This window comes from Parasediminibacterium paludis (genome assembly GCF_042651445.1).
Classification (GTDB): domain Bacteria; phylum Bacteroidota; class Bacteroidia; order Chitinophagales; family Chitinophagaceae; genus Parasediminibacterium; species Parasediminibacterium paludis.
Genome location: NZ_JBHSDC010000022.1, coordinates 173,015 through 377,179 on the forward strand (window position 1 = coordinate 173,015; position 204,165 = coordinate 377,179).

Annotated in this window: 164 protein-coding genes, 1 tRNA gene and 1 riboswitch (1 of these 166 running past the window's edge); of the genes, 100 read left to right on the forward strand and 65 right to left on the reverse strand. The window is 36.1% G+C overall.

The genetic code is table 11. The features are described from left to right. The 5 genes from ACFOW1_RS11110 to ACFOW1_RS11130 all read right to left on the reverse strand — a co-directional run. On the reverse strand, nucleotides 1-418 hold the 5' portion of the coding sequence (locus tag ACFOW1_RS11110; RefSeq protein WP_379014299.1) for an SRPBCC family protein. It extends 113 nt beyond the left edge of the window; 418 of the gene's 531 nt are visible here — the first part of the coding sequence; it begins with the start codon at nucleotides 416-418; its stop codon lies off the left edge, out of view. Nucleotides 419-428: 10 nt separating this feature from the next. After that, on the reverse strand, nucleotides 429-797 hold the full coding sequence (locus tag ACFOW1_RS11115) for a DoxX family protein (RefSeq protein WP_379014300.1): 369 nt from the start codon (nucleotides 795-797) through the stop codon (nucleotides 429-431). Nucleotides 798-823: 26 nt separating this feature from the next. Further along, nucleotides 824-1,243, reverse strand: a complete 420-nt coding sequence (locus ACFOW1_RS11120) for an SRPBCC domain-containing protein (protein ID WP_379014301.1) — start codon at nucleotides 1,241-1,243, stop codon at nucleotides 824-826. A 709-nt stretch (nucleotides 1,244-1,952) separates the two neighbouring features. Then, nucleotides 1,953-2,489 (reverse strand): hypothetical protein, encoded by a 537-nt coding sequence (locus ACFOW1_RS11125; RefSeq protein WP_379014303.1) that lies wholly within the window; start codon nucleotides 2,487-2,489, stop codon nucleotides 1,953-1,955. 62 nt (nucleotides 2,490-2,551) lie between these two features. Then, the gene (locus ACFOW1_RS11130; protein ID WP_379014304.1) at nucleotides 2,552-3,874 is read right to left on the reverse strand and encodes an APC family permease; all 1,323 of its coding nucleotides are present in this window, start codon (nucleotides 3,872-3,874) and stop codon (nucleotides 2,552-2,554) included. Between the two features lie 177 nt (nucleotides 3,875-4,051). On the opposite strand from ACFOW1_RS11130, the gene ACFOW1_RS11135 reads away from it, so the two are divergent. After that, the gene (locus ACFOW1_RS11135) at nucleotides 4,052-5,314 is read left to right on the forward strand and encodes an alpha-amylase family glycosyl hydrolase (RefSeq protein ID WP_379014306.1); all 1,263 of its coding nucleotides are present in this window, start codon (nucleotides 4,052-4,054) and stop codon (nucleotides 5,312-5,314) included. Between the two features lie 55 nt (nucleotides 5,315-5,369). Here ACFOW1_RS11135 and ACFOW1_RS11140 read toward each other — a convergent pair whose 3' ends face one another. Together ACFOW1_RS11140 and ACFOW1_RS11145 are read right to left on the reverse strand one after the other, a co-directional pair. After that, entirely contained in the window at nucleotides 5,370-5,723 is a 354-nt protein-coding gene (locus ACFOW1_RS11140) for a T9SS type A sorting domain-containing protein (protein ID WP_379014307.1), read from the reverse strand. Nucleotides 5,724-5,844: 121 nt separating this feature from the next. Then, on the reverse strand, nucleotides 5,845-6,318 hold the full coding sequence (locus tag ACFOW1_RS11145) for a redoxin domain-containing protein (RefSeq protein ID WP_379014308.1): 474 nt from the start codon (nucleotides 6,316-6,318) through the stop codon (nucleotides 5,845-5,847). Nucleotides 6,319-6,717: 399 nt separating this feature from the next. On the opposite strand from ACFOW1_RS11145, the gene ACFOW1_RS11150 reads away from it, so the two are divergent. Then, complete coding sequence (locus tag ACFOW1_RS11150) at nucleotides 6,718-12,717, forward strand: T9SS type A sorting domain-containing protein (RefSeq protein WP_379014310.1); 6,000 nt, start codon at nucleotides 6,718-6,720, stop codon at nucleotides 12,715-12,717. A 7-nt stretch (nucleotides 12,718-12,724) separates the two neighbouring features. Continuing rightward, complete coding sequence (locus ACFOW1_RS11155; RefSeq protein ID WP_379014312.1) at nucleotides 12,725-13,114, forward strand: hypothetical protein; 390 nt, start codon at nucleotides 12,725-12,727, stop codon at nucleotides 13,112-13,114. 52 nt (nucleotides 13,115-13,166) lie between these two features. Here the strand turns inward: ACFOW1_RS11155 and ACFOW1_RS11160 are convergent, their stop codons facing one another. From ACFOW1_RS11160 to ACFOW1_RS11185, 6 genes are all read right to left on the reverse strand, one after another. After that, the gene (locus ACFOW1_RS11160; protein WP_379014314.1) at nucleotides 13,167-13,625 is read right to left on the reverse strand and encodes a DinB family protein; all 459 of its coding nucleotides are present in this window, start codon (nucleotides 13,623-13,625) and stop codon (nucleotides 13,167-13,169) included. Between the two features lie 198 nt (nucleotides 13,626-13,823). Then, on the reverse strand, nucleotides 13,824-16,223 hold the full coding sequence (locus tag ACFOW1_RS11165) for a ribonucleoside-diphosphate reductase subunit alpha (protein ID WP_379014316.1): 2,400 nt from the start codon (nucleotides 16,221-16,223) through the stop codon (nucleotides 13,824-13,826). Between the two features lie 134 nt (nucleotides 16,224-16,357). Beyond that, complete coding sequence (locus ACFOW1_RS11170) at nucleotides 16,358-17,335, reverse strand: ribonucleoside-diphosphate reductase small subunit (protein ID WP_379014317.1); 978 nt, start codon at nucleotides 17,333-17,335, stop codon at nucleotides 16,358-16,360. 122 nt (nucleotides 17,336-17,457) lie between these two features. Then, a riboswitch (cobalamin riboswitch) is annotated at nucleotides 17,458-17,660 on the reverse strand. A 554-nt stretch (nucleotides 17,661-18,214) separates the two neighbouring features. Continuing rightward, the gene (locus tag ACFOW1_RS11175) at nucleotides 18,215-20,125 is read right to left on the reverse strand and encodes a DUF3857 domain-containing protein (protein WP_379014319.1); all 1,911 of its coding nucleotides are present in this window, start codon (nucleotides 20,123-20,125) and stop codon (nucleotides 18,215-18,217) included. A 12-nt stretch (nucleotides 20,126-20,137) separates the two neighbouring features. Then, on the reverse strand, nucleotides 20,138-22,171 hold the full coding sequence (locus ACFOW1_RS11180) for a DUF3857 domain-containing protein (RefSeq protein ID WP_379014321.1): 2,034 nt from the start codon (nucleotides 22,169-22,171) through the stop codon (nucleotides 20,138-20,140). Nucleotides 22,172-22,255: 84 nt separating this feature from the next. After that, the gene (locus ACFOW1_RS11185) at nucleotides 22,256-24,292 is read right to left on the reverse strand and encodes a DUF3858 domain-containing protein (RefSeq protein ID WP_379014322.1); all 2,037 of its coding nucleotides are present in this window, start codon (nucleotides 24,290-24,292) and stop codon (nucleotides 22,256-22,258) included. A 58-nt stretch (nucleotides 24,293-24,350) separates the two neighbouring features. On the opposite strand from ACFOW1_RS11185, the gene queG reads away from it, so the two are divergent. The 3 genes from queG to bioA all read left to right on the forward strand — a co-directional run bounded on the left by queG (nucleotide 24,351) and on the right by bioA (nucleotide 27,292). Further along, entirely contained in the window at nucleotides 24,351-25,283 is a 933-nt protein-coding gene (gene queG / locus ACFOW1_RS11190) for a tRNA epoxyqueuosine(34) reductase QueG (RefSeq protein ID WP_379014324.1), read from the forward strand. 69 nt (nucleotides 25,284-25,352) lie between these two features. Then, entirely contained in the window at nucleotides 25,353-25,862 is a 510-nt protein-coding gene (locus ACFOW1_RS11195; protein WP_379014325.1) for a YdeI/OmpD-associated family protein, read from the forward strand. 98 nt (nucleotides 25,863-25,960) lie between these two features. Further along, nucleotides 25,961-27,292, forward strand: a complete 1,332-nt coding sequence (gene bioA, locus ACFOW1_RS11200) for an adenosylmethionine--8-amino-7-oxononanoate transaminase (RefSeq protein ID WP_379014326.1) — start codon at nucleotides 25,961-25,963, stop codon at nucleotides 27,290-27,292. A 960-nt stretch (nucleotides 27,293-28,252) separates the two neighbouring features. On the opposite strand, the gene ACFOW1_RS11205 is transcribed toward bioA, so the two are convergent. Further along, complete coding sequence (locus ACFOW1_RS11205) at nucleotides 28,253-28,702, reverse strand: hypothetical protein (RefSeq protein WP_379014327.1); 450 nt, start codon at nucleotides 28,700-28,702, stop codon at nucleotides 28,253-28,255. A gap of 1,026 nt (nucleotides 28,703-29,728) precedes the next feature. Here ACFOW1_RS11205 and ccoS point away from each other — a divergent pair. The 14 genes from ccoS (at nucleotide 29,729) to ACFOW1_RS11275 (ending at nucleotide 44,185) form a co-directional block, all read left to right on the forward strand. Next, nucleotides 29,729-29,881, forward strand: a complete 153-nt coding sequence (gene ccoS, locus ACFOW1_RS11210; protein WP_379014329.1) for a cbb3-type cytochrome oxidase assembly protein CcoS — start codon at nucleotides 29,729-29,731, stop codon at nucleotides 29,879-29,881. Between the two features lie 16 nt (nucleotides 29,882-29,897). Continuing rightward, nucleotides 29,898-32,024, forward strand: coding sequence for a cytochrome-c oxidase, cbb3-type subunit I (ccoN, locus tag ACFOW1_RS11215; protein ID WP_379014330.1), 2,127 nt, complete (start codon nucleotides 29,898-29,900; stop codon nucleotides 32,022-32,024). Nucleotides 32,025-32,112: 88 nt separating this feature from the next. Next, complete coding sequence (locus ACFOW1_RS11220; RefSeq protein ID WP_379014332.1) at nucleotides 32,113-32,274, forward strand: CcoQ/FixQ family Cbb3-type cytochrome c oxidase assembly chaperone; 162 nt, start codon at nucleotides 32,113-32,115, stop codon at nucleotides 32,272-32,274. Between the two features lie 13 nt (nucleotides 32,275-32,287). Further along, complete coding sequence (locus tag ACFOW1_RS11225; protein ID WP_379014334.1) at nucleotides 32,288-33,430, forward strand: cbb3-type cytochrome c oxidase N-terminal domain-containing protein; 1,143 nt, start codon at nucleotides 32,288-32,290, stop codon at nucleotides 33,428-33,430. Nucleotides 33,431-33,458: 28 nt separating this feature from the next. Further along, nucleotides 33,459-34,868, forward strand: coding sequence for a cytochrome c oxidase accessory protein CcoG (ccoG, locus tag ACFOW1_RS11230; protein WP_379014335.1), 1,410 nt, complete (start codon nucleotides 33,459-33,461; stop codon nucleotides 34,866-34,868). A 57-nt stretch (nucleotides 34,869-34,925) separates the two neighbouring features. After that, nucleotides 34,926-35,366: a FixH family protein gene (locus ACFOW1_RS11235; protein ID WP_379014336.1), complete on the forward strand. Its 441-nt coding sequence runs from the start codon at nucleotides 34,926-34,928 to the stop codon at nucleotides 35,364-35,366. Between the two features lies 1 nt (nucleotide 35,367). Continuing rightward, nucleotides 35,368-36,069: a sulfite exporter TauE/SafE family protein gene (locus tag ACFOW1_RS11240; RefSeq protein ID WP_379014338.1), complete on the forward strand. Its 702-nt coding sequence runs from the start codon at nucleotides 35,368-35,370 to the stop codon at nucleotides 36,067-36,069. 196 nt (nucleotides 36,070-36,265) lie between these two features. Beyond that, nucleotides 36,266-36,829, forward strand: coding sequence for an RNA polymerase sigma-70 factor (locus tag ACFOW1_RS11245; RefSeq protein WP_379014340.1), 564 nt, complete (start codon nucleotides 36,266-36,268; stop codon nucleotides 36,827-36,829). Nucleotides 36,830-36,867: 38 nt separating this feature from the next. Continuing rightward, complete coding sequence (locus ACFOW1_RS11250) at nucleotides 36,868-37,875, forward strand: FecR family protein (RefSeq protein WP_379014341.1); 1,008 nt, start codon at nucleotides 36,868-36,870, stop codon at nucleotides 37,873-37,875. Continuing rightward, the gene (locus ACFOW1_RS11255) at nucleotides 37,844-40,486 is read left to right on the forward strand and encodes a TonB-dependent receptor (protein ID WP_379014342.1); all 2,643 of its coding nucleotides are present in this window, start codon (nucleotides 37,844-37,846) and stop codon (nucleotides 40,484-40,486) included. Before ACFOW1_RS11250 ends, ACFOW1_RS11255 begins: the two co-directional genes overlap by 32 nt. Before the next feature lie 2 nt (nucleotides 40,487-40,488). Next, nucleotides 40,489-41,526: a DUF4249 family protein gene (locus tag ACFOW1_RS11260; RefSeq protein WP_379014343.1), complete on the forward strand. Its 1,038-nt coding sequence runs from the start codon at nucleotides 40,489-40,491 to the stop codon at nucleotides 41,524-41,526. Between the two features lie 166 nt (nucleotides 41,527-41,692). Further along, on the forward strand, nucleotides 41,693-42,139 hold the full coding sequence (locus ACFOW1_RS11265) for a hypothetical protein (RefSeq protein WP_379014344.1): 447 nt from the start codon (nucleotides 41,693-41,695) through the stop codon (nucleotides 42,137-42,139). Nucleotides 42,140-42,194: 55 nt separating this feature from the next. After that, entirely contained in the window at nucleotides 42,195-43,460 is a 1,266-nt protein-coding gene (locus ACFOW1_RS11270; protein ID WP_379014345.1) for a glycosyltransferase, read from the forward strand. A 281-nt stretch (nucleotides 43,461-43,741) separates the two neighbouring features. Then, entirely contained in the window at nucleotides 43,742-44,185 is a 444-nt protein-coding gene (locus ACFOW1_RS11275) for a hypothetical protein (RefSeq protein ID WP_379014346.1), read from the forward strand. Nucleotides 44,186-44,260: 75 nt separating this feature from the next. Here ACFOW1_RS11275 and ACFOW1_RS11280 read toward each other — a convergent pair whose 3' ends face one another. Beyond that, nucleotides 44,261-44,983: a phenylalanine 4-monooxygenase gene (locus ACFOW1_RS11280; protein ID WP_379014347.1), complete on the reverse strand. Its 723-nt coding sequence runs from the start codon at nucleotides 44,981-44,983 to the stop codon at nucleotides 44,261-44,263. 372 nt (nucleotides 44,984-45,355) lie between these two features. On the opposite strand from ACFOW1_RS11280, the gene ACFOW1_RS11285 reads away from it, so the two are divergent. Beyond that, on the forward strand, nucleotides 45,356-47,299 hold the full coding sequence (locus tag ACFOW1_RS11285; RefSeq protein WP_379014349.1) for a M1 family metallopeptidase: 1,944 nt from the start codon (nucleotides 45,356-45,358) through the stop codon (nucleotides 47,297-47,299). 185 nt (nucleotides 47,300-47,484) lie between these two features. Here ACFOW1_RS11285 and ACFOW1_RS11290 read toward each other — a convergent pair whose 3' ends face one another. Further along, nucleotides 47,485-48,807 (reverse strand): citrate (Si)-synthase, eukaryotic, encoded by a 1,323-nt coding sequence (locus ACFOW1_RS11290; protein ID WP_379014351.1) that lies wholly within the window; start codon nucleotides 48,805-48,807, stop codon nucleotides 47,485-47,487. 839 nt (nucleotides 48,808-49,646) lie between these two features. Between ACFOW1_RS11290 and ACFOW1_RS11295 the strand changes: the two genes are divergently transcribed. Together ACFOW1_RS11295 and ACFOW1_RS11300 are read left to right on the forward strand one after the other, a co-directional pair. Beyond that, nucleotides 49,647-50,861, forward strand: a complete 1,215-nt coding sequence (locus tag ACFOW1_RS11295) for an acyltransferase family protein (protein WP_379014352.1) — start codon at nucleotides 49,647-49,649, stop codon at nucleotides 50,859-50,861. A 214-nt stretch (nucleotides 50,862-51,075) separates the two neighbouring features. Continuing rightward, entirely contained in the window at nucleotides 51,076-53,355 is a 2,280-nt protein-coding gene (locus tag ACFOW1_RS11300; RefSeq protein WP_379014354.1) for an alpha-N-acetylglucosaminidase, read from the forward strand. Between the two features lie 356 nt (nucleotides 53,356-53,711). On the opposite strand, the gene ACFOW1_RS11305 is transcribed toward ACFOW1_RS11300, so the two are convergent. The 3 genes from ACFOW1_RS11305 to ACFOW1_RS11315 all read right to left on the reverse strand — a co-directional run bounded on the left by ACFOW1_RS11305 (nucleotide 53,712) and on the right by ACFOW1_RS11315 (nucleotide 57,715). Next, entirely contained in the window at nucleotides 53,712-54,458 is a 747-nt protein-coding gene (locus ACFOW1_RS11305; RefSeq protein ID WP_379014356.1) for a DUF4397 domain-containing protein, read from the reverse strand. 9 nt (nucleotides 54,459-54,467) lie between these two features. Further along, nucleotides 54,468-56,378, reverse strand: coding sequence for a PKD domain-containing protein (locus ACFOW1_RS11310; protein WP_379014358.1), 1,911 nt, complete (start codon nucleotides 56,376-56,378; stop codon nucleotides 54,468-54,470). Between the two features lie 116 nt (nucleotides 56,379-56,494). After that, a complete protein-coding gene (locus ACFOW1_RS11315; RefSeq protein ID WP_379014360.1) occupies nucleotides 56,495-57,715 on the reverse strand; it encodes a serine hydrolase in 1,221 nt (406 codons plus the stop codon). A 136-nt stretch (nucleotides 57,716-57,851) separates the two neighbouring features. On the opposite strand from ACFOW1_RS11315, the gene ACFOW1_RS11320 reads away from it, so the two are divergent. After that, entirely contained in the window at nucleotides 57,852-60,032 is a 2,181-nt protein-coding gene (locus ACFOW1_RS11320; RefSeq protein ID WP_379014361.1) for a penicillin acylase family protein, read from the forward strand. A gap of 119 nt (nucleotides 60,033-60,151) precedes the next feature. Here the strand turns inward: ACFOW1_RS11320 and ACFOW1_RS11325 are convergent, their stop codons facing one another. Then, on the reverse strand, nucleotides 60,152-60,634 hold the full coding sequence (locus ACFOW1_RS11325) for a tetratricopeptide repeat protein (protein WP_379014362.1): 483 nt from the start codon (nucleotides 60,632-60,634) through the stop codon (nucleotides 60,152-60,154). Nucleotides 60,635-61,126: 492 nt separating this feature from the next. Here ACFOW1_RS11325 and rpoC point away from each other — a divergent pair, with 492 nt between their 5' ends. Further along, complete coding sequence (rpoC, locus tag ACFOW1_RS11330) at nucleotides 61,127-65,410, forward strand: DNA-directed RNA polymerase subunit beta' (RefSeq protein ID WP_379014364.1); 4,284 nt, start codon at nucleotides 61,127-61,129, stop codon at nucleotides 65,408-65,410. Nucleotides 65,411-65,486: 76 nt separating this feature from the next. Here the strand turns inward: rpoC and ACFOW1_RS11335 are convergent, their stop codons facing one another. Next, nucleotides 65,487-66,896 (reverse strand): response regulator, encoded by a 1,410-nt coding sequence (locus ACFOW1_RS11335; protein ID WP_379014365.1) that lies wholly within the window; start codon nucleotides 66,894-66,896, stop codon nucleotides 65,487-65,489. Nucleotides 66,897-67,259: 363 nt separating this feature from the next. On the opposite strand from ACFOW1_RS11335, the gene ACFOW1_RS11340 reads away from it, so the two are divergent. Then, nucleotides 67,260-67,751: a hypothetical protein gene (locus ACFOW1_RS11340; protein ID WP_379014366.1), complete on the forward strand. Its 492-nt coding sequence runs from the start codon at nucleotides 67,260-67,262 to the stop codon at nucleotides 67,749-67,751. A 26-nt stretch (nucleotides 67,752-67,777) separates the two neighbouring features. On the opposite strand, the gene nagB is transcribed toward ACFOW1_RS11340, so the two are convergent. Together nagB and ACFOW1_RS11350 are read right to left on the reverse strand one after the other, a co-directional pair. Next, nucleotides 67,778-69,700 (reverse strand): glucosamine-6-phosphate deaminase, encoded by a 1,923-nt coding sequence (gene nagB / locus ACFOW1_RS11345; RefSeq protein WP_379014368.1) that lies wholly within the window; start codon nucleotides 69,698-69,700, stop codon nucleotides 67,778-67,780. Nucleotides 69,701-69,818: 118 nt separating this feature from the next. Then, a complete protein-coding gene (locus ACFOW1_RS11350) occupies nucleotides 69,819-72,776 on the reverse strand; it encodes a sensor histidine kinase (protein ID WP_379014369.1) in 2,958 nt (985 codons plus the stop codon). A 229-nt stretch (nucleotides 72,777-73,005) separates the two neighbouring features. Between ACFOW1_RS11350 and ACFOW1_RS11355 the strand changes: the two genes are divergently transcribed. Further along, the gene (locus ACFOW1_RS11355; RefSeq protein WP_379014370.1) at nucleotides 73,006-74,373 is read left to right on the forward strand and encodes a lipid-A-disaccharide synthase; all 1,368 of its coding nucleotides are present in this window, start codon (nucleotides 73,006-73,008) and stop codon (nucleotides 74,371-74,373) included. A gap of 94 nt (nucleotides 74,374-74,467) precedes the next feature. Here the strand turns inward: ACFOW1_RS11355 and ACFOW1_RS11360 are convergent, their stop codons facing one another. Then, the gene (locus ACFOW1_RS11360) at nucleotides 74,468-75,316 is read right to left on the reverse strand and encodes a DUF3822 family protein (protein ID WP_379014371.1); all 849 of its coding nucleotides are present in this window, start codon (nucleotides 75,314-75,316) and stop codon (nucleotides 74,468-74,470) included. A 93-nt stretch (nucleotides 75,317-75,409) separates the two neighbouring features. Here ACFOW1_RS11360 and ACFOW1_RS11365 point away from each other — a divergent pair, with 93 nt between their 5' ends. The 3 genes from ACFOW1_RS11365 to ACFOW1_RS11375 all read left to right on the forward strand — a co-directional run bounded on the left by ACFOW1_RS11365 (nucleotide 75,410) and on the right by ACFOW1_RS11375 (nucleotide 78,341). After that, on the forward strand, nucleotides 75,410-76,777 hold the full coding sequence (locus ACFOW1_RS11365) for an MATE family efflux transporter (protein WP_379014373.1): 1,368 nt from the start codon (nucleotides 75,410-75,412) through the stop codon (nucleotides 76,775-76,777). Nucleotides 76,778-76,921: 144 nt separating this feature from the next. After that, a complete protein-coding gene (locus tag ACFOW1_RS11370; RefSeq protein ID WP_379014374.1) occupies nucleotides 76,922-77,575 on the forward strand; it encodes a glycosyltransferase family 2 protein in 654 nt (217 codons plus the stop codon). Next, nucleotides 77,568-78,341: a hypothetical protein gene (locus ACFOW1_RS11375; RefSeq protein WP_379014375.1), complete on the forward strand. Its 774-nt coding sequence runs from the start codon at nucleotides 77,568-77,570 to the stop codon at nucleotides 78,339-78,341. The genes ACFOW1_RS11370 and ACFOW1_RS11375 overlap by 8 nt, the downstream gene beginning before the upstream one ends. Before the next feature lie 11 nt (nucleotides 78,342-78,352). Here ACFOW1_RS11375 and ACFOW1_RS11380 read toward each other — a convergent pair whose 3' ends face one another. The 4 genes from ACFOW1_RS11380 to ACFOW1_RS11395 form a co-directional block, all read right to left on the reverse strand. After that, nucleotides 78,353-79,087: a YggS family pyridoxal phosphate-dependent enzyme gene (locus ACFOW1_RS11380; RefSeq protein ID WP_379014376.1), complete on the reverse strand. Its 735-nt coding sequence runs from the start codon at nucleotides 79,085-79,087 to the stop codon at nucleotides 78,353-78,355. Then, nucleotides 79,036-79,914 carry a dTDP-4-dehydrorhamnose reductase gene (gene rfbD / locus ACFOW1_RS11385; RefSeq protein ID WP_379014378.1) on the reverse strand — a complete coding sequence of 293 codons (879 nt, stop codon included), beginning with the start codon at nucleotides 79,912-79,914 and terminating at the stop codon, nucleotides 79,036-79,038. Before rfbD ends, ACFOW1_RS11380 begins: the two co-directional genes overlap by 52 nt. A 66-nt stretch (nucleotides 79,915-79,980) precedes the next feature. Next, the gene (locus ACFOW1_RS11390) at nucleotides 79,981-81,273 is read right to left on the reverse strand and encodes a nucleotide sugar dehydrogenase (protein WP_379014379.1); all 1,293 of its coding nucleotides are present in this window, start codon (nucleotides 81,271-81,273) and stop codon (nucleotides 79,981-79,983) included. 57 nt (nucleotides 81,274-81,330) lie between these two features. Beyond that, nucleotides 81,331-82,464 carry a DegT/DnrJ/EryC1/StrS family aminotransferase gene (locus tag ACFOW1_RS11395; RefSeq protein ID WP_379014381.1) on the reverse strand — a complete coding sequence of 378 codons (1,134 nt, stop codon included), beginning with the start codon at nucleotides 82,462-82,464 and terminating at the stop codon, nucleotides 81,331-81,333. Nucleotides 82,465-82,580: 116 nt separating this feature from the next. Between ACFOW1_RS11395 and ACFOW1_RS11400 the strand changes: the two genes are divergently transcribed. Continuing rightward, nucleotides 82,581-83,846, forward strand: a complete 1,266-nt coding sequence (locus tag ACFOW1_RS11400) for a 3-deoxy-D-manno-octulosonic acid transferase (protein WP_379014383.1) — start codon at nucleotides 82,581-82,583, stop codon at nucleotides 83,844-83,846. A gap of 417 nt (nucleotides 83,847-84,263) precedes the next feature. Here the strand turns inward: ACFOW1_RS11400 and ACFOW1_RS11405 are convergent, their stop codons facing one another. Continuing rightward, nucleotides 84,264-84,953: a hypothetical protein gene (locus ACFOW1_RS11405; RefSeq protein WP_379014385.1), complete on the reverse strand. Its 690-nt coding sequence runs from the start codon at nucleotides 84,951-84,953 to the stop codon at nucleotides 84,264-84,266. A 72-nt stretch (nucleotides 84,954-85,025) separates the two neighbouring features. Between ACFOW1_RS11405 and ACFOW1_RS11410 the strand changes: the two genes are divergently transcribed. Continuing rightward, nucleotides 85,026-85,613: a thymidine kinase gene (locus tag ACFOW1_RS11410; RefSeq protein WP_379014386.1), complete on the forward strand. Its 588-nt coding sequence runs from the start codon at nucleotides 85,026-85,028 to the stop codon at nucleotides 85,611-85,613. Nucleotides 85,614-85,925: 312 nt separating this feature from the next. After that, entirely contained in the window at nucleotides 85,926-87,269 is a 1,344-nt protein-coding gene (locus ACFOW1_RS11415) for a hypothetical protein (RefSeq protein ID WP_379014387.1), read from the forward strand. A 5-nt stretch (nucleotides 87,270-87,274) separates the two neighbouring features. Here ACFOW1_RS11415 and ACFOW1_RS11420 read toward each other — a convergent pair whose 3' ends face one another. Genes ACFOW1_RS11420 through ACFOW1_RS11430 form a run of 3 tightly spaced genes read right to left on the reverse strand, consistent with a single transcriptional unit; the run spans nucleotide 87,275 to nucleotide 90,576 of the window. Continuing rightward, a complete protein-coding gene (locus ACFOW1_RS11420) occupies nucleotides 87,275-88,828 on the reverse strand; it encodes an MBOAT family O-acyltransferase (protein ID WP_379014388.1) in 1,554 nt (517 codons plus the stop codon). An 8-nt stretch (nucleotides 88,829-88,836) separates the two neighbouring features. Next, on the reverse strand, nucleotides 88,837-90,177 hold the full coding sequence (locus ACFOW1_RS11425) for a GDSL-type esterase/lipase family protein (protein ID WP_379014389.1): 1,341 nt from the start codon (nucleotides 90,175-90,177) through the stop codon (nucleotides 88,837-88,839). A gap of 6 nt (nucleotides 90,178-90,183) precedes the next feature. Continuing rightward, on the reverse strand, nucleotides 90,184-90,576 hold the full coding sequence (locus tag ACFOW1_RS11430; RefSeq protein ID WP_379014391.1) for a glucosaminidase domain-containing protein: 393 nt from the start codon (nucleotides 90,574-90,576) through the stop codon (nucleotides 90,184-90,186). A 252-nt stretch (nucleotides 90,577-90,828) separates the two neighbouring features. Between ACFOW1_RS11430 and ACFOW1_RS11435 the strand changes: the two genes are divergently transcribed. Next, nucleotides 90,829-91,548 (forward strand): heme exporter protein CcmB, encoded by a 720-nt coding sequence (locus ACFOW1_RS11435; RefSeq protein WP_379014392.1) that lies wholly within the window; start codon nucleotides 90,829-90,831, stop codon nucleotides 91,546-91,548. On the opposite strand, the gene ACFOW1_RS11440 is transcribed toward ACFOW1_RS11435, so the two are convergent. Continuing rightward, nucleotides 91,545-92,342: an aromatic amino acid lyase gene (locus tag ACFOW1_RS11440; protein WP_379014393.1), complete on the reverse strand. Its 798-nt coding sequence runs from the start codon at nucleotides 92,340-92,342 to the stop codon at nucleotides 91,545-91,547. The two genes, ACFOW1_RS11435 and ACFOW1_RS11440, sit on opposite strands and share 4 nt — an antisense overlap. Before the next feature lie 106 nt (nucleotides 92,343-92,448). Between ACFOW1_RS11440 and ACFOW1_RS11445 the strand changes: the two genes are divergently transcribed. After that, nucleotides 92,449-92,522, forward strand: a tRNA-Arg gene (locus tag ACFOW1_RS11445). Nucleotides 92,523-92,596: 74 nt separating this feature from the next. Here the strand turns inward: ACFOW1_RS11445 and phnN are convergent. Genes phnN through ACFOW1_RS11460 form a run of 3 tightly spaced genes read right to left on the reverse strand, consistent with a single transcriptional unit; the run spans nucleotide 92,597 to nucleotide 94,683 of the window. After that, nucleotides 92,597-93,136 (reverse strand): phosphonate metabolism protein/1,5-bisphosphokinase (PRPP-forming) PhnN, encoded by a 540-nt coding sequence (gene phnN, locus ACFOW1_RS11450; RefSeq protein WP_379014394.1) that lies wholly within the window; start codon nucleotides 93,134-93,136, stop codon nucleotides 92,597-92,599. A 10-nt stretch (nucleotides 93,137-93,146) separates the two neighbouring features. Then, nucleotides 93,147-93,896, reverse strand: coding sequence for a hypothetical protein (locus ACFOW1_RS11455; RefSeq protein WP_379014396.1), 750 nt, complete (start codon nucleotides 93,894-93,896; stop codon nucleotides 93,147-93,149). Beyond that, nucleotides 93,889-94,683 carry an endonuclease/exonuclease/phosphatase family protein gene (locus ACFOW1_RS11460; protein WP_379014398.1) on the reverse strand — a complete coding sequence of 265 codons (795 nt, stop codon included), beginning with the start codon at nucleotides 94,681-94,683 and terminating at the stop codon, nucleotides 93,889-93,891. Before ACFOW1_RS11460 ends, ACFOW1_RS11455 begins: the two co-directional genes overlap by 8 nt. A 117-nt stretch (nucleotides 94,684-94,800) precedes the next feature. On the opposite strand from ACFOW1_RS11460, the gene phnG reads away from it, so the two are divergent. The 14 genes from phnG to phnE (ACFOW1_RS11530) are packed head-to-tail and all read left to right on the forward strand — an operon-like array spanning nucleotide 94,801 to nucleotide 106,309. Further along, on the forward strand, nucleotides 94,801-95,220 hold the full coding sequence (phnG, locus tag ACFOW1_RS11465) for a phosphonate C-P lyase system protein PhnG (RefSeq protein ID WP_379014400.1): 420 nt from the start codon (nucleotides 94,801-94,803) through the stop codon (nucleotides 95,218-95,220). A 4-nt stretch (nucleotides 95,221-95,224) separates the two neighbouring features. Further along, a complete protein-coding gene (gene phnH, locus ACFOW1_RS11470; RefSeq protein ID WP_379014401.1) occupies nucleotides 95,225-95,818 on the forward strand; it encodes a phosphonate C-P lyase system protein PhnH in 594 nt (197 codons plus the stop codon). Between the two features lie 9 nt (nucleotides 95,819-95,827). After that, nucleotides 95,828-96,946, forward strand: coding sequence for a carbon-phosphorus lyase complex subunit PhnI (locus ACFOW1_RS11475; protein WP_379014403.1), 1,119 nt, complete (start codon nucleotides 95,828-95,830; stop codon nucleotides 96,944-96,946). Between the two features lie 2 nt (nucleotides 96,947-96,948). Beyond that, nucleotides 96,949-97,845 carry an alpha-D-ribose 1-methylphosphonate 5-phosphate C-P-lyase PhnJ gene (locus ACFOW1_RS11480; protein ID WP_379014405.1) on the forward strand — a complete coding sequence of 299 codons (897 nt, stop codon included), beginning with the start codon at nucleotides 96,949-96,951 and terminating at the stop codon, nucleotides 97,843-97,845. A gap of 2 nt (nucleotides 97,846-97,847) precedes the next feature. Continuing rightward, nucleotides 97,848-98,690: an ATP-binding cassette domain-containing protein gene (locus ACFOW1_RS11485; protein WP_379014406.1), complete on the forward strand. Its 843-nt coding sequence runs from the start codon at nucleotides 97,848-97,850 to the stop codon at nucleotides 98,688-98,690. A gap of 9 nt (nucleotides 98,691-98,699) precedes the next feature. Beyond that, nucleotides 98,700-99,401: a phosphonate C-P lyase system protein PhnL gene (phnL, locus tag ACFOW1_RS11490; protein ID WP_379014408.1), complete on the forward strand. Its 702-nt coding sequence runs from the start codon at nucleotides 98,700-98,702 to the stop codon at nucleotides 99,399-99,401. Nucleotides 99,402-99,422: 21 nt separating this feature from the next. Next, complete coding sequence (locus tag ACFOW1_RS11495; RefSeq protein ID WP_379014410.1) at nucleotides 99,423-100,610, forward strand: alpha-D-ribose 1-methylphosphonate 5-triphosphate diphosphatase; 1,188 nt, start codon at nucleotides 99,423-99,425, stop codon at nucleotides 100,608-100,610. Nucleotides 100,611-100,621: 11 nt separating this feature from the next. Continuing rightward, nucleotides 100,622-101,398, forward strand: a complete 777-nt coding sequence (locus tag ACFOW1_RS11500) for a hypothetical protein (protein WP_379014411.1) — start codon at nucleotides 100,622-100,624, stop codon at nucleotides 101,396-101,398. Between the two features lie 3 nt (nucleotides 101,399-101,401). Further along, complete coding sequence (locus ACFOW1_RS11505; RefSeq protein ID WP_379014412.1) at nucleotides 101,402-102,064, forward strand: hypothetical protein; 663 nt, start codon at nucleotides 101,402-101,404, stop codon at nucleotides 102,062-102,064. After that, on the forward strand, nucleotides 102,057-102,974 hold the full coding sequence (locus ACFOW1_RS11510; RefSeq protein ID WP_379014413.1) for a phosphate/phosphite/phosphonate ABC transporter substrate-binding protein: 918 nt from the start codon (nucleotides 102,057-102,059) through the stop codon (nucleotides 102,972-102,974). The genes ACFOW1_RS11505 and ACFOW1_RS11510 overlap by 8 nt, the downstream gene beginning before the upstream one ends. Nucleotides 102,975-102,979: 5 nt before the next feature. Continuing rightward, nucleotides 102,980-103,903 (forward strand): phosphate/phosphite/phosphonate ABC transporter substrate-binding protein, encoded by a 924-nt coding sequence (locus ACFOW1_RS11515; RefSeq protein ID WP_379014414.1) that lies wholly within the window; start codon nucleotides 102,980-102,982, stop codon nucleotides 103,901-103,903. Nucleotides 103,904-103,945: 42 nt separating this feature from the next. Next, nucleotides 103,946-104,710 (forward strand): phosphonate ABC transporter ATP-binding protein, encoded by a 765-nt coding sequence (locus tag ACFOW1_RS11520; RefSeq protein WP_379014416.1) that lies wholly within the window; start codon nucleotides 103,946-103,948, stop codon nucleotides 104,708-104,710. A gap of 11 nt (nucleotides 104,711-104,721) precedes the next feature. Continuing rightward, nucleotides 104,722-105,507, forward strand: a complete 786-nt coding sequence (gene phnE / locus ACFOW1_RS11525) for a phosphonate ABC transporter, permease protein PhnE (protein ID WP_379014418.1) — start codon at nucleotides 104,722-104,724, stop codon at nucleotides 105,505-105,507. Next, nucleotides 105,500-106,309: a phosphonate ABC transporter, permease protein PhnE gene (gene phnE / locus ACFOW1_RS11530; protein WP_379014419.1), complete on the forward strand. Its 810-nt coding sequence runs from the start codon at nucleotides 105,500-105,502 to the stop codon at nucleotides 106,307-106,309. Before phnE (ACFOW1_RS11525) ends, phnE (ACFOW1_RS11530) begins: the two co-directional genes overlap by 8 nt. A gap of 842 nt (nucleotides 106,310-107,151) precedes the next feature. Here phnE (ACFOW1_RS11530) and ACFOW1_RS11535 read toward each other — a convergent pair. Then, a complete protein-coding gene (locus ACFOW1_RS11535; RefSeq protein ID WP_379014421.1) occupies nucleotides 107,152-107,646 on the reverse strand; it encodes a hypothetical protein in 495 nt (164 codons plus the stop codon). Nucleotides 107,647-108,062: 416 nt separating this feature from the next. Between ACFOW1_RS11535 and ACFOW1_RS11540 the strand changes: the two genes are divergently transcribed. After that, nucleotides 108,063-108,437 carry an RNA recognition motif domain-containing protein gene (locus ACFOW1_RS11540; RefSeq protein WP_379014422.1) on the forward strand — a complete coding sequence of 125 codons (375 nt, stop codon included), beginning with the start codon at nucleotides 108,063-108,065 and terminating at the stop codon, nucleotides 108,435-108,437. 45 nt (nucleotides 108,438-108,482) lie between these two features. On the opposite strand, the gene ACFOW1_RS11545 is transcribed toward ACFOW1_RS11540, so the two are convergent. After that, nucleotides 108,483-109,307 carry an ATP-binding protein gene (locus ACFOW1_RS11545; RefSeq protein ID WP_379014424.1) on the reverse strand — a complete coding sequence of 275 codons (825 nt, stop codon included), beginning with the start codon at nucleotides 109,305-109,307 and terminating at the stop codon, nucleotides 108,483-108,485. 152 nt (nucleotides 109,308-109,459) lie between these two features. Between ACFOW1_RS11545 and ACFOW1_RS11550 the strand changes: the two genes are divergently transcribed. The 8 genes from ACFOW1_RS11550 to ACFOW1_RS11585 all read left to right on the forward strand — a co-directional run bounded on the left by ACFOW1_RS11550 (nucleotide 109,460) and on the right by ACFOW1_RS11585 (nucleotide 120,023). Beyond that, nucleotides 109,460-111,658, forward strand: coding sequence for a S9 family peptidase (locus ACFOW1_RS11550; protein WP_379014425.1), 2,199 nt, complete (start codon nucleotides 109,460-109,462; stop codon nucleotides 111,656-111,658). A 419-nt stretch (nucleotides 111,659-112,077) separates the two neighbouring features. Next, nucleotides 112,078-113,358, forward strand: coding sequence for a T9SS type A sorting domain-containing protein (locus ACFOW1_RS11555; protein ID WP_379014426.1), 1,281 nt, complete (start codon nucleotides 112,078-112,080; stop codon nucleotides 113,356-113,358). 79 nt (nucleotides 113,359-113,437) lie between these two features. Then, nucleotides 113,438-114,640, forward strand: a complete 1,203-nt coding sequence (locus ACFOW1_RS11560; RefSeq protein ID WP_379014428.1) for a metallophosphoesterase family protein — start codon at nucleotides 113,438-113,440, stop codon at nucleotides 114,638-114,640. A gap of 281 nt (nucleotides 114,641-114,921) precedes the next feature. Continuing rightward, nucleotides 114,922-115,167 carry a hypothetical protein gene (locus ACFOW1_RS11565; protein WP_379014430.1) on the forward strand — a complete coding sequence of 82 codons (246 nt, stop codon included), beginning with the start codon at nucleotides 114,922-114,924 and terminating at the stop codon, nucleotides 115,165-115,167. Nucleotides 115,168-115,469: 302 nt separating this feature from the next. Next, nucleotides 115,470-116,213: a hypothetical protein gene (locus ACFOW1_RS11570; protein WP_379014431.1), complete on the forward strand. Its 744-nt coding sequence runs from the start codon at nucleotides 115,470-115,472 to the stop codon at nucleotides 116,211-116,213. A gap of 457 nt (nucleotides 116,214-116,670) precedes the next feature. Then, nucleotides 116,671-117,942: an ABC transporter permease gene (locus tag ACFOW1_RS11575; RefSeq protein WP_379014432.1), complete on the forward strand. Its 1,272-nt coding sequence runs from the start codon at nucleotides 116,671-116,673 to the stop codon at nucleotides 117,940-117,942. 144 nt (nucleotides 117,943-118,086) lie between these two features. Beyond that, complete coding sequence (locus tag ACFOW1_RS11580; protein WP_379014434.1) at nucleotides 118,087-119,193, forward strand: pseudouridine synthase; 1,107 nt, start codon at nucleotides 118,087-118,089, stop codon at nucleotides 119,191-119,193. 116 nt (nucleotides 119,194-119,309) lie between these two features. Next, complete coding sequence (locus ACFOW1_RS11585; protein ID WP_379014435.1) at nucleotides 119,310-120,023, forward strand: RluA family pseudouridine synthase; 714 nt, start codon at nucleotides 119,310-119,312, stop codon at nucleotides 120,021-120,023. Nucleotides 120,024-120,145: 122 nt separating this feature from the next. Here the strand turns inward: ACFOW1_RS11585 and ACFOW1_RS11590 are convergent, their stop codons facing one another. Next, nucleotides 120,146-120,856: a hypothetical protein gene (locus tag ACFOW1_RS11590; protein WP_379014437.1), complete on the reverse strand. Its 711-nt coding sequence runs from the start codon at nucleotides 120,854-120,856 to the stop codon at nucleotides 120,146-120,148. Between the two features lie 164 nt (nucleotides 120,857-121,020). On the opposite strand from ACFOW1_RS11590, the gene ACFOW1_RS11595 reads away from it, so the two are divergent. Then, nucleotides 121,021-122,295 carry a metal-dependent hydrolase family protein gene (locus ACFOW1_RS11595; RefSeq protein ID WP_379014439.1) on the forward strand — a complete coding sequence of 425 codons (1,275 nt, stop codon included), beginning with the start codon at nucleotides 121,021-121,023 and terminating at the stop codon, nucleotides 122,293-122,295. A gap of 119 nt (nucleotides 122,296-122,414) precedes the next feature. Continuing rightward, a complete protein-coding gene (locus tag ACFOW1_RS11600) occupies nucleotides 122,415-123,707 on the forward strand; it encodes a M20/M25/M40 family metallo-hydrolase (RefSeq protein ID WP_379014441.1) in 1,293 nt (430 codons plus the stop codon). Nucleotides 123,708-123,712: 5 nt separating this feature from the next. On the opposite strand, the gene panB is transcribed toward ACFOW1_RS11600, so the two are convergent. From panB to ACFOW1_RS11625, 5 genes are all read right to left on the reverse strand, one after another. Then, nucleotides 123,713-124,528, reverse strand: coding sequence for a 3-methyl-2-oxobutanoate hydroxymethyltransferase (gene panB / locus ACFOW1_RS11605; RefSeq protein WP_379014442.1), 816 nt, complete (start codon nucleotides 124,526-124,528; stop codon nucleotides 123,713-123,715). A gap of 11 nt (nucleotides 124,529-124,539) precedes the next feature. Continuing rightward, nucleotides 124,540-125,418, reverse strand: a complete 879-nt coding sequence (locus tag ACFOW1_RS11610; RefSeq protein ID WP_379014444.1) for a Ppx/GppA phosphatase family protein — start codon at nucleotides 125,416-125,418, stop codon at nucleotides 124,540-124,542. Then, complete coding sequence (ppk1, locus tag ACFOW1_RS11615; RefSeq protein WP_379014445.1) at nucleotides 125,399-127,489, reverse strand: polyphosphate kinase 1; 2,091 nt, start codon at nucleotides 127,487-127,489, stop codon at nucleotides 125,399-125,401. Before ppk1 ends, ACFOW1_RS11610 begins: the two co-directional genes overlap by 20 nt. A 115-nt stretch (nucleotides 127,490-127,604) precedes the next feature. Continuing rightward, nucleotides 127,605-129,104 (reverse strand): lipopolysaccharide biosynthesis protein, encoded by a 1,500-nt coding sequence (locus tag ACFOW1_RS11620; RefSeq protein ID WP_379014447.1) that lies wholly within the window; start codon nucleotides 129,102-129,104, stop codon nucleotides 127,605-127,607. 114 nt (nucleotides 129,105-129,218) lie between these two features. Continuing rightward, nucleotides 129,219-131,072, reverse strand: coding sequence for a M1 family metallopeptidase (locus ACFOW1_RS11625; protein ID WP_379014448.1), 1,854 nt, complete (start codon nucleotides 131,070-131,072; stop codon nucleotides 129,219-129,221). Nucleotides 131,073-131,098: 26 nt separating this feature from the next. Between ACFOW1_RS11625 and ACFOW1_RS11630 the strand changes: the two genes are divergently transcribed. Continuing rightward, nucleotides 131,099-132,805 carry an ABC transporter substrate-binding protein gene (locus ACFOW1_RS11630; RefSeq protein ID WP_379014450.1) on the forward strand — a complete coding sequence of 569 codons (1,707 nt, stop codon included), beginning with the start codon at nucleotides 131,099-131,101 and terminating at the stop codon, nucleotides 132,803-132,805. Between the two features lie 42 nt (nucleotides 132,806-132,847). Here the strand turns inward: ACFOW1_RS11630 and ACFOW1_RS11635 are convergent, their stop codons facing one another. After that, the gene (locus ACFOW1_RS11635; protein ID WP_379014451.1) at nucleotides 132,848-133,321 is read right to left on the reverse strand and encodes a hypothetical protein; all 474 of its coding nucleotides are present in this window, start codon (nucleotides 133,319-133,321) and stop codon (nucleotides 132,848-132,850) included. Between the two features lie 396 nt (nucleotides 133,322-133,717). Between ACFOW1_RS11635 and ACFOW1_RS11640 the strand changes: the two genes are divergently transcribed. Beyond that, on the forward strand, nucleotides 133,718-134,515 hold the full coding sequence (locus ACFOW1_RS11640; RefSeq protein ID WP_379014452.1) for a tetratricopeptide repeat protein: 798 nt from the start codon (nucleotides 133,718-133,720) through the stop codon (nucleotides 134,513-134,515). Nucleotides 134,516-134,585: 70 nt separating this feature from the next. Further along, on the forward strand, nucleotides 134,586-135,233 hold the full coding sequence (rpe, locus tag ACFOW1_RS11645; protein ID WP_379014454.1) for a ribulose-phosphate 3-epimerase: 648 nt from the start codon (nucleotides 134,586-134,588) through the stop codon (nucleotides 135,231-135,233). Nucleotides 135,234-135,305: 72 nt separating this feature from the next. Here rpe and ACFOW1_RS11650 read toward each other — a convergent pair whose 3' ends face one another. Beyond that, nucleotides 135,306-136,463: a T9SS type A sorting domain-containing protein gene (locus ACFOW1_RS11650; RefSeq protein ID WP_379014455.1), complete on the reverse strand. Its 1,158-nt coding sequence runs from the start codon at nucleotides 136,461-136,463 to the stop codon at nucleotides 135,306-135,308. 129 nt (nucleotides 136,464-136,592) lie between these two features. On the opposite strand from ACFOW1_RS11650, the gene ACFOW1_RS11655 reads away from it, so the two are divergent. Further along, nucleotides 136,593-139,100, forward strand: coding sequence for a TonB-dependent receptor (locus tag ACFOW1_RS11655; protein ID WP_379014456.1), 2,508 nt, complete (start codon nucleotides 136,593-136,595; stop codon nucleotides 139,098-139,100). A gap of 96 nt (nucleotides 139,101-139,196) precedes the next feature. Here ACFOW1_RS11655 and porQ read toward each other — a convergent pair whose 3' ends face one another. From porQ to ACFOW1_RS11670, 3 genes are all read right to left on the reverse strand, one after another. Then, a complete protein-coding gene (gene porQ, locus ACFOW1_RS11660; protein ID WP_379014457.1) occupies nucleotides 139,197-140,219 on the reverse strand; it encodes a type IX secretion system protein PorQ in 1,023 nt (340 codons plus the stop codon). A 29-nt stretch (nucleotides 140,220-140,248) separates the two neighbouring features. Then, nucleotides 140,249-140,920 (reverse strand): hypothetical protein, encoded by a 672-nt coding sequence (locus ACFOW1_RS11665; RefSeq protein ID WP_379014458.1) that lies wholly within the window; start codon nucleotides 140,918-140,920, stop codon nucleotides 140,249-140,251. A gap of 228 nt (nucleotides 140,921-141,148) precedes the next feature. Then, a complete protein-coding gene (locus tag ACFOW1_RS11670; RefSeq protein ID WP_379014459.1) occupies nucleotides 141,149-141,871 on the reverse strand; it encodes an RDD family protein in 723 nt (240 codons plus the stop codon). Between the two features lie 87 nt (nucleotides 141,872-141,958). Here ACFOW1_RS11670 and ACFOW1_RS11675 point away from each other — a divergent pair, with 87 nt between their 5' ends. From ACFOW1_RS11675 to ACFOW1_RS11700, 6 genes are all read left to right on the forward strand, one after another. Then, nucleotides 141,959-142,990 carry a stage II sporulation protein M gene (locus ACFOW1_RS11675; RefSeq protein ID WP_379014460.1) on the forward strand — a complete coding sequence of 344 codons (1,032 nt, stop codon included), beginning with the start codon at nucleotides 141,959-141,961 and terminating at the stop codon, nucleotides 142,988-142,990. Then, on the forward strand, nucleotides 142,957-143,835 hold the full coding sequence (locus ACFOW1_RS11680; protein ID WP_379014461.1) for a hypothetical protein: 879 nt from the start codon (nucleotides 142,957-142,959) through the stop codon (nucleotides 143,833-143,835). The genes ACFOW1_RS11675 and ACFOW1_RS11680 overlap by 34 nt, the downstream gene beginning before the upstream one ends. 94 nt (nucleotides 143,836-143,929) lie before the next feature. Next, a complete protein-coding gene (locus ACFOW1_RS11685) occupies nucleotides 143,930-144,550 on the forward strand; it encodes a DUF4129 domain-containing protein (protein WP_379014462.1) in 621 nt (206 codons plus the stop codon). Next, a complete protein-coding gene (locus tag ACFOW1_RS11690; protein ID WP_379014463.1) occupies nucleotides 144,547-145,737 on the forward strand; it encodes a DUF4350 domain-containing protein in 1,191 nt (396 codons plus the stop codon). The genes ACFOW1_RS11685 and ACFOW1_RS11690 overlap by 4 nt, the downstream gene beginning before the upstream one ends. Nucleotides 145,738-145,794: 57 nt before the next feature. Continuing rightward, nucleotides 145,795-146,757: an AAA family ATPase gene (locus tag ACFOW1_RS11695; protein ID WP_379014465.1), complete on the forward strand. Its 963-nt coding sequence runs from the start codon at nucleotides 145,795-145,797 to the stop codon at nucleotides 146,755-146,757. Between the two features lie 184 nt (nucleotides 146,758-146,941). After that, a complete protein-coding gene (locus ACFOW1_RS11700) occupies nucleotides 146,942-148,213 on the forward strand; it encodes a DUF58 domain-containing protein (protein ID WP_379014466.1) in 1,272 nt (423 codons plus the stop codon). Between the two features lie 66 nt (nucleotides 148,214-148,279). Here the strand turns inward: ACFOW1_RS11700 and ACFOW1_RS11705 are convergent, their stop codons facing one another. Continuing rightward, nucleotides 148,280-148,786 carry a hypothetical protein gene (locus ACFOW1_RS11705; RefSeq protein ID WP_379014467.1) on the reverse strand — a complete coding sequence of 169 codons (507 nt, stop codon included), beginning with the start codon at nucleotides 148,784-148,786 and terminating at the stop codon, nucleotides 148,280-148,282. Nucleotides 148,787-149,072: 286 nt separating this feature from the next. On the opposite strand from ACFOW1_RS11705, the gene ACFOW1_RS11710 reads away from it, so the two are divergent. The 16 genes from ACFOW1_RS11710 (at nucleotide 149,073) to ACFOW1_RS11785 (ending at nucleotide 167,441) form a co-directional block, all read left to right on the forward strand. Beyond that, a complete protein-coding gene (locus tag ACFOW1_RS11710; protein ID WP_379014468.1) occupies nucleotides 149,073-150,041 on the forward strand; it encodes a sensor histidine kinase in 969 nt (322 codons plus the stop codon). A 2-nt stretch (nucleotides 150,042-150,043) separates the two neighbouring features. Further along, the gene (locus ACFOW1_RS11715) at nucleotides 150,044-150,802 is read left to right on the forward strand and encodes a LytR/AlgR family response regulator transcription factor (RefSeq protein ID WP_379014469.1); all 759 of its coding nucleotides are present in this window, start codon (nucleotides 150,044-150,046) and stop codon (nucleotides 150,800-150,802) included. A gap of 101 nt (nucleotides 150,803-150,903) precedes the next feature. Further along, on the forward strand, nucleotides 150,904-151,338 hold the full coding sequence (locus ACFOW1_RS11720) for a DUF2147 domain-containing protein (protein ID WP_379014470.1): 435 nt from the start codon (nucleotides 150,904-150,906) through the stop codon (nucleotides 151,336-151,338). Next, nucleotides 151,328-152,647, forward strand: coding sequence for a TolC family protein (locus ACFOW1_RS11725; protein ID WP_379014471.1), 1,320 nt, complete (start codon nucleotides 151,328-151,330; stop codon nucleotides 152,645-152,647). Before ACFOW1_RS11720 ends, ACFOW1_RS11725 begins: the two co-directional genes overlap by 11 nt. A gap of 9 nt (nucleotides 152,648-152,656) precedes the next feature. Next, the gene (locus tag ACFOW1_RS11730; RefSeq protein WP_379014472.1) at nucleotides 152,657-153,745 is read left to right on the forward strand and encodes an efflux RND transporter periplasmic adaptor subunit; all 1,089 of its coding nucleotides are present in this window, start codon (nucleotides 152,657-152,659) and stop codon (nucleotides 153,743-153,745) included. An 8-nt stretch (nucleotides 153,746-153,753) separates the two neighbouring features. Further along, nucleotides 153,754-154,995 (forward strand): ABC transporter permease, encoded by a 1,242-nt coding sequence (locus ACFOW1_RS11735; protein ID WP_379014473.1) that lies wholly within the window; start codon nucleotides 153,754-153,756, stop codon nucleotides 154,993-154,995. Between the two features lie 2 nt (nucleotides 154,996-154,997). Then, nucleotides 154,998-155,675 (forward strand): ABC transporter ATP-binding protein, encoded by a 678-nt coding sequence (locus tag ACFOW1_RS11740; RefSeq protein ID WP_379014474.1) that lies wholly within the window; start codon nucleotides 154,998-155,000, stop codon nucleotides 155,673-155,675. 198 nt (nucleotides 155,676-155,873) lie between these two features. Beyond that, nucleotides 155,874-156,410: a hypothetical protein gene (locus ACFOW1_RS11745; protein ID WP_379014475.1), complete on the forward strand. Its 537-nt coding sequence runs from the start codon at nucleotides 155,874-155,876 to the stop codon at nucleotides 156,408-156,410. Between the two features lie 82 nt (nucleotides 156,411-156,492). Beyond that, complete coding sequence (locus ACFOW1_RS11750; RefSeq protein ID WP_379014476.1) at nucleotides 156,493-157,491, forward strand: VOC family protein; 999 nt, start codon at nucleotides 156,493-156,495, stop codon at nucleotides 157,489-157,491. A gap of 130 nt (nucleotides 157,492-157,621) precedes the next feature. Next, the gene (locus ACFOW1_RS11755) at nucleotides 157,622-158,440 is read left to right on the forward strand and encodes a glucose 1-dehydrogenase (protein WP_379014477.1); all 819 of its coding nucleotides are present in this window, start codon (nucleotides 157,622-157,624) and stop codon (nucleotides 158,438-158,440) included. 74 nt (nucleotides 158,441-158,514) lie between these two features. Beyond that, nucleotides 158,515-159,060, forward strand: a complete 546-nt coding sequence (locus ACFOW1_RS11760; protein ID WP_379014478.1) for a YHS domain-containing (seleno)protein — start codon at nucleotides 158,515-158,517, stop codon at nucleotides 159,058-159,060. Nucleotides 159,061-159,095: 35 nt separating this feature from the next. Then, on the forward strand, nucleotides 159,096-161,726 hold the full coding sequence (locus tag ACFOW1_RS11765) for an MGH1-like glycoside hydrolase domain-containing protein (protein ID WP_379014480.1): 2,631 nt from the start codon (nucleotides 159,096-159,098) through the stop codon (nucleotides 161,724-161,726). A 110-nt stretch (nucleotides 161,727-161,836) separates the two neighbouring features. After that, nucleotides 161,837-163,786 (forward strand): amylo-alpha-1,6-glucosidase, encoded by a 1,950-nt coding sequence (locus ACFOW1_RS11770; RefSeq protein ID WP_379014481.1) that lies wholly within the window; start codon nucleotides 161,837-161,839, stop codon nucleotides 163,784-163,786. Beyond that, a complete protein-coding gene (locus ACFOW1_RS11775; RefSeq protein WP_379014482.1) occupies nucleotides 163,779-165,320 on the forward strand; it encodes a GMC oxidoreductase in 1,542 nt (513 codons plus the stop codon). Before ACFOW1_RS11770 ends, ACFOW1_RS11775 begins: the two co-directional genes overlap by 8 nt. 3 nt (nucleotides 165,321-165,323) lie before the next feature. Continuing rightward, nucleotides 165,324-166,646 carry an alpha/beta hydrolase gene (locus tag ACFOW1_RS11780; RefSeq protein ID WP_379014483.1) on the forward strand — a complete coding sequence of 441 codons (1,323 nt, stop codon included), beginning with the start codon at nucleotides 165,324-165,326 and terminating at the stop codon, nucleotides 166,644-166,646. A gap of 30 nt (nucleotides 166,647-166,676) precedes the next feature. Next, complete coding sequence (locus ACFOW1_RS11785) at nucleotides 166,677-167,441, forward strand: aquaporin (protein ID WP_379014484.1); 765 nt, start codon at nucleotides 166,677-166,679, stop codon at nucleotides 167,439-167,441. Nucleotides 167,442-167,453: 12 nt separating this feature from the next. Here the strand turns inward: ACFOW1_RS11785 and ACFOW1_RS11790 are convergent, their stop codons facing one another. Beyond that, entirely contained in the window at nucleotides 167,454-167,609 is a 156-nt protein-coding gene (locus ACFOW1_RS11790) for a hypothetical protein (RefSeq protein ID WP_379014485.1), read from the reverse strand. A 130-nt stretch (nucleotides 167,610-167,739) separates the two neighbouring features. Between ACFOW1_RS11790 and ACFOW1_RS11795 the strand changes: the two genes are divergently transcribed. Next, nucleotides 167,740-169,698 carry a Rieske 2Fe-2S domain-containing protein gene (locus tag ACFOW1_RS11795; protein WP_379014486.1) on the forward strand — a complete coding sequence of 653 codons (1,959 nt, stop codon included), beginning with the start codon at nucleotides 167,740-167,742 and terminating at the stop codon, nucleotides 169,696-169,698. 198 nt (nucleotides 169,699-169,896) lie between these two features. Here the strand turns inward: ACFOW1_RS11795 and ACFOW1_RS11800 are convergent, their stop codons facing one another. After that, the gene (locus ACFOW1_RS11800) at nucleotides 169,897-171,093 is read right to left on the reverse strand and encodes a hypothetical protein (protein ID WP_379014487.1); all 1,197 of its coding nucleotides are present in this window, start codon (nucleotides 171,091-171,093) and stop codon (nucleotides 169,897-169,899) included. Nucleotides 171,094-171,256: 163 nt separating this feature from the next. On the opposite strand from ACFOW1_RS11800, the gene ACFOW1_RS11805 reads away from it, so the two are divergent. Continuing rightward, nucleotides 171,257-171,910, forward strand: a complete 654-nt coding sequence (locus ACFOW1_RS11805; RefSeq protein ID WP_379014488.1) for an NAD(P)H-binding protein — start codon at nucleotides 171,257-171,259, stop codon at nucleotides 171,908-171,910. Nucleotides 171,911-171,998: 88 nt separating this feature from the next. Here ACFOW1_RS11805 and rpoB read toward each other — a convergent pair whose 3' ends face one another. Continuing rightward, nucleotides 171,999-175,802, reverse strand: a complete 3,804-nt coding sequence (gene rpoB, locus ACFOW1_RS11810; protein ID WP_379014490.1) for a DNA-directed RNA polymerase subunit beta — start codon at nucleotides 175,800-175,802, stop codon at nucleotides 171,999-172,001. A 329-nt stretch (nucleotides 175,803-176,131) separates the two neighbouring features. On the opposite strand from rpoB, the gene ACFOW1_RS11815 reads away from it, so the two are divergent. Further along, entirely contained in the window at nucleotides 176,132-176,815 is a 684-nt protein-coding gene (locus ACFOW1_RS11815; protein ID WP_379014491.1) for a hypothetical protein, read from the forward strand. Between the two features lie 72 nt (nucleotides 176,816-176,887). Here the strand turns inward: ACFOW1_RS11815 and eda are convergent, their stop codons facing one another. Next, nucleotides 176,888-177,550, reverse strand: coding sequence for a bifunctional 4-hydroxy-2-oxoglutarate aldolase/2-dehydro-3-deoxy-phosphogluconate aldolase (gene eda / locus ACFOW1_RS11820; protein WP_379014492.1), 663 nt, complete (start codon nucleotides 177,548-177,550; stop codon nucleotides 176,888-176,890). Between the two features lie 249 nt (nucleotides 177,551-177,799). Between eda and ACFOW1_RS11825 the strand changes: the two genes are divergently transcribed. The 4 genes from ACFOW1_RS11825 (at nucleotide 177,800) to ACFOW1_RS11840 (ending at nucleotide 181,443) form a co-directional block, all read left to right on the forward strand. Continuing rightward, entirely contained in the window at nucleotides 177,800-178,825 is a 1,026-nt protein-coding gene (locus tag ACFOW1_RS11825; protein ID WP_379014493.1) for a PfkB family carbohydrate kinase, read from the forward strand. A gap of 311 nt (nucleotides 178,826-179,136) precedes the next feature. Beyond that, on the forward strand, nucleotides 179,137-179,592 hold the full coding sequence (locus ACFOW1_RS11830) for a YhcH/YjgK/YiaL family protein (RefSeq protein ID WP_379014494.1): 456 nt from the start codon (nucleotides 179,137-179,139) through the stop codon (nucleotides 179,590-179,592). 156 nt (nucleotides 179,593-179,748) lie between these two features. Then, nucleotides 179,749-180,411, forward strand: a complete 663-nt coding sequence (locus ACFOW1_RS11835) for a GDSL-type esterase/lipase family protein (protein WP_379014495.1) — start codon at nucleotides 179,749-179,751, stop codon at nucleotides 180,409-180,411. Between the two features lie 111 nt (nucleotides 180,412-180,522). Then, nucleotides 180,523-181,443, forward strand: coding sequence for an alpha/beta hydrolase (locus tag ACFOW1_RS11840; RefSeq protein ID WP_379014496.1), 921 nt, complete (start codon nucleotides 180,523-180,525; stop codon nucleotides 181,441-181,443). A gap of 42 nt (nucleotides 181,444-181,485) precedes the next feature. On the opposite strand, the gene ACFOW1_RS11845 is transcribed toward ACFOW1_RS11840, so the two are convergent. From ACFOW1_RS11845 to ACFOW1_RS11860, 4 genes are all read right to left on the reverse strand, one after another. Beyond that, nucleotides 181,486-182,472 carry a bifunctional heptose 7-phosphate kinase/heptose 1-phosphate adenyltransferase gene (locus tag ACFOW1_RS11845; RefSeq protein WP_379014497.1) on the reverse strand — a complete coding sequence of 329 codons (987 nt, stop codon included), beginning with the start codon at nucleotides 182,470-182,472 and terminating at the stop codon, nucleotides 181,486-181,488. 2 nt (nucleotides 182,473-182,474) lie between these two features. Next, nucleotides 182,475-183,911 (reverse strand): APC family permease, encoded by a 1,437-nt coding sequence (locus tag ACFOW1_RS11850; RefSeq protein ID WP_379014498.1) that lies wholly within the window; start codon nucleotides 183,909-183,911, stop codon nucleotides 182,475-182,477. A gap of 71 nt (nucleotides 183,912-183,982) precedes the next feature. Continuing rightward, nucleotides 183,983-184,561: an OmpH family outer membrane protein gene (locus ACFOW1_RS11855; protein WP_379014499.1), complete on the reverse strand. Its 579-nt coding sequence runs from the start codon at nucleotides 184,559-184,561 to the stop codon at nucleotides 183,983-183,985. Between the two features lie 257 nt (nucleotides 184,562-184,818). Beyond that, nucleotides 184,819-185,808: a beta-ketoacyl-ACP synthase III gene (locus tag ACFOW1_RS11860; protein ID WP_379014501.1), complete on the reverse strand. Its 990-nt coding sequence runs from the start codon at nucleotides 185,806-185,808 to the stop codon at nucleotides 184,819-184,821. 276 nt (nucleotides 185,809-186,084) lie between these two features. Here ACFOW1_RS11860 and ACFOW1_RS11865 point away from each other — a divergent pair, with 276 nt between their 5' ends. The 3 genes from ACFOW1_RS11865 (at nucleotide 186,085) to ACFOW1_RS11875 (ending at nucleotide 190,412) form a co-directional block, all read left to right on the forward strand. Beyond that, entirely contained in the window at nucleotides 186,085-189,198 is a 3,114-nt protein-coding gene (locus ACFOW1_RS11865) for an AsmA family protein (RefSeq protein WP_379014503.1), read from the forward strand. A gap of 113 nt (nucleotides 189,199-189,311) precedes the next feature. Beyond that, complete coding sequence (gene gatC, locus ACFOW1_RS11870) at nucleotides 189,312-189,602, forward strand: Asp-tRNA(Asn)/Glu-tRNA(Gln) amidotransferase subunit GatC (protein ID WP_379014504.1); 291 nt, start codon at nucleotides 189,312-189,314, stop codon at nucleotides 189,600-189,602. 99 nt (nucleotides 189,603-189,701) lie between these two features. Beyond that, nucleotides 189,702-190,412, forward strand: coding sequence for an ABC transporter ATP-binding protein (locus tag ACFOW1_RS11875; protein ID WP_379014506.1), 711 nt, complete (start codon nucleotides 189,702-189,704; stop codon nucleotides 190,410-190,412). A gap of 313 nt (nucleotides 190,413-190,725) precedes the next feature. Here the strand turns inward: ACFOW1_RS11875 and ACFOW1_RS11880 are convergent, their stop codons facing one another. The 4 genes from ACFOW1_RS11880 to ACFOW1_RS11895 form a co-directional block, all read right to left on the reverse strand. After that, the gene (locus ACFOW1_RS11880) at nucleotides 190,726-190,965 is read right to left on the reverse strand and encodes a hypothetical protein (protein ID WP_379014508.1); all 240 of its coding nucleotides are present in this window, start codon (nucleotides 190,963-190,965) and stop codon (nucleotides 190,726-190,728) included. Between the two features lie 67 nt (nucleotides 190,966-191,032). Continuing rightward, nucleotides 191,033-191,260, reverse strand: a complete 228-nt coding sequence (gene yidD, locus ACFOW1_RS11885; RefSeq protein WP_379014509.1) for a membrane protein insertion efficiency factor YidD — start codon at nucleotides 191,258-191,260, stop codon at nucleotides 191,033-191,035. Continuing rightward, on the reverse strand, nucleotides 191,260-191,673 hold the full coding sequence (locus ACFOW1_RS11890) for a PH domain-containing protein (protein ID WP_379014511.1): 414 nt from the start codon (nucleotides 191,671-191,673) through the stop codon (nucleotides 191,260-191,262). Before ACFOW1_RS11890 ends, yidD begins: the two co-directional genes overlap by 1 nt. Nucleotides 191,674-191,909: 236 nt before the next feature. After that, nucleotides 191,910-192,296, reverse strand: a complete 387-nt coding sequence (locus tag ACFOW1_RS11895) for an HU family DNA-binding protein (RefSeq protein ID WP_379014513.1) — start codon at nucleotides 192,294-192,296, stop codon at nucleotides 191,910-191,912. Nucleotides 192,297-192,591: 295 nt separating this feature from the next. Here ACFOW1_RS11895 and ACFOW1_RS11900 point away from each other — a divergent pair, with 295 nt between their 5' ends. Beyond that, a complete protein-coding gene (locus tag ACFOW1_RS11900; protein ID WP_379014514.1) occupies nucleotides 192,592-193,155 on the forward strand; it encodes a cob(I)yrinic acid a,c-diamide adenosyltransferase in 564 nt (187 codons plus the stop codon). 82 nt (nucleotides 193,156-193,237) lie between these two features. Here ACFOW1_RS11900 and ACFOW1_RS11905 read toward each other — a convergent pair whose 3' ends face one another. Then, nucleotides 193,238-193,891, reverse strand: coding sequence for an ABC transporter ATP-binding protein (locus ACFOW1_RS11905; protein WP_379014516.1), 654 nt, complete (start codon nucleotides 193,889-193,891; stop codon nucleotides 193,238-193,240). 139 nt (nucleotides 193,892-194,030) lie between these two features. Here ACFOW1_RS11905 and ACFOW1_RS11910 point away from each other — a divergent pair, with 139 nt between their 5' ends. Then, nucleotides 194,031-194,252 (forward strand): DUF2795 domain-containing protein, encoded by a 222-nt coding sequence (locus ACFOW1_RS11910; RefSeq protein ID WP_111293716.1) that lies wholly within the window; start codon nucleotides 194,031-194,033, stop codon nucleotides 194,250-194,252. Nucleotides 194,253-194,330: 78 nt separating this feature from the next. Here the strand turns inward: ACFOW1_RS11910 and ACFOW1_RS11915 are convergent, their stop codons facing one another. Together ACFOW1_RS11915 and upp are read right to left on the reverse strand one after the other, a co-directional pair. After that, nucleotides 194,331-195,341, reverse strand: coding sequence for a PorP/SprF family type IX secretion system membrane protein (locus ACFOW1_RS11915; protein WP_379014518.1), 1,011 nt, complete (start codon nucleotides 195,339-195,341; stop codon nucleotides 194,331-194,333). Nucleotides 195,342-195,416: 75 nt separating this feature from the next. Then, on the reverse strand, nucleotides 195,417-196,070 hold the full coding sequence (gene upp, locus ACFOW1_RS11920; RefSeq protein ID WP_379014519.1) for a uracil phosphoribosyltransferase: 654 nt from the start codon (nucleotides 196,068-196,070) through the stop codon (nucleotides 195,417-195,419). Between the two features lie 221 nt (nucleotides 196,071-196,291). Here upp and ruvA point away from each other — a divergent pair, with 221 nt between their 5' ends. Together ruvA and sov are read left to right on the forward strand one after the other, a co-directional pair. After that, entirely contained in the window at nucleotides 196,292-196,873 is a 582-nt protein-coding gene (gene ruvA / locus ACFOW1_RS11925) for a Holliday junction branch migration protein RuvA (RefSeq protein WP_379014520.1), read from the forward strand. 39 nt (nucleotides 196,874-196,912) lie between these two features. Continuing rightward, on the forward strand, nucleotides 196,913-204,165 hold a 7,253-nt coding region (gene sov / locus ACFOW1_RS11930), incomplete at its 3' end, for a T9SS outer membrane translocon Sov/SprA (protein WP_379014522.1).

Genomic DNA, 204,165 nt, shown 5'->3' on the forward strand with positions numbered 1-204,165 from the left:
AAAACGTAGTAGTGAATTTTGTTTGCGTTTCAGAAATTGCCTCTGTACTAGTAACGGCAGTGCTTACGCCTTCAAAAGGTTTTTTAAAGCGTATTTCTACTTCATAGCCATCGCCTTCATTTATTGTGGTTATTTCTTGTTCGCCTTCACCTACATTTTTAACTGCACTTACCCAAGCAGCTTTAAAGCCTACAGTGCCGTCAGTGCCAGTATAAGTCATTTTTACATTGGGATCCATCATTACCCACTTGCTATAGTATTCTTGATTTTTTAATAGCTTAATGTAATTAAATACATTGTCTCTTGGGGTATCAATGATCACTTCTGAGGTGATTGAAAATTTCTTATCCATAATTGCAGCGGTTAGCAACACAACAGCGATAATTGCTAGGATAATAATTAAAATAGTGGTCAGCATTTTTTTTGTTTTAAAGTTTAGATTGTAATTTATTATATGAGATATAAGATGCTACTAAAATGCCCATGAATGCTACTGCAAATAAGACGTTTGGTCCAAAACCCGTTGTAACCCAAATTGAAACAGCGGCAGCAATAAAGTCTATGCCAAAGCCTGCGTAGGCCCATTCTTTATATCTGCCTTTAAAATATGGTACAATTAATACCAATGCACCAACTATTTTAAAAATAGATAGCATTACTCTAAAATACTCTGGATAACCCAATTTTTTAAGGCCGTCGGCGCTTTCTGGATTGTTAAACATGAAGGCTGTTAATAAACCTTGGGTAATAAAAAGAATGAAAGTAGTAACCCAATAGATGATTTTTGTTGATTTCATATTTGCAAGTGTTAGTGGTTTGAGGTTTAGTTTGTTTCGGTATATGTTTTAAAATTGTTCAGTATCATTTGCCAACCTTGCTGTTGCATCTCCACAGGATTTGTTGTTTCTGCTTCAAAATTTTCTACCACTTTGGTAGCATCATCTACTTTTGAAAAATATACCTTCCATTTTCTACCATCACCAAGTGTCATTTGCAGTTCTTTTTCTGTTTCAATAACATCGTAAGTACCCCAAAATTCAAAGCTAAAACTGCCATCTTTTGCCGCCATAGTAGCGGTAAGCTTACCACCAACCGAAAGGTCGTTTTCAGCAGTAGGGCAATGCCAATCATCTACCGCGTAGTTCCATTTAATAATATGCTCTGCTTGGGTCCAATAAGTCCATACTTTGTCTATAGGTGCATTTACAATAGCTTCTACTGTTAATACTATTGGTGTTGTCATGAGTGGTTGTTTAGGGTTTTGTTGAGCGATTTTGAGGTAAAATAATCGATTTCTTTTACACAGCAAATTTATTCCTGAAGAAATCTTCAAAAAGCTAGTCTAATGTGTTGAAGTAAGTCAATTGATATAGTAAAAATATGGATATAGCCAGCATTGGTACCGCTATTTGGTTGTTGTGGCATCGAACTACCGATAGCTATCGGTATGTACGTTCTTTAAGCTATGGGGCTTTATGGTAGCAAAGGGTTTCTCACAAAGGAACAAAGAAGGCGAAGTACACAACGTTTGTCTGTTGTGTCTTTGACCAACAGTAGAAATTGATGTTGTTACTATGCTTACACAATTACCTGCCTTACATACCAACAACAACAGAAAGGATGGATTAACTTCGAAGCATCCAATAGATACAGTCGGAAAGGATGGATCGACTTCGATGCATCCAATCGATACAGTCGGAAAGGATGGATTGACTTTGATGCATCCAATCGTTACAGTCGGAAAGGATGGATTGACTTTGATGCATCCAATCGTTACAGTCGGAAAGGATGGATTGACTTCGAAGCATCCAATAGATACAGTCGGAAAGGATAGATTAACCTCGATACATCCAATCGTTACAGTGGGAAAGAATGGATTGACTTCAATACATCCAATAGATAAAGTCGGAAAGGATGGATCATAACGGATGCATCCTTTCTCGCTCTAACATTTACAACTTATCAGGTACAAACTGTGGTTGTTCCATTTTTGCAATTACCAATTTATCACTAATGTCGGGCAGTACTTGCTTTATGGTTGCGATATTTTTACCCATGGCATCTATAAAATTCCAAGTTTTACCATCGTCATCAGAAATGGCAATGAGTGTAGAATTGGTACTCATTGTGCCGCCCATCATCTTAATCTCAATTTTATCTGGTACGGTACATTGTAATTGCTTTTTTACTTTTATAAAAACCGATGGCTCGCCAATCACCACATTGTTAATGCTTACGTTCATGCCTTTTGCCTTCATTACACCCATGCCTTTACTCAGTTGTTCCAGCATTTTCGCTTCGCCCCCAGCTGCAGCTACCACTTTAGGGTTCGTCATTTTAATAACGGTTTTAAAGTCTTGCTTTTTAATGGCTGTAGCTATGGCATTAGCCTGTGCTTTTAAAGTCGTTAGCTGCTGTGGTGTTTGTGCTAAAAGTGGAGCAGCTATTACCAATAGCATTGCAACCAATATAAATAAGCGTTGTATCATAGTGTTAGTGGTTTTAATCTTTGCCAATTTGTGTCATTCGTTAAAATTCATTGTATCAAAAATCATTCATTAGCGGTTACTTTTTCTTTTATAAAATAAGCCACCAAACCTAGGCCTATCACCGTTAAGCCGCCAAGCATCATTTTGACACCAGTAGAATAAAAAATGAAGGCCCAAAACAAAATAGCTACTATGGCAGGTATGGGATACAGCGGCATTCTCCAAGCAAAATGGGCTTTACCTTTTCTTTTTACCAATAGTAATAACCCAATAGCTTGCGCTATAAACTGAATAAGAATACGCATCGCCAAAATAGCGTCAATCACTTCTTTTAATTTAAATAGCAAGCTAAATACAAAAGCTACCGCACCTAAAAACAACAACGATACATACGGAAAATGTTTGGTAGGGTGTAGTTTGGCAAATATTTTAAAGAAAGCACCATCTTGTGCTGCCGCAAATGGTATACGGCTGTAGCCAAGCGTAGCTGAAAATACCGATGCAAAAGCCACCCATAAAATGAGGATGGTGGCAATAGTAGCAAACGTAGGCCCAGCAATAGTTTGCACGAATAAACTTACTACAAATTTGCTTTGTTGTATTTGTTTAATTGGCAATACAGAAGCTACACTAATGTTCATCAGTAAATACAGCACAGCAATACCTCCAATAGAAATAAACATGCTGCGCGGAATATTTTTCTGTGGGTTAATAATCTCGCCACCAAGATGGCACACATTATAATAGCCTAAATAACTGTATACCGTTTTTACACTTGCAAAACCGATTGCTGCAGCAAAAGCATGGTTTACCGTAAGCCCATCGTTAATATGTTTGATGGGTTCAAGAAAATTGCCATGCAATAGGCCGCCACCTATAATCCAAGCCATGGTAACCAAAACACCCACCCAAAGTAGGACACTTATTTTGCCAATCGCTTCTATTTTGCGGTACAATAATGTAACAATTAATATGACCACCGAACCACTTAATAGCTTGCTTTCGTACTTAGATAATGGGGTGATATAATTAAAATATTGCGAAAAACCAATGGCTGCAGATGCAATCACTAACGGTGCTTGAATCATGGTTTGCCACACAAATAAAAAGCTCATGAGTTTGCCCCATTTACCGCCGTAGCCATCTTTTAAAAAATTATAACTGCCACCAGCTAAAGGATAAGTAGCCCCTAATTGGCTCCATACCATACCATCCACCATCGAGAGTAAAGCACCAGCCACCCACGCATACAAAAACCACGGGCCGTTCATAATTTCTGCAACCACACTAAGTACCACAAATGGGCCAATACCAACCATATCGGTCATGTTGATAGCGGTGGCTTGCAATAAACTTATTTTGCGCTCTAACTTAATCTCACTCATAGTTGCAATTGCTTTGGGAATAAAGAAAGTAAATTACGAGGAAATACAGATAGATTGCTTGTTATTTGCGAAAGATTGTTTTAAACTCTACCACATAGGCACAATAGGCACATAGAACTTAAAACGTCTTTTTCTCTATGTGACTATGCTTCTATGTGGTGAAAATAGAAATTACTCATGGCATCAACATTCACTACCGTCGCTTGGGCACAAGGCAGCAATATTTACGAGGTCAATATTCGTCAGTATACCCCAGAAGGTACATTTGCGGCTTTTGCGAAGCATTTACCACGCCTAAAAGATATGGGGGTAGAAATTTTATGGTTAATGCCAATTACACCGATTAGTGTTAAAGAACGCTTAGGTACTTTGGGTAGCTATTATGCTTGTAGCAGTTATGTACAAATAAACCCTGAATTTGGTACTTTGGCAGATTTTAAACAACTGGTTAATCAAGTACACAGTTTAGGTATGAAAATTATGATCGATTGGGTGGCCAATCATACTGGTTGGGATCATGAATGGACAGTTGCTAATCGTGATTTTTATAAAAAAGATGCGGCGGGTAATTTTACTGAGCGTAATGGCTGGCAGGATGTGATTGACTTAGATTATGACAATTACAACATGCGCCAAACCATGATTAAAGCCATGCAGTTTTGGGTAACCGACTGCGATATTGACGGTTTTAGATGCGATATGGCGCATTTAGTTCCACTTGATTTTTGGATGCAAGCACGTACAGCTTGTGATGCTTTAAAGCAGTTGTTTTGGCTAGCTGAATGTGAAGAAGTGGCCTATCATAATGCTTTTGATGTGAGCTATGCTTGGGCTTTTATGCATGCTTCAGAAAAATTGGCCAAAAGCGAAGCGGATATTAATGCTATTTACAACGTGTTGCATAGTTATTCTCAATATCCTCAAGGTGCCCAAAAGTTATTTTTTACAAGTAACCATGATGAAAATAGCTGGAATGGCACAGAATATGAAAAATATGGCAATGCGGCCAAGACCTTTGCGGTATTTACCGCTACATGGAGCAATGGCGTGCCATTGATATACAGCGGACAAGAAAATCCGAATTTAAAACGCTTGGCGTTTTTTAATAAAGATCAGATAGATTGGCAAGCGCAACCACTGTTACATGCGTTTTATAAAACCTTATTAGCATTACATAAAACCAATGCCATTGCTCAGGGTGAAACCTTCAACTTACCTACCAATCATGATAAAGTGATGGCTTTTTTGAGACACTATGAAGGAGAAGTAGTGTTGATATTGCTCAATTTTTCTGGCGAGGACAGAATTAAATTATCAGTAGAACACAAATGGCTATATGGCAGATTTGTAAACGTATTCTCTGAAATGGAATTTAACTTTAATGTGCAAGAAAGCTTTGAATTAATGGGCTACAATTACCTTGTTTATAAGAAGATATAAAAATGTAATTTAAATGGGCTTAAGTGAAGGATTTTCAGATGGGGATATGATTGTTTTATTTAACAACCTGAAATTTGCCACTCTCTACAATATTACCTGATTTGTCACGAACTTGAAAAATATACAAACCACGGTAATAATTATCTAGGTTATAACTTAATTTATTGGCGCCAATAGGTTCTTCAGCCATTTTTTTTCCTAAAAAACTATAAATCTGAAACGTGTAAGATCTGTCTAGGCCTTCAAATTCGAAGTTGATAACTGAAGTCGCTGGATTAGGATAAAATTTTGTAATTTTTACGGTTACTTCTATATTGTTATTATTGTCTGTTATACAATCAGACGACTGGGCAAAACTACCAGTAGCTATTGTAAAAAAAATAATAAGAAGTAAGTAAAATTTCTTCATTTATAAACATGTGTTGTCACAAAAGTAGGCAAACGTTTTTTATAAACAAATTATTGCTGCGCTGTTGTTCTCAATTTTATGATAAACGCTTGAGCACAGCAATAATTTGATTAATAAATTACTAATTAAGGCTAGCTAAAGTAGCTTGAATACCTTCAAAACTTGGTAAGTCGCCTGGTGTAGGGCAAATCTCAGCGTATTTTACCACACCTTCAGTATCAATTACAAAAGCAGCACGCTTGCTGACACCTAGCATTCCAAATGCAGGAAAAGTTTCATATAAAACATCATAAGCTGTAGAGGCTGCTTTGTTAAAGTCACTTAACAATTGAAAATTTAAATTTTGCTCTTTTTTAAATTTATCAAGTGTAAATAGACTATCAACTGAAATACCCAAAACAACAGCGTTTGTGTTATTATAAGCTGCAATATTGTCTCTTACATTGCAAAGTTCTGCTGTACAAACGCCAGTAAAAGCCAATGGAAAAAATAACAACACCACATTTTTACCTTTCAGTTCAGATAAAGTTACTGGGTTTTTGTCGCTATCAAATAGTGTAAAATCTGGGGCTAAAGCGCCAATTGCAATACTCATGGTTGTTTATATTTTAAAATGATGTTTGCAATGTATAACACAAGTCTTTGTGCTTTGTTATTAAATCAGAAAGTTTTTTGGCTATTCGCTACAATCTTTTATTACCTCAAAAACGAATTACGACAGCGTGCTGCATCTTTTAACAATAAGATATTTATTATATAATTATCTTCACTATTCACCACTTATCCCCCTTAAACTAGGGGTTAGCCTACACTTTGGGCTATTTTTCATTGAGTGTATTTACCTTTATCCGTAAAATAGGTAGTATTTGAAGCAATTTCTTGCGTATTTGTATCATATTTTAGTACAAATACCTCAATGCATACAAGATACGGCGTAAAAAAGCGTTCTGAATGTATTGACAAAATGCTACTTAGTGAATGCAATTAACCTAGTATGAAAAAAATTATCCCCTTTCTTTTAATCATATGCTTATCGTGTATAGCCAAGGGGCAAGATATTGCAGCAATATCAGACAATCATCTGCCAACTGTAGCTAGCGCTACCGCAAGTGAAGCAAATTGGGCAGACCCTACCATTTTTGCTTTTTCAAACACCAATATTTGTGTTGATGATAGCGTATTGATTGGTGTCAATAATTTACCGTCAGATGCATTGGGCTACAATTGGCAAAAAGATGGTGTAGCTATTACTGGTGCAAATAAAGTACCCTTTCCTGCTAAGCAAGCAGGTGTATATACGCTTTCTGTAACATTGGCAAACGGTACTGTATTTATTACCAATACTGTTACAGTAACTTTTGCAGCAGCTAGTGTAGCACCTGTTATTACTGCAAAAGGTAGTACTAGCTTTTGTAATGGACAAAGCGTGGTATTGTCATCTTCTGACCCAGGTAATATTCAATGGCAAAAAGATGGCATTAATATTTTAAACGCACAAGCTCAAACTTATACGGCAACCGTAGGTGGCAATTACCGTATCAAGTTCACGCCACTTATTGGTTGCCCTGGCTACTCTAATGAAATTACTGTTTCGGTTACCAATATTGTTGGTCCCACTATCACAGAAAGTGTGCATGCTGTACCAGTGTGTATTGGCAGTACTATTAGGCTTACTTCGTCAGTAAGCGTTGTGCAATGGCAAAAAGACGGGGTTGATATTGTAGGTGCTACTGGTCAGTTTGTAGATATTACTGCCAATGGAACTTATCGAGCCATTCAGCCTGCTGTTGGTGGTGGGTGTAGTGCAATTTCTAACCAGATTATTATTAGCTCTTTTTTACCTGTACAACCCACACCAGCTATTACTGCTAACGGAAGTACTTCTATCTGTAGTGGTAGTAATGTAGTGCTTACTTCATCTATAAGTTCTAGTAGTAGCTCAGTAGTGCAATGGCGTTTGAATGGTGTAGATATTTCTGGTGCAACCAGCAGCACATATTTAGCCACACAGTCTGGTGATTATACGGCTTATGTTACGGGCAGTAATTTCTATTGCAATAATATAGGGACGCCATCTAATACCATTACCGTAACTGTTAATCCTGCTCCAACAGCTGCTGTAGTAACCGCTAGCGGTAATTTAACGTTCTGTTCGGGTAATAGCGTTACATTTAATTCAAATATTGCCAACGTGCAGTGGCAAAAAGACAGTATAGACATTTCTGGTGCCTTTGGTAGTAGTTATGCAGCAACACAAAGTGGTATTTACAGAGCTGTAGTAAAAGGTGTTAATGGTTGCAATGCATATTCGAATGCATATACAGTAGTCGTTATTGCTGCCAATGCAACACCAGTGGTTACAGCTGCTAGCGCAACCAATATTTGTACAGGTAGTTCTGTAATACTTGCTTCAAATGTGGCAGGTGTTCAATGGCAGTTAAACGGTGTAGATATTAGTGGTGCGGTATTACAAACATACACTGCTACGCAAGCTGGTACATATAGAGCCTATGTGAGCACAGCATCTAGTTGTGGACTTAGTTATTCAAATACCATTACTGTAACCGTTTCGGGGAGTGTAGCTATCCCAGTCATTACGGCTACTGGGCCTACCACTTTCTGCGATGGTAATAATGTGATACTACAATCTAGTGTACCTAATGTACAATGGCGTTTAAATAGTACTAACGTGGGCTCTTTAGGTACAGCCTATTCGGCTACAGTGGGCGGTAGTTATACGGCAATAGCCTCGAATGGTAGTTGCAGCTCAGTATCAAATGCAATTATAGTTACAGTGGTAACGCCAAGTGTAGCACCAGTAATTACAGCAAGTGGAGCCACCACCTTTTGCAATGGCGGCTCGGTATCTTTCTTATCAAATGTGGCAGGTGTACAATGGCAATTAAACGGTGTAGACATCAGTGGGGCAACATCGCAGGCTTATACAGCCGCATTAGCGGGTGTATACAGGGCTTATATCCCTTCTGCTGCTTGTAGTAATGCATACTCAAATACCCTAGTAGCTACTGTAAGTACGCCACCAACTGCTGCTGTCATTACTGCAAGTGGCGCAGTTAATTTTTGTTCTGGTGGTAGCGTTACCCTAAGTTCAAATGCTTATCCTGTTCAGTGGCAAATGAATGGCACTAATATTGGTACGCTTACATCATCTGCTTTGGTAGTAACAACAGCGGGCTCGTACACAGCTCTAAGAACAAGTGGTGCTTGTTCTGTAACTTCGAATGCTATAAATGTTGTAGTTAGTTCACCAAGTACAGCGCCAGTTATTACAGCTGCAACAACAACAAGTATTTGTACTGGTAGTACTGTTACTTTGTCCTCTAATATTGGTGGTGTACAATGGCAATTAAACGGTGTAGATATTAATGGTGCTGTTTTTCAAGCATACAATGCTTCATCAGCAGGTGTTTATAGAGCTTACATTCCTGGTAGTGCAGCGTGCGGTACTGCTTATTCAAATACGATTACTGTTACCGTTTCTACCTTACCTACTGCGCCAACGATTACCGCAGCAGGCAGTTTAAATATTTGTTCTGGTGGTAGTGTGGTTTTGTCATCGGCTAGTGGTGCTGTATTATGGCAAAAAGATGGGGTGAATATAAGCGCTAATCCTACATCAACTATTACAGCAACAACCGCTGGATCTTATACAGCATATACTACCAATGGTAATTGTATTAGTTATTCTACTCCTTTAGTAGTTACAGTAAGTGCTACTACTATTCCTGCTATTTCAGCTATCAATGGTAGTAATGTTATTTGTGGTACTAATGGTGTTACACTCACGTCAACTGTTGCAGATGTGCAATGGCAATTGAATGGGGTAAGTATTCCTGCAGCAGTAGGGGCAACTTATACAACTGCTGTGGCAGGTACTTATACAGCCGTAACCACAGCTAGTTGTAGTATTGTTTCAAATAGTGTTATCTTAACCTCAGCCGCAGCGCCTATTGTACCTGTTATTTCTGCTAATGGCAGTGTAAATTTATGTAGCGGCGGTACGGTTACCTTAACATCGTCTACTCCATCTATCCAATGGCAAAAAGATGGTGTAGATATCTCGGGTTCTGTAGCACAAACATTAATTGTTACAAGTTCTGGAACCTATAAAGCTTACAGTACAAACGGCACTTGTAAATCTTTTTCAAATGCTATTACGGTTACGATAAGTAATAGTGTGGCACCAGTAATTTCAGCTGCAAGTGGTGCATCGTTGGCTATTTGTCCAGGCTCATCTGGTGTGGTGTTATCTTCTTCGGTTATTGGTGTTCAATGGCAGCTAAATGGTGTAAATATTACGGGCGCCGCTGCGCAAACTTATACCGCTACCGTTGCTGGTATTTACACAGCAGTTGTAGCAGGTAATACTTGTAGTTCTAATAGTTTAGTGGTGACGGTAGCTGCTAAACCTGTAACGCCAATAATTTCAGCCACAGGCTCAACCACATTTTGTAGCGGAGATAGTGTTACACTAGCATCTAATGTTGCAGGGGTACAATGGTTAAAAGATAGTGCAACAATTGTAGGGGCTACTAGACAAACTTTAGTGGTAAAACAAAGTGGTAGATATATTGCTTCAATTAGTAATAGTGCTGGTTGTACAGCCTACTCAAGTGAAGTATTAGTTACTGTCAATACACCTGCTATCATTCCTATTATTAGTACGAATAATAATTTGAATGTTTGCGCAGGCACGAATGTTACATTGACATCTTCAGTGGCTGGCGTAACTTGGCAAAAAGATGGAATTGTGGTTGCCGCAAACACACAGTCTTATATAGCTACAAGTTCTGGTAATTATAGAGCATTCATTCCTACAGGATCTTGTACTGCTTATTCAAATATTTTAACACTTACAGTGGTAGCTGCACCTGTAACGCCAACTATAGTGCCATCTGGGCCAACTACTTTCTGCGATAGCGGTAGTGTAACGCTGGTAAGTAATTATGCCAATATACAATGGTATAAAGATGGTGTGGCTATTAATGGTGCTACCAATAGTACTTATACTGCTACTAAAGCAGGGGTGTATAAAGTAGCATCTAGCAACTCATTATGTATTACTTATTCTAATGAAATTACCGTTGTTGTTAATTCGCCTACAGTAGTACCTGTAGTAATAGCAAGTGGTAACTTGAATATTTGTAGTGGTACTCCTTTAACACTATCAACCAATACTGCTGGTGTGGTTTGGCAAAAAGATGGGGTGACTATTGCAAGTGGAGTACAATCGTTGCCTGTTACACAATCTGGAATTTATCAAGCTATTTTGTTTGGTACAGGTTGTCCTGGTTACTCTAATAGTTTAGCTGTGACGGTATCTCCTTCGCCTGGTACACCTTTTATTACTGCTACGGGCGCTACTACATTCTGTGATAGTAGTAATGTTATCTTGGTATCTACTTTGCCTAATGTACAATGGCAAAAAGATGGGGTTAATATTTCTGGCGCTACTACTCAAACACTCACAGCAACAGCATCTGGCACCTATAGAGCTTATGTGGCTAATAGTACTTGTATTAATTATTCAAATGAGATTCCTGTAACGGTAAATAAGCCGCCAATTATACCTATTATCTCAGCAAGTGGTAGTTTAAATACTTGTAGTGGTTCGCCAGTAACACTTACTTCAAGCGTGGCTAATGTTGCATGGCAGAAAGATTTTGTAACCATTGCTACCAATACACAAAGTATTACTGCTTCTGTGGCTGGCAGCTATCGTGCAGTTATCTTATCTAGTACTTGCCCTGCTTATTCTACCCCAGTACAAGTCAGTGTTACACCATCGCCCGCTGCGCCTACCATTACTGCATTAGGTAGCACTACTTTCTGCGATAGTGGTTTTGTTACATTGTCGTCTAATATTGCTGGTGTACAATGGTTAGTAGGTGGTAATATTATTCAAAATGCATTTGGACAAACCTATACAGCTACCAAAGCAGGTGTGTATACAGCGGTTCAATACGGTAACAATGGTTGTAATGGTATTTCAAATGCTATTACTACCACTACTACACCAGCAGCATTTACACCTATAATTGTTAATTTGGCTAGTTCTAATAGTTTCTGTGCAGGCTCATCTGTTACTTTAGTATCCAGTGTTATTGATGTTAGTTGGCAAAAAGATGGTGTAACTATTGCAAACCCTGGCAATAACTCCCAATTGTTGCCAGTTACACAAGCGGGTACTTACCGAGCGGTATATACCAAAAGTGCTTGCCCAGGTTATTCCAATGCCATCACATTAACTACCATACCGCAGCCATTAACACCAATTGCTTATCGCGTTACACAGAACCTTTGCGATACTGGTTTTGTAACCATTGCCTCTACTTTAAATACTGGTACAATGCAGTGGCAAAAGGATAGTGTGGATATTCTAGGTGCAACATCATCCACTTATTTGGCTAAAGAATCTGGTGTGTATCGTATTGTAATATCTATACCTGGTGCTTGTCCTAGCTATTCGCAAAATTTACCAATTACCATAAATACTGCTTTAATACCAGTAATTGTGTGGGACGGTAATCAGTTTAAAACATTTACGCTATACAGCAATTACCAATGGTATTTGAACAATGTAGCTATTGCTGGTGCTACTACCAATACTTACAAACCCACTACGCCGGGCAACTATAAAGTAATAGTTACGGCAGGACCTAATTGTATTTTTACAAGCGATGTGTATCAATTATTAGTAACTGCTGTAACCACACCTACCGTTATCAATGGTGCTACGGTGAAGCAATATCCTAACCCAGCTACCAATGAAGCTTGGGTTGAGTTTTCGCAAATACCTACCAAACCAGTAATGGTACGATTGCTTAGTGCAACTGGTGCGGTGCTACAAACGCAACAAACAAGACAAAAGAAAATCAGTTTACCAATTGCTAACTATACCAATGGTCTTTATTTCATAGAGGTAATTGGAGTCGATGAGAGAATTGTTTATAAACTAGTAGTTAATAAATAAACACCTAATGACAAGATTATTTTTTATATTATCGATAATTTGTATGACAATGTTGACTGGTTGTATTAAAACGGCCGTTAACGGTTCAGACCCAATCGTTTTTACCACAGATGCATCTGCAAGCAATATTAGCGTGGCTTCAAGCTTTCAATTTAAAGTAACGATTACTAGCCGCATTGGATATAGTGGTTTAAGTGTAGCTGTAACGGCTGTAGAAGAAGTCAGCGGCTTATCTGTATTACCGCAACCACCGTCTTTTAAAACCAATATTACAGATAATAGTACCAGTGTTATTAACTTACCACGACAAAAATGGGTTGTTACTACTATTAAAGTAACCGACTTGTATAACGCTAACAATACAGCTTCTAAGACTTTTCGGGTAATTTATAAATAAGGATGGTTATTAAAAAATAATCATAATAAGGCGCCTCAATCTCGGCGCCTTATTATGATTGCATCATCTCTTGTATAATATGCAAGTGATGTTGTGTATGAATAATTAAAAATTTAATAGTTTGTCGTTTATTTAATTGTCCAAAATATGGATGAGGGAAAAAATTATTTGCTGAGAGGGTAGGCAATACATCTAGCAGTTGATAAGTTTTTTCTAATGCTGCTTTAATAGTTGCTTCAGTAACATGGTCTTTAGGTTGCACAACTTTCGGTGCTTTTGCCTTGCCACGTGGTATCTGTTGTCTAAAAAATACCAACGTTCTAAAGAAGTTGAACGACCATGTATAGTCTTTAGGGTTAGATGCTGCAACCGCCCTAATAATTTGGTTAATACTTAATAGCGCATGTTCTATATGCCAGCCTACTGTAGAAGCTGTTACTGCTGTATTTATTACCTGAGCATTTGGTATTTGTGCTTCAAGCTGTTGTACAAGGGTTTTTAGTGCAATCATAACACCAAGATATAGGTATTGCGTGGGTTGGTAAAATGAAAATGATTGATGATGTTGGCCTTGAGCGTTTATTGCTTGTTTCAAGTACACTCACAAAAAATCCCAGCTACCGTAGCAACTGGGATATATTAAAATCTATCAACCTGTTTGAGGGCGTAGCATAAAAAAGTATAAAAAGACCATTTATTAAAAGCCCTACTATGAACCGCAACTAATACAGCCATCTTGCATGGTGCAACTTGGTCCGTCTACTTGTGTTGGTTCGATATCGGTTATTGCTGCTGCATTCGCGTTTGTTGCTTGCAGGTTTGGTATTACAGGTGATACTTCTTCGCTGCCTTGTTTTTCTACGGTAAATTGTACAGCTTGTGTTGCCGCTTGGCTACGTAGGTAGTACATACCTGTTTTTAACCCTTTTTTCCAGCCATAGAAATGCATAGACGTTAACTTAGAAGTTGTAGGACTATCTACAAATAAATTCAACGATTGCGACTGACAAATATATGCACCTCTATCAGCTGCCATATCTATCAAATTACGTTGTTTTATTTCCCATACCGTTTTATATAGTTCTTTAATTTCTGCTGGTATTTCTTCAATGTTTTGAATAGAACCGTTAGCCGCGATAATCTTGTTTTTCATGCTATTGGTCCATAAACCAAGGCTTACTAAGTCTTTCAATAAGTGTTTGTTTACAATAATAAACTCACCACTTAATACACGACGTGTGTAGATATTACTTGTATATGGTTCAAAACATTCGTTGTTGCCAAATATTTGCGAGGTAGAAGCAGTAGGCATTGGCGCTACTAATAGTGAGTTGCGTACACCATATTTTTTCACTTCTTCTTTTAAGGCAGCCCAATCCCAACGGTTGGTTGGGGTAACACCCCACATATCATATTGAAAAATACCTTTAGATACAGGTGAACCTTGGTAAGTTTCATAAGCCCCATGCTCCTTAGCGAGGTCTTTACTAGCCGTCATTGCAGCGAAATAGATGGTTTCAAAAATGTTTTTGTTCAACATTTTCGCTAGCTCACTTTCAAATGGTAAGCGCAACATAATAAACGCATCTGCCAAGCCTTGCACACCTAAACCTACAGGGCGGTGTCTTGTGTTTGAAGTTCTCGCTTCTTCTACAGGGTAGTAGTTATTATCAATAACTGCATTTAAGTTTTTAGTTACTTGGTAAGTAACATCGTATAATTTTTGGTGGTCAAATTTGCCATCAATTACAAAACGTGGTAGCGCAAGCGACGCTAGGTTACACACAGCCACTTCTTCAGGGCTAGTGTATTCCATTATTTCAGTACATAAGTTACTGCTTTTAATAGTACCTAAGTTTTGCTGATTACTTTTACCGTTTGCAGCATCTTTATATAATAAATAAGGCGTACCTGTTTCTATTTGTGATTCTAATATTTTAAACCATAGCTCTTGGGCTTTGATGGTTTTTCTTGCTTTGCCCGCAGCTTCGTAGCTGGTGTATAATTTCTCAAATTCCGCACCCCAACATTCGCTTAATCCGGGTGCTTCATTTGGGCAAAACAAACTCCATTCGCCATTCTCTTCTACTCGTTTCATAAACAAATCGCAAATCCATAAAGCATAGAATAAATCTCTGGCACGCATTTCTTCCTTACCATGGTTTTTGCGCAAGTCTAAAAATTCAAACACATCTGCATGCCATGGCTCTAGGTAAATAGCAAATGCTCCTTTACGTTTGCCACCACCTTGATCTACATAACGAGCCGTATCGTTAAATACACGCAACATTGGTATAATACCATTGCTAGTACCATTAGTACCACCAATATAACTACCAGTAGCTCTAATATTATGAACAGCTAAGCCAATGCCGCCGGCACTCTGGGAAATTTTTGCTGTTTGCTTTAATGTATCATAAATGCCATCAATGCTGTCTTCTTTCATAGTAAGCAAGAAGCAAGAACTCATCTGAGGTTTTGGTGTTCCAGCATTAAATAGAGTAGGTGTAGCATGTGTAAACCAACGCTCGCTCATTAAGTGATAGGTTTTAATCACACTATCAATATCTTTTTTGTGAATACCTACAGCCACACGCATGTACATGTGTTGCGGACGTTCTACTATCTTGCCATTTATTTTAAGCAAGTACGATTTTTCTAGGGTTTTAAAACCAAAGTAATCAAACGCAAAGTCGCGGTCATATATAACGGTACTATCTAATAAATCAGCATTGTCTTCAATTATTTGCATGACATCGTCAGCAATCAACGGGAGATGCTTACCAGTTGCTGTGTCAATATAGTTATATAGCTTTCTCATCGTATCAGAAAAGCTTTTTACGGTATTTTTATGTAGGTTACTCACCGCAACTCTCGATGCAAGAATGGCATAATCAGGGTGTGTAATAGTTAGCGATGCTGCTGTTTCAGCCGCTAGATTATCTAACTCGGTGGTCGCTACACCTTCATAAATACCTTCAATGGTTTTTTTTGCCACGTCTATAACGTTCACCATTGGGCTTAGGCCATATGATAATTTTTCAAGTCTAGCTGTAACCTTATCAAACTTTACAGACTCTTTTTTGCCGTTTCTTTTTATTACAAACATGATGCGCTATATATTTATGATGTACTTGTTTTCTTCTTTTGTTTGCCAGAAGTAATACTACTATTGGGCTTTTGTTGTGTCACTCTATCGATAGCTATCGGTATCTACGTTCTGTTCGCTTTGCAACTGTTAACTTAAAAATCCTCGTCAAGCGAAAAAGCTTGTGTATCTTTTGTTCCCATTACGCCAGCTTTTTGATAATCACCCACACGCTTTTCAAAAAAATTAGTTTTGCCTTGTAGTGAAATCATTTCCATAAAGTCGAATGGATTAGTGGTATTATACACTGTTGGATAACCTAACTCACTTAACCACCTGTCTGCGACAAACTCAATGTATTGTTGCATTAGAGCAGCATTCATGCCTATTAAGCCCACAGGTAATGCTTCGGTAATAAATTCTTTTTCTATAGCAACGGCGTCAGTGATAATTTTTGTTACCTGCGCAGCAGATAATTTGTTTTGTAACATTTTGTACAGTAAGCAAGCAAATTCGCAATGTAAACCTTCATCGCGGCTAATCAGTTCGTTGCTAAACGTTAAACCAGGCATTAAGCCCCTTTTCTTCAACCAAAATATTGAGCAAAAGCTACCGCTAAAGAAAATACCTTCTACCGCCGCAAAAGCTACTAGTCTTTCAGCAAATGTGCCATTGTCTATCCAGCGTAACGCCCATTCTGCTTTCTTTTTCACAGCAGCAATAGTGTCTATTGCGTGGAATAGCTTATATTTTTCCTCTGCGTTTTTAATGTATGTATCTATCAATAAAGCATAAGTTTCGCTGTGAATATTTTCCATCATTATTTGAAAACCGTAAAAACATCTTGCTTCTGGCAACTGCACTTCACTCATAAAGTTTACAGCCAGGTTCTCATTTACAATACCATCACTTGCAGCAAAAAAAGCCAACACATGACTAATAAAATGGCGTTCACCATCATTCAAATTGTCCCAATCTTTTAGATCGCTACCAAGATCTATTTCCTCTGCTGTCCAAAAACTAGCTTCATGGCGCTTATAATGTTCCCAAATGGTAGGGTAGTTGATTGGTAAAATAACAAAACGGTCTTTGTTCTCTTTTAATAATACTTCCTCTGTTACTTGCATGGTCATGGTACATTCAGCTATTTGATTTTTTAAATATTTTAATGTAATGTGCTGACTTTGCCTTGCAGATATTGCTAGTCTGCGAAAGATTATCAGAACACCACTCTTCACCCGAAAGTGTTGATTCGTTGTTGGTTATGAATTTGGCAGGTCTTCTGACTTCATCCGTTGTTTATGCCTTCCCATTCTATTGCTAAAACAGTGGCGTAAGAAGTAAACAATTTTTATTGGATTTTTACAGCTACGGGGATAGTTTAAGATTTTCACTCAATTCCCTTTTAATTCACGTACGAGGGTAGTCATGCGTGCAACCAAATTCTACTGCAATCTAGCAGCAATTTTTTTGAAGATTGCAGTTTCTTATTAACCTGCTGTTGAAAACAATTTGTGAACAAAAATGAAATTTTAAATATGGCAGATTGAGATTGAATTTGCAGAAAATAGCTAAAATAAAAAGGGTCCTTCCGTGGAAACGGAACGACCTCTAACGATTGCTTGCCATATGAAAAAGAGATAGATTTAATTTCTTGATGAATGCTACTGGTTTAACTTTCACAATGTGAAGTTATGCTTATTGAGGTTTTGATGGTAACCCATTTTCTTTTGTTTTATGATTTCCAAAAACGTTTCAATCGCTACAATACCTATCAATAAAGGGTTTTAATATTAATATTTGATGATGGCCAGCTAAAAAAGTGACTGATATTTTTCGATGCGATAACAGTTATTTGGCAAAAATTGAGTTTGATGTATCAAAAAAAGCATCCAAAGTATAAAAACCTTGAATGCTTAAGTATTCAAGGTTTTTAGCTATTCTCTTGTATCAATTAGTGGATTTTGTAGACCTTATTTTTTTTTAAACCTGCAAAACTTACTTAAATACGATTACCCTTCCTTTTTTACAAAAACAATTTTAGCTCTATCAGCTTTGTACATGGTTTCATAAAACTTAGCTAATTCTTCGTAATCGCTAGCAGGAAAACGACTGTTAATCCTTTCTTTTAAGCGAATAAGTTGTATGGTATTGGCATTAACGGTATAACTTACTTTATAGTTTCCAAATTTATTGGTCAGATTCATATTTTGCGGTAAAGCTTCTACGGTATAGCCATCAGGTATGGTAATATTTACTGAATCAATATCTCTAAACGGATAGCTAAGCTCTAGATCGTATTTGCGCGGTTTATCGGTAGGTAGGCGTGCAGTACTTTTATTAAACATATTAGGTGTAACAAATAAGCGCTTGCTAGAGGTTGATGCATAATTTGGCGAATTGATAATAAGAATTTCATCCATTGCTGGTATGTAGCCCTTGGTTTCTTTGTAATCGTTTTTTTCTATTTTATAAGTTGGTAAACTTATTACTTCATTAAGATATTTCGTCCGTTCTTCTGGCGTGGCTTCATGTAGTAAACCATGCTGTAATTCTTGCGCTAAACCTGTAAAATGAGTTTTTACCTCAGCTTGTAAATTACCCTCTTTATCGATAGTGGCGGTAACAGTGCGTAGTTGTAAATTATCGGTATACTTGTAGGTAGGTGTTTTGGTAATATAGCCACCGCCGCTTTTTTCATCCACCACATATACTTTTCTGTTGCCAGTAAATTCGCCCATATAACCCGCACTTACATCTTGGTTGGTGCATTCAAGCCAAATGGTGTCTTTACCATTAGGTACACAAGCTATGACATGGTTAAAGTATTCAGCGGGAAAACTTGCGTCTACTCTATCACTGCCTTTACCACTGCCTCCGTAGGCAATCACATAATTAGCACTCACACCAGCTTCTTTTAACAAGGCAACCATGTAGTTGGACAATGCTTTACAATCACCATATTTTTTTTCTGCTACATACTTGGCTTCAAACGGCTGAAAGCCCCCAATACCAAGTTGAATACTGATATAGCGCGTATTTTTTTGTAAGAAATCGTACAGTACTTTTGTTTTTTCTTCAATAGTAGTTAGTTTATCTGTAAGACTATGTACTTGTTGTTTGATATTGTCTGGCAATACATCTCTATCCTTATTGAGCATTAACTGAAATTTGCCATAGTCTTGCCAAGTTGCAAAGCTCCCTTTAACGCCTTGGTACACAAAATCTGTAGGTGCAATACGCACTTGCGGTAGTATTTCACGTAAAGATGGTTGTGCAAACTCAGTAATCAAAGGCTTGTAATTATTAAGCTCCCAAGTAATCGTAATATCTTTATCGGTTGTAATAGTTGGCTTGCCATTGTAGTTGTATTCTTTGTAACGTAGGTGATAATCTGCTGGGTAAATAACTTTGTATTTACTTTGCAGTACACCATATTTTTCGCCATTTACAGGATACCAAGATGGTAAAGTATAAGTGCCTTTTATGTCTTGTTCATCTTCATATTCAATGGTGTATGGGTATATATTATAATAAAAATTATGTGCTTTAATTCTATCATCCAGCATTAAGCTCATACCGTCTTGAAGCGACACATCTACAATGTCTTTTCGTTTGACTGTTTTTAGTTTTTTGCCTGCAGCATCGTAAAGCGTGCCTGAAATATCATAAAGTGGCGATTTTGTATCATACGATTTTTGATACTTTGCATACTCAGCACCATTTTCGTTAAATATGGTGATAGCATATTTATGCTTTACAATGGTTTTTTCAAGCGATTTAATATAAACTTCTAGGTATTCATTTCTTAGTACAGCATCGGCATCGGTTTTAATTGAATCTGGTATTAATGCTACATTATATTCTTGCGCCCTAGTAGTAATACCCGCTACTAATAAGCTTATCAACAACAAATATTTCATGCCTAATTATGGTTATTTTATTTTCTTAAATACAATTTGTTCGGCGTGTTTTTTTACAATAAAACCGTAGAAATTTCTCAATGTTTCGTAGTCTTCAGGCGTAAAATTGGCTTTTTCAAGTACTATTTTACTACGCAACTGAATACGATTACCATCATTAGAAATAATGTATTCAAACATACCTTCATTGTCATTTAGTTTTACCCTTGTAGATTTTGGTAGTTCATCTACCTTATAGCCTTTAGGTATTTCCATATTTAGGCTAAATACATTATTGTCTTTGTAGGGCATTTCTACAGGATACAATCTTTCTGCAGAACTAAAAGGATTTTGCTTAATGGCTTCGCTTAATAATGGATTAAAATAGATAATATCTTCATCGTTAAAGTTGAGTTTAATATCGTAAGACATTTTTAGCGGCTCATCTACATCAGGTAAAGAATCAAGCACCAAGTTCTGCACGGTGATTTCAGATGGATATATTTTGGCAAATTCTTTAAAAAATTCACTGGTTTTTTTGGTATTAAGATTTTCACGTAAATGCATCGATTCGTAATAACCAAGATTAGATGCAATAGAGCCATTCGTTTCACCATTATCTTCATTTACAATAAATACGGTTGTCAGTTTTTCTTCTGTTAAGTCATCCGTATTCATAGATAGTAAAAGAGGAAACTTATCTATAACCCGAGCTGACGTGTTATAACATTCTTCGGGTAATTTGCCAAATCCTAATTTAGAATAAGATGCATCTAGCAAGTAATAAGTTGAATCGATTTTTAAACGGGCAATAACGTAATTGTATTGGTTCAAGAGCGCTGTGCTTTCCGTGACTCTTCCATTCTCTCTAGTACTAAGCATGACTGGATGTACATCAAAACCTGCATGGTTGAGCATAGCAGTGAGCACCAAATTAATATCAGTGACAGTTCCTTTTTTGCTAAAATAAACTTTTTTCAACGGGTCTGATAGCCAAATAGAGGCATCGTGGTCGGTACAGTTAAAATTATCTCTTACAAATGCAAATATTTTTTTGGCTTTCTCAAAGTCAGTGCCCTCTTTTGTAACCCTTTTTAAATCCTCGTCTAGCCAGCTATTTTTATCTTCTAGTACCGATTTGTAGTCACCATCCTCAAGTACTTTTCCTATTGTTTCTACCCAGCTTTTTAATATTTGTTGTGTAGGTGAATTTTCACTCAGTTTTATAGAGTGTAATTGAAAATCAATTTTGGAGAAATAATTTTCTAATGAAGAAGTATAGTTTTCCCTTTTAAAGGCTGGTGCATCTTTAATTGCCCAAACTTTATAGATAGCCATCCCACTTACTGATATGATTGTGGATGATTCATTTGCACCACCTGGATCAATAATATTGTAATTTTTGAAAATGCCTTTAAGGCTGTCAATCGTATACTTCAAAAAGCCTTGTTGCACAGGATAATAGGTGAAAATATGTGGAATCAGCACATGATATTGACTCCATAATACTGGATATTTACCTTGAAAATACCAAGATCTGATATGCCCCCTAAAAAAGGAAAATGGCGATTTGATGGTGTATTTATACTCAACTATACTACCTTCCTTTATATTGGGAAACGTGAATTTTCTAATAGTTCTGGTACGATTGTATTTCTCTTTAAATACCGCATTTTTATCTAACTTGGTTTCTACAATTGCCCCATTTTCTACATTGTAAGTAGTAGCTTCAAAATCTTCAAATTTTTCTTCTTCTGTTGCGGTATTGCCTACATAAATAGGTACTTTAACGGTCGCTTCATCAAAGGCATTTTTATTTACTAGTAAAGTACGTTTAACGCACTTAAAAACTAGCGTAAAATCGCCATTGTTATTGCCTTCAAACTCGGTGCTACCAATATCAGCAAGTACTACTGCATTGGCATTAGAGTCAACCACTGGCGATTTGGGTTTAAAATCTCCTAAGGTAATTTTTTCTAATTTGGATATGGGTTTTACTTGACTGTAAGAATAATTACTAATGAGTAAGCCACTAATAGCGAGCAGTAAGACGAATTTAGTTGTCATGTATCAGTTTTGGATAGTTGTATTACCAAATATATAAGATAACTTAAGATACAGCAAAAAATATTTATTCAAATTGGGGATTTTTTATTGTTTTATTTTTTTAAATACAATTTGTTCAGCGTGTTTTTTCACGACCAAAGCGAAAAAGTTTCTGAGATTTTGGTAGTCTTCTGCAGCAAACATGGCTTTATTTAATTGCAGTTTACTGCGTAATTGAATAGTGTTGTCGCTTAGCACTGTTATATATTCAAATATGCCACTGTTGGTACTATCCAATTTTATTCTTGTTGATTTTGGTATTTCATCAATGACATAGCCTTTTGGTACTTCAAGGTTTAAGGTATATACCTCATTAATTTTGTGTGGCATTTCAATTGGAAAAAACCTGTCCGCTGCTGTAAATGGATTGGTTAGCATCCCATTAGCAAACATTGGGTTTAAGTATAATAGATCTGCATCATTGGTATTGATTTTTATATCGTAATGCAGTGTTATTGGTGCTTCACATATTTTCAATGAGTCTATTTGTAAATTACTCACTTCAATTTCTGATGGATAGGTTTTTACCAAGTCTTTAGTGTAATCTTCTACTACTTTCTCTTTATATGTGTCTCTCAATTGAAATGATTCTGCATCGCCCAAAGTAGAATTATAAGAACCAGAAATACTACCACCTTTTTCATCGTTGCTTATAAAAACGACCGTAGATTTCGTTTCTAAGATATCATCATTCACCATTGAAATTAATGTTGCGCTATCATCTAATACCCTTGCCGAACGGTTGTAACAGTTGCCAGTTAGTTTGCCAAAACCAAGTTTGGGTACAGACGCATCTAATAAGACATAACTTGTATCAATTTTTACTCTTGCAATTACATAATTATATTGCTGTAAAACAGGGGCTTGTTCTGTTACATAGCCATTGTCTTTTGTACTCAGTATAACTGGATGTACGTCAAAACCTTCATGTGTAAGCATGGCCATTAGCATCAAGTTGATATCTGTTACACTACCAGACTTCGCTTGGAAAATTTTCTTTATTGGTTCAGAAAGCCAAACAGAAGCATCATAATCAATACATTTATAATGGTCACGTACATAATTATAAATTGATTTGGCTTTTTCAAATTTATTAGCACCAACAGAAATAATTTTACAATCATTATCTAGCCAATTTTTTTTCTCTTTCAATGCAGAATAATAATCTTCATCTTCTTGAATATATTTACTCATGCTTTTCCAAGTTCTTAAAACTGCATATGGTGATTTACTATCAGAATAATTGATAGAGTTTAATTGGAAATAGATTTGTGGTAAAAGTGTACTCAGGTTTGCAGTAAATGATTCGCTTTTAAAAGCAGGTACATCTTTCAAACTCCAAAGTGTAAACCTTGCATTACCGGCGATGGAATAATTATAGCTGTCTCGATTGGCGGTGTTTGATATTAAAGTGCTATACGCATTGAATAAAGCTTTACTACTATCTAAAGAATATGGCAAATAGCCTTGACGTAAAGTATAGTAATTAAACATTGGTGGAATAATTACATGGTATTGGTTGATTAAAGTAGGATAGGCACTCTGAAATCTCCATGGTCTTATTAAAATAAAAAGAGCTGATTTGATAGTGAATTTATACTCAATGATGCTACCTTCTTTTAAATTAGGGAAAGTAAACTTTTTCAAGATTCTACTTTTACTAGATTCTACTTTAAATATTTCATTTTTATCTAGCTTAGTTTCCTCAATTGTATCGTTATTTTTTACATTATAAGTAGTGGCTTCAAAATCTTCCATTTTTTCGATATTAGATCTATTATCCCCAATATATATAGGAATTTTGACAGTTGCTTCATCAAACGCTTTTCTATTTTTAATTAAAACCCTTTTTGTGTATTTGTATACCAAAGTATACCAAGTGGTTGCGTTACTTACAAATTCGCTACTACCAATTTCTGCAAGAATTACTGCGTTTGAATTAGAATCTACTACAGGCGATTGGGGGTTAAAATCAGCTAGTTTTACTTTTTCAAGCTGGTACATTGCATTACTTTGCGCAAATATTTGAAACGATAAGGTCAATAAGATAACTGTAAACAGTAGCGAAACCTGTGTTTTCATATGGTCATTCAGAATTAATATTATACCAAATATATTAGATTGATACAAATAAAAAAAATTGTTAAACAAACAACAACATACGCAGTTTATTAAAAATACAGCCACCCAATTGGGCTTCGATTTTTGTGGAATTGCCAAAGCGAAGCTGTTAGATGCAGATGCTAGGCGATTGGAGCAATGGTTGTCTCAAAACATGAATGGCAGTATGGCCTATATGGCTAATCATTTTGATATGCGGGTAGACCCAACCAAGCTAGTGCCTGGCGCTAAGAGTGTGATTACCTTGCTTAAAAATTATTATCCTTCGCAGCAGCCAAGTGAAACAGCTGCAAAAGTGTCTAAATATGCTTACGGTAAAGATTATCATGATGTGATTAGAAAGCAATTAAAGGCGTTGCTATCGCAAATACATACACATATTGGTGAAGTAAATGGGCGAGGCTTTATAGATAGCGCACCCGTGCTTGAAAGAAGCTGGGCATTACAAAGTGGCCTTGGCTGGATAGGTAAAAATGGGAACTTAATTAATAAACAGCAGGGCTCTTTTTTCTTTATTGCTACGCTGATTATAGATATTGAGTTGCAGTACGATGATGCCTATGCGAAAGACTTTTGCGGCTCTTGTACCCGCTGCATAGATGCTTGCCCCACGACAGCCATTTTGCCAAACAAAGTTGTGGATGGCAGTAAATGCATTAGCTATTTTACCATAGAGTTGAAAGAGCAATTAATACCCGATACTCTGAAGGGCAAGTTTGACAATTGGTTGTTTGGCTGCGATACTTGCCAAGATGTATGCCCTTGGAACCGCTTTAGTAAACCGCATCAAGAAGTAGATTTTACACCTATTAACGAAGTGCTCAATTTTAGTTTGAATGACTGGGAAATGCTTACCGAAGAAAGCTTTAAAACCATCTTTAAAAACTCGCCTATTAAGCGTAGTAAATACCAAGGTATACAGCGTAATTTGCAATTTATTAAAGGGTCATAAGGCATAGGATAAAGAACATGGTTGGAGGAGTTACAATTCGTGTAATCAAAAAATAGTAAATCAGCAGCAATGCTTTCATTTTCGGCGATACTAAAAAAATTTGGTGAACAAGGTGAGAAAACTGGCTGGACTTACCTTGAAGTATCTAAAGAGCAAGCACACCTCTTACAACCCAATACCAAAAAGAGCTTTAGGGTAAAAGGTAAGCTAGACAGCTATGCTTTTGAAGGCGTGGCGTTGGTGCCAATAGGTGAGGGCAACTTTATTATTGCAGTCAATGCTACCATGCGCCAAGCGATTAAAAAGCGTAAAGGTGATACGGTACAGGTGCAATTAGCGTTTGACGAAAAAGGCTATCAATTAAACGAAGATTTTATGGCTTGCTTAAACGATGAACCCAAAGCTTTGACTTATTTTAATACATTGCCCAAAGGGCATCAAAACTATTTTAGCAAATGGATTGAATCGGCTAAAACGATGGAAACAACCACCAAAAGAATTACCATGGCAGTTATGGCACTAGCTAAACAAATGGGCTATCCTGAAATGATTAGAGCGAATAAGGTAAGTAGTGAGTAGGCAGTAGTTAGTAGTAAGCATATGTCACAACTCACCATTCACGTTTCACTTTTCACTTTTTCACTCCCGATTGCTATCGGGATCACATTTTTTACATTATGACTTTACAAGAACGAGATTATCAAGTAATATGGCATCCTTTTACACAACAAAAAAATAGGCAAGCGCCTGTGCCCATTGTAAAAGGTAAAGGCACACTGTTATTTGATGAAAATGGCAGTACCTATATTGACGCCATTAGTAGTTGGTGGGTAACCCTGCATGGCCATGCGCATCCATATATTGCTGAAAAGCTATACCAGCAAGCTTTACAGCTTGAGCAAGTAATTTTTGCTGGTTTTACTCACGAACCTGCGGTGGCTTTGGCAGAACAATTATTGCCTTTATTGCCTAACCAATTTGCTAAAATATTTTATAGCGATAATGGCAGCACGTCTACAGAAGTGGCTTTAAAAATGGCCTTACAGTTTTGGTGGAACGGTCGGTCGATAGATGACGGTCAACAGTCGATAGTAAAAACCAACCAGCAACCAGCAACTAGTAATCGAACTAAAATTCTCGCTTTTAACAATGCTTACCACGGCGATACTTTTGGTGCCATGAGTGTGAGCGATAGGAGCGTGTTTACGTTGGCTTTTCACGATAAATTGTTTGAAGTGGTATTTATCGATACACCTACGGCTGATAATATCGATACACTGATTGCCACCGTAAACCAACATAATACCGCAATAGCCGCCTTTATTTATGAGCCTTTGGTGCAAGGTGCAGGCGGTATTAAAATGTACGATGCTGCGCTGATGGATAGACTATTGGCTGCTGTAAAGCAACAATGTATTATCTGCATTGCAGATGAAGTAATGACGGGTTTTGGTCGTACTGGAAAATTATTTGCCAGCGAATACCTTACCCACAAGCCAGACATTATTTGCTTAAGCAAAGGCCTCACAGGCGGCACGATGGCGCTTGGCGTTACAGCCTGTACCGATGCTATTTACCAAGCTTTTGTAAACGATGATAAACTGAAAACCTTTTTTCATGGGCATTCGTTTACGGCCAACCCCTTGGCTTGCACAACGGCATTGGCGAGTTTGGAGTTATTGGCTCAAAACAATTGCCTACAAACTGTAGAATGGATTACAGAACAAAACCAACTATTCGCTGCCAAACTCACTACGCATGACGTACAACGCACTATCAAAAATATACGTGTGCTAGGTACTATTCTAGCCTTTGAAATCGCCAACGGTAAAGATGAATACCTTAACAATATTGCTACCATTGTTACGCAAAAAGCTATGGCGCAAGGGGTGTACATTAGGCCGCTTGGTAATACGGTTTACATTATGCCGCCTTATTGCATTAGCGCCGATGAATTGCAGAAAGTGTATGATGTGGTGGAGAATATTGTTGTAGAAATTGCTCACTAGTACAAGCCTTAAGCCTGTAATTGACAGTTACTTATTTGTAAATAAACCCAAAACAGATGACCAAGTGACAGCTAGCACAGGTCGGTTATGTACTTTACTATGTTACAGACTTGAGGTAATGGTATGGGAAATCAATTGTTAGTAAATGTTATTATTTGCTAGATTGCTTTATCCTTTGAAGTATAGTTTTTGCCGAACGATAGTTCAAGATAAAAAAATTAAGTATTTTATACTTTTCTCCTGTAGTTAAGGTAATGACTATGGCTTTAAGAGAAATATTGTAAACATATTCGTCTTCTTTTACCGCCTTTATCTGGTTAAATTCGATAGTTCTGTGTCTAAAAAAAAGCATGTCTGATATACGCAGACCGTTTTTCGTTACAGAGATTTTATACCTGTATGTTAATAATAGGTCAGTCAATACAATTACCCCGTAGATTATTCCCAAACAAGCAGATGTTAATCCTATAATAGCAGCTTTATTTTTATTATTGTCAAAAATGATTAAAGCGAATTTGGGTATCAGGCACAATGCAGTTAGAAATAAAATAAAGACCGCGAAAATTAATAAATATGTCAGATAGTTAAACTTCACTTTCATGATACTCTCTTTGTGTTTCGCCAAATCTAATGAAAGACCACTTTTTTCTCCTCTTCAATGCCAATAGCGCAAGCCTTTGGCTTGTGATTACCTTTTACTTTGTTTTAAATAAACCCTAAACAGATAACCTAATGACATTCTAGTACAAGTCGGGATATACACTTTGCTATGCTGCAAGCTTGCGCTCGATGAGGCTACGCAACTATAATTTGCGTAGCGCAGGGTGAATAAGCAAAAACCTTACATGAATAACCTACATATGGCAGCCTACTAGCGTATCAAATTTTATTTATCTTTTCCACAACAAGCAAGCCCCAATAATGCCAAACTTAATGGTTGCTGAAGTGTGTTTGAATTCGTTATTGACTTTTGTCAATTTTGTTAATAAATTTATTTTCAAAAATATCGATAAGGTTTTTAATGGTTTCACTGTTTTTTATATAACCACCAAGTTTATGAGTATTGTCGAAAGCACCAGTAATACCTATGATAGAGGATGTTTTGTCTAATTCTTTGTAGAATAAGTGAAACTCATATAAAGTTGTACCGCTTGTTAAATGTAGGTTTGCATAATATTTAACATCGTCTATTGAGGTTCCAGTCGTATCAGTTATTTTAAAACTTAAATTATTATCGTCTCTATCTATATTGATGATTCGATCTCCAAGTTCGTCTTTCGTAAATAAAAATTTATACTCTTTCATCGGTGGATAAACAGCACTCGTTTGAGAAACACAATATGCTATTGTAATAATGATAAAAATGATACCTGCTAGCGTACTAAAAATGATAATTTTTCGGTCTTTCATTAATTTAATGCTTCAATTTACTGATTAAATAAAGGATTAGGTAGCCTATTGTCTATTTTGATTTTGGAAGTTAGCGTCTTACATTCTAGCCAACTTTCCAGGCTTGCTGCTGGGTTGTGATTTTATCCCAATAACGCAAGCCTTCGACCTTTGATTGCCCCTCACTTAGTTTTAAATAGACCCAAAAAATATAACTAGGTGACAAGCTAGCACAAGTCGGCTGTACACTTTGCTAAGCTACAGACTTGCGCTATGATTTGCATTATTCGTATGGATAAAAGCTGTCAACCCTTCTCTTCTTTTCAATTCGCATCGAGTAATAATTACCCTTAAAATAAAGAGCTTTTTTAAAATGAAGGTGTCGAAAAAAGAATAGACAAATTGCGAATTACCACATATTTACATACAGTTTAAAAGTTTTTTGTCAAGGTAAATATATTAAATTATTAGTGCCTCACGAACTCAAAAAACTAAAGCTACCAATTACTCCTAAATCGCTAACAGTATGCATTTCAACAACGCTATTTTTATCGTCTACACGCTCGCTAAAGCGTCTACACAATCAAAATTTGCATCTACATGCTCGCCAAAGCGTCTACACAATCAAAATTTGCGTCTACACACTCGCTAGAGTGTCTACACGGTTAAAATTTGTGTCTATGCACTCGCTAGAGCGTCTACACGATAAAAATTTACGTCTATGCGCTCGCCAAAGCTTCTACACATTTGGTAATAGCAACTTTTTTTAGGTATAGCTAGCGGTGGGGTGATGGCTTTAGCAGTATTTTTTGCTGTTTTTTGCGCTCTCTAAGGAAAATTTAATACCCACTTCTTTGCTCCTTTGCACTGCGATTTTAAATAGGTTCTTGACAATAACGAGAAGTTTCACGTCTTACTTTTCACATCTCACCACTGATGCCTCACTACTGCCTGCTAACTATTTATGACAAGAATCATGTTTTTCTATGACTCATCGCATAGGCAGGGCATTGCTATCTAGGCACTTTTGCTATTCAAATAATAACCATGGGAATATTCATTGTCATCGCCTTGTGCAGCCTTGTTATCTCTATTGGCTTTTTAATCGCTTTTTTATGGAGCGCTAAAACGGGTCAGTACGATGATAGCTACTCGCCACCGCACAGAATATTATTCGACGAAACCAAAACCCTCAACTAATCAATCACACGTATATATGGAATTACAAAGATTTGCTTACGACAACAGAATGCCTAGAAATTTTGCTATCGCTACCGTGGTTTGGGGCGCAGTGGGCATGTTAGTAGGGGTTATCATCGCTTTTCAGTTGGCTTTTCCGGTTTTAAATTTTGGTTTGCAATACACTACGTTTGGTAGAATACGCCCCTTGCATACCAATGCCGTTATTTTCGCTTTTGTGGGCAATGGTATTTTTACGGCAGTATATTATGCTTTGCCAAGGTTGCTAAAAACACCCATGTGGAACCATACACTTAGTAAAATTCACTTTTGGGGCTGGCAATTAATTATTGTTGCTGCGGCTATTACCTTACCACTTGGTTTAACGGCGGGTAAAGAATATGCAGAACTAGAATGGCCGAATGATATTGCCATTACACTTGTTTGGGTGGTGTTTGGGGTAAATATGTTTGGTACCATTCTTACCCGTCGTGAGCGTCACTTATACGTAGCTATTTGGTTTTTTATTGGGTCATGGGTTACGGTAGCCATGTTGCATATTGTGAACTCTGTCGAAATTCCTGTCAGCTTCTGGAAAAGTTATTCATGGTATGGCGGGGTGCAAGATGCATTGGTGCAATGGTGGTATGGTCATAATGCGGTGGCTTTCTTTTTAACCACGCCTTATTTGGGCTTAATGTATTATTTTTTACCTAAAGCCGCTGGCAGACCAATCTATTCTTATCGCTTAAGTATTGTGCATTTTTGGAGTTTAATTTTCCTATATATCTGGGCTGGGCCACACCATTTGTTGTATACCGCTTTGCCAGAATGGGCGCAATCACTTGGTACAGCTTTTTCTATTATGCTATTACTACCTAGCTGGGGCGGTATGATTAATGGTTTATTTACGCTTCGTGGCGCTTGGGATAAAGTGCGTGAAAACCCCGTCTTGAAGTTTTTTGTAGTAGCGGTAACGTGCTATGGGATGGCTACGTTTGAAGGGCCGATGTTGTCTTTAAAAAATGTGAATGCCATTTCGCACTATAGCGATTGGACCATTGCACACGTACATATTGGCGCATTGGGCTGGAATGGCTTTTTAACCTTCGGTATGTTGTACTGGTTAATCCCCAAAATGTTCAATACCAAGTTGCACTCTATAAAACTGGCTGCCACACACTTTTGGATTGGTACCTTAGGTATTATTCTTTACGCCATACCGATGTATTGGGCGGCTTTTAGAAGCTATTTTATGATGAAGGCCTTTACACCTTCGGGTCAGTTGCAGTACCAGTTTATAGATATTGTACAAACAGTGGTACCGTTTTATATACTACGTGCTATTGGTGGTACTATCTATTTGCTAGGTGTGTTTTTAATGGTGTATAATTTAATTAAAACTGCGAAAGCAGGCAGCTTTGAAGCCGTAGAATATGCTGAAGCTCCTGCCCTTGAAAAAGCGTATAAAGCACCTGCCAATTCTTTCTGGCATTCGGTAATAGAACGCAAGCCAATGATGTTGCTAACCTTAAGTTTAATAGTAGTAGCTATTGGCGGTTTGGTAGAAATGATTCCTACTTTTTTGGTAAAATCTAATATTCCAACCATTGCTAGTGTAAAGCCATACACGCCATTAGAGTTGCAAGGTAGAGACATATACATCCGTGAAGGTTGCTACAACTGTCACTCACAAATGATTAGACCGTTTAGATACGAAGTAGCCCGTTATGGTGATTATTCTAAAGCAGGCGAATCGGTATATGACCATCCATTTCAATGGGGTAGCAAGCGTACAGGGCCAGATTTAGCACGTATTGGTGGTAAATATCCAGATAGCTGGCATTTTAACCACATGCTAGAGCCTACGTCTATGTCGCCCGGTTCTATTATGCCTACTTATGGTTGGTTGTACGATCAAAATATTGATGTGGCATCTACCAATTCTAAAATTCACGCCATGCGCAAATTGGGTGTGCCTTATGCCGAGGGTTACGAAAGCCAAGCCAATAAAGACTTAGCGCAACAAGCGCAAGGCATAGCAGACAATTTGAAGAAAGATAAAATTCAGGTAAGCAGTAACAAAGAAATCATCGCATTGATTGCTTATTTACAACGCTTGGGTAAAGACATTAAAACCGATACTACCAATTATTCAAAATAGGTTCATAATCCCTGCTGTAGGTGGTGGGTGTAAAAGCCCACCTAGCAGCATCGATAAAAGTAGTTAAACCAAACAAAAACGCACATCAATGAAGTTCTCTCAATATTTAGAAAAAATAGCAGGTGTAGGGGTGTATCCTATGATATCGCTACTGCTGTTTGTATTCTTTTTTACTGTGGTAACAATATTGGTTTTTAAACAAAACCAAGCCGAAATAAACCACATCGAAAACCTGCCTTTAGATAACTAAACTTTTTACAACGATGCAACTAATAAAAAAAATTACTGCAACTACCATAGGTGCTTTTGCTACCTCTTTAGTAATGGCAGAAACACCAAGCAATACGGGTTCTTCAATTGTTATGGATGGCGATACCATGCTGGTTATCTGCATTAGTTTATTGGCTATTGTTATTGCTTTTTTGGGCAATACACTAATATTTTCAATGAAATCGTATGGCGATAAAGCCAAGCTAAAAAAGCAAACAGAGACTTCGGTTAAAGCCGCTATGTTTATAGGCTTTATGCTCGTAAGTGTATCGTCTATGGCGCAAGCTGCTACTGCTACTACCGAACCTGTTGCAGAATCGCACACAAGTGGTTTTAGAATATTGCTCTATACCATTGTAGGCTTAGAAATGTTAATTATTGTGCTGTTTGCGCAGCTAATAAAATACTTTATCAATCCAGAAGTATTGTTTGTAGCTAAAGCAGAAAAAGCACCCAAACCTGCGCTGATTAATTGGGCTAAAATATGGCGTAAACTTAATCAGTTTAAACCTTTAGAACACGAAGCAAGTATAGATACAGGTCATAGTTACGATGGCATTCATGAGCTAGATAATGTAACGCCACCTTGGTTTAAAGTAGCGTTTATTGCTTCTATCATTTTTGCGTTTGGTTATTTGTATCGCTATCAAGTGGCAAAATCTGCCCCTTCACAAATTGAAGAGTATAATATAGAAGTAGCTGAAGCCAAAGTGCAGCAAGAGGAATATTTAAAAAGTCAGAAAGACAATGTAGATGAAAACAGTGTGGTAATGCTAGATGCCGATGGGGTAAGTTCTGGTGCAGCATTGTTTAAAACCAACTGTGTGGCTTGCCATGGTGCTCAAGGACAGGGTGGTGTAGGGCCAAACCTTACCGATGATTATTGGCTACATGGTGGGGGTATTAAAGATGTTTTTAAAACCATTAAATATGGCTGGCAAGAAAAAGGGATGAAGTCTTGGAAAGATGATTTTTCGCCTGTACAGATGGCGCAATTGGCAAGTTTTGTAAAATCGTTAAAAGGTACAAAACCACCTACACCAAAAGACCCACAAGGCGATTTGTATAAAGAAGTAGCTGACTCAACTACCGCTGCTGCGCCAAAACTAGCAGATAGTACAGCAGCTAAAAAGTAGTCGTAAAGATTTGGTAAAATATAATGTTATGATAGACGAGGCAAACGATATACAACACCAAGTAACGTTTAGAGATAGGGTAAGTAATGTAAATGAGAAAGGGCAGCGTAAATGGGTGTATGCCACGCAACCTGAGGGCAAGTTTTATCAATACCGCACTTGGGTGTCTGTGTTTTATTTGGCGATATTTTTTGTATTGCCACTTATTACATACAATGGGATGCCCTTTTTTATGCTCAATTTTCCTGAGGGTAAGTTTATTGTGTTTGGCAATATTTTTTGGCCGCAAGACTTTTTCATTTTTGCAGTGTCGATGATTACGTTTATTGTATTTGTGGCTTTGTTTACGGTAATTTATGGTAGGCTGTTTTGTGGTTGGGTATGCCCGCAAACAGTATTTATGGAAATGGTATTTAGAAAAATAGAGTGGTGGATAGAAGGTTCGGGTATGCAACAGCGCAAAATGAGCGGGGCAGCATTAACTACTGAACAGCGTATTAGAAAATTGATAAAACATGGCGTGTTTTTAGCCATCTCTTTTTTAATTGCCAATACCTTTTTAGCCTATATCTTAAGTGTAGAAGGGCTACTGAAAATTATACGAGAACCAATTGCTGACCATACCGTTTTACTGACAGGCTTATTGTTTTTTACGTTTTTGTTTTATGCTGTTTTTGCTTTTGTAAGAGATATTATTTGTACCACTGTTTGCCCTTATGGCCGTTTGCAAAGTGTGTTATTTGATAAAGACACCATGCAAATTGCTTACGACTATAAACGTGGCGAACCAAGAGGTAAACTATCAAAACAAGCAGCGGTTGCCACAGGCGATTGTATTGATTGCCATAAATGTGTGCAGGTATGTCCTACAGGTATTGATATACGTGACGGGGTGCAAATTGAATGTGTAGGCTGTACCGCTTGCATAGATGCTTGCAACGAAGTGATGTTGAAGATAAATAAGCCCAAAGGCTTGATTAGGTATGCCTCTGAAAATGAAATTGCTAGGGGTAAGCGATTTCACTTTAATGGCAGAATGAAAGCCTATTCTGTATTGCTAGTGATATTGCTAATAGTCACCACCGTGCTCGTTTTTACGAGAAGAAGCGTGGATACACATATTACCAGAGTGCGTGGGCAATTGTACCAAGAAGTAGGCAAGGATACCTTGGGTAATTTGTTTAATGCTATTGTATTGAACAAAACCAACAAATCTTTTGGTGTAAGCATGAAGCTGGAAAATATACCAGGCGAAGTAAGTTTTGTAAGTACTAAAGATGCCTACATGAAACCTGAAGCCGTAAATGAAGTCACGTTTTTTATTCGCATAAATAAGCAATATATTACTAAGCGCAGTACTGATATAAAAGTGGGTATTTATAAAAATGGGGAGAAAATACAAACTGTTACAACCGTATTTCTTGGGCCGTTTTTGTAAGCAACCAATAAGCATTATATCACAAAATCATTTCAATCATCTTAATCACACATTATTATGAACTGGGGATACAAAATACTAATCGGCTTTTCAACTTTTGTCATTGCAATGCTTTGTATGGTAGGCGTTGCCATGAAACAAAGCAATGAAATGATAGACGACAATTATTACGACAAAGAATTAAAGTATCAAGATAAAATTGATGCATCTAACAACTTGAGTGCTGTGGCTGAAAAGCTAAGTATTACGGATAGTGGCGATGTAGTGGTATTGCAATTGCCTTTGGCTACCATCGGTAATAATACCACAGGTACTATTGAATGTATTCGTTCTGCTGCACAAAATAAAGACGTGAAAATGCGCTTGCAGGTAGATGCTTCTGGCAAGCAAGTGTTACCAAAAACTTTGTTTATCAACGGTGTGTACCAATTGCGTTTAGATTGGATGACTAACGGCACTAGTTATTTTCACCAACAAGTATTAACGATTACAAAATAATATGGTCGCCATTGCACTCATAGGTTTCAGTATTGGCTTTTTAGGAAGCTTTCATTGCGTAGGCATGTGTGGGCCTATTGCATTGTCTTTGCCTATAATGCATGAAACAAAAGCCAAACGCTTGCTGCTAATATTCTTGTACAATATAGGCAGAGCAACAACTTATGCTGGATTTGGCGCTTTGGTAGGTATGGTGAGCAATCGCTTCTTTTTAACAGGTTATCAGCAGGTATTATCTATCGTACTTGGTTGTTTAATTTTGGTCGTGTTGATTGCTAGTAAATTTATGAACCTAGGAGCAACCATTTTTAAAGGGTTTCATTTGCGTGTACAAGGTTTACTCGCTAAATATTTACATGGACAAAAAAACACCGCGCATTTTTATATAATAGGTTCAGTTAATGGTTTGCTACCTTGTGGCTTAGTGTATATGGGTATTGCCGCTGCCGCTGCTACTGGTAGTATTCTGTATGCAACTTGGTTAATGTTTGCCTTTGGCTTAGGTACTTTACCGCTCATGTTTAGCTTAATGATAGTAGGCCGTGCAATACCCATAACGATAAAGCAACAACTGCGCAAAGCCCTGCCTTACTGTGTTGGGTTGATGGCTTGCTTACTAATATTACGTGGTATGAACTTGGGTATACCATTTGTAAGCCCAATAATGAACCATGCAGGTAGTGGGGTAATTAGTTGTCATTAGTTTTATTGTTTTTATTTTTTGTTAAATAAATTTCTTTTATTCATATTTTTACACTAAAATTTATTCGTTAAGTCAATTAGATATATAGTTTTGTCTAAAATTTTATAATTTTTTAAGGCGGGCATCACTTTTAGAATTTTACTTCTCTTCATTTTTATAATAAATTAAACGAAAGTTAATGTGTTAAATATTTCGAATGGAAGCAATTAAATCACGGTATGATCAATATAAAGTTGTTTTCTATAAGTATTACCCATCTTTATATAATTACGCATATTCTATTTTGGGAAATAAAGAATTATCAGAAGATATTGTACAGGATAGTTTTTTGAATGTTTGGGAAAAAAAACAAGATTTATTAGGTATTAATAATATCAGATTTTATCTTTTTTCTGTCGTTAGAAATAGTTGCTTCTCAAGCTTAAAAAATCAACAAAAGCGACAAATAGTAGAATTTAACAATATTTCAGTTGCCTACGAAAACCAAGAACTCCATCCAATAATTAATGAGACCGAAGTAGATATAGAGAAACTAGTCGGTGATGCATTAAAACGATTGCCACCTAAATGTAAAGAAGTTTTTTTATTAAGCCGAATAGGAAATTTTAGCTACAAAGAGATTGCAGAAACATTAAGTATTTCAGTTAAAACCGTCGAAAATCAAATGTCAAAGGCATTAAAAATAATTAGAATATTTGCTGGCGAACATAATATTTACTTAATTCTATTTTATTTTTTAATGGCAGGTAGTGGTAATTGATTTTTTTAAGTTTTAATTATACTTAACAATATTGCAAAATGAAAACATTAAGCGAAGATCTAATGCTACTTATCGAGCGAGAAATTTCTGGTCAAGCCTCACCTGAAGAGCTTGTAACGCTTAATAATTGGTTAAGTGCTGATAAGAAAAACATAAAAGAATACCAAGTTTTACAACAACTATATCGTGGGCATCAAACCTTATTAAGAAATAATATTGTAAATACTGATGAAGCTTGGCAAAAAGTATCTAACAAAATAGAAATTCTTCAAAATAGCAATAAAAAAACTATTATTTACAGGTGGTATTACGTGCTATCCGCAGCAGCCGCCATTTTTATTATTGTTTTTTTTGCATGGGTTTTTAGAATCAATAACCAAGTTGTTACAATAGAAGCAGTAGCAGGTAATGAGCAATTTTTATTGCCAGATAGTAGTAGTGTGAGTTTAAAGAAAGGCAGTGCAATAACTTACAATCGTTCGTTTAAAAAAGGAAGAAGTGTAATCGTTAAAGGGATAGCTTATTTTGATGTAAAGCACATTGTTAGTAATTCATTTACTGTAATTACCAATAATACCTTAATTCAAGATATAGGTACCTCATTTTTGGTAAATAATACAATCACAAAAGACGAAATAACTGTTTTTTCTGGTGAAATCAAATGCATAAATCTATCCACAAAGGCAGTAATCAACAATATAATTGCCGGTAAAAAAATAATTAATTATTCAAAAGGTTTTGTTGTGACTGATTTTACAGATACAAATATACTATCTTGGAAAAGTGGTGTTTTAGATTTTCCTGATGTATCTTTAACGAGGGTTTTAGAAGATATAAGTTTGCATTATGGTATTACTGTTAAATGTTTACCAATTGATTTATCAAATAATATTTACGTTAAATTGCATTTCGAAAATCAACCAATACAAGAAGTATTAAATGAGATTAAATTAGTAACAAAACTGCAGCTACGTAAAGGTAATAATGAATTTATATTCTTTCAATCGGTGAAAAATGAATCAAGCCAAATTAAGAAACAAAAGTAGAAATACAATTTTTTTTTATAAGGTTCTTATATGGATAATAATAATTAGTATCAACTCGAAATCTCTTTTTGCACAAAAAAAATATTCTTTCGCCGCTGATTATTATATTTCTTCTATAAAGAAAGGTACGATTGTAGAATTTTTAGATAATATAAAAGCTAATAGTTCCTATATCATTGAGTATTCAAAATCATTTTTAGATACTAATAAAATCATTCAATTAAGTGATTTTGATAATAATTTAGGTAAAATTTTTACAAAAATATTAGCAGGGCAAAAAGTTGTAGTTGCAGAGAAATACAACAAAATAATCTTGATTCCTACGAATGAAGTTTTTTCTCCAGCTGGGTTAGTACCAAAATATGCACTCTATGGAATCATTAAGGATTCTCAAAGTAAAGAACCATTGCCTAATGCCGTCATACTAGACAGAGAAAATAGAATAGGTGCAATTAGTAATAATTATGGATACTTCACACTTTCACTTGTAGAGGGGAAACATACATTAGAGGTCACTTACGCAGGTTTCGAAAAATTAATACGGTCATTTGTTATATCAAAGGATAATAGATGCGATTTTGAATTAATTAGTAAAATAGATTTAGGAAGAGAAGTAATTGTATCTGCCTCAAGAAATGACAATATAAAAGATGGGGGAAATAATGTATATAACGATGCTGATGTACAACCTTTTACCAATGTACTTGGTGAAGATGATCCCATGCAATCTTTAACCCAACTAACTAGCGTAAATGCTCAGCCCGAATCAGCGGGTAACTTCTTAATTCGTGGGGGCAGTGCTGACCAAAATGTATTTTTGTTAGATGGAAACCCAATATTCAATCCAACGCATTTATTGGGTTCATTGTCTATTATCAACCTAGCAGCCTTGAAATCATTTAAGCTTTACAAAAGCGATTTTCCTGCAAGGCTTGGCGGCGGCATATCAGCTGTAATGGATGTACGGACAAAGGACGGTAATATGCAATTGTGGGAAGGCAATATTAATATGAGCTTTTTGGCAGGTTCAATTTTTGCAGAGGGGCCATTACAAAAAAATAAAACAGCATTAATGTTTTCTGCCAGACAAAGCTGGGCTAATCCCTTTCTTAGGTTATTACATAAAAATTATACTGCTCAATTTTACGATATAAACATAAAACTGACTCATCTATTAACAAAAAGGGATAAAATACAATTTAATATTTACACGGGAAAAGATAATTTGGTTCAACAGGAAGATAATACCAATAATGAGCAAAACTGGGGTAATAATGTCTTTTCATGTAGCTGGAATCATTTACTTAAGTCAAAATCTTTTATAAATACCTCCTTAAATTATACCTCTTACAAAAATATTGCAGGTTATAAGTTAACACTTCTTGATTCAACAGGCTTGCCTATTAACGACGCTGTGTTTAATAATTACTCGAAAATTGCACAATTTAATTTTCAGACAGAGGTAGAAATTTCATTAACCAATTTAATAAAAATCAAATTTGGTTCTAAGTATACAGCCACTAGTATTCAACCTAATGGTACCAATATTTCAACTAATTTTATTAATAATACCCGATTTTTTTCACCATTTGATGATTTACATTCTCATAGACTAATGACATTTATTGAGGCTGAAATGCGTCTTAGCAAAAATTTTTATTTGCGCCCAGGTTTGAATTTATCTTTTTATGATTTTAAGAGTTATCATTTTACTTCGCTGCAACCAAGATTATTTGCATGGTATAAATTGAGTAAGCATGAACGAATTTATGTATCATTTGCGCATTTATCCCAGAATTTACATTTACTTACTAACCCATTATTAGGTGTTAATAGCGACGTATTGGTACCAGCTACTGCTAATTTGAAACCAGAACAAAGTTTTTTATATAATATCGGATACACTTACAAGGCAATAAAAAAGGGATTGGTTATTGAGGCTGAATTGTTTTATAAAAAACTTAAAGATATCATTAATTATGGTGATGGTAAAAATATTTATGTAAATAATTTTGAGATAGAAAAAAATATTGAGGTTGGTAGAGGATGGTTCTATGGGCTTGAATGCAGAATTCAAAAATCTACTACAAAATTATATACTAATTTAACCTACTCACTTGGATGGAATTGGCGACAGTTCAATCAAATTAATAATGGCGACCCATTTCCTTTTAAATATGATAGGCGTCACACAATTAATCTTGGGGTATCATATTTTTTGAATAAGCGTACCAGTGTTTCAGGATTATGGCATTTTTCAACTGGTGATGTTTTTAGCCTTCCTCAAAAATTATACCCTGACTTTAATAGTGCTCAGCAAATATCTTATCCGGGAACGCCTAATGAATATTATTTTGTATATCATTTTACTGGTGAAAATCAGTATAGGACCTTGCCTTATAATAAAATTGATATTGCCGTTTCAGTTGTAAGTCAACTGGCAAAAAAAATATCAGGGAAGCTAAATTTTGGTATTTACAACCTATCAAGTGCTGCTAGTCAGTATATTTATGATGTTGAAGGTGCAATTGGTAGCAAAACACTTATTGTTTTAAAAAAGTATAAACATTTTGATATTACGCCATATTTGTCTTATGCCATAAGTTTTTAAGTATGAAAGCAAGTTTTAAAATTATAGTTTACTATGTATTATTAATATTGATTGGTTGTAAAAAAAATAATTTTAATACAAATGCAACCGATTATCAAACTGTGGTGCAAACAGAAATTACTAATGGCGATTCTGCTTTTATACCAATAGCCCAAACTGTAGTGGTAGGTACTGGAAATATCATAAAATTCAGTAAACCTATAAATGCTACTGTTTCTATTTCTGATTCTCTAGGTAATAATGCCCTAATAAATGAAAATTTTTCTCCAGCGTTTCAAAATAATCCATTTGCAATTTTTACAAGTTCTTATAAATTTAAAAGTAAGAATAAATATACGTTGAGTGTAAAAAATGGCACCAGCCCACCTGTTACCGCCACTACATATATTCCTGCGCCTATATCTTTAGCTAAAATGGATACTTGTTCTTGCAATAGATTAAATAAAGCATTTTTAACGGTAAAAATTAATTTTCAGGATGATATAACAAGCGATAATTATTACATCATTGAGGTTTTAAAACAAAGAGTTAAAATCAAACGCTATTTTTTCTATCGAGGCACAAAATATGATTTATCAATACCTACAGATTCTATACTATATAATCATCTAAAGGCTGGCAATAATATATATATAATAAAAGATACTATTCCATTGAAATCTTATGTGTTACAGGATTCCTACACTAAAGATTTAAACACTGATAATGCTAAAATTAGTAGTTTGGAAATGCCATTTCAACGTATTTTATTAACAGATGCTAATTTCAATGGACTTATATACCATACGAAAATAGATATTGATAAAAAATTATTTGTAGAGCACAATCTTGAAAAACAAGGTAGAATTTTGATTCGCTTAAAATCTGTTTCCAAAGAACTTTATACTTATCTTTTTGATAATGAGCGTTACTTCGCCCTCTTTGGTTCTATCCCAAATAGCCAGTTGATAACCTTGCACAGTAATATTTTAAACGGCTTTGGCATCTTTGGTGGTAGCTACCTAGAGCAATGGGTTTTTTATTTTGAGCCACTAAATTAATGGCAGCCTCCTTTTAACTCACCTTTTGTAAATACTTTATTTTTCTGAAATCTTTTATTAGTAGATAGGGGTAAATGCAACATCCTTGTTTTATACTATAAACGTGTTCTTGAGTGCTTAATTAACGTTACAAAGCACAAAGTATACAGAGTGAATACTAAAATCTATGGTTGTATTAAAATTTACCCTTCAACAAGATAATAATGATATTACTATGAAGCGAATGGGGAAAGACATCGCATCTAGACATACTGTGATATATGGTAGCAATAAAATGAATGCTTCGTCTATAGAATTACTAGCCGCCGCAATTGCAACTTCTGCCTGCACAATCTTGCAATCGCATTGCGATAAAAATAAAATTGATATTTGTACTATTGAAGCTACAATTAAATTTAATCCTGACGTAAACAGTATAATTAGGGAGATGGACTTAAGTCTAATAATAACTGGCGGCATAGACAATTATCAAAAAAAAATGTTAGAGAATGTGTTAAATAACGAACTGATTTACTATTACCTAATATGTTCTAATATTAAAACAACAATTACTGTTACAAAAAAAGTAAAGTGGCGGACGGTTATATTGAATATACTTAACAATTTAAACTAACCGTTTATATATTTGATATTACTTATTGATGCTAATAACTACATCTTATATAATAATGTGTAAATATTTATATACTAATGCTGGTCGCTTTGTGAATCTAAAAGGTATAGAAATAAGAATTCCTATGAAAATTCTTACAGTAGTTGCTAGTATGAACCCTAAAGGGGGTGGGGTAGTGCAGGCAGTAAAAAGTTTTAGCAATATATATGCTAATAATAATATTTTAGAAACAATTGTTACTACAGATTTCCCAAAAGAAGATTTTGTAAAAGCAAATTCCAATATTATCGCATTAGGTCGGCAAGATAATAGTTGGGGCTATTCTAGAGAACTAAAAAGGTGGTTATTAGATAATATTGAACAATATGATGTTGTGATTCTGCATGGATTATGGTTATACACAAATTATGCTGTGCGTCAGGTGTTTAAAAAGATAAAAAAAAATAATATTATTGCAGTTCCAAAACTATATATAATGCCTCATGGCATGCTGGATCCATATTTCCAAAAAGCAAAAGAACGGCGCTTAAAAGCAATTAGAAATGCACTGTATTGGTATCTTATAGAAAAAAACATCATCAATAGTTGTGATAAAATTTTATTTACGTGTAACGAGGAATTGCGATTAGCGGCGCAGACATTTTTTGGCTATAAGCCCAAAACTTGTATTAATATCAATCTTGGTATTGAAGTGCCGCCGACTTTTGAACAAAAGCAAAAGGAAGCTTTTCAAAAAATATGCCCTAAAATAGTTGGGAAAAAATATTTGTTGTATTTCGGACGGATTGATTCTAAAAAAGGTGTTGACATACTAATTGAAGCATATGGCTCTATTGTCGAATATTTAGTGAAGAATGATTTACATGTTCCTGAGCTTGTAATTGCTGGGCCTGGCAAAGAAACCCTATACGGCAAGCAGCTAGTAATGCAAGTACGAAATAATGAGTGGATGAGCGATAGTGTACATTTTACCGGAATGCTTGTTGGTGATAGCAAATGGGGGGCTATATATGGTTGTGATGCTTTTATATTGCCAAGTCACCAAGAAAATTTTGGAATTGCTATTGTAGAAGCACTTGCTTGTAGTAAGGCAGTTTTAATTTCTAATAAAATTAATATTTATACTGAAATAGCCTTGAGTAACGCTGGAATAGTTAATAACGATACTTTAGACGGTACTGTTCAAAGCTTACTTACCTGGATAAGCTTAACGGATAAGGTTAAACAAATAATGAGCGAAAACGCTTACCATGCCTATAATCAATATTTCAATTTAAAAAATACCGAGCATACGATTATTGAAATGTTAGATAATGCATAATTTTTAATAATTAAATATAAACATATATTTAAATGGTACTTTTACATATTGGAAGCAATTCTACTAGTGCTTTAATACTTATTGGTATGTTAGTATATATCTTTTTTACTTTGAAAAAAAGGTAAGTTTATTTCTATTTTAAATGGGCAATTATTTATTGTAAGTTTTGTATTCGTGAATTATCAATAATGTATAAAATTCACATTTTTAATTTACAATATATATTCATTTTTTTGCTCTTTGGCACAATTATGGAATCTTTGTCACAAACAAATAATACCATGAAAAAAATAATAGCTTTAGTAATTATTGTAATGGCATCGATAGTTACTACCCATGCGCAAATAAGAAAAGTACCTGCTACAGTTACAGATGCTTTTAAAACACAGTTTGCCGCCGCATCACAAGTAGAATGGAAAGATAGAATTACCAATTTTGAAGCTAGCTTTAAGTTGAACAATATTAATCATACTGCTAAGTTTACCAAAGAAGGAACGATGATAGAAACCACTGGTGAGCTCGATTTTGTGCAACTGCCAAGTGGTGTAAAAGATGGGTTTAATAAAAGTAAATTTTCTGATTGGCAAGTAAAAGCAGTGATTACTTTTCAAGAAACTGATAAGCCTTTGTATTACAGAATTACGGTGAAAAAGAATGATATTACCAAGCGCTTTTTATATTTTGACAAAACTGGTAAACTGGTTAAAGATACAGTTACCCTCTAAAATATCCTTAATAGATAATAGCTATGCATGATATGGTGCATAGCTATTATTATATGGGTAGTGTTTCGAATACCCTTAGTTGTTAGCCATTGCCGCTATTAGTCCATTTAGTTCTGTAAGACTATCAAACAATTGCTTATAAGACCCTATCACAAAATATTGCTCCTGAAATTTATCTTTTATGTAAGGTGTGTTTAAAATTTGTGCAACATTGTAAGGTACTCTTTTGGGTTCATGCGAGTGTACTGAATAATAGGTTTCGCCACTTGAAGATAAAATACCAGCACCATAAATTTTTAAAATACCTGTTTCTTCAATTAGCCCAAACTCAATAGTGTACCAGTAAACCCTACTTAAAGCTTCAATAATTGTATCGTTATGTATGTGTTGCGAAGCGATTTTAGCCAGATTTTCTAAAAAGCTGCAAAAGTCTTTGGTGGCTAAAAGTGGTACATGGCCAAGTACATCATGGAACATATCGGGTTCTTCTAAATAGTCTAACTGTTCCATTTTACGAAGCCAAGTACTTGCAGGAAACTTTTTCTGTCCAAGCAATTCAAAAAATGAAGCATTGTCAATAAGCCCAGGTACAATTTCTATTTGCCAGCCTGTTATCGCTATTAAGCGTTCGTTGATGTGAGCAATATTGGGTATTTCATTTGCCGAAAAACCACAATAATCCATACCGCCAATATAGGCTTTTGAGGCGTAGGCATGAATTTGTGTAATTTGTCTTTCATACAATGCCTGCCAAACAGCTTGATCTTCTGGGGTGTATTTAGAATACTCTTGTGTCATATGATAATAATATTAAAACAAAATATAGTTGCAGAAAGCGATTATTTCTGGTGGATTTTATGGCTTTTGCAATACATTTTTATAGTAAGGGTGTACAAGCCCGCTAAAGTAGTGGTGATTTGTATCAGTTTATATTTCTGTTCAAATTTTTACACCTACGGTATGCTAAACTATCTTCGAAAAAAGATACGATTATTGATAAGTGGTTTTATTGGCAAACCGTTAATCATTTTTGATAAATAATTGTGGTATTTTCGACGATATTTATTTTATTTAATCACAAAGTCACTAAAATCAACACTAGTAAACAATGATTGTGAACCGTGTACTATTTGTGTTTTTTGTGGTAAAGTCTTAAAAATCTACTGAACAATGACAAAAAAGCTACTGATTGTTTCACTTTTCTCGCTTTCTATTTCGGCTATTGCAACAGCGCAAAGCGACCGCTGGCAGCAACACATTAAGTACAATATTGACGTGAAAATGGATGTTGTAACCAACCGATTTACTGGTATTGAAAAACTTGAATATACCAACAACTCTCCTGATACGTTAAAACGTTTGTTTTTGCACTTGTACTGGAATGCTTTTCAGCCAAATAGTAGCATGGACGTACGTAGTAGAGAATTGGGTAAAACCATCATTGGTAAAAATAGAAGAGGAGAAGATCAATATGATTGGGACGATCGCGTAAAAGATAGAATTAGCAAATTATCAGATGCGGAAATAGGATATCAACGTGTTAAAAGTTTAAAAATAAATGGGGTAGCGCAAGAATTGGTAGAACATGAAACCATTTTAGAAGTGAAGTTGAGCAAAGCTATTTTGCCAAAAACTAAAACCTTAATAGATGTCGCTTTTGAAGCGCAAGTGCCTTTGCAAGTGCGCAGAAGTGGGCGCGATAATGCAGAAGGTGTTCGTTATAGCATGAGTCAATGGTATCCAAAAATGTCAGAATACGATTATCAAGGTTGGAACGCAAATCCGTATATCGCTCGAGAGTTTTACGGTGTTTGGGGCGATTACGATGTGACCATTCATATTGACAAGAATTATATGGTAGCTGCAACGGGTGTATTGCAAAATGCCAATACTATTGGTTACGGTTTTGAAGCTGCAGGCGTAAAAGTGCCCGCACCTACTACAAGTACACTAACTTGGAACTTCAAGGGCGAAAATATTCATGATTTTGTGTGGGCTGCCGATCCTCAATTTAAGCATATCAGTAAAAAAATGCGACCAAACTTAACACTAAATGTGTTTTATAAAGCTGGCGATTTAGCCACAGATAGCGCTTGGAACAATGTGTTGTGGGCTGCTGAAAAAGCTTTGCCTTTTATGGAGAAAAAATTTGGTAAATATCCTTATCCACAATATTCTTTTATACAAGGCGGTGATGGTGGTATGGAATATGCCATGGCTACATTGATAAAAGGCCCAAGTTTGGGTACCGTTTTTCACGAGTGGATGCATAGTTGGTACCAGCATATTTTAGGAACTAACGAAAGCCTATTTGCTTGGATGGATGAAGGATTTACAAGCTTTGCTGAAAGTGAAGTATCTTATTATTATTATTCAAATTGGGCTTCTCAATCGCCTTATTTAAGTGCAGGTGCAAAAGCTGGTGTTGCAAGAATTATTGAGCGTACTAAATCACAATTACCGCTGGTACAAGCACCAAGTTACCAAGGTTATTTTGCGCTAGCTAAAAGTCCTTATGAAGAACCAATGAGTACCCATGCAGACCATTACAATACCAATTATGCCTACAGCTATGATGCCTATAGCAAAGGAGCTACTTTTCTTGCGCAACTAGGCTATATAGTAGGAGACAGTGTGAGAGACAAGATTTTATTAGCATATTACAATGAGTGGAAATTTAAGCATCCTAATGCCAATGATTTTATAAGAGTTGCAGAGAAGGTAAGTGGTATACAATTGCAGTGGTACAAAGAGTATTGGATAAATAGCATTAAAACCATTGATTATGCCGTAGGAAATTTAGATCCTGTTGATGGTAAAACACAAATTACTCTAAAGCGTATAGGTAAAATGCCAATGCCAATAGATGTGGTATTAACGTTTAAAGATGGCAGCCAAGAATTACATTATATACCAAGTAGTTTAATGTATGGGGAAAAGCCCGCTGAAAATGCCATTCCAAGAACGGTGCATACAGAATGGAAATGGACACATCCAGAGTATAGCTTTACTACCACTAGAAGTATTAAAGATTTAAAAAGTATAGAAATAGATCCAACACAGCGCCTTGCAGATGTAAATACAATCAACAACAAATTGGTGATACCCGAATAAATAAGTTGCTGAACTTTAGTCTGTAGGATTAAACAAGTCAATTGAATGAATAATAAAATACCTATTAGTACTAGATATTCATGCGATTCCATTTAGCATTATAATTTTATTAAAACAAAACAGCCTTGAGAGAAATCTCATGGCTGTTTTGTTTATTGACTTGTAACTTTTCAAATTTCACTTGGTTATTCCCAAATTTCACCTTTACCGTCAATCCAGTTTTTAACGGCTTCTGTAGTGACGCTTTTAGGGCGCTCTAATGCAAAGCCCAACGCTCTATCCCAGCAAAGACTAGATAATACACCCAATGCACGGCTTACCGCAAATAATACAGTGTAGAATTCGTATTCAACTAAGCCATAATGTACCAATAATGCTCCGCTATGGGCATCTACGTTTGGCCAAGGATTTTTGATTTTACCTAGTGATTGTAAAATAGGTGGCACTACTTCATATATATTCCAAACAGTACGGCACAATTTATCTTCTGGCATGTGTTTTTTACCAAATTCCATTTGTGCAGTAAAGCGAGGATCGGTTTTACGTAATACCGCATGGCCGTAGCCTGGTACTACTTTTCCACCTTCTAAAGTATCTTTTACATATTGTGCTATTTGTTCTTTGGCAGGTAAATCTGTGTCTAGTTTTTCCTGCATTTCAAAAATCCATTTAATCACTTCTTGATTTGCCAAGCCGTGTAAAGGACCAGCTAGACCATTCATACCAGCGGCATAGCTTAAATAAGGATCGCTTAATGCGCTACCAACTAAGTGGGTGGTATGTGCAGATACGTTACCGCCTTCATGGTCAGCATGGATAGTCATATACAAGCGCATCAATTCTTTAAAGCTTTCATCTTCAAAACCCATCATGTGTGCTAGGTTTCCAGCCCAATCCAACAAGCCGTTTGGCTCAATATATTCTTTATTTTTGTACTTTCTACGATAGATATAGGCGGCAATACGTGGCAATCGGGCAATTAAATCCATTGTATCGTCGTAAACAACGCTCCAATAATCTTTTTTATTAATGCCTTTTGCGTATTCTTTGGCAAAATTGCTTTCTGTTTGCATGGCCATTACACCCACCACATACATCGTCATTGGGTGCGTAGTAAGGGGCAAAGCATCAATGGCTTTAAACACATGTGTAGGTACATGGCTTCTACGCTGCCATACATTAGAAATGTGATGTGCGTCTTCATCAGTTGGCAATTCACCTAATAACATTAAGTGAAACAAACCCTCTGGCAATGGTTCGCCACCGCCTGGAGCTTTTGGTAATTTTTCTTGTAATTCGGGTATGGTATAGCCCCTAAAGCGGATACCTTCTTGTGCATCTAACAAGCTGGTTTCAGTTACCAAGCCAGTTATACCGCGCATACCTTGATAAATTTGAGCCAAAGTAACTTCACCAATTTTTTTGGTGCCATGTTCTTTTACAATGCTTTTTATTTCCACGTTGGCCAAGTCAGCCTTTTCCTTAAACCTGTCTTTAAGTACACCCATGATTATTGGTTATTTTTATAGCGAGTAAAGATTTTTTCTTGGTCGGCGATTGTATCGTTTTTCATCTTCGGTTGCGTTGAACACTAGAACTTTTAGATACTTTTCTCAACGCGGCTAAAAGTAATACAACTTAGTATGCAGAACAAAACATTTGCAAAGAAGTTGCGTGAAAAAACTGTAAAATTTCTTGTGCGGTAAATATTTGATACCGAGTTTTAGATACGCAAACGTTTTAGTAGAAAGTTGAAGTGGAAAGCATTTTATATTATCAAATTGGTTTCTAAATTGGCTTAATTTTTATTGGATGCTCAATTATCTGTTCAAATATCATAACTAGGCTTTTGCTTTGAGAATATAAGCGATGTGTTTAAATTGAATATGCTTCTGTTATTCTTTTTCTACCAATCTATAAATACCATGAGGTCTATTTTTACTGCAATTTTAAAAGTAGAAACCATTGGTTTATTCAAAAGGTTATGTCAACCATTAGTATGGAAGTTAAAAGTTCAATCTCTGTGTCTTACAATAACTACTTTCTATATTTATTGGGATAGGTTAGGTATTTGTATATTTTCTGACTTTAATGTAATTTCAAAAGAAACTAAAATGCTACCCCAACTTAAACAAATGGAGAATTCGATGTGATAGCGCATTTTTAAAATCCTGCTGCAGCTTCTGCGAAAACGGGTGTACATTTAATTCGAGAAAGTAAAATGGTGGTATTCAACGGCGATTGTATGATTTTAAGTATTAACTATAAAATATATTAATCGCCCGATTGATGCAATAAGTAGGATTATTTTACACTACAAACATTAAAAAGACATTGTTATTTGCCTATGGATAATGGTATAACACTACAAAAACCACAGCGGTTACTGTCGTTGGATGCCCTACGTGGTTTCGATATGTTTTGGATAATCAGTGGCGAAGGTATTTTTCATGGCTTAGCCAATGTTGTAAAAGATAAATACCATTTGACGCAAAGCACGGTTAATTGGCAAATTGCTACTGCAGGCGCACCTCTCAATATTTGGGAAGCATTGGTTGTAGGTATTAGTAACCAGCTACATCACAGCGTATGGAACGGCTTTACATGTTATGATATGATTTTTCCTTTGTTCATTTTTATTGCAGGCGTTTCTATGCCTTATTCGTTTGGTAGTAAGCTAGAAAAGGGCAATCTGCCTATTCGAATTGTCAAAGGAAGTATCTATCGCGCTTTATTAAAGCGAACGATAATTTTGATACTGTTAGGTATGGTGGTAAATGGTGCTTTACAGTTTAAAGGCTATGAGTTAACACGTTTTGCAAGCGTGCTTGGAAGAATCGGATTATCCTGTTTTTTTGCAGGACTAATTTATTTAAATACGCAACTACGTGGTCAAATTATTTGGTTTGTTGCCATTCTATTGGGCTATTGGGGGGCCATGACTTGTATTTCTGTGCCTCATTTGGGTGCTGGTAATTTAACACCAGAAGGCAATTTATCTGCATATGTTGATAGGCTTTTGCTGCCAGGTAAATTACACAGAAAAGTATATGATCCTGAAGGGTTATTATCCACGATACCCGCAGTAGCTACAGCAATGCTTGGTATTTTTACTGGTACTTTTTTAAAGTATCAAGCAAGTAATTTTACCATGATAAAAAAAGCTTTTTTTCTTGTAATAGCTGGTAGTTTATTGGTATTACTGGGTTGGTTTTGGGGCATGGTTTTCCCTATCAATAAAAATATGTGGACGAGTTCATTTGTAGTTTACACAGGTGGATTCAGTGTTTTATTATTCGCTTTTTTTTATTTGATAGTAGACGCGCTACAATTTCAAAAATGGTGTAAGCCATTTGTTTGGATAGGTACCAATTCAATACTTATCTATATGGCTGCACACGGTTTGGTAAATTTTGAAGCCACTTCACACTTTTTATTCGATGGGCTAATTAGTTTTACTCATCCGATTTGGCATGCTGCCATGCTTTGGGTAGGTGTAGCAGTCATACAATTTGCTGCTTTATATTTCTTGTTCAAACAAAAATGGTTCCTCAAAATTTAAATAATTTGGATGTGGATGGCAGTCTTGCTCAGTTTATTTAAGCTCAAATTATCCAATAGCATAAAAAATATTAGATACCGCAAGTTTCAAAGTTAATACAGGTTTTTAAGGATTAGTAGATGATGTTAAAATATTACATGAATAATAATTTCTATAAAAAGCTAATTAACAATCTTATGTTGTAGCCTATGTTTTGTAATAAAAAAATTATTTGATGAATAAACTTTATAAAACTGTAAGTAATTATATTCTAGGCTCTTTCATTGGGCTTCTAAGATGGAAACGGGCGTTAATCATGTTGTTTTCAAGCGGAATATTATACTCATTTTCAGCCTCTGCGCAGCTAGATGTCGCCGCTTCAAAAGCTTTGCTACAAAGGGTGGTGCCTACACGTGCAGCTTCATTTATTGTGCAAGCATACCATACTCATAATAACAATGATTCCACTAGCAACAGAGATGTATTTGAAATAGAAAGTATGCATGGTAAAATTGTGCTTCGTGGCAATAATGGTGTTGCTATTGCATCGGCATTATACTATTATTTAAATGAATATTGTCATTGTCAAATTACTTGGAATGGTACCAATCTTAATTTGCCAAAAAAGTTACCAGTTGTAAGAACAAAAATTCATAAAAAAACACCTTACGAGTATCGCTACTACATGAATTATTGCACTTTTAATTATAGCATGAGTTGGTGGGATTGGCAGCGTTGGGAAAAAGAAATAGACTGGATGGCTTTGCATGGTATCAATATGCCACTAGCTATTACAGGTGAAGAATATACCTGGTACTTGGTATACAAGGAAATGGGTTTTACAAATGACGATTTAAAAGGTTTTTTTTGCGGGCCGTCTTACTTTTCTTGGTTTTGGATGGGTAACTTAGACGCTTATGGAGGCCCATTACCCATTACTTGGATGAAGCAACATTTTGCGCTACAACAAAAAATATTGGCACGTCAGCGAGCACTAGGAATGAAGCCTGTATTACCAGCATTTACTGGGCATGTACCCCCATCTTTTAAACAAAAATTTCCGACGGCAAAACTGAAGCAAACCAATTGGAACAATGGCTTTGCAGATACTTATATCCTCGACGCTGGTGATCCGTTATTTGCCAAAATAGGTCAGCATTTTTTACAAAAGCAAACAGCCATGCTTGGTACCAATCATTTATATTCTGCCGATACCTTTAACGAAAACGAACCGCCATCGGATGACTCTGCTTTTTTAAGTAAGTTAAGTGAAAGAGTGTATGCTGGTATGCACCAAGCAGATTCAGCGGCTATTTGGGTTATGCAAGGTTGGCTGTTTTATAGCGATAGAAAATTTTGGAAAGCCCCACAAATAGCAGCTTTGCTCAATGCTGTGCCAAATGATAAAATGTTGTTACTTGATTTGGCAACAGAAATTGAACCCGTTTGGAAACGTACAGATGCTTTTTATGGCAAACCTTGGATTTGGAATATGTTGAACAATTTTGGTGGCAATACCAATTTGTTTGGTAGAATGGAAACTGTTGCTGCAGAACCATCCAAAGCCTTAAAAGATATTAAAAGCGGGCAAATGAAAGGCATTGGGCTAACAATGGAAGCAATAGAGCAAAATCCTGTAATGTATGAGCTGATGATGGCTAATACTTGGCAGCGAGATACCATTATTGTTAATGATTGGTTACCTAAATATGTACGCAATAGATATGGCTCAAATGATACAAATGCTTTAACTGCTTGGAATATTTTACGTAGAACAGTGTACGCAGTACCAGTGGATAAATACAAGCGTGATGGTGCAGAATCTATAATTCAAGGAAGACCAACCTTGGATTCTTCTACAAGATGGGCGAAAACCAATCTAAATTATGAGGCTAGAGATTTGTGGGCTGCTTGGGATGCATTCATTAAAGCGTCTAAGACTTGTCAAAAGAGTGATGGCTTTCAGTTTGATATTGTGGATGTTACTAGACAAGTGTTAGCCAATTATGCGTTACCCTTACAGCGCAAATTTGTAATTGCTTACGAGCAAAAAAATATCGCTGATTTCAAAAAATATAGCCAACAGTTTCTTGCTTTAATAGATGATATGGATCAGCTATTAGCTACGCGAAAAGACTTTTTATTAGGTCCTTGGATTAGGGATGCGAGACGCTGGGGTACAACCAAAAGTGAGAAGGCTTTGTATGAAATGAATGCAAAAGATTTAATAACACTTTGGGGTGATGCCAATTGTCCGTTAAATGAATATGCCTGTCGACAGTGGAACGGCTTATTAAGCAGTTTTTACAAACCAAGATGGCAGCAGTTTTTTAGTAAAATAGATACCGCCATGGCTAATAGCAAAAAATTAGATACGGTTGGGTTTCAAAAAGAGATTGCACAATGGGAATGGCAATGGGTAAATCAACGAAAAGATTTTCCTACGGTACCATTAGGAAATCCAATAACAATTGCTTTAAAACTACATCAGAAATATAGGTCGATCATCGAATGATGCAAGATTATTGCATACTAAATCTATATTATATTTAAATATTTTACACTGAAATAGATGTCAATCTAATTAAGTGGACATTAAGAGGCATTCATTATAAATTGTCTGTGATATTTTTATTAAAAAGAGTATTGATTTTAAATTAATGCAACGGTAAGCCATTTGCTATTAGTTTGCATACTATTCCTATTGTTCAATCAATTTCTTAAGTAGTTGCTTGTGTTCAGTAATTATTTCTTTATGTTTATTTCCGTATACTTGTACAATTTTTTTAATCTATATTTGTTTATTGATTTTTTGTTACCTCTATCATAAAATCCACAACATTTAGCTAGGCTTCACTACAAGTTTACTAATTATTTTAATGTTGAGAAATCAATATTGATATAATACAGGGCAGCGGCAGCCGTTAAATCGGCCGGGGTCATTAATATTACAGAATAAATTTTGCCGTTTCCAAGCGTAACGCCAGTTTTTTTACTCAGGTTGGTACTATCATTAAATACATTGATGTCGTAAGTGCCAGCCGCTACCTGCTTGAAAGTGGTATAAGTATCGTAAGATAAATGGTCTAAAAAATTTCTATTGGTATAGTCTAGTTGATCTAATCCTACGCTGATGATTCTAACATTGACATAATTAAAATAGGCTTGGGTTCTAAAGTCAAGCACACGAATGCCAGCTTTGCCAGCTGCTGGCGTGGTTAAATCATCTGTAACCAAAGAAATACGCCAGTTATAGCCTACCCGGTAAATAAAACAAGAGTAGTATTTATCTGATAAAACATCTACGTATACATCAACGATGGTATTACCACCAAACGTTACTTTAATGTTTCTACTACCCGCTGCTACTTGTTTGTAGGCAGTAGAGTAATAAATTGCTACATCGCCTTGACCAATACCATCGAGCGTAACATTGACATTGCCATAATCCATGACATTGTAAAAGCGAATATTAGCCGTACCAGTAGTGGTACCTGTAGTAGTACCAGTACCAGTGCCTGTACCTGTACTTGTTGAGGTACTTGAACCATCTACTACTTTGGTGCAAGCAGTTAAGCCTAGTAGTAATATTAATATGGTATTTAAAATTGCTTTCATGGTAAATATTTATTTAGCTGGAACAACTACTGTGGTAGTTGCAGATGCTGAACAATTAGCGTTTGAAGTGGCTGTTAATTTTACTGTATAAGTTTTGGCTGTTGTAGTTTGAGTATAAGTGTGGATGTTAAATGCATTAGCACCAGTAGTACCATCGCCATAATCCCAAGCATATGAAGTAATAGTACCATGCGATACCGTTGACGTACTATTAAATGCCCAAGCACTACCAGCAGCATTACTTTGCTGTACAGAAATAGAAGCAGTAGGTGTTACATCTTGCCCAAATGATGTAACAGGTTGCAATACTTTATATAGTTGCGAATTATTAAGCGTAATCGTTAGCGTTACATTATATGAATTTGGAAACGTGTAGCTTTTATTAATTGGATTGCCAGTTCCGCCAATACCATCTCCAAAATCCCAAGTATAAATAGCGCCTGCGGGCACACCATTTGTAGGGCCAGTAAAAGTAAATACCTCACTGCTTGGTTTACATGGGCTAGTACTTGTATAGGTAAATCCACCACTAATACTATAGCCTGCTGGTACAGTAACCACTTGTGAACTTGATGATACACAACCTGCACTGCTAGTAATGGTAAGTTTTACGGTAAATGTTTGTGCTGTAGAAGTTTGTACATAAGTGTGTGTGCTAAAACTTCCCGTACCATTACTGCCATCTCCATAATCCCACACATAGGATGTAATAGCGCCTTTTGCAAGGCTACTTGTACTATTAAATGTATAATAATTGCCTGTTGTGGTAGCATTGGTTTGCTGTGCGTAAAATGATGCTACTGGGGTAACACCTTGTCCAACAGCTGTAACAGCCATTGTACTTTGACCAAGTATTTGGTTATTATTTTTCACTTTTACCAATACAGTATAAGAGCCTGCTGTGTTATAAGTGTTAGTGGTACTTAAGCCAGAGCCCGAATTACCATCACCAAAAAACCACTCATAGGTAGAGCCCGACGGTGCTCCCGGTGCAATGACATTAAAGGTAAATATCTCGTTACTAGGTGCACATGGTGCAGTAGTAGTATATGCAATAGTGATATTACCAATACTACCGCTACTTGTACCGCCACTTCCACTAGTGCCCCCAGGTGGTGGTGTTGTAGTTCCACCGCCGCTACTGCTAGCCGCAGGTATGGTAATGGTTTGCGTTTTAGTAGCTGTGCAACCTGTAATTGCGCTAGATACGGTATGCGTAACGGTGAATGTTTGGGCTACAGATGTTTGTGTGTAAGTATGTTGGCTAACGCTACCGCTTCCAGTTGTACCATCTCCATAATCCCAAGAGTAGAGTTTGATGGTACCGTAAGACAAAGTACTTGTGCTTGTAAATACCACAGTATTAGTGGTAGCGCCTGCAACTGCGGTAAATGAAGCAGTTGGTGTGGTAGTTTGACCTAAAGCCGTAATGTTTAAAGTTGATTGACCAAGTATTTGATTGTTGTATATCACTTTTACCAAAACGGTGTATGTACCAGCGTTTGTATAAGTATTGGTGCTAGTGACACCAGTACCAGCTTTACCATCACCATAATACCAAGCATAGGAAGAGCCCGCTGGCGCGCCCGCCGCTACACATGTAAATGTAAATACTTCGTTACTTGGTGCGCAAGGTGCTGTACTAGAATAATTAATAGTAATAGTGCCAATAGAACCACTACTTGTGCCACCGCTACCTGTTTGCCCGCCAGGTGTAGTAGGCGTAGTTGGTGTGGTAGTACCAGTGCCAGGAGTCGGCCCCGGTGTAGGTGCAGGATTACTAGGGTTGCTAGTGCCACCACCGCTGCCAGTGCTAGAACCACTGCCGCTACTAGTACTGCTCGTACTATTGTCAATTACTTTTACACAAGCAGCTAATGCCAGTGCTATGTAAGCAACGATGAAGAATTTTGTTTTCATGATGTATTTAACGGTTGACTATCATATGCATCATACGCAATAATAACGCCATAACTATTATATTAGGCATAATGCATACGTCATGCAATAGATAGTGGGTACTTATTTACTATAAACTAATCTTGGGTATAGTTTATTGTGAACGACTGCAAGTTGGGGATATTTTTTCTTTTGCGCTGCAATTCGTAATCATATATTAATTGTCCAATATTTTTCATAAATGGATAACCTACCGTTTCATAATCATATTTATCATCATTAAATATCCCGTCTTTATTACAAAGCAGCGTAGCGCTTAACATAAATTCTACTTTTTTATCGGTATCTATTATATAAGCCACATCTGTTAAAAAGCCATATGCATCGCCCACCTTGTTAAAGACACGAATAGTAGGCGGTAAGCTGCCTTTGGCACTGCCAAATAGTAGAAACTTACAGTAAGCATCCCAATGGTTGGCTGTATCATAATAAGGATAGGCGCTTTCTCTCGGATAAGCACTCATCCAATGTTTCACAAACTCGTAATCGGTAGCTGATAAATTAAATTTTTGTTTACTTGGTACGGCGTCTGCAAATAATACGCTTTGAAGTATGTGGTGTAAATCTTGTAAATACACCCTATTTTTTTCGCTAAAATTAAATGGTTGGTTAATAAGCTCGTTGCCTTTGTAATACCCTTTACCAATTGCCACATCTAGTTTTGGAAAAATAGCATTGCTGTATTGTCCCTCTTGTTTGTACAATAATTTACCAGTGCTGTCGTAAAAACTAATAGGATTGGTGGCTCTGTTTTGTTCGTTAGTAAGGCTTATTTGTAAGCGATGTCTAATAATGGCATCAGCAAAACCTTTGTCTGCAAGCTTTTGCTGTATATAAGCTTGCCCTAAAAACTCGTACAATCTGTTAAAGGCATCATTATCACTTACTAAAAATATTTGCTTAATATAATTGGCAATCGATGCTTTGCTGTCTTTTGCCGTAGGATTTGTGTATACTTTATCTTGGCCGCTAAAACTACTATCTGTTACCATAGTGCTATTCATATCTACACCATATTTTTTTAAGCTATTTAGTTTTTCTAAAGCCAAAAAAGCTATGGGCATTTTTACTGTACTAGCAGGGTAGAAGTAGGTATTGTTGTTGAGGTTAAATGTGTAATCAGTAAATATGGGTTTATTGTGTTTGTCTCTATCTATTTTGGTATAAATAATTTGTAAGCGCAAGCTGTCTTTATTATTTAACATACTTCCAAACTGCTCAGGTTTGGTACGCATCAATTGTTCTATCAAATCCATATCTTTTTTTGAAGGCTGTTTGTTTTGGGCATATGCTTGCATTGTATAGCAACAAAGAATTAGGAGTAGGTATCTCATGCATCAAACTTAATAAGAAAATTGACTGCTTGTGATAAACGGCTTGGGCTATGTGCACATTTTTGATGTAACTTACGCCATCTACCAAAATCAAGTGTTTATGAGGATAGCATTAAGTAGTTTTTTATTAATATTAACTTTTGCCATAAAGGCACAGTCATTTACACCTACAGAAATTGCTCGCTGGCAAGCACAAGCTAAGCAGGTAAACATCATTAGAGACAACTATGGTGTTCCACATATTTATGGCAAAACCGATGCTGATGCTGTATTTGGCTTATTATACGCGCAGTGCGAAGATGATTTTAAACGTGTAGAAATGAACTACATAGAAAAATTAGGCCGTTTGTCTGAAGTAAGAGGAGAGGCGAGTTTGTATGACGATTTATTGATTAAATTATTAATAGACTCAACTGAAGCAGTGGCCGATTATAACAAGGCGCAGCCTTGGCTAAAAAAGCTACTAAATGCCTATGCTGATGGGATTAACTTTTATTTGTACAAACATCCTCAATTAAAGCCTATCATGTTAAAGCGCTTTAAACCTTGGTACGCCCTTTTGTGGACAGATGGTAGCATTGGGGCTATTAATACGGCAGATATTAGTACAGCAGAATTAAAGCAGTTTTATGGCAATGATAAAAGTCCGATTGCTGCTGTAGCTAAAGAACCAGATATGCAAACTGGCTCTAATGGTTTTGCGCTTGCACCTTCTAAAACCGCTTCTGGAAATGCTATTTTATACATCAACCCACACGTAACTTTTTACTTTAGACCAGAAGTACAGGTGGTAAGTGAAGAAGGTTTAAACGCTTATGGTGCCGTTACTTGGGGACAGTTTTTTGTGTATCAAGGATTTAATGAGCATTGTGGTTGGATGCACACTAGTAGTAATGTAGATGTTGCAGATATATATGCTGAAAAAATAGTAACTAATGAAAAAGGCTTGCAATATCAATACGATGGAAAGTTACTACCAGTAACGCAGAAACGCGTGAGCATCAAGTACAAGCAAGGTGATAGTTTATATACCAAAGTTTTTACGACTTTTTACACCCATCATGGGCCAATAATGGCTAAGCGTGACAGTAAATGGCTAAGCCTACGCTCTTTTAATCGTTCTATGAAAAGTATTGAGCAGAGCTGGCTTCGTACTAAGGCCAAAGGTTTTGAAGATTATAAACGCATTATGTATCTAAAAGCCAATACCAGTAATAACACTGTTTTTGCTGACGATAAAGGCAATATTGCTTACTGGCATGGCAATTATATGCCTAAAAGAGATACCGCTTTCAACTGGGCTAAGCCCGTAGACGGAACCATCAAAGCCACAGAATGGCAAGGCTTGCACATGGTAGACCAGATTGTGCATCAATATAATCCTGCAAGTGGCTTTTTACAAAACTGTAACTCTACACCATTTTCGGTAAGTGGTGTTAGTAGCCCTAAACAAGCTGATTATCCATCTTATATGGCACCTGATGGCGAAAATTTTCGAGGTATTAATGCGGTACGCGTTTTAAGCCAAGGTTCAAAATACACCATTGATAAAGTGATTGCTAGCGGCTACGATACCAAATTGTCTGCCTTTGAAGTGCTAATACCAGCTTTGCTAAAGGCTTACGCAACGTCTGGAACGAATTACCCACAATTACAAGATGCCATTAACGTATTAAAGGAATGGGATTATCATTCGGGGGTTAATTCTATTGCCACCACTTTGGCGGTAGAATGGGCGCAAAAGTTAGGATCTAATGTTAGTAAAATATATGTTAATCCTGGTGAGCTAGACCAAGTAAAAGCTACTAAATTATTCGCCGCTACTGCTACACCACAACAGTTGTTGACCCCATTACAAACGGTACTGCAAGAGTTAACAATGAAGTTTGGTAAATGGCAAATGGCTTGGGGTGAGGTGAACCGTTTTCAACGGTTAAGCGGCGATATACAAAGTAAATGCAACGACGATGAGCCAAGCATTCCTGTGCCCTTTGCATCTGCTTTGTGGGGGCAATTACCTTCATATAATAGCCGAGCATTTGCAGGCACCAATAAGCGTTATGGTGTAAGTGGTAATAGTTTTATTTGTGCAGTTGAGTTTGGCAAACGTATCAAAGCGAAGTCTTTACTTGCTGGCGGCGAAAGTGGCAATCCTAATTCGCCTCATTTTAAAGACCAAGCCGAGATGTACACAAAAGGTATTTTTAAAGAGGTATTGTTTTATAAAGAAGATGTACTAAAACATGTTGAACAGCAGTACCAACCTGGTAGCGAGCAGTAACACCTGTAAAATGTGATTTTGCGTAAAATGCCACTAAATAAGGCAAATACGCCTTCCCGAATAAACAAAAGCCGATACAGTCTTAGTGTATCGGCTTTTGTAGTATAAGTGATTAATAATTATAATCCTTGCGCAATTTTTTGTTTTACTCTTGCAATATCTGCATCGCAATATTTATTGCCTTGGGCTTTGGCCTTCAAATACCATTCTAAAGCTTTTTTAAAATCTTGCTTTACCGACATGCCATTTTCGTAATAAGCAGCAACATTTTTGGTCGCGTCAACATCGCCTACGGGTTTACCATTTGCAGAACCTTTTGTGTAGTAATAAAAAGCTGCATCTTGGTCTGCAACAATGCCTTCGCCGTTTTGTAGCATTAAGCCATATCTAAAGGCACTAGAAAATTTAGAAGGAATATCGCTTGTGCAATTGGCACCTCTTTCCCAGTAAAATCTAGCAGCATTAATATCGTTGGCTTTATAAGCATCCCAGCCTTTCATAAAGTATACATGGGCACTATCATTTTTATCCTCAAGATCGTATTTTGTACCACCTTTGGCTGCCGTAACTGCCTTTCGTACTATTGGCTTAGTTTGCGCCATAATAAGGGCTGGTATGAATGAGCAACAGATTATTAATAATTTTTTCATCGCTTTACTCAAAATGGTTTATTTAAGGTTTTTGGTAAAAATTTTTGCAAATATCGTTATTTTAAACTTTTTGGCAACATCAATACAGAATGCTTACTACCAAAACTCACTCATAACGTTCCTTCTTAAGATTTATTGTTGTTAAAGTTAAATTTGTAATATACTCTTCCTGTATTAGTTAAATGGATAGTTTTTACAATCCATAATTGTTTAGTACATTCATAGCATTTTACCAAATCTTTCATTTTTTGTTTTAACTGCGTACCCTTACCTTTGCCGCCTTAACAATTTTGGAGTATTGTATCCCTTTTATTTTACGGTTTAGGTTAGACTGCAACTTGTCTTGACATTCAATGTGTTAAGAACGTACAAGTCCTCTGCAATGGAAACCAAACGATGTGACTAAAACCGGTGGTACTTCAAATCAAAACTCGATATTAGGATATGGCTATCAAAAGAGACAATCGTCCAAAATCAACATTTTCTCAAATTACCATTAGTTTGGCTTCGCCCGACAGCATCTTAGAAAGAAGCTTTGGTGAAGTATTAAAGCCTGAAACCATTAACTACCGTACCTACAAACCCGAGCGTGATGGCTTGTTTTGTGAAAGAATTTTTGGGCCGGTAAAAGATTACGAATGTGCTTGTGGCAAGTACAAACGTATTCGTTATAAAGGTATTGTTTGCGACCGTTGTGGTGTAGAAGTAACTGAGAAAAAAGTGCGTCGTGAACGTTTAGGTCATATTAAATTAGTAGTACCTGTAGTACATATTTGGTACTTTAAAAGTTTGCCTAATAAAATTGGTTACTTATTAGGTATGAGTTCTAAGAAATTAGAAACCATTGTTTACTACGAGCGTTACGTGGTATTACAGCCTGGTATTAAAGACAATTTCGCGCCTGGCGATTTGTTAACTGAAGAAGAATATTTAGATTTATTAGATACATTACCAAAAGATAATCAGTATTTGCCTGATGAAGATCCTCAAAAATTCATTGCTAAAATGGGTGCTGAGGCTGTTCAAGGTTTATTGGCTAGATTGGATTTGGACGAATTAAGCTTTAGCTTACGTAATGCTGCGGCAAACGAAACTTCACAGCAACGTAAAGCGGATGCATTAAAGCGTTTGAGCGTTGTAGAAGGTTTTAGGGACAGCTCTGAGCGTATTGCAAATAGTCCTGAATGGATGGTTATGCAATACATACCAGTTATTCCACCAGAATTACGTCCGTTAGTGCCTTTGGATGGTGGTCGTTTCGCATCATCAGATTTGAACGATTTGTACCGTCGTGTCATCATCCGTAATAACCGTTTAAAGCGTTTATTAGAAATTAAAGCACCTGAAGTTATCTTACGTAACGAAAAACGTATGTTGCAAGAAGCTATTGATAGCTTGTTTGACAACTCTCGTAAATCGAACGCAGTAAAAGCAGAAGGTGGTCGTGCTTTAAAATCTTTGAGTGATGTATTAAAAGGTAAACAAGGTCGTTTCCGTCAGAACTTATTGGGTAAACGTGTGGATTACTCTGGCCGTTCTGTAATTGTGGTAGGTCCTGAAATGAAAATGCATGAATGTGGTTTGCCAAAAGATATGGCAGCCGAATTGTTTAAGCCATTTATCATTAGAAAATTAATTGAAAGAGGTATTGTAAAAACAGTAAAATCTGCTAAGAAATTGGTAGATAAAAAAGAAGCTGTTATTTGGGATATTCTTGAAAATATATTGAAAGGTCATCCGATATTATTAAACCGTGCCCCTACATTGCACCGTTTATCTATCCAATCTTTCCAACCAAAATTAATTGAAGGTAAAGCCATCCAACTTCACCCGTTGGTAACTGCATCTTTCAACGCCGATTTTGATGGTGACCAAATGGCGGTGCACGTGCCTTTAAGCAATGCAGCTATTATGGAAGCCCAATTATTAATGTTGTCTTCTCACAACATTTTGAATCCTCAAAATGGTACACCAATCACCCTTCCTTCTCAGGACATGGTATTGGGTCTGTATTATATTACTAAAGGTAAAAAATCAACACCAGAAGAGCCAATTAAAGGTGAGGGTAAAGCCTTCTACAGCCTCGAAGAGGTGATTATCGCTTATAACGAAGGTGCTGTTGATTTACATGCAAATATCAAATTAAGAACCATGGTGCGTGAAAAAGGCGCTTTGGTTAAAAAAATTATTGATACAACTGTAGGTCGTGTATTATTTAACCAATTTGTTCCTGAAGAAGTTGGTTTCGTAAACGCCCTTTTAACTAAGAAAAGCTTAAGGGAAATTATTGGTGATATTATTAAAATTACCAATGTTCCTAAAACGGCTAAATTCTTAGATGAAATTAAAACACTAGGTTTCCGTATGGCCTTCCGTGGTGGTTTAAGTTTCAGTGTTAATGACTTGATTGTTCCAGAATTAAAAGCAGAATTGCTTGAAAATGCGAAGAATGAAGTGGAAGAAGTTTGGGATAGTTATAATATGGGTTTAATCACGAATAACGAACGTTATAACCAAGTTATTGATATTTGGGGTCGTGTGGATATGCGTATTACCGAAACATTGATTCGTGAAATGGCTACCGACAAACAAGGCTTCAACTCAGTATTTATGATGTTGGATTCTGGTGCTCGTGGTAGTAAAACACAGGTTAAACAGTTGGTAGGTATTCGTGGTTTGATGGCAAAACCTCGTAAGAGTGGTTCATCTGGTAGCGAGGTTATTGAAAATCCAATTTTGAGTAACTTTAAAGGTGGCTTGAACGTATTGGATTACTTTATCTCTACCCACGGTGCGCGTAAAGGTTTGGCCGATACGGCCTTGAAAACTGCCGATGCTGGTTACTTAACCCGTCGTTTGGTTGACGTTGCACAAGATGTGGTGATTGCTGAAGACGATTGTGGTACATTACGTGGTATTGCTACGTCTGCATTAAAAGACAATGAAGATATTATTGAACCATTAGCAGATAGAATTGAAGGTCGTACATCATTACATGATGTTATTCACCCAATTACTGATGAAATTTTAGCCTATGCGGGTGTAGAAATTTCTCACGATACTGCTGTTGCTATTGAAGAAGCTGGTATAGAAACTGTTGAAATACGTTCTGTATTAACTTGTGAGGCAAAACGTGGTGTGTGTGTAAAATGTTATGGTAAAAACTTGGCAACAGGTTACTTAGCACAACGTGGTGATGCTGTTGGTATTATTGCTGCACAATCAATTGGTGAGCCTGGTACACAGTTAACGCTTCGTACTTTCCACGTAGGTGGTGTTGCTGGTAGCGCTTCTATTGAAAGTTCATTAAACGCTAAGTTTGATGGTACCATTCAATTTGATGGTTTACGTACAGTAACTGCAATCAACGCAGAAGGTAACAAGGTTCAAATTGTTATCGGACGTACTGGTGAGGTGAGAATTATGGATGTGAAAAATGATCGTTTATTAATCACCAACAACGTACCTTATGGTTCTACACTACAAGTAAAAGATGGTCACCAAATTAAGAAAGGCGAATCCATCTGTACTTGGGATCCATTCAACAACGTTATCGTTGCAGAATATGCTGGTAATGTACAGTTTGATGGCATCTTAGACGGTGTAACTTTCCGTGAAGAGAGCGATGAACAAACTGGCCACCGTGAAAAAGTGGTTATAGAAACAAAAGATAAAACTAAAATCCCAACCATTATTGTAAATGGTAAAGAGCATAAGCATTACAACTTACCTGTGGGCAGCCACATTGCTGTTGAGGAAGGTGATGAAGTAAAAGCTGGTCAGATTTTAGTGAAAATACCACGTGTACTTGGTAAACTAAGAGATATCACGGGTGGTTTGCCACGTGTAACTGAGTTATTCGAGGCAAGAAACCCAGGTAATCCAGCTGTTGTATGCGAAATTGATGGTGTGGCTACATTTGGTAATATCAAACGTGGTAACCGCGAAATTTCTGTAGAAAGCAAGGATGGTGTTATTAAAAAATACTTAGTACCATTATCTCGCCAAATTTTAGTACAAGATGCAGATTTCGTAAAAGCTGGTTCTCCATTATCTGATGGTCAAATTGCACCAGCCGATATCTTGTCTATTCGTGGTCCATTTGCAGTACAAGAATACGTTGTGAATGAAATACAAGAAGTTTATCGTTTGCAAGGTGTAAAAATCAACGACAAGCACGTTGAGGTAATTGTCCGTCAGATGATGAAGAAAGTAGAAATTGTAGATGCGGGCGATACGAAATTCTTGGAAGAAGATTTAGAAGATAGGTTTGATTTTATTGATGAAAACGATAGAATTTACGATAAGAAAGTAGTTACTGAACCTGGTGAAAGCACTAAGTTTAGAGCTGGTCAAATCGTAACTTTACGTGAGTTAAGAGAAGAAAACTCAATTCTACGTCGTGCTGATAAGAAATTAGTAGAAGTACGCGATGCAAGACCAGCAACAGCACAACCCGTGTTGTTAGGTATTACAAAAGCCTCTTTAGGCGTACAAAGCTGGATTTCTGCAGCCTCTTTCCAAGAAACTACCAAAGTATTAAGTACTGCGGCTATTCAAGGTAAGGCTGATTATATGTTGGGATTGAAAGAAAACGTTATTACTGGTCACCTAATTCCTGCAGGTACTGGTCAGCGTGACTTTGACAACCTGATTGTAGGTAGCAAAGAAGAATACGAAGTATTATCAGCAACCAGAGAAGCAATGAGCTTTGATGATGATGAATAGTATTTTATAATATTCTAAAATATATAAAAGGCGGAAAGTTCACAACTTTCCGCCTTTTTGTTGCTTCATATATTTTTTATATTATCTTAAATGACACTACTACCTCAAAGCCATTATTTGGTGCAGAAATAAATTTGGCTGCGCCGTTAAATAATTCCGCTCTACTAATGATATTGTGAAGACCTAATCCTTTTTTTGGCTTTTTCAGTATACATCCTTTACCATTATCTGTAATAGATAATGTTAATTGATTGCCAGTAATATCAAGTTGTATAGCTGCAACTGTTGCTTCAGCATGTTTTAAAATATTATTGAGTTGCTCTTGTATGATTCTAAAAACCGCTAATTTCTGCTGTTTATTTAAGGATGCATCTATTGTATTACTAATATTATACTGAATTTCAAGTATATTGGTCTTTTGAATGGGTATTAATATTTCTTTAAGCGAACCAATAAAATCCTCGTTTATATAAAGTGGCGGAATGAGATTTCTAGACAATGCATTAACTTCTTTCATAGCAGTGACAATGTGCTCTTTGCAAGCAGTTGCCATACTCGGATTGGTTTTCTTAGAATTAACAAAATTGTCTAGATATAATAAGGAAGCGGCAAGAATTTGATTAACATTTTCATGTAACTCTACACCAATATTATAGCGTTCTTTCTCTTGTGCATCATTGGCAGCCTTACGTATTTGAAACTCTTTCTCTTGTTGTTCTTTTTTTAGTGCTTGCTGTAATAATATTTGTTGTGTAATATTCTGAACCTGTATTTGATAAACAGTTCGTTGTTCATAAATAACATTACAAATTGACACATTTACAAAAATAATATGACCATCTTTCTTCTTATGTCTTTGATATTTTTTTGATCCATTCGATTGTATAATTGCTTCAACGCCTTTTTTTATATTTTTATTTTGCCAAATGTTACGCATTTCTAAGCGTAAAAATTCATCACGCGAATAGCCATATTCTAATACGGCTGCGTCATTACATTCTAAAAATTGTTGTGAAATACTATCTACTATAAACATTGGCATTGAGTTTTCGTAGAATATTTGTCGGTATCTTTCTTCTAGAACAAGTGCTTCGACTTCCGCTTTTTTTCTAGCGATACTGAATAGTATCGTTTTGTCTAATGTATTGATGTTAAAATTGTCTTTTACCAAATAATCTTGTGCACCAAATCGTAGTGCTTTAACAGATGTGTCAATATCATTATGTGCTGTTAAAACGACGGTTGCAATTTGCAATGTAAATTCTTTGAGTGGTTTAAAAGATTCTAAACCACTACAATCGGGTAAATTCAAATCTAAAAAAATAATATCTGGCTTGTTTGTTTGTAAAAAGCTAATGGTTTCACTAAGTGTTGTTGTATTAGTAACAGAAATTATATTTAAGCTCGATTTTTTCAGTAGCAAACTAAACGTAGTAAAATTTAATATACTATCTTCTACAACAAGAATTTGTAATGGTGTTTCCATGCTTAAAGTCAGTGTTTATTTATTAGGTTGAAACCAAATGCAATTTCATAATTGATTTCAGTATACAAAAATATCACCACAATTCGCTTTACATTGTAGTGATTTGACTAATAAATGCTGCTTTTTGTCACGAATTATTTATCTGCTAACTTATTAAATGTTTATTCGGTCATTGGTTTTTTATGGGTAACTTGCAACAAAATAAGCTATTAATAAACACATATTAGTTTATTTTTAATTTATTTTTTTGAAAAATCTATCAGAAAGCTAGTAATTATTGTTGTAAATTATTGGTTAGTTAGATAAGAAAGAACGGTTGCTTAGGTTTAAAATAACGAATTAATCAACTGAAATTTCATTATTATGACTTTGAAAGATTTTGTACTTACAGACACTAATAATTTTGTGGTTTGTGAGCGTTACCTTCTATTTTTTAAACGCATCTACCTCGTCTTAATTACTAAAAATTATCTCATAGGGTTAGTGTGCAATAAACAACTTAAGTTAGCAAATAATGATGAATTGTTTGCCAATAAAAAAACTAATTTACAAGCATTAGAAAGTAAAAGCGGTGATGCTTTAAACAGGTTTTCATATCTAAGTATAGAGTATATAAGAAAAATAGAGAATAAATATTTGTTTGATCAAAGTATTTTTGGGGTGCAAAAAGCCAATTTTAGAATCGATAGGAACGACCTGAAGCGTATTGATTTCAACCCTGAAAAGGTTGATTTAGGTGAATACCCAAATAGTGGTACACTTACATTAGAAGCTTCGAGGCACGAAAGGAAAGAATTAATTGTTCTTGGTAATCAAAATGGCGATAATATTATAAAATGGATACAGACTAGATGACAATCTGTATCCGGTGTTGGGATGCACTAATAATGCCATCTCACAAAAGCCTCAATAGCTGCGTATTTTGTAAGCCCTAGTTGTGCATATAAATTTGCAGTATTGGCATTTCTTTCCTCTGCTCTTTGCCAAAATTCTCGTGTATCTGTTCCCTGAAATGGTACCATATCTTTCTGAGATTGGTGTATAAAAATACCAAAGCGTTTCTTCATCACTTGGTCTGGACTCATGGCTATTGCCATTTCTATTTCATCAATTTGCCACTCTTGCCAAGCACCTTTATACAACCACACCCAACAATCATTAATCCAAGGTTCTTGAGCGGCTTTTAAACGTCGCATGCTTTCGAATACAATTTCTAAACATACTTTATGCGTGCCATGTGGGTCAGCCAAATCGCCAGCGCAATAAATTTGATGTGGTTTTATTTTACGAAGCAGCTCCATGGTAATTTCTATATCTGCTTCGCCCATAGGTTTTTTTTCTATAGTGCCAGTTTCGTAAAATGGTAAGTTTAAAAAATGGGCTCTGTCGTCTGTAAGGCCCACATATCTACAGGTAGCTTTCGCTTCGCATACTCTTATCAAACCTTTAATGGCTCTAATTTCTTGGCTATCTACAGCATTTAAGCCTTTTGTAGATAAATAAGTTCTAGCAGCAGTTAAAATTGCTTGGCTTTTGTTGTTATCTATACCAAAAAGGTGTTCAAAACCTACCGCAAAATCGAGAAAACGCGTAACAAATTCATCTGTAACGGCAATATTGCCGCTTGTTTGATAACCTACATGCACTTCATGTCCTTGGTCGTGTAGGCGCATAAATGTACCCCCCATACTTATAATGTCATCATCGGGGTGCGGCGAAAAAATAAGGCAACGTTTTGGATGGGGCGTACTACGTTCCGGGTGAGCTGGTATGACCGCATTGGGTTTGCCACCAGGCCAGCCTGTAATGCTGTCACGTAGCATATAATATACCTGTAAATTAATCTCGTAAGCGTCATTTTTTTCAACTAATAAATCGCTTAAACCATTTTCGTTATAGTCGTGTGGCGTAAGGCTTAGTACGGGTTTTTGCAGCTTAAGCGACATATTTACCACTGCACGCTTAATCATTTTATCATTCCAATCGCATTCGCCTGTTAGCCACGGCGATTTGATACGCGTTAAATCGCTGGCCGCCATTTCATCTACTACAAATAAACAATCGTTATGCTGTTGTAAAATGCTAGCAGGTATTTGTTCTGTAACATGACCTTCTACTGCTTTGGCTACTATGGGCGCTTTATTTCCCCATGCAAGTAATATTACTTTCTTAGCTTTTAAAATAGTGCTTATGCCCATAGTAATGGCCAAGCGTGGCACTTGCGAGATACCTTGAAAATCTCTAGAATTGGCCATTCTAGTAGAATTATCAAGCGTCACTAATCTTGTTTTTGAGAAAATACTACTGCCTGGCTCGTTAAAACCAATATGCCCATTATTACCTATACCTAATATCTGCAAATCGATACCGCCTAAAGCTTCTATTAGTTGCTCGTATTTTTGGCAGTGTTTTTTTATATCTTCTTTTGCTATTTCGCCATTAGGAATGTGAATATTGGTAGGTAAAATATCTACATGGTTAAATAAATGGCGATGCATGAACGACCAATAACTCTGTATGGCTTCATGTTCTAAAGGAAAATATTCATCAAGATTAAATGTTATTACATTTTTAAAACTTAAGCCTTCTTCTTTATGCAGCTTTACCAGTTCTGCATATAAATGAATGGGCGTAGAACCTGTAGCTAAACCTAATACGCAATCTTCCTTTTTAGCTTGTTTATCTTTAATCAACGTGGCAATTTCTTGTGCTGCGAATGCCGAACCTTTAGCGGGCGAAGTAAAAATTTTTACAGGAATTTTTTCGAAGCTATCAATCAAATCAATATTCTTTTGTACAGGCATATGCATGCGTTTTTTTGCAATGTAAATATACTGATTTGCAGTATAGTGCGGTAAAAAGATAATGATACTTTTATCAATTTCTGTTTTCTGTTTCCTATACTTATTATTAGGTAAAGTATTAGTTTGTTTCTGTCAATGGTATTTCAACTGTAAGCTTACACCCCTTTCCAAGTTCACTCTCAATTATTAATTCCCCACCAAACAATTCTGCACGTCGCTTCATATTTGAAAGTCCAATTCCAGTACTAACTAGTTTACTATTGAAACCAATGCCGTCGTCAATTATACTAAGACATAATTTATTATCTTCAATCATTCCTTGTACGCTTATTGTAGACGCTTTTGCATATTTTAATATATTATTGAGTTGTTCTTGTAGAATTCTATAAAGATTGAGTTGGAATTCCTTAGAAGCATGATACGCCTTGAATGCCTCATCAAATTGTAAATCAATAATGTAGTGTTCATTTGCATTAAACGATTTTAACGTATTACTAAAGGCTTGCTCTAAAGTCGTATCATCTAAAAAAACGGGCGCTAAACGGTGCGATAAGTTTCTTATTTCTTTAAATGCCAAGTTTAAAGTTTCTATTCCATTATTAAAAACGGCGCGTTTATTATCTGGGACTACACTTTCTAGCATTTTAAAAGATATTTTGCTAGATGTTAAAATTTGACAAACATTGTCATGTAATTCAGCTCCAACCTCATACCGTTCTTCTTCTTGGGTTCTAATAATGGCTTGTATAATATCAGCATTACGTTGTACGCGTTCTGTCACATCTCTTTCTACCGCTATCCAATGCGTGTACCATCCATTAGCGTCAGCTACAGGGCTGATACTCATGTTATTCCAAAATTCGTCACCGTTTTTCTTATAGTTTAACACAGTGATATTATGGGATTGCCAATTCTCCAAAGCTTTTTTTAGTTTTTCTAATTCTTGTTTATCCGTTTTTGGGCCTTGTAAAAGCCTTGGTGTTTTACCTATAACATCTTCTTTTGAATAACCTGTGCCACTGGTAAAAGCATCATTTACATATATAATTTTAGGTCCCTCACCTTCAATAGGTTCGGCTTCTGTTATAATTACCATGTCGGATGTATTTGTAATAACAGATTCTAGAAGTTGTAACCTTAGTTCTTCTTCTCTCTGTTTGGTCATATCTCTTTTTGCACCTACCATTCTTAGAGCTTTGCCACTACTATCTCTAATTACAAACCCCTTATTAGTTACGTAAGCATAGGTATCGTCTGCTTTTTTAAAACGGTAACTATCTTCCCATTGCGTTTCCGTACCGTATATAACATAATATAAACCAGACATAACTGCCTCAACATCATCTGGGTGGATATAATCTAATCTAAAAGTTGAATTACTAATTAACGAATCTAGTTTATAACCAAAAATTGACTCGAAACCATCACCCCAATAAACTTTATCATGAATTAAATCCCAATCCCAGATAGCATCGGAAGTGGCTTTTGTTACGTATTCGTATCGCTGATTACTTTCCCGAATTTTTTCCTCAGCAAGTTTACGGTCAGTAATATTTTGAGCAGTACCAAACAACCGTATCACATTACCCGATTCATCTAGCTCCCCATAACCATGTTCTTGAATCACTCTTTTTTCGCCACTTGGCGTGGTAATCCTATAGTCTATGGTAAATGCCTCTCCAGTTTGTTGGGTATGCTTACTAGTTTGTAACACAAATGCTCTATCTTCCTCATCTACAAGTTCTACAAATGATTGGTGTGTTTCGTGAAAAAGTGCCTTTGTGATGCCAAATACATTGTATAATTCATCAGACCAAGTAAGGTTATCTGTTTTAAAATCAAAATCCCAATAACCTATTTGAGCCACTTGCTGCGCCGTTCTTAACTTAAGCTCGCTTGTTCTTAAGGCATTTTCGGTATTAATCTTATCCGTTACGTCATTGATACATACTAATGAAGATTTTTTACCTTTATATTGTAGTAGATGACCGGTGATATTTGCATAAAATAATTCGCCATTACTTTTTTTGTGTCTCCAAATTTTTTTATGAATTTGGCCATAAATCTCTTCAGATTTTGTTTCTGCTTCAATGAGTTCAATGTCTTCTTTTAATCGTAAATCTTTGATGCTTAATTGTAAAAAAGCTTCTTTAGAATAGCCATAAAGTAGTAATGCTTCTGCATTGCAATCAATAATTTTTAGTGTTTCAAAATCCCACACAATCATGGGCGATGGATTGTTTGAAAACAAATTTCTATATCTATTTTCGGATTCAATTAGTGCAATTTCGTTGCGCTTTTTTTCTGTAATGTTCCTTGCAACACCATATCTTATTTTCTCTACTTTATCAAAACGTACAGTCCATTCCATTAATACGGGAGTGCCGTCCTTTTTAATATACCTGTTTTCAAAAGCATCAATTTCAATCCCCTTCATTACTAGCTTGGCGGTTTGTAAAGATTTCGCCACATCATCTGGATGTAAAAATGTGGTAAAATGTTTCCCTACTAATTCATCTGGCGAGTATCCCCAAACTGTTTTAGCGGCATTGCTAGCATACAAAAAATAACCCTCAGCATTTATTGCACAAATCACATCGAGCGATGCATTACTTATTTTGTTTAGATTGATAGTTTGGTTATTTAACTTGGCATTATCGTCGATTTCCAAATTTCTTAGTGTAACACTATCTGTAATATCAGTTACAGAATGTACAATGCATTCTACATCCCCATCTTCACCAACTAGCGGCGTATTATTTATCGTAAAATATTTTACTTTAAATTTATTATTAAACAAATTTGATGGAATGGCTACTTCTTGAATAGTATGAGGCTTTTTGGTAGCTAAAACTATTTCAAGGGAATTTTGAATCAGTGCTATAATATTACTTTCACTAGAGGCATACGTTGATAATGTGAGAATGCTTTTTTCTATTATACTATCGTCATTTGTATTAAATAATTGTGAATACGCATGATTTGTGTTTATAATTGTAAAACCTAAGTCTGCTTTTAAAAGTAAACTGGGTAATGGAAAGGCATTAAATAATTGATTGTTATATCTCAAGGTCATGGCATCAATTGTTAGAAAGCGTTAGAAATTCTCACATATCGTAGTGAAATGCAATATCACTTTATAGCCACATTTCAATTAATTGAAGTTAAGGTGTTTTTTTCAATCAACATGTGGTAAAGTTAAAAAAGGGGTGATTGGCGTCTTTATAAATTTATAACCATCCTAATTAATCAATTCAAGTTGTAATTTGTGCCTCTTTTAATACCTTATTTTATAATTTCTGTTAATGAAATACTATCTCATTTCTGGTGAAGCAAGTGGCGATTTGCATGGCAGTAATTTGATCAAACAACTACTACTATTAGATTCAAAAGCAATTATGCGCTGTTGGGGCGGTAACTTAATGCAAGAAGCAGGAGCTACATTGGTAAAACACTATCGCGACTTAGCTTTTATGGGCTTTGCCGAAGTTGTAAAAAATTTACCAACGATACTTAAAAATATTAGGTTTTGTAAAAAAGATGTACTTGCATTTCAACCTGATGTTTTAATTCTTATCGACTATCCGGGCTTTAACTTACGCATAGCAACATGGGCTAAGCAGCAAGGCATCAAAGTAGTGTACTATATATCGCCACAAGTGTGGGCTTGGAAAGCCAATCGGGTAAAAAAAATGAAGCAATGTATCGACAAAATGCTGGTGATATTACCCTTTGAAAAAACATACTTCAAAGATGTTTGGCAATGGGATGTAGAATATGTTGGCCATCCTTTGGTAGAAGTGATAAATAGTTTTAAGTCTCAAGTTTCAGGTTACAAGTTACAAAATACAGTTAGTAGCAGCAATCAAGTAGTTAGCAGCGATAATCAAGTAGTTAGCAGCGATAATCAAGTAGTTAGCAGCAATAATCAAGTAGTTAGCAACGACAATCAAGTCGTTAGCAGCGAAAAACAAGTGAATAGCAGCAACAATCAAGTAGTTAGCAGCAATAATCAAGTAGTTAGCAGCGAAAAACAAGTTGATAGCAGCGAAAAACAAGTGAATAGCAGCGATAATCAAGTAGTTAGCAGTAATCAGCCCATTATTGCTTTATTACCTGGTAGCAGGCAACAAGAAATAGCTAAAAAATTACCTGTAATGCTTGCGGTGGCCAAACATTTTCATCAATACCAGTTTGTAATTGCAGAGGCGCCTGGCTTAGAGGCGTCTTTTTATCAATCCTTTTATGCAGCCGCTGGCATCACAAATAATGTAACTACATCAAATAACAAAACTTACCAATTATTGTCAAAAGCTACGGCTGCGCTAGTTACAAGCGGTACTGCCACTTTAGAAACCGCTTTGTTTGGCGTGCCAGAAGTGGTATGCTATAAGGGCAGTAATATTAGTTACCAAATAGGTAAGCGACTCATAAAAATTAAATTTATTAGCCTTGTAAATTTAATTATGGATAAGTTGGTGGTAAAAGAATTAATACAAGATGAGATGAATGCCACCAATTTAATTGCCGAATTAGAAGATTTGCTGGTAAATACACAACGTCAGCAACAAATTATGGAAGACTATACTGCATTAAAAAATAAGTTAACCCAAGGTGGCAATGCGTCTGAGAAAGCAGCGAAAAGTATTTTTGATTTTTTGTCTAATCAATAATGATGTTGTATAACTTAAAAGGTTTACTAGATTTCTGCAGATAGTAATATAAATCGCACAGGCTTCTAATCTTACAAAATCCTTATTCAGTCAACTATTTTACCAAGTTAAAATAGGGTGTTAAATAGTGCTTTGGATAATCTTCAAAATCGGCAGTAAATACCAATTCTTCGTGTAAGTTTTCAAAACTAATTTTAGGAAACACTTTTTTAATTTTATCGTAAATAGGTGTTTTTACTTCAATATTGCCTGATAATTCAACCGTTGCTTCATCGGTAGGTAACTGGTATTGCTGTAATACATTTAGCATAAAATAGAGGGCATCATCAGGTCCATTTTGCTCAAAGGTTTGTACAAGTAGTAATTTTTCGTTGTGAACAAGGGCGATGGTTAATTCTTTATTATAAAATTGTACTTTAAGTAAGGTGTGGTTATACGGTCTACTTGGCGACAATACATCTTCAATTAAATAACTGAATGTATGACGGGTGGTAATCATCATCAAATTACTATTTACCGTATCGCTTAATGCCCGTCTTATCTTGTACGCCACTACAATGGAGGGGGTTACTTTTACCTCGTCATATTTTAGTACATGGTTGGAAATATCACCATGCATTAATTGTAAATAGCCTTCTGCCGCTTCAGGGCTAAATTTATTAAAGGGAACAATCACAGCTTCTGGCAAATTGTAAAACACTCGCGTATCAATATAACCTCTATCTAATATGCGCGATTTAGAGCGAATGGCTTGAAAAATGTCGTACCAACTTTCTTCGTAACTATTAAAATGAAACACTTCTATGGCGCCAAAAGTACTATTGGCACTCATTTTAACAATGCAAGCTACGTGGTGTAAGCCCACTTCTATAAATAATTGATCACTATTAAAAGGGCTTTGAGAGGCGATGTCACCATACAAACCAACCACTTTCTTTGCCATATCATCTGTGAGTTTATGTGCAATGATAAAAAAAAAATAACAGTTTACCGAAAGCAATTGCAGTTTGTGTAAACCCTAGCTTTGCCGCCACTTATGAGTTCGCCTTCTGCACCATTAAATTTACAGGTTAATATTAGCTATCAGCAAATATTAACAATCGCCTTACCCATTTCTGCCTCTATTGTTGTACCGCAAATTAATTTTATTACCAATAATATTTTCCTAGGCGGCCTTAGTACACAAGCTTTGGCATTGGGTGGTATTACTGGTGTGTACTATTTGGTGTTTGCAGTCATTGGTAATGGTTTTAATAGCGGGTTACAATCGCTAATTGCTAGGCGTGCGGGTGAAAGTAAGTTTGATGAGATAGGAAGTTTGTTTGCCCAAGGTGTACGTATTGCTATCGTTATGAGTTTATTTGGTATGCTAATGACTTGGTTTGTGGCGCCCACTATATTAGGATGGGCGATGAAAGATGCTAGTAATGCCACGATGGCTATTAAGTTTTTGAACATTAGGGTTTTAGGCTTGCCTTTCTTGTATTTGTATCAGTTAAGAAATGCGTTACTAGTAGGTACTAATCAAAGTAAATTTTTGGTAATAGGTACAGCTACAGAAGCACTTACCAATATTTTCTTCGATTATGGGTTTATTTATGGCAAGTTTGGCTTACCACAATTGGGTTTTAACGGTGCAGCTTATGCCTCTATTATTGCCGAAATTGCTGGTTTGGTAAGTATATTTTTTGTGGTAAGAAATAATGATATCATTAAGCAATTGCATTTGTTTAAAAATTTTGTGTACAATCACAGTATTACCAAACTCATCTTAAAGCAATCCTTACCATTGGTTTTTCAGTTTGCCATCAGTATTATTAGTTGGGAATTTTTTTATATTCTTATCGAGCATCACGGTAGTAAAGATTTAGCGATTTCTAATACCATGCGCAATATATTTGGTTTTTTTGGTTGCTTTACTTGGGCTTTTGCTGCTACCACTACCACGATGGTAAGTAATGTAATAGGGCAGGGCTTGCAGCACAGAGTGATAGAATTATTACATAAAACTATTCATTTATCGCTTGGATTTGCCGCAACGGTTTGTATTTTCTTGAACCTATTTCCACGTCTATTTTTATCCATTTATGGCCAAGGTGATGATTTTATTCAGTCGGCCATACCAGTGCTTCGTGTTGTGTCTAGTGCATTGGTGATCATGAGTGTAGCCGTGGTTTGGTTAAATGCATTGGTCGGCATTGGTAAAACCCAACTCAACTTATTTATAGAAATTGCGGCTATTGTAGTTTATTGTTTGTATGTATATTTAGTGCTTGAAAAATGGAATTTATCTATTATGTATGGCTGGGGTAGTGAGATAATTTATTGGATAGTAACCTTACTGCCTGCCTACTTATATATTAAATCTGGTAATTGGAAAACGATACAACCAAAACCGGTTTAAATAATCGGTACCAAATTAGACTGTTCAATTTTTAGGGTTGGAAATCACTTAGGTGTTGCAACAAGTTTTTTAAAAATTAATTAGTAGATAATGTTGGGTTAATGTATGCTCGTGAGTTAGTTTATTATTTTGTAAAAAAATTGTGTGACAAATAAAGCCATCGTATCAGTTATTATTACAGTTTACAACACGTCGATAGATTTGGTAACAAGGGCCATCGACTCAGTATTGCGTCAAGATTTTCAGGGTTTTGAAATTATCGTCATCGATGATGGAAGCAACAATGATACTTATAACCAATTATTGGATTATATCAAGGAAAGAGAAGATAAAATTACCTATATCCGCCATCGCAATTGCGGTCAGTCATTGTCTATAAACCGCGGTATTTTAAACAGTAATGGAAAATATATAGCCATTTTAGACTCAGATGATGAATACAAGCCCAATCATTTAAGCAACTGTTTGGAACAAATGCGATATGCTGATTTAATTGCTTCAACCACAACTACTATTGTAAATAGTGAAGACGATTATTTTGTACCCGATAGAGCCGATAATAACAAATTGGTACATGTAGATGATTGTATTTTGTTAGCTACTTTTTTTGGTAAAAAAGAAGTTTTTGAAATGCTTAAATTCACCGATATGTATGCGGCAGATGCCCATTTTTTTGAACAAGCTTCCTTATTTTTTAGAGTAAAAAAAGTAGCACTTGGTACCTATATTTATTATCGCAATAGGGCAGATAGTATTTGCTCAGCCTTAAAAACAAAGCAAGTGTTAAACCATGTTTAGTCAAGCCTTCGTATTTCCTTTTAAAGTAGGCGAACCTTTGGTTATGACTTGTCATTTTACAGGTATTTACGACGTTAATAGAAATACCACATTACCAAACGATGATTTTTCGCTCGTAAGTGATTGGGCAAACTCGCTTCAAAAGCATGGCGTCAATGGCGTGCTATTTCACAATAATTTTAGCGCCGCTACTTGTTTACAACACCAACATCCGCGACTCTGCTTTATTTATGTAACACATGATCGTGCGTTTAGCCCTAATGTGTATCGATATATTGTGTACCGAGAATTTTTGAAGCTATATGCTTATAATATCTCGCATTTATTTGTAACTGATGCTACGGACGTGCGCATGCTTCGAAACCCATTTGTAGATGCGTTCTTCAAGCAGCAAGATGGCAAACTTTTTTGTGGTGACGAGCCTGAGATTTTAGACAACGAATGGATGCATCACCACTCGCAAACACTAAGAGATAGCATAACAGATTACTCAGATTTTGAAACACAATTTAAAAATGATGTCTTGTTAAATTGTGGCATTATAGGCGGGAATATATTGATTATGAATAAATTTATAGATGAATTAGCGGCTATCCATACCCAATATAACCGAAATAACGCATCGCAGTATACTGGTGATATGGGCGCATTTAATTATTTAGCGCGTACAAGGTTTAACTATGATTTGATACATGGGACACCAGTAAATACCATATTTAAACAATACGAAATAGCGCGAAAGGATTGTTGGTTTAGCCATAAATAAAGTATATAATACTATATTCTCGCGCCAAATAACAAACTACCAATGCGCACCATGTTACTACCCGCTTCAACAGCAAGTTTGTAATCGCCACTCATGCCCATGCTTAAATTTTGGAGTTGAAAGTTTGGGGCTTTTAGTTGCGAATATCTGTCGTAAATGCTTTTCAGATACTTAAATTCTGCTGCGACTTTATTTTTATCTTCACTAAAACTCGCCATGCCCATTAAGCCTACAATTTTTATGTGATTTAGCTTTGGTAATTCATTAATTATCGCTTCAATGTCTGCTGCATCAAGGCCAAATTTAGTATCTTCTTGTGCGATGTAAACTTGCAGTAAACAGTTGATTATCAAATTGTTTTTGCTAGCTTGCTTATCTATCTCTTTCAATAATTTTAAACTATCTACACCATGAATTAAGTGTACATAAGGTACAATATATTTTACTTTATTGGTTTGTAAATGGCCTATAAAATGCCATTTAATATCTTGGGGTAATTGAGGTACTTTATCTATAAATTCTTGTACATAGTTCTCACCAAAATCTCTTTGGCCGAGTTTGTACAATGCTTCTATATCACTTATTGGCTTGGTTTTACTTACCGCTACTAAAGTGGTGTTACTACTCTTTAAATCTTCTATAATTGATTGATAAACAGTTGTATTAATTGCCATTTCTAAAAATTCATTCACATTTAAATACTTGTCAAAAGTAGGTCCATACACTTTTTCAAGCTCACTTGCCAATTTACCATTTTTACACCAAAATCTGCAACAATAGATGTTTTGTCTAATACAGAATAGGCGGGTCTTTTGGCAGGAGTAGGGTAGGCGCTAGTAGGTATTGCAGATACTTGGCAGTTTAAGCCAGCGTTGGTCTTTATGGCTATTGCAAAATCATGCCAAGAAATCACGCCATCATTGCTATAGTGATAGTAACCATAATGTTCGTTGCCTTTTTCAAGTTCTGTAACAATGGTCATTAAAGCGCTCGCTAAATCTGCGGCATATGTAGGCGAACCTATTTGATCGCCCACTACATTTAGGCTCTCTCTTTCTTTCATTAGGCGCAGCATGGTTTTTACAAAATTGGCACCATGTACACTGTATACCCATGATGTTCTTACCACGATAGTTTGTGGATTATTCGCAAAAGCAAGGTCTTCACCAATGGCTTTTGTTTCACCATAGTAGTTTAATGGTTGCTTGGTTTGGTTAGGCAAATAAGGCGAAGTGCCATTGCCATCAAACACATAATCGGTAGAAATGGTAATCAGTTTGCAATTAATGGCAGCACATTCTTTGGCAATAACCCCTACACTTGCAGCATTAATGTTGTAGCACAATTCTCTTTCTGTCTCTGCTTTATCTACGGCTGTATAAGCACCGCAACTAATAAAATATTGTGGTTGATATTTCGCAAAAAAATCTGGAATTGAAGCTGGATTACTTAAGTCGAGTTCTTCTCTATCCACAAAAATAAAGTTGAAGTGCTCGGCAAATTGTGGTGCTAGTTGCGACAATTCCCAACCAAGTTGTCCGTTTTTTCCGGTGATGATGATGAGAGGTTTCATATAAAAATGAATTGTGAATTGGTAATGGTGAATAATCTCAAATCAAAAATTTCGAATAAGTAATGTTTATAAACTCCAATAATGCCTTGATGTAATCTTGTTTCTATAAATACCTTTTAAGTCGGCAATAATTGCATGTGGCTTTGTTATGGATGCAAAATAAGCATCATTTAAGGTTTTGTAACTTTCGTGCGGCACTATTATAATCACAGCATCATAATCATTAACAATTTGTTCTGTTAAGGCAATACCATATTCATGTTCAAGTTCTTTGCTATCTGCGTAAGCGTCTGTTACATCAACATTTAAATGAAAATTTGTTAAGTCTTCAATTATTTGAAACACCTTACTATTTCTGATGTCGCTTACATTTTCTTTAAACGTTGCGCCCATAATTAACACTTTAGCGGCTTTTACTTGGCTGGCGTGCAAAATAATATGCTGAATGATTTTATTGGCAATATGATTGCTCATACTGTCATTTATCAATCTACCCGCAGCAATTACTTGTGGTTTGTAACCCAGTTTTTCAGCTTTGTAAGTTAAATAATGCGGATCTACACTAATACAATGCCCACCCACTAAACCTGGTTGAAACTTTAAGAAATTCCATTTGGTAGCTGCAGCTTCCAAAACATCGTAAGTATTAATCTGCATTTTATCAAAAATGATAGATAGCTCATTTACAAAAGCAATGTTTAAGTCACGTTGTGTATTTTCAATAATTTTCGCAGCTTCGGCTACTTTAATACTGGTGGCTTTATGCAAACCAGCTTTAACAACTAAGCTATACACATTAGCAATATTTTCTAGAGCTTCTTCGTCGCAACCTGCTACCACTTTTACAATGGTTTCAAAACTGCGTGTTTTATCACCTGGATTAATACGTTCTGGAGAATACCCCAATTTGAAATCTATTCCCACTTTTAAGCCGCTAATATGTTCAATAATTGGCAAACAATCTTCTTCGGTACAGCCTGGGTATACGGTAGATTCAAAGACCACATAATCTCCTTTTTTAAGCACTTTACCAATGGTTGCAGAAGCAGCTTGTAGGTAACTTAAATCGGGCAAATCATCTTTGGTAATGGGTGTTGGTACTGCTACTATGTAAAAACTCGCCTGTTGCAGTCTATCAAGTGCATCTGTAAATGTAATCTCGCAACCTTCAAAACCAGCTGGTGCAATTTCTTTACTTGGATCAATACGTTGTTGTAACAATGCAATCCTATCCGCATTGGTATCAAAGCCAATAACAGATAGTTTTTTGGCAAAAGCCAATGCTACCGGCAAGCCAACATAGCCCAAACCAATCACAGCTATTTTTTCTTGTTTATCTAGTAAGGCTGTTAGTTGCATTGGTATATTATTGTTAAGACCTGTCAGGTTTAATAAACCTGACAGGTCTACATAACTTTAATTTGCATTCACGTAATTCAATACTTCGGTAGTAATTAATTCCAATTGTTCTTGTTCAAGTTCAGTATGCATTGGTAAAGAAATCACACGTTCTGTTAACCAATCGGTTATTGGTAAATCCATATTTTCCAAACCAAATGAGGCGAACATTTTTTGCTTATGGCCTGGCACGGGATAATAAATCATAGAAGGGATTTTTTTCTCAGCCAAGTAAGCATTTAAACCGTCACGATTAACGCCATTTAATACCAAAGTATATTGGTGAAACACATGATTTGAATAAGATGCCACAGAAGGTGTGGTAATTTTTGGATTATTTGCAAATGCTTTGGTATAAAAATCAGCAGCAGCATTACGTGCAGCAATATAATTATCTAGTTGCCCCAATTTAATATTTAAAATCGCCGCTTGAATAGCATCTAATCTTGAGTTACAACCCACCACATCGTGGTAGTAGCGTACCACTTGACCATGATTGGCAATCATTTTCATTTTAGCAGCCAAATCATCATCATTGGTAAATATCGCACCACCATCACCAAAAGCCCCTAAGTTTTTGCTTGGGTAAAATGAGGTGCAACCAATATGACCAATGCTTCCTGTTTTCTTTACCGTACCATCGCTAAATGTATAATCGCAGCCAATAGCTTGCGCATTGTCTTCAATTACAAATAAGTTGTGTTCTTTAGCAATAGCCATTATGGCTTCCATCGGCGCAGCATGACCGTACAAGTGCACGGGTACAATGGCTTTGGTTTTTGGTGTAATTGCCTTACGAACAGATTCTGGATCAATACAAAAAGTAGTCTTATTAACTTCTACAAATACTGGTGTTAGTTTTAATAATGCCACGACTTCTGTTGTAGCAATGTAGGTAAATGAGGGTGTAATCACTTCGTCACCAGGCTGCAACCCCAAAGCCATCATGGCTATTTGCAAGGCATCGGTGCCATTAGCACAAGGTATAGTGTGTTTGCTGCCTATATATGCATTTAAAGAATTGGTAAAAGTGGCTACTGCCTTGCCACCAATGTAAGCTGCACTATCAAGCACCTCATGAATAGCTGCATCTACTTCTGTTTTTATTTTCAGATACTGTGTTTTAGTATCTACCATCTGAATTGGCTTCATATGTACGACGTATAAGGCGGCAAAACTACGGGAAAATGTGGTAGGGCTGTTGTGAGTTTATTAGGCACTTATCGGTATAATAACTGTTATTTTGTAGCTTTAAATACTGTTTAATCTTGAAATTCTTATACCGTTTATTTATTACTGTTTATCCAATTGCTGCTCGTTTATTTAGTTTTAATAACGATAAAGCAAAGCGTTGGATAAAAGGTAGACAATCTATTTTTAGTGAATTGCAAACAGCTTTTGCCAATAATTCAGGTAAGGTAGTTTGGATGCACTGTGCATCTTTAGGCGAATTTGAACAAGGCCTACCTATTATTGAAAAACTTAAATGGCAACAACCTGATACAAAATTTTTGATCACTTTTTTTTCGCCATCGGGCTATGAAGTGCGTAAAAATTACCAAGGTGCAGATTGGATTTTTTATTTGCCAATGGATAGCGCCAAAAATGCCAAGCGCTTTTACGACATCGTTAATCCAGCATTAGTGTTATTTGTAAAATATGAGTTTTGGTTTTATTATTTACAAGAAGCCAAGCAACGTCAAATTCCTTTGTTGTTAGTGTCTGGTATTTTTAGAGATAATCAAGTATTCTTTAAATGGTATGGCGGTTTTTACAGAAAAATGTTGCAAAGTTTTAGCTATTGTTTTGTACAAAATCAGGACTCAGCAGATTTATTGGCAAGTATTGGTATTACGAAGAATGTAAGTGTAAGTGGCGATACTCGTTTTGACCGTGTAAACGAAATTGCAGCCCAATTTTCGCCTATCCAACGCATTGAAGATTTTATAGGCAAAGCACCTGTGATAGTAGCAGGCAGTACTTGGTTAGAAGATGATAAAGAATTGCAGCACTATGTTAAAAAGCATCCACATATCAAGTTTATCATTGCCCCGCATGATATACAAAAAAGTAGGATAGATGAATGTGTAGGCTTGTATAAAAAAGTGGTATTGTACAGTGATTTGGTCGACGGTCAACGGTCAACGGTCGACAGTCGACAAACCAACATTCTACTCATCAACAACATCGGCTTATTAAGCAAATTGTATTATTACGCCACTATTTGTTTTGTAGGGGGTGGTTTTGGTGATGAAGGCATACACAATGTACTGGAAGCTGCTGTGTATGGCAAGCCTGTGGTATTTGGCCCTGTGTACGATAAATACATAGAAGCAGAAGAACTAATAGAAGCAGGTGGTGGCTTTACAGTAGATAATGCACTAGAACTTGAAGCCAAGTTGAATGAGCTTTTAAACAACAATGAATTGTATTTAAAAGCTTGTACCAATGCAGGTAGCTATGTCGCTAGTAAAGTGGGTGCAACTGATGAGATTGTTGGGTATATTATTAACTCTAAAATGGTATCAGAATAGCATGAATGCTCAAATATGGAATTAGAAGACTTACTAAGCTTGTATTTCAAGAAATATAACAAAGTACTTATTGATGACTTAGCTGAAATAGTTGAATACAATGTTGACGGCGGTTTAGTCAGTGTAAACCACCTATTCAATATTTATTCTGTGAGGGATGAATCTTATTGTGAGCGTCACAATTCAGAAGAATCACCTTTTACTCACTTTTTGAGTGAACTTGAAATACATAAAAATTCATTAGAAAATGTCAGATTGGGTTATGTACATACCAATTCATTCATGATATGGCTCTTACTGATCCACTAAATGAAAATATTTTAGCTGACTTACGTTCACCAATTCGTTAGCAGATAAGGTTTTGGTTATTAATTAATCAAAATCTGCGCCTACCTGAGAAATCAACAAACCATCCCACTACGAAAATCGCCTACTCACCAATTGATCAAATAGTTTCACTGCAGGGCTACCTTCTTGCCAGCCAAGTTTTACTTTCAGTTCTCTTTGTATCCAAAATATGGCTTCAGGCAGTATGCTAAACCCTTGAATGGTTTTTAAGCTGCGTTCGTACATCGCTTCATCACCTCTAAACAACTCGTTGATAAACAAGTATCTGTCGTTTACATTAATCGCTTTTTTCAAATCCTTAATCGGCGATTTTTCTAGTACAGTCGCTACTTCTACTTGCTTTGCTTGCCATTTAGTATTCACATTTTCTTCTTCCGTCATCATCATATCGTTTAAAGCATATACTTCCTTTGGCTCTTGAAAAGCCACAGTAGGTAGGTTGGCAAATGCATCGTCAAAAAACTGGTGGTGTTTAAAAGCTACCGCTTCTTCCTTGGCCACAATTTCTTCTTCGGTGATAAAATCTTCTGTATCTAAAGGTTGTGGAATTTCAATAATTGTCGCTTCAGTAGGAGGTGTAATATTGTCTTGCTGCTGTCGGTAAGGCATGGTTACAGCCACTTTACTGGTTGATTTTTGCAAGTGTTTTTGCTGTAATTCTATGACTAGCATTTGTGCAGAAATCAATAAACTTTCGTTGCTAGCTTGTTGGTCAAGCTGCTCTTTCAATCTGTGAATAAGAAGATGTACCTTTTCCATAAGATGTGATATTTTTGACGTTTTAGAGAAAACAATCCGTTTACTAACGTTTTTTATTACAATATATTTTACATGTTTATAGAACCAAGTTTAAGTGGCGAAAGAAGGGGATGGATTGAAGTGATTTGTGGCAGTATGTTTAGTGGTAAAACCGAAGAACTTATTCGTCGATTGAAACGCGTAAAAATTGCCAACCTAAAGGTAGAGATTTTTAAGCCTGCAATTGATGTGCGTTATGATGAATCTAATGTGGTTAGTCACGATGCCAATGCGATTCAATCTACACCTATCGATAATTCACAAACCATTTTATTGCTAGCGCAAGATGTAGATGTAGTAGGGATAGACGAGGCGCAATTTTTTGATGATGAGATTATGAACGTGTGCCAAACCCTAGCACTACGCGGTATTCGTGTAATTGTAGCAGGTTTAGATATGGATTACAAGGGGCACCCTTTCGGTCAAATGCCAAACCTGTTGTCAATAGCCGATTATATTACAAAATTACATGCTATTTGTGTTAAATGTGGTCATATTGCCAATGTATCGTACCGAAAAACCGAAGAAAGTGGCCAAGTATTACTTGGTGAAAAAAATACCTATGAGCCGCGCTGTTGGAAATGTTTTGCAGAAGACGAAGCAGCCAAACAGCGTATTTAACACCTTCGGATGTGGGCTGTTGTTTGTTAGGTAGCTTTGAGTGCGATCTATCCCCAACCAATAACTTTCGAGCTGTAACGCTTATTTCTATCCAACCCTATCAATATCTAGTTTAAACCTTCTCATGCGTATTTGGCCAGGGAAAAAAATAGCAACGAGCAACACCTGTTGTTAGTTCTTGGAAACACCGAGGAGAAAGTAACAGACCTTAATAGGTTGTTTTTCTACTAAGCACTTATTTTTCTGAGGTAATAGCTTCTATTGGCTGTGCATATTCACTTTTGCTGCATTTTTGCGGTTTCAACCATTGTTATGACAAGCGCAGACATCAACAAAAAGCTTAACTCGCTTAATACCCTCATTCAAGAATTTGGCATAAGCCAGTTTTCTAGCAGAGATATTTGGAATAGAAAAAAAGAAATAGACGAGAATTTAAAAGCTACCCAATTTGATAGTGCAGAAGATAAAGCCACTACACTTGCTGCCTTCGAGCAGTTAGTAAAAACTATCACCGAAAAAGAAGCTGCTGTTGAAGCTGCTAACGAACAATTTACCCAACAGGGAGAGCAAATGGTAGCGCAACTAACCGTAGCTGCAAATAATGTGCTGGCGCAAAACACCATTACCAAAGACGATTTTAAAAACCTTAGAGAAATAGCCAACCAAACTTTTGAATATTTTAAACAACAGCGTTGGATAACCAAAGACCGTCGTACTGCTGCATGGGACACCTATAATCATATTAGAAGTATTGTAAAAGATAAAGAAGACGAATTATTTGCCCAAGAAAGAGCCACTCGAGAAAAGCAACAATCACAATCACTAGCGATTACTGAGAAATTGTGTGTGATTGTAAATGCTTGTGCGCCGGCCATTGCTATTGAAGAATTACAAGCTTTTGTAGAACGATTTCAAGCTTTTTTACATGAGCAAGATTTGGTAACAACCGATGCGAAGCCTTGGCATTTAATAGCCAAACCAGAAGATAGTAAGTATAGCTTACGTAGCCGCACCGAAACCTTAAACGATGTTCGCAATTTTATTGGTATTTATAAAGACGTATTAACAAGAGAGCATAAAGGACAAGTATTTGCCAACATAGATGCCATCAAAGAAGACCTTAATAAAGCTTGGGAGGAACATAAAGAGGCACAACAAAAACGCCAAGAAGAATGGGAAATAAAGAAGAAAGAGCGAGATGAAAAGCGGGAAGAATGGACCAAAAAGCAGCGTGAATTTTTAGACATGTTGGAGAAAAGATTGGTGAACCAACAAGCATATAAGGCCAAACAAGAGAGTTATTTACAAAACCAACAAGTATTTGAACAGCGCTTTCAAGACCGTATTGCGCAGCAAAAAGATTATAGTGCTAAGCTAAAAGACCAACTGAAAGACTTAAACGAAAAGCTAGAAACCGCTTGGACAGATAGTTTTAAAACAAAAGTAGCAGCGTGGATAGCTGAGAAAGAAGAAAAATTGGTAAGCGTAGAAAAAGACATTGAGGTATTGAAAAACAAGCTTGATGATATTGCTAAAAATACTGAATCGCTACCACTTAAAATAGCCGATTTAGACGCATCAATTGCCGAGATAGAAAGCAAAATTGCAGAGGTAAAAGAAAAATTAGCGAATGATGTAGCGGTTGAGAAGGGCTAGTTTTTCTAAAATTGTAAATAAATAGGCTTAATCACATCTGCTTGTTTAAACTGTATAGCCAAGTAAATAGCTGCAAAGAGATACACAATTTTAAGTGGTGTAGATAGTTTGGTTAAGAATTTTTGGTATTCTAATTCTGTAGGAGAGGTAATACTATGTAGTAAAAAGCCAAGCCATAGCATCATAATCACATTGGCATAATTAGCTACCAATTGTGGTAATACAGCAATATTGAAATGTGAGAAAATTTGGTTGATAAACGTCCAACTGTCGGCAAATGAATTGCACCTAAAAAATATCCAGCCCAAGCATACAAAATGAAATGTTGCCATCACTTTTAGCATTTTGGTTAGGGCAGGTGAGTAGGGCACGGTAAATACTGGCAAGTCAACCAAAATTTTATTAATAAACTTGGTCACTTTCGGTGAATAGGGAATAACCAACAATGGTTTTCGTTCGTAATCTTTTTGCAGTTTGTGTAGCGCCAATGCTGCCCCATGTAAAGCGCCCCAAAAAATAAAGTTCCAGCTTGCGCCATGCCAAAAACCACCAATAAGCATGGTAATAAATAAGTTTCTGTAGGTATTAAAATAGCCACTACGGTTGCCGCCTAGTGGTATATAAATATAGTCTCTTAGCCAGCTAGATAAGGAAATATGCCACCTGCGCCAAAACTCGGTAATAGAGCTACTTTGATAAGGCGATAAAAAGTTGAGATTGATCTCGAACCCAATCCATTTGGCCATACCTCTAGCCATATCAGAATAGCCAGAGAAATCGCAATAGATAACCATGGCGTAAGCATAAACAGCAAGCAAACATTCAAGACCAGTATGTGCAGACGGATTATCAAAAATATACATAACATAGTTGGCATTAATATAATCGCTAATGACTACTTTTTTAATAATGCCAGCAGTAATTAAATACAAACCTTGCCCCAATTGCTCATCTGTTACAAAGGGCTTTTTCTCTATTTGTGGTAAAAAATCTGCGGCACGCACAATAGGTCCCATCATCAATTTTGGAAAAAATGAAAGGAAAAATAAGTAGTCTATAAACCTATCTACGGGCTTTATTTCCCGTCTATAAACATCCACCGTATAGCTCACATTCTCAAACGTATAAAACGAAATACCTACCGGCAATAGCAATTTTAAAGGGTGCAACTGTTGTTGCGATACATCATTAATGATATCGATAAAAAAGTTGGTGTATTTAAAGTAAAATAGCAAGCCTACATTTAGCAAAATGCTCAAGGTTATTAATACTTTGCGAGCATGCTTGGAAGTGGTTTCGTAAATAATTTTACTGATATTAAAATCTACCACCGCAGCTAGTAAAATAAACCCTACATACCAACCACATGTTTTGTAAAAAAAGTATAATGAAAATAAGGTTAGAAAATAAATTCTGGTATTTCTGTTTTTTTGAAATAATAAATATGCCGTTAAAAAGAAACCAAAGAAAATCAAGAAAAACGCACTATTAAACAATAGCGGGTCTTGCTCGTTAAAAGCGAGTAATTTCAACAGTTTATGAATATCAATACGCATCATTGGGTTTATTATTTTTTAGCGTATTGTTGGTAATATTTTTTCGATGCCATTAGTCTACTATAAAAAATGTCGGCTACTTTTTTTGCACCTCTCTCGTTCACGTGGGTATAGTCTTTATAAGCCAAGGTAGGTTTGTCTTCTGCCCATTGTACGATGGTATTTTCGCCACCCATAGCCGTATATAAATCCCAGAAAGCTACTTTGTTATTGTTGGCGATTCTTTGCTGTGTGGCCACCATAAATGGTACTGCTTTATCGGTGTTATACTTGCCATTGTAGCGGTATGCAAAGTCGCTTGTACTTACCAAAAGTATGGGTGTGTTAGGCAAGTTTTGTTTAATGGTTTGAATCAGTTTATTCATGCTATTTTCAAACCAAGGAAATCGCTCTTTATCGTGTTCAATGGCATTGAGGCCATAATGTAAAATGATTAAATCGTACTGTAAATGTTTATTAAATGCTTGCCAAGTTTCTTTGGTAATTAAGTTGGTAAGCAAGCTGGTATTGCCACGGTAAGCATAATTATCAATGTATACGCCTTCACTATTGTCAATACTAATGCCATATACTGGGAGCTTGTTGTCTGAGGCAGATATGCGTAGATCTGTTACAGGTGCATTGGCGGCGTTAATATAGGTTTCATTTACAAGCTCTGTGTTGCTTACATTTATAGTAGCAGCTTTGCCATCTTTTGCGATGAAAATAGTAGGTGCTTTGTTAGTTGTGTTTAAGCCAGTATATAATTTAATATCGTAAAACGGTGCTTTATTTTTAGCCATATAAGCCGTGGTTACACTACCTAGGGGATAAAAAATATGTCCTGTAAAGCCAAGTGGTAATTTGTAGGGATTGCTTTTAAAATGATAGTCTTGCCAAAAGCCTTTAGTTGTAAAATTGATACTATGATATTGGGCGCTTACTACCGATTGTATAGGTAAAAAACCTATGCCAATTCCACCAAACTGCGTCTGTAAATGTGTGCGTAAGTCGGCTGTGATATTATCTGATTCGATAAACGAATCGCCAAAATATGCAATACGTACTTTTTTGTGTTTGGGCTTTGCTTGGTCTAACTTATTAAAAAATGTAAGCAAACTTGTCAGCGAGTCTGCGCTATAATCTGCAATTAAAGCAGTATCTAATTTTTTCGGAGTCGTGGCAGTTTTAAGTGAGTCTATAACAATTGGTACTGATTTTTTGCCGGTATCTACTCGTAAATCCGCTAAAATATCAACCGCCCTATAATTATTTAAATACTTAATATTGGGCAATTTGATAATAGACAAAACCAGCAATATTAAGGTAACCGAACTTACAATAATGACAGGTTCTTTAATTCTATTCTTCATTGCACTTTAACAATTAAGCGAGTCTCTTATTTTGATGTTTTTTAGTTGTTTGGCGTAATTAAATTTTTTGTTGCCAGCAAAGTTTTTCTTTTGCAAAAATTGGTAATAATCTTCTTCGCCGTGATAATATTTGTCTTGCCATTTTTTATAAAAATCTATACAGCTTTGCCACGATTTAAATTTCATATAGGTTTTGGTGCGCCTAAAGCCGAATAGATTGTTTTTGCTTTTAAAAATCCTAGACTTAAAGTGTCCTGATTCATAAATCGCTTGCTTGAGCACCACTTCCGAATGTTGTATCCCAATGCTATTCATATAGCAGTATACATCATTTTCAGACACTGCAAATATTGGCGAGAAAATGCACAGGCCAACGAGCAGCAGTAATATAATTTTCATGGAGAGCAATTGTTTGGTTTATTAAATGTAGGTAAAAGAATAACGTTTTTACTATGCCAACCAAGTTATTTAAATTACCTAACCTCGAATGTGTTTTATTGGTGTAAAATATTCATAAGTATTTGCACTTAAAAGAATGCATTGAATTATTACTCAATGTGTCTTCTTCCAGGATAAAAATTGTAGCTGACCATTGTAAGTAAACCAATTACTCATCGTAAAAATATAACATTATTTTTTTAAAAGTAATGTTTGAAAATTAAAATTATCGTATTTGCCCATTCTCAGATTAATTTTGCTGTGGCCATGCAACAAAAAATCTCACATCCAGTTATTGCCCTTTTACGCAAAGATATTCTGCTTGAAACCAGACAGCAATATACTTTATACGGTATTTTGCTCTATGTCATTTCTACCATATTTGTTATTTACCAATCAATGGGGCAACCTGAGGATAAAGTTTGGGATGGTCTTTTTTGGATTACCCAGTTGTTTGTATGCGTTAATGCAGTAGCAAAAAGCTTTTTGCAAGATAATAAAGGCCGCCTTTTGTATTTCTACACCATCGCAAGCGCTAAAGATTTTATCATTAGTAAAATGTTGTTCAATCTGTTGCTTATGGTATTGATGAGTTTACTAAGCCTTGCCATGTTTACGTTGTTATTAGGCAACCCGCTCACTAATTATTTACAGTTTGTAGGTATTACTATTTTAGGTGGTGCAAGTATCAGTTTGGTATTCACTTTTTTAGCAGCCATTGCTGGCAAAGCACAGCAATCGGCGGCATTAATGGCTATTATGGGCTTTCCAATTATCATCCCCCAGATATTATTATTAATGAAAATCACCACGACAGCTTTTAGCACAGTCATATTAGAAGGATGGTGGTTTTTAATTTACTCTTTAGTGGGTTTAGATATACTCGTGGTAGGGCTTGCTATTATTTTATTCCCTTTTTTGTGGAAAGATTAAGACCTTGGTAATGCTTGTATCGCTTTTATCAATACGTCATTATCTATCGTTTGATAAGTGATTATATTTTTTGGAGCATCAATAATTATGGCTTCGCTTGGCGTATTTGCAGCATCAATAAGTGTTGTAATAATTTTACTTAACGTTGATTGGTCAATTGTTTTGCTGCTCAAAGCTAATTTGGCATAGAATAAGCCATAGGCATTGGTAAATTGATAACCACTCATCAGCGCTATCGCTTCTTTACTCTTTAGCTGTAAAGCCTGCCAACCTTGCTTTTCCAAAGCCTCTGATGCAGCCATTGAAACACCTTTGTAATGAACATTACCCAAACCCATTAAAGGCAAACCCAATTGACTTAAAACTGCTGAATCATTAAAATCATCTTCACTATAAATGACAGGCAAGATATCGGAATTATACATGTCCATTAGGCGCTTCACAGTTTCTATTGTTATACCCGATTTGCCATAGCTGAAACTTTTTATTTTAAGCATTAGCGTCAATTTTACAATTGGTGTAGGTAGTAAAGTGCCTTTGCTAAATGCTTGGCGCACGAGCAATGTTTGCTCATTCGTTTCTGCCTCGTTTGTTGCAACCACTTTACCATCAATGGTTTCAATCGCATCTAATAATTTGCCGTCAGCTATTATTTTATCCAAGTATTGCCTACCTATTACTATTTGTTCATGCGCATCAAACGTGATAGAAACAAGTTGTTCGTAGTCAAGTAGGTTAATTATTTGGTCGAAAAAAATTGGTTTTCTATCAAGCGGTAGATAATTGTAACTCATCAAAAAAAGCAATTAAACTTTAAAAATACAAGCTTTTTTACTGAATAAAAGAGAGAAACTTGTTTTGCGAATTATTTTACCCTTAAATTTGCCATCCAAAATAAATGACTCGGTAGCTCAGCTGGATAGAGCTACAGCCTTCTAAGCTGTAGGTCATTGGTTCGAATCCAATCCGGGTCACCCATCAATAAAAAGCCTTGTAAATCAATTGATTTCAAGGCTTTTTTTTAATATAGTCTTTAAAAAAATTAAAACTATTCAATAATTAGTTGCGCTAGTCTATTACCAGCATCTTCTAAGGCGTTGTTGTTTTCTAGTAATATACATCCTTGTGTATTGGTAGTTATATATTTATTTCTATCAAAACGTTTTTGAATGGTAGCCGCATCTTCTCTATTTCTACTGATCAGTCTTTGCAAAATTATATCTGGCGTAGCAGTAATTAAAATAGGTATTAATTGCGGATATAATGATTGCGCAGTGGCTAAATATTCTCTCGAACCATTAATTACTACCTTTCCACCATTTTTCATCCACGTATTTATTTCAATGCCTATACCATACTGTTGGTCGTGACTATTCCAATGCATTGCAAACAACTGAAGGGTTTTTCTTGCTTCAAATTCTTTTTCTGTTAAAGAAATATGGTTTTCATTTCCTACATGCGCTGGCCTTGTAATATAGCGATGGGCAAACTGCACCATATGAGCACCATCAATAATTGTGCGTGCATAATTCATCAAACTATCTTTACCAACACCAGATGCACCCATGATATAAAACAATTTGTACATTAAATAATATTTAACTAATCAATAAATCGGTAGAATTTTCAAGAATGGTACGAGCGATAATGGCATGTGTTTGATCTAAGGCTGTCTTTAAAGCTTGCTCTATCGAATATGTATTATAGAAATAATATAAAATAAAATGCGCTAACAACACATCACCTGTACCTCCAAAATTTTTTGATAATCGCGGCAGGAAATAATCGAAATAACTATTGCCAAAATATTGAATGCCAATTTCATCATTATCTGATAGTACACTTTTTGCGATAAGCTGTGTTTGGGGAAATTTCTCCCGAAAAGACACCGCATCGTTATCGCCGCCGCCATAAATCTGTAACTCTGTTTGATTGGGGAAAGTAAAATCAGCTTTTTTAATGAGGGAAGGCCAAGCTGCTACAATCGATTCCTCTACATATAATCGGTTATTATCGCCAGAAACTGGATCTACAATTATATATTGAATTAAAAAGGCATACTCATCTAATAATTTTAAAATAATATCTGCATTTTCAGGTTTTCCCAGGTATCCAATATATACAATTAATTGTAATTCCCTTGCCTTTGCTAATGCAAGTGAACTGCTTAATAAATCTTTAAATGGCGGATCGAAAGTTGTAACCAACGACATATTCGTTAAGCCGTTAAGTATTTTGCTAGGAACTGGTAAAATTTTTTCACCCAATATGGCTGTAAAAACTTTTAAACTTGCGGTTCCATGAACGGCAAAACTACTGATAGCTAGTACGTGTAATTTTTTATTCATTTGTATCGATTATACATTCGGCATAATATCCAAAATGATCGCTGGGATAATTACCCTGACCGTCTTTTTGATTAAGCACTACGTTGCTATTTATAATTTTAATGGTATATGCTGCTTTTGCTATGTTTTTATAAAAAATATAATCCACACAAATCGCATTTCCACTAGCAGCAGCCTCTACTAAGCTGCAACGTTTTGTTGAACCATTTGTTTGTTCAAAAACATCTTTTACACCTGCAGATTGTTGAAAAGCCTCAAGCAAATGGTGTGTTTCAGCTAAATTAAAATCTCCACAAATCAATTGAGGTGTTTTTGTAGCATGTATTGTTTCTGTCAAAGTTTTTAGTTGTTGTGCTTTTAACGTATCGTCAATATCTATATGTGTAATATGAACGTTGTTAACTAATAAATGTAATCCATCTGTAATCTCCAAATATACCTGTTGTATTTTTCGATCCTCATCAAACCTATTACGAGGCAATTGAACGGATTTGTGAGCGATGGTTTTAAATCTTGTTAAAATACCTAACCCAGATTCTGTTTCGTACATATTTCCTTTAAATAAGCGCTGTTTTTTTCTGCCGGCACAATAATTTGCATTAAGTTGAAGTGTATTGGCTAAAAACATTAAAGTATTGACGCCCAATGCATAACAAATAAAACACTCTTGAATGCAAATAATATCGGCTTGTAAATCTTGCAACTGCTTTGCCATAAGTACCATTCGCTCATCATAATTTCCGTCGCCTTTCCAAGAATTGATGGTGCAAATTTTTACGGGATACACTTATTGCCAATTTCTGTAAAAATATAAGGAAATAAAAAACCTTGTAATACCAAATTGTTATCAAAACTTTCTGATTATTAACTTTTACTTCATATCGTGTTACTAGTTTTGGTAGCTATGATGGACATATTTTATGTTTTATGTGAATGCAACCTTGAACCATTAAGGGAATTAGTTGCTTCTATTGAACCCAAAAACACGATTATCATTATCAAAGAACCTACGGTATGTATGACCATGATACCTGCTGAGGATTCTGTAGAAGCACAGCCATTTTATTTGGGCGAAGCATTAACTACTGCTTGTGAAGTAACTGTAGATGGGAGTATGGGTTACGGAATTTGCTTAGGTGATGAACCCGTAAGAGCTTACTGTATCGCTGTTATAGATGCTATTACACAAAAACCTGCTTCTGAATGGCAGGAAATACATCATTTTTTAGAGAAACAATTGCAATTGATAGAAGCAGCTAAAAAAGTAGAGTACAATCAAATTTTGCAAACACGCGTTGATTTTAAAATTATGGAGCAAGAATAAGCGTATGAAAAAAGAAATAGTTTTTGACGAGGTTTTTGATGCACAAGAACAATTCAGAATTTTATTGAACGCTTTCGCAAAACCTGGTATTATAAACACTTTTGGCAACTTCGATTTTGAAGTGCCAAGTGGCTTTAATACATCAAGTTTAATTGTTGCCTTTGCATTGCTTAACGCCGACGTACATTTTTTTTCTACAAATGATGTTCTGAATAAATATATTTCACTAAATACAAATTCAACGTTAAGTGGGGTTGCTACAGCCGATTTTATCTTCATACGTCCAGAGGAAACGCAATTAGCTATCAATCATTGTAAAACGGGCACGTTGAGTTATCCTGAAGAAAGTGCCACTTTGGTGATTGCAGTAACAAGAGTGGCCAACGTTTTTTTTGAGAATAGTATTGGCATTACTTGTAGTGGGCCTGGTATTAAAGATACCAATACGTTTTTTGTGGCTGGCATTGCTTCTAAAGAAATAGAAGCATTATTAGCAATGAATGAAGAGTTTCCGCTAGGTGTTGATATCGTTTTGGCAGACGACCATCTGCAAATTGTGAGTTTGCCACGTTCTACTAAATATAAAGTGATAGATTAAATAAAAAATATGGGATATGTAGCGGTAAAAGGGGGTGCAGACGCGATTAAAAATTCTTTAAAATTGGTTGAGTTTTATAGAATAAAGGATTCTTTGGCACCTATCGATATTCAACAAATACAATCACAATTACGCCTTGCGGTAGATAAAGTCATGGGCGAAGGGGGATTATATGCACCCGATTATGCTGCTATTGCTATTAAACAAGCAGAAGGCGAAGTATTTGAAGCTGCGTTTATTTTACGCGCCTTTAGAACTACCTTACAACGTAGGTTTTATGCTGAAACGATAGATACAAGGGATATGTTTGTAAAAAGAAAAATCTCAGCAAGTTTTAGAGAAATACCCGGCGGGCAAATTTTAGGGCCAACTAGAGATTATTCTCAAAGAATTTTAGACGCCTCAAAAGCTTACGAAACCTTAGAAGATATTAAAACGCTACTGGGTCATCTTCAAATAGATTTGAGTTCAGAAAATATAGAAAACGTTACAACATACAAAAAGGTTATTGATTTATTAAAAACTGAGGGTTTATTAAAACCAATTGATACAAAAGAGGATAGAAAATTAATAGATATTACCCGAGAAGCAATTCGATTTCCCGCGCCTAGGTCTGCACGTTTACAAATGATGGCGAGAGCTGAAACTGGCGGTTTAATGGCTATGGGTTATAGTAGCATGAGAGGATTTGGCTCTGTACATCCTACCGTTGGTGAATTACGGTATGGACAAGTTCCCGTAAGACTAAAAGATCCCTCTGGAAGGGTGCGATATATTGGTAAAATTGAAGTCACTGAGGCTGAAATGATTACACATGTTGCTACCACAAAAAAATCTGAAAGTCCATTATATAGCATCGGGTATGGCTTGTGTTTTGGACAAAATGATACCAAAGTTATTTGTATGGGCATATTAGATACAACCATGCGAAATCCCGATACTAGTTTACCAGCTAATGATCAAGAATTTGTATTATACCATACCGAAGGGATAGAGTCGATGGGTTTTACAAATCATCTTAAGTTGCCACATTATGTAACTTTTCAATCTGATTTGAAAAATATTCGTGAAGCAAAAGAACGTAAAGAAAAAGCAGTTCAACAAGCCAATCATTTACCTAAAAATTAATAATGGTAGAAAATAAAAAATATATTAATAAGTATAATTTCGCTTTTATAGACGAGAGTACTAAAAAAGAAATTAGAAGAAAATTATTGAAAGCCATTGCTATTCCTGGTTATCAAGTGCCTTATTCTTCTCCTGAAATGCCCATAGCTAGGGGTTGGGGTACTGGCGGCTTGCATGTTACTTTAGCTATAATAGGGAAAAAAGATATATTTAAAATTATCGATCAAGGTAGTGATGCCAGTGTCAATGCATGCAATCTGAGAGATTTTGTGCAGGCAATGACGGGTGTAACTACCACCTTTGATACAGCCGCAGCCACGCTTATCCAAACACGACATAGAATTGTAGAAGAAGTATTAAAAGAGAATCAAATTTTTGTATACCAAGTGCCACAGCCAGAGCCACTGCGAAGTGTTGAGCGATATGAATTTAAAACCCGCCAAATGCACGGAGAGGCAGATTATGCCAAAATGTGGGTTTCTTTATATGAGCAGTTTATAAGCCATGGCGATATCATGTTAGGTGCGGGCTATCCTGTTAAAATTAATCACCGATATATGATGGCACCATCACCCATTCCAAGATGGGATATACCTAACCTTCATCAGTCTCATGCTTTGCACTTATTTGGTGCGGGCAGAGAAAAAAGATTGTACGCTGTGCCACCTTATACCGTTGTAGAACCATTAGAATTTGACGATGTAAAATTTCATCCAGAAGACTTTAAAGGTCAAGCTTGCTTTAAAACGGGCTATAAAAAAGCATTTCTAGATGAATTGTATTACAATGATGGCAGCAAACATTTTGTAATTAATGACAGCAATTTTTTAGATAAACTAATCGAAAAGCAGCAGCCCGTCCAACATCAAAATAAATATATTAACCAATTAGTAGATTAACTATGGTAGAAAAAGATTGGTTATTAAAAGTTACAAATTTAACCAAAATATATGGCGAGCCTGGTGCAAATACCCTTTTGCAAACAGGTCCTGAATTTAACTCAAACATCTGCCCAGAAACAGGCAGCATTGTAGCTTGTGCAGATATTAGTTTTGATTTATACCCTGGCGAAGTATTGGGTATTGTGGGCGAAAGTGGTTCTGGAAAAAGTACGGTGGTGAAGATGTTGTATCTTGATATTGAAAGTTCTAATGGCGCTGCTTTGTTAAAGCCTTATCAAAATGGGTTGGTAAATATTTTGGACGAATCGAACCAAAAGAAACGATGGATTCGAAATTATTTAATGGGTATGGTTTATCAAAACCCAAGAGATGGTTTAAATTTTAAATTTTCTTCTGGTGGAAATATTGCTGAAAAATTAATCATGGGTGGCAATTACCATGTGGCGTCTATTAGAACAAGGGCTAAGGATTTATTAACTAAAACAGAAGTACCTGTTCAGCGGATGGATGACAAACCTGCTTCTTTCAGCGGCGGGATGCAACAACGTGTACAGATTTCAAAAGCAATTGCCAATAACCCACCCTTGTTGTTTTTGGATGAAGTTACCACTGGTTTAGATGTGTCGGTACAAGCAAGGGTTTTAGACCTTATTCGAGAACTGCAACACGATTTAGGCATTGCAATGATTGTTGTTTCGCACGATTTAAGTGTCATTAGGATGCTGACTGACCGAACCTTAGTGATGAAAAATGGCCGTATCGTTGAAAGGGGCTTAACAGACCAAATTTTACAGGATCCACAACATCCTTACACACAATTATTAGTAAGCAGCTTATTATAATTATAACGCATGAATATATTGGAAGTTACTAATTTAAGCAAAGAATTTAAGCTGCACATGCTGAATAATAAGAAGTTGGCGGCATTGAAAAACATTCATTTTTCAATGAAACAAGGAGAGATTATTGGCCTTACTGGAAAATCTGGGTCAGGAAAATCTAGTTTGATGAAATGTATTTACCGAACTTATTTGGCTAGTTCGGGCGCCATTGTTTACCTATCCCAAAAAGGTTCCATAGATTTAGTGCAAGCTACCGAACATGAGATTATTGCATTGAGAAAAAATGAGATTACATATTGCTCCCAATTTTTAAGTGTTATACCTAGGGTAAGTGCGATAGACGTTGTTTGCGAAACCATTTTTAAGGTAAACACCGACAAGGAACTTGCTAGAACAAAAGCAAAAATGCTATTAGAACAATTAGGATTAGCTACCGATTTATGGGATGCATTTCCAGTAACTTTTAGTGGTGGTGAACAGCAAAGAATCAACATAGCGCGAGCCATTATTAGTGAACCTAGATTTTTATTAATAGATGAGCCAACGGCTTCATTAGATAGTAAAACAAAAGATGTAGTAATAGATCTGCTACTCGATTTAAAGGCAAAAGGTACGTCTATACTATGTATTTCTCATGATGAATACACTTTAGAAAAGCTAGTAGATAGGCGCTTGAATTTGCATTTAGGCAAGATTGATCACACCAATTAGACTAATAATATTTTAAATTTTATGCAATCGTTATTGATTAAAAACGGCACCATTGTTACCCCAACGGGTATTCTAGAACAATCAGATTTGTTAATCACTGAAAATCTAATTACCGACTTTGGCAATGCAATTGAAGATACTGAAGGCGCAAGGATCATAGACGCCACAGATTGTATTGTTATGCCTGGTATCATTGATGTTCACACCGATGCTTTAGATGCAGAAATAATACCTAGACCAGGGGCGGATATCCCAATTGAAGTGGCTTTTAGAGAGCTAGAAAGAAAAATGAGTGGTTGTGGTTTTACAACGGTATACCATTCTATGCACCTTGGCTACAAAGTGGCAGAATATGGCTCAAGAAGTAAATACAAAAGGCGCGAAGTATTTGAAACTGTCAACAAAGCCATTAAGGGCGATACCCTTTTGAACAATAAAATCCATTTGCGCTTTGAGTTAACGGGCGTAGATGCCTATGACGAATGCCTGGAATATTTAGAAAAAGGCTATGTAGATATGTTATCTGTGATGGATCACACACCTGGGCAGGGACAATTTACCAAAGCCCACTTCATAGAACTGAGTATCAAAAGCGGTAAAACGGAAAAACAAGCCATTGAAGAATATGAAGAAAGAAATAGTAGGGCGGTCATCAAAGACGATGCATTGGCGAATATGATAAAAACGGCTTTATCTAACAATATTTCTGTGGCTTCTCATGACGATGATTCTATTGAAAGAGTTATTACCATGCACGAATTGGGGGTTAATATTTGTGAATTTCCAATTAATATGGAAACAGCCGTTTATGCGTCTAATATTGGCAAACATGTAGTGGGCGGCGCTTCTAATATTTTAAGAGGCGGGTCTTTATCTGGCAATTTAAATATCAAAGACGCTGTCTTAGCTGGTGCAGTAGATAGTTTATGTTCTGATTATTATCCACCATCTATCATTCATGCCATTTTTAAACTCCACCAAGAATATGGCATGGCATTGCATCAAGCTATAAACCTTGCTACCTTAAACCCAGCAAAAGCTACAGGTATTGATACATTTACTGGTAGTATAGACATTGGAAAAGATGCAGATATTATTATCGTTAAATTGATAGATAATATGCCAATGGTGTTACATACCATCGTAAAAGGTAGAGTAGTGGTTTCAATTCCTAGCAATATTAGCTATAACGAAGCTTTAACTGCATAAAAACCTGTATCATGGATTTTGATTTTCAATCATACAATAACCGCCAATTCACTGCTATCAGCGATGCATGCATTGAAGAAGCATCTGCCGCAACGAAACCTGGCAATAAATTCATATTTCAAAATGGTAAATGGCACCCTCTCCCTTATGAAGGGTATGCTATTATTACCATGGTAGATGATAACGAGCAAAATAAGCCGTTGTCAAACCGCATTCATTTACTACAAATAGCTTTAGCAGAAAAGCTACAAATGCCAGATACGTTTTATTTTTTACCTAAGGAAAGTTTTCATCAAACCGTTGCCAATACACTATCTGCAGAGAAATTTCAAATCCATATTGCTAAACCTGGATTAGAAGCTAATTACCCTCAAATTGTTCAACAGATTTTTGATAGTATTCCAAGGAATACAGTACACAACGTACTACCAATGAAAATGCTTGGCTTAAGTATTTTTGGTACGGCTATCGGCATGTTGGGAATGTTTGAAGATGAAGCAGCCTACCAAAATATTTTGCATTTTAGAAAATATTTTTATACCCATCCAGCTTTAGAGCCTTTACATATCAAGATGACTAGACCTTTTATAGGTCATATTACTATAGGTTATATAGAACAGAATATTGATAAAAAAGCCCAGTCTGTTCTAGCAACTAGTGTTCAAGAACTAAATCATGCACTACAAAAAGAAAATAATATTTTTTATTTATCGCAAACATCACTCAGGCATTACAAACATTTAGCAGCTTTTGAAAAAGCGCACCATTACCCAACTTTCAATTTTTAAAAGATGCCATATATTACACAATTTCCTGAAATAACTTCCGATACTAAGCCTCACCAGCTTTCTGAAGAACCATATATTCATCCAACTTGTGTTATCAAAAACAGCACACTTGGGACGTATACGTCTTTAGCTGCACATACCACTCTAGTAGAATCTAGCTTTGGCGATTATAGCTATACAGCAGGTAATGTTCAAATTATTTATAGTGAAATTGGGAAATACTGCTCTATTGCCAATAGTGTTAGAATTAATCCTGGTAACCATCCTCAATGGCGCGTAACACAGCACCATATGACGTATAGGCGGATAGAATTTGGTTTGGGCGAAGAGGATGATCATGCTTTTTTTGACTGGCGTAGAGCGCATAAATGTGTGATTGGCCATGATGCTTGGTTAGGACATGGCGTTATTGTGATGCCTGGTGTCCACATCGGCATTGGTGCAATTATAGGTTCTGGCGCAGTTGTAACCAAAAATATTGGCCCTTACGAAATTGCCGTTGGCGTACCTGCTAAGGTTATTAAGAAAAGATTTTCAGACCCAATTATTGAACAATTATTGTCGAGTGAATGGTGGCTTTGGGATAGACAAGCACTAGAGCAAAACTTCGAAGATTTATTAGATATCAATCAATTTATTGCAAAACACACTTCCTCCAATGATTAAGTTATTTCAGTATTTTTTTATAATATGTCTGCCTTTTTTGGTAGCCTGTCATAATTCAGATGATATGCGCAACGGCATACCTAAAACCTTGATTATTGGTATTTATAGTGGTGATAATCCTACCCAAACCAAAGAAAAAATTGCGCCTTTTCAAAAATATCTTGAAAAAGAATTAGGCATGCCTGTCACCTTCTTTTTTTCCTCCGATTATACGTCTTTGGTAGAAGGTATGCAGCGCAAAAAATTGCACATTGCCCAATTATCTCCATTTGCCTACGTTTTGGCTACGCAAAAACCTTGCTTGGTGCCTATTGCAGCCTTTGGAATCAATCACCAACCTACTACCTATCATAGTATTATTTTCGTCAATTCAAAATCGGCTATCCATTCATTAGAAGATGTCAAAAAGCAGTCTAAAAATCTTACACTTTGCTTTGCCGATCCCGCATCTGCTTCTGGACATCTGGTGCCTAGAGCCTATTTAAAAAGTATTGGTTTGGACCCTGAATCTTCTTTTAAGCAAGTCGTTTTTGCTGGTAGCCATGCAGCGTCTATTATGTCTATCAACTCAGGTAAAATTGATATTGGCTGTTCTACCAACGATTTAGCACTCGACAAAATGGTACGCGAAGGCTCTGTAAAAGCAGCAGATTTTAGAATTTTATGGGAATCTGACCCCATTGTTAATGATGCAATTACCGCTAGAAGCGATTTAAATAAAGATTTTATTGCAAAGGTCCAAAAAGCGTATCTAGAAGTAGACCAAAAAGATTCCATTGCATTTAAAGGTAGTTTTTTTAGATATTATCCAAATCCTGTCAATATGCAGTTTATTCCAATTGCTGATTCTGTGTATAATCCTATTAGAAAAATTGCTTATTCTATTAAGGAATTAAAACTTATTAATTAATTTTTATGAAAAAAATAAGCCTAAGCCTCTGCTTAACCACGCTTTTCTTTTTCGGTTGCAGGTCTAATAGCGACGTAGACGCGAATGGCGTACCAAATAAGGTCGTAATTGCCATGTATGGAAACAGTGGCGAAAATGCAAGCTCTTTAAAAAAAGCAATGGCACCACTAAGGGATTATTTTGCCCAGCAATTACATAAAAATGTAGAAATATATTATACTACAGACTATACAGCTGTTGTTGCGGCTATTCACGCTAAAAAAGCGGATATTGCTTATTTAGCACCTTTTTCTTATATCCTTTGTGCGCAAAAAAAAGATATTACGCCATTGGTGGTGGTAGGTAAAGACGGTAAAGCTACCATGTACCATAGTTTTATTTTTGTGAATAAAAAATCTGGTATTAAAACGATGGACGAATTAAAAGCCAAGGCTAAAAATTTAACCCTAGCTTTTTCAGATCCAGCGTCTGCATCAGGCCATCTCATTCCTATGGCCTATTTAAATACGATAGGTTTATCGCCCGATACGGCATTTAAACAAACAATGTTTGCTGGCAGTCACCCAGGTGTTATCTTAACAGTTGCTTCGGGTAAAGTAGATGTGGGAACTTCTGCTATTGAATACGGGCTTAATCCATTAATAGCTAAAGGACTTGTTGACAAAGACCAATTTAATATTTTATGGACGTCAGATCCTATTGTAGGAAGCCCCATTGTAATTAGAAATGATTTAAATACAGATTTTATTGCAAAAGTAAAATCTTTGTATTTAAACCTATATAAAGATGCACCTGAAATATTTAATAATTATATTAAAGTGTATAAAATCGATCCTACATCATTGTCTTATATAGCAGTTGATGATTCTTTGTATAATGGCATTAGGAAAATAGCCAATGGAATTAAAGATTTGAATATTGAAAAATAATGCTTGTCTAAATTATTCAAAATCAATTGAACCTAAATATTTATGATAGAAGTTCAAAATATATCTAAGTTCAGTAAAAGTGGCCGAAAGCTATTGAACAACATTAGTTTTACTGTTAAAAAAGGTGAATTTGTAGGCATATTAGGTGCTAGCGGTGCAGGTAAAACCTTAACTTTAAGAACCCTCAATCGGTTATTGACGCCTGATGAAGGTGTGATTAATTTTGAAATGTCGCCCGGTATTTTTAAAAATATCAGCAGCGTTTCAAAAAAAGAATTAAGAGCAATTCGCCAAAAAATTGGGGTTATTTTCCAGGGATATCATTTAATACAACGCTCTACTGTTTTAGAAAACGTGTTAATTGGTAGAATTGGGAGTATCAGTACGTTGAGAAGCATTTTTTATGGGTTTACTGATAAAGAAGCAGCAGAAGCAATGGTAGCTTTACAGGAAGTAAACATGGCCGAATTTGCAAATCAAAAAGTGGCAAGCTTAAGTGGCGGCGAAAAACAAAGAGTGGCCATTGCAAGAGCCATTTTCCAAAATCCAAGTTTGGTATTAGCCGACGAGCCAATTTCTAATTTAGACCCGAGTAATGCCAAATTAATTATGAAATTGATTAAAGCGTTATCAGACCAAATACCTGTTATAGGTGTTTTCCACCAACCACTTATGACTGCAAAATATTGTACTCGGGTAATTGCAATAAAAGAAGGGCAGATCGTTTACGATGGCCATCCTAATTTATCTGAAGAACAGTTATTGGATATTTATGGATTAGAATTAGAGCAATTACAACAATTTTAATTTTTATACCTGTGCAGCTTAAAGAGTTTAAAATACAGCGTTACTATAAATGGCTATTACCCATTATAAGTTTGTATATCTTGGTATATTTTTCATGCAAAATTTGCGAGGTTAATTTCAATGATTTTTGGGGCGGGTTTAGTAAAAGCTGTTATTTTCTGGCTAAAATGTTTCCGCCAGATTGGGGTAGCTTTCAGGAAATGTTGGTACCCACCATTGATAGCCTGCTGATGGCTATTTTAGGCACTTTTTTTGGTACTATTTTATCATTGTTCATTGCCATATTTGCTGCTAGCAACATTAGTAATAAGTGGATAAAAGCTATTTGTAGAGGCTTAATTAGTATTGAAAGAGCCATACCTGAACTTTTCATTTTATTAATACTCATTACTGCTTTTGGTTTTGGTGCAATGCCAGGTGTTATTGCTTTGATGTTGGGCTGTGTTGGGATGATGGGTAAATTTTTTGCCGATGCCATAGAAGATACAGACCCTGTGATTTTAGAATCTATGCGTTCATTAGGCGCTGATAAAATTCAGACATTATACTTCGGCATAATACCGCAAATTTTTCCAACCATTTTGTCTACTGCATTATTTCGATTGGAAATTAATATCCGCCTTTCTATTATTCTTGGAGCCGTCGGTGCTGGTGGTATTGGCTATGAATTGGAAAATTCATTTAGTATGTTGCAATATAACCGAGCGCTTTCGGCCTTATTAATTGTATTGGTCATGGTTTTTGGTATCGAAAAAATCTCTAATTATTTTAGAAATAAGTTACATAAAGATGGGTAATAAGCAACTAGTCAATTATCAACTGCCATCAAAAAAGTTTACTAATAAACTTATTTTAAATGGGATCATTTTTGCAAGTATTAGCGCCATCTGCTATTACTTAAATTTTTATCCTTGGATAATATTTTCTGAATTCCATTTTTTAAAAGATTTAATAGGCGAGATGTTTCCACCAAGCCTAACTATTTTTTGGGACAACAGCGCCATTTTCACTTCTATTTTACAAACATTGGCAATGGCTTTTCTAGGTACTTTTTTCGGTTGCGGTATCGGTACTTTTTTAGCCTTTATATCTGCCAATAATGTTATGCCCAATAAATATATCAGAAATATCATAAAATTCATACTTACTGTAATAAGAGTAATACCTAGCTTGGTGGTGATATTGATATTTGTAATTACTGTAGGGCCAGGTAGTTTTGCTGGGTTACTGACATTGTTTGTAATTACCATTGGCACTTTTGGTAAACTATTAACGGAGGTATTGGAAAACTCAGATTTAAAACCATCTGAAGCTATTTTTTCTGTTGGCGCCACTAACCTCCAAGTCATTCGTTTTTCTATTATTCCGCAAATATTACCGGCTTTTATCACTAACTTCTTGTACTCATTCGATTTAAATATGCGGGTGTCTATTGGTCTTGGCATTTTTGGCGGCGGGGGTATTGGCTACAAATTATATTTAGCCATGCGGGTTTTACATTATAAAGATGCGCTCGCTTTAATAGCTTGTATTGTGTTGATGGTTTTAATTATTGAAAGCGTATCCAACTTTTTGAGATTAAAAATAGTTGAGAATTAATAAGTCTTAGGGTAACTTTCTGTGTATTCTGGAAGTTAGAATATTTAATTTAATTAATCTAATGAAAATTTATCCAATACCAATTGTAGCTTTTTGAATCAGCTCAAAAGTAGAAATTATATTTTTTGCGAAATGGATTACAATAGTGTAAGTTTTCATAAGTTCAGCTATAGTAAGATTAGAGTTAAAACCACAAATGTTAGAAATTGTCTCATAGTTTCGTGTTTTATTTTAGATGCAAGGAATATATATATCAAATAGCAAGAACTAACTAGATTTATTTAATCAGTGGCGGAACATGGGATTAACGCAAAAAACTTTTTCAGCACCTGTTAAGTTCCACAAAATGGTCCATATTGCGGAACTTTATAATTTAGTTGAATAATTTAAAATTTTATCTCTAAATTTCTATTTAATTGTAACCATCAACAATTGAATTGCACATTATACAAGAAATAATTCAAAGTATATAAACGAAACAACTTGAACAGTAAAGTGTATTGAGTTTATTAATAAAAAACCAAACCACCAATAACAAATCATCTAATCAATTTTCAAAACTGTCATTTAGTATTAGCCGTTATTCTTGAACTATTACTCTTGGTTGATTTTGATGATGAGGAAACACGTAGACACTTAGCTGTTTAAATATGTCGCACCAATATATTTTAGAATCGAAGAACAATATGAGCCAAAAAATTTAATTACCAAAACTTACACTAAATTAATTGTATATATAAAAAGATAATTCAGCAAATATTCCTTTTATTTATTCAAAAAAATATGTTTTTAGTGCTCGCATCAATTTTCATTTTTAGGACATTCTATAAACTTCAATGAAGTTAAAAAGTGTAATCTTTATCAATATACGCAGCAAATACTTCACCTGCTTTAAACTTTGCCTGCTTTCCATTAAAAAGTAGTGCTACTGGGCTTACCAAAATGGCTCCGGCAGCAACAGCTGTGCCGCTACCATTAATATTCTTTTTTATACTGCTTCTTAGTTTCACTACCTTACCATTACTCAAATAAAGATAATCAATTGTAAAACTTAGCTTTCCTTTTTTGCCAAAGGCTTTAGCTCCTTCTGCCTCTGTAACAGTGCCTGTTATCTTTGTCCCTTTGTCTACTACTATTCTATCGTTTATTATAATTGGATCCGAAAGTTCAAAGTTGATGGATTGACCGTTACTTAGTGTTTTACCGCTAATATCTTGTAATAGGGCTGCTTTTATTTGATAACCTTCACTTAGTGTGAAGTGTTTGGTACTACGTTGCGAAAAGAGACTGCCAGACAGCAAAATTGCCATTAAGGTAAGTGTGTGTTTGATTTGCATATGTAATTTTTAACGTAAATTTAACTGTAACTGTTGATGTATCCAAATAATTCATTCCTAAACAAATTTTTTTATTAATTCTCTAGTTTTTTATTTATTAATCGAGAAGGTTGTGATAGCTCTTAGATAGTATTACACTAAGACAATTATGATTAACCAAATACAATTTTTTTAATCCTTTGTCTACTTTTTTATTTTGAGCTTTATTGAATTATATCCGAAATGCAAATAAATAGTATAGCAATAGTTCTAGCAATGTCATTTATACGATCAACAGAACTACAAATCTTTTTGAAATTACGATTGTTGATTAGATGGTGAAGTTGCTTACTTATCAAATAATTTAACTTTCGCAATTGCATAAAAATCGATTGAATACCACTTTCAACCTTTATTTTTACACAAAATTTATTACTATGAAGCTATTTGTAGCAGGCTTAACTGGCGATTTTGATGAAGCAGATTTGAAAGAAATGTTTGAATTATATGGCGAAGTAAAATCATCTCAAATTATAATAGATAGAGCAACGGGCAAAAGTAAAGGTTTCGGTTTTGTGGATATGCTAAACGATGCAGAAGCAAAAGAAGCCATGCAATTATTAGATGGTGTAGCGATGATGGGCAAAAAAATTGCTGTTAAACAAGCAGAAGACCAACCACGAAAAGCGCCGGGTTCGTCTTACGGTAACAACGATCGTGGCGGTGGCTATGGTAATAATAACCGTGGCGGCGGCGGTTATGGCAATAATGACAGAAGAAACGGTCCACCACCTAGAAGAAATAATTATTAGAACATTAAAAAGCCCAATCAACGTGATTGGGCTTTTTAATGTGGCTTATTTTACCAGAAAGGTCATAATCTTTTTGGCATTAAAAGTAGGAACGTAAAGTAGGCGTTTTGCGGCATCGTAGCCAATATCTGCTGTGTTTACTTTGTCTAAATGCGTGTCTAGTAATGTTTCAAATGTACCATTGGCATACACGTAATAGATATAACCACTCCAAGATGTAGCAATAAAATCACCATTGCCTATCGGTTCTAAGCCATCACCCGCTTGTGGCAGTTCTACAATAGTTGTTATTTGCTTATGCGCATCTGCTTTTACAAAACTTTTACCTGATAATATATAAAGGTCATCTTTTATTGCTTTTAAGCCATTAGCGCCTTTCATATTTTCTAGATAAAGACTTGGTTTGTCGTTAACTATTTTCCAAATTCTAGCTGTTTTTGAGTCAGACACATATACTTCGCCTTTATCACTTACGGTAATGTCATTTAAGCCTGTAGCACTGTCTACCGCTATTTTCTTTTCAATGGTGCCTTTCTTAATATCTATCACCACCACTTCACTAATATCTGCTACATACAATTTATTGCCTACACGGCCTAGGCCTTTTGGTGCGTTTAAGCCTGTTATCCACTTGCTATTAATAATTTTACCATTAACATCCAAAATCTCTACACCACCTTGGCCATCTACGCCCCAAGGCGCGCCATCTATTAGTGAAACATATAATAATCCCTTTTTGGTATCTGGCAATACCGATTCTGGTACAGCTATTACCGTATCAGTTTCCCATAGTTTTTCAAGACGATGTGTTTGCGCTTGTCCACTAGTAATGGTTGCAGCTAATAAAATACCTAGTAAATAATGTTTCATATGTTTTTGTTTTTAGCACTGCAAATGTCAGTAAACATTGGTTGAACGAGGTAAATTTTTTTACTAAAACACCGCCATTCATCCAATACTTTACACGCAGTAAAAAATCATTTCTTTTCCCCTTATCTTCATTGCTCAAACCTAGTTTACGTATGAGTACATCTAAATGGCTGTTGCTATTATCAACTTCAATTCTTGCAAATGCTGCATTGGCGCAGCAAAAACAGTTTACCACTGCCGATTTATTGGCCAATAAAACCCCGAAAAACTTTTACAATGCCTTACCCGTTGTAGTAAAATGGGTAGATGATGAGCATGTGATGTTAAACCAAAAAATCCATCCAGATTCTGCAGCTAAAAACTATGTATTAGATGTCAAAACGGGTCAGTTAACGCCCTCTAGTTCTACTGCAATGCCTGTTGGTCGTGGCTTTGGTAGAGATGCTGCACCTGTTGGTGGCAAATCGGTTTATGTTAAAGACAATGATTTGTATTTGCGTAGCAATGGCGAAGAAAAACGCTTAACCAACGATAAAGCCGAAGAGAAAAACCCTACATTCTCGCCCGATAGCAATTACATCGGCTATACCAAAAACAACAATTTATATACCTACAATTTTACTACTAGCAAAGAAACCCAATTAACTACCGATGGTAGCTTTACTACCCTTAATGGCTATGCAAGTTGGGTGTATTACGAAGAAATTTTTGGCCGCCCTACGCGTTATCGTGCTTTTTGGTGGAGCCCCGATAGCAAAAAACTAGCGTACATGCATTTTGATGAAAGCATGGTGCCGATGTTTCCTATTTACAACAGCGACGGACAACATGGTAGCTTAGAAGAAACCCGCTATCCTAAAGTAGGCGATAAAAACCCTGAAACCAAAGTGGGTTTTGTAAATCCTGATGGTGGTGCTACGGTATGGGCCGATTTTAATGAAAAAGACGACCAATATTTCGGCTGGCCGATTTGGAAACCAGATGGTAAAAGCTTGATTGTTCAGTGGATTAACCGTGGACAAGATAATTTAAAATTATATGATGTAAATCCTTCAACAGGCGCTAAGCAAGTGTTTTATACCGAGCAACAAAAAACTTGGATTGACCTGGAAGATGGCGCTGGTGGCAGAATTACCTTTTTAGAGAATAAAACGGGCTTTATTTTAAATAGCGATAAAACTGGCTGGAACCATTTGTACCTGCACAATATGGATGGTAGTTTAAAAAATCCTATCACGCAAGGTAAGTTTACTGTGCTTGATGTAAAAATGATAGATGAAAAAAATAGTCTAATTTATTTCACAGCCCGCAGTAGAGAAAATACGGCGCGTATCGATTTTTACAGTGTAAAAATGAATGGTACCGATCTAAAACGCCTCACGTTTGGCGATTATAACCATGCACAAATTAGCTTATCGCCCAATGGGAAATACTTTATAACCACCTATAGCAATGTAAGTACGCCAACTAAAATGACTTTGGTAGATACAAAAGGTAAAATAATGAAAGAGCTTGGCGATGCCAAAGGCAGCGAAATGGCCAATTATCCATTGGCTAAAACCGAGTTGATTCGTATTAAAAGTGATGATGGCTTGTACGAATTACCAGCGGTTGTTACTTGGCCTACCAATTACGACCCTACCAAAAAATACCCGATGCTCATTAGCATTTATGGTGGGCCTAATGCAGGTACAGTTTGGGATACTTGGAACTGGAGCAACAACCGCCAGTTTTATGCCAATGAAGGCTTAATTCAAGTTGCTTTTGACCATAGAGCGAGTGGCCATTTTGGTAAAGAAGGTGTAAACTATATGCACCGCAACCTTGGCTATTGGGAAATGACCGATTATAAAACGATGGCGAGATGGTTTATAGCTAATGGTGGTGCCGACCCTAAAAAAATATGTATTACGGGCTTTAGCTATGGTGGCTATATGAGCTGTATGGCGGTTACTTATGGTGCCGATGTGTTTACCCATGCGATGGCAGGTGGTAGTGTGGTAGATTGGCGCTTGTACGATAGCCACTACACAGAGAAATTTATGGATACACCAGACGAAAACCCAGATGGTTATAAAAGCAGTAGCGTATTAAGCTACATTGATAAATACAAAGGCGTATTGCAAATTGTACATGGTACAATTGACGATAATGTACATATGCAAAACAGCTTGCAACTAATAGCCGCCTTAGAAGACAAAGGCAAGGATTTTGAAATGACTTTTTATCCAGGTGGTAGACATGGTTGGGGTAATTTACCAGCCCGTAATGCCCATTTTAATAACCTTAAAACCAAGTTTATCTATAAATACTTGCTTGAAAAACCAGTACCAGCGGGTTTATTGAGATAGTTAATAGGTTATACATATAAACAGCCGAAGCAGTTAACCGCTTCGGCTGTTTTGCTTTTGGTAACTTGCTTTAAAGTGCTATAATATTGGATAGCGTTGAATATGGCTGTTGTAGAAGCTAGTTTGCTCTACGAAACTTGCAGTTTAGCAATGATATGTTTTTGCCTTCGGCAATGTTGCGTAATTAAAAAGTTAACCTAATGGCTATTTTATAACTGCAAGATTTGCGGAGCTGGATATTTACAACCAGTTAACAAACATATCACAATAAAAATAAAATCAATGCCAAATGAGGGGTTATTCCAAAAATTCCAAAACAATAGAAATCCCCTACTACTTTTAACGATTTGATAATTGAACCATTTCAGTAATGGGTTTCATTGAAGGTAGTTTTGTCAAAATAACTAAACCAACCAAAAATGAAGAAAAAATTTACCTCAATTATTATTGCCTTCTTTCTACTGATTTCAGTTACAAACAGTTTTTCGCAAACACTTATTCACTATTGGCATTTTAATAATTTTACAACAGCAACTCCCATTCAAGATGTTGTAGCAAATCCTATTGCACCTATAACTGCCGATTACACAATTGTTAGTACCCCATCACCACAAGTATCTTATACGGTTCTCCCAGGTACCGCTTCACCATACAATACATATTGGGATTATCTTGCAAGTACAAATACTGGTACCAGTAATGCACAGACGATTAATGGTACATTAACTCCAGCTGGTAATGTATTAAGACCACGTAATCCATCTGATAAAATGCAAATTTTATTTAAAGTACCTACTACTGGCTACCAAAGTATTGCTATGGCATTCGATTATCAAATATCTAGTGTTGCTAGTGGTCCAAATTCTATTATAATTGATTATAGTACAGATGGGGGTACCACTTTCGTTACTTCTGGATTATCTATTATAACCTATGCAGGTGCTACACCTATCACTACATCAACAGTACCTTTTGATGTTACATCTACTGCATCTTCACTTGCTACAAACTGGAATACACTTAAATTTACTATTACCAATACTGCTGCAGAAAATAATCCTAATTTAGTAATACGTGTAAAACATGGTACGCCTAACAGTGGTACATCGGGCAACGTACGTTACGACAATATAACTATCACTGGTACGCCAATAACTTTACCAGTTACCTTGTTAGCATTTAATGCGATAAAAAATAATGGTAAAACACAACTGGTATGGAATACTACCAACGAGCTAAATATGCAATCGTACAATGTAGAAAGTAGTACAGATGGCACTAATTTTAATTTTATTGCAAGTGTTGCACCTGCTAATACTGCTTCATTAAATAGCTATAGCTATACAGATACTAAATCTTCGGCGGCTATTACTTATTACCGTTTAAAAATGATGGATAATAATGGCAGTTATACTTACAGTAACGTAATTACTGTTAATAGCGCAACATTAACTAGTAAACCACTAAGTGTATATCCTAACCCTGTGGTGAATGGTACATTGCAACTAATGCATGAAATAACTTTGGCTAATGCTTCTGTTGATATTTATAGTGTAAATGGTACATTAGTTAAAAGCTACCCAGTTGCTGCGGGCATGATAGTAAGTAACATCGCTATAAACAGCTTTTCATCAGGCACTTATATCGCCATCTTGAAAAATAATGGTAGCAATTCATCTGTACGATTTTATAAAAAATAAACGCTTAGGCAATTAATAAATGTTTAAAATTGTGGCTAATAGATGTCCCAATAAAGCACATCGTTACCTAATAATGAATATGAACAAACGCCTAATTCATAAAATCAGTCTTTTTTTTGTAGCTATTTGCTACACACTCACTGTGTTCGCTGGATATAAAACAAACAAGGATACAACAGTTGTTTCCTCTAAACCAATTACAGGTAATAATATTGTTCAATTTGTATTTACTTCCGATCAACACTATGGCCTTACCAAAACGACTTTTCAAGGTGCAACTGAAGTAGATGCACACATTGTAAATGCAGCTTTGGTAGCTAAGCTAAATACCTTAACTGGTGTTACATTTCCTAATGATGGGGGTGTGAAAGCAGGCTGTGCAATTAAGTTCATAGATTGTGTTGTGACTACAGGTGATATTGCTAATAGATCGGAAAAAGGTGTTCAAGCAGCGGCAGCCTCTTGGAGTCAGTTTTATGCTGATTATATAACTGGAATGGCGCTAAAAGATAGCAATAATCATAAAACGCCCATTTATGTTGTGCCGGGTAACCACGATGTAAGTAATGCCATAGGGTATCATAAAATGATGACACCACCTGCCGACCCAACTAGTGTTATTGGTATGTATAATTTAATGGTATCACCCACAGCCCCCAAAACTGCCGCAACCTTTAATTATGCTACAGATAAAATACATGCGTCCAAAAATATTGGTGGAGTACATTTTATTTTTCTTAATCTATGGCCAGATTCTACGGAGCGTGCGTGGATGGAAAATGATTTGCTTACGGTAAGTGCTACTACACCAGTATTTTTATTTGCACACTCCATACCAGATGTAGAAGCTAGATTTTTTACCAATCCAAATGGCGCAGGCGATATTAACAGTACCGATAAATTTGAGAATCTATTATCAGAAGTGTTTAAAGATGGCGCCAAAACCATCAACGAAAAAGCACTCATTGAACAAAGAGCATTTGCCAATTTTGTGAAACTTCACCCCAATATTAAAGCCTACTTCCATGGGCACAATAATTATAACCAATACTATACGTGGCAGGGGCCAGATTCAACTATTGCCCTACCTTGTGTAAGAGTAGATTCGCCAATGAAGGGGGCTGTTTCTGCAAAAGATGAAACCAAGTTATCGTTTCAAGTAGTAGCGGTAGATACCCTAAATAAAAGTATGACGGTGCGTGAATGTTTATGGAATGCTACACCTACCAATCCTTCAGCACCAATAGTTTGGGGCAGTAGTATGACCTTTTCTATCCAGTAATAGAGTATCTAATTGTTGTAAAAAAGCCCCAAAAGCTCAAAGTTTTGGGGCTTTTTTACGTATTCACTGCCAAAAAAGGACGCCTTGGTTGACAATTGCTGCAAAAGAGAGTTGGTTGCATTGCCCAGCCTTTCCAAGTTTTTTAAACTTGGAAAGGCTGACCGAAGCAACCCCGAAGTCGCAGAGGCTTTAGGAGTTGTATTTTATGTTATGGCTTTGTAAGGGCTAATCAGTTACTGTACGAATTTTGATTAAGTTTGTAAGAATAAATCTTATCAAATATGTCGCTACAATATATTACTGACAATACAGGTGCGCACACTGCGGTAGTGATACCAATACAAGAGTGGGAGGCGATGGTGCATAAATATGCCGATTTGAAAAGCTTAGAAGCTGAACCTAGAAAAGAAAAAGTAAAGTTGTCTGACTATGCAGGTAAATTATCTATAGCAACCGCAGACGCTATGCTAAACTATGTTGCTGAAAGTAGGGGTGAATGGGAAGAAAGATTAAAGAAACAACTGTAAGTTTATGTACTTGCTAGATACCAACGTTGTTATTGATTACTTTAAAGCTGCATTACCTGAAGAATCAATGCAACTATTAAGTTCTATTTTAGATGAGCAGCCGATTATTTCTGTCATTACCCACCTCACCAAATTCCCCTCAACAGAGGGGTGGTCGCAGACCGGGGTGTCATCATACCACCATACAGTATAGCCCCTCATATTACAAACATTTACCTTTCTTTAACATTTCATATGGTATTTAATGTTTTTGTAATTGATATATTCGTAAACGTTTATACAATCATTAAAAACCAATGAACATGGCGTCAAAAAGCGAAACAGGCCACGCAGTTAATGTGGCAAACTTTAAATTGTTACTAGATACCGTAAAGAGTTACGGTGCAGATTACAAACCTACCAACCCCAAATTGCTACTGCCTGCCCTGACGGCTAAATATGCTACCGCAAGTGCCGCACAAGACACGATTAATAAAGCAGAACAGCAAGCCAAAGATCCTACGGCACAAAGAGAGGCTTTGTTTAAACCCTTGGGTAAGCTTATTACTAAGTCGCTTAACTATTTTAAAAGCTGTAGCCCACTAACTACGACGTTCCACAATGCCAAAAGCCTCGCAGATAGGGTAAGGGCTGTCTCAAAACACAAAGCTAGTACGCCCCTACCCGCTACTAGCACCCCTACACCGCCACCTGACCACAAAAACATAAGTACTAGCCATGCTAGCTATGTAATGCGTGCCGATGCGCTGGACAGCTATATTAAGTTATTAAAAGCACAGCCCATTTACGTGCCTAATGAGGCAGATATAAGCATTACTGCCTTAGAAACCATGTATACCAGTCTTAAAGCGGCCAACGATACTATTGGCGATATTATACTGCCAGTGTCTAACGCACGTATTGCCCGCAACCAAGCCTTATACCATCCAGAAGATGGCTTATTAAAAGCAGCCGAACTGATAAAAGTATATGTGAAAGGTATTTATGAAGCGACATCGCCTAAAACCAAATTGGTAACTAAAATAAAATTTAGAGACGTGCAGTAAAACTTACTCAGCTTATTTCAAAAGCCATCATGTAGCCATCATGATGGCTTTTGTGTTGGTACATGGGGCTGCTTAATGGTTGTAAAAGTCAACTGTTTGCTTGCAAAAGGCATAGTAATAGTTGCAAAAGGCGTAGATATTTTTGCATATCGTAATGTATTCGTTCAAAATACATCAGATATTTTTACATATCGTTATGTAATTGTTACAAAATAGGCAGATATTTTTATAGATTTTAATGTGATTATTGCAAATAGCTTAGTAACTTTTCAAAAAGTAACCGTAACTGTTATTAATACAAGTATAATGATAGGATATTCGGTGGTTAATGTTGCAAAGCCCTACTACCATTTACCAAATAGCATGTCAATTACTAAAATATAAATGGTAGCTGCTGCGTATTCTACCTTCGGTACTTCGCCGCATTATCGTAATATTGCTACATAACTTACCTCGCATGACCCTCGCTGATTCTTTATCTATAGCTTTTAGAACCGTTCGTAGCAACAAACTGCGCACAGGCATTACCGTTACCATTATTGCATTGGGTATTATGGCTTTAATAGGTATTAACATGGCTATTTACGCGATGAAATCTTACCTAAAAGATAGTTTTTCTTTTATGGGGGCAAATGGGTACACCTTGCGCTTTAAAGATTCTAAAGTGCGCTTTGGTGGGCCTCGTACTGCTACTTTGGGTAAGGTAGGGCAAAAGGAAAAAAAATCGAACTTAGATAAGCCCATTCGCAAAGAAGAAGCGGAGTTGTTTAAAACGCAGTTTAACTATCCCGCCACAGTGTCCATTTCGTTGCGTGCTACAGATAATAGCTTAGAATGTACTTATGCCGATAAAAAAACCAATCCTACTTGCTCATTATTGGGTGGCGATGAAAACTACCTTAATGTAAGTGGTTATAAAATAGCAGTAGGCAGAAACTTTAGTAGTTTGGATGTATCCTCTGGCCGTAATGTGTGCTTGCTAGGTAGCAATGTAGCCACCAAATTATTTGGCGATAATCCTGAACGATGTTTAGACAAAGTGATTCGTGTAGGTAGTTTGCAATATCGGGTGATCGGCTTGTTAAAACCAAAAGGGACAAGTTCGTTTTTGCGCCAAGATGATGCGGTAATTACCACCTATTTAAATGTAAAACGCCTACCTATTGCATCGCCTTCTTTTAGCATAGGTGTTATGGTAAACAATGTTACAGAAATGGATGCCGCTATTGGCGAAACAACGTCCTTGTTTCGTTCTATCCGTAGGCTAGAACCTGTAGAGCAAGATAATTTTGTGATAGAAAAAAGCGACAAGTTTGCCGAAATATTTATTGGCTTACTAGGAGGGATAGCTGGTAGTGCTATCCTTATTGGTTTAATTACTTTGGCAGGTGCTTCCATAGGATTAATGAATATTTTACTGGTAGCAGTAAGCGAACGTACCAAAGAAGTGGGCTTGATAAAAGCCATTGGTGGTAAACGTGTAGATGTACGCAGGCAGTTTTTATTTGAAAGTTTAATTATTAGCTTATTTGGTGCTTTTTTTGGCATCATCCTAGGCATTTTAGTAGGCAACCTTTTCAGTTTATTGTTAGGTACGGGCTTTATCATGCCTTGGGGGTGGATCATTACGGGTGTGTTAATTTGTACAGCTGTAGGCTTGTTGGCAGGCATTTACCCCGCTATTAAAGCTTCTAAACTCAATCCTATTGTGGCATTGCGCTATGAGTAATAATGAGTGAGTAGTGAGTGTCAATGGTCATTGGTCAATCGTCAACTCTAGGCAATCGACAACCTGCAAATTGCAACTAATAACCAGCAAATTTTAAATCCGTACTTTTGTTGCACCTGTTGAAAAACAGCAAACGAACAAATTATGGCAAAACATGCATTTGACAAGTTCATGAACAATGAACCAACTGGCGCTAAGAAGAAAGAAATGGTTAGGGTAGAAAAGCGGAAAGCGAAAGCCGAAGCAAAAGCCATTGGCGACCAAAAGCGCCGTGAAAAGTGGGAAAAACAACACGGCATTGTAAGCGAAGAAAAGCCCGCTCCGAAAACGCCTTTTAAAAAAGCTGCTCCCAAACCTCGGGTAGAAAAGTCCGAAACAGAACGTAAATTTTCTAAAAACTATGTTCGTAGCAACAGCGATAAATACTTTAAACCCGAAACTACTCCCAAACCAAAAAAAGTAGGTGAAGCTACTGAAACAGTAGCTGAAGACATGCCTTTGAACAAGTTTATTGCGCACGCAGGTGTGTGCGGTAGGCGTGAAGCTGCCGAACTGGTAAAGCAGCGTTTGGTAACTGTAAACGGCGATATTGTCTATGAGCCAGGTTACAAAGTATCTGAGAAAGACGAAGTGAAAGTAAAAGGCAAGCAGATTTTCCCAAAGAAGAACCTTGTATACATTTTACTAAATAAGCCGAAAGATTATTTGACCACAGCCTCTGACCCAGATGGTAGAAAAACAGTGCTAGATTTACTAAAAGGTGCTACACCAGAACGTATCTATCCGGTGGGTAGATTAGACAGAAATACCACAGGTGTGCTACTGTTAACCAATGATGGCGAACTAGCCCAAAAGTTGACGCATCCTAGCTTTCAGATCAAAAAAGTGTATTCAGTAAAACTAGATAAGCCATTGACAAAACGCGACTTTGAAAGCATTTTAAGTGGTATTAACTTAGAAGATGGGGAAGCCCATGCAGATAGCTTAGCATACTCAGATACAGGCGATAAAAGCAATGTAGGTATCGAAATTCACAATGGTCGTAACCGCATTGTTCGTAGAATATTCGAGCATCTCGGTTACGAAGTAAAAGCATTGGATAGAGTAATGTTTGCCAACCTGACAAAGAAAAATGTTGAGCGAGGCAAATGGCGTTTCTTAAACGACAAAGAAGTGCGCTTACTAAAGTATCTGAACCAATCGTTCGCCAAAAAAGCCCCGAAAGCCGAACCTAAAGTAACTACAGATTAATACCTATTCTCTAACAGATTTATAAAGACACCAACAGTACCATAGATACAATTACGCTTTGATAAGATAATTCCAAGCTATGTGCCTATGTGACGATGTGGTGAAATGTTCCGATTATGAAGTTGGATATTTTATTTGAAAATGACCTATTCATTGCTTTAAATAAGCCATCAGGCATGTTATCTATACCCGATAGAATACAGAGTGAGCCTTCGATGAAAGATTTTTTAATAGCCAAATATGGCCAAATATTTACTGTACACCGTTTAGATAAAGATACAAGTGGCATTATTGTATTTGCCAAAGATGAAGTAACCCACAAAGCGTTATCGCAATTATTTGAAGGTAGGGCCGTAGAAAAATATTATTTGGGTTTGGTGAATGGAACGCTAATGAATGAGCGGGATACCATTAACATCGGTATTATGGAACATCCTGCTAGAAATGGTACGATGGTAACCAATGCTAAAGGCAAGCCTTCTATTACAGATTACGAAGTGTTGGAAAACTTTAGAATTTACTCTTGGTTACAATTCCAAATTCATACTGGGCGAACACACCAAATACGTGTCCACATGAAGTACATAGGCCATAGCATTGTGTGCGATGCTATTTATGGTGATGGCAAACCTGTATTGATTTCAGCACTAAAAAAGAACTTTAATTTGGCTAAGAAAGAAGAAGAGGAAAGACCTATTTTAGGCAGATTAGGATTACACTCCTACAAATTAAAATTTGAGTTACACGGTGAAACCTATCATCTAGAAGCGGAACCGCCAAAGGATTTGCGAGCCCTGCTACAACAATTGCGCAAGTGGAAAAAAGGGTAGAGATAGGAGCGTTGATAATGCCGATTTAAGCAGATTACAACAGATACTTTTATAATAAAAAGACTGCATCAAAATTTAATGCAGTCTTTGATATACATTCGCAATTCACTACTTACCACTCACTATCTTCTACCTTCCTTCATCCCTTTATGGCTTTCTAATTTTGCCAATTGTTCGGCGGTAAGTACATTTTTAAGGCTTTCTTTTTCCTCATCCATCAAGGCTTTCATTTGCGCTTTCTTTTGTTCAGGAAGCAATGTAGCATCTTCATGTAAGGCTTTCATTTTTTCATGTAATTGTGTTTGAGCAGTTTTAATTTTTGCTACTTGGTCGTCTTTTAAACCCAAATTTATTTTCATTCTCTCTAGTCTTGCGGCGACTTGTACTTGTCTATTGTCGACCATTCTTTTTTTGTTTTCCGCTATTTTTGCTTTTTGTTCTGCAGTAAGCAAGCCATCTAGCTTCTCTTTTTGTGCTTTTAAAATAGCCGCTTTTTGTTGCTTGAAGTCGCCCATGGTTAGTTTATCATTGTTGTACAAAGCTGCTATCTGCTTGCTAGTGTTTTCTCTAATGATTTTACCCTGTTTTTTTTGGTCTTCGGTTAGCTGAATATGTTGTGCAAAGCGCTCTTTGCCTTTCTCAAATCTGCTTTTACGGTCTGCAAATTTATCTGTCCCATCACTATGTTTAAAGTCTTTACCTTCTTTGCCATCTCTACCTTTAAAGCCCATTGGTGGTTTATGTGGCATGTTTACTTTGGTGCTGTCTTGTTGTGCGTTGGCAGTACTTGTCATTATTAATGCTATTACTGCTGCTGAAATCATTGCTTTCATGTGTTTTTGTTTTTAGTTGTTTTTTAAAAGCTTGTTTGTAGGTAAGAGACCAATCCATAACCACTACGTTTAAGGGTTCTAGCACCTAATCGGTAGAGAGGAATTTTTTACGGCTGTTCGTTGTTTTTTAGAATTCTGTATCTTACCATCCTAAACATTGCATTATGAGATACCTCTTACTTAGTTTTTTGATGGCTTTTTCTGTCGTTGCGTTTGCGCAAAAAACGTATATCTATTGTGGTCAGCTCGTAGATACAAAAAATACTACCATGTTGAAAGAAATGACCATTGTGGTAGAGAAAAACAAAATTATAGATGTACAAAAAGGCTACACAGTAGCTACCGCTGCTGATAAAACTATCGACTTGAAAGCCTACACGGTGATGCCTGGTTTAATAGATTGTCACGTACACATTGATCACGAAACCAATCCTAATCGCATGTTGGCCTTTCAGCAAAACAAAGCCGACATAGCTTTTGGCTCTATTCAATATTCAAAAACAACCTTAATGGCGGGCTTTACCACAGTTAGAGATTTGGGTGGTTCGGTAAGTATCGCCGTTCGTAATGCCATTAATAAAGGTCAAATTGTTGGGCCAAGGGTGTATACGGCTGGTAAAATAATATCTAGCACGGGCGGCCATGGCGACGCTACCAATGGCTTACGTGAAGATTTAATGAATATTTCTGAATTAAATAGTGATGTGGTAAATGGTGTAGATGAATGTATAAAAGCTGTAAGACAGCGCTACAAAGAAGGGGCTGATTTGATAAAAATATGTTCTACTGGTGGCGTATTAAGCTTAGAAAAAGATGGTAGTGGCGCACAATTTTCTGAAGAAGAAATTAGAGCAATTGTAACCACCGCTAAAGATTATGGCATGCGAGTAGCCTGCCATGCACACGGGGCAGAGGGTATTAAGCGTGCTGTTCGAGCAGGTGTAACTTCTATAGAGCATGGTACATATATAGATGATGAAGCCATTGCTTTAATGAAACAAATGGGTACTTACCATGTGCCTACCATTATTGCGGGTAAATCTGTGGCCGATTCTGCCAAAAAACCAGGCTATTTCCCTGAAATTATTGCTACAAAAGCCACTACTGTTGGTGGGCTAATTCAAGGTGCTTTCGCAAAATCGTACAAAGCAGGTGTTAAAATAGCGTTTGGTACCGATGCAGGTGTGTATGCACACGGTAAAAACTGGATGGAATTTGAATACATGACTCAAGCAGGTATGCCTATTTTAGAGTGCATCAAAGCAGCAACAGTCAACGCATCTGATTTAATTGGTGTTTCAGACGATTTGGGCACGATAGAAAAAGGCAAACTAGCAGATATAGTAGCTGTTGACGGCGACCCTACTAAAGATGTAAAAGTAATGGGCAAAATGGTGTTTGTAATGAAGGATGGTGTGGTTTATAAATCTACAAAATAGTTTTTTGTAACCAGCAATTGTTCCACCATTTGGCATCCTTGCGTCGCACACTGCGGCGCTTTGATACTTTATTCAACAATTAATCCATCACCTTCATTTTTTCGAATTATTTTATTTGTATGAAAAAAATAATATTACCACTTTGCTTGTTATGTGCAGTATCTTTTGGCAAAGCCCAAAGCCTATCAAGTACCGAGCAACAGATAATTGCATATATTAATCAGCATTTGCCACAAACACAGCAATTATTGGTAACATCCGTTAATATTAATAGTGGTACACTTAATATAGATGGTGTAAAAAAAGTAGGTGCGATATATGCAACTGAGTTAGAAAAAGCAGGTCTAAAAAGCGAATGGGTAACGCTGCCAGATAGTTTACATAGGGCAGGACATTTAGTAGCGATAAAAAGAGGCACCAAAGGCAAACGTGTTTTTCTTATTGGCCATTTGGATACTGTTTTTGAACCCGATATGCCAGCAAATCCTTGGAAAATATTGAACGATTCCACAGCTACGGGTCAAGGTGTTAACGATATGAAAGGAGGCGATGTGGTCATCATTGCGGCATTGCAAGCTTTAAATAGTTTGGGTTTATTAAACGATGCTTCTATAACCGCCTATTTTACTGGTGACGAAGAAAAAGCGGGTTCGCCAGCAAGTGTTAGCAGAAAAGACTTTATTGAACGTGCCAAACAATGCGATGTGGCACTAGGTTTTGAGACGGCTGTGGGGTTAAATACAGTAGCTACTGCACGCAGGGGTGCAAGCGGCTGGAAATTACAAGTAACAGCTAAAACTGGCCACTCATCAGGTGTATTTAGTAGTGGTTCTGGATACGGCGCCATTTATGAAGCTGCAAGAATTTTAGATGCGTTTAGAGTACAATTAAGCACAGAAAAGTATCTCACGTTTAACCCTGGCTTAATAGTTGGTGGTTCAGATGTAAATTATGATGAAACAAAAGCGAAAGGCGAAGCTATTGGTAAAACCAATATTATCTCACCATCAGTTACTGTAACTGGCGATTTACGGTTTTTAACTGAAGCACAGAAATTGGCTGCTAGAGATAAAATGCGAGACATTGTTGCCACGAGTTTAAATGGTACAAAGTCTACTATTAGTTTTACAGATGGTATTCCTAGTATGGCACCAACCGATGGTAACAATCGCGTTTTAAAAGTAATTGATGGCGTTTCACAAGCAATGGGAATTGGCAGCACAATAGCTGGTGATCCAGGTTCTCGTGGTGCAGGCGATATCTCTTACATAGCGCAATCCCTTGATTGTGTTGATGGTTTAGGAGCTTCAGGTAAAGGGGCGCATGCGCCTGGTGAAACCATTAATTTAAAAGAATTTCCACTATTAATACAACGGGCAGCATTATTGATTTATAGGCTTACACACGAGTAATTAATTTAATAACTCTCGCTATCATTTGGAAAATCTTGGCTTTTAACATCTGTGATATAACCTGTTACCGCATTGATTATTTGTTCGTGTAAATTGGCATATTGGCGCAAAAAGCGTGGTTTAAATTCGGTGTTTATGCCAAGCATATCGTGCATTACCAATACTTGTCCATCACAGTATTTACCTGCACCAATACCTATGGTTGGAATAGTTAGTGCTTCGGACACTTCTTTGGCCAATAACGCTGGAATTTTTTCTAACACAATGGCAAAGCAACCTGCTTCCTGTAGCAATTGACAATCTTTTTTTAATTTTTCTGCTTCGGCATCTTCTTTTGCGCGTACGGCATAAGTACCAAATTTATAAATGCTTTGAGGCGTTAAACCCAAATGACCCATAACAGGTATACCAGCACTTACAATGCGTTTGATGCTGTCTACTACTTCTTCCCCACCTTCAAGTTTTATGGCATGCGCTCCCGTTTCTTTCATAATTTTTATTGCAGAAGCGAGCGCAACTTTTGAATCAGATTGGTATGTACCAAAAGGCATATCTACCACTACAAAACTTCTATTAACACCTCTTGTAACACACTGTGCATGATAAATCATTTGTTCAAGTGTGATGGGCAAGGTGGTTTCATGGCCTGCCATTACGTTGCTGGCGCTATCGCCAACCAACATTACATCAATACCTGCAGCATCAAATATTTTGGCAAAAGAAAAATCGTACGCCGTAAGCATAGAAATTTTCTCGCCATTGGCTTTCATTTTTTGTAAAGTATGGGTAGTTATTTTTTTAACTTCTTTGTTGATAGACATTTCTGTAAATTTTATTTCAATTCTTCATATAAACTTTGCACCAAACCATCTGCCAAACCAATTTTTGGTACATATATTTCTTCAATATCAGCCCATTTCATCACATTTATATAGATGAGCAAAGCAGGTACAATTACGTCTGCACGGTCTTCACGTAGCTTATAAATGCGTATTAATTCTTCTACACTATAGTTGCTAAATTCTTTGTGATAATCTTTTAATAGCTGCAGTGTGAGTGGCTTGCCTTCTTTCTTTTTGCTTAGCGAAAAAACCTTATTGATATTACCACCGCTACCAATAGCGCAGATGGGCAAACTAGATTTTGTGTTTTGCTTTAAGTGGTCACGCATTTCATCCCAAACAGTATCGTGTATTTGTTGTTTTAACAAACGAATAGTGCCAATGTTAAAACTTTCGCGATATTTCATTTTGCCATCGCAAAAAAAAGTAAGTTCTGTACTACCACCACCTACGTCTATATATAAGTAATTGTGATTTTTATCAAGCCCTTCTGCAATGTGGCTTTGGTTAATCATAGTTGCTTCTTTATCGCCACTGATGATTTCTATTTCTATGCCTGTCTCGAGCTTTACCTTTCTAATAATGTCGGCGCTGTTTTTAGCATCACGCATCGCACTAGTAGCGCAGGCTCTAAAATGTTCTACCTCATAGGCTTTCATTAGGTGTGCGTAGGCTTTCATCGTTTCCATAATCATTTGCCTACGACCCTTACTTATTTCGCCCAACTCAAACACATCAAAGCCCAAGCGTAGCGGCACGCGTACCAAATTAATCTTATTAAATTGTGGTTTACCAGTATTGGTTTCAACTACTTCTGTAATTAATAATCTTGCTGCGTTACTACCAATATCAATTGCTGCTAGCCTCAATTTGTTTTTCTGTTTTTTGGTATAGATAATGGTAGGTTTCTATTTGGGAACGTACCTTTTTGCCGGCGTAAGATACATAGTTATTGCTCAGTTCATTGTTTAGGGTTCTTGCCTTTACGTTATCTTTCAATTGTATGTTAATGATATCTTTTATTTCTTGCTTTATGGTAGTATCTAAAATTGGTAGAGCGGCCTCAACACGATGGTCTAAATTTCTTACCATCCAATCGGCTGAAGAAATAAACACTTTTTCTTTTCCGCCATTGTGAAAAATAAGCACCCTTGCATGTTCTAAATATTCGTCTACAATACTGATAGCTTTTACAGGATGTTTAAACTTTTTATTTTCCATTACCGCACAAAAAATACTACGAATAATGAGGTTAATTTTTACACCTGCAGTAGCCGCTTCGTATAGTTTGTTAATCAATGTTGCATCACTTAATGAGTTGACTTTTACAGTTATTTCAGCATCTTTTTTGGCTTTCGCATTTTTAATTTCTATGTTAATTAAAGCTTCTAGTTGCTTGCGCATATTGGTAGGGCATACCAGCAAAGTTTTGCAAAGTTTAAGGTGATGTATACCTGTTTGCCAGTTTTCGAGATAATAGAATATGCGGTTGATATCAGCCATTATATTTCGATTGGCTGTAAGCAAACAATGGTCGCCATAAACTCTTGCAGTTTTTTCGTTTAAGTTACCCGTACTTACAAAGCCATACTGAATTGTTCTTGTGCCAACCCTTTTTTTGATGATACAAAGCTTCGCATGAATTTTTTGTTTGGGTACACCTAGCAGCACTTTTACGCCCTCATCTTCCAATACATTTTTCCATTCAAGATTAGCTTCTTCGTCAAATCTTGCTTTAAGTTCAAGCATTACCACCACTTGCTTACCATTGCGCGCAGCATTGACCAATGCATTAATAATTTTAGAATTAGAAGCTAAACGATAAGCCGTAATTTTGATAGAAGTTACAAACGGATCCATAGCTGCTTCACGTAGCAAATCAATCACACTATTGTAGGATTGATAAGGGAAATGTAGCATCACATCCTTTTTTAAAATGACATCGGTAACACGCATGGTGTTTTGTAGATCGGGATGCGTAAAAGGTATTCTGTGTTCGTCATGGCTAGAAAACACATCAGGAAAGTCCATGAAATGCCTAAAGTTGTGAATACGCCCACCTGGTATGATATTACTTTTTCTAGATAGGTTTAAACGACGAATGAGATATTCTAATAAACCAGCATCCATTTCTTTATCGTACACAAAACGTACTGGTTTTCCTTTTCGGCGGTTTTTCAAACCTTTTTCTATTTTTTCCACAAAAGTGGTACTCAGGTCTTGGTCTATGTCAATTTCTGCGTCTTTAGTTACTTTAAAAACGTGCGCTTCAAAATGATCGTAATCAAAGTACGAAAATATATTTGGTAAGTTGAAGCGAATAACATCTTCCAATAAAATGATATGCTTTTCATCGGCTTTAGAAGGTAAAATGACAAATCGCCCAACAGCTTTTGCGGGTATTTCTATCAGTGAATATTTTTGCTGATAGGCATTATTTTTTTTGCGCATAACTACCCCCAAATAGATACTTTTATCTCTAATGTATGGCATTTGTGCTAACCCTTCTACCATCAGAGGGATAACATTGCTGCGTACTTGTTCATCGAAAAAGGTTTTTACAAAATCTTGCTGTGTTTTGGTTAAATGGTTTTCGTCTACCAAAAAAATCTTTTCTTTTTTAAGCTCTTTGGTGATGCCATCCCAAATCCGGTTAAACTCATTTTGTTGGCTAAGAACCGTGGTTTGTATTTGATCTAAAATGGCTTGGGGATCGCTTTCCATATGCATATTAAGTCGCTTTCTTTTCTCAGCATACTCAACCATGCGTTTTAAAGCTGCTACACGAACACGAAAAAATTCATCACTGTTATTCGAAAAAATACCTAAAAATCTAATGCGTTCTTTGAGAGGAACGGTGGGGTCATTGGCCTCTTGCAATACCCTTGCGTTAAAACTTAGCCAACTAATATCTCTTTGTATTAATGCCTGTTTACTCATAATTAATGCCTTGTTGGTTCAAATATAACAAGTGGCTTATTGGCAAAATGTTATGTTTTGATTACTGATGGAATGGTTCAAATGATATTTTAAAAAATGTATTCTGAGAATTCGTTTATGATATGTTATCTTTTTTGTTCGTTTTCAGCAGCCATTTCTCTAATAATTGATGAGCGTCTGGCGTTAATTTTAAAGCAAAAACACCAGTAATCATTAAACCAGAAAAGATGATGCCTCTCGCAAAAATAGCAATCCAACCATTTAGATGAGTACCTATCAAATAAGCCAATACAAACGCAGCAATTGACAATAAAATGCTATACAAAGTTTTGCTATTAAATGGCTGCATTTTAAATACTCTGCGTATAAACTCAAACCGGATGGCATTGTAAATCGTGAATGATAATAGTTGTGCGTATGCAGAACCGATGATGCCATATTGTTTTATTAAAAAATAGCTACTCGGAATCATTAAAATCATTAAAATAATACCACTAAAAAAGTCGAATTTCCAGCGATTGGAAGTTAAAATTACCACGTTATTGACACCTGTACCAGCATCAATAATACGCATTAAGCCTAATATAATCATTACTTTATAACCTGCTAAAAAGCTTTCAGGAATATGGAGAACTTTAATAGTATCAACCGTATTTAAAACCACATTGCCATAGATAAAAAAGCTCATTATCATCATATTGATACAACTTCTACTGTATATTCTACTTACTTCTTCTACATTTTTATCTTTCCATGCTTGAGAGATAGCGCCAATACTAACATTTACTAGACTACGCTGCGGCGCTTGTACTAAACTAGCCAAATATTGAGCTAAAGCAAAAACGCCAGTGGAACTTAATCCTAGTAATGCTGTAATAATAATCCCATCAATCGATTCTTTTAGAACAGTTATAATAACGCCAGAATAGTAGAGGCTTTGCATTGCAAGCATTTTCTTATAAAATTTTTTGCTTACATGACTAATTTTAAAAGTGATGTAAAACTTGTTTTGTCTAGCTAAATAAATTATTAGGCAGATGGCAATGGCTAAATAGGTAAAAGCAAATAAGTAAATAAATACAGAAAAATTAATTAATTTGAAGTAATATATTGCAATTATTACGGAAGTCAAAAGCCTTAAAACCAGCTCTTTTAAAAAAGTAGGTGCAACTGCATTTTTAAGTGACAAAGAAAAGGCCTCTAAAATTCCAAACAATAAAATGCCTAATCCAAAAGGGAATACCCAATAGTAAAATGCTAAAAAAAGTGGGGAATTATGACTAAACTTTAATACTACAAATGGCTGAAAGACAATCCCGCCAAGCGTTACAAGTGTGAAGCCCAAAATTGAAGCACAGAGCGTCCAGGTAAGTAAGTCATTTTTATTATCAGGAAGATTGTCTTTATAATATGGGTAAAATTTATACAGCACTGTTACTGCACCAAGGCTACCAAAAGCAAATGCACTTTGGCCAAAATCCATAAAAGCCCTTGTTAAACCATATTCATCCGTTGTAAAGAGCCTCGTGAATAAATACATATTTATAGCCCCAACTGCAAAGCCAGTGTATAAGATGATGCCTGAAATAATTGCTTGTTTTCTAATGGTAGCCATAAATTGAATTAACGCTGCATAGATAAAAATATCATTGCAAACATCTACGAGTAATTTAAAAATTAACTACACATTGTAATATTTTGGTTTGGATTGAAGCCCTTTATCAATTTATTATTTGCTATCAAGTTGCGCTACATTGATGTAAAACTGTCTTTCAATATTGGTTGTATTAAACCACGCTAGTTCTGCATTTGTAAGATGAAAGCTTTGTTGCTTGGTAGTAATTTTTAAATGTTTGTTGGTAGGCATGATAGTAATTGGCATATCGAAACCATCTATACAATTAGTCCAGTTTACAGTAACGGTAGCTTTAGTAGTATCTATCATATAATTTAGCTGCGGTATTTTGATATTGCGCAAATATTGATCGAATGTTTTTTGAAAATTAATACCTGATTTTTTACTGATATAATTTTCTACTTGTTGTGTAGTAACTGTTTTGTGGTAAAAATCTTTATTTAGGCCACGTAGTATTTGCCTAAATAAACTGTCGTTATTGATTGAATGGCGAATGGTGTGTAGCAAATTAGCACCTTTCGGATACATATCGCCACTACCTTCTTTGTTTACGCCATAAGGACCAATAATTGTCTCGGTGTTTTGAATGCCTTTGCGCTGACCATAGTTATAATCGTTGCCTGCTTCTTTGCCATAATAATACTCGGTAAATAAGGTTTCGCTATAGTCTGTAAAACCTTCGTGCACCCACATATCGGCAATATCGTTGGTGGTAATATTATTGGCAAACCATTCATGACCGCTTTCATGTACAATAATATAATCCCATTTTAAACCCCAACCACTACCACTTAAATCTCTACCCAAATAGCCATTGCCAAACTTGTTGCCATAGGCTGTAGCGCTTTGGTGTTCCATGCCTAAATGTGGCGATTCTACTAGCTTGTAGCTGTCTTCGTAAAAAGGGTAGGGACCAAACCAATACTCAAATGCACGCAACATGAGCTTGGCTTGTTTGAATTGTTCTTTGGCTTTTTCAAGATTGTAATCCAATACCCAATAGCTTAGGTCTAGCTTACCTTTTTCGCCCATTAAGGTATCGGTAAAGTTCACATACTTACCGATGCTAGGAATAATGAGGTAATTGTTGATAGGATTTTTTACCTCCCATGTATACGATTTGAGATTTGAGATTTGAGATACCTCATTGCCTCTTTGCCTTTCTGCCTCATTGCCTTGTATTAATCTGCCATTAGCAACTGCCATCAAAGTATCAGGTACTATCATGGTTAGAGATGCGCCATTATCAGGTTCATCGCCTTGATAATCTTTGCAAGGATACCAAGCACTTGCGCCTAAACCTTGACAAGCTACACTCATCCAAGGATTGCCTTTGGCATCTTTGCGCCAAATCCAACCACCATCCCAAGGTGGACGAATGGCTTCTTTGGGTTTGCCGTGGTAGTAGATGGTAATTGAATCACCGAAATAAGAATCGTACGCAGAATTTAAATCAACCATGCATACATTTTTAGTTTGTGTAAATGGCACCTTGTTGAAGTAATTTTTCAGGTAAATGTTACCATCATTTGGCTTACTTACATAAGTTTTGGTTGCGAAATAGGCTAATACACTGTCAATAATTAATGGTTCTTGCAAATCTATTTGCATTAAATAGTAAATTTTTTTACTAGTAGGTCTATTAGGCTTAACTAGTTTATATTTAATCACACATTTTCCCTCAATAGTTTTCTTCTCAAAATCTGGCTCTACGGTAATGTCGTAGCGCAAAACATCCCACCAATCTCTGTTTGGGTTTAGGCTGCCACGTAGAGTATCTGCATGGGTAAAGGTTTCTTTTTTTGCCATCAACTGTGCGGTAGCAAGCTGTGTAAAACCAACTAAACTGAAGCTAAATAGCAATACTGAACGTACAAGTGTGCGACGCAATGAAAGATTAATAGCACTACTACTGCTGGTCAACAAATTTTTATTCTTTGTATTCATGTTTTAAAAGTAAGATATTCGGGGGGATGAAAGTAAGAATTTTAAGTTTTAAGCAGCAAGTTGCTTGTTTCAAGTTATTAGTCACTAGTTACAACTTACTAGCAACTGGTAACTTGAAACTAGCAATGGTATCGTTGTGCCTTTGTGTTTCATTCTTCTCTTGCAGTGATAAAAAAACTGCTAACAAAACTGTATTTACCTACAACGAAAGTACTGGTATTGCAACGCTGGATCCTGCATTTGCCAAAAACCAGTCGATTATGTGGGCGGTGCATCAAGTCTATAATACACTCGTAGAAATTGATACTGCTTTACATATCGTACCATCAGTGGCTAAAAGTTGGGAGGTGAGTAATGATAGGCTGACTTACACATTTCACCTAAGAAACGATGTGTATTTTCATAATAGCGATTGCTTTATAGGTGGCAAAGGCAGGCGCATGGTGGCCAATGATGTGGTGTATAGTCTTGGTAGAATATTGGATAAAAATACCGCTAGCAGTGGTGCATGGATTTTTAATAATCGGGTAGATAGCGTGCAACCTTTTGCTGCACCAAATGATAGTACTGTGGTGGTAAAACTGTTGCGACCGTTTCAACCAATATTAGGCATACTTACTACGCAGTATTGCAGTATTGTGCCACACGAAGCGGTAGAAAAATATGGTAAAGATTTTCGCAGACATCCCTGTGGTACTGGGCCTTTTCAATTTGAAAGTTGGGATGAAGGACAAGCCCTAATACTGCATAAAAATGAGCAATATTGGGAAAAAGATAGTAGTGGTAAACGTTTGCCCTATTTAGATGCAGTAAAAGTGACTTTTTTTGATAATAAAGGCACAGAGTTTTTAAAGTTTCAGCAAGAAGAATTGAGCTTTATTAACGATATTGATCCATCGTTTAAAGATGAGATTTTAACCAAGAAAGGTGAGTTGAGACCATCGTGGGTAGATAAGCTGACGATGCATAAAAATCCTTATTTAAATACGGAATATTTGGGCTTTTTGGTAGATGAAAATAATCCGCTTGTAAAAGGTTCACCTACTAAAATAAAAGCTATTAGACAGGCCATCAACTACGCCATTAACCGACCACAATTAATGATGTATATGCGCAATAGCATTGGCATTGCTGCCGAAGCAGGTTTTGTGCCAGGTGGCTTGCCGTCGCGTAATACCGAATTGGTAAAAGGCTACCATTTTAATCCGTTAAAAGCCAAAGAATTACTGAAAGATGCTGGCTTTGCTAATGGCGAAAATTTACCACTCATAAAATTATTAACCATAGCTACTTATGCTGATATTGGTAGTTTTATTGCAAAGCAATGCGAAGAAGTTGGTATAAAAGTGCAGGTTGAAACGATACAAAAAAGTTTGTTGTTAGAGCAAACAGCTAAAAGCCAAGCCTTATTTTTTAGAGGTAGTTGGATAGCTGATTATCCTGATGCAGAAAACTATATGGCTATGTTTTACAGTAAAAATCCTGCACCGCCTAACTATACGAACTATAAAAACCCAGTGTTTGATAAATTATACGAAGCAGCTTTGCTAGAAACCAATGATAGCTTACGTTACAGCCTTTACAGGCAAATGGATCAAATAGTTATTAACGATGCACCAGTAGTACCTATTTGGTACGATATGGTAATACATTTAGTCAATAAAAAAGTGCACGGCTTTTACCCAAATGCACTGAATTTATTAGAATTGAGACATGTATCAATCACGTATTGAGCCATAAAAAACGCACCCTAATAAAGGTGCGTTTTTTATATTTTACTGGTATAAGCCTCTAAACCAAGGACGAGCAATGTCTTCTCCTCTAAATGGCCAAGGAATGCCTGCAATCATAATAACCAATGCAAGGATATATAACCAAGACATAAGTCTATGCTTTTTCAATGCGTTACCAGGTTTCTTAGATTTTACGTGTGAAATAGTGATTAACGTGATTGATAAAATCATACAAAGTGGATGCTCAATAATCCAAAAGCGTAAATCGGCTCTTTTCATAATGTCGCCAGTCGTAAAATGTTCAATCATTACTTTGGGAAGCTTATCACTAAAATATTGATATAAACCGATTAAAAGATTGATATGCGCAGCAATAAGTAAACGCAAACTCCATTTTTTGTCTGTGCTGTCAAAATCTTCACCTGCTTCTACATTTACACGAATAATGTTGATTACTAGAAAAATGATTAATAACCATCTTAGTAGACTGTGTAAACCCAATAATCCTGCGTACATATGTATAATTTTAAAATTAAGTTAATTCAAGCTTTAGTTTCTATGGGAAGATTACCGATTACAATGCTTTGCAATAATAAGTATCAATTGTTACATTTCCATATATTGTTTTAATTTTTATGAGAAACCCAATTTAATAAATACATTGCTGGCAATTGTATCGTTGTTAGTTCTATTTTTTCCAAATGGCACATTTTTCATTTTAGATTAAATATCGTTTATTAACTACTGACTTTTTTAGGCTTGTTATTAGTATTTTACTTAATGTTCATAAACAGAAAAGAACTTATAAATAATGTTGATTTTGCCTGTTTATAAAACGTCAAAAGGTTCTAATGGTTTTAAGAAAATAGAAAAAACACTCCCATTAACAGTAAGAGCAATTATTTTTGTTGTATGCGTATAGTAAATATTTGTATCGTAATTTCTTTAATACTTGCATTTGGGTGTAAGAATAACGAATCTGCCAATAATGGTAAGCCTACTAAAGATGCCGCTTTCATAAAAAAAATGGCTAAAGCTGTAGCTGAAAATAGCGATAGTATTGGTTTGCGTTTTAATTATGTAGATGCATTAGATAGTGTTGGCGACTACAATACTGCCATCTCACAAATGGATAGTTTAATTCTTAAAGAAAAAGGCAACTATGGTCTTTGGTTTAAACTTGGTAAAATCTATGAACACGCTGGCGATACGGCAAAAGCAATTGCTAGTTATCAAACAGCCCTTAAAATTTATAGAGCGCCAGATGGTTTATTAGCAGTAATTAATCTTTTTGCAGAAACAAAAAATGCGGCGGCTTTAACCCTTTGCGATGAACTAGATGATTTGAGAATGGGCCGAGAATATGATAGTTATACCAATTTTTTTAGAGGCGTTTATTATTCGAGAACAGGCAAACGCCAACAGGCTGTGGGTTATTTTGATAAAAGTATCGTTAGTAATTATACGTTCATAGATGCTTATATGGAAAAAGGGTTTACCTATTTTGATGATAAAAAATTTGATGAGGCGATAGCCGTTTTTTTGAAAGTAGCTGCCATTAATAGTACGTATGCTGACGCCTACTATTGGCAAGGCAAATGTTTTGAAGCAAAGGCCAATAAGCCAAAAGCTCTAGAGTTGTATCAACAAGCCTTAGCACTAGATAAAACTTTACAGCAAGCTGCTGATGCGATTAAGAGGTTGAAATAATAATTATAAAATATTTTTTATTTGAAAAGGTTTCATCTTCTACTAAATAATAACAAATTAAACTTCAAATATGCCAATAGTTGCACCATCCTTATTAGCCAGTAATTTTTTACGATTACAAGACGAAGCTAATATGCTGAACGCTAGCGAAGCAGATTGGTTTCATTTAGACGTAATGGATGGACGTTTTGTGCCCAATATCAGCTTCGGCTTACCAATTATTCAACAGTTGCGAAAAGCGACGACCAAAGTATTGGACGTACATTTAATGATTGAAGAGCCAGAAAAATATGCTGAAGCGTTTAAGCAGGCTGGTGCTGATATATTAACAGTGCATTATGAAGCATGCACACATCTCCACAGAAATATTCAACAAATAAAAAACCTTGGTATGAAGGCTGGTGTAGCGTTAAATCCACACACAGCGATAGGTCTTTTAGAAAATATTTTGCAAGATGTGGATATGGTACTAATAATGAGCGTGAATCCAGGATTTGGAGGTCAACATTTTATTCCGCAAACACTTGAAAAAGTGCGTTTACTGAAGCAAATGATTATCCAAAAAGGATTATCCACTCTAATAGAAATTGATGGTGGCGTAACACTTGAAAATGCAAGCGCAATTGTACAAGCTGGTGCTGATGTATTAGTAGCAGGTAGTACGGTATTTAATGCTGTAAACCCTTTAGAAACGATAGCTGCACTGAAAAATAGTTAATTTTTACTTCAAAATTATAGCAACAAAAAAAGCCAGCTTTAAAAGCTGACTTTACATGTATCGTGTTTTGAATTATTGTTTCACTAATTGTGTTGTAGAAATAATACCATTGTTTTCAAAACTTATAACATAATTGCCTTTTATAAGCCTAGTTGCGTCAATACTAGTCTGTGTAGCACCAACTTGTACATTTTGTACGGTTACAATTTTACCTTCAATACTTATAATAGTTATTGCAGCGTTTGCAATTGCTTTTGGGTGGGACAAGATGATTGTATTAGTGACTGGATTTGGATATAAAGCTAGGCTAACGCTTGGATGAGCATTAACTGTATGAACACTACTGTATCTAAATGTACCATCTTTATCTACCATTTTTAATCTATAAAATTGTGTGTTTAATGTTTTGCTAATATCTGCATATTGGTAAGCACTGCCATTGTTTGCTTTATTAGAAATAACGCTTCCAATTTCAACAAAATTTTTGGCATCGAAGCTTTTCTCAACCACGAAATAGTCAAAATTAGTTTCATTAGAAGTTTCCCAATTAATTTGTGGTTGGTTGTTGATTAATGAAGCTGAGATTGATTTGAGTGTTACCGGTAAAACGGTGCTTGTAGTAACAATCAAGTCATCAAAACGAATATTGGGTGTTCCTGAAATAGCATTACCAATGCCATTGTATGTATATATTCTAACTGTAATTGCGGCTTTGGTTGCTATGGCAGTAACAGTAGGTGTAATAAGTGTCCAGTTAGATGTAATTGGAATTGTGCCACTTGCAATGTTGGTGGTATATCCATCTTTACTGCTTCTTATGGCAAAAGCTTGTGGGCCAGTACCTGTAGAACGAGCACCAAAGGAAATACCAGTGATGCTTACTTCATAATTGGAGGTAGGTGTAATAGTAAATTCTAAATACGCATTACTTTTATTAGTAGCAGTTGCAGTACCTGTTAAAGTTACATCTAAACTCGTGTTAGAGCCAGCAACTGCATAAGAGGCCAAGCCTGCATTGTTTCCACCACTAGCACCAGCATAACCAGACGATATAGAAGTTGCTGCTAAAAATGTAGTAACTGTGCCGTAGTTATTACTAGACGAGATATTGCTAACTGTAATATTTGCTGGCACATTTGCTGGCGTAGTAGAACTAAAATCCCAATAAGTTTGCGAAAAAGCGTTGACAATAAAAGTGGTTAATAAAACCGATGTAAATAATTTCTTCATAATTGTTTTTTTTGACTAAAAAAAATGTTGTTTTAACTGTACAAATATAAATAAAATGCAGATATCATCGTTTTTTATACACTAAATTGTTATATCCCTTATCTTCAAACCATCATTAATTGAAAACACATGCGTATTATTTTTTCTATTATAATATCATTATTAACTGTTTCTCAATCATTTGCACAGCAGAAAGCAAAAGTTTCTGGCAAAGTGGTTGACGAAAATGATCAGCCTTTACAAAGTGTTTCGATACAGATGTTAAATAAGCAAAAGGGAACGATTACGGATAAAAATGGGGAATTTAAGATAGATGTACCAGCAAAAAAGCCATTTGCTTTAGTGTTTTCCTTTGCAGGTTATCAATCTGCTCAAAAAAATTTTTTACTCAATATCGGTCAACAAGAAAGCGTTTTTATAAAACTTGAACCTTCGTCCGGAGCGCAATTACAAGAAGTAACGGTAAAAGATGATAGGGCGAAAAGAGGTGAATCTGGTACAGTGTCTATTGATGCTCAAAAAAGCTTAGTAAACCCTTCGCCACTTGGCGGTATTGAAAGTTTGATAAAAGTATTTGTAGGTAGTAATAATGAGCTAACAAGCCAGTATTCTGTGCGTGGAGGAAGTTATGATGAAAACTTGATTTATGTTAATGATTTTGAAGTATTTAGACCTTATTTGGTAAGCAGCGGTCAGCAAGAGGGCTTAAGTTTTATTAACCCAGAAATGACAGGCAATGTAAAGTTTTACAACGGTGGATATCAAGCGAAATACGGTGATAAAATGAGTAGTGTGTTAGATATTACTTATAAAAAGCCAAAAGATTTTTCTGGGAGTGCCTATGTTGGTTTGCTAGAGCAAGGTTTGCACTTAGAAGGGGTTGGAGCAAAAGGTAAAGTTACCTACAATTTTGGTGTGAGAAATAGAAGTACGCGCAACCTTTTAAGTAGCCAAGAAACCAAAGGAAATTATATCCCTTCCTCTTCCGATTTACAAGGTTTAATTACCTACCAAGCCAGCGAAAAATGGCTGCTTGAAGTGTTGGCAAATGTGTCGGCTACAAAGTTTACGTTATACCCTGAATCAAGTAAGCTCACATCGTCTGTTTTTTCTAATGTTTTTTCGGCTAATCTTGGCTTAGACATTTATTTTCAAGGACAAGAAAAAGATAAATACGCTACCAATTTTGTTGGCTTATCTGCAACGTTTCAGCCAAGAAAAAACCTGAAGTTAAAGTGGATGTTGAGCAGGTTTAATGATACTGAAGAAGAAAATAAAGACATAACTGCAGCTTATTTATTCGGCGAAAGAGATTTTGATAAAAGCCAAGCATCGTATGGTTTAATTGTAAATCCTTTAGGTGCGGGTGTATTTTTAAATTATGGAAGAAATAGTTTGAACATTGATGTTTGGAATGCGTCACATAAAGGTAGTTTAGATAAAGGCAAGCATTTCTTGCAATGGGGTAATACCATAGAACAACAAGTAATTTCAGATAAATTAAACGAATGGCAGTATAGCGACAGTGCTGGTTATTCGTTGCCTTATAATCCTTCTAGCTTGCAATTATATAGTGTATTAAAAGGTAAAAGCGATTTGAACGTAACACGTTTTAGCGGTTATATCCAAGATAATATCCAGTTTAAAGATTCTTCAGATGTAATACTTCAAGTAGGCGCTAGGTACAACTACAATACTTTAAATAATGAATTTTTGGTTTCGCCAAGAATGGGTATCTCACTTAAGCCAAAGAAATGGCAGAAAGATATAATATTGAAAGCATCTGCTGGTATTTATGACCAGCCACCGTTTTACCGAGAAATGCGTAGATATGATGGTACTGTTAACACTAGTTTAAAGGCACAAAAAAGCTGGCAAGTTAGCGCTGGTTTAGATTATAATTTTAAATTGTTTCAAAGGCCAGCACGATTAACCACCGAAGCCTATTATAAAAATATGACCGATGTTGTGCCTTATGATGTAGATAATGTACGTATACGGTATTTTGGTGAAAACAGTGCAAAAGCTTATGCTGTTGGTGTTGAAACAAGACTCTACGGCGAGCTAGTAAAAGATGCGGAAAGTTGGGTAAGTATTGGTTTGATGAATACTAAAGAAAAGATTGATAACTTTTTTTACGAACAATATAAAAATGCAGCTGGCGAAATTATCACAGCCTCTAGTACCGATCAAGTTATTGCTGATAGCATAAGAACCAATGTAGGATATGTGCGTAGACCAACTGACAGGTTGATAACATTTGGCTTATTTTTTCAAGACTATATGAGCACGAATAAAAACCTAAAGTTTTACATGAATGCTTTATATGGCAGCAATTTGCCCTATAATATCCCTAACAGTGTAAAATATCGCAATGCGTTAACCATCGAACCTTATATAAGGGTTGATATGGGTTTTAGTGCTTTGTTATTAGATGGTGAAAAAGCTGCAAAACGCAGCCATTCGCCTTTTAAAAATTTTACGAGCATCTGGGCTAGCGTTGAAGTTTTTAATATTATTGATCGTGCTAATACTATTAGCTATTTGTTAATTAAAGATTTCCAGAATAATATTTTTACTATACCTAATAGATTAACACCAAGATTAATCAACTTGAAATTAATTGCAAGATTTTAGAAAGTGAAATTATACAATATTATTGGAAATAATACATTGAAAGAATTTGCAAAATACAAGGCTAGAATTTCAAATTATTAAATGCCTTATCCCGAGCTAAAGCTCACCTTTCCAATTAAAATTGAGGCCTATTTGATGAAATAAATTACGTTGGTAGAAGCCTGTACCATAATTAATTTGCAATTTTTTAAACTTAATACCTACACCCATACTAAAACCATTTAGCGAGTTTGTGAGGCCATAGGCACTTAAATCTTTAGCTCTTAAAAAGTTGTAGCCAATAGCAAGTTCAAGTTTATCACCTAAAAATATTTGCGAAGCAAATACTAAATGCGATAAAATTTTATCAAGTGTTTTAACTTGTTGCATATTACCTTCATTTGCATTAAAAGTACTATCGTTATAAGTGATAACTAGTTGTTGTAAATGATGTCCTGTTAATGAAAATTGTATAGGCGCTTTTGCCAATCGTTTTGTAATACCGAGCTGAATATCAAATGGTAACTCTTCTTTTGTAGAAGTGCCAGTGTAATTCTGTAATTGGGTACCAATATTTTTTGCAACCAAACTTATTTGTAAATAATTACTTGAATCTAAGTAAGAGACACCAATGTCGGTGGCAACAGCGTTGCTTTTATAGATCCCATAATTGCTGCTAATGTATTTTAAGGATGCACCAAGCCAAAAACGCTCTTTGTATTGTTTTGAAACCATTACTTGCGCCACATAATCGTTAGGTATAAACGTGCCGTAAACATTACCTATAGCATCTGTTTGGGCGATACTGCCATAGCTCAAATAATTAATACCAATACCCCAAGTGATGGCAGGTTTTTCGGCATAAAAAGCAGTAGTTAGACTATAATTTTTTATACCAGCCAAAAAATTATTAAAACTTGCATTTGTTTGTTGCTGTTGTTCTTTTCGTAAAAGCGCAGGATTATTGAAGCTATAACTTACATCATTGCTCATTGCAGATACATTTACACCACCTAGAGCAGATACTTGCGCTGCATTTGACAAGCCCATAAAACTAAAAGCAGCATTACCACCCACTGTTTGTGCTGTGATAATGCTGCTTAAGAAAAGGAGAAATATAAGTTGTAAAGTATGCTTCATTAGTGCGATGAAGATACTGCTATTATTAATTATTGTCTTTCAATTGTTGTTCTATCGTCTACAATAATTTTATAGCTATTTATTTTAGTTTTTGATGCCACCTTACGGCTGTATGTTGCATCGTTATTTTCGTACAATTGGTTAGAAGTATTATTATTAAAAGCACCTACCACTTTTACATCAGTTTGTGCGGTTTTATTATATACAATATCTTTCCACTCAAAATCGTCTTTATCACGCATTTGTGCAGCCACAATAGATCTCTTGTACCAAAATTCTGCCTTGTCAAATTTCTTAAGTCTGTTGTAAACCAACTCATAAGCAAGACAACCAATATAATTATCAGTACCATAAATGCATCTAGCTTGCTCAATGGCTTTTGCATCGCAACCACCAACAAAATTAGACGCACTAATATAATAGCGCATTAATGCCCAACGAATACTTAAAGATTGCGGCTCAGCTTCTACTAATTTTTCTAATCGCTTTCTAGTGCTAATTGCCTCATCGTAGGTGTACACATAATTTCTATGTAAGTATACAGTAGAAGCGGCATCAATTTCTGCCAAATCATTAAAATAATGACCTGACTTCTTATTCTCACTTTTTTTAGATGGATCGGGTGTATAAAATGCTAAACAAGATATCGTTGATAGTAACGATATGAAAATAAATGTGTTTGTAAGTAAAACTCGTTTCATAATTAGACACTTCTTTTAAGGTGTTTAAAACGGTTTTCTTAGAGAAATTGGATGGAGAAACAATCTACACTTAGTAAAATCAATAGGGTTTGTAGTAAAAATACTACTTATTGTGTTTGTGGAAAAATATTTTTATGAAAAAAAATGTGAACATACACAATAAAACAAAAAAAAGCAGCAATTGTTAAACAAATTACTACTTTTATTGATTCAGAAGCATTTAGAATGCTAACTGGCGATAATTGACAAATGATTATAATCGCTTAGAACGGCATATAAAAAAGTTAGTGGTTCGTGTTGGCTTTTGATGTTTAACACCGTTTCTATTTTTTGCATTGTTTGATAAGCTAATAACGTATTGCCACTTTTATGAACATTCATGATGACTTCTTTCACTAGCTGTATATCGCTATCTTTTAAATTAATAACTTCAGGATAAGTGGCTTTGTAATTTGTTTCCGCAACTGGCACATACAACGTGTCATTAATACTAGTGCGAGGCGTTGTTTTTATCAATGTTGTGCCAGCAACGATATCGCCAAGACGCTGCCGCTTTTCGTTTACAGCAATCATTATAATGCCTAAAATACTACCGGTCATCCATAAGTCTATAATTCTAAATAGCCAACGCAGGAGGTATTGCGAGAATGTAGGTTGGTTGCCATTAATGCTAATCACTTTTATTTTCATGACGCGTTTTCCAATCGTTTGACCATTCATAAATACCTCACTCAGTAACGAATAAAATATTATGGGTAAGCTAATAACGAAAATGAATAACTGCATAATATCGCCACTAAAATTGGCTTGTGTAGCTATTACTAATATAATAATTCCATAAGCTATTAGTATTAATCGATCAATAATTGCGGCCACAATTCTGTCTCCTAAACTTGCTAAGTCGTACTCTAATTCAATATTTTGTGGAGTAAGTATCGAAATTTTGCTCATAAAAATTAACTTGTCACAAATAAATATCAATTTATTCAGCAATCATATATCAACAAGCATTATTTTTAAGGTGTTAATATTTTTTTGATGAGAGAAGCGGTTTTTTTAAAACAAAATGCTGACAAATGGAAGCAATTTGAAGAAGATGTAAAAAGACATCTTTCTGCAGATGAGTTGGCTAAACAATTTGTAGAATTAACCGACGATTTAAGCTATGCCAAAACTTTTTATCCAAAAAGTAATACCACACGCTATCTCAATGGTTTAGCCGCCAAATTTCACGTAGAAATTTATAAAAATAAAAAAGAGAAAAAGGGCCGTGTTTGGTGGTTTTGGCAGTTTGAGTTACCATATTTGTTTAAATACTATCATAAGCAGTTTTTATACGCTTTTTTGTTTTTTGTGGTATTTAGTTTAATGGGTGCTTTAAGTGCAAAATACGATGATAGTTTTATCAGGCTAATCCTTGGTGATGGCTATGTGAACATGACATTAGATAATATTGAGAAAGGTGATCCATTTGGCGTGTATAAAGGCGGTAGCCAGTTTTCGATGTTTGTGCAAATTGCGAGTAACAATATTAAAGTATCTCTATTTACATATGTGTTAGGCATTTGCTTTTCGGTAGGTAGCGTTTGGATGTTATTTAGTAACGGAATAATGTTGGGGGCTTTTCAATATATGTTTATTGCCAAAGGCCTAGGAACTAAATTCATATTAGTAGTATTTATACATGGTACATTAGAATTGTGGAGCATTATTATTGCTGGTGCAGCGGGATTAATTATGGGGAATAGTTTTTTGTTTCCTGGTACATATACAAGAACAGAAAGTTTATTGCGCGGCGGAAAAGATGGACTTAAAATAGTAGTAGGTTTAGTGCCACTATTTATCGTTGCCGCTTTTTTTGAAGGGTTTGTAACCCGTTATAGCAATATGCCTGTTTGGACGAGCTTATTGATTTTGGGGGCGTCATTGACATTTATTATTTGGTATTTTGTAATATATCCTATACAATTACATAAAAAAATAAATACAACTGCTGTCAACAGCCCAGAAACCTCAAACCAAAAAAACTTTAACGCATGGATGGTCAAAAAATGGAACTTAGAAAACTGAGAAATTTCAGTGATAACATCAACGATACTTTTCAATTTATTAAGCAAGAATTTAAGCCACTTTTTGGCTGCTATATAGCCATTTGTGGGATATTTATTGTATTAAGTAGCGTAATAGGCGGTATCTACCAACGAGATTCGATGGTTGGTTTCATGCGCATATTTAAAGGCCTCGATTATCAACAAAGAGGCTTTGGCGATATATTTAATTTGAACTATTTTCTGATAATTTTTTTAAGTACGCTCAGCTATGTCATAATGCATATTGTGATAGCTGTTTATTTTAAGCTATATGCACAAAATGGAAAAGTATCGCCTACCATCGAAGAAGTTTGGAAAGCCACAATACGCTTTATTGTACCTATTTTTTTCTATTCAATTATTTATGGTATTATCACTATTGTGAGTGTCTTTTTCTGCATTGTACCTTTCTTTTATTTCGTAGTAGTATTTGCGCCGTTTACCATGATTTATGTGGTAGAAGAAGTGTCTTTCACTGATGGATTTAGTAGATGTTTTAGTTTAATTAGAGATAATTATTGGGAGGCGCTGGGCATTTATTTTGTTAGTTATCTCATTTACAGCATTTCAGCTGGTATTGTAGGCATTGTAGTAAGTCTTTTTGCAGGCGGTATTTCTTATTTAACTACCAAAGATATTGCTGCGGTAACTGGTATTGTTACTGGTACACTCAATATTTTCACTCATATTTTCTATGTCATTTTTGCGGTATCTGTAGCTTTCAATTATTACAATCTTGTAGAACGCCTAGATGGTAGTGGCTTACTTGAACGTATCGACAGTCTGGGAAGCAATCAAGACAATGCAATTGAGGAGCAGTATTAATTCATCATAATAATACCAAGTGCTGAAATATTTTTCTTTGTTGATTTTTTTTATTTTACTAAGTCAGTTAGCCAAAGCCAACCAAAAACCTTTAGTGCTAGACTCGAGTACGGTAGCCATAAGACCTTTTAATGATTCTATCTATAAAAATGATAGCGCTTTTATTTACGAAGAAATGCCGCTACAAACCGAAACCTGGTGGGATAGAATGTGGCGAAAATTTTGGAAATTTATTGACCTATTATTCTCAACCAAAGGTGGCAAACAGTTTTTTAAGTGGGGGCTGCCTGCTATTGCGTTATGCGTATTAGGCTTTTTTGTGTACAAATTTACTGGTGCAAATAAATCTGGTTTTTTTAGTAAAAATGGCGACACCGCTTTCGCATATCAAATAGATGAAGAAAATATTCACGAGCTAGATTTTAAAACTGCTATTGATAAAGCGATAGCTAATGCTAATTACCGCTTAGCCGTGCGATTATTGTATTTACAAACGCTGAAACAATTAACTGATAGGGGGTTAATAGATTGGCGCATTAATAAAACCAATGCTATTTATGTACAAGAATTAGCAGGTAACGAGCAGCAAACTAGTTTTATACAGCTTACCAATTATTTCGATAGAGTATGGTATGGTGAAACAACTATTACAAATGAGCAATTTCACGACGTGCAACAATCATTTATTCAATTTCAACAACAAATACAGTCGTGAAAAGCTATAAATTCTCTGTCATAGTATCTGTGTTGTTGTTGGTATTGTACATACTAGCACAGATTTACAAACCAAAGCCACTCGATTGGACGGTTACTCTTAGCCAAAAAGACAAAAATCCTTTTGGCGCCTACATAGTATATCATCAATTGCAGCAACTATTTCCTAAAGCTACCGTTACAATAAGTAGAGACCCTTTGTACAATAAATTGTATGATGAATCATTTGAGAAAACGGCTTACTTCGCAATTTCACCCGAACTTGGTACTGATACTTTAGACATTGCTGCAGCTTGCCAATTTGTAGAAGATGGTAACTATTTATTTATATCAGCCAACGAGTTAAGCAAGAAATTAAGAGACACTTTAGGTATTTCAATGACTGACCTTTATACCTTTAATAGTAAAAATTCTAGCGCTATCAATTTTGTAAGCCCATCTATAAAAGCAGCAAAAAATTATACATCTAGCAAGGCGATTGTAAATAATTATTTCGATAGTATCAAAAGGCCAGACAGCACTGTGGTGTTGGGTACAAACGATAAAGGCAAAGCCAATTTTATAAAAGTAAACTGTGGGAAAGGTGCTTTTTTCGTACATGCTACTCCGCTAGTGTTTAGTAATTATTTTATCGCCAAAGATGGCAACGCCGCTTACACAGCTACTGCTTTAAGTTTTGTGCCAGCTTCTGTAACTACGGTAATTTGGGATGAGTATTACAAGCTTGGTAGGGCAGGGGCTACCACACCGTTACGCGTATTTTTAGAAAACGAATACCTGCGTTGGGCTTTGTGGCTTGCTATCGTTGCAATGTTATTGTATGTGTTATTCAACATTAAACGCAAACAACGTATTATACCCATTATTACGCCATTACAAAATGCCACACTTGACTTTGTAAAAACCATTGCAGGTATATATTTTCATCAAAAAGATAATAAAGCCATTGCTCATAAAAAACTACAACATTGGTTAGATTTTGTGCGGCAGCGGTTTCAAATATCAACATCATCACTTAACGACGATTTTGTACAACTATTGGTAAAGAAAAGCGGTGTTGGTACAGGGCATATTGAGAATCTTATTCATTATGTAAGCGTTGTAGAAACCAATACTGTGAGCGATAAAATGCTATTAGAAATAAGCAACAGCATTGATCATTTTTACAGAGAAGCCAAAGCTAGTTAGCAATACATTTTTAAACAACAAATATCATTTTAATAAACAGACATCGTAATTATAAGTATGGAAAATAACATAGACACAACACCAATACAGCAAGCAATGGCTGCTGTAAAAGCAGAAATTGCCAAAGTATTAGTCGGTCAAGATCAGATGGTAGAGTTATTGCTCACAGCCATTTTAGCCGAAGGCCACGTATTGATTGAAGGTGTACCGGGCGTAGCCAAAACATTGGCTGCAAAGTTGGTAGCTCGTTGTATTAATGTGCCTTTTAGCCGCATTCAATTTACGCCAGATTTAATGCCCAGTGATGTATTGGGTACTAATGTGTTCAATCCACAATCGGGTAGTTTTAATTATAAGCAAGGTCCTATTTTTAGCAATATTGTATTAATAGACGAAATCAATCGTTCGCCTGCTAAAACCCAAGCGGCTTTATTTGAAGTAATGGAAGAACGCCAAATAAGCAATGACGGTATTACCTACTTTTTGCAAGAGCCATTTATGGTATTGGCTACGCAAAACCCTGTAGAGCAAGAAGGTACGTATCGTTTGCCTGAAGCACAACTAGATAGATTTTTGTTTAAAATAGAAGTGGGTTATCCCGCATTGGAAGAGGAGATTTTGATACTTCAAAATGCGAATAAAGGCATTACAACACATTTTACCAATGCGGTATTTTCAGTGTTAAATGCATCCGATATTCAGTACTACAGAAGTCTTGTTGGTCAAGTGCATATTGAAGAAAAAGTATTGCATTTTATTGCCCAATTAATACAAGCAACACGTACAAGTAAGTCGCTGTTTTTGGGCGCTTCGCCACGTGCAAGTGTTGCGGTTTTAAAGGCTGCAAAAGCAATAGCTGCGATGGCTGGTAGAGATTTTGTAACGCCAGATGATGTAACCAAAGTACTATATCCTGTATTGTGCCATCGTATTATTTTAACGCCTGAAAAAGAAATGGAAGGCAGTACACCTAAACAAGTTATTGAAGAGTTGATGAAGAAGGTAGAAGTACCAAGATAGATGCGATTTGCGATTTGTGATTTGAGATGTTGTTGTGTAAGTCTATATCGGTTGACCAAATTTCAAATTTCAAATTAGTAATGCTTTCATCATTCAGTCATGTCAATCATTTAAACCTGTGATTAAAAAATATCTCTCTCCGCTATACTTGAGTACCCGCTTTTATGTGGCAATACTCTTGTGTATGCTATTATTTCTAACCCGTTTTTTTGTGGCTTGGCTAGGTGATATCCCAATGCTTGCGTTTCTTGGCTTTTTGTTGATTTGTGTGATGGATTATGTGCTATTGTTTGGCAAAAGCAACGCCATTTGGGCAAAGCGAACTATGGCTGAGCGTTTTAGTAATGGCGATGATAATGAAGTGAGAATAGACATTGAAAACCGCTATGGCTTTGCTACAAGCCTTGAAGTGATTGATGAAATTCCACACCAGTTTCAAAGAAGAGATTTGTTGTTTGCCTTAAATATGGATGCGAATGCGCAAAAGCTTATAACCTACCAATTGCGCCCTGTAAAGCGTGGGGCATATAGCTTTGGCAATATTCGTGTGTTTGCAGCTTCACCCATTTATTTTTTTACCCGCAGATTTACGCTTGATGAACCCGTTGAAGTAGCTGTATATCCATCTTATTTGCAATTGCGCAAGTATCAAATTATGGCGATTAGTAATCGCTTAAGCGAAGCTGGTGTAAAAAAGATTCGCCGCTTTGGGCATAGTATGGAATTTGAACAGATTAAAGAATATGTACAAGGCGATGATTACCGTACACTGAACTGGAAAGCCACAGCTAAGAGCGGGCAATTAATGGTAAATACTTATAGCGACGAAAAAAGCCAACAAATTTATTGTGTGATAGACAAAGGTCGTGTAATGAAAATGCCTTTCGAAGGTTTGAGTTTGTTAGATTATTCTATCAATGCATCGTTGGTATTGAGCAATGTAGCATTGATGAAACAAGACAAAGCGGGCTTGGTAACATTTGCCGAAGGCATAGGCGCATTTGTAAAAGCCGATAAGCGTTTACTACAAATGCAAACCATTTTAGAAACGTTATACAACCAAAAAACAAGGTATTTAGAAACCGATTTTGAAAGGCTCTACATCACCCTTAAAAGCAAGGTAACACAGCGTAGTTTGGTGGTGTTGTTTACCAATTTTGAAAGCCTAAGTGGCTTGAAACGTCAGCTACCTTTTTTGAGAAAAATTGCGAGTCAGCATTTGTTGGTAACCGTTTTTTTCGAGAATACAGAACTAGACCGTGTGATTTCAAAACCGGCAGAAAATATTGAAGCGGTTTACACCAAAGCCATTGCCGAACAGTTTGCTTTTGAAAAACGCCAGATTGTAAAAGAACTAAACAAGCATGGCATTATGAGTATCTTAACGGCGCCTAAACATCTCACTGTAAATACGCTTAATAAATACCTAGAAATTAAGGCTAGGAATTTGATATAATTTCTTTTGTCTTGCAAATGGCGGAACATTTCTCGGAGGGTATTGACTGAGGGGATTGCGAACCTTTTAATCTATAGTTGCAGCCTCATACAAAGCTGCTTGTTGTTGTAGCGTTTGTATGTTAATTTCTAATTTTTTAATGGCTAGCCAACTATTTTTATCCAATTTCTTTGTTGCATCCAATCGAAGTATTTCAAGCCAATTGTCTATTTTACTGCTTATCTCAGCGTGTGAAGCGCTGTATGCCTTAATAAATGCGAGCATATTGGTTGCCTGAAGTTGCTGTTGCTTCATTTTCTCAAGCTTTTTTTGTAGTGGATAACATTGCATGTTACACCAGCTCGCTTCTTTTAGTAAAGCAGCTTTATCTAAGTCATTTGGCTGGGGTAACGTCGTTTCTGGCAATTTAATAGCAGTTAGAATTAAATCGTTTAGAGCAATACTTGCTGCCGAAGGCAAGTCTCGTGTATCGTTATCGTGGTGGCTTAAGGTGCTTTGTTTTGCACCAATCATAGCACCTAATGCTTGCTGGCTTATGCCAATTTTTTCGTACAAAAAGCTACTTACGCCCATAAATGGTAATTATTTGATTGATTTTGAAAAAAGATTTGTAATAAAACTTTTGTAATAAAATAAAATATTACAAACACAATATTACAAAGTTGTAATAAAACTTTTGTAATAAATTAAAATATTACAAGCGTGATATTACAAAGTTGTAATAATTTTTTTGCAATAAAATAAAATATTACAGATTAAATATTACATTTAGTAAAAAAACACACTCCATATTACTGTTATATTGTCCGCACAAATTAAGTAGCAGATTTACAAAAGATATTTCATCATTTTTGTAATAATGAAAAAGCAACTGATAAGAACGGCATGTATCACATCACCGCTCATTTCATTTATAGTGGTAGCGCCGATATTTATTGTTAAGACGGATGTTCAATACAGTTTTATGACGCTTTGGGGGCTTATATTTTTTGCGACATTTTTATGTTGGTTACTAAATTATTGGCTGTTACATCGCATTCACCAAACTTGGGTTCGATTTTTAATTAGCTATCTGTCATTTTTGTCGGTTGGTACCGTTATCACTTATTATGTAAAGGTTATACCTAGTCAAAGCCATCTTAGCCCATTGCAAATTCTGTTATATCGAAGTTTAAGTTTATTATCCATCAACTTAATTATTGCTGTTTTAATCGATTTAATCTCCTCAAAAGACAAGCAACTATCACTCAACAAAGAAATAGCCGATTTAAAATTTGCCAACCTAGAAGCCCAGTATAAATTGTTGAAAGATCAAATAAATCCACATTTTTTATTTAATGCACTAAATATTTCTAAGTCGCTGATAAGGAAAGAACCAGCTGCAGCTGAGCAATATTTACTATTACTGGCAGACTTTTTAAGATCATCAATACATTACAATCAAAAATCTGCTACACTTGCTGATGAAATACATTTAGGTAATCAATTTATTACTTTACAAAAGATAAGATTTGGTGAGGCTTTACAATGTGTTACCCATAGCCTTGATGGTAATATGAATAAGCAGCTACCTTTTTTTACATTGGTTACTTTGCTTGAAAATGCGATAAAGCATAATGCTTTTACCATAGAAAGACCCTTATATATTACCATTCATGCTGAACAGGATGAAGTGATTGTTAGTAATAATAAGCAACCAAAATTTGTGTTACACTCCGAAAAAACTGGCTTAAAAAATATCAATGAACGCAGCAATATTTTAACTGGCAATGCAATACAAATAGTAGATGAAGAAGATAGCTTTACCGTTAAAATAAAACTGTTGTAGTAATGAAAGTAGTAGTAATAGAGGATGAGAAAATTACGGCTGATGATTTAATAGAAAATTTATTAGCTGTAAGACCAAGCTATACGGTAGTAAAATTGCTTACTTCTGTCGCTGAAGCATGCGCATACTTTAAACAACAACCCGAAATAGATATCATATTTTCAGATATTCAATTGGGTGATGGCATCAGTTTTGACATTTTTAAGGAACTTAGCATAATTACCCCAATTGTATTTTGTACCGCTTATAACGCATATGCTCTTGAAGCATTTAAAGCCAATGGCATAGACTATATCTTAAAACCTTTTAGTCAGGCTGAAATTAAAAAAGCTGTTGAAAAATTTGAATTACTAACCTATAAAAATGGCGTCTCTATTAATAAGTTGCTAAACTATCTTTCTGATAAGCCACTTAAAACCAATAATATGTCGCTTTTGGTATATCAAAAAGATATGATTATTCCAATTGATACCAATGATATTGCGATAGTACAACTGGTACATGGTACTGTAAAATTGGTGTTGTTTAATGGTGATGTTTATACAACAGCACAATCTTTGGATGATATTGAGAAACTTAATTTACCCTTCTTCTTTAGGGCAAACAGGCAATTTTTATTGCACCGGAAAATAATAAAAGATGCGCACCAATACCTTAATCGAAAGCTTTTAGTTAGACTCAACATCCCTTTTGATGAACAAATTTTTATCAGTAAAGAAAAAACACCTGCTTTTTTAGCTTGGCTTATGTCTGCCTACTAGCACTTCTGTCCGTTTCACTTGCTATTTTGGCTGCTTAGCCAATTTGAAAGGTATACCTATAACTCTAGATTTTAATTTTGCTTTGGAAATAGCCATTTGCAATGAAACAATTGTTAACGCTTGTATTTACTCTAATCCTATTTAGCGTTTCAGCGCAAAATTTTCCTGATGCGTTATTAGGAAAATGGGAAAATGAAGATGCCACTGTGCGTTTTGATTTTTTTAAAACCGGCAGTATGTACAATGCCAAAATTATTTGGCTTGCTAACCCTTTGGCAGAGAATGGGCAGCAGAAACTAGATAAAAATAATCCTGATAAAACACTTCGCAATAGACCTATAGTAGGGTTAACAATACTAACTGGGTTACAATTTTCTGTAAATAATAACATGTGGATAGGTGGTAAAATTTATAGCCCCGAAAAAGGGGAAGCAGTTGCTTGTAAAATTAAACTTACCAACAAAAATGCCCTTTCTTTGATCGCATCAAAAGGTATATTTTCAGTAACAAAAAAATGGAAACGTTATGATAAATAGATGGTTAATGGTATTGCTTTGCTTAAGCTATCAACTAGCGGTTTCAGCGCAGCAAAAGATAGATACCATGCATATTGATAACCTTGAAATGCTTTGGAAATTGGCTATTGACAATAATAGTTCTCAAAAAATTTATGAGCTTAAAAACCAACAAGCTAAGGTTGATTATCATACTGCAAAAGCATTCTTATTGCCGCAAGTAGGTGGTAGTTTTTCTGGACAAGATAATACGAAGCTTGCTACCACGCCAGTACCCGGGGAGTTGTTAGGGCAACCAAATAAAACCCTTTATCTGCAATTTGGTAAACAATATGTGTATAATACAGGTGTTACCATTTCTAAAACCTTGTTCGATTGGCAGGCGGCCGCACAGGCCAATATTGCCAAACAAAATATTGCCTTAAATACTGCACAACAATTGGCCAATGAGCAAAATTTAAAAACACAAATTGCGCAATCTTACTATACCCTATTAGTTGCAAAAGCAGCCATTACTATCTCAGAAAAGGACTTGCAATTGTCTGATAGTACGCTGTTAATCACAAAACAAAAATTTCAGCAAGGTTTGGTAGATGCTATTGCCGTAAATCTAGCTGCTGTTAATAGTAATAATATCTTATTGAATATTGTGCAAAGCAAAGAGCTGTATAAAAATGCGTTGGTAAGTATTAAAAATTTAGCTGGCGTATCTGCAAATACACAGATTGATATAAAAACAATAGCCAACCCAGAAAATTTGTATCAGCCGAATATAACCTCAATAGAACAGGATAAAAATTTACTGGTATATCCGCACAATATCGACTTACAAAACTGGCAATACAAACTGGCGAAAACGGCTTTTCTACCTAAATTCAATATTAGTGGTTATTGGGGCTATCAACAATTTAGAGATAATTTTGGAATCGGTTTTACACCTGATGCTTGGAAAGACTACAGATACATCGCCCTCAATATGAATGTGCCCATTTTTACAGGCTTTGCCAATAAGAATAAATTGAAAAGTAGCTCCATTCAAACCAGTATTGTAAAAGAACAATACAACGCAGCGATAGCGCAATCAAAAATTAATGATAATAGTTTGCAAGAAACAATTACCAATTATATCACCATCACCAATATTGCTAAAAAAAGCTTTGAGTTATATGGTAACAATTTGCAACTCAATCAACAAAAATTTACAGAAGGTATTATTGGTGTAGATACGTATTTGAAAGCATTTGACGATTATTTAAAGTCAGAAAATACGTATCTCAATAATTTATCAACCCTACTCTATAATCAAGCCATTGTTATTTCAAGAAAATAAATAAAAAGCATGAAACATATTACATATACTGTTGTACTAGCTAGTATTACACTAATTATTGCTTGTAAGCAAGTTCCAGAAACCGCACCACAGCGCAAAGACATTGTTGATGCCGTTTTTGCAAGTGGCAGCATCATCGCAAGTAATCAATATGCTATTACAGCACAGGCAGAAGGTTATTTAAGCGCCTCGTTTGTTAGTGAGGGCGATACAGTACACAATGGACAGCTATTGTTTAAACTAGCCAATGATGCGCAACAAATTCAGGTAAGTAATGCGTATGATAATTATGATTATGCAAAGAATAATCTAAATAATGGTGCACCCCAAATTGTAAAGCTGGAGGAACAAATTAATCAGGCTATTAGCACAAAAGACATTGATGCAGCCAACTTAAAACGATACGAAAATTTGATAAAAACCAATGCTGTTGCCCAAGTTGATTACGACAAAGTGAAGCTGACTTACCAAAACGATGTCACTAACCTCGCAGTATTGCAAAAATCGTTGGCCGATTTAAAGCAGAGTCTTGCTTTAAATGAAAAAAATGCCAAAGCACAATACCAATTGCAACAAAATAATAACCAATATTATGCGCTAAGTAGTGCAAATGCTGGTATTGTTTTAAGCATTTCAAAAAAGAATGGCGATTTAGTAAAAAAAGGTGAAAGCATAGCGGTTATTGGTTCTGGTAAAACCATTGCCAAATTATATGTGGCTGAAGATGATATCCAAAAAATACAGTTACATCAGCAAACGTTGATTACCTTAAATACCAATAAAGATCAAGTGTACGGTGCAAAAGTTACTAAAATTTACCCCTCGTTTGACGTTGCATCTCAATCCTTTATTGTAGAAGCTAGTTTTGATGATTTGCCTACACAACTTAAAAATGGCACCCAATTACAAGCTAATTTTATTATTTCTCAAAAGAAAAATGCCTTAGTTGTTCCAAGCATTTATGTATTACCTGGCGATTCGGTGATTACAAAAGCAAATCACCAAAAAATAGCCATTAAAACGGGTATTAAAACATTAGAATGGGTAGAAGTTACTGGTGGATTAAATGACAGCGAAAAATTGGAACTACCTAAATAATAGTCACTATGGCATCCCAAATTAATAATCGAATTTCCCAAATACACTTAACCAGCAATATAAAGCAAACCATTGTGGCCATGCTAGGGGTAACATTTGGTATTAGCATGTATGTATTTATGACTGGCTTTATGAGTGGCGTAAACAATGCGCAAAATGATTTAGCATTTAGTTCATTAGCACATATCAGAATTTACAACGATCGCCCTTTGGATAATACCAATATTGCTGCAAAGGCTTTCCCCAATAGTGTGGTGAACTTGCATAATGCTAAAATCATTAAATATACCGACGGTATTAAAAATTCTAATGCTATTTTGGAAGCGCTGAAATCTCAGAAAGATATTACGAGCATTACCACTCAAGTTAATATTAATGTGTTTTTTAAAAATGCTGGCAATAAAGTCAATGGTTCTGTGTCTGGGGTAGATGTTGTAAATGAAAATAAAGTGTTCAATGCTAGTAAGCATATTACCGAGGGCAACTGGAATGAATTGAAGCAACGTTCCGACGGCATTTTTGTAGCAGTTGATTTGGCAAAAAATCTTAGCTTAAAAGTCAATGACAATCTTAATATACTTACGTCAGACGGCATCAGTAAGAACTACAAAGTGATTGGTTTGTTTAAAACCGATGTTGCGAGCGTAGACAAATCGAAAGCCTATATCAATATTAATGCTGCAAGGCAACTCATTGGTGCCAATCAAAGCTATGTTACTGATATCCAGATTAATATTAAAGACTACGATAAAACGCAATCCATTATTAATCAAATTGCCCCCATTATTCCTTATAAAACAGAATCTTGGCAAATGGCCAATCAACAATTGGTAGCAGGTTCAAGTTTAAGAGATATTATAGCCATTGCAGTATCGTTGGTTATTTTATTAGTGGCTGGTTTTGGTATTTACAATATCATGAACATGACCATCAATCAAAAAATTCGTGAAATAGCCATTTTAAAAGCAATGGGTTTTTCTGGTCCGGATGTAACACAAATTTTTTTAACTCAGGCAATTGTTATTGGTATTATTGGCGGTTTTATTGGTTTAGGTTTTGGTTATTTGATAGCCAACTTGGTCAATAAAATACCTTTTGAAGTGGCAGGGCTGCATACTTTGCCCATGGCTTACAAGCCAAAAGATTATGTACTAGCCTTTATGTTTGGGTTAATCACCACATTTATTGCTGGTTATTTACCTGCACGAAAGGCTTCAAAAATTGATCCTGTAACCATTATAAGAGGATAAGTATGCAAAATGACATTATTTTAAAAGCAGATAGTATTGTAAAATATTTTTACGAACCCGAGAAATTTCAGGTACTTAAAAATGTAGGCTTTGAAGTGAAAAAAGGCGAATTTTTAGCTTTAGTAGGCAAATCGGGTAGTGGTAAGTCTACCTTATTATATGTACTATCTACCATGGATACAGATTATGAAGGTCGTTTAACTATTAAGGATACACTGTTAACCAATAAAAAGCAAAATGAATTGGCTGCTTTTCGCAATGAGCATATTGGCTTTGTGTTTCAATTTCATTATTTATTACCTGAATTTTCAGCTTTAGAAAATGTAATGATACCGGCTTTAAAACTCAATAAAAAATCAAAAGCAGAGATAGAGGAAATCGCTTATGAGCATTTAAAATTATTAGGCTTACACGAGCAAGCTTTAAAAAAAGCGAACAAATTATCTGGCGGACAACAACAAAGGGTAGCTATCGCAAGAGCCTTAATCAATGAACCTTCTATTATCATGGGCGATGAGCCTACAGGCAATTTAGATACTAAAAACACCCAAGTTGTTTTTGATATTTTCAGAGAAATTTCGAAGGAAAGAGGACAAACGATAATTGCGGTTACCCATGATGATGATTTTGCCAGTAATTGTGATAGGATTATTGAATTGCGAGATGGTGTGATTGTGTAATTTTAGAAAGAGATGGTTTCTGATAAATAGGTTGGTTTATAAGAATCGATAGCTGCTTACTTATTAGGTGCATTTCGGCAATTTTTTACATATTGGTTGAAATTTTAAGCATTTAGCTAGCCTATCTCTAAAAACGCTTTATATGGCTATCGTTGCTTTAAAAGCTACATTCGCTTTCATTAAAATCACTGCATAATCATGCCCGATAGCAATATTCTCGCATTCTTTTTTAGTACTATAGCTACTATTGTAGCCACACTAACAGGATTAATTGGTGCTTTTGCTACTTTCAAATTACAAAAATTTGAGAGCAAACTTGACTTTTTGAAAGATTATACATTGCATAAAGAATTGGATGAAGCAAAAACCCTAAATACTAAAATAAGAGAAAATCATTATGCTTCCATACGAACAATTTATCTACACAACATGGCAGCTATTGAAGAATTAAAAAGCTGTATTCAGAAATTTGATTATCACAACCACACCGAGGAATATGAGCACGATTTAGAAAATATTACAAGCTTCCAAAAACAATACGATGAGATTCGCCAATACTCTAAAAATGAATTCACTAAATCTATTGTATTTGTAAGCCTTTGCTTAATAGGGCTTTTATTTACCAACACTTTACTCCATTCGGCCTTTTTATGGGTTATTCTTGCTTTGTATTTTTTGGGATTAATCTACATTTTTAGCCTTTTTATTAAACAAATAAAGCAATTGATGGCTTAAATAATTTTCTATTATGCTGTAAGGATTTATACAAATGAAAGTCTGTAGTTTTAGTAAAAGGATTTACTAAAACCCAAACCTCATGCAGCTGAAACTAATTATTGCTTTTTTGTTATGTGCTTATTCAGTAAGTGCGCAAATTTCATCTGTTGAAAAAGTTACCATTACCGTATCCGATGTTGATAAAATTAAGTTGTTCTATATTGACGCATTTGGTGCAAGGGAAATAGCAAGTTCAACGTTTAAAAATAATGCACTAGGGCGTTTATTTAATATCAACGATGCATCAACAGAGGTAAAAACGGCGTTGTTGCAAATAGGCAATGAATATCTAGAACTACAATCTTTTAAAGGAAAAACCATCCAATCGCTTCCAATTCCAGAAGATTCGAAAAGTAACGACTTATGGTTTCAGCATATTGCAGTAGTAGTTCCTAATATGCAAAAAGCGTTTGATGTTATTCACCAAAAAATGGCTGTATTTGTGTCTACTGCCCCACAAACATTACCTGCTTATTTGCCAGCCGCTGCAGGCATTAGTGCCTTTTATTTTAGAGACCCAGATGGTCATAATTTAGAAGTGATAAATTTCCCAAAAGGTAAAGGCAATCCTAAATGGCAAGTAGATACCACCGTAATTTTTGCTGGTATTGATCATACAGCCATCGGCGTATCTAACACTGATGCACAATACCTATTTTATAAAGATATTTTAGGGATGACGATTAGTGGACATAGTGAAAATTATGGTACTGAACAGGAACATCTGAATCAAGTATTTGGTGCAAGGCTTTGGATTACTGGTATGCAAGCACCAAAGGGTTTCGGAATTGAATTTCTACAATATTTAGCGCCTCCTGGTGGAAGAAAATATCCGAGTAATAGTCATTTGTATGATTTATGGCATTGGCATACCACTGTAAGGGTACAAGATATAGATAATGTTTATAAAAAATGTGTGGCACTTCAGTTACAACGTATTTCAAAAGGTATTGTCACTATCCATAATAAAGAAATTGCGTATACCAAAGCATTTATGGTGAGAGATAGAGACGGTCACGCTGTTTTGGTAACAAATTAGGCGGTGTGCCGATATGATAATAAATTGATAATGCATCTTAATGATAAGAACACTAATTTTAAGTTTCTGTAACGTTTAGGTTCTTTAAAGCGACAATCGTAATCATCAAAAAATAACAATCATTAAATTTATGGCTGAAACAAAATTAAAACTTGAAGGACAAATTGCCATTATTACTGGTGCAGGAAGCGGTATTGGTAAAGGATGTGCTATAGAATTGGCAAAAAACGGAGCTACCGTTGTTATTAATTATCCTTTTGAAGGTGCAAAAGCTGCCGCTGAAGAAGTAGCTGCAACTATTATTGCCTCGGGTGGTAAAGCTTCAACACATCAATGCGATGTTAGTAAAGAAGATCAGGTGATTAAAATGTTTTCAGATACCATCGCTACCTATGGAACGGTAGATATTTTGATAAACAACGCTGGTTTACAAAAAGATGCAAAGTTTACTGAAATGACCCTTGACCAGTGGAATACAGTGATTGGTATCAATTTAACTGGTCAGTTTCTTTGTGCTCGTGAAGCAGTAAAAGAATTTTTACGCAGAGGTGTAGATGAAACTAAAAGTAGGGCAGCGGGCAAGATTATTTGTATGAGTAGTGTGCATGAAGTTATTCCTTGGGCGGGCCATGCTAATTACGCGGCAAGTAAAGGCGGCGTCATGTTGATGATGAAAACCATTGCACAAGAGTTTGCTCCCAAAAAAATTCGGATTAACTCAATTTGTCCTGGTGCGATTGCTACCCCTATCAACCACGACGCTTGGGATACGCCTTCGCATTTAGAAAGTTTACTAAAACTTATTCCAGAAAAGAGAATTGGATTACCTGAAGATATTGGCAAAGCAGCGGTTTGGCTTTGTAGCGACGATGCTGATTATGTAAACGGTACGTCACTATTTGTAGACGGTGGTATGACTTTGTACCCTGGATTTGAAGATAATGGCTAGTCAGTTTTGAAGTTAGGCCTCCCTTTTTTCATATTCTCATAATGAATATCACTTTTAATACAAAGTAAAAAATAATGAAACGCATTCTTTTAACCCTATTAACATCGATCTTTTTGGTTGCTGTACATGCCCAAGTACCTACCAAAAGCCCAGATGGGAAATTCACGTTGAATTTAGATGAAAATGGCTGTATGTTGCTTGGCTACGATGTAGTAGCTATGCAAACCATGCCAGATAAAACGCTAAAAGGCGATAAAACATTTGAATCTAATTTCCAAGGGGCAAAATATTGGTTTATATCTGCAAACAATAAAGCATTATTTGATGCAGATCCTGCTAAATACGCACCCTTATATGGCGGTTTTTGTGCTATTGCAGTTACTGAAGGCAACTTACGACCAATACAAGTTTGGACGCATGAGCTTATAAACGGACATCTGATAGTTAACCATAATGCAAAAGCAAAAGGTTTGTGGGATAAAAATCCAAATAAGCGCTACAAAAAAGCAGAAAAAAAATGGCCTGAAGTGAATTTGAAAGCTGCTAAATATGATATCATACATGCTGGCGAAACCCAGGCAAGTCTAGCGGCAACTTCTTACGAAGGCCTTATTAAATAAAATATCGAATACCCGACATCTTACAAACCACTACGATGGAAAATAAACGAATAGCCGAAAATAATACACATAGCCATTGGCACAAATGGGGTCCTTACCTCAGTGAACGACAATGGGGAACGGTAAGGGAAGATTATAGTGAACATGGAAGTGCTTGGGATTATTTTCCGCATGATCATGCACGTAGTAGGGTGTATCGCTGGGGTGAAGATGGGATTGCTGGAATTAGTGATAACAAACAACGCTTATGTTTGGCAGTAACATTATGGAACGGGCAAGACGATATTTTAAAAGAGCGCATGTTTGGACTTACAGGACCTGAAGGGAATCACGGCGAAGATGTGAAGGAATTGTATTATTATCTAGATAATACACCCACGCATTCGTACATGAAACATTTGTACAAATATCCACAGTCAAAATTTCCCTATGCCGATTTGGTAAATACCAATCAACACAGAAGTAAAGATGAACTAGAATATGAGTTATTAAATACAGGTATCTTTAATAACAATGCATATTTTGACGTTGTAACAGAATATGCAAAGAATAGTGAAGAAGATATTTTAATGCAAATAACGGTACATAATCGAGCTAATGCCGAAGCACCGATTTGGGTGTTACCCACTTTGTGGTGTAGAAATTTGTGGAGTTTTGGCTTAATGGACACCAAGCCCAAAATTTTACTGTCGCAATTAGATAAACAACAGCCCAACGGTGTTTTAGAAATTCTACACCCAGAATTGGGCATCTACTTTTTGTATTTTGACATTACAGAAAAAGTATTATTTACAGAAAATGAAACCAACACAGAGCGGTTGTATAATGTGCCAAATGCATCTCCTTTTGTGAAAGATTTTTTTCATACGGCTATTGTTAATAAAGATTTTGTAATTATTGAAAATAAAACAGAAGGTACAAAAGCGGCGCCGTTGTATCAATACAATGTAGCGGCTCAAAGCAGCGTAGTAATAAAGTTGCGTTTGTCAAATGTTGAAGTATCCAATCCTTTGGGTGATCAGTTTAAAGCCATTTTTGAAAAGCGTATAGCAGAAGCAAATACTTTTTATCAAAATATTTACAAAGGTAACAACGCAGACGAAGCCTTAGTGCAACGCCAGGCTTTTGCAGGTTTGCTTTGGAGTAAACAATATTTTAATATAGATATACCAACATGGTTAGATGGTGATATTGGGATGCCAAAACCACCTGAAAGTCGCAAACATGGGCGAAATAGTGCTTGGCGTACCTTAAATAATGAAGATATTATTTCTATGCCTGATAAATGGGAATATCCTTGGTACGCAGCATGGGATTTAGCATTTCATTGTATTTCGCTGGCTTTAGTTGATGCACATTTTGCAAAATCGCAACTGATACTTTTTTTGCGCGAATGGTATATGCACCCAAATGGTCAAATTCCTGCATACGAATGGGCGTTTGGTGATGTCAATCCTCCCGTACACGCTTGGGCTTGCCTGCAAGTATATAAAACAGATAAAAAAAATACAGGTGTTGGCGATCTTAAATTTCTAAAAAGAGTCTTTCAAAAGTTAACACTAAACTTCACTTGGTGGGTAAACCGTAAAGACGTAAAAGGGAATAATGTTTTTGAAGGCGGTTTTTTGGGCTTAGATAATATTGGGGTGTTTGATAGAAGTGCTGGTTTGCCTGGTGGTGCATTGTTAGAGCAAGCCGACGGCACAAGCTGGATGGCAATGTATTGTCTTAATATGTTGGAAATGAGCTTGCTGATTGCAGAAGAAGATGACGCCTATGAAGATGTAGCCACTAAGTTTTTTGAACATTTTATGCTCATCGCAGAATCACTTAATAAAATTGGCGCTGGCTGGACGGGTAGTTGGGATGAGAAGGAGGGATTTTTCTATGATGTATTATCTATGCCCAATGGCGATTATATTCCATTAAAAGTTCGGTCATTGGTTGGGCTTAGTACTACTTTTGCAGTACTAAAAATTGATAGGGAATTAGTAAAAAAGCTGCCAGATTTTTACAAACGTTTGCTTTGGTTTAAAGCATACCACGAAAAAAATTCCAACTACAAAGTCTTACACGATTTTGAAGAAAGTAGCGATATTTTGCTCTCACTAGTACCAAAAGATAGGATGGAACGCTTGTTAGACGCCATGTTAGATGAAAATGAGTTTTTATCGGATTCGGGTATTCGAGCGCTATCAAAAATTCACAAAAATGGCTACCATGTAAATGTAAAGGGGGAAGTATATGGCTTAACGTACGAACCTGCCGAAAGCCATACTGGTTTATTTGGCGGCAATAGCAACTGGCGTGGGCCTATTTGGATGCCCATGAATTATATGCTCATTTACGCATTACACATCTATCATTCTTATTATAAAGATAAAATACTCACAGACTTCCCTACAGGTTCAAAAAATTATTTTAATTTAAAGGATGTTGCCAACCAATTATCAAAACGATTAATTGCTATCTTTTTAAAGGATGCTGTAGGCAAAAGACCAGTACACGGCTTAGATCCTATTTATGAACAAAGTGAATATTTTAAGGATTTGATTTTATTCTACGAATATTTTGATGGTGATACGGGTAGAGGTGTTGGTGCTACCCATCAAACAGGTTGGACTGGTCTTGTAGCCGAATTGATAGAAAAAGTAAACGCCGAATAAATGTTGTAATCAAAATCATAAAGAAATCACAAAGAGTTATTTTCTGTAAGCCTATTTATTTTTAATCGTCTTAAAAGCTGTTATCCAATTAACTAATTTAAAAATTGCTTATGCAGCTTAATCAAGATATTATACAGATTAAAAATAAAGAATACATTATAACTAATGGTATTGGTGGTTATAGTTCTTCTTCGCTATGTGGCATGAATACACGTCGTTATCATGGCTTGTTGGTAGCTGCTTTAAATCCGCCTGTAGAAAGGTATGTTGTAGTTTCAAAAATTGAAGAAACTATTGTTCAAAATAATGGTGAAATTATCCATATTTCAACTAATCAATATCCAGGCACTTTTTATCCAAATGGGTATATACATCAATATTGTTTTACGAAACAGCCAATTCCAACCTTTTTTTATAAGTTGGATAGCGGATTGCAAGTTGAAAAATCAATTTGTATGGTGCAGGGAAGTAATACAACAATTGTCGCATATTTCAACAGCGGAAGTGTTGATTTTGAATTAAATATGAATCCTTTTTATGTATTAAGAGATTATCATTCGCTTAATGCAGAAACTCAAGTAAACGCCTACGCTACTGAAATTAACGACAATTACATCGCTATTGGCTACCATGGAATGCCTCAAAAAGTGTATTGTAAGATAAGCAATGGTCTTTTTAAAGATAGTAAAGCTATTTATTATAATGTCGAATATTTTCAAGAGCAGAGTAGAGGGTTCGATTTCGCGGAAAATATGTTTTCAGCAGGTAGTTTTAGCACCCATTTAAAACCAGGTGAATCTGTACAAATAGTATTTTCTTTAGAGGAAGCCATTTTGCAACAACATCCCCAAAACTTAATCGCTGAAGAAATAATTCGACTCCAAAATATTGCTGTAGACGAAAAGAATACTTTTTTAAAAGACCTTATAATATCTGGTAATCAATTTATTGTTGATAGAAAAAGTACCAACCAGAAATCTATTATTGCTGGTTATCATTGGTTTACCGATTGGGGTAGAGATACCATGATTGCTATGCGTGGTTTAACCATTGCCACAGGCGAAAAAGAAATTTCTGAATCCATTTTAACTTCTTTTTTGGCTAATCTTAGTGAAGGTATGTTGCCTAATCGCTTCAGCGATAAAAATGAAGCACCAGAATACAATACTGCCGATGCTACTTTGTGGATGTTTGTAGTATTATATGAATATTATCAAAAATTCAAAGATCTTCATTTTATTCAACAATATTTTGAGCAATTAAAAGAAATTATTATAGCACATATTAACGGTACTCGCTATAATATTAAAGTCAACGAAGACGGGATGTTGTACGCAGGAGAGGAAGGGGTACAAATAACATGGATGGATGCAAAAGTTGGTGATTTTGTGGTAACGCCAAGAATTGGCTATACAGTAGAGTTAAATATGCTTTGGTATAATACATTAAAAATCTTTGATTTTTTTAGCAAAGCCTTACAAAACACTTCTTTTACAGTAGATACTTATATTGATAAAATTGAAAATAATTTTCATCAATATTTTTGGAATGACTATTCTTTTTTAAATGATGTAATAAGCGCTGATAAGCAAGCAGACCAAAGTTTTCGTCCCAACCAAATATATGCTATCAGCTTGCCTTTTACCATGTTGAATGAGATGGAAGGTATCATGGTACTACATTCTATAAAAGAAAAATTACTAACCAACTATGGGTTAAGAAGCTTGAGTACAGATCATGAAAAGTTTATAGCAGAATATAAAGGCGATAGTTGGCACAGAGATAATGCTTATCACCAAGGTACGGTATGGAGCTTTTTATTGCCAGAATTTTGTTTAGGTTGGTTAAAGCAATATCAATACTCAGTAACCGCTGTAAAACAGGTTCGTCAATGGATTGCACCTTTAGAAGACCATTTTTATAACCATAACGGTATTGAAGCGATTTCTGAAATTTTTGATGGTCTAAATCCCAGCGATGGTAAGGGTTGCATTCAGCAAGCATGGAGCGTGGGCATGCTTATCAAATTACTAAAAGAACTAAATAACAATCATGAATAATTACGACATTATTATCATAGGTACGGGCTCAGGTGGTTCAGCAATGGCTTATCAACTAGCACCAACTGGAAAAAAAATTCTAATTCTTGAAAGAGGCGGCTTTGTTCCTAAAGAAAAAGAGAATTGGGATGCAAAAAAAGTGGTGGCAGAGGGTATTTACCGTCCTAACGAAACTTGGTACGATAAGGATAATCAACCATTTAAGCCATATATACACTATAACGTGGGCGGTAATTCTAAGTTTTATGGCGCTGCTATGTTTCGATTTCGAACAACAGATTTTGAGGAGGTGAAACACTACGGTGGTATATCGCCCGCATGGCCATTTGGTTATGATACTTTGCAGCCATATTATGATACCGCTGAAACTTTATTTAGTGTACATGGCAAAAGAGGTTCAGACCCAACGGAGCCGCCCACACAAATGAGTTATCCTTACCAGCCTTTGCCTTACGAACCGTTAACCAGCGATTTAAGTGATAAGTTACAACAAATTGGTTTGCAACCTTTTCCATTGCCAATGGCTGTGAAGCTGCCGCAAGATGTTAATAAAAATGCTTCACCAGTAATATTAGAAAATTTTGATGGATTTCCTGATCCTACGGATAGTAAAGCAGACGGGCAAACGAGTTGCTTGAACATGGCATTACAATACCCCAATGTTACAATGCGCGTAAATGCTTTTGTAGAAAAAATAATCACGCATGAAAATGGTAAAAAAGCAACAGGTGTTGAAGTAGTAATAAATGGTGAAACAATTGTATTTACAGCTGACTTAATTTTTACCGCCTGCGGTGCCATTAATTCAGCGGCACTTTTTTTAAGAAGTAAGAATGATTGCCATCCCAATGGTCTTGCAAATAGTAGCGGCTTAGTAGGTAAAAATTTAATGTTGCATCACAATGGTTGTTTGGTAGCATTTACTAAAAAAAATAATGATTGTAAGTTTCAAAAAAGCTTTGGGATAGCCGATTTTTATTATGGTGCAGATGATAGCGATTTGCCATTAGGCGAGATTCAGCTTATGGGTAGAAATGACCCAGATACCATTATGTGGTTGGCGGGCAAACAGTATCCTGGTAAAACATACGCGGAATTAAAAGCGATGAGTATCGATTTTTGGCTCACAGCAGAAGATTTGCCCTCAGAAAATAATAGGGTTAGCCTGCGGGAGGATGGTAGCATTAAGGTAAGCTATGAGCCTACAAATATTGAAGCTTTCCATAGGTTGAAAGATAAACTCAAACAAACTTTTGAAAAACTAGGCACTATAGATACAGATTATCAAGATGTTTTTTGGAATGGGTATGATTTAGATGTAACTGGTGTAAGCCATCAAAATGGCACCTTAAAAATGGGTGAAGATGCTAGTACCAGTGTAGTAGATACGAATTGTAAAACCCACGATATTGATAATTTGTATGTGTGCGATGCTAGTTTCTTCCCTAGTTGTGGTGCCTTTAACCCAGCATTAACCTTGGTAGCCAATTCATTAAGAGTAGGAAAACACATTATTGAGCATTATAAATTATAAATCATGCCATCACTTACCATTATTATTACAAATGTTCCTGATGTGCCCGTTATGCCAAGTATTTATTTGGCAAGTAATATTAACCAATGGAAATCTAATGACGAAGATTTTCAGTTTCAAAAAGAAATTGAAAGTGGCTATTATATATTAAAGCTTACCAATGTACTAGATGAAATCGCTTTCAAATTTACGAGGGGTAGCTGGCAAACTGAGGAAACAGACATCAACAACAAAGTATTGGCTAATCGAGAATGGAACAAAGCAAGTGAACAAGCTGTTTACATTGCAACTATTCATAATTGGAAAGATGTTCCAGCGCTAGTGTCAAAACCGGTCATACCAAAGGCAACATTGTGGTTAAAAGATTTTTATATGCCGCAGTTAGAAAGAACCAGAAATGTATGGTTGTATTTGCCACCAAATTATCATGAAAACTGTTCTTTTCCTGTTATATATATGCATGATGCGCAGAATGTATTTGATGGCATTCCTTCCCCTTATGGTAAGTGGGAAGTACCAGAAGCGCTTAATAATATTTATGAAAAAACCGGTTGGTCGTGCATTATCATTGCAGTAGAACATGGCAATGAATTCAGACATGCTGAATATTCGCCTTGGCCCCACAAAACCCGTGGCGGTGGTGAAGGAAAAAAATACATAGATTTTATTGTGAATACGCTAAAGCCAATGGTTGATCAGCAATTTAAAACCTTAGCAGATGCTCAAAATACTTGCATTATGGGTAGCTCTATGGGCGGCTTGATTTCTATGTATGCTGCTTTACAGTATGGCGAGGTATTTGGCAAAGTGGGCGTATTTAGTCCTGCATTTTGGTGGTGCGAGGAAATCTATGAATTTGCGGCTAACCAACCTTTCAATTATATACAAAAATTGGTATTACTTGCTGGTGGTCAAGAAAACGAAACTATTATACCAGATACCTTGGCTATGTATAATACATTGATAGACAATAACTACTTTGAAGACAAAATTAATTTAGATTTTTTTGAATGGGGGCAGCATTCAGAAAGTTTTTGGGCATTGGAATTTGACAAAGCTGTGCGGTTTTTATTTGAAGAACAAATGGATTTACCAGTAGTAAAAGCAGAACAATGCGTCATCTATAATTCAGAAAAAGCCGAATTGTCCATTACAATTGATTACGAAAAATTTGAATTACTAAATGCTTATGGAAAAATTATCTTACACAAAGAAGCGTCTATTTGCAATATAATAGCATTACAACCGCATTGGAAAGGCTCTTTTATCTATAAATGTTATTTAAAAAGCGGAAAAATAATTACCAAAAATATTCACCTTCGGTAAAATCATCGACTTTTAAAAGTACCTTTTCATATGTGGCATTTAGATGTTAAGTATAATACAGAAACATTCAAAAAAAACTATCGGCTTTATTTAATGGAAGCACTTGGGCTGGCCATATTTATGTGTTCCTGCTGTTTTTTTGCGGGGCAACTATGGCATCAGGGCGCTTTTTTAAATATTCATTTTCCAACTAGTATGGGTAAAAATTTAGTGATGGGTTTGGCCATGAGCTTAACAGCGATTATTATATTTTATTCACCCTTAACTGCCCCTTCAGGTTCACATATTAATCCAGCCGTGAGTTTGGTGCAATATTATTTGGGTAATTTAAGCCGATTAAATTGCTTCTTTTATATAATCTCACAATTTACAGGGGGTGTATTGGCAGTATATATCATGGGTTTTTTAATGAAGCACACGTTAACAGATGCGCCTGTAAATTATGTAGTTACAGTACCTGGTAAAGGTATTTCCAATTGGAAAGCTGCCATTTGCGAAATAGGTATTGGGTTTATTATGATTACAATGGTACTACATGTATCAAACAGTGGCTTAAAAAAATTTACCAAAATATTTGCCGCTCTTTTGGTATATATTTATGTGGTTTTGGCAGGCCCTGTTAGTGGCTTTGGCATGAACCCTGCACGCAGTTTTGCCACGGCTTTTCCATCTGGCATTTATACCGCTTTTTGGATTTATATGCTTTGTCCTATTGTTGGAATGATGTCGGCAGCCATACTTTTTAAGCGACTATCTGCTTCTAAAATTAAAATAAAAAAATATGATAGTGATTGATTGCTTATATATTTATATATTTTGTGGTGTTTGCTTTGGTCTTTTTTTCGTTGTTTGGGGTGCTGAAAAAATCCACCATAGTACAAAAGGTGGCGGCATTGGGTTAAAACTATTACTATTGCCAGCATCTATCATGCTTTGGCCATATTTGTTGATTAAAATTATCAAACAGCCATGATTAAACCGCTAAGACAAAAACATTTTATCATTTGGATATTATTATTAGTACTATTACCTATATTAATTATTGTAACCTTTTGGTTGCGTGCTGTACATTATTAACTTCCTAATATTTTTTATGAGTGCAAGTTTTCAGGCAATACTTTGGAATAAACAAAAAAAATGGTATGATATTGTTTTCATATCGGCAATTTTGCTATACTTGATCACCTATTTTACCATTAATATTCTTTTATTTCCCACACTTACTTTTGAAACAATGCTGATTCGTTCCTTTGGAACCTTGGCTATCATTATGCTGCACGTTATTTTATCAATAGGGCCATTATCTAGATTAAATAGTAAGTTTTTAGTATTGTTGTACAATAGACGTCATTTGGGCGTAACCATGTTTTTAATGGCAAGCGTACACGCTTTTTTCAGCATCTTACAATTTCACGGTAATGGTAATTTGCATCCTTTGATATCTTTATTTGTTAGTAATACGCATTATAATTCATTTATTTATTTTCCATTTCAAACGCTTGGCTTTGTAGCATATCTAATACTAATGCTCATGGCATTCACTAGCCACGATTTTTGGCTATCGGTTTTATCGCCACGTATTTGGAAAACCCTACACCTATTGGTATACCTAGCATATGGCTTATTGATTTTACATATATTATTGGGTGTTTTGCAATTAGAAAGTGCGCCTATATATTTTGTGATGCTTTTATTGGGTGTCTTATGGCTTGGCATCTTACACGTTTATGCGGCTTATAAAGAGTACCGCTTTGATAATAGGCAAAAAACAGAAGTTGAAGGATGGATAAAAGTGGCTGCGGTTACTGAAATTGATAATAATAAAGCAAAAATGATTTTTGCAAATGGTGAAAGAATTGCCGTTTTCAAATATGACAATAAAATTAGTGCTGTACATAATGTGTGTAAGCACCAAAATGGTCCCTTGGGCGAAGGCAAAATTATTGATGGTTGCATCACATGCCCATGGCATGGCTACCAATACGAGCCTGCAAATGGTTGTGCGCCAGCACCTTTTACCGAAAAAATTGCTACCTATCACACTAAAATAATAGATAATATTGTTTGGATAGACCCTCATCCATTACCAGAAGGTACTTTTATTGCGCCGACGATTATTCCAAATATAGCATATATGGAACCTGCGCTTATAACCAAAGAACAACCATTTTACATTGGTTGGCAACCAGTTGCGAATAAGGTTTTTAGCATATTTGCCAAAAAGGCTAGCGTTGTAATTGTTTGTATAATATTATTATGTGTATTGATTATATCATTTAACCAATCACATATTGCCACCTCTTATTTTGCAGATAATGCAACAAAATTTGAAGGTCAATTAATTGCGAATCCTTTTCCCGCATTACGTACCGTACAGGGTAAGGATATTTATGGTAATCCTATTGTAAAAACTTATCCCTTATTCAATACTTGGAAATTTGGGGCGGTAAATGCAGTAGAATTTTTTATGAAAAGGCACGGTAAAGACCCCTTAGTGCAAATTGAAGGGGTACTTTTAGAAAGTGATGGGGTACAATTACTGCAACTAAGTAATGGCGAGTTATCAATTGCTTGCGGCAATACCCATAGCCATACCGAGAAAGATAGCATTTGCTGTAGTCCTAAGTATAATGCTAGTCATGAAGCCATTTTGTTAAATAGCGATAAAGCACCTATTTCTTCATTGCTTACCAATACCTACATACCAGTGCCAAATATTCGATATATAGGTAAAGTAGCGTTAACGGGTGAAATTATTGATCCTAAGTGTTATTTTGGTGCCATGAATCCAGGCTTTGGTAAGCCGCACCGTTCTTGTGCAATCAGATGCATTGAAGGCGGAATCATGCCTATGCTCCATTACAAAGATGCTAATGGTAAAAATGCCTATGTCGTTATTATAGAAGAAAATGGCGAAAAAATAAATACTAAAATTGGCTACGCTGTGGCAGAACCAGTAACATTAACTGGTAAATTATTTACAATCGATAATTGGAAAGTGTTAAAAGTTACGATTCCAAATGATCTAGTAAGGCTCACTGTGAAACAATAAATTACCACTAGTTACTAGTTCTAAAAACGCTTTCACAATAAAACGCTGAATAAATAATACTAAAATTGTTTTATGGTAATCATTGAAAATATAATTAGAAATAAAAAACATTAACTAGAAACAAATACCTTTAAAACATGAATGTTAAATAGTATATGAAATTCTTGATAATCGGTAACGGTGGTGCTATAAGGGCATTTATCGCTCAAAATAAGCCAATGTACCGCCCACCCAATCTTTATCTGCATTATAGCGTACACCTATCATTTTACCCTTACTTAATCTTGCCAAATTATTGGTAGCAATGGGTCTAGGTTCGCCATCTTTCCAGAAATAAAAAATACGTATTTCGGCTTTAGCAGGCTCGTTTGGTGTAACAATTACATAGGCATACTTTACTTTTTTCTGTAAAATCCAGTTATGTGGCTCTGTTACTGCTGCAATATCTGCTGGCGTTATATCTATCACCACGCCTTGCCCTGCAAATGAGAATAAAGGCTTCAATACATAATTTTCAAGGTCTGTTGGCAGGGTGTCTATCTCATCCAAAAATCTTGTTTCTGGCACATATTTATGCCTAATAAATGGAAGCGTGTATTTGCTTATTTTATAAAACCAGTTTGGATGTGGTACCCATTCTACATCTAAATCTTCTAACAATAATTTGCCTTTGGTTTGTATATCTGCCGATTGCTGTTGCAAATCATCGAAAATGATACGATTATAAATACGCTTTACAGGTGTTTTTACGCCATCAAGTAGGTAAAACAATTGCGTACCTTCTTGAATTAATTCTGTAAGACAAACGGTTTTAATACCTACATAGTCTTCTGTGCAGTAAAAGTCAATTTTTGTTTTTTGCTTATGTGGTAATATTTCTAGCAAAATCACATGTTCTGCTGCATGATTACCCAAAATAATCTCTTTGAGTAAAGCGATATACGATGCTTGGTCAAAACCATTCAAATAGGTTGAGTAATGGCTAGGAATATCCCAACATTTGGTAGCCACTTCTTCTTGCCACACTTGAAAAGCAAATAAGCTAGGGAAGCCCTGCATTTCTATTAATTGAGGTTCTAATTCGCCTGCTTCGTTTTCACAAATACCAAAGTCGAAAGCGATAAAGTTTGAGAATTTTGTACCATTAGGCACTTTAACTGCTGCTGGTACTGATTTTTTTGTAAGCGCATAAAAATTGGGTTGAACAATGACATCTACAATGGCTTCGCAGGCTTCTAAAATTTTATTGGTAAATGCTTTGTCTATAAATAGCGGTGTTTCTGCTACCCTAAACGAAATAGCGCCAGGATGTTTGGTATCTAGCTGCGCCAAATAGTGATTGTATGTATCTTCGGTAAATGCTGTGTTAAACCACTGCCTCATTGCAGGAATCATAGGTCTCTCTTTTTAAATCAATGCGCCATATAAAAATTTATGGTAAGAATAAAGATAAGTGTTAATTCGCTATGTTTTGATATTACCATTTTGTAATCAATAGTTTATCTGCGATCTGGGATACAATTGCAGATAAATGTCTACTTTCAGTATTAATTTTAGTATGATAAAGACAATAGCAGTCGTGATAGGTGCTACAGGCGCTACGGGTAAGCAATTGGTGTCGCAGTTATTAGATGACAATAGTATATCTGCCGTCAAAATATTTGTAAGAAAAAATACTGCATTGGTACATCCAAAACTTGAAACTTATGTAGTAGACTTTGATGCTATCAACGCATGGCAGCACCTTATTACTGGCGATGTGTTATTTAGTTCCATGGGTACTACGTTAAAGCAAGCAGGTAGTAAAGCCGCACAGTACAAGGTAGATGTTACTTACCAATACAATATTGCCAAGGCAGCTGTAGCCAATGGTGTATCTACTGCTATTTTATTGTCTGCTTATGGTGCCAATGGCAAATCCCCTTTCTTTTATCCAAGAATGAAGGGTGAGTTGGAAGCTATGTTTATCAACTTAGGCTTTAATAGTGTACATATTTTTCAGCCGGGTATTTTAGAGCGATTCGTAAATGATGGACGTACAATGGAACAGTGGTCTGTTAAGCTAATACATTGGCTAAACGGATTTGGTTTACTAACATCTCAAACACCAATGCCTGTAGCGGTATTGGCGTCGAAAATGATAAAAGTGGCTTTGAATAAGCGAGACCAAAAGCTGTGTTATTATCGGTTGGGCGAGATATTTAAATTGTGAATAAGTTATAAAAAGTTCTAGTCATTAAAAAGCCACTCTAAATATTATTTTAGAGTGGCTTTATGTTTTACAGAAATTAGAGTATCTCTTATTCGAATTTAAGATCTAAACCTAAACCTCTTAATTCATGTACCAATACATTGAATGATTCAGGAACACCTGGTCTTGGGATATTTTCGCCCTTAACAATTGCCTCATAGGTTTTTGCACGGCCAATAATATCATCAGATTTCAAGGTTAATAATTCTTGTAAGATGTTAGCAGCACCGTATGCTTCCAATGCCCAAACCTCCATCTCACCAAAACGCTGACCACCAAACTGTGCCTTACCACCTAATGGTTGTTGCGTGATTAAGCTGTACGGCCCAATAGAACGAGCGTGCATTTTATCATCAACCATGTGGTGTAATTTAATCATATAAATAACACCTACAGTTGCTTTTTGGTGGAAACGATCACCTGTTTCACCATCATACAAGTAAGTGTGACCATTACGTGGAATACCAGCTTTCACACACAACTCTTCAATTTCGGTAGTGCTAGCACCATCAAAAATTGGCGTTGCGAATTTCATACCTAATTTCAAACCTGTCCAACCAAGGATAGTTTCGTAAATCTGACCTAAGTTCATACGAGAAGGTACGCCCAATGGGTTCAATACGATGTCAACTGGTGTACCATCTTCCATGAAAGGCATATCTTCTGCACGAACAATTTTCGCAACAATACCTTTATTTCCGTGGCGACCCGCCATTTTATCACCCACTTTCAACTTACGTTTTACAGCAAGGTATACTTTAGCTAGTTTCAATACACCTGCTGGTAATTCGTCACCAATAGAAATATTGAATTTCTCTCTTTTGTATCTACCTAACTCTTCGTTATACTTGATGGTGTAGTTATGCAACAAAACGTTTATATAGTTGTCTGTTTCCTCGTCACCTGTCCAACCTAATGGATTTACAGTAGCATAATCAATAGATGATAAGTTTTTGTAGTTAAACTTAGCACCTTTACCAATTAAGCTTTCGCCAAAATTGTTGGTAACACCTTGTGAAGTTTTGTCTTTTAACAAGGTTTGTAATTTGCTCAACAATTGTTCTTTAACTTCTTCAACAACAGCTTGGTGCGCTTTTTCTACTTTTTCTAACTGTGCTTTTTCTTTAACTTTTGTATTCTTATCCTTTTTAGCACGTTGGAATAATTTCTTATCAATAACCACACCTTCTGTACCATTTGGTGCTTTTAATGATGCATCTTTAGCATCACCAGCTTTATCACCAAAAATGGCACGTAGTAATTTCTCTTCAGGTGTAGGGTCACTTTCACCTTTAGGTGTAATTTTACCAATTAAGATATCACCTTCTTTAATTGTAGCTCCAATTCTGATGATACCATGCTCATCTAAATCTTTAGTAGCTTCTTCAGAAACGTTAGGAATATCTGGCGTTAATTCTTCTTCACCCAATTTAGTATCACGTACTTCTAGTTCATATTCATCAATATGAACAGAAGTAAACATATCTTCTCTTGCTACTTTCTCGTTGATTACAATCGCATCCTCGAAGTTGTAACCTTTCCAAGGCATGAACGCAACTACCAAGTTTCTACCCAAGGCCAATTCACCGTCTTTAGTGGCATAACCTTCGGTTAAGAAATCGCCTTTTACCACTTTTTGTCCTTTTTTAACAGCAGGACGCAAGTTGATACAAGTAGCTTGGTTGGTTTTAATGAACTTCGTTAGTTTATATACAATCAAATCATCTTCAAACGATACCAAACGATCTAAATCATTTCTATCGTAACGAACATGGATTTCATTCGCATCAACAAATTCTACAACACCTGTACCTTCTGCATGCACTTGAATACGTGCATCACGAGCAGCACGACCTTCTAAACCAGTACCCACAATTGGTACTTCCATTCTAATCAATGGTACCGCCTGACGTTGCATGTTTGAACCCATCAAGGCACGGTTGGCATCATCATGCTCTAAGAAAGGAATTAAAGACGCACTTAAACCCACAATTTGGTTAGGTGCAACGTCCATATATTCTACTTCAGCTCTATCTAAGATTGGGAAGTCGCCAGTATCTCTTGATACTACTTTCTCTGCTAATAAATTACCAGCATCATCGATAGGAGAGTTAGATTGTGCAACTTTTACATTTTCTTCCGCTTCCGCGCTTAGATATAATAGTTCGTTTACGTTTACTTTACCATTTTCTACTTTACGGTATGGGGTTTCAATGAAGCCCATATCGTTAATCTTGGCGTGTACGCAAAGGGTAGAAATCAAACCAATGTTTGGTCCTTCTGGTGTTTCGATAGTACATAAACGACCGTAGTGAGAATAGTGTACGTCACGCACCTCAAAACCAGCTCTCTCTCTACTTAAACCACCAGGCCCTAGCGCAGAAATACGACGTTTGTGCGTGATTTCAGATAATGGATTGGTTTGGTCAAGGAACTGTGATAATTGAGATGTACCAAAGAATGAGTTGATTACTGAAGATAATGTTCTGGCATTAATCAAATCTACTGGGGTAAATACCTCGTTATCACGAACGTTCATACGTTCGCGAATGGTACGTGCCATACGTGCTAAACCGACACCAAACTGTGCGTACAATTGCTCACCCACAGTACGTACACGACGGTTGCTTAGGTGATCAATATCGTCAATCTCGGCTTTCGCATTGGTTAAGCGTACCAAGTATTTAACAATTTCAATAATATCTTGCTTGGTTAATACTTTCTTAGTTAACGGATAATCTAAACCAAGTTTACCATTGATTTTATAACGACCAACTTCGCCTAAATCGTAACGTTTATCACTAAAAAATAATTTATCAATAATACCACGAGCCGTTTCGTTATCAGGGGCATCTGCACCACGCAATTGGCGATAAATATGCTGAACCGCTTCTAACTCACTGTTTGAAGTATCTTTATTTAACGTATTATAAATAATGGCGTAGTCTCCACCAACATCTTCTCTCTGCAAGAAAATGCTTTTGATTTCCATTTCAATAATCGTATCTACACTATCAGCATCTAAAATGCTGTCACGCTCCATTACAATTTCGTTACGCTCAATAGAAACCACCTCACCGGTATCTTCATCTACGAAATCCTCCACCCATGTTCTTAATACACGAGCGGCTAGTTTTTTGCCAATATGTTTTTCTAATTCGCTTTTTTCAGCTTTTACCTCATCGGCCATACCAAAAAGCTCAAGAATATCTTTATCTGTTTCAAAGCCAATAGAACGCAATAAAGTCGTTACAGGAAACTTTTTCTTACGATCGATGTAGGCATACATGACATTATTAATGTCAGTAGCAAATTCCATCCAAGCACCCTTGAAAGGAATTACTCTCGCTGAGTAAATTTTAGTACCATTTGGGTGGGTAGATTGGCCAAAGAATACACCAGGTGAACGGTGTAATTGGGATACTACCACACGCTCAGCACCATTTACTACGAAAGTACCACGTGGTGTCATGTAAGGAATATTACCTAAAAATACATCCTGTACAATGGTTTGAAAATCCACATGCTCTTCATCATTACAGCTTAAACGTAATTTAGCTTTTAATGGCACGGCGTATGTCAATCCACGCTCCATACATTCCTCAATAGAATAACGTGGTGGATCAATGAAATAATCTAAGAACTCTAATACGAAGATATTTCTTGTATCAGTGATAGGAAAGTTGTCTTTAAACACACGGAACAAACCCTCAACATTACGCTTATCTGGCGTTGTCTCTAACTGAAAAAACTCTCTGAAGGATTGTAACTGAATGTCTAATAAGTCGGGCGTGTCAGCTAGGTGCTTAGTCTTACCGAAATTTACCCTGTTGTTCAAAGTTGTTGTTGACATAGTATTTTGTACACCGGTTTTGTCTAAAAAATAAACCACTATCCATTAAAGATAATAGCTTGCTTAAGCTTTGAAAATGAATGGTTTATAAACAGAAATTGGCCAAAGTTTATAAACAATTGTGCTAATTAGCCTTAAAATAAGGGACGGCAAAGGTAAGGAAAGCAATGAAACACAAAAAACAAATTTTAAGCCATCGTTTCGATTGTGGAAAAGATTAATCATAGCTAGTTGTTTTTCCTCGGTGCTGCTTTTTATAAGTTTATTTTAACGATTTCCTAATCAAACTTTCTTGTCAACTTGGTATCTAATGCTTTAAACTGTTTTCTATGAAATTAAAGTATTTATTATTAATGTGTTTAGTTGTAGGCTGTGTTACAAGTGCTGAATCCCAAGTTTTTATTGGCGGCAGGTTTGGCGGGCGATTTGGCGGCGGCGCTAGATATGGATATGGTGCACCAAGACCGAGACCGAATTCACCCAAAAAAAATCAACCTAAATTTAAACCAGTGGTCATTGTATCGGTGGGCTATGGGTTTCCTAATTTAGATAAACTACAATTGCCAGATTATTTTAATTATTACAAAGGTACTGCTTCACAGTCTGGACCATTTACAGGTGCTATCGATTATCAATTTAATCCAACAACGAGTATTGGTTTGCTTGTAACCCATGGCACTGTAAAAATGCCATATTATAGCTATAATAACCCTACCTCGCCGTCTTTGAATGGGGCTTTAGACAATTGGAGTTATATGATCAATTTTGTGCGCTATATACCAGCTAGCAAAGCGGTGACGCCCTATATAAGAACGGCTATTGGTATTAATTCTTGGAGTCAAAATTTTACAGATGGCTCTGGTAATACTGTCTATCCGCCAGTAGCACTTCCCGATTTGGCTTATCAAATTGGCATTGGGGCTAAATTTAATGTAAGTAAAAATACTGGCTTTTTCGTAGAAGGTGGGTATGGTAAATACATCCTACACGGCGGTTTATCCTTTAAATTTTAATCACATTACTACAATAAAAATGGGTTAAGCAAAGCGCTTAACTCATTTTTATTATTTTTATTTTGTATAAGATTAACCTCTTACCGCTTTCACAGTTGCCAATACTTCTTTAGTGGCCGATTCGATAGTAGCGTAATCTTTTGCTTCTAATAAAGCTTTGCTCAATAATTTACTACCCATTCCTACCGCACTTACGCCCGATTTAAACCAAGCGCTAATGTTTTCTTTGGTAGTATCTACACCGCCTGTAGGCATAAATATCATAGCCGGGAACAATTCTTTAATTGAACTCATAAAATCTGGTCCTAATAAATTACCTGGGAATAATTTTACAAATTTTGCGCCTAGGTTTTCTGCAGCAATAATTTCTGATGGTGTCATAGCGCCCGGTACCCACAAAATATCAGCTTTATCAGCCACCGCAGCTACTTCAGGTATTAAGCCCGGAGAAATGATATAATCTGCACCTGCTTCAATAAATGCTTCTGCTTGCGCAGCATTTTTAATGGTGCCAATACCCAAGTAAAAACTTGGCATTTCAGCATCTACCAGCTTGCGTAATTCTTTAAAGTTGGCTAAAGCCGCTTCTCCTCTGTTGGTATATTCTACAGTTTTTACGCCCGCACGGTACAAAGCTCTTAATACTTCTAGGCTTACTTCTGTATCCTTATTAAAGAATAATGGCAAAATACCTTGTTCTTTAATAGCATTTAAAATGTCTACTTTTTTACTCATATGGTTTGTATTTAATCATGAAAAAATGCAGTTATAATACGTACATACAAGGCTTTGGATGCCTTAATTACTTAACAAAAGAAGGTCAGTTTTTACAATTTTAAAAGACTTTTCTATGCAAACGAATACGTAGATTTTGTTGCTAATATGCGTTTTTGCGCAATAATTTTGAAATTCGATTTGTGAAATAATCGTCAATAAAAGAATCACTCATTATTCATCTTACCACACAAAAATCAACTAACGATTATGTCTAAAAAAGTTGTGACTCTTGGTGAAATCATGTTGCGTTTATCAACGCCAGATTTCAAACGTTTTGTACAGGCCGATACTTTCGATATCACTTATGGTGGTGGCGAAGCCAACGTATCTGCTGCATTATGCAACTATGGTTTAAACGGAACGTTCGTTTCTAAAGTACCTAACAATCCTATTGGCCAAGCTGCTATCAATCACTTGCGCCGCTATGGTGTAGATACACAATTCGTAGCCCGTGGTGGCGACCGTTTAGGTATCTATTTCTTAGAAACTGGTGCTTCTATGCGCGCTTCTCAGGTTGTGTACGACCGTGCAGGTGCTTCCATTGCCGATGTTGATGCTAGCGAATTTGATTGGGATAAAATATTTGATGGTGCTGAGTGGTTTCACACCACTGGTATCACACCAGCATTAAGCGATAAAGCGGCTGCTTTAACTTTAGCTGCTTTAAAAGCTGCCAAAGCAAAAGGTATCACTACCTCTATTGACTTAAATTTCCGTAAAAAATTATGGACTAAAGAAAAAGCAAGAGTGGTAATGACTGAGCTTTGCGAGTTTGTAGACGTATGTATTGGTAACGAAGAAGATGCTGATTTATGCTTAGGCTTTAAAGCTGCAAATACCGATGTTACCAAAGGTGAATTAAACCTTGATGGTTTCAAAGACATCTTTGCACAAATGAAAGCGAAATTTGGTTTCAAATTCATCGCTTCTTCTTTACGTGAAAGCTACAGTGCTTCTGACAATGGTTGGAGCGCTCTTGTGTACGATGGTACAGATTTCTACCACACTAAAGAATACAAAGTTCGTATCGTAGACCGCGTAGGTAGTGGCGATAGCTTTGCAAGTGGTCTTATCTATGGTCTAGTTACAGGTATGCCAATGGCTGATGCTGCTGAATTTGGTGTTGCTGCTTCTGCGTTAAAGCACACTATTCCAGGTGACCTTAACCACGCAACCCTAAGCGAAGTAAAAGAACTAGTAAAAGGTGATGGTAGCGGCCGTGTACAACGTTAATTCGATAATGTGATAATTCGATGATATGCTAATTAAAATCCGTCAAGCCTTTTGCTTAGGCGGATTTTTTTCTTTGGTAACCAGCTGTAGCCTTTCAATTGAGCATCCGTTGCGTCGCACACTGCAACGTTCAATTCAACTATCAGCAGTTGCCACATATTATACCAATTTATTTGACTAAAGCCAAGCTATGTTTTAGCAATAACCCAAGGCTTAAGCCTTGGGTTAAAACAAATTAAAGTTATTGGCTTTAGCCAATAACTTTAACATCAGATCAATAATTTCAAATTACAAATCTCAAATTTTAAATCATGATAGTAGATACACTTGCCAATGCTGACAAATACACCAGCATTCACCCATTATTTGCAAAAGCATTTAAGTACATCAAATCTCAAAACCTTGCAGAATTAGAAATAGGTAAGACAGACATTGCAGAAGGTTTAAAAGCCATCGTGTCTGACAAAGCTGGCATGCCTGCGGCCGATTCCATTGCTAAGTTCGAGTGTCATAACAAGAATATCGATATTCAATTATGTATTCGTGGCAACGAAACCATCGGTTGGAAACCGCGTAGCACTTGCGCTTCTCAAAGGGGCGAGTATAACCCTGAAAAAGATGTTGTATTTTACAACGATGCACCAGATATGTATTTCAATTTAACCGATAACCAATTCGCTATTTTTTTTCCAGAAGATGTACATGCCCCTATGATTGCTGTAAACGACCAACCAATTAAAAAATTGGTGATGAAAGTGCAGATTTAATGAATGGTGAATAGTCAATGGAGAAAAGTCAATAGTGATATCTCAAATCCCTCAATCTTTTAAGGTTGGGGGATTTTTTATGAATGATGTCTCTATTTGCTGCCGCCAATTATAAACCCGATATTCGTTTAACAACTTTAAAATATGCCAGTAAATATGAAAAAATTAATCCTTTTAATTGTCTTATTTGTCTTTTTTCAAAATGTATTGCAAGCTCAAAGCACCCCTGCTTTTTGGCAAGAGATTGTTGCTTTTAAAAAGCAAGATTCGCTGCAATTACCCCAACAGCATTGCATTGTATTCGTAGGCAGTTCATCGTTTACAAAATGGAAAGACGTGAATGCGTATTTCCCTGAATACCCCATTATCAACCGAGGTTTTGGCGGTTCTACTTTGGTAGATGTGATTCGCTATGCTTACGATATTATTTTGCCATATCAGCCAAAACAAGTAGTGATTTACTGCGGTGAAAACGATTTGGCTTCGCCAGATAGTATTTCAGCAGCCGAAGTATTGAACAGGGTAAAAACACTATTCGGTATCATACGTACCAATTTGCCTAGCACGACAATCAGTTATGTGTCTATAAAACCCAGCCCTGTACGCACAAGTATTCAAGATAAAGTAAAAGCAGCTAATGCACTGATAAAAGCCTTTATAAAAAGGCAGTCCAATGCGTCTTTTATTGATGTGTACAAGCCAATGTTAGACGATAATGGGCAGATGCGTGAAGAATTGTATATAAGCGATCGTTTACATATGAAGCCAGCGGGTTATGCCATTTGGCAAAAGGAGATTGCGCCATATTTGGTTAAATAGGATAGGCTAACATCACTCATGTTAGCCTACTTTTTATTCTCAAGAATAATAGAAGGTTATTCTTGTTGTGTATTATTTACACAATTACTTTTGCTAATAAATGATGATACTATGCGCCTAGTTTTCATGTTACTATTAACAAGCTTTTTACAACAAATAGCAATGGCACAAGTACCCAAAGTGGTAGCAGGTACTATTAAGCATTATGACCAAATGCCTTCAAAATATGTTGGTGCAAGAAATATAGATGTATGGCTACCAGAAGGGTATAGCAATAGCAAAGAATATGCAGTGCTGTACATGCACGATGGTAAAGCCCTATTCGATTCTAGCATTATGTGGAACCACCAAGCCTGGCAAGTAGATAAAGTAGCTAGCCAACTGCTGCAAAGCCATCAAATAAAGGACTGCATTGTGGTGGGTATTTACAACGGCGAAGCCAAGCGCCACAGCGAGTATTTTCCGCAGAAGCCTTTTAAGTCGCTTACGCAAGCACAGCAAGATTCTATTTATAAAGCGACAAGAGGTGCTACGCAGCCTTTGTTTGCCGATACCATACAATCTGATAATTACTTAAAATTCATCGTAAAAGAGCTGAAACCCTTTATTGACAGCCATTTTGCTACTTTAAAAGATAGAGCCAACACATTTATTGCAGGTAGCAGCATGGGTGGTTTAATTTCTATGTATGCCATTTGTGAGTATCCACAAGTATTTGGTGGTGCAGCTTGTTTATCTACCCACTGGACAGGTATTTTTCGTGCAGATAATAACCCGATACCAGCTACTTTTATGGCCTATTTGCGTGACCATTTGCCCTCTCCAAAGGATCATAAAATATATTTTGATTATGGCACTGTCACTTTAGATGCCTTATACAAACCCTTTCAATCACAAGTAGATAGCATTATGCAGCAGAAAGGCTACACCGATGCTAATTGGCTTACTAAAGAGTACTTAGGTGCAGACCACAGCGAACGAAGCTGGAACAAACGTTTAGACGTGCCTTTACTGTTTTTGTTGGGTAAATGACGATCAAACATTTTTTAGAAACAGTAAAAATTTAAAGCTTTTTTAGTTCAATAACAATGCACATTCTTTCAATAACTTCTGCTTGTTTATAGCTGCAGTCCCCACTTCTTCGCATACTAAGCCACCTGCAATATTGGCTATTTCGGCTGCAAGGTTCATATTGTTGGTGGTAGCGTATACTAGCGAGGCTACAGCAATGACGGTATCGCCAGCGCCGCTTACATCGGCTATATTGCGGATGTGTGTAGGGATGATATTGGCTTCGGTAGCGTCTTTGTAAAACACGCCTTTTTCTGATAATGTTATAAACGAGATATGGTGCTGCAAATGGGCTTGTAACTGTGTGTGTATCTCGCTTAAAGTAGTGGTATTTACGGCTTCAAGGCTAATATTTAACCCTTCTTTTACTTCTTTCAAGTTGGGTTTAAACATATCTACCCCTTTGTAGGCAAAAAAGTTTTTGCGCTTAGGGTCTACCGTGGTTACAATGCCATTAGCTTGGCACAAAGCAATTAATTGGGTTATTAAACCTTCGGTTAATACACCCTTATTGTAGTCTTCAAATATGACCACATCGGGTTTATCGTTGGCAATGCACAGTTCTACTTGTTGCAGTACTTGTGCTTGCAAATCAGTAGAAATATCGGTGGTTAATTCTTCATCCAAGCGCATCATTTGTTGGTTACGGCTAATGATGCGTATTTTATTGGTGGTTATTCTATCGGTTGAGGCTAATAAATATTGGGTATTAATATGTTGTTCTTGGTAGAGTTTGGTTAAGGTGTCACCATTTGTATCGGCACCAATTACGGAGATAATAAAGGTTTGCGCACCCAAAGCCACCGTGTTTAAAGCCACATTACCAGCCCCGCCAATACGGTATTCTTTGGTATCAACGGCTACCACAGGTACAGGTGCTTCGGGTGAAATGCGCTCTACATGGCCCCACCAATACGTATCTAGCATCACATCGCCTACAACGGCTACTTTTTTACCCTTAAAAGCCTCGAATAACTGCTCAAAATTCATAACTAAGCTGCTTGCTTTTTATTTGCGACCGCAATGTAATACAAAGGAATCCCGATTAACACAATGATTAAGCCCGGCCAAGTGTATTGTGGTTTGTAAATGATGAGTAAGGTACAAAATGCAGCTCCCATGAGCATGTACAAAGCGGGTAATATAGGGTAGCCAAATGCCTTGTAAGGTCGCTCAGCATTTGGTAATTTTTTACGCAAAATAAAGATGCCCAGAATGGTAAGAATGTAGAACAATACTACCACAAACGAAATCATATCTAGCAAGTCGCCATACTTGCCACTCAAACATAAAATAGATGCTACTACACATTGCGCCCATAAAGCCCATTCAGGTACAGCATTTTTGTTTAAAGTACTTGCTCTTTTAAAAAACAAACCGTCATTTGCCATAGTATAATATACCCTTGCACCAGCTAATATTAAACCATTGTTACAGCCAAAAGTAGATACCATTATCAGCAAGGCAATTAAGGTAGTACCAAACGACGGAAAGATAGCATTGGCAGCCGTTACAGCTACACGGTCGTCTTTGGCAAAAGCAATCTCGTTTAGTGGCAACACGTTTAAGTACATCAAGTTTACTGAGATGTAAATAGTGGTTACAATCAGGGTACCTAAGAATAAACTCAAGCCAATATTGCGTTGTGGGTTTTTCATTTCGCCAGCAATAAACGTGACATTGTTCCATGCATCGCTACTAAAAATACTACCTACCATACTCGCTGCAATAGCACCTAATAAAGCACTACCAGAAATACCCATCCATGATACATTGGCAATGCTAAGTGTTTCGGCTGCATTAGCTGCTGTTGCTTTGGTAGATACAAAGCCTGTATGCCAGTTTTCTGTCCAATAACTATGTTTTACCAAGATAAAACCAAACACAATTAGGCCTAGCAAAGCCAGTAGTTTGGCAGACGTAAATAGGGTTTGTATAAACTTACCTTCCTTTACCCCACGTGAATTAATATAAGTGAGTAAAATGATGATGAATATAGCCACCAATTGGCCCGATGAAATCTGAAAGTTCCCAAAATGAAACAAGAAATAGTTATTACCTAACTCTGGTATTAAATAGGCCAAAAATTTAGAGAAAGCAACGCCTACCGCGGCAATGGTACCAGTTTGAATAACTGAGAAAAAACTCCAACCGTATAGAAAGCCCACCAAAGGATTATAAGCTTCTTTTAAATACACGTATTGGCCACCTGCTTTAGGAAACATCGCACTTAATTCGCCATAGCTAAGGGCTGCAATTAAGGTCATAAACCCAGTAATTAACCATACGGCAATTAACCAGCCTGCACTGCCCACATTACGTGTAATATCTGCACTTACAATAAAAATCCCCGATCCAATCATGCTGCCAGCAACAATCATTGTGGCATCTACTAAACCTAAAGTGGGTTTAAAGTTGGTAGTACTCATAAGCTTCTCATTAAAAATCCCATCCTGTTAGTTTGGATGGGATTGAAAGATAATAATTTGGTGTGGATGTACTATTTTTTCTTAGGGTATTTTTCGTTCAGTCCTTTAATTAGGTCTTTGGTAATATCGTAAGCACTGTCTTTGTAATACATTAATTCGCTAGAACTAGACAAGATAAAAGCGTAGGTTTTGTTTTTGTTGTATTCTTTTAAATAGTCTTCAATTTTCTTCTTAACGTCTAATAGTTTTTTAAAACGTTCATCTTGAATTTCTTGGCTTTTTTGTTGTTCGTTTGATTGTATAGCTTTTTGGCGTTCTTCAACATCTTGGTTGGCTTTAGCAGCTTCCATTTGTGTCATGCTTTGGCCTTTAGCTTGGTATTCTTTTACTTTTTCTATGTAGGCATTTCTTTGTGACAATAAATCGCTTCTTTTTTGTTGTTCAGATGCAGCTAATTCTTTGCTTACTTCTTTGTAGTATTCAAAACCAGTTTCCAACGAGTCACTTTCAAAATAGGCAATTTTAAAGCTATTATTTGCCACAGTAGCAGGCGCAGTAGCTACCGTTTTTTTATTTGAAAATTGTAAATAAAATAATACAGCTACCGCAATCACCAAAGCCGCATTTAAACCAATTGTAAAATTTTTCATGTGTTTTGTTTAATTGTTTTTTATGAACGCAAAATATTTAAAAGAATCGCAATGGTTCGTTATACCACTCAACGCCATTGTTTTATAACTTGTGACGCCAATTTTAGGATTGTAAAAATAATGGCAAAATAAGATTAGAAATTGTTAATTCATTTGTCTGAACCTGGATTTCGTAGGATGAAGCGGTTTGTAGGAATATATCACAGAATACTAATCCTCCCAATCCTGAAAATCTTCCAGAATCCCCGTTCAGACGTTTAAAAACCCCATTTAATTAAAGTAGCGCCCCAAGTAAAGCCACCCCCAAAAGCGGCAAAAACAAGATTGTCACCCTTTTGAAGTTGGTCTTGCCAATCCCACAAGCAAAGTGGGATGGTAGCTGCAGTAGTATTGCCATATCGGCTAATGTTTACCATCACTTTGTCTTTAGATAAACCCAATCTATCAGCAGTTGCATCAATAATTCTTAAATTGGCTTGATGTGGAACTAGCCATGCAATATCGTCACCTGTAAGGCCATTTCTTTCTAGCAATTCGGCACTAACATCTGCCATACCTTTTACAGCAAACTTAAATACTTGCGTACCTTCTTGGTGAATAAAATGCTCTTTTGCTAGCACCGTTTCTACACTTGCAGGGCGGAGAGAACCACCACCTTTCATATGCAATAAATCTTTACCACTACCATCGCTTTTTAATAAGCTGTCTTGTACGCCGTAGCCTTCTGTATTGGCTTCGAGTAATACGGCACCTGCGCCATCACCAAATAAAATACAGGTATTTCTATCTGTATAATCTACTATGGCGCTCATTTTATCGGCACCAACCACCAATACTTTTTTATACCTACCACTTTCTATAAAACTAGCACCTGTGGTAAGTGAAAATAAAAAACCACTGCAAGCAGCACTTAAGTCAAAGCCAAAAGCATTGCTGGCGCCTACTTTATCGCCGATAATATTTGCCGTTGAAGGAAACATCATATCTGGTGTAACCGTTGCGCAAATAATACAATCAATGTCTTTTGGGTCTAAGTTTTTCTTTCGTAAAATTTCTAAAACCGCAGGCACAGCAAGATCGCTAGTAGCAGCCCCCGGTGTGTTTAAAATGCGTCTTTCCGAAATGCCAGTTCTTGTTCTGATCCATTCGTCGTTGGTTGCTACCATTTTCTCTAGGTCAAAATTCGTCAATTTCGTCTCAGGTACATATCCACCAATAGCCGTAATGGCAGCTGTAATTTTAGTCATATTGATTCATCAGTTTTTTAAAAACGTCGGGCGAAAGTACGGTTATTGCCTCTCTTTTAAAACCTTTCAACCTTTTTTACAAAATTTATGGCTATTGAAATGGGGATAATTCAAAGCATGATGCGTGATATTTTGCCGCTAGTTAATGTGTAAAGGCAATAAAGACAATTTCGCAACCCATCGTTTCGGCGTTTTCTTGTCATTTTACCTTTTGTTGATGATGGGTAAGTGGTAGATGGCTTACTTTTATGCTTTAATGCAAAGCAACTTTTTTTTATGATAAAACAAATATTACTAAAATCCTTAAAAATCGCTGCCATAAGCTTCTTTAGCTTGGTGGCTTTGCTATTTTTAGCACCTTTTTTATTTCCACAACGCATTTCAGATGAAATTAAAAAACTAGCCACCAATAGCTTTACCACCTCAGTTAATTTTAGCAAAGCAAGACTTTCTTTTTTTAATCATTTTCCATCATTGACACTTACACTATACGATTTTGATTTAAATGGGTCTGCACCATATGCAAACACAACCTTGGTGAAAGCCAAAGAAGTAGCGCTTGGTATCAACATTGCCAGTTTATTATCTAAAAAAATTGATATCGATGAAATTTATTTAACAGAAGCGGCCATCAATATTCAAGTAGATGCAGAAGGAAAGCCCAATTACAACGTGTATAAAGCTGGCAAAGTAGATACCACCACCGTTAAAGATTCGAGTTCTGCCTCGTTAAAAATCGAGAAAATTGTAGTTGAAAAAAGCAGTGTTACCTACGATGATAGAAGCTTACCAATGTATATCAATGCAGTAGGGTTTGAATATAAAGGTAAAGGCGATTTAAGCAAAGCCATTTTTGACCTTACCACACATGCAGAAGTAGCTGCCGTTGATTTCATGTATGGCGGGCGTCAATATTTTGTGTCTAAAAAATTACAAGCTGATTTAATTACCAAAATTAATACCAATTCATTGGCTTTTATTTTTGAAAAAAATGATTTGAAAATCAATAAGCTGCCATTTGATTTTACAGGCAAATTCGAGTTTTTAAAGAATGGGTATGATATGCTTTTTAAACTTAACTCAAATGCAACTGATTTGCACGATATTTTTACAGCATTGCCACCCGAATATATCACCTGGCTTGATAAAACCGAGGTAAAAGGTACTGGCGATATTAATGCCGAATTATCGGGGAAATTTATAGCGTCTACTAATACAATGCCCGATTTAAAACTTAATATTGGTGTGCGGAACGGCTACATTGCTAATAATAAAACACCATCACCTGTCAAGAATTTATTTTTAAATTTTGAAACCAAATTACCTGGTTTAAATCCCGATAGTTTGTATGTAAATATTGACAGTATTTTCTTTAATATCGATAAAGATTATTTTAGTTCGGTGGTACAAATAAAAGGTATAAAACAGCCATATATTAAGGCAAAAATTAACTCTGAAATAGATTTAGATAAGTGGGACAAAGCCTTCGGTATAAGTACGTTTGATGTTAAAGGCTTATTCAAATTACACGCCACTGCCGATGGTAACTATACTACTACTACGGTAAAACATTTGCGTATCATAGATACCGTCATTAGTTCTATACCCAATTTTAAGGTGGAATCATCTCTTATCAATGGCTATTTTAAACATGCAAACGTGGCAGAGCCTGTTACCAATATAGCGTTTAATCTAAATGCATCATGTAGCGATAACAAGTACCAACATACTAAATTGTCTATCGAGAATCTGAATGCCAATGTATTAAGTAATTATATCAAGGGCTTTTTTAAATTATCTGGTGGCGATAATTACCCAATTGAAGCCAATATAAAAAGCAAATTCAACTTAGCGGATGTGAAGCAGTTTTATCCTTTGGACAGTATAGAATTAAAGGGTAATTTATTGGTAGATGTATTGTCTAGCGGTACGTATAATCCTGTAAAAAAAGCCTTTCCTAAAACTACTGCTGCTATTAGTTTGGTAAATGGTTCAGTAAAAACAAAATACTATCCTAGCCCAATAGAAAAAATAAATGTAGAAGCCACAGTAACCAATAACGACGGCACTTTAAAAGGCACTAGTATTAGTATTAAACCTGCTTCTTTGGAATTTGAAAAGCAACTATTTACCGTTAAAGCGAGCATAGAGAACTTGTCTGATATTAAATACGATATTACTTCCAATGGTGTACTAGATATTGGCAGAATTTATAAGGTTTTTGCCCTAGATGGTATTGGGGTTAATGGTTCAATAGAAACCCATGTATCGCTGCAAGGCAAGCAAAGCGATGCGATACGTGGCTTGTACGATAGACTAAGAAATAGTGGCACCATGAAAGTGAACAATGTGGCGTTAACCTACGAGCGTTTTCCGCAGCCATTACTGGTAAAATCTGGATTGTTTCGCTTTCAGCAAGAAAATATGTGGTTTGATGAATTCAATGCAAGCTATGGCAAAACTAATTTTAGCCTAAATGGTAATTTACAAAACGTAATTAATTATGTAATGCAAAGCCAATCGCTATTAAAGGGCGATTTTAAGCTCAATAGCAACAAAATTTATGTAGATGAATTAATGGCTTTTGCACCTGTTAAAGGCGATACATCATCCAAAAAATCTGCATCTACAGGTGTGATAATGATTCCTGATAATATAGATGTAACACTTACTGCTAACGCTAATAAAGTATTATATAACGGCTTGCAATTAGATAGTGCACATGGTAATCTTACTATCAGCAATGGCAAGTTGATGCTAAAAGAAACTGGCTTTAATATTATTGGCGCTGCCGCTGTAATGGATGCAACATATGTGAGTCAATCTGCAACAAAAGCCTATTTTGATTTTCACATTACGGCTAAAGATTTTGATGTAAATAAAGCGTATCGTCAAATTGAGTTGTTTCACAATATGGCAAGTTCTGCTAAATATTTAAAAGGCATTGTCTCGGTTGATTATGCTTTAAAAGGCAAGCTCGATGATAATATGATGCCTATTTACCCATCGCTGGAAGGTGGTGGTGTATTGTCTGTACAAAATGTGCAAGTGAAAGGTTTAAAGCTATTTACCGCCGTAAGTAAAGCTACTAATAGAGATAGTCTTAATAATCCTAACCTGAAAAAAGTAGATTTTAAAACCACTATTAAAAACAATATCATCACACTAGAACGTACTAAAATGCGTATTTTAGGTTTTAGACCACGCATAGAAGGTCAAGTAAGTTTAGATGGCAGATTGAACCTTAAAATGCGTATTGGTTTGCCGCCATTGGGTATTTTCGGTATTCCCGTAAGCATTACTGGAACGCAGGCGAATCCTAAAGTAGCATTAAGGCGTGGTAAGGATGCCGATAATTTGGAAGAAACACCCGATTCAACGCAGAATTAATTTGAGATTTGAAATTTAAGATTTGAAATTGTAAACCCTTGGTAATAAATCTCAAACTACCAATCTCAAATCATAAATTCCAAATCTCACTTCAAACAGGTATTTTTGTTGGTATGGAAGTAACAAATGCTACGATAGAAAAATTGGCACATTTGGCAAGATTACATTTTGCAGAAGATGAAAAAGAAGCCTATAAAGCCGATTTGCAAAACATGATTGCTTTTGTAGAAAAATTGCAAGAAGTAGATACCACAGGCGTAGAACCCTTAATGCATATGGGCGATAGCGTAAATGCTTTACGTGAAGATATTGTAGAAGGTAGCGTAACTAGGGAAGAAGCATTGCTAAATTCACCAGCTAAAGACAACCAATATTTTAAAGTGCCAAAGGTTATCAAACGATAGTCAATTGTCAATGGTCAGTAGTCAATAGTTAAGAATCTGTAACAAATGACTTATGACCAATGACCCCAAAACTCACCATTCATAACTACCACTCTCTATATGAGCGCAATCATCCACTTAGACAATATTCAGAAAGCCTACTTTATGGGCACGCAGGCTATACCGGTGTTAAAAGGTATTAACCTCGATATTTTTAAGAACGAATACGTAGCGCTCATGGGGCCAAGTGGTAGTGGTAAAAGTACTTTGATGAATATTTTGGGCTGCCTTGATTCACCTACAGGTGGTAGATATATATTGAACGGTAAAGACGTAAGTAAAATGCCTGATGACGACTTAGCAGAAGTGCGCAACACCGAAATTGGTTTCGTATTTCAACAGTTTAACTTATTACCTCGCCTTACCGCTGCCGAAAACGTAGCCCTGCCACTCATTTACGCAGGCATTAGCAAAAAAGAGCGCCACGAACGTGCTTTAGAAGCCCTAAGCAAAGTAGGCTTGGCCGAAAGAAGTCACCATAAAAGCAATGAACTAAGTGGTGGTCAAATACAGCGTGTAGCCATTGCACGTGCTTTGGTAAACAATCCCTCAATTCTCTTGGCCGACGAACCTACCGGTAACTTAGACAGTAAAACCTCGGTAGAAGTAATGGGCATTTTCGATAAAATACAGCAAGCTGGCAACACTGTAGTGCTAGTAACCCACGAAGAAGATATTGCTAGCTACGCCCACCGTGTAGTGCGCCTGAAAGATGGTCTTATTGAAAGCGACAAAAACAAAGCAGCGTTTATGGCTAGCCTACATGGGTAGGTTTTAGGTGATTGGTCATTGTATTCAACATCCATTATAAGTCTTCTTTTTTAAACCCGACAGGTCTTTAAGACCTGTCGGGTTTTTGCATAAATCCCAAATCACAAACCATAAATCAGAAATTATGATGGCGTTCCCGCTTGTGGCGTGTCGGGCTGTTCGTTGCAAGTCCTCGCTACGCTGCGGGCTTTCCACTGCCATCCCTTACGCATGGTGCAGCAGGTTAAGTAGGTTTTGGAAACGATATAGTGAAGAGACTTTTTTGGTACGCTTGCCAACATTTATCTGCACATATACCAACAAAGGCGAACAACTATTTACAATATTCTATAGATGAGCCGATATTAATATCCCAATACACTACACTAGCACTGATTCTTTCTGTTCTTAAATTATAAAAATAACTACCACCAAGAATATTGTCGAATTCAATTGAGTCGCCCACTTTAATATCATTAATATTTGAGGCATTGCAAATAGTACATTTTCCTTTTCCTGTCGCAATACAGAAGTTTCTTGTTTGAGTATTGATGAAAGTTACTTTACCAACCATGATTTATAAAATAATTACAGTAAAAATTGTTTCTAGTATCATTTTAATTGCAATCTAATTGCTCTTACTAAGGGTAGTCAATATAAGGCCTGTTTGAAAAAGGGTTACAATCATTGTATCTTTTTATTGTCAATTTTACAGCCTTAAATAAATTATACTTCTTTAAAGCAATAATTCCATATTCAGAGCAGGATGGATAATGTAAACATTTTGAATAACGCCTCATTTTAGTTTTTTGATAAACTCGTATTGAAATTACCAAAATCCAATTGATTGGCAGAGTCAAAATTTTCATTATGCTTTATGACTTAATTCTGAATATATTTTTCTTATTTCATACCCTTTTTCCTTTGTAGGTATAGGAATTGCAATTGTTCCACCAGATGTACTAATTCTTAATTGAAACGTTTTTTGAGCACTACACCCTTTTACTTCTTGACCTTCTGAAACTTCAATGAATGAAATTTTATCGAATGGTAAATCACCATCCTTTTCTACAAAATTTTCTAATTTTCCTTTAAGTTCAGAAACTTTTGTTTTATACATAACACGTCTATCCGTTAAAGCTAGCCAGTAATTTTGATGTTGCCCAGATGATCCACAACCACCTTTAAAAGCAATAAAGGAAAAATAATAAACTTTTTCAGTATCCATTAGTTGGTATGTAACCTCCATTGGAAGTCCTGATACGATTTCTGTTAATGCCATCTTTTTAGTTTTTTATTTGTTCAAAATTAAAGTAAGTTAATACATTATAGATGACTTAAAATTAGCCTATTTCGCCATTGTCAAGGTTATTTTTTTACAAGATAACAAACACTAAATTACACCCTAAAAATTTCCTGCCTAGGAAATTTTTTTTCCAAGCTAGGAAAATACATTTTCCTAGCTTGCTAATTTTTTTTCCTAGGCAGGAAATTCTAAAGTCCTAGCTTGGCAATTGTTTATAACACTTTTTCAAATTTCAAAGTGTGTTGCATCTCTTTTAGTTTAGGCCCTGGCGTAAACAATATTTTACTGCTTTTAATAGCACTAGCTGTTACATCTTTTTCTTTTGCAAAGCCCTCGCTGCTTAGGCTTAGGCGTAAGCTACCCAAGTCGCCAATGCGTACTATTAGCCCATTGGCTAGGTCGTCTGTAATTACGTCTACCATCGAATACAATACGGCACGTATATCTGCGCCACTTACGGTACATATCTTTTCTATACTTTTTGTTATTTGCTCTAGGCTACGCTCACCTTGTACCACAGGTGTTGCGTAGTATTTGCCATTACCACCGCCTATTACGCCAGGCTCAGCTTTCTTAATTACTTTGTACTTTACTGCCATAACTTTTTTGTTTTTAAAGTTTTAATAAATAATTGTTTTTTAAGGTGTTATGGGTAGTTCTTTTATCCTAGAGGTAGACACATGGCTATCGGTATACCATCTTTAAACAGATTTATTTTTTACAATATTAACACAAAATCTTTATTATCGCTATACGTTTCCGTATCAATTCAAATATTTTTTCAATTGTATGAAGGTATTTCATTGAACCAATCTCACACAATCTTGTTGTTCTCACACAACAGCTATACGTTTGTAGCGTTTCGAAAGTGATGTGTACCTTAAATAGATAATAATGGCGTTAAAAATATATACCAAAACCGGCGATTTAGGCAAAACCTCATTAATTGGCGGCACCAAAGTGCCTAAGTCGCATATTAGAATAGATGCGTATGGCACTATCGATGAATTAAATTCATATATTGGCTTGCTTGGCGATTATTTTCACCACAGTGCGGCAAATAGCACGCTGAAAGAAATTCAGGATAGATTATTTACCATTGGTTCATCATTGGCTTGCGACCCAGACAAAGAGCCGCTAATGAAAATTCCTGACCTAAAAGAAACTGATATTACATTTCTGGAGCATGAAATAGATCGTATGAATGACGTGTTGCCAGTAATGAAGTTTTTTGTTTTGCCAGGAGGGCATGCAGCGGTTTCTACAGCGCATGTAACCCGTTGTGTATGCCGCCGCGCCGAACGCTGCTGTGTAGCCATGCAAGAACACGAATTATTTGTAGAACCTTTGGTAATTAAATACCTTAACCGACTAAGCGACTATTTATTTGTACTTGGCAGATTTATTGCTCACGAACTGCAAGTTGCTGAAGTAGCTTGGAAACCAAGGGTGGGGTAGATTTATGATTTGAGATTTTGTATCTAATAACGGCCATTCTGATACTTTCTTTATCACATCATCATAATAGCTAATTAGCACATTAACCAGTAATTTTCCCATCTTTCATATGTACGGTTCTGTCGCTCATAGCGGCAAGTTCTTCGTTGTGCGTAACTATCAAAAAGGTCTGTCCAAGTTCTGTTTTTAAGCGTACAAAGAGTTCGTGCAGGTCTTTTGCATTGGCGCTATCAAGGTTGCCCGTGGGCTCATCTGCAAATACAATAGATGGCTTGTTTATTAAGGCTCTTGCTACTGCTACACGCTGCTGTTCGCCACCACTAAGTTGTTGTGGTTTATTTTGCGCCCTTTCGCTTAAGCCTAATAAGTTTAAAAGTTCTTGCGCTTCTTTTGCTACTTGTGATTTGCTACGGTTTGCTATCCAACCAGGTATACACACATTTTCTAGCGCACTAAATTCAGGTAATAAATGGTGAAACTGAAATACAAAACCCATATGCATATTTCTAAAAGCAGCCAACTGCTTGCCTTTAAGTAAGTGAATAGGTTGTTGGTTTAATACAATACTGCCGCTATCCGGTGTATCTAATGTACCAAGAATATGTAATAAGGTACTTTTACCCGCACCAGAACTACCCACTATAGACACAATTTCGCCATTGGCTACGGTAATATTAACACCTTTTAATACTTGTAATTGATCGTATTGCTTAGTAATATGATGGGCTTCTAACATACAATTGGGCACTTATTGGCTGTAAACATACAACCAGTGTGGCAACTTTTTTACATCTTTAATAATTTAATAAGGTTGTAACAAAACTTACATTTGGTGGTTTCATTTATACGGTTACATTTGCACAAATTTTTGAAGTATGTTTTGGACTTTAGAATTAGCAAGTTACCTAGAAGAAGCGCCTTGGCCAGCTACCAAAGATGAGTTAATTGATTACTCCATCCGTAGTGGTGCACCTATTGAGGTGGTTGAAAACCTCCAAGAATTAGATGATGAAGGTGAAATTTATGAGAGTATTGAAGACATTTGGCCAGACTATCCTAGTCAGGAAGACTTTATGTTTAATGAAGACGAATACTAATAACATTAGATGAATTAAGTACATAAAAATAGCCGCTTGACACAAGCGGCTATTTTTGTATTAACTATTTTACATCTTTTAAAATCTTGGGCAAGGAATGTTTTTGTCTGTTTCTTTCTTCAAGATGTACACCAACGAAATCTCGATACCACCTTGTCGTTGGCTAGCAGTTTTTAGCGACGAACTATTAACATCGTAAGTAGCACCCAATCTTACATCGCCAAATTCTAAGCCTAAATAGGGAATAATAGCGTCGTTAAATCGCATCCAACTACCTAAATAAATGCTTGTTGGCTTGGCTTCTTCTGGGTTAGCCACTAATTGTATAGCACCACCAACTACAGTTTCAGAAGCGCCGCCTTGAAAAGTTTGCATACCGCTTAGGTGCAAAATAGTATTACCATTTGCCCCTAAAGGAAAATAAGTACCTGCATGAATGGTAGCACGAGGGTTCAGTACATAATTGCCACCTACAAAACTTTGTTTTGGTCTATTAACGTGGTATAAACTAACACCAAAATAAAAATTATTCTTATCAGTAGTGCTACCACTGTACAAAATGCCCGTATTTACATCTATATAATTAGCAGATAGAGTAGCGCCACTAAAAATTTCTTGTGTTACACCAGTAAATCCAGCTGTTGTTAACTGATCTTCAAATTGTAGGGCATTGGTGTTGATAGACATGGTAGCAGAAGTAACTTGAAAACCAAGCCCCAATTGGTGATAGCCTTCTTCGTCTAAGCCTTTGTGGTAAGCAGTTGATAAAGTAGCATAATTAAAACGTACCGCACCATTTGCACTATTATCGCTGTAAAACAATCCGCCAATTCCCCAAGTATCATTTTGAGGGATGTGATTTTCACGCAAATGAAAGTCTACCGAACCTGTTGTGGTGATATATGCGTTATTGATGGTAGGCCACTGATTGCGATAATTACCTGCTGCTCTAAAAGTACCTGAAAACTTGCCTGTAAACGCTGGATTTAAGGTTAATGGCGACGAGAAAAATTGCGAAAAGTGTGGATCTTGCGCATACGTCATTAAGCCAATCAATATAAAACAGCTAGTAATAATTAATCTTCTCATTTATATCAAGATATCAGACAACTAAATTAAGGCAAATAGCGTAATAAAAAATTATTACTATAAGAATTTAACAAATCATGCTTGAACTTTAGTGCCAAATGCCAAATCGCCTGCATCACCAAGGCCAGGCACAATATAGCCTTTTGCAGTAATTTCTTCATCAATATCACCACACCAAATCGTAATATCTTCGCCACATTGACTTTTGATATAATCTATACCTACGGAGCAGGCAATGGCACAAACGACATGGATAGCTTTTGGGTTGCCTTCCTCTTTCATATAGCGAATCGTTTTAACCAAAGAAGCCCCTGTTGCCAACATGGGGTCGCTGATGATAATAATGCGGTTTTCTAAAGTTGGGCAGCTCATGTATTCTAAACTAATTTCAAAACTTCCATCGGGAAAATGTTTTCTATAAGCAGAAATAAAGGCATTATCAGCCTTGTCAAGATAATTCAACATACCATTATGGAGCGGTAAGCCTGCTCTTAAAATGGTGGCCAAAACGGGTTGTTCGGCCAATACTTTACTATTATGAATGCCCAATGGCGTTTGAATATCTACGGTAATAGTAGGCATTTGTTTACTAATTTCATAAGCGGCAACTTCGCCAATACGCTCTAGGTTTCTGCGGAAGCGTAATCGATCGCCTTGGACATTCACGTCTCTTAATTCAGATACCCAATTGCTGAGCAAACTATGTTGCTCACTTAAGTTGATAACCATGCTACAATTATTAAATAGAAAAGTGGGGAAAACAATCGAAAGTAAATAAAATACTATTCTCTTTGAGGAAGAATTGATGTTTGTAAGAGAATATTATTTGTTAGGGTACAAAATGGTATTTTTCAATATTGTAGATGTATTTAAAATCCTATTTCATAAAACTAGTACAATAAAAAAGCAGTATATTTTGCATTATCAAAAACACTATTTTTGTTTTGATTATGATTGCATTTGTAAGGGGAAAATTTGTAAACAAAACGCCTGCGAGAGTGGTGGTAGATGTAAATGGCGTAGGCTACGATTTACAAATTAGCCTCAATACTTACAGCGCTATTGCTAATGCCGATGAAGGTTTGTTGCACGCTTATATTCACTTGTATGAAAACGGGCAAACCATGTATGGCTTTGCAACAGTGGCAGAAAAAGAAATTTTTTTACAACTGATAAGTGTATCTGGTGTTGGTGCAGCTACCGCAAGAATGATGCTGTCTGGAATGAGACCTGACGAAATTGTAAAGGCGATTGTGCAAGGCAATACCAAGCAGCTCGAAAGCATTAAAGGTATAGGTAAAAAAAGTGCTGAAAGACTGATTGTAGAGCTGAGAGATAAGCTTGGAAAGCAAGCAATGGAAAGCCCGCTAACAAATTTCGCCATTCAAACTGTGGATGCGGATGCTATTAATGCCCTGATTGCACTTGGTATTAGTAAGCCAATGGCAGAAAACGCTGTAAAAAAAGTAATATTGTCAAATCCTGATATCGCTTTGGAGGACATGATTAAACAAGCATTAAAAAATTTATAGTTATAAGAGTAAATTTTACCTAACCAGAGTAGCTGTCTTTTGAAGCATTATTCATCTTATTCGATTGTTTTTCTAACTGCCATAATTGGGTGGTTAATTTCTGTTGCACCTGTACAAGCCCAACAAAAAGATTCTTTTGACATTAAAAAAGATACCTTACGCTTTCCTATAAGCGATAGACGCGGCGACCGTTTTACGTATCAAAACAAAAATCCATTCGATATTAAAGATACCGCTCTTATAAAGCAAAAAATTGAATACGACCCTGCTACCAACACCTATGTTATTGTAGAAAAAATTGGTAATACCATTTACCGAAAACCTACAACACTCACATTTGAACAATATTATGCTCTGCAAAATAAGCTTAACGAAGAAGCCTACTTTAAAGAAAGGGCTAATGCATTGACGCAATTAAATCAGAAGCAACAAAGACCAAAACTCACCGTTTTCAACAGCTTATTTGACAGAATTTTTGGTGCGAAAGATTTGCTTGGAGGCGCAGGCGCAAAACTTGATAGTTTGAAAAGTGGCGTAAAAAATGCAAAAAATAATGCCTTGAATGTAGATATCAAACCACAAGGTTCGGTAGATATTATGGCGGGCTATCAAGGTCAAAAAACATTGAACCCAACATTGCCAGAAGCAGCTAGAAAAAATGGTGGCTTTGATTTTAACATGAATACAAATTTTAATGTTAATGCCAATATTGGTGATAAATTAAAATTGCCTATCAGCTATAATACGCTAGCAAATTTCGACTATTTGAATCAATTAAAACTTGATTATAAGGGTAAGGACGACGAGATTATTAAAAGCATAGAAGCTGGTAATATGTCTTGGCAGTCAAAAAGCACCTTAGTACCATCTTCGCAGAATTTATTTGGTTTAAAAACCCAGTTGCAGTTTGGTAAATTATTTATAACTGCCGCAATTGCTACGCAGCGTAGTCAAAGACAAAGTCAAACCTTAAAAGGCGGAGCCGCTACTACCACTTTTCAGAAAAAATTGGATGATTATGAAGAAAATCGCCACTTTTTGATGGGGCAGTATTTTAGAAATAACTATAATACTACCATGTCTAAGTTGCCATTTGTGAATAGCCAAGTGCAAATACAACGGATTGAAGTTTGGGTAACCAATAGAACTGGTGCTACTACCGATGCTAGAGATATCGTGGGCTTAATGGACTTAGGTGAAAACCAACCGTACAACCCTGCCAATAGCTCCTTAACATCTAGCACTTTGCCTGCCAATGGTGCTAACAATTTGTACAGCTTTTTAACTGGTGACCCTAATAATAGAAACCCTGCACAAATTAATAGCCGATTGATTGCTAGAGGGTTAACGCCGGTTAATGATTTCGAAAAAACCTTTGCAAGAAAATTAACCACTAACGAGTATACTTTTAATGCACAAGCAGGCTTTTTATCGTTAAATAGTCAGTTACAGCCAGATGAGGTATTGGCTGTTGCGTATCAGTACACCAATAATGGTCGTGTATATCAAGTGGGTGAGTTTAGCCAAGACGTAGCATTAGATACCAATGCCAATACATCTGGTGTACAAAAAGTATTGTTCCTCAAATTGTTAAAAGCCACATCTGCACGTACCACATTACCCATTTGGAAATTGATGATGAAAAACGTATATAGCTTAGACGTTTTTGGCTTAAGCAAAGATGGTTTTCAATTAAATGTATTGTACCAAGAACCAAGCGGGGGGTTAAAAAGATATTTGCCTGAAGCAGCACCAAGTGTGGATGGTAAAAGCTTACTCAATATTCTAGGGCTAGATAGATTAAACAGCCGAAACGACCCACAACCTGATGGTATTTACGATTATGTAGAAGGATACACTGTTTTGTCACAACAAGGTAAAATTGTATTTCCTGTGTTAGAGCCCTTTGGTAGCGACTTAGCGCGGCTTGCATTTAATGGGCAACCCGCGTTACAGCAAAAATATGTGTACCAACAATTATACGATAGCATTAAAGCCATCGCACAAACTTATGCCAATCTCAACCGGTTTGTGATGCAAGGCCAAGCAAAGGGCAGCGGAGGTAGCGAAATTTATTTAGGTGCCTTTAATATTCCGCAAGGTTCGGTAAAAGTAACTGCTGGTGGACAAAACTTAATTGAAGGGTTAGATTATAGTATTGATTATAACCTAGGTCAAGTAAAAATATTAAACCAAGCCATTTTAAACTCTGGCGTGCCAGTAAATGTTTCGTACGAAAACAATGCACAATTTGGTCTGCAACAGCGAGGCTTTTTGGGCTTAAGAGCCGATTATAAAGCAAGCAAAAAACTACAGTTTGGGGCATCTATGGAGCGTTTAAATGAACGACCGTTTTTTACCAAAGTAAATATTGGTGAAGACCCTATCAGAAATACCATGTATACCGCAGATGTAAGCTACAAATCTGATTTGCCAGGTCTCACAAGATTACTAGATAAGTTGCCGTTTTATACAACCAAAACCATGAGTACTATTACTGCTTATGGTGAAGGCGCTTATTTAAAACCAGGCCATCCTGCACAAATTGGTAGCGGTAATAGCGGTTTGTTTTATATAGATGATTTTGAGGGTACAAGAAGCAGTTTAGATTTGCGTTTTCCATTGGTTGCTTGGGCCTTAGCAAGTACGCCACAAGGTACTACCTCATTTCCCGAAGCAACATTAACCGATAGTGTTGATTATGGTAAAAATCGTGCAAAATTAGCTTGGTACAACATTGAGCCAACTTTGCAAGATAAAAATAGTACCAACAGCCCCTTTAGAAATAATTTAGATGAGATTAGTAAACCAAGTACAAGATTGGTGTATACCAGTGAATTGTTTCCACAACAAACTACTAATATTACCAATACACAGCAAGTTACTTTTGACCTTGCCTATTACCCTACAGATTTAGGACCTTATAACTTTGAAGCCAATCCCTCACAAATAGACGGTAACGGTAAATTAAAGAACCCAAGAACAAGGTGGGGTGGTATTATGCGTAGCATAGATCAAACTGATTTTGAAACCAATAATATTGAAAATATTGAGTTTTGGGTACAAGATCCATTTATCAAAAACCCATCAAGTACAGGTGGTAAATTACGTATTAACTTAGGTAATATTAGTGAAGATATTTTGAAAGATGGTAAGCGCTTTTATGAAAATGGTTTGAATACACCAACGTCACCAGCGGCTGTGGATAGTAGCAATACTTGGGGTAAAACACCCGTAAACCCTATTCAAGTAACACAAGCATTTAGCAATAATGTTGATGATAGGGCTTACCAAGATGTGGGGTTTGATGGTCTTGATAATGATGGCGAGCGACGTAAAAGAGCATTTTATTTAAACCAGATCGCTAACAACTTTGGTACCAACTCAACACTGTATCAGAGAGCCATTAAAGACCCTTCCAATGATGACTATGCTTGGTATCGTGACCCTGCTTTCGACGCTGCTAAAACGGGTATTTTAGGACGGTATAAAAATTATAATAATCCGCAAGGCAATTCTCCAGTTGCTACCACAAGTTCTCAGTTTTCATCTGCAGCCACTTTATATCCTGATAATGAGGATTTAAATAGAGATAATACATTAAACGAAACTGAAGAATATTACGAATATGAGTTTGATTTAAGACCAGGTATGGCGGCAGGTGTAACACCCTATATTACAGATTCTAAGGTTGTGAATGTTACTTACGCCAATGGTACATCTGGATCGGAAACTTGGTTTTTATTTAGGGTACCAATAAAAAGTTATACGAGAAAAATTGGTCAAATACCAGATTTTAAATCTATACGATTTGTTAGAATGTATTTAACAGATTTTGAAGATTCAACAGTATTGCGTTTTGCAAAGCTAGATTTGGTACGTAATCAATGGCGTGGTTTTACTTATAATTTGGATACAACAGGATCTTACACACCAATAAATACAAGCACCACTTACTTTAATACGTTGGCAGTAAACCTTGAAGAAAATAGTAGTAGAACACCTGTTAACTATGTTATTCCACCAGGCATTGAACGAGTACAGGTATTAAGTAATAATGGTGTAAACCTATTACAAAATGAACAATCGCTAAGCATGCAGATACAAAATCTTGCCGATGGCGATGCAAGAGCCGTGTTTAAAACTGTTAACTTAGATCTGCGTCAATATGGTACGCTATCCATGTTTGCCCACGCAGAAAGTGTACCCAAGTTTGCACCTGTAACTGATAATCAATTGAATCTTGTTGTGCGGATTGGTCAAGACTTTTTGAACAATTACTACGAGATAAAAATCCCTTTAAAAATTACCCCTTCAGGTAATTATTCTAAAGCAGATGCTATAAAAGTATGGCCTGCTGAAAATAATCTCGACTTTAGTTTGCAAGAATTGGTAAATCTAAAACAACGGAGAAATGGCAGTCGTACTAACGTAACAGATATTTATCGCGAATTACTTGGCACCAAAACCTTCAGTGTTTTGGGTAATCCTAATTTAGGCGAAGTTACAGGGATACTTGTGGGTGTAGAAAATGCCAAAGATGGTAATACCTCGCCTTTAAGTACCGAGGTTTGGATCAATGAACTACGCCTATCTAGCGCCAATGAAGATGGTTCTTATGCAGCAGTAGGTAGGGTAGATATGCAGTTGGCAGATTTAGGCAGATTAACTGTTTCTGGCAATATGCATACAGCAGGCTGGGGTAGTATCGAACAGAAAATTGGTGAACGTGCTCAGGAAACAATGACGCAATTTGACGCTGCTATAAATATTGATGCTGGTAAATTAGTACCTAAGGCTGCTCGATTGTCTATACCCATTTACGCTAGTATTAATAAAACAGTAAAAACACCTAAGTACGACCCGTTTGATAAAGACGTACTGTTTAAAGACAAAATTACACAAGCTAAAACCCAAGCAGAAAAAGACTCTATAAAAAATGCAGCGCTTGATCAAACAACCATTAAAACCTTAAACTTTACCAATGTACGTGTAATGCCCAAGGGCAAGCCTAAGTTATTAAGTATTAGTAATTTTGATGTGAGTTATTCATTTACCCAAACGGTACAAATGAATCCTACAGTGGTCCGAAATGAAATGAACAAGTACCGTGGAAATCTAGGGTATACTTATAATAAACCTACAAAATATGTAGAGCCGTTTAAGAAACTCATTAAAAATAGAAATCCTTGGTTAACACCCATTAGAGATTTCAATTTTAATCTCAAACCATCTTTGCTATCGTTTAGAGCCGATGTTAACAGACAATTTGGTCAATATATACCACGTGTTGTAAACACAGATTTATCATCCAGTAAGGTAGAAAAAGTAGATACAACTTATGACAAATACTTTAAATTCGATAGATTTTACAACCTACGTTGGGATTTAAGCAGAAGCTTAAACTTTGATTTTAAAGCTACCAATAACGCCTATGTAGACGAACCAGACGGCGCCCTTGATACAAAAGCAAAACGTGATACAGTGAGAAACAATTTCTTTAAAGGTGGGCGTAATATTCAATACAATCAAGAAGCAATTTTCACTTATACCATCCCTATTAACAAGCTGCCAATGACAGATTGGATTACAGCTCGTTACAATTACGGTACATCGTTTAGTTGGGTGGCTGCTAGTCGATTAGCGATTAGTATTGGTAACGTTTTGGAAAATAGTCAGCGTAATAATTTAACCACAGAATTCGATTTTACAAGGCTTTACAACAAAAGTCGTTGGTTACGTGAGGTAAATAGAGTATCCATGCCAAGACCAGGTGCTAACAATAATGCAAAACCTGTAACCAATGCTATTGCCAATCCAAAACCAGTCAATGCATTAGGTTTAACTATTCGTACAAGAGATGAAGTGATACATGATAAAGATGGTAAATTATTGGTAGGAAAAGTTAAGAAGCAAGCCTTACAAAAATGGCGTCAACAGAAGCGTGATTTACGTACAGCAGAGCGATTAAAAAAAGCCAATGAACCTGTTGAAATGAGTGGTTTTATTAGAGGCGTGGGTAAAGCCATCACCATGGTAAAACGCGCATCCATCAACTATACTGAAAACTATCGTAGCCGTGTACCAGGCTATATGGATAGTACGCAATTCTTAGGTGAAAACTTTAAAAGTAACCAACCAGGTTTAGATTATGTTTTTGGTCGCCAGCCAGATACGACTTGGTTGAACCAGAAAGCGGCCTTGGGCGTTTTGTCTCGTGATAGTTCTTTTAACGATTTCTACCGTCAAAATTTTCAACAAACATTAAGTTTAACGGCACAGCTAGAGCCAGTAAGAGAATTTATTATAGATGTCAATTTAGACAAAAGCTTTAGTAAAGAATATTCTGAATTGTTTAAAGACACCATTAATAATAATAGCGGTACAAAACAACATTTAAGCCCCTATGCAAGCGGTGGTTTCAGTGTATCGTATATTTCATTTGGTACCTTGTTTAGGAGTAGTAATCCAAACGTTGTCTCATCTACATTTACACAGTTTGAAAATAACCGTTTAATTATTTCCAACCGTGTAGCTTCAGCAAACCCTTATTATACCGGAGGTGTTAATGCTGATGGTTATGCTAAAGGCTACGGTCGCTACTCGCAAGATGTATTAATACCAGCCTTTTTAGCTGCCTATTCAGGTAAAGATCCACGCACTGTTGGTTTAATTAATCAAGATAATGGTACTATTAGGAAGAATCCGTTTAGTACTATTTTACCAAAACCAAATTGGCGTTTAACCTATACCGGTTTATCTAAGTTGCCTGCATTGTCTAAAATTTTTACCAGCATTACATTAACCCATAGTTACAAAGGCGAATTAAGTATGAACAACTATACCAGCGCTTTAAACTATTATGATCCTTTGCACTTGGGTGCACCGCAGTTTATCGATACAGTAAGCGGCAACTATGTACCTTTCTTCCTATTGCCAAATATTACCATTAAAGAAGAATTTGGTCCACTAGTAGGTATAGATATCACCACGGTTAGTCATTTGAATGTGAAGTTTATGTACAACAAAAGCCGCCAACTAAGTTTAAGCCTTGTTGACTATCAGTTGAGCGAAACCAATAGTAGCGAAATTGTAGTTGGTGGTGGTTATCGGATAAAAGGCCTTCGCTTACCATTTAAGCTGCCATTTATGAAAAATACCAAGCTAGATAACGACCTCAGCTTTAAAGTAGATGTAGGTGTACGTAACGATGCTACTAGCAATAGCCGACTTGACCAGCAAAATGCTTATGGTACAGGTGGCCAGCGTGTAGTAACTATACAGCCTTCTAT

What these genes read in the sequence shown, in the direction of transcription:
- ACFOW1_RS11115 (WP_379014300.1), bottom strand. Translation starts at nt 797, where the DNA reads ATGAAATCAACAAAAATCATCTATTGGGTTACTACTTTCATTCTTTTT.
- ACFOW1_RS11120 (WP_379014301.1), bottom strand. Translation starts at nt 1,243, where the DNA reads ATGACAACACCAATAGTATTAACAGTAGAAGCTATTGTAAATGCACCT.
- ACFOW1_RS11125 (WP_379014303.1), bottom strand. Translation starts at nt 2,489, where the DNA reads ATGATACAACGCTTATTTATATTGGTTGCAATGCTATTGGTAATAGCT.
- ACFOW1_RS11130 (WP_379014304.1), bottom strand. Translation starts at nt 3,874, where the DNA reads ATGAGTGAGATTAAGTTAGAGCGCAAAATAAGTTTATTGCAAGCCACC.
- ACFOW1_RS11135 (WP_379014306.1), top strand. Translation starts at nt 4,052, where the DNA reads ATGGCATCAACATTCACTACCGTCGCTTGGGCACAAGGCAGCAATATT.
- ACFOW1_RS11140 (WP_379014307.1), bottom strand. Translation starts at nt 5,723, where the DNA reads ATGAAGAAATTTTACTTACTTCTTATTATTTTTTTTACAATAGCTACT.
- ACFOW1_RS11145 (WP_379014308.1), bottom strand. Translation starts at nt 6,318, where the DNA reads ATGAGTATTGCAATTGGCGCTTTAGCCCCAGATTTTACACTATTTGAT.
- ACFOW1_RS11150 (WP_379014310.1), top strand. Translation starts at nt 6,718, where the DNA reads ATGAAAAAAATTATCCCCTTTCTTTTAATCATATGCTTATCGTGTATA.
- ACFOW1_RS11155 (WP_379014312.1), top strand. Translation starts at nt 12,725, where the DNA reads ATGACAAGATTATTTTTTATATTATCGATAATTTGTATGACAATGTTG.
- ACFOW1_RS11160 (WP_379014314.1), bottom strand. Translation starts at nt 13,625, where the DNA reads ATGATTGCACTAAAAACCCTTGTACAACAGCTTGAAGCACAAATACCA.
- ACFOW1_RS11165 (WP_379014316.1), bottom strand. Translation starts at nt 16,223, where the DNA reads ATGTTTGTAATAAAAAGAAACGGCAAAAAAGAGTCTGTAAAGTTTGAT.
- ACFOW1_RS11170 (WP_379014317.1), bottom strand. Translation starts at nt 17,335, where the DNA reads ATGACCATGCAAGTAACAGAGGAAGTATTATTAAAAGAGAACAAAGAC.
- ACFOW1_RS11175 (WP_379014319.1), bottom strand. Translation starts at nt 20,125, where the DNA reads ATGAAATATTTGTTGTTGATAAGCTTATTAGTAGCGGGTATTACTACT.
- ACFOW1_RS11180 (WP_379014321.1), bottom strand. Translation starts at nt 22,171, where the DNA reads ATGACAACTAAATTCGTCTTACTGCTCGCTATTAGTGGCTTACTCATT.
- ACFOW1_RS11185 (WP_379014322.1), bottom strand. Translation starts at nt 24,292, where the DNA reads ATGAAAACACAGGTTTCGCTACTGTTTACAGTTATCTTATTGACCTTA.
- ACFOW1_RS11195 (WP_379014325.1), top strand. Translation starts at nt 25,353, where the DNA reads ATGCTTTCATTTTCGGCGATACTAAAAAAATTTGGTGAACAAGGTGAG.
- bioA (WP_379014326.1), top strand. Translation starts at nt 25,961, where the DNA reads ATGACTTTACAAGAACGAGATTATCAAGTAATATGGCATCCTTTTACA.
- ACFOW1_RS11205 (WP_379014327.1), bottom strand. Translation starts at nt 28,702, where the DNA reads ATGAAAGACCGAAAAATTATCATTTTTAGTACGCTAGCAGGTATCATT.
- ccoS (WP_379014329.1), top strand. Translation starts at nt 29,729, where the DNA reads ATGGGAATATTCATTGTCATCGCCTTGTGCAGCCTTGTTATCTCTATT.
- ccoN (WP_379014330.1), top strand. Translation starts at nt 29,898, where the DNA reads ATGGAATTACAAAGATTTGCTTACGACAACAGAATGCCTAGAAATTTT.
- ACFOW1_RS11220 (WP_379014332.1), top strand. Translation starts at nt 32,113, where the DNA reads ATGAAGTTCTCTCAATATTTAGAAAAAATAGCAGGTGTAGGGGTGTAT.
- ACFOW1_RS11225 (WP_379014334.1), top strand. Translation starts at nt 32,288, where the DNA reads ATGCAACTAATAAAAAAAATTACTGCAACTACCATAGGTGCTTTTGCT.
- ccoG (WP_379014335.1), top strand. Translation starts at nt 33,459, where the DNA reads ATGATAGACGAGGCAAACGATATACAACACCAAGTAACGTTTAGAGAT.
- ACFOW1_RS11235 (WP_379014336.1), top strand. Translation starts at nt 34,926, where the DNA reads ATGAACTGGGGATACAAAATACTAATCGGCTTTTCAACTTTTGTCATT.
- ACFOW1_RS11240 (WP_379014338.1), top strand. Translation starts at nt 35,368, where the DNA reads ATGGTCGCCATTGCACTCATAGGTTTCAGTATTGGCTTTTTAGGAAGC.
- ACFOW1_RS11245 (WP_379014340.1), top strand. Translation starts at nt 36,266, where the DNA reads ATGGAAGCAATTAAATCACGGTATGATCAATATAAAGTTGTTTTCTAT.
- ACFOW1_RS11250 (WP_379014341.1), top strand. Translation starts at nt 36,868, where the DNA reads ATGAAAACATTAAGCGAAGATCTAATGCTACTTATCGAGCGAGAAATT.
- ACFOW1_RS11255 (WP_379014342.1), top strand. Translation starts at nt 37,844, where the DNA reads ATGAATCAAGCCAAATTAAGAAACAAAAGTAGAAATACAATTTTTTTT.
- ACFOW1_RS11260 (WP_379014343.1), top strand. Translation starts at nt 40,489, where the DNA reads ATGAAAGCAAGTTTTAAAATTATAGTTTACTATGTATTATTAATATTG.
- ACFOW1_RS11265 (WP_379014344.1), top strand. Translation starts at nt 41,693, where the DNA reads ATGGTTGTATTAAAATTTACCCTTCAACAAGATAATAATGATATTACT.
- ACFOW1_RS11270 (WP_379014345.1), top strand. Translation starts at nt 42,195, where the DNA reads ATGTGTAAATATTTATATACTAATGCTGGTCGCTTTGTGAATCTAAAA.
- ACFOW1_RS11275 (WP_379014346.1), top strand. Translation starts at nt 43,742, where the DNA reads ATGAAAAAAATAATAGCTTTAGTAATTATTGTAATGGCATCGATAGTT.
- ACFOW1_RS11280 (WP_379014347.1), bottom strand. Translation starts at nt 44,983, where the DNA reads ATGACACAAGAGTATTCTAAATACACCCCAGAAGATCAAGCTGTTTGG.
- ACFOW1_RS11285 (WP_379014349.1), top strand. Translation starts at nt 45,356, where the DNA reads ATGACAAAAAAGCTACTGATTGTTTCACTTTTCTCGCTTTCTATTTCG.
- ACFOW1_RS11290 (WP_379014351.1), bottom strand. Translation starts at nt 48,807, where the DNA reads ATGGGTGTACTTAAAGACAGGTTTAAGGAAAAGGCTGACTTGGCCAAC.
- ACFOW1_RS11295 (WP_379014352.1), top strand. Translation starts at nt 49,647, where the DNA reads ATGGATAATGGTATAACACTACAAAAACCACAGCGGTTACTGTCGTTG.
- ACFOW1_RS11300 (WP_379014354.1), top strand. Translation starts at nt 51,076, where the DNA reads ATGAATAAACTTTATAAAACTGTAAGTAATTATATTCTAGGCTCTTTC.
- ACFOW1_RS11305 (WP_379014356.1), bottom strand. Translation starts at nt 54,458, where the DNA reads ATGAAAGCAATTTTAAATACCATATTAATATTACTACTAGGCTTAACT.
- ACFOW1_RS11310 (WP_379014358.1), bottom strand. Translation starts at nt 56,378, where the DNA reads ATGAAAACAAAATTCTTCATCGTTGCTTACATAGCACTGGCATTAGCT.
- ACFOW1_RS11315 (WP_379014360.1), bottom strand. Translation starts at nt 57,715, where the DNA reads ATGCAAGCATATGCCCAAAACAAACAGCCTTCAAAAAAAGATATGGAT.
- ACFOW1_RS11320 (WP_379014361.1), top strand. Translation starts at nt 57,852, where the DNA reads ATGAGGATAGCATTAAGTAGTTTTTTATTAATATTAACTTTTGCCATA.
- ACFOW1_RS11325 (WP_379014362.1), bottom strand. Translation starts at nt 60,634, where the DNA reads ATGGCGCAAACTAAGCCAATAGTACGAAAGGCAGTTACGGCAGCCAAA.
- rpoC (WP_379014364.1), top strand. Translation starts at nt 61,127, where the DNA reads ATGGCTATCAAAAGAGACAATCGTCCAAAATCAACATTTTCTCAAATT.
- ACFOW1_RS11335 (WP_379014365.1), bottom strand. Translation starts at nt 66,896, where the DNA reads ATGGAAACACCATTACAAATTCTTGTTGTAGAAGATAGTATATTAAAT.
- ACFOW1_RS11340 (WP_379014366.1), top strand. Translation starts at nt 67,260, where the DNA reads ATGACTTTGAAAGATTTTGTACTTACAGACACTAATAATTTTGTGGTT.
- nagB (WP_379014368.1), bottom strand. Translation starts at nt 69,700, where the DNA reads ATGCCTGTACAAAAGAATATTGATTTGATTGATAGCTTCGAAAAAATT.
- ACFOW1_RS11350 (WP_379014369.1), bottom strand. Translation starts at nt 72,776, where the DNA reads ATGACCTTGAGATATAACAATCAATTATTTAATGCCTTTCCATTACCC.
- ACFOW1_RS11355 (WP_379014370.1), top strand. Translation starts at nt 73,006, where the DNA reads ATGAAATACTATCTCATTTCTGGTGAAGCAAGTGGCGATTTGCATGGC.
- ACFOW1_RS11360 (WP_379014371.1), bottom strand. Translation starts at nt 75,316, where the DNA reads ATGGCAAAGAAAGTGGTTGGTTTGTATGGTGACATCGCCTCTCAAAGC.
- ACFOW1_RS11365 (WP_379014373.1), top strand. Translation starts at nt 75,410, where the DNA reads ATGAGTTCGCCTTCTGCACCATTAAATTTACAGGTTAATATTAGCTAT.
- ACFOW1_RS11375 (WP_379014375.1), top strand. Translation starts at nt 77,568, where the DNA reads ATGTTTAGTCAAGCCTTCGTATTTCCTTTTAAAGTAGGCGAACCTTTG.
- rfbD (WP_379014378.1), bottom strand. Translation starts at nt 79,914, where the DNA reads ATGAAACCTCTCATCATCATCACCGGAAAAAACGGACAACTTGGTTGG.
- ACFOW1_RS11390 (WP_379014379.1), bottom strand. Translation starts at nt 81,273, where the DNA reads ATGCAACTAACAGCCTTACTAGATAAACAAGAAAAAATAGCTGTGATT.
- ACFOW1_RS11395 (WP_379014381.1), bottom strand. Translation starts at nt 82,464, where the DNA reads ATGAAGCCAATTCAGATGGTAGATACTAAAACACAGTATCTGAAAATA.
- ACFOW1_RS11405 (WP_379014385.1), bottom strand. Translation starts at nt 84,953, where the DNA reads ATGGAAAAGGTACATCTTCTTATTCACAGATTGAAAGAGCAGCTTGAC.
- ACFOW1_RS11410 (WP_379014386.1), top strand. Translation starts at nt 85,026, where the DNA reads ATGTTTATAGAACCAAGTTTAAGTGGCGAAAGAAGGGGATGGATTGAA.
- ACFOW1_RS11415 (WP_379014387.1), top strand. Translation starts at nt 85,926, where the DNA reads ATGACAAGCGCAGACATCAACAAAAAGCTTAACTCGCTTAATACCCTC.
- ACFOW1_RS11420 (WP_379014388.1), bottom strand. Translation starts at nt 88,828, where the DNA reads ATGATGCGTATTGATATTCATAAACTGTTGAAATTACTCGCTTTTAAC.
- ACFOW1_RS11425 (WP_379014389.1), bottom strand. Translation starts at nt 90,177, where the DNA reads ATGAAGAATAGAATTAAAGAACCTGTCATTATTGTAAGTTCGGTTACC.
- ACFOW1_RS11430 (WP_379014391.1), bottom strand. Translation starts at nt 90,576, where the DNA reads ATGAAAATTATATTACTGCTGCTCGTTGGCCTGTGCATTTTCTCGCCA.
- ACFOW1_RS11440 (WP_379014393.1), bottom strand. Translation starts at nt 92,342, where the DNA reads ATGAGTTACAATTATCTACCGCTTGATAGAAAACCAATTTTTTTCGAC.
- phnN (WP_379014394.1), bottom strand. Translation starts at nt 93,136, where the DNA reads ATGTACAAATTGTTTTATATCATGGGTGCATCTGGTGTTGGTAAAGAT.
- ACFOW1_RS11455 (WP_379014396.1), bottom strand. Translation starts at nt 93,896, where the DNA reads ATGAATAAAAAATTACACGTACTAGCTATCAGTAGTTTTGCCGTTCAT.
- phnG (WP_379014400.1), top strand. Translation starts at nt 94,801, where the DNA reads ATGATGGACATATTTTATGTTTTATGTGAATGCAACCTTGAACCATTA.
- phnH (WP_379014401.1), top strand. Translation starts at nt 95,225, where the DNA reads ATGAAAAAAGAAATAGTTTTTGACGAGGTTTTTGATGCACAAGAACAA.
- ACFOW1_RS11475 (WP_379014403.1), top strand. Translation starts at nt 95,828, where the DNA reads ATGGGATATGTAGCGGTAAAAGGGGGTGCAGACGCGATTAAAAATTCT.
- ACFOW1_RS11480 (WP_379014405.1), top strand. Translation starts at nt 96,949, where the DNA reads ATGGTAGAAAATAAAAAATATATTAATAAGTATAATTTCGCTTTTATA.
- ACFOW1_RS11485 (WP_379014406.1), top strand. Translation starts at nt 97,848, where the DNA reads ATGGTAGAAAAAGATTGGTTATTAAAAGTTACAAATTTAACCAAAATA.
- phnL (WP_379014408.1), top strand. Translation starts at nt 98,700, where the DNA reads ATGAATATATTGGAAGTTACTAATTTAAGCAAAGAATTTAAGCTGCAC.
- ACFOW1_RS11495 (WP_379014410.1), top strand. Translation starts at nt 99,423, where the DNA reads ATGCAATCGTTATTGATTAAAAACGGCACCATTGTTACCCCAACGGGT.
- ACFOW1_RS11500 (WP_379014411.1), top strand. Translation starts at nt 100,622, where the DNA reads ATGGATTTTGATTTTCAATCATACAATAACCGCCAATTCACTGCTATC.
- ACFOW1_RS11505 (WP_379014412.1), top strand. Translation starts at nt 101,402, where the DNA reads ATGCCATATATTACACAATTTCCTGAAATAACTTCCGATACTAAGCCT.
- ACFOW1_RS11510 (WP_379014413.1), top strand. Translation starts at nt 102,057, where the DNA reads ATGATTAAGTTATTTCAGTATTTTTTTATAATATGTCTGCCTTTTTTG.
- ACFOW1_RS11515 (WP_379014414.1), top strand. Translation starts at nt 102,980, where the DNA reads ATGAAAAAAATAAGCCTAAGCCTCTGCTTAACCACGCTTTTCTTTTTC.
- ACFOW1_RS11520 (WP_379014416.1), top strand. Translation starts at nt 103,946, where the DNA reads ATGATAGAAGTTCAAAATATATCTAAGTTCAGTAAAAGTGGCCGAAAG.
- phnE (WP_379014419.1), top strand. Translation starts at nt 105,500, where the DNA reads ATGGGTAATAAGCAACTAGTCAATTATCAACTGCCATCAAAAAAGTTT.
- ACFOW1_RS11535 (WP_379014421.1), bottom strand. Translation starts at nt 107,646, where the DNA reads ATGCAAATCAAACACACACTTACCTTAATGGCAATTTTGCTGTCTGGC.
- ACFOW1_RS11540 (WP_379014422.1), top strand. Translation starts at nt 108,063, where the DNA reads ATGAAGCTATTTGTAGCAGGCTTAACTGGCGATTTTGATGAAGCAGAT.
- ACFOW1_RS11545 (WP_379014424.1), bottom strand. Translation starts at nt 109,307, where the DNA reads ATGAAACATTATTTACTAGGTATTTTATTAGCTGCAACCATTACTAGT.
- ACFOW1_RS11550 (WP_379014425.1), top strand. Translation starts at nt 109,460, where the DNA reads ATGAGTACATCTAAATGGCTGTTGCTATTATCAACTTCAATTCTTGCA.
- ACFOW1_RS11555 (WP_379014426.1), top strand. Translation starts at nt 112,078, where the DNA reads ATGAAGAAAAAATTTACCTCAATTATTATTGCCTTCTTTCTACTGATT.
- ACFOW1_RS11560 (WP_379014428.1), top strand. Translation starts at nt 113,438, where the DNA reads ATGAACAAACGCCTAATTCATAAAATCAGTCTTTTTTTTGTAGCTATT.
- ACFOW1_RS11565 (WP_379014430.1), top strand. Translation starts at nt 114,922, where the DNA reads ATGTCGCTACAATATATTACTGACAATACAGGTGCGCACACTGCGGTA.
- ACFOW1_RS11570 (WP_379014431.1), top strand. Translation starts at nt 115,470, where the DNA reads ATGGCGTCAAAAAGCGAAACAGGCCACGCAGTTAATGTGGCAAACTTT.
- ACFOW1_RS11575 (WP_379014432.1), top strand. Translation starts at nt 116,671, where the DNA reads ATGACCCTCGCTGATTCTTTATCTATAGCTTTTAGAACCGTTCGTAGC.
- ACFOW1_RS11580 (WP_379014434.1), top strand. Translation starts at nt 118,087, where the DNA reads ATGGCAAAACATGCATTTGACAAGTTCATGAACAATGAACCAACTGGC.
- ACFOW1_RS11585 (WP_379014435.1), top strand. Translation starts at nt 119,310, where the DNA reads ATGAAGTTGGATATTTTATTTGAAAATGACCTATTCATTGCTTTAAAT.
- ACFOW1_RS11590 (WP_379014437.1), bottom strand. Translation starts at nt 120,856, where the DNA reads ATGAAAGCAATGATTTCAGCAGCAGTAATAGCATTAATAATGACAAGT.
- ACFOW1_RS11595 (WP_379014439.1), top strand. Translation starts at nt 121,021, where the DNA reads ATGAGATACCTCTTACTTAGTTTTTTGATGGCTTTTTCTGTCGTTGCG.
- ACFOW1_RS11600 (WP_379014441.1), top strand. Translation starts at nt 122,415, where the DNA reads ATGAAAAAAATAATATTACCACTTTGCTTGTTATGTGCAGTATCTTTT.
- panB (WP_379014442.1), bottom strand. Translation starts at nt 124,528, where the DNA reads ATGTCTATCAACAAAGAAGTTAAAAAAATAACTACCCATACTTTACAA.
- ppk1 (WP_379014445.1), bottom strand. Translation starts at nt 127,489, where the DNA reads ATGAGTAAACAGGCATTAATACAAAGAGATATTAGTTGGCTAAGTTTT.
- ACFOW1_RS11620 (WP_379014447.1), bottom strand. Translation starts at nt 129,104, where the DNA reads ATGGCTACCATTAGAAAACAAGCAATTATTTCAGGCATCATCTTATAC.
- ACFOW1_RS11625 (WP_379014448.1), bottom strand. Translation starts at nt 131,072, where the DNA reads ATGAATACAAAGAATAAAAATTTGTTGACCAGCAGTAGTAGTGCTATT.
- ACFOW1_RS11630 (WP_379014450.1), top strand. Translation starts at nt 131,099, where the DNA reads ATGAAAGTAAGAATTTTAAGTTTTAAGCAGCAAGTTGCTTGTTTCAAG.
- ACFOW1_RS11635 (WP_379014451.1), bottom strand. Translation starts at nt 133,321, where the DNA reads ATGTACGCAGGATTATTGGGTTTACACAGTCTACTAAGATGGTTATTA.
- ACFOW1_RS11640 (WP_379014452.1), top strand. Translation starts at nt 133,718, where the DNA reads ATGCGTATAGTAAATATTTGTATCGTAATTTCTTTAATACTTGCATTT.
- rpe (WP_379014454.1), top strand. Translation starts at nt 134,586, where the DNA reads ATGCCAATAGTTGCACCATCCTTATTAGCCAGTAATTTTTTACGATTA.
- ACFOW1_RS11650 (WP_379014455.1), bottom strand. Translation starts at nt 136,463, where the DNA reads ATGAAGAAATTATTTACATCGGTTTTATTAACCACTTTTATTGTCAAC.
- ACFOW1_RS11655 (WP_379014456.1), top strand. Translation starts at nt 136,593, where the DNA reads ATGCGTATTATTTTTTCTATTATAATATCATTATTAACTGTTTCTCAA.
- porQ (WP_379014457.1), bottom strand. Translation starts at nt 140,219, where the DNA reads ATGAAGCATACTTTACAACTTATATTTCTCCTTTTCTTAAGCAGCATT.
- ACFOW1_RS11665 (WP_379014458.1), bottom strand. Translation starts at nt 140,920, where the DNA reads ATGAAACGAGTTTTACTTACAAACACATTTATTTTCATATCGTTACTA.
- ACFOW1_RS11670 (WP_379014459.1), bottom strand. Translation starts at nt 141,871, where the DNA reads ATGAGCAAAATTTCGATACTTACTCCACAAAATATTGAATTAGAGTAC.
- ACFOW1_RS11675 (WP_379014460.1), top strand. Translation starts at nt 141,959, where the DNA reads ATGAGAGAAGCGGTTTTTTTAAAACAAAATGCTGACAAATGGAAGCAA.
- ACFOW1_RS11680 (WP_379014461.1), top strand. Translation starts at nt 142,957, where the DNA reads ATGGATGGTCAAAAAATGGAACTTAGAAAACTGAGAAATTTCAGTGAT.
- ACFOW1_RS11695 (WP_379014465.1), top strand. Translation starts at nt 145,795, where the DNA reads ATGGAAAATAACATAGACACAACACCAATACAGCAAGCAATGGCTGCT.
- ACFOW1_RS11700 (WP_379014466.1), top strand. Translation starts at nt 146,942, where the DNA reads ATGCTATTATTTCTAACCCGTTTTTTTGTGGCTTGGCTAGGTGATATC.
- ACFOW1_RS11705 (WP_379014467.1), bottom strand. Translation starts at nt 148,786, where the DNA reads ATGGGCGTAAGTAGCTTTTTGTACGAAAAAATTGGCATAAGCCAGCAA.
- ACFOW1_RS11710 (WP_379014468.1), top strand. Translation starts at nt 149,073, where the DNA reads ATGAAAAAGCAACTGATAAGAACGGCATGTATCACATCACCGCTCATT.
- ACFOW1_RS11715 (WP_379014469.1), top strand. Translation starts at nt 150,044, where the DNA reads ATGAAAGTAGTAGTAATAGAGGATGAGAAAATTACGGCTGATGATTTA.
- ACFOW1_RS11720 (WP_379014470.1), top strand. Translation starts at nt 150,904, where the DNA reads ATGAAACAATTGTTAACGCTTGTATTTACTCTAATCCTATTTAGCGTT.
- ACFOW1_RS11725 (WP_379014471.1), top strand. Translation starts at nt 151,328, where the DNA reads ATGATAAATAGATGGTTAATGGTATTGCTTTGCTTAAGCTATCAACTA.
- ACFOW1_RS11730 (WP_379014472.1), top strand. Translation starts at nt 152,657, where the DNA reads ATGAAACATATTACATATACTGTTGTACTAGCTAGTATTACACTAATT.
- ACFOW1_RS11735 (WP_379014473.1), top strand. Translation starts at nt 153,754, where the DNA reads ATGGCATCCCAAATTAATAATCGAATTTCCCAAATACACTTAACCAGC.
- ACFOW1_RS11740 (WP_379014474.1), top strand. Translation starts at nt 154,998, where the DNA reads ATGCAAAATGACATTATTTTAAAAGCAGATAGTATTGTAAAATATTTT.
- ACFOW1_RS11745 (WP_379014475.1), top strand. Translation starts at nt 155,874, where the DNA reads ATGCCCGATAGCAATATTCTCGCATTCTTTTTTAGTACTATAGCTACT.
- ACFOW1_RS11750 (WP_379014476.1), top strand. Translation starts at nt 156,493, where the DNA reads ATGCAGCTGAAACTAATTATTGCTTTTTTGTTATGTGCTTATTCAGTA.
- ACFOW1_RS11755 (WP_379014477.1), top strand. Translation starts at nt 157,622, where the DNA reads ATGGCTGAAACAAAATTAAAACTTGAAGGACAAATTGCCATTATTACT.
- ACFOW1_RS11760 (WP_379014478.1), top strand. Translation starts at nt 158,515, where the DNA reads ATGAAACGCATTCTTTTAACCCTATTAACATCGATCTTTTTGGTTGCT.
- ACFOW1_RS11765 (WP_379014480.1), top strand. Translation starts at nt 159,096, where the DNA reads ATGGAAAATAAACGAATAGCCGAAAATAATACACATAGCCATTGGCAC.
- ACFOW1_RS11770 (WP_379014481.1), top strand. Translation starts at nt 161,837, where the DNA reads ATGCAGCTTAATCAAGATATTATACAGATTAAAAATAAAGAATACATT.
- ACFOW1_RS11775 (WP_379014482.1), top strand. Translation starts at nt 163,779, where the DNA reads ATGAATAATTACGACATTATTATCATAGGTACGGGCTCAGGTGGTTCA.
- ACFOW1_RS11780 (WP_379014483.1), top strand. Translation starts at nt 165,324, where the DNA reads ATGCCATCACTTACCATTATTATTACAAATGTTCCTGATGTGCCCGTT.
- ACFOW1_RS11785 (WP_379014484.1), top strand. Translation starts at nt 166,677, where the DNA reads ATGTGGCATTTAGATGTTAAGTATAATACAGAAACATTCAAAAAAAAC.
- ACFOW1_RS11795 (WP_379014486.1), top strand. Translation starts at nt 167,740, where the DNA reads ATGAGTGCAAGTTTTCAGGCAATACTTTGGAATAAACAAAAAAAATGG.
- ACFOW1_RS11800 (WP_379014487.1), bottom strand. Translation starts at nt 171,093, where the DNA reads ATGATTCCTGCAATGAGGCAGTGGTTTAACACAGCATTTACCGAAGAT.
- ACFOW1_RS11805 (WP_379014488.1), top strand. Translation starts at nt 171,257, where the DNA reads ATGATAAAGACAATAGCAGTCGTGATAGGTGCTACAGGCGCTACGGGT.
- rpoB (WP_379014490.1), bottom strand. Translation starts at nt 175,802, where the DNA reads ATGTCAACAACAACTTTGAACAACAGGGTAAATTTCGGTAAGACTAAG.
- ACFOW1_RS11815 (WP_379014491.1), top strand. Translation starts at nt 176,132, where the DNA reads ATGAAATTAAAGTATTTATTATTAATGTGTTTAGTTGTAGGCTGTGTT.
- eda (WP_379014492.1), bottom strand. Translation starts at nt 177,550, where the DNA reads ATGAGTAAAAAAGTAGACATTTTAAATGCTATTAAAGAACAAGGTATT.
- ACFOW1_RS11825 (WP_379014493.1), top strand. Translation starts at nt 177,800, where the DNA reads ATGTCTAAAAAAGTTGTGACTCTTGGTGAAATCATGTTGCGTTTATCA.
- ACFOW1_RS11830 (WP_379014494.1), top strand. Translation starts at nt 179,137, where the DNA reads ATGATAGTAGATACACTTGCCAATGCTGACAAATACACCAGCATTCAC.
- ACFOW1_RS11835 (WP_379014495.1), top strand. Translation starts at nt 179,749, where the DNA reads ATGAAAAAATTAATCCTTTTAATTGTCTTATTTGTCTTTTTTCAAAAT.
- ACFOW1_RS11840 (WP_379014496.1), top strand. Translation starts at nt 180,523, where the DNA reads ATGCGCCTAGTTTTCATGTTACTATTAACAAGCTTTTTACAACAAATA.
- ACFOW1_RS11845 (WP_379014497.1), bottom strand. Translation starts at nt 182,472, where the DNA reads ATGAATTTTGAGCAGTTATTCGAGGCTTTTAAGGGTAAAAAAGTAGCC.
- ACFOW1_RS11850 (WP_379014498.1), bottom strand. Translation starts at nt 183,911, where the DNA reads ATGAGTACTACCAACTTTAAACCCACTTTAGGTTTAGTAGATGCCACA.
- ACFOW1_RS11855 (WP_379014499.1), bottom strand. Translation starts at nt 184,561, where the DNA reads ATGAAAAATTTTACAATTGGTTTAAATGCGGCTTTGGTGATTGCGGTA.
- ACFOW1_RS11860 (WP_379014501.1), bottom strand. Translation starts at nt 185,808, where the DNA reads ATGACTAAAATTACAGCTGCCATTACGGCTATTGGTGGATATGTACCT.
- ACFOW1_RS11865 (WP_379014503.1), top strand. Translation starts at nt 186,085, where the DNA reads ATGATAAAACAAATATTACTAAAATCCTTAAAAATCGCTGCCATAAGC.
- gatC (WP_379014504.1), top strand. Translation starts at nt 189,312, where the DNA reads ATGGAAGTAACAAATGCTACGATAGAAAAATTGGCACATTTGGCAAGA.
- ACFOW1_RS11875 (WP_379014506.1), top strand. Translation starts at nt 189,702, where the DNA reads ATGAGCGCAATCATCCACTTAGACAATATTCAGAAAGCCTACTTTATG.
- ACFOW1_RS11880 (WP_379014508.1), bottom strand. Translation starts at nt 190,965, where the DNA reads ATGGTTGGTAAAGTAACTTTCATCAATACTCAAACAAGAAACTTCTGT.
- yidD (WP_379014509.1), bottom strand. Translation starts at nt 191,260, where the DNA reads ATGAAAATTTTGACTCTGCCAATCAATTGGATTTTGGTAATTTCAATA.
- ACFOW1_RS11890 (WP_379014511.1), bottom strand. Translation starts at nt 191,673, where the DNA reads ATGGCATTAACAGAAATCGTATCAGGACTTCCAATGGAGGTTACATAC.
- ACFOW1_RS11895 (WP_379014513.1), bottom strand. Translation starts at nt 192,296, where the DNA reads ATGGCAGTAAAGTACAAAGTAATTAAGAAAGCTGAGCCTGGCGTAATA.
- ACFOW1_RS11900 (WP_379014514.1), top strand. Translation starts at nt 192,592, where the DNA reads ATGGCGTTAAAAATATATACCAAAACCGGCGATTTAGGCAAAACCTCA.
- ACFOW1_RS11905 (WP_379014516.1), bottom strand. Translation starts at nt 193,891, where the DNA reads ATGTTAGAAGCCCATCATATTACTAAGCAATACGATCAATTACAAGTA.
- ACFOW1_RS11910 (WP_111293716.1), top strand. Translation starts at nt 194,031, where the DNA reads ATGTTTTGGACTTTAGAATTAGCAAGTTACCTAGAAGAAGCGCCTTGG.
- ACFOW1_RS11915 (WP_379014518.1), bottom strand. Translation starts at nt 195,341, where the DNA reads ATGAGAAGATTAATTATTACTAGCTGTTTTATATTGATTGGCTTAATG.
- upp (WP_379014519.1), bottom strand. Translation starts at nt 196,070, where the DNA reads ATGGTTATCAACTTAAGTGAGCAACATAGTTTGCTCAGCAATTGGGTA.
- ruvA (WP_379014520.1), top strand. Translation starts at nt 196,292, where the DNA reads ATGATTGCATTTGTAAGGGGAAAATTTGTAAACAAAACGCCTGCGAGA.